Origin of the sequence: Streptomyces purpurascens (assembly GCF_045040895.1) — a bacterium.
Lineage (GTDB): Bacteria > Actinomycetota > Actinomycetes > Streptomycetales > Streptomycetaceae > Streptomyces > Streptomyces purpurascens.
Map to the genome: position 1 here is coordinate 2,953,717 of NZ_CP108341.1, position 229,483 is coordinate 3,183,199.

At 71.5% G+C, this 229,483-nt stretch carries 196 protein-coding genes, 5 tRNA genes and 2 pseudogenes (2 of these 203 running past the window's edge); 77 read left to right on the forward strand and 126 right to left on the reverse strand.

Annotation, left to right across the window (positions count from 1 at the left end):
• From OHU35_RS13480 to OHU35_RS13500, 5 genes are all read left to right on the forward strand, one after another.
• Positions 1-77: the 3' end of a CU044_2847 family protein gene (locus OHU35_RS13480; protein WP_189725062.1), read on the forward strand. Its footprint begins 277 nt before the window's first position; the window shows 77 of its 354 coding nt (coding positions 278-354); its start codon lies off the left edge, out of view; its stop codon occupies positions 75-77.
• Positions 74-1,798 (forward strand): trypsin-like peptidase domain-containing protein, encoded by a 1,725-nt coding sequence (locus OHU35_RS13485; RefSeq protein WP_405505371.1) that lies wholly within the window; start codon positions 74-76, stop codon positions 1,796-1,798. Before OHU35_RS13480 ends, OHU35_RS13485 begins: the two co-directional genes overlap by 4 nt.
• A gap of 70 nt (positions 1,799-1,868) precedes the next feature.
• Complete coding sequence (locus OHU35_RS13490; protein WP_189724992.1) at positions 1,869-2,891, forward strand: MoxR family ATPase; 1,023 nt, start codon at positions 1,869-1,871, stop codon at positions 2,889-2,891.
• Positions 2,881-7,224: an SAV_2336 N-terminal domain-related protein gene (locus OHU35_RS13495; protein ID WP_359896102.1), complete on the forward strand. Its 4,344-nt coding sequence runs from the start codon at positions 2,881-2,883 to the stop codon at positions 7,222-7,224. Before OHU35_RS13490 ends, OHU35_RS13495 begins: the two co-directional genes overlap by 11 nt.
• A 136-nt stretch (positions 7,225-7,360) precedes the next feature.
• On the forward strand, positions 7,361-8,398 hold the full coding sequence (locus OHU35_RS13500; RefSeq protein ID WP_189724994.1) for a rod shape-determining protein: 1,038 nt from the start codon (positions 7,361-7,363) through the stop codon (positions 8,396-8,398).
• 21 nt (positions 8,399-8,419) lie between these two features.
• Here the strand turns inward: OHU35_RS13500 and OHU35_RS13505 are convergent, their stop codons facing one another.
• Complete coding sequence (locus tag OHU35_RS13505) at positions 8,420-9,373, reverse strand: anti-sigma factor RsbA family regulatory protein (protein WP_405505372.1); 954 nt, start codon at positions 9,371-9,373, stop codon at positions 8,420-8,422.
• The gene (locus tag OHU35_RS13510) at positions 9,370-9,720 is read right to left on the reverse strand and encodes an STAS domain-containing protein (protein ID WP_229872991.1); all 351 of its coding nucleotides are present in this window, start codon (positions 9,718-9,720) and stop codon (positions 9,370-9,372) included. The genes OHU35_RS13505 and OHU35_RS13510 overlap by 4 nt, the downstream gene beginning before the upstream one ends.
• Positions 9,721-9,914: 194 nt before the next feature.
• Here OHU35_RS13510 and OHU35_RS13515 point away from each other — a divergent pair, with 194 nt between their 5' ends.
• Positions 9,915-10,592: an ANTAR domain-containing protein gene (locus OHU35_RS13515; protein ID WP_189724997.1), complete on the forward strand. Its 678-nt coding sequence runs from the start codon at positions 9,915-9,917 to the stop codon at positions 10,590-10,592.
• 435 nt (positions 10,593-11,027) lie between these two features.
• The gene (gene uppS, locus OHU35_RS13520; protein ID WP_405505373.1) at positions 11,028-12,773 is read left to right on the forward strand and encodes a polyprenyl diphosphate synthase; all 1,746 of its coding nucleotides are present in this window, start codon (positions 11,028-11,030) and stop codon (positions 12,771-12,773) included.
• A 203-nt stretch (positions 12,774-12,976) separates the two neighbouring features.
• Here uppS and OHU35_RS13525 read toward each other — a convergent pair whose 3' ends face one another.
• The 3 genes from OHU35_RS13525 to OHU35_RS13535 all read right to left on the reverse strand — a co-directional run bounded on the left by OHU35_RS13525 (position 12,977) and on the right by OHU35_RS13535 (position 16,472).
• Positions 12,977-14,023 (reverse strand): hypothetical protein, encoded by a 1,047-nt coding sequence (locus OHU35_RS13525; protein WP_405505374.1) that lies wholly within the window; start codon positions 14,021-14,023, stop codon positions 12,977-12,979.
• Positions 14,024-14,115: 92 nt separating this feature from the next.
• The gene (locus tag OHU35_RS13530) at positions 14,116-14,949 is read right to left on the reverse strand and encodes a ribonuclease BN (RefSeq protein ID WP_359896106.1); all 834 of its coding nucleotides are present in this window, start codon (positions 14,947-14,949) and stop codon (positions 14,116-14,118) included.
• The gene (locus OHU35_RS13535) at positions 14,940-16,472 is read right to left on the reverse strand and encodes a SpoIIE family protein phosphatase (protein WP_359896107.1); all 1,533 of its coding nucleotides are present in this window, start codon (positions 16,470-16,472) and stop codon (positions 14,940-14,942) included. The genes OHU35_RS13530 and OHU35_RS13535 overlap by 10 nt, the downstream gene beginning before the upstream one ends.
• Positions 16,473-16,616: 144 nt before the next feature.
• On the opposite strand from OHU35_RS13535, the pseudogene OHU35_RS13540 reads away from it, so the two are divergent.
• Together OHU35_RS13540 and OHU35_RS13545 are read left to right on the forward strand one after the other, a co-directional pair.
• A pseudogene (locus tag OHU35_RS13540) lies at positions 16,617-16,730 on the forward strand (TetR family transcriptional regulator); the annotation flags it as partial.
• Between the two features lie 171 nt (positions 16,731-16,901).
• Positions 16,902-17,718: pseudogene (locus tag OHU35_RS13545) on the forward strand (alpha/beta hydrolase).
• Between the two features lie 147 nt (positions 17,719-17,865).
• On the opposite strand, the gene OHU35_RS13550 reads toward OHU35_RS13545, so the two are convergent.
• The 4 genes from OHU35_RS13550 to OHU35_RS13565 form a co-directional block, all read right to left on the reverse strand.
• Complete coding sequence (locus OHU35_RS13550; RefSeq protein WP_405505375.1) at positions 17,866-18,603, reverse strand: alpha/beta hydrolase; 738 nt, start codon at positions 18,601-18,603, stop codon at positions 17,866-17,868.
• 648 nt (positions 18,604-19,251) lie between these two features.
• Positions 19,252-19,328: transfer RNA gene (locus OHU35_RS13555), tRNA-Ile, on the reverse strand.
• Positions 19,329-19,518: 190 nt separating this feature from the next.
• Positions 19,519-19,591: transfer RNA gene (locus OHU35_RS13560), tRNA-Asn, on the reverse strand.
• A 5-nt stretch (positions 19,592-19,596) separates the two neighbouring features.
• Positions 19,597-19,669: transfer RNA gene (locus OHU35_RS13565), tRNA-Asn, on the reverse strand.
• Between the two features lie 158 nt (positions 19,670-19,827).
• Between OHU35_RS13565 and OHU35_RS13570 the strand changes: the two genes are divergently transcribed.
• The 4 genes from OHU35_RS13570 to OHU35_RS13585 all read left to right on the forward strand — a co-directional run bounded on the left by OHU35_RS13570 (position 19,828) and on the right by OHU35_RS13585 (position 25,541).
• Positions 19,828-20,133 (forward strand): YtxH domain-containing protein, encoded by a 306-nt coding sequence (locus OHU35_RS13570; RefSeq protein WP_189725003.1) that lies wholly within the window; start codon positions 19,828-19,830, stop codon positions 20,131-20,133.
• A 148-nt stretch (positions 20,134-20,281) separates the two neighbouring features.
• Entirely contained in the window at positions 20,282-21,736 is a 1,455-nt protein-coding gene (locus OHU35_RS13575; protein WP_189725004.1) for an FGGY-family carbohydrate kinase, read from the forward strand.
• 143 nt (positions 21,737-21,879) lie between these two features.
• The gene (locus OHU35_RS13580) at positions 21,880-23,613 is read left to right on the forward strand and encodes an ABC transporter ATP-binding protein (protein WP_189725005.1); all 1,734 of its coding nucleotides are present in this window, start codon (positions 21,880-21,882) and stop codon (positions 23,611-23,613) included.
• Positions 23,613-25,541, forward strand: a complete 1,929-nt coding sequence (locus OHU35_RS13585) for an ABC transporter ATP-binding protein (RefSeq protein WP_189725006.1) — start codon at positions 23,613-23,615, stop codon at positions 25,539-25,541. Before OHU35_RS13580 ends, OHU35_RS13585 begins: the two co-directional genes overlap by 1 nt.
• 134 nt (positions 25,542-25,675) lie before the next feature.
• On the opposite strand, the gene OHU35_RS13590 is transcribed toward OHU35_RS13585, so the two are convergent.
• From OHU35_RS13590 to OHU35_RS13610, 5 genes are all read right to left on the reverse strand, one after another.
• Positions 25,676-26,953 carry an RNA polymerase sigma factor gene (locus OHU35_RS13590; protein WP_405505376.1) on the reverse strand — a complete coding sequence of 426 codons (1,278 nt, stop codon included), beginning with the start codon at positions 26,951-26,953 and terminating at the stop codon, positions 25,676-25,678.
• Between the two features lie 86 nt (positions 26,954-27,039).
• Positions 27,040-28,953: a DNA primase gene (dnaG, locus tag OHU35_RS13595; protein WP_405505377.1), complete on the reverse strand. Its 1,914-nt coding sequence runs from the start codon at positions 28,951-28,953 to the stop codon at positions 27,040-27,042.
• Positions 28,954-28,982: 29 nt separating this feature from the next.
• On the reverse strand, positions 28,983-30,248 hold the full coding sequence (locus tag OHU35_RS13600) for an NAD(P)/FAD-dependent oxidoreductase (protein ID WP_189725009.1): 1,266 nt from the start codon (positions 30,246-30,248) through the stop codon (positions 28,983-28,985).
• A 166-nt stretch (positions 30,249-30,414) separates the two neighbouring features.
• Complete coding sequence (locus tag OHU35_RS13605; protein WP_189725010.1) at positions 30,415-31,692, reverse strand: deoxyguanosinetriphosphate triphosphohydrolase; 1,278 nt, start codon at positions 31,690-31,692, stop codon at positions 30,415-30,417.
• A gap of 118 nt (positions 31,693-31,810) precedes the next feature.
• Entirely contained in the window at positions 31,811-32,581 is a 771-nt protein-coding gene (locus OHU35_RS13610; protein WP_405505378.1) for a sirohydrochlorin chelatase, read from the reverse strand.
• A 212-nt stretch (positions 32,582-32,793) separates the two neighbouring features.
• On the opposite strand from OHU35_RS13610, the gene OHU35_RS13615 reads away from it, so the two are divergent.
• Positions 32,794-33,480, forward strand: a complete 687-nt coding sequence (locus OHU35_RS13615) for a vancomycin high temperature exclusion protein (protein WP_405505379.1) — start codon at positions 32,794-32,796, stop codon at positions 33,478-33,480.
• Positions 33,481-33,649: 169 nt separating this feature from the next.
• A complete protein-coding gene (locus tag OHU35_RS13620; RefSeq protein WP_189725013.1) occupies positions 33,650-33,958 on the forward strand; it encodes a hypothetical protein in 309 nt (102 codons plus the stop codon).
• A 102-nt stretch (positions 33,959-34,060) separates the two neighbouring features.
• On the opposite strand, the gene OHU35_RS13625 is transcribed toward OHU35_RS13620, so the two are convergent.
• Genes OHU35_RS13625 through OHU35_RS13635 form a run of 3 tightly spaced genes read right to left on the reverse strand, consistent with a single transcriptional unit; the run spans position 34,061 to position 37,633 of the window.
• A complete protein-coding gene (locus OHU35_RS13625) occupies positions 34,061-34,828 on the reverse strand; it encodes an enoyl-CoA hydratase-related protein (RefSeq protein WP_405505380.1) in 768 nt (255 codons plus the stop codon).
• A gap of 34 nt (positions 34,829-34,862) precedes the next feature.
• The gene (locus OHU35_RS13630; RefSeq protein ID WP_405505381.1) at positions 34,863-36,119 is read right to left on the reverse strand and encodes a hypothetical protein; all 1,257 of its coding nucleotides are present in this window, start codon (positions 36,117-36,119) and stop codon (positions 34,863-34,865) included.
• Positions 36,116-37,633 (reverse strand): amino acid adenylation domain-containing protein, encoded by a 1,518-nt coding sequence (locus OHU35_RS13635; protein WP_189725016.1) that lies wholly within the window; start codon positions 37,631-37,633, stop codon positions 36,116-36,118. Before OHU35_RS13635 ends, OHU35_RS13630 begins: the two co-directional genes overlap by 4 nt.
• 417 nt (positions 37,634-38,050) lie before the next feature.
• Between OHU35_RS13635 and OHU35_RS13640 the strand changes: the two genes are divergently transcribed.
• Positions 38,051-40,168, forward strand: a complete 2,118-nt coding sequence (locus OHU35_RS13640) for a molybdopterin oxidoreductase family protein (RefSeq protein ID WP_405505383.1) — start codon at positions 38,051-38,053, stop codon at positions 40,166-40,168.
• Between the two features lie 10 nt (positions 40,169-40,178).
• Here OHU35_RS13640 and OHU35_RS13645 read toward each other — a convergent pair whose 3' ends face one another.
• From OHU35_RS13645 to manD, 5 genes are read right to left on the reverse strand one after another with little or no spacing between them, the layout of a single operon-like run.
• Positions 40,179-41,147: a sugar kinase gene (locus OHU35_RS13645; protein WP_405505384.1), complete on the reverse strand. Its 969-nt coding sequence runs from the start codon at positions 41,145-41,147 to the stop codon at positions 40,179-40,181.
• 56 nt (positions 41,148-41,203) lie between these two features.
• Positions 41,204-42,262 carry an L-idonate 5-dehydrogenase gene (locus tag OHU35_RS13650; RefSeq protein ID WP_405505385.1) on the reverse strand — a complete coding sequence of 353 codons (1,059 nt, stop codon included), beginning with the start codon at positions 42,260-42,262 and terminating at the stop codon, positions 41,204-41,206.
• Entirely contained in the window at positions 42,259-43,653 is a 1,395-nt protein-coding gene (locus OHU35_RS13655; RefSeq protein ID WP_189725018.1) for an MFS transporter, read from the reverse strand. Before OHU35_RS13655 ends, OHU35_RS13650 begins: the two co-directional genes overlap by 4 nt.
• A gap of 50 nt (positions 43,654-43,703) precedes the next feature.
• Positions 43,704-45,068, reverse strand: a complete 1,365-nt coding sequence (locus tag OHU35_RS13660) for a mannitol dehydrogenase family protein (protein WP_405505387.1) — start codon at positions 45,066-45,068, stop codon at positions 43,704-43,706.
• Between the two features lie 5 nt (positions 45,069-45,073).
• Positions 45,074-46,282, reverse strand: a complete 1,209-nt coding sequence (gene manD, locus OHU35_RS13665) for a D-mannonate dehydratase ManD (RefSeq protein WP_189725020.1) — start codon at positions 46,280-46,282, stop codon at positions 45,074-45,076.
• 139 nt (positions 46,283-46,421) lie between these two features.
• On the opposite strand from manD, the gene OHU35_RS13670 reads away from it, so the two are divergent.
• On the forward strand, positions 46,422-47,132 hold the full coding sequence (locus tag OHU35_RS13670) for a GntR family transcriptional regulator (RefSeq protein WP_189725021.1): 711 nt from the start codon (positions 46,422-46,424) through the stop codon (positions 47,130-47,132).
• Positions 47,133-47,212: 80 nt separating this feature from the next.
• Here the strand turns inward: OHU35_RS13670 and OHU35_RS13675 are convergent, their stop codons facing one another.
• On the reverse strand, positions 47,213-48,859 hold the full coding sequence (locus tag OHU35_RS13675; RefSeq protein WP_189725022.1) for a M4 family metallopeptidase: 1,647 nt from the start codon (positions 48,857-48,859) through the stop codon (positions 47,213-47,215).
• A 139-nt stretch (positions 48,860-48,998) separates the two neighbouring features.
• Here OHU35_RS13675 and OHU35_RS13680 point away from each other — a divergent pair, with 139 nt between their 5' ends.
• Positions 48,999-49,418 (forward strand): gamma-glutamylcyclotransferase family protein, encoded by a 420-nt coding sequence (locus OHU35_RS13680; RefSeq protein WP_405505389.1) that lies wholly within the window; start codon positions 48,999-49,001, stop codon positions 49,416-49,418.
• A gap of 518 nt (positions 49,419-49,936) precedes the next feature.
• Here the strand turns inward: OHU35_RS13680 and OHU35_RS13685 are convergent.
• Complete coding sequence (locus tag OHU35_RS13685; RefSeq protein ID WP_405505390.1) at positions 49,937-50,554, reverse strand: NADPH-dependent FMN reductase; 618 nt, start codon at positions 50,552-50,554, stop codon at positions 49,937-49,939.
• A 272-nt stretch (positions 50,555-50,826) separates the two neighbouring features.
• Here OHU35_RS13685 and OHU35_RS13690 point away from each other — a divergent pair, with 272 nt between their 5' ends.
• Entirely contained in the window at positions 50,827-51,345 is a 519-nt protein-coding gene (locus OHU35_RS13690) for a hypothetical protein (protein WP_189725025.1), read from the forward strand.
• Positions 51,346-51,482: 137 nt separating this feature from the next.
• Positions 51,483-52,187 (forward strand): class F sortase, encoded by a 705-nt coding sequence (locus OHU35_RS13695; protein WP_189725026.1) that lies wholly within the window; start codon positions 51,483-51,485, stop codon positions 52,185-52,187.
• Here OHU35_RS13695 and OHU35_RS13700 read toward each other — a convergent pair.
• Positions 52,125-52,517: a helix-turn-helix domain-containing protein gene (locus OHU35_RS13700; RefSeq protein WP_189725027.1), complete on the reverse strand. Its 393-nt coding sequence runs from the start codon at positions 52,515-52,517 to the stop codon at positions 52,125-52,127. The genes OHU35_RS13695 and OHU35_RS13700 overlap by 63 nt on opposite strands.
• A gap of 104 nt (positions 52,518-52,621) precedes the next feature.
• Here OHU35_RS13700 and OHU35_RS13705 point away from each other — a divergent pair, with 104 nt between their 5' ends.
• Entirely contained in the window at positions 52,622-53,524 is a 903-nt protein-coding gene (locus OHU35_RS13705; RefSeq protein WP_405505392.1) for an NAD(P)-dependent oxidoreductase, read from the forward strand.
• On the opposite strand, the gene OHU35_RS13710 is transcribed toward OHU35_RS13705, so the two are convergent.
• Positions 53,521-54,303 (reverse strand): TSUP family transporter, encoded by a 783-nt coding sequence (locus OHU35_RS13710; protein ID WP_189725029.1) that lies wholly within the window; start codon positions 54,301-54,303, stop codon positions 53,521-53,523. The two genes, OHU35_RS13705 and OHU35_RS13710, sit on opposite strands and share 4 nt — an antisense overlap.
• A 161-nt stretch (positions 54,304-54,464) precedes the next feature.
• On the opposite strand from OHU35_RS13710, the gene OHU35_RS13715 reads away from it, so the two are divergent.
• The 4 genes from OHU35_RS13715 to OHU35_RS13730 all read left to right on the forward strand — a co-directional run bounded on the left by OHU35_RS13715 (position 54,465) and on the right by OHU35_RS13730 (position 59,725).
• Positions 54,465-55,682 carry an FAD-dependent oxidoreductase gene (locus OHU35_RS13715; protein WP_359896123.1) on the forward strand — a complete coding sequence of 406 codons (1,218 nt, stop codon included), beginning with the start codon at positions 54,465-54,467 and terminating at the stop codon, positions 55,680-55,682.
• Positions 55,682-58,276 (forward strand): nitrite reductase large subunit NirB, encoded by a 2,595-nt coding sequence (nirB, locus tag OHU35_RS13720; protein ID WP_189725031.1) that lies wholly within the window; start codon positions 55,682-55,684, stop codon positions 58,274-58,276. Before OHU35_RS13715 ends, nirB begins: the two co-directional genes overlap by 1 nt.
• On the forward strand, positions 58,273-58,623 hold the full coding sequence (gene nirD / locus OHU35_RS13725) for a nitrite reductase small subunit NirD (RefSeq protein ID WP_189725032.1): 351 nt from the start codon (positions 58,273-58,275) through the stop codon (positions 58,621-58,623). The genes nirB and nirD overlap by 4 nt, the downstream gene beginning before the upstream one ends.
• 163 nt (positions 58,624-58,786) lie before the next feature.
• Positions 58,787-59,725 (forward strand): SMP-30/gluconolactonase/LRE family protein, encoded by a 939-nt coding sequence (locus OHU35_RS13730; protein WP_405505394.1) that lies wholly within the window; start codon positions 58,787-58,789, stop codon positions 59,723-59,725.
• On the opposite strand, the gene OHU35_RS13735 is transcribed toward OHU35_RS13730, so the two are convergent.
• On the reverse strand, positions 59,700-60,875 hold the full coding sequence (locus tag OHU35_RS13735) for a helix-turn-helix domain-containing protein (protein WP_359896125.1): 1,176 nt from the start codon (positions 60,873-60,875) through the stop codon (positions 59,700-59,702). The two genes, OHU35_RS13730 and OHU35_RS13735, sit on opposite strands and share 26 nt — an antisense overlap.
• Positions 60,876-61,108: 233 nt before the next feature.
• Between OHU35_RS13735 and OHU35_RS13740 the strand changes: the two genes are divergently transcribed.
• A complete protein-coding gene (locus tag OHU35_RS13740; RefSeq protein ID WP_189725035.1) occupies positions 61,109-61,537 on the forward strand; it encodes a peptidase inhibitor family I36 protein in 429 nt (142 codons plus the stop codon).
• A gap of 78 nt (positions 61,538-61,615) precedes the next feature.
• Here OHU35_RS13740 and OHU35_RS13745 read toward each other — a convergent pair whose 3' ends face one another.
• Both OHU35_RS13745 and OHU35_RS13750 read right to left on the reverse strand, forming a co-directional pair.
• On the reverse strand, positions 61,616-63,346 hold the full coding sequence (locus OHU35_RS13745) for a SulP family inorganic anion transporter (RefSeq protein WP_405505397.1): 1,731 nt from the start codon (positions 63,344-63,346) through the stop codon (positions 61,616-61,618).
• 737 nt (positions 63,347-64,083) lie between these two features.
• Complete coding sequence (locus tag OHU35_RS13750) at positions 64,084-64,689, reverse strand: carbonic anhydrase (RefSeq protein ID WP_189723326.1); 606 nt, start codon at positions 64,687-64,689, stop codon at positions 64,084-64,086.
• A 216-nt stretch (positions 64,690-64,905) separates the two neighbouring features.
• Between OHU35_RS13750 and OHU35_RS13755 the strand changes: the two genes are divergently transcribed.
• Complete coding sequence (locus OHU35_RS13755) at positions 64,906-65,763, forward strand: response regulator transcription factor (RefSeq protein ID WP_405505399.1); 858 nt, start codon at positions 64,906-64,908, stop codon at positions 65,761-65,763.
• Positions 65,760-67,247 carry a HAMP domain-containing sensor histidine kinase gene (locus OHU35_RS13760; RefSeq protein ID WP_189723329.1) on the forward strand — a complete coding sequence of 496 codons (1,488 nt, stop codon included), beginning with the start codon at positions 65,760-65,762 and terminating at the stop codon, positions 67,245-67,247. The genes OHU35_RS13755 and OHU35_RS13760 overlap by 4 nt, the downstream gene beginning before the upstream one ends.
• 154 nt (positions 67,248-67,401) lie before the next feature.
• On the opposite strand, the gene OHU35_RS13765 is transcribed toward OHU35_RS13760, so the two are convergent.
• Entirely contained in the window at positions 67,402-68,070 is a 669-nt protein-coding gene (locus OHU35_RS13765) for a GntR family transcriptional regulator (RefSeq protein ID WP_189723331.1), read from the reverse strand.
• 116 nt (positions 68,071-68,186) lie between these two features.
• Here OHU35_RS13765 and OHU35_RS13770 point away from each other — a divergent pair, with 116 nt between their 5' ends.
• From OHU35_RS13770 to OHU35_RS13805, 8 genes are all read left to right on the forward strand, one after another.
• Positions 68,187-68,618, forward strand: coding sequence for a VOC family protein (locus OHU35_RS13770; RefSeq protein ID WP_189723333.1), 432 nt, complete (start codon positions 68,187-68,189; stop codon positions 68,616-68,618).
• A 51-nt stretch (positions 68,619-68,669) separates the two neighbouring features.
• Complete coding sequence (locus tag OHU35_RS13775; protein ID WP_189723335.1) at positions 68,670-69,323, forward strand: NAD(P)H-binding protein; 654 nt, start codon at positions 68,670-68,672, stop codon at positions 69,321-69,323.
• Positions 69,324-69,369: 46 nt separating this feature from the next.
• A complete protein-coding gene (locus tag OHU35_RS13780) occupies positions 69,370-69,771 on the forward strand; it encodes a RidA family protein (protein ID WP_189723337.1) in 402 nt (133 codons plus the stop codon).
• A gap of 171 nt (positions 69,772-69,942) precedes the next feature.
• Positions 69,943-71,052: an NADH:flavin oxidoreductase/NADH oxidase gene (locus OHU35_RS13785; RefSeq protein ID WP_189723339.1), complete on the forward strand. Its 1,110-nt coding sequence runs from the start codon at positions 69,943-69,945 to the stop codon at positions 71,050-71,052.
• 78 nt (positions 71,053-71,130) lie between these two features.
• Positions 71,131-71,874: an SDR family oxidoreductase gene (locus OHU35_RS13790; RefSeq protein ID WP_405505401.1), complete on the forward strand. Its 744-nt coding sequence runs from the start codon at positions 71,131-71,133 to the stop codon at positions 71,872-71,874.
• A gap of 317 nt (positions 71,875-72,191) precedes the next feature.
• Positions 72,192-72,692: an excalibur calcium-binding domain-containing protein gene (locus tag OHU35_RS13795; protein WP_405505403.1), complete on the forward strand. Its 501-nt coding sequence runs from the start codon at positions 72,192-72,194 to the stop codon at positions 72,690-72,692.
• A gap of 91 nt (positions 72,693-72,783) precedes the next feature.
• A complete protein-coding gene (locus OHU35_RS13800) occupies positions 72,784-73,302 on the forward strand; it encodes an NUDIX hydrolase (RefSeq protein WP_405505405.1) in 519 nt (172 codons plus the stop codon).
• On the forward strand, positions 73,299-74,489 hold the full coding sequence (locus OHU35_RS13805; RefSeq protein ID WP_405505407.1) for a serine hydrolase domain-containing protein: 1,191 nt from the start codon (positions 73,299-73,301) through the stop codon (positions 74,487-74,489). The genes OHU35_RS13800 and OHU35_RS13805 overlap by 4 nt, the downstream gene beginning before the upstream one ends.
• Positions 74,490-74,496: 7 nt before the next feature.
• Here OHU35_RS13805 and OHU35_RS13810 read toward each other — a convergent pair whose 3' ends face one another.
• From OHU35_RS13810 to OHU35_RS13820, 3 genes are all read right to left on the reverse strand, one after another.
• Complete coding sequence (locus tag OHU35_RS13810) at positions 74,497-75,834, reverse strand: erythromycin esterase family protein (protein WP_405505409.1); 1,338 nt, start codon at positions 75,832-75,834, stop codon at positions 74,497-74,499.
• Positions 75,835-76,028: 194 nt separating this feature from the next.
• Entirely contained in the window at positions 76,029-78,776 is a 2,748-nt protein-coding gene (gene ppdK / locus OHU35_RS13815) for a pyruvate, phosphate dikinase (RefSeq protein ID WP_372498806.1), read from the reverse strand.
• A gap of 405 nt (positions 78,777-79,181) precedes the next feature.
• Positions 79,182-80,408 (reverse strand): ROK family protein, encoded by a 1,227-nt coding sequence (locus tag OHU35_RS13820; RefSeq protein WP_405505411.1) that lies wholly within the window; start codon positions 80,406-80,408, stop codon positions 79,182-79,184.
• Between the two features lie 121 nt (positions 80,409-80,529).
• On the opposite strand from OHU35_RS13820, the gene OHU35_RS13825 reads away from it, so the two are divergent.
• The 3 genes from OHU35_RS13825 to OHU35_RS13835 all read left to right on the forward strand — a co-directional run bounded on the left by OHU35_RS13825 (position 80,530) and on the right by OHU35_RS13835 (position 86,017).
• Positions 80,530-82,008 carry an MGH1-like glycoside hydrolase domain-containing protein gene (locus tag OHU35_RS13825; RefSeq protein ID WP_189723353.1) on the forward strand — a complete coding sequence of 493 codons (1,479 nt, stop codon included), beginning with the start codon at positions 80,530-80,532 and terminating at the stop codon, positions 82,006-82,008.
• Positions 82,005-83,942, forward strand: a complete 1,938-nt coding sequence (locus OHU35_RS13830; protein ID WP_189723355.1) for a glycogen debranching N-terminal domain-containing protein — start codon at positions 82,005-82,007, stop codon at positions 83,940-83,942. The genes OHU35_RS13825 and OHU35_RS13830 overlap by 4 nt, the downstream gene beginning before the upstream one ends.
• A gap of 338 nt (positions 83,943-84,280) precedes the next feature.
• On the forward strand, positions 84,281-86,017 hold the full coding sequence (locus OHU35_RS13835; RefSeq protein WP_189723357.1) for a sulfatase-like hydrolase/transferase: 1,737 nt from the start codon (positions 84,281-84,283) through the stop codon (positions 86,015-86,017).
• On the opposite strand, the gene dusB is transcribed toward OHU35_RS13835, so the two are convergent.
• Positions 86,018-87,151, reverse strand: coding sequence for a tRNA dihydrouridine synthase DusB (gene dusB / locus OHU35_RS13840; RefSeq protein ID WP_189723359.1), 1,134 nt, complete (start codon positions 87,149-87,151; stop codon positions 86,018-86,020). It abuts the gene before it with no gap.
• A gap of 78 nt (positions 87,152-87,229) precedes the next feature.
• On the opposite strand from dusB, the gene OHU35_RS13845 reads away from it, so the two are divergent.
• The 3 genes from OHU35_RS13845 (at position 87,230) to OHU35_RS13855 (ending at position 91,150) form a co-directional block, all read left to right on the forward strand.
• Positions 87,230-88,684, forward strand: coding sequence for an MFS transporter (locus tag OHU35_RS13845; RefSeq protein ID WP_189723361.1), 1,455 nt, complete (start codon positions 87,230-87,232; stop codon positions 88,682-88,684).
• A gap of 256 nt (positions 88,685-88,940) precedes the next feature.
• Positions 88,941-89,333 carry a hypothetical protein gene (locus OHU35_RS13850; RefSeq protein WP_189723362.1) on the forward strand — a complete coding sequence of 131 codons (393 nt, stop codon included), beginning with the start codon at positions 88,941-88,943 and terminating at the stop codon, positions 89,331-89,333.
• Entirely contained in the window at positions 89,330-91,150 is a 1,821-nt protein-coding gene (locus OHU35_RS13855; RefSeq protein ID WP_405505414.1) for a caspase domain-containing protein, read from the forward strand. Before OHU35_RS13850 ends, OHU35_RS13855 begins: the two co-directional genes overlap by 4 nt.
• Here OHU35_RS13855 and OHU35_RS13860 read toward each other — a convergent pair whose 3' ends face one another.
• Entirely contained in the window at positions 91,151-92,041 is an 891-nt protein-coding gene (locus OHU35_RS13860) for a helix-turn-helix domain-containing protein (protein WP_189723366.1), read from the reverse strand.
• Positions 92,042-92,143: 102 nt separating this feature from the next.
• Between OHU35_RS13860 and OHU35_RS13865 the strand changes: the two genes are divergently transcribed.
• The 3 genes from OHU35_RS13865 to OHU35_RS13875 all read left to right on the forward strand — a co-directional run bounded on the left by OHU35_RS13865 (position 92,144) and on the right by OHU35_RS13875 (position 94,951).
• Entirely contained in the window at positions 92,144-93,577 is a 1,434-nt protein-coding gene (locus OHU35_RS13865) for an MFS transporter (RefSeq protein ID WP_189723367.1), read from the forward strand.
• Positions 93,578-93,693: 116 nt separating this feature from the next.
• The gene (locus OHU35_RS13870; protein ID WP_189723369.1) at positions 93,694-93,900 is read left to right on the forward strand and encodes a hypothetical protein; all 207 of its coding nucleotides are present in this window, start codon (positions 93,694-93,696) and stop codon (positions 93,898-93,900) included.
• 28 nt (positions 93,901-93,928) lie between these two features.
• The gene (locus OHU35_RS13875) at positions 93,929-94,951 is read left to right on the forward strand and encodes a YncE family protein (RefSeq protein ID WP_405505417.1); all 1,023 of its coding nucleotides are present in this window, start codon (positions 93,929-93,931) and stop codon (positions 94,949-94,951) included.
• A 25-nt stretch (positions 94,952-94,976) separates the two neighbouring features.
• Here the strand turns inward: OHU35_RS13875 and OHU35_RS13880 are convergent, their stop codons facing one another.
• From OHU35_RS13880 to OHU35_RS13895, 4 genes are all read right to left on the reverse strand, one after another.
• Positions 94,977-95,564 (reverse strand): TetR family transcriptional regulator, encoded by a 588-nt coding sequence (locus tag OHU35_RS13880; protein WP_359896136.1) that lies wholly within the window; start codon positions 95,562-95,564, stop codon positions 94,977-94,979.
• A gap of 25 nt (positions 95,565-95,589) precedes the next feature.
• The gene (locus OHU35_RS13885; protein ID WP_359896137.1) at positions 95,590-96,594 is read right to left on the reverse strand and encodes an aldo/keto reductase; all 1,005 of its coding nucleotides are present in this window, start codon (positions 96,592-96,594) and stop codon (positions 95,590-95,592) included.
• Positions 96,595-96,698: 104 nt separating this feature from the next.
• Positions 96,699-97,316, reverse strand: coding sequence for a LysE family translocator (locus tag OHU35_RS13890; RefSeq protein ID WP_405505419.1), 618 nt, complete (start codon positions 97,314-97,316; stop codon positions 96,699-96,701).
• A gap of 171 nt (positions 97,317-97,487) precedes the next feature.
• The gene (locus OHU35_RS13895) at positions 97,488-98,870 is read right to left on the reverse strand and encodes a glycine--tRNA ligase (protein WP_189723378.1); all 1,383 of its coding nucleotides are present in this window, start codon (positions 98,868-98,870) and stop codon (positions 97,488-97,490) included.
• A 194-nt stretch (positions 98,871-99,064) separates the two neighbouring features.
• Between OHU35_RS13895 and OHU35_RS13900 the strand changes: the two genes are divergently transcribed.
• The 4 genes from OHU35_RS13900 to OHU35_RS13915 are packed head-to-tail and all read left to right on the forward strand — an operon-like array spanning position 99,065 to position 102,177.
• Positions 99,065-100,012 (forward strand): metal ABC transporter substrate-binding protein, encoded by a 948-nt coding sequence (locus tag OHU35_RS13900; protein WP_405505422.1) that lies wholly within the window; start codon positions 99,065-99,067, stop codon positions 100,010-100,012.
• Between the two features lie 20 nt (positions 100,013-100,032).
• Entirely contained in the window at positions 100,033-100,800 is a 768-nt protein-coding gene (locus OHU35_RS13905) for a metal ABC transporter ATP-binding protein (protein WP_189723382.1), read from the forward strand.
• Positions 100,800-101,702: a metal ABC transporter permease gene (locus OHU35_RS13910; protein ID WP_189723384.1), complete on the forward strand. Its 903-nt coding sequence runs from the start codon at positions 100,800-100,802 to the stop codon at positions 101,700-101,702. The genes OHU35_RS13905 and OHU35_RS13910 overlap by 1 nt, the downstream gene beginning before the upstream one ends.
• Before the next feature lie 58 nt (positions 101,703-101,760).
• Positions 101,761-102,177, forward strand: a complete 417-nt coding sequence (locus OHU35_RS13915; RefSeq protein WP_189723386.1) for a Fur family transcriptional regulator — start codon at positions 101,761-101,763, stop codon at positions 102,175-102,177.
• 64 nt (positions 102,178-102,241) lie between these two features.
• Here the strand turns inward: OHU35_RS13915 and OHU35_RS13920 are convergent, their stop codons facing one another.
• The 6 genes from OHU35_RS13920 to OHU35_RS13945 form a co-directional block, all read right to left on the reverse strand.
• On the reverse strand, positions 102,242-103,627 hold the full coding sequence (locus OHU35_RS13920; protein ID WP_405505425.1) for a histidine-type phosphatase: 1,386 nt from the start codon (positions 103,625-103,627) through the stop codon (positions 102,242-102,244).
• Positions 103,628-103,781: 154 nt separating this feature from the next.
• Entirely contained in the window at positions 103,782-105,182 is a 1,401-nt protein-coding gene (locus OHU35_RS13925) for an MFS transporter (RefSeq protein ID WP_405505426.1), read from the reverse strand.
• 90 nt (positions 105,183-105,272) lie between these two features.
• A complete protein-coding gene (locus tag OHU35_RS13930) occupies positions 105,273-106,103 on the reverse strand; it encodes an isoprenyl transferase (RefSeq protein ID WP_189723391.1) in 831 nt (276 codons plus the stop codon).
• Positions 106,104-106,142: 39 nt separating this feature from the next.
• Positions 106,143-106,889: a DNA repair protein RecO gene (recO, locus tag OHU35_RS13935; protein WP_189723392.1), complete on the reverse strand. Its 747-nt coding sequence runs from the start codon at positions 106,887-106,889 to the stop codon at positions 106,143-106,145.
• A gap of 44 nt (positions 106,890-106,933) precedes the next feature.
• Positions 106,934-107,149 (reverse strand): hypothetical protein, encoded by a 216-nt coding sequence (locus tag OHU35_RS13940; protein WP_189723394.1) that lies wholly within the window; start codon positions 107,147-107,149, stop codon positions 106,934-106,936.
• Positions 107,146-107,352, reverse strand: coding sequence for a hypothetical protein (locus OHU35_RS13945; RefSeq protein ID WP_229845541.1), 207 nt, complete (start codon positions 107,350-107,352; stop codon positions 107,146-107,148). The genes OHU35_RS13940 and OHU35_RS13945 overlap by 4 nt, the downstream gene beginning before the upstream one ends.
• Before the next feature lie 116 nt (positions 107,353-107,468).
• On the opposite strand from OHU35_RS13945, the gene OHU35_RS13950 reads away from it, so the two are divergent.
• The 3 genes from OHU35_RS13950 to OHU35_RS13960 are packed head-to-tail and all read left to right on the forward strand — an operon-like array spanning position 107,469 to position 108,923.
• Positions 107,469-108,299, forward strand: coding sequence for a helix-turn-helix transcriptional regulator (locus OHU35_RS13950; protein WP_189723396.1), 831 nt, complete (start codon positions 107,469-107,471; stop codon positions 108,297-108,299).
• Positions 108,281-108,475, forward strand: coding sequence for a DUF397 domain-containing protein (locus OHU35_RS13955; protein ID WP_359896144.1), 195 nt, complete (start codon positions 108,281-108,283; stop codon positions 108,473-108,475). The genes OHU35_RS13950 and OHU35_RS13955 overlap by 19 nt, the downstream gene beginning before the upstream one ends.
• A 13-nt stretch (positions 108,476-108,488) precedes the next feature.
• The gene (locus tag OHU35_RS13960; RefSeq protein ID WP_189724027.1) at positions 108,489-108,923 is read left to right on the forward strand and encodes a GNAT family N-acetyltransferase; all 435 of its coding nucleotides are present in this window, start codon (positions 108,489-108,491) and stop codon (positions 108,921-108,923) included.
• On the opposite strand, the gene OHU35_RS13965 is transcribed toward OHU35_RS13960, so the two are convergent.
• From OHU35_RS13965 to OHU35_RS13990, 6 genes are read right to left on the reverse strand one after another with little or no spacing between them, the layout of a single operon-like run.
• Positions 108,918-109,361 carry a nuclear transport factor 2 family protein gene (locus OHU35_RS13965; protein ID WP_405505430.1) on the reverse strand — a complete coding sequence of 148 codons (444 nt, stop codon included), beginning with the start codon at positions 109,359-109,361 and terminating at the stop codon, positions 108,918-108,920. The genes OHU35_RS13960 and OHU35_RS13965 overlap by 6 nt on opposite strands.
• Before the next feature lie 27 nt (positions 109,362-109,388).
• Positions 109,389-110,324, reverse strand: coding sequence for an SCO2521 family protein (locus tag OHU35_RS13970; protein WP_405505432.1), 936 nt, complete (start codon positions 110,322-110,324; stop codon positions 109,389-109,391).
• Positions 110,325-111,311, reverse strand: coding sequence for an SCO2522 family protein (locus OHU35_RS13975; RefSeq protein ID WP_405505434.1), 987 nt, complete (start codon positions 111,309-111,311; stop codon positions 110,325-110,327). It abuts the gene before it with no gap.
• The gene (locus OHU35_RS13980; protein ID WP_405505436.1) at positions 111,308-112,258 is read right to left on the reverse strand and encodes an SCO2523 family variant P-loop protein; all 951 of its coding nucleotides are present in this window, start codon (positions 112,256-112,258) and stop codon (positions 111,308-111,310) included. The genes OHU35_RS13975 and OHU35_RS13980 overlap by 4 nt, the downstream gene beginning before the upstream one ends.
• A complete protein-coding gene (locus OHU35_RS13985) occupies positions 112,252-114,057 on the reverse strand; it encodes an SCO2524 family protein (protein WP_405505438.1) in 1,806 nt (601 codons plus the stop codon). The genes OHU35_RS13980 and OHU35_RS13985 overlap by 7 nt, the downstream gene beginning before the upstream one ends.
• A gap of 33 nt (positions 114,058-114,090) precedes the next feature.
• A complete protein-coding gene (locus OHU35_RS13990) occupies positions 114,091-114,846 on the reverse strand; it encodes an SCO2525 family SAM-dependent methyltransferase (RefSeq protein ID WP_405505440.1) in 756 nt (251 codons plus the stop codon).
• Positions 114,847-114,910: 64 nt separating this feature from the next.
• On the opposite strand from OHU35_RS13990, the gene OHU35_RS13995 reads away from it, so the two are divergent.
• On the forward strand, positions 114,911-115,351 hold the full coding sequence (locus tag OHU35_RS13995) for a GNAT family N-acetyltransferase (protein WP_405509222.1): 441 nt from the start codon (positions 114,911-114,913) through the stop codon (positions 115,349-115,351).
• A 66-nt stretch (positions 115,352-115,417) separates the two neighbouring features.
• A complete protein-coding gene (locus OHU35_RS14000) occupies positions 115,418-116,893 on the forward strand; it encodes an alpha/beta hydrolase (protein WP_405505441.1) in 1,476 nt (491 codons plus the stop codon).
• Between the two features lies 1 nt (position 116,894).
• Here the strand turns inward: OHU35_RS14000 and OHU35_RS14005 are convergent, their stop codons facing one another.
• The 4 genes from OHU35_RS14005 to OHU35_RS14020 form a co-directional block, all read right to left on the reverse strand.
• A complete protein-coding gene (locus tag OHU35_RS14005) occupies positions 116,895-117,332 on the reverse strand; it encodes a VOC family protein (protein WP_405505442.1) in 438 nt (145 codons plus the stop codon).
• Between the two features lie 48 nt (positions 117,333-117,380).
• Positions 117,381-118,523 carry an abortive phage infection protein gene (locus OHU35_RS14010; protein ID WP_405505444.1) on the reverse strand — a complete coding sequence of 381 codons (1,143 nt, stop codon included), beginning with the start codon at positions 118,521-118,523 and terminating at the stop codon, positions 117,381-117,383.
• 105 nt (positions 118,524-118,628) lie between these two features.
• Entirely contained in the window at positions 118,629-119,069 is a 441-nt protein-coding gene (locus OHU35_RS14015) for a protein phosphatase (RefSeq protein WP_405509224.1), read from the reverse strand.
• 32 nt (positions 119,070-119,101) lie between these two features.
• Positions 119,102-119,824 carry a FadR/GntR family transcriptional regulator gene (locus OHU35_RS14020; protein ID WP_405505445.1) on the reverse strand — a complete coding sequence of 241 codons (723 nt, stop codon included), beginning with the start codon at positions 119,822-119,824 and terminating at the stop codon, positions 119,102-119,104.
• A 246-nt stretch (positions 119,825-120,070) separates the two neighbouring features.
• On the opposite strand from OHU35_RS14020, the gene OHU35_RS14025 reads away from it, so the two are divergent.
• Genes OHU35_RS14025 through OHU35_RS14045 form a run of 5 tightly spaced genes read left to right on the forward strand, consistent with a single transcriptional unit; the run spans position 120,071 to position 126,620 of the window.
• Complete coding sequence (locus tag OHU35_RS14025; RefSeq protein WP_359896154.1) at positions 120,071-121,699, forward strand: ABC transporter substrate-binding protein; 1,629 nt, start codon at positions 120,071-120,073, stop codon at positions 121,697-121,699.
• Between the two features lie 31 nt (positions 121,700-121,730).
• The gene (locus tag OHU35_RS14030; protein WP_359896155.1) at positions 121,731-122,693 is read left to right on the forward strand and encodes an ABC transporter permease; all 963 of its coding nucleotides are present in this window, start codon (positions 121,731-121,733) and stop codon (positions 122,691-122,693) included.
• Positions 122,690-124,675, forward strand: a complete 1,986-nt coding sequence (locus OHU35_RS14035) for a dipeptide/oligopeptide/nickel ABC transporter permease/ATP-binding protein (RefSeq protein WP_405505447.1) — start codon at positions 122,690-122,692, stop codon at positions 124,673-124,675. Before OHU35_RS14030 ends, OHU35_RS14035 begins: the two co-directional genes overlap by 4 nt.
• Positions 124,672-125,691: an oligopeptide/dipeptide ABC transporter ATP-binding protein gene (locus OHU35_RS14040; protein WP_405505449.1), complete on the forward strand. Its 1,020-nt coding sequence runs from the start codon at positions 124,672-124,674 to the stop codon at positions 125,689-125,691. Before OHU35_RS14035 ends, OHU35_RS14040 begins: the two co-directional genes overlap by 4 nt.
• On the forward strand, positions 125,688-126,620 hold the full coding sequence (locus OHU35_RS14045; protein WP_189723427.1) for a dihydrodipicolinate synthase family protein: 933 nt from the start codon (positions 125,688-125,690) through the stop codon (positions 126,618-126,620). Before OHU35_RS14040 ends, OHU35_RS14045 begins: the two co-directional genes overlap by 4 nt.
• On the opposite strand, the gene OHU35_RS14050 is transcribed toward OHU35_RS14045, so the two are convergent.
• The 6 genes from OHU35_RS14050 to leuA all read right to left on the reverse strand — a co-directional run bounded on the left by OHU35_RS14050 (position 126,617) and on the right by leuA (position 134,678).
• Positions 126,617-127,813: an exo-alpha-sialidase gene (locus OHU35_RS14050; RefSeq protein ID WP_405505451.1), complete on the reverse strand. Its 1,197-nt coding sequence runs from the start codon at positions 127,811-127,813 to the stop codon at positions 126,617-126,619. The genes OHU35_RS14045 and OHU35_RS14050 overlap by 4 nt on opposite strands.
• Positions 127,814-127,852: 39 nt before the next feature.
• Positions 127,853-128,515, reverse strand: a complete 663-nt coding sequence (locus OHU35_RS14055) for a response regulator transcription factor (RefSeq protein ID WP_189723431.1) — start codon at positions 128,513-128,515, stop codon at positions 127,853-127,855.
• Positions 128,512-129,765: a sensor histidine kinase gene (locus OHU35_RS14060; protein WP_405505453.1), complete on the reverse strand. Its 1,254-nt coding sequence runs from the start codon at positions 129,763-129,765 to the stop codon at positions 128,512-128,514. Before OHU35_RS14060 ends, OHU35_RS14055 begins: the two co-directional genes overlap by 4 nt.
• Before the next feature lie 68 nt (positions 129,766-129,833).
• Entirely contained in the window at positions 129,834-131,924 is a 2,091-nt protein-coding gene (locus tag OHU35_RS14065; protein ID WP_405505454.1) for an MMPL family transporter, read from the reverse strand.
• A 147-nt stretch (positions 131,925-132,071) separates the two neighbouring features.
• Positions 132,072-132,770, reverse strand: a complete 699-nt coding sequence (locus tag OHU35_RS14070; RefSeq protein ID WP_359896160.1) for a TerB family tellurite resistance protein — start codon at positions 132,768-132,770, stop codon at positions 132,072-132,074.
• 186 nt (positions 132,771-132,956) lie between these two features.
• A complete protein-coding gene (gene leuA, locus OHU35_RS14075; RefSeq protein ID WP_189723439.1) occupies positions 132,957-134,678 on the reverse strand; it encodes a 2-isopropylmalate synthase in 1,722 nt (573 codons plus the stop codon).
• A gap of 332 nt (positions 134,679-135,010) precedes the next feature.
• Here leuA and OHU35_RS14080 point away from each other — a divergent pair, with 332 nt between their 5' ends.
• Genes OHU35_RS14080 through OHU35_RS14090 form a run of 3 tightly spaced genes read left to right on the forward strand, consistent with a single transcriptional unit; the run spans position 135,011 to position 137,739 of the window.
• Positions 135,011-136,072, forward strand: a complete 1,062-nt coding sequence (locus OHU35_RS14080; RefSeq protein ID WP_189723441.1) for a M4 family metallopeptidase — start codon at positions 135,011-135,013, stop codon at positions 136,070-136,072.
• A 20-nt stretch (positions 136,073-136,092) separates the two neighbouring features.
• On the forward strand, positions 136,093-136,359 hold the full coding sequence (locus OHU35_RS14085; protein WP_184592473.1) for a protealysin inhibitor emfourin: 267 nt from the start codon (positions 136,093-136,095) through the stop codon (positions 136,357-136,359).
• 57 nt (positions 136,360-136,416) lie between these two features.
• Positions 136,417-137,739 carry a GH1 family beta-glucosidase gene (locus tag OHU35_RS14090; protein WP_405505457.1) on the forward strand — a complete coding sequence of 441 codons (1,323 nt, stop codon included), beginning with the start codon at positions 136,417-136,419 and terminating at the stop codon, positions 137,737-137,739.
• On the opposite strand, the gene OHU35_RS14095 is transcribed toward OHU35_RS14090, so the two are convergent.
• From OHU35_RS14095 to OHU35_RS14105, 3 genes are read right to left on the reverse strand one after another with little or no spacing between them, the layout of a single operon-like run.
• Positions 137,729-138,541, reverse strand: a complete 813-nt coding sequence (locus OHU35_RS14095; RefSeq protein WP_405505459.1) for an SAM-dependent methyltransferase — start codon at positions 138,539-138,541, stop codon at positions 137,729-137,731. The genes OHU35_RS14090 and OHU35_RS14095 overlap by 11 nt on opposite strands.
• A 47-nt stretch (positions 138,542-138,588) precedes the next feature.
• The gene (locus OHU35_RS14100; protein WP_189723446.1) at positions 138,589-138,840 is read right to left on the reverse strand and encodes a DUF397 domain-containing protein; all 252 of its coding nucleotides are present in this window, start codon (positions 138,838-138,840) and stop codon (positions 138,589-138,591) included.
• Positions 138,837-139,709 carry a helix-turn-helix domain-containing protein gene (locus OHU35_RS14105; protein ID WP_405505461.1) on the reverse strand — a complete coding sequence of 291 codons (873 nt, stop codon included), beginning with the start codon at positions 139,707-139,709 and terminating at the stop codon, positions 138,837-138,839. Before OHU35_RS14105 ends, OHU35_RS14100 begins: the two co-directional genes overlap by 4 nt.
• A 238-nt stretch (positions 139,710-139,947) precedes the next feature.
• Between OHU35_RS14105 and OHU35_RS14110 the strand changes: the two genes are divergently transcribed.
• A complete protein-coding gene (locus OHU35_RS14110) occupies positions 139,948-140,394 on the forward strand; it encodes an ATP-binding protein (RefSeq protein WP_189723450.1) in 447 nt (148 codons plus the stop codon).
• A gap of 32 nt (positions 140,395-140,426) precedes the next feature.
• Here OHU35_RS14110 and era read toward each other — a convergent pair whose 3' ends face one another.
• A complete protein-coding gene (gene era, locus OHU35_RS14115; protein ID WP_405505464.1) occupies positions 140,427-141,389 on the reverse strand; it encodes a GTPase Era in 963 nt (320 codons plus the stop codon).
• A gap of 172 nt (positions 141,390-141,561) precedes the next feature.
• Here era and OHU35_RS14120 point away from each other — a divergent pair, with 172 nt between their 5' ends.
• Complete coding sequence (locus tag OHU35_RS14120) at positions 141,562-142,872, forward strand: ammonium transporter (protein WP_359896164.1); 1,311 nt, start codon at positions 141,562-141,564, stop codon at positions 142,870-142,872.
• Positions 142,869-143,207 (forward strand): P-II family nitrogen regulator, encoded by a 339-nt coding sequence (locus OHU35_RS14125; RefSeq protein WP_114252339.1) that lies wholly within the window; start codon positions 142,869-142,871, stop codon positions 143,205-143,207. Before OHU35_RS14120 ends, OHU35_RS14125 begins: the two co-directional genes overlap by 4 nt.
• Positions 143,208-143,231: 24 nt before the next feature.
• Here the strand turns inward: OHU35_RS14125 and OHU35_RS14130 are convergent, their stop codons facing one another.
• The 9 genes from OHU35_RS14130 to OHU35_RS14170 all read right to left on the reverse strand — a co-directional run bounded on the left by OHU35_RS14130 (position 143,232) and on the right by OHU35_RS14170 (position 151,340).
• Positions 143,232-143,708: a hypothetical protein gene (locus OHU35_RS14130; RefSeq protein ID WP_189723455.1), complete on the reverse strand. Its 477-nt coding sequence runs from the start codon at positions 143,706-143,708 to the stop codon at positions 143,232-143,234.
• A 282-nt stretch (positions 143,709-143,990) separates the two neighbouring features.
• Positions 143,991-144,344, reverse strand: coding sequence for a cytidine deaminase (locus OHU35_RS14135; RefSeq protein WP_189723457.1), 354 nt, complete (start codon positions 144,342-144,344; stop codon positions 143,991-143,993).
• A gap of 20 nt (positions 144,345-144,364) precedes the next feature.
• Positions 144,365-144,724 carry an MmcQ/YjbR family DNA-binding protein gene (locus tag OHU35_RS14140; RefSeq protein ID WP_189723459.1) on the reverse strand — a complete coding sequence of 120 codons (360 nt, stop codon included), beginning with the start codon at positions 144,722-144,724 and terminating at the stop codon, positions 144,365-144,367.
• Positions 144,721-146,025 carry a hemolysin family protein gene (locus tag OHU35_RS14145; protein WP_189723461.1) on the reverse strand — a complete coding sequence of 435 codons (1,305 nt, stop codon included), beginning with the start codon at positions 146,023-146,025 and terminating at the stop codon, positions 144,721-144,723. The genes OHU35_RS14140 and OHU35_RS14145 overlap by 4 nt, the downstream gene beginning before the upstream one ends.
• 11 nt (positions 146,026-146,036) lie before the next feature.
• Positions 146,037-146,534, reverse strand: a complete 498-nt coding sequence (gene ybeY / locus OHU35_RS14150; RefSeq protein ID WP_184592507.1) for an rRNA maturation RNase YbeY — start codon at positions 146,532-146,534, stop codon at positions 146,037-146,039.
• A gap of 14 nt (positions 146,535-146,548) precedes the next feature.
• On the reverse strand, positions 146,549-147,616 hold the full coding sequence (locus tag OHU35_RS14155; protein WP_189723463.1) for a PhoH family protein: 1,068 nt from the start codon (positions 147,614-147,616) through the stop codon (positions 146,549-146,551).
• A 221-nt stretch (positions 147,617-147,837) separates the two neighbouring features.
• Positions 147,838-148,971 carry a carbohydrate kinase family protein gene (locus OHU35_RS14160; protein ID WP_189723465.1) on the reverse strand — a complete coding sequence of 378 codons (1,134 nt, stop codon included), beginning with the start codon at positions 148,969-148,971 and terminating at the stop codon, positions 147,838-147,840.
• Between the two features lie 129 nt (positions 148,972-149,100).
• The gene (locus OHU35_RS14165; RefSeq protein WP_359896167.1) at positions 149,101-150,390 is read right to left on the reverse strand and encodes a glucarate dehydratase family protein; all 1,290 of its coding nucleotides are present in this window, start codon (positions 150,388-150,390) and stop codon (positions 149,101-149,103) included.
• Entirely contained in the window at positions 150,387-151,340 is a 954-nt protein-coding gene (locus OHU35_RS14170) for a 5-dehydro-4-deoxyglucarate dehydratase (protein WP_189723469.1), read from the reverse strand. Before OHU35_RS14170 ends, OHU35_RS14165 begins: the two co-directional genes overlap by 4 nt.
• Positions 151,341-151,428: 88 nt before the next feature.
• Here OHU35_RS14170 and OHU35_RS14175 point away from each other — a divergent pair, with 88 nt between their 5' ends.
• Both OHU35_RS14175 and OHU35_RS14180 read left to right on the forward strand, forming a co-directional pair.
• On the forward strand, positions 151,429-152,211 hold the full coding sequence (locus tag OHU35_RS14175) for an IclR family transcriptional regulator (RefSeq protein WP_359896168.1): 783 nt from the start codon (positions 151,429-151,431) through the stop codon (positions 152,209-152,211).
• Positions 152,212-152,426: 215 nt separating this feature from the next.
• Positions 152,427-153,767 (forward strand): MFS transporter, encoded by a 1,341-nt coding sequence (locus OHU35_RS14180; protein ID WP_359896169.1) that lies wholly within the window; start codon positions 152,427-152,429, stop codon positions 153,765-153,767.
• Positions 153,768-153,861: 94 nt separating this feature from the next.
• Here the strand turns inward: OHU35_RS14180 and OHU35_RS14185 are convergent, their stop codons facing one another.
• From OHU35_RS14185 to hrcA, 9 genes are all read right to left on the reverse strand, one after another.
• Entirely contained in the window at positions 153,862-154,854 is a 993-nt protein-coding gene (locus OHU35_RS14185; protein WP_405505469.1) for an adenosine deaminase, read from the reverse strand.
• A gap of 20 nt (positions 154,855-154,874) precedes the next feature.
• Complete coding sequence (locus OHU35_RS14190; protein ID WP_189723473.1) at positions 154,875-155,780, reverse strand: ribonuclease Z; 906 nt, start codon at positions 155,778-155,780, stop codon at positions 154,875-154,877.
• Between the two features lie 6 nt (positions 155,781-155,786).
• A complete protein-coding gene (locus tag OHU35_RS14195; RefSeq protein ID WP_189723474.1) occupies positions 155,787-156,140 on the reverse strand; it encodes an HIT domain-containing protein in 354 nt (117 codons plus the stop codon).
• A 98-nt stretch (positions 156,141-156,238) separates the two neighbouring features.
• Positions 156,239-159,421 carry a S41 family peptidase gene (locus OHU35_RS14200; RefSeq protein WP_405509226.1) on the reverse strand — a complete coding sequence of 1,061 codons (3,183 nt, stop codon included), beginning with the start codon at positions 159,419-159,421 and terminating at the stop codon, positions 156,239-156,241.
• A gap of 99 nt (positions 159,422-159,520) precedes the next feature.
• Positions 159,521-160,075 carry a hypothetical protein gene (locus OHU35_RS14205; RefSeq protein ID WP_405505471.1) on the reverse strand — a complete coding sequence of 185 codons (555 nt, stop codon included), beginning with the start codon at positions 160,073-160,075 and terminating at the stop codon, positions 159,521-159,523.
• A gap of 359 nt (positions 160,076-160,434) precedes the next feature.
• Entirely contained in the window at positions 160,435-161,175 is a 741-nt protein-coding gene (locus OHU35_RS14210; RefSeq protein WP_405505473.1) for a 16S rRNA (uracil(1498)-N(3))-methyltransferase, read from the reverse strand.
• Positions 161,172-162,248, reverse strand: coding sequence for a nitronate monooxygenase (locus tag OHU35_RS14215; protein ID WP_189723485.1), 1,077 nt, complete (start codon positions 162,246-162,248; stop codon positions 161,172-161,174). Before OHU35_RS14215 ends, OHU35_RS14210 begins: the two co-directional genes overlap by 4 nt.
• 214 nt (positions 162,249-162,462) lie before the next feature.
• Positions 162,463-163,599: a molecular chaperone DnaJ gene (gene dnaJ / locus OHU35_RS14220; protein ID WP_189723487.1), complete on the reverse strand. Its 1,137-nt coding sequence runs from the start codon at positions 163,597-163,599 to the stop codon at positions 162,463-162,465.
• On the reverse strand, positions 163,599-164,615 hold the full coding sequence (hrcA, locus tag OHU35_RS14225) for a heat-inducible transcriptional repressor HrcA (protein ID WP_189723489.1): 1,017 nt from the start codon (positions 164,613-164,615) through the stop codon (positions 163,599-163,601). The genes dnaJ and hrcA overlap by 1 nt, the downstream gene beginning before the upstream one ends.
• A gap of 171 nt (positions 164,616-164,786) precedes the next feature.
• Between hrcA and OHU35_RS14230 the strand changes: the two genes are divergently transcribed.
• Together OHU35_RS14230 and OHU35_RS14235 are read left to right on the forward strand one after the other, a co-directional pair.
• Entirely contained in the window at positions 164,787-165,518 is a 732-nt protein-coding gene (locus OHU35_RS14230; protein WP_405505475.1) for an MBL fold metallo-hydrolase, read from the forward strand.
• Between the two features lie 31 nt (positions 165,519-165,549).
• Positions 165,550-166,347 carry a DUF3097 domain-containing protein gene (locus tag OHU35_RS14235; RefSeq protein ID WP_189723493.1) on the forward strand — a complete coding sequence of 266 codons (798 nt, stop codon included), beginning with the start codon at positions 165,550-165,552 and terminating at the stop codon, positions 166,345-166,347.
• Positions 166,348-166,480: 133 nt separating this feature from the next.
• Here the strand turns inward: OHU35_RS14235 and hemW are convergent, their stop codons facing one another.
• Together hemW and OHU35_RS14245 are read right to left on the reverse strand one after the other, a co-directional pair.
• Complete coding sequence (hemW, locus tag OHU35_RS14240) at positions 166,481-167,713, reverse strand: radical SAM family heme chaperone HemW (protein WP_189723495.1); 1,233 nt, start codon at positions 167,711-167,713, stop codon at positions 166,481-166,483.
• A gap of 40 nt (positions 167,714-167,753) precedes the next feature.
• Positions 167,754-170,072: a SpoIIE family protein phosphatase gene (locus tag OHU35_RS14245; protein WP_405505478.1), complete on the reverse strand. Its 2,319-nt coding sequence runs from the start codon at positions 170,070-170,072 to the stop codon at positions 167,754-167,756.
• A 102-nt stretch (positions 170,073-170,174) separates the two neighbouring features.
• Here OHU35_RS14245 and OHU35_RS14250 point away from each other — a divergent pair, with 102 nt between their 5' ends.
• The gene (locus OHU35_RS14250) at positions 170,175-174,293 is read left to right on the forward strand and encodes a HAMP domain-containing protein (RefSeq protein WP_189723497.1); all 4,119 of its coding nucleotides are present in this window, start codon (positions 170,175-170,177) and stop codon (positions 174,291-174,293) included.
• Positions 174,290-174,745, forward strand: a complete 456-nt coding sequence (locus OHU35_RS14255; RefSeq protein WP_189723499.1) for a two-component system response regulator — start codon at positions 174,290-174,292, stop codon at positions 174,743-174,745. Before OHU35_RS14250 ends, OHU35_RS14255 begins: the two co-directional genes overlap by 4 nt.
• 90 nt (positions 174,746-174,835) lie before the next feature.
• Here OHU35_RS14255 and OHU35_RS14260 read toward each other — a convergent pair whose 3' ends face one another.
• Entirely contained in the window at positions 174,836-176,719 is a 1,884-nt protein-coding gene (locus tag OHU35_RS14260; RefSeq protein ID WP_189723501.1) for a long-chain fatty acid--CoA ligase, read from the reverse strand.
• A 249-nt stretch (positions 176,720-176,968) separates the two neighbouring features.
• Positions 176,969-178,837 carry a translation elongation factor 4 gene (gene lepA, locus OHU35_RS14265; protein ID WP_189723503.1) on the reverse strand — a complete coding sequence of 623 codons (1,869 nt, stop codon included), beginning with the start codon at positions 178,835-178,837 and terminating at the stop codon, positions 176,969-176,971.
• Between the two features lie 230 nt (positions 178,838-179,067).
• On the opposite strand from lepA, the gene rpsT reads away from it, so the two are divergent.
• Complete coding sequence (gene rpsT, locus OHU35_RS14270; protein WP_184592546.1) at positions 179,068-179,334, forward strand: 30S ribosomal protein S20; 267 nt, start codon at positions 179,068-179,070, stop codon at positions 179,332-179,334.
• Between the two features lie 176 nt (positions 179,335-179,510).
• Here the strand turns inward: rpsT and OHU35_RS14275 are convergent, their stop codons facing one another.
• Entirely contained in the window at positions 179,511-179,906 is a 396-nt protein-coding gene (locus tag OHU35_RS14275; RefSeq protein WP_405505482.1) for a nuclear transport factor 2 family protein, read from the reverse strand.
• An 87-nt stretch (positions 179,907-179,993) separates the two neighbouring features.
• Between OHU35_RS14275 and OHU35_RS14280 the strand changes: the two genes are divergently transcribed.
• Positions 179,994-180,419, forward strand: a complete 426-nt coding sequence (locus tag OHU35_RS14280; protein WP_405505483.1) for a VOC family protein — start codon at positions 179,994-179,996, stop codon at positions 180,417-180,419.
• 9 nt (positions 180,420-180,428) lie between these two features.
• Here OHU35_RS14280 and holA read toward each other — a convergent pair whose 3' ends face one another.
• The 9 genes from holA to leuS form a co-directional block, all read right to left on the reverse strand.
• Entirely contained in the window at positions 180,429-181,418 is a 990-nt protein-coding gene (gene holA, locus OHU35_RS14285) for a DNA polymerase III subunit delta (protein WP_405505485.1), read from the reverse strand.
• A 112-nt stretch (positions 181,419-181,530) separates the two neighbouring features.
• Complete coding sequence (locus OHU35_RS14290; RefSeq protein WP_189723512.1) at positions 181,531-181,776, reverse strand: hypothetical protein; 246 nt, start codon at positions 181,774-181,776, stop codon at positions 181,531-181,533.
• A 52-nt stretch (positions 181,777-181,828) separates the two neighbouring features.
• Entirely contained in the window at positions 181,829-182,710 is an 882-nt protein-coding gene (locus OHU35_RS14295) for a YceI family protein (RefSeq protein WP_189723514.1), read from the reverse strand.
• A gap of 218 nt (positions 182,711-182,928) precedes the next feature.
• On the reverse strand, positions 182,929-183,768 hold the full coding sequence (locus tag OHU35_RS14300; protein ID WP_359894351.1) for an arylamine N-acetyltransferase: 840 nt from the start codon (positions 183,766-183,768) through the stop codon (positions 182,929-182,931).
• 4 nt (positions 183,769-183,772) lie between these two features.
• Entirely contained in the window at positions 183,773-186,421 is a 2,649-nt protein-coding gene (locus tag OHU35_RS14305) for a ComEC/Rec2 family competence protein (RefSeq protein WP_405505487.1), read from the reverse strand.
• Positions 186,418-187,614, reverse strand: coding sequence for a helix-hairpin-helix domain-containing protein (locus OHU35_RS14310; RefSeq protein ID WP_405505488.1), 1,197 nt, complete (start codon positions 187,612-187,614; stop codon positions 186,418-186,420). The genes OHU35_RS14305 and OHU35_RS14310 overlap by 4 nt, the downstream gene beginning before the upstream one ends.
• A gap of 132 nt (positions 187,615-187,746) precedes the next feature.
• On the reverse strand, positions 187,747-188,592 hold the full coding sequence (locus OHU35_RS14315) for a DegV family protein (protein ID WP_405505490.1): 846 nt from the start codon (positions 188,590-188,592) through the stop codon (positions 187,747-187,749).
• Between the two features lie 72 nt (positions 188,593-188,664).
• Complete coding sequence (locus OHU35_RS14320; RefSeq protein ID WP_189723524.1) at positions 188,665-189,399, reverse strand: hypothetical protein; 735 nt, start codon at positions 189,397-189,399, stop codon at positions 188,665-188,667.
• Positions 189,400-189,537: 138 nt separating this feature from the next.
• Positions 189,538-192,417: a leucine--tRNA ligase gene (gene leuS, locus OHU35_RS14325; RefSeq protein ID WP_189723529.1), complete on the reverse strand. Its 2,880-nt coding sequence runs from the start codon at positions 192,415-192,417 to the stop codon at positions 189,538-189,540.
• A gap of 465 nt (positions 192,418-192,882) precedes the next feature.
• Between leuS and OHU35_RS14330 the strand changes: the two genes are divergently transcribed.
• Entirely contained in the window at positions 192,883-194,148 is a 1,266-nt protein-coding gene (locus tag OHU35_RS14330; protein WP_405505493.1) for a cytochrome b/b6 domain-containing protein, read from the forward strand.
• Positions 194,145-195,761, forward strand: a complete 1,617-nt coding sequence (locus tag OHU35_RS14335; RefSeq protein WP_189723533.1) for an NADH-quinone oxidoreductase subunit NuoF family protein — start codon at positions 194,145-194,147, stop codon at positions 195,759-195,761. Before OHU35_RS14330 ends, OHU35_RS14335 begins: the two co-directional genes overlap by 4 nt.
• A gap of 98 nt (positions 195,762-195,859) precedes the next feature.
• On the opposite strand, the gene OHU35_RS14340 is transcribed toward OHU35_RS14335, so the two are convergent.
• The 10 genes from OHU35_RS14340 to OHU35_RS14385 all read right to left on the reverse strand — a co-directional run bounded on the left by OHU35_RS14340 (position 195,860) and on the right by OHU35_RS14385 (position 201,081).
• Positions 195,860-195,932, reverse strand: a tRNA-Ala gene (locus OHU35_RS14340).
• Positions 195,933-196,035: 103 nt separating this feature from the next.
• The gene (locus OHU35_RS14345) at positions 196,036-196,269 is read right to left on the reverse strand and encodes a hypothetical protein (RefSeq protein WP_006136074.1); all 234 of its coding nucleotides are present in this window, start codon (positions 196,267-196,269) and stop codon (positions 196,036-196,038) included.
• 3 nt (positions 196,270-196,272) lie between these two features.
• Positions 196,273-196,446, reverse strand: coding sequence for an IS1 family transposase (locus tag OHU35_RS14350; RefSeq protein WP_184592574.1), 174 nt, complete (start codon positions 196,444-196,446; stop codon positions 196,273-196,275).
• 200 nt (positions 196,447-196,646) lie between these two features.
• Positions 196,647-196,719 (reverse strand) — tRNA-Ala (locus OHU35_RS14355).
• A gap of 75 nt (positions 196,720-196,794) precedes the next feature.
• Positions 196,795-197,466 (reverse strand): histidine phosphatase family protein, encoded by a 672-nt coding sequence (locus OHU35_RS14360; RefSeq protein ID WP_405509228.1) that lies wholly within the window; start codon positions 197,464-197,466, stop codon positions 196,795-196,797.
• Positions 197,457-197,903: a ribosome silencing factor gene (gene rsfS / locus OHU35_RS14365; RefSeq protein WP_184592576.1), complete on the reverse strand. Its 447-nt coding sequence runs from the start codon at positions 197,901-197,903 to the stop codon at positions 197,457-197,459. Before rsfS ends, OHU35_RS14360 begins: the two co-directional genes overlap by 10 nt.
• Before the next feature lie 113 nt (positions 197,904-198,016).
• Complete coding sequence (locus tag OHU35_RS14370; protein ID WP_189723535.1) at positions 198,017-199,726, reverse strand: LCP family protein; 1,710 nt, start codon at positions 199,724-199,726, stop codon at positions 198,017-198,019.
• Positions 199,727-199,742: 16 nt separating this feature from the next.
• Complete coding sequence (nadD, locus tag OHU35_RS14375; protein ID WP_405505498.1) at positions 199,743-200,507, reverse strand: nicotinate-nucleotide adenylyltransferase; 765 nt, start codon at positions 200,505-200,507, stop codon at positions 199,743-199,745.
• A gap of 85 nt (positions 200,508-200,592) precedes the next feature.
• Positions 200,593-200,757: a hypothetical protein gene (locus tag OHU35_RS14380; RefSeq protein WP_184592582.1), complete on the reverse strand. Its 165-nt coding sequence runs from the start codon at positions 200,755-200,757 to the stop codon at positions 200,593-200,595.
• A 165-nt stretch (positions 200,758-200,922) separates the two neighbouring features.
• Positions 200,923-201,081 (reverse strand): hypothetical protein, encoded by a 159-nt coding sequence (locus tag OHU35_RS14385; protein ID WP_189723539.1) that lies wholly within the window; start codon positions 201,079-201,081, stop codon positions 200,923-200,925.
• Positions 201,082-201,204: 123 nt separating this feature from the next.
• Here OHU35_RS14385 and OHU35_RS14390 point away from each other — a divergent pair, with 123 nt between their 5' ends.
• A complete protein-coding gene (locus tag OHU35_RS14390; protein ID WP_405505500.1) occupies positions 201,205-202,329 on the forward strand; it encodes a M48 family metallopeptidase in 1,125 nt (374 codons plus the stop codon).
• A 45-nt stretch (positions 202,330-202,374) separates the two neighbouring features.
• On the opposite strand, the gene OHU35_RS14395 is transcribed toward OHU35_RS14390, so the two are convergent.
• From OHU35_RS14395 to proB, 5 genes are all read right to left on the reverse strand, one after another.
• A complete protein-coding gene (locus OHU35_RS14395; protein WP_189723543.1) occupies positions 202,375-203,445 on the reverse strand; it encodes a hypothetical protein in 1,071 nt (356 codons plus the stop codon).
• A gap of 89 nt (positions 203,446-203,534) precedes the next feature.
• The gene (locus OHU35_RS14400) at positions 203,535-204,137 is read right to left on the reverse strand and encodes a hypothetical protein (protein WP_405505502.1); all 603 of its coding nucleotides are present in this window, start codon (positions 204,135-204,137) and stop codon (positions 203,535-203,537) included.
• Between the two features lie 131 nt (positions 204,138-204,268).
• Positions 204,269-205,555 (reverse strand): glutamate-5-semialdehyde dehydrogenase, encoded by a 1,287-nt coding sequence (locus tag OHU35_RS14405; RefSeq protein ID WP_189723546.1) that lies wholly within the window; start codon positions 205,553-205,555, stop codon positions 204,269-204,271.
• A gap of 104 nt (positions 205,556-205,659) precedes the next feature.
• Positions 205,660-206,118 (reverse strand): hypothetical protein, encoded by a 459-nt coding sequence (locus OHU35_RS14410; protein WP_189724033.1) that lies wholly within the window; start codon positions 206,116-206,118, stop codon positions 205,660-205,662.
• Between the two features lie 134 nt (positions 206,119-206,252).
• A complete protein-coding gene (gene proB / locus OHU35_RS14415; RefSeq protein WP_405509230.1) occupies positions 206,253-207,359 on the reverse strand; it encodes a glutamate 5-kinase in 1,107 nt (368 codons plus the stop codon).
• A gap of 317 nt (positions 207,360-207,676) precedes the next feature.
• Between proB and OHU35_RS14420 the strand changes: the two genes are divergently transcribed.
• The gene (locus OHU35_RS14420) at positions 207,677-209,713 is read left to right on the forward strand and encodes a hypothetical protein (protein ID WP_405505503.1); all 2,037 of its coding nucleotides are present in this window, start codon (positions 207,677-207,679) and stop codon (positions 209,711-209,713) included.
• A gap of 79 nt (positions 209,714-209,792) precedes the next feature.
• Here OHU35_RS14420 and OHU35_RS14425 read toward each other — a convergent pair whose 3' ends face one another.
• From OHU35_RS14425 to OHU35_RS14490, 14 genes are all read right to left on the reverse strand, one after another.
• A complete protein-coding gene (locus OHU35_RS14425; protein WP_189723547.1) occupies positions 209,793-211,001 on the reverse strand; it encodes a glycosyltransferase family 2 protein in 1,209 nt (402 codons plus the stop codon).
• Between the two features lie 203 nt (positions 211,002-211,204).
• The gene (locus OHU35_RS14430; RefSeq protein ID WP_359894396.1) at positions 211,205-213,301 is read right to left on the reverse strand and encodes a hypothetical protein; all 2,097 of its coding nucleotides are present in this window, start codon (positions 213,299-213,301) and stop codon (positions 211,205-211,207) included.
• Positions 213,302-213,503: 202 nt separating this feature from the next.
• Positions 213,504-215,000 carry a bifunctional cytidylyltransferase/SDR family oxidoreductase gene (locus OHU35_RS14435; protein ID WP_189723548.1) on the reverse strand — a complete coding sequence of 499 codons (1,497 nt, stop codon included), beginning with the start codon at positions 214,998-215,000 and terminating at the stop codon, positions 213,504-213,506.
• A 577-nt stretch (positions 215,001-215,577) separates the two neighbouring features.
• On the reverse strand, positions 215,578-217,125 hold the full coding sequence (locus OHU35_RS14440; RefSeq protein ID WP_405505506.1) for an alkaline phosphatase D family protein: 1,548 nt from the start codon (positions 217,123-217,125) through the stop codon (positions 215,578-215,580).
• A 168-nt stretch (positions 217,126-217,293) separates the two neighbouring features.
• Complete coding sequence (locus tag OHU35_RS14445; RefSeq protein ID WP_405505507.1) at positions 217,294-218,790, reverse strand: FG-GAP-like repeat-containing protein; 1,497 nt, start codon at positions 218,788-218,790, stop codon at positions 217,294-217,296.
• A complete protein-coding gene (locus tag OHU35_RS14450; protein ID WP_405505509.1) occupies positions 218,787-220,313 on the reverse strand; it encodes a VCBS repeat-containing protein in 1,527 nt (508 codons plus the stop codon). Before OHU35_RS14450 ends, OHU35_RS14445 begins: the two co-directional genes overlap by 4 nt.
• 112 nt (positions 220,314-220,425) lie before the next feature.
• Positions 220,426-221,862: a GTPase ObgE gene (gene obgE, locus OHU35_RS14455; RefSeq protein WP_189723553.1), complete on the reverse strand. Its 1,437-nt coding sequence runs from the start codon at positions 221,860-221,862 to the stop codon at positions 220,426-220,428.
• A gap of 123 nt (positions 221,863-221,985) precedes the next feature.
• Positions 221,986-222,240 carry a 50S ribosomal protein L27 gene (gene rpmA / locus OHU35_RS14460; protein ID WP_031130899.1) on the reverse strand — a complete coding sequence of 85 codons (255 nt, stop codon included), beginning with the start codon at positions 222,238-222,240 and terminating at the stop codon, positions 221,986-221,988.
• Between the two features lie 14 nt (positions 222,241-222,254).
• Entirely contained in the window at positions 222,255-222,575 is a 321-nt protein-coding gene (gene rplU / locus OHU35_RS14465; protein WP_010041937.1) for a 50S ribosomal protein L21, read from the reverse strand.
• Positions 222,576-222,803: 228 nt separating this feature from the next.
• Positions 222,804-226,877, reverse strand: a complete 4,074-nt coding sequence (locus OHU35_RS14470) for an Rne/Rng family ribonuclease (RefSeq protein ID WP_405505512.1) — start codon at positions 226,875-226,877, stop codon at positions 222,804-222,806.
• Positions 226,878-227,137: 260 nt separating this feature from the next.
• Positions 227,138-227,920, reverse strand: a complete 783-nt coding sequence (locus OHU35_RS14475; protein ID WP_189723556.1) for a TIGR03936 family radical SAM-associated protein — start codon at positions 227,918-227,920, stop codon at positions 227,138-227,140.
• A 48-nt stretch (positions 227,921-227,968) separates the two neighbouring features.
• Positions 227,969-229,159: a hypothetical protein gene (locus OHU35_RS14480; RefSeq protein ID WP_405505514.1), complete on the reverse strand. Its 1,191-nt coding sequence runs from the start codon at positions 229,157-229,159 to the stop codon at positions 227,969-227,971.
• A gap of 98 nt (positions 229,160-229,257) precedes the next feature.
• A complete protein-coding gene (locus OHU35_RS14485; protein WP_189723560.1) occupies positions 229,258-229,476 on the reverse strand; it encodes a helix-turn-helix transcriptional regulator in 219 nt (72 codons plus the stop codon).
• A protein-coding gene (locus tag OHU35_RS14490; RefSeq protein ID WP_405505516.1) for a DUF2975 domain-containing protein crosses the window boundary here: on the reverse strand, positions 229,476-229,483 show its 3' end. 166 nt of this gene lie beyond the right edge of the window; 8 of the gene's 174 nt are visible here — the last part of the coding sequence; the start codon falls outside the window, past its right edge; it ends in the stop codon at positions 229,476-229,478. Before OHU35_RS14490 ends, OHU35_RS14485 begins: the two co-directional genes overlap by 1 nt.

Sequence of the window (229,483 nt, forward strand, 5' to 3'; positions counted from 1 at the left end):
GCCACCTGGTGGTCAAGCTGTCCTGGTCCCCGTCCGCTCCCGAGGCCGGTGCTCAGGGGGCCGGCGCCGCCTCATGAACAGCGCCGTGGACAGCGCCCTGGAGAGCACCCTGAACAGCGCCGAGTGGCACGCCCGGATCGAATTACACGGCCGGGTGGCCGGAGCGGGCTTCCTGGTCACCCCCAGCACGGTGCTGACCTGCGCCCATGTCGTGCAGGACGGCGACGGCCCGACGGTGACCTTCACGGAGCTGCCCGGCTCCCCGGCCGTACCCGCCCGGGTCGTCGCGCACGGCGGCTGGACCGGCTCCAGCACCGACCTCGGTGACCTCGCCGTGCTGGAACTGGACCGGGAGATGCCCATCGCCCCGGCCGCACTCGCGCCCGTCGACGCCGCGCACGGCACGAGCCCCCGCAAGCTCGTCGTCTACGGCTTCCCGGCCGGCTTCGACGAGGGCACCCTCGCCGAGTACCGCGTCACCGCACCGCAGTTGATCAAACGGGAGTGGCTCCAGCTGGAGGCCTGGCACCCGGGAGGCCAGCCCCTGGCCCCCGGTTTCAGCGGGGCGGCCGTCACCCTGGCCGACACCGGCGAGGTCGTCGGCATGGTCACGGCGGCGGCCGGCAGCCGGGACGTGCGCACCGGCCGGATGATGCCCACCCAGGTCATGGCCCGCTACTGGCCGGACCTGCAGAGCCTCGTCCCCACCTCGGACCACGCCGGCGCCGACCGGGCCCGGCTGCGCGCCCTGGTCGAGAAGGCGGCCCGGGCGGGCGTGGACTGCGACCCGGCCCGGCTCTACACCGCGGCCGCCGACCCGTTCGATCCGCCGCCGCCCGAGGAGGGGTTCGACTCGCTGTGGTCGGCCGCCCTGTTCGTGCTGTGCGAACTCGACGGCCCGGGCGCCGCGCGGACCGTGTCCCGGTTCGCCGACCGGCTCGAAGCCCTGCTGCACACCCCGGCCGTGGAGCCGTCGGCGCCCGACTGGTCGCCCATCCTCGTCGAACTCGGGCACAGCGGGGCGGGCGACGGCCTGGTCCGGGTCGAGGTGTCCGCGTACAGCGAGGGGCGACGGCACCCGGTGGACTCCGGCACGGTCGAACAGCACCGGCTGCACGCCTACGTGCGGGACCGGATCGAGGCGGCCTTCCGGTATCTGACGCCCGGCGCCGACGAACTCGTCGCGTTCGCGCTGCCCCGGGACTGGCTGGACTGGCCCGTCGACCTCTGGGAGAGCGCCCCCGACGACGCGACCCCGCTCGGCTGCGTCTACCCGCTGGTCGTCACCGACCACGCCCGGCGCAAGGCCAGCACCCGGCATGTCCTGACCCGGGCGTGGAAGCGCCTGGACTCCCTGCCGGGCGCGCGGATGCACCGCGTGGAGTGCGGCGGCCCGGAGGAACCCGGACGGCTGCGGATGCGGATGCGGCGGCCCGACGCCTGCCTCGCCGGGTTCGGCACCGCCCCGGCCGCCTCCCGTACCCGACCGCACTTCGACACCTCGCTCACCGCGCCGGCCCCGGTCATCGTGTGGTCGCGCGGCGGCTGCGACTCCGGGCCGGAGGAGTGCGCCGGAGCGGACGGCTGCACCGGCAAGGCCTTCCTCGACGCGCTCGACGCCTGTGTGGCGGCCGTACCGCCGGCCGAACTCCCGCGCCACATCATGGCCCTGCGCGAGGAGGCCGACGCGGAGGAGGACCACTGGGCCCACGGCATCCAGCTGCTGTGGGACGACCCGCGGGTCTTCACCGACCCGCACGCGGTCGTCGCCGCGCACGCGGGGTCGCCGGTGTCCTGACCCACCCGGACGCGGTCCGGGGCGCCTTGAGAAACACCAGCACGAAAACGGAGAGCGGAGACCACCCCCCATGCCGCACTGGTCGGTCTACACCGGCAGGAACGAGCCGCACGACGGCATCGACCACCTCCCCCTCCCACCGCCCTGGCGCGCCTTCGACGGCGGGCCCGCCCTGCCGCCGCCCGACGACACCGACGACGCGACGGCCGTCTCGCCCGACCGGGTGCACCGGGCCAAGTCGTACGTGGCCACCCCGGAGAGCGTCCGGCTCGTCAACGCCGCGCTCTGCCTGCGCCGCCCCCTGCTCGTCACCGGCCCGCCCGGCACCGGCAAGTCCTCACTGGCGTACGCGGTGGCGCGCGAGCTGCGCCTCGGCCCGGTGCTGCGCTGGAACATCACCAGCCGCAGCTCGCTGGCCGACGGCCTCTACCAGTACGACCCGCTGTCCCGGCTGTACGCGGCCCGGGAGCGGCCGGACCAGCCGGACCGGCCGGCCGCCGGCGACGTCGAGGACCATCTGCGCCTGGGCCCGCTCGGCACGGCCCTGCTCCCCTACGACCGGCCCCGGGCCCTGCTCGTCGACGAGATCGACAAGAGCGATCTCGACCTGCCCAACGACCTGCTGAACGTCCTGGAGGAGGGCCAGTACGAGATCCCCGAACTGGTCCGCGCCGCCCGCCACTCGGACGACACGGCGGCCGAGGTCCTGGCCGACGGCACGGACACCCCGGTCGCCGTCCACCGCGGCCGGGTCCGCTGCCGGGCCTTCCCCTTCGTCGTACTGACCAGCAACGGCGAACGCGAGTTCCCGCCCGCCTTCCTGCGCCGCTGCGTCCGGCTGAAGCTGCGCCGCCCCGACCGCGACCAGCTCACCGACATCGTCCGCGCCCACCTCGACACCCCGGACGCCGCGGCGGACCGTCTGATCACCCGCTTCCTGGAGCGGGCCAACGGCGGCGAACTGGCCACCGACCAGCTCCTGAACGCCCTCTATCTCACCGGAGTCTCCGGCCTGGACGCCGAGTCCCGCGACGACCTCGCCGAGCAGCTGATGCCATACCTCAGCGCGACGGCCGACGGCGATGGCTTCTGATCACGGAGCCGGGGAGGAATCCCCCGTCGCCCGCCTGGCCGCGGCGCTGTCCGCCGCGGGTGCGTCGCCGACGCCCCGGGAGCTCGCGGAACTGCTGTGGCTGGCGGGCCGGTTGGAGGCGGACGAGCCGTCCGCGGAGGAGCCCCGGCCCGTCGGTCCCGCCACGCCCGAGGAAACAGCCGAGGCCCCCGCGCCCGAGGGCGACCCCCCGGCCGCTCCCGTACCACCACGTTCCTCCGAGCCACCACCGACGGCCCAGGCGCCCACACCCGACCGCGTCCCCCTGCGTCTGCCCGCCCCGCGTTCCCCGGGCCGGACACCGGGGGACGCGGTCGGGGGCGGCTCCCCCCTTCTCGCCCCGGCACCCCCGATGCTGCCCCACCCCCTCGCACTCCAGCGCGCCCTGCGCCCGCTGCAGCGCAAGGTGCCCTCCCCGCACCTGCGGGTGCTGGACGAACGGGCGACGGCAGACCGGATCGCCCGGCTCGGCGCCCACCCCGACGTGTGGCTCCCGGTACTGCGCCCGGCCCCCGACCGCTGGCTGCGGCTGAACCTCGTGCACGACACCGGCCCCACCATGCCGGTGTGGCGCCCCCTGGTGAGCGAACTGCACACGGCCCTCGCCCAGTCGGGCATCTTCCGTACGGTCACCCTGCACCCGGCCACGCCCGACGGCCGGGCCCGCCAGGTCCCCGTCCTCGACGACGGCCGTACGGTCACCCTCGTCGTCAGCGACTGCATGGGGCCGCAGTGGCGCCCGGGCGAGGCGGGCGACCGCTGGTACCGCACCCTGCGCATCTGGGCCCGCCACATGCCGCTCGCCGTGGTCCAGCCCCTGCCGGAACACCTCTGGTCCACCACGGCGCTGCCCGCCGAACCGGGCCTGCTGACCGCCCCGGCCACGGCGGCGCCCGCGGCGGCACTCGCCTTCGCCCCGTACGAGGCCACGCCGGCCCCCGACCAGGCCCTCCCCTTGCCGGTCCTGGAACCGGGCGCCCCCTGGCTCGCCCACTGGGCGGCACTGGTCGCCGACCCGGGCGGTGCCCGCACCCCGGGTGCGGCGGCCTGGCTGCCGCCCGCCCCCGCGCCACCCGCCGAACCGGTCCCCGACCTCGCCTCGGCGTCCCCGGAGGACCTGGTGCTGCGCTTCCGCGCGACCGCGTCCCCGGAGGCCTTCCGCCTCGCCGGGCATCTCGCGCTGGCGGTCCCCTCGGTTCCGGTGATGCGCCTCGTCCAGCGGACCGTGGACCGCGACCCACGCCCCCAGCACCTCGCCGAGGTGATCCTCAGCGGCATGCTCGCCGCGTCCCCCGGCCCGCCCGGCTCCTACGAATTCCGGCCGGGCGTACGGGAGTTGCTGCTGCGCTCCCTGCCCCGTACGGCCCGGGGCCGGACCCGGGAGTTCCTCGAACGGGTCGGCGGCCTGATCGACGAGCGGGCGGGACTCGCGGCCGGGGAGTTCCGGGCCGAGACGGAGGGCGGACAGGGCGGCTCGGGACCGGCGTTCGCGACGGTGAGCGAGGAGACGGTACGGCGACTGGGCGGGCAGGGACAGGCGGAACACCTCGTCGGGGGCCGGTACCGGCTGGTCGGGCGGCGCGGGTGGAGCGGCCGCGTGTCCAAGGCCGTGGATGTCCGCACGGACCAGCAGGTCGTCGTACGCCGCTATCGCGACCAGCCCGCCCCGCACGAGCGGTTCCTGAGGGAGGCACGAGCGCTCGCCGAGCTGGAGCATCCGCATCTGGTGCGGGTGCTCGACTACGGGGTGGAGGACGACGCGCCTTACCTGGTGACGGAGTTCGTGGACGGCCTGACGCTGTCCGAAGTGCTCTCGGGTGTCTCCTTCCGGACGTTCGCCCGCCTGGTGTGCCAGGGCATGGCAGGCCTCAAGGCCCTGCACGAACACGGTCTGGTGCGTGGGGAGCGCGGGCCCGCGGGTCTGCTGCTGCGGCCCGACGGCACGGTGATGCTGAGCCGGTTCGCCCTGGGCGAGGAGTCCCGGGGCAAGGGCCTCGAGTCGGACCTGGCCGAGTTCCGCTGGCTGCTCAAGCAGTTGACCGCGGGCTTGTCGGTCCCCGTCGAGCACGAGCCCCTGCTCGACCTGATCGACAAGCACAGGCTGCCGGAGGCCGCCAACCACGCGGCCCGCCTTCCCGCCACGGCCCAGTGGCCGCCGCCGCGCTACTTCACCCTGCTGGGCCCGCTGCGCGTCAGCGACGGCACGGACGACATCGAGCCTCCCTCACCACCGGCCCAGGCGCTGCTGTGTGTGCTGCTCCTGCACCACGGACGGCGCGTGACCCACGCCGAGCTGGCCTCAGGGCTGTGGGAGGAGCCCCTGCCGGAGAGCGAGGCCGCCGACCGCCTCAAGCGTCTGGCGGCGGAGGTGCGGCCCGTGCTGCCCCCCGGCGGCCTGGTCTCCTTCTCGCGCGCGTACGCCGTGCACGTGCCGGACGTGTACGTCGACGTGCTCCATTGCGAGGAGCTCCTCAGCGACACGATGCGCGGACGCGCCGACCTCCGGCGCGTTCTCGACCTCTGGTACGGCGACCCCCTCGACGGCGTCCCGGGACCCGCCGCCGCGGAGACCCGCACCCGCCTGCGTGCCCTCAGACAGCAGGTCCTGACCGACCTGGAAGAAATGAGCCGGGGCGCTGCGCACGAGCCCCCCGCCCCCACGATCCTCTTCGAGGCCGACGACCTCACCGGCCACCCCGAGGCTCGCATCACCCTCGAGTACGCGGTGCACGAGATGCTCTCCCGCGGCGCCCTCGCCACCCACCGGTTCGACGTCGCGGTCCGCACGGGCGGTTACGTCGTCCACACCGAGCCCGGCACCTACGTCCTGCCCGTTCTGGTGGCGGTCCTGCGCGGGCTCCCCGAGGTCCTGACCGGGCTCGTGGACCCGCCGCCGCTGACCGTGACGTTCTGGGACGGGCCCACCCCGCCGCCGGTGACACCGCCGGTGCCCGCCGACCTCCAGGTGGTGGTCTCCCCGGCCGTGTACGAGCAGTTCGCCGGCAGCTCGGCGGCGAAGGGGCCCCAGCGATTCCAGCCCCTCTACCAGGGCGGCGCCACGGACACCCCGCCCGTCGCCTGGTACTGCCCGCTGTCCCCCTCCACGGCCCCCGAGCCCGAGGACCGCGACCTGGTGCGGGGGCCCTTCATCACGCACGATCTGCGCCGGCTGGGCATACCGGCCCCGGGCCGCACCGCCGTCGTCCACACCCAGCCGGACGGCCCGCTCACCCTTCTCAACCCCGCCCAGCCGCACGGCGAGGGGCCGCCGCGGCACGTCACGTACTACGAGGTGGACCTCACCACGCACCAGTCCCACCACCGGGTCTCCCTGCCGAGTTCCGGCAAGGGCGCCTTCGCCGCCGCGGTCGAGCTGTCCTGGCACGTGGACGACCCGGTCGCCTTCGTCCGCGGCGAGGTCGCCCGGGTGTCGGAGCCGCTGCTCGGGCATCTGCTGGAGGAGGCGGCCCGGATCACCCGCCGCCATCCGTTGCGCCGGGCGGGCGCGGCCCAGCGCGCGGTCAACGCCGGGCTGCGCCGGTGGCCCGTGCCGGGTCTTTCGGTGACGGCGTCGGTGCAGCTGGCCCCGGAAGGGGCGGCCCTGCCCGGACCGCAGGGCCCGGCCCCGTCGGCGCGCCCGCTGTCCGCTCTCCTCGGCGACGCCGAGACCGTGCTGCTCGGCTTCGACGGTCCGGTGGCCCGTCTGTTCTCCGCGACCACCGCGCGCGAGGCCGCCCTCGACCTGCTCGCCCTGGTCGCCGAGCACCGCGACCCGCAGGACACCGTGGCCGGGGCGGGGCGGGAGACGTTCGTCCATCCGCTGGACGTCCTGCGGGCGTTCGCCCACGACCCGCTCGGCCCGCTGCTCCGGGACCGCCTGGAGGAACTCGAACTGCTGGCGCTCCCCGCCGCGCCGACCACGCACAACTGCGTGCCGCTGGTCCGCGCCCTGCACGACTCCGGACGCCGCGTCAGCGTGGTCACGGACGTCGGCGCACCGGCCGTCCACCGCTACCTGGAGCCCTACGGCCTCCCCCTGGCCGGCGTCCAGGGCCGCGGCGAGGACCTCGCCCTGCTCACCCCGCACCCCGACTGCCTCCTGCGCGCGATGCACTCCTCCGGGGGCGCCGCCGCGACCGGCGTACTGATCGGCTCCACGGTCGCCGAACTCACCGCCGCCCAGCAGGCCGGCCTGCGCTTCATCGGCCTCGCCCGCAACACCACCGCGGGCCGGCAGCTCCGCGAGGCGGGCTGCGAGGCCACCGTCACCTCCCTGGCCCCACTCCTGGAGGCCGCACGCTCGCTCCAGGCCTAGCCGCGCCGAACCCCCCGTTCGGCGGCGCCCCACCCGGCCCCCCAGGAAAGGCGGCTCCGTCCCCTCCCGCGCACGATGCGAGGGAGGCCCGCCATCTGGCGGCCCTCCACGGTCTGTGCTCTCGGGAGGACCTGCCATGACCGCCAGTCTGGAGCAGTTGCGCCGCTGCCACTTCGCCGTCGACCTGGGGGCGGCCCGCACCCGCGTCTACGTCAAGGGCGCCGGGCTCGTCGTCGACCAGCCGTCCGCCGCCGCCGTGAACACCCGCACCGGCGCCCTGATCGCGGTCGGCGAGCTCGCCGAAAGGATGACGGGCCGTACGCCGCACTACATCCGGGTGGTACGGCCGGTCTCCGGCGGCACGGTCGTGGACATCGAGATGGCCCAGCGCATGCTGCGGCATCTGCTCGGCGACAAGATGCGCCGCAGCCTGCGCCGCAAGCCGATCCTGCGCGCCGCGGCCTGCACCCCGCACGACGCCGACCCGCTGGCCCAGCGCGCCGCGATCGAGACACTGGTCGGTCTCGGGGCCCGCCGTGTGGAACTGGTCGACACGCTGATCGCCGCCGCCGTCGGCTGCGGGCTGCCCGTGGAGCAGCCCGAGGCCACGATGATCATGGTGTGCGGGGCGGCGGCCACCCAGGTGGCCGTGCTGTCCCTGGGAGCGATCGTCACCGCCGAGCGCATCCCGGTGGGCGGCGAGGCCGTCGACCACGCGATCGTGCAGCACCTGCGGCACGAGCACGAGCTGATGCTGCCGAGTCAGTCCGTACGGCCGTTGCAGCTCGCCCTGTCCGGCAACGGCCTCACCCCGCACGGCCCGGCCTCGACGGAGATCCACGGCCGGGACGTCGCCACGGGCCTGGCCCGCTCGGTCCTGGTCGACACCGCCGCCGTACGGGACGCCATCCAGACGCCGCTCACCGCCATCCTCGACGGCATCGGCAAGGTGCTCCGGGACTGCCCGCCCGACCTGGTCGCCGACCTCGCCGACCGGGGGATCATGATGGTCGGCGGCAGCGCCCTGCTGCCGGGCCTGGACGAGATGCTGCGCGAGGCGACCGGCATGCCCGTGCGCATCGCCGAGCGCCCGGACGTGTGCGCCGTGCAGGGCCTCGGCGCCATGCTCGAGGGCAAGATCGAACCGCTGGCGCTGGATCCGCTGGGGGCCTGAGCCGCCCGGGGGGCGAGGCCCTCAGCGGGCGAACCAGCAGCGCACCGTCGTCCCGCCGTCGCTCCGGTGCACCCGCACCAGGTCGGCGATCAGGTTGACCAGCAGGATCCCGCGTCCCCCGCGCTGGTCGCGAGGGACGGGCCGGCGCCCGGCCAGGACGTCCGAGAGCCGTCCCTCGTCGCGCACCTCGCACACCACGTACCCGTCCTCGGTCCACATTCGCAGCACACCCGAACCACCGCCGTGCACCACGCTGTTCGTGGTGAGCTCGGCCGTGGCGAGAGCCAGGTCGTCCAGCTTGACGCCGGTGAGACCGAGCCGCGCCGCCTCACCGACGGCCACGTGCCGGGCCGGGGGGAGCGAGTCGGAGTCGAAGGGGAACGTCAGCGCGTCCGGCACGGGCGGCAGCGGCTCGTTGTAGCGGTCGACGACGGCCCAGGGCGCGTACGCGTCGCTGTCCTGCTCCTCCCGGGAACCGGAGGGGATGACGGTGGGGTGGGTGGCGTACGCGTCGGCGAGGACGTGCTCGGGAAGCTGCTCGACGTCGTACGGACACAGGATGGTCGCCGTACGGCCCTGGAAGGCCGCGTTGATGAGCGCCTCGTGCTGGACGCAGGCGGGGTACTCGGTGGCGGAGCGCCCGGCCCAGATGGGCTCGCCGATGATCCGCACCCGGCGGCCGGAGGGCTGGGCGTCGGCGAACGCACGCAGCACGCCCGGGATGATCCGCCCGGGGTTGCGCCCTGCCTCCCGCATGTCCATGAGCTTCACGGCGCCCGCGGCATCGCCCAGGGCGTCCCGGATCAGCGCGAGGTTCTTGCCGGGCACCGCGACCGCCACGGGCTCGCCGGCCGCCAGGCCGTCGCGCACGAAGGGCACGGTGACGTCGAGGTACTCCTGCTCGTCCCGGTAGAAGAGCGCGGGGTGGACGAAGGGGTCGAGGGGCCCGAAGGGCTCGGTCACGGCAGAGCTCATGATGTCGACACCTCGATCCCCGCCTGGTCGGGCCACAGCAGATCCAGGGTCCGTCGCAGGGCCGGCGGCGGCCTGCGCACGACGAACCGGCGGCCGTCCCTGAGCTGCCCGGCCGCGGCCGCGAGCGCACCGGCGCCCGCGACGTCGACGAACGTCACGTCGGACAGCTCCAGGTAGTACACGTCCTCATCCTCGCGAACAGCCTGCTCCAGTACGCCTTCCCAGATCGCACGGGTCGTCAGGCCGACTTCTCCCGACGCCCGGACCCCCTGCCGCCCGGCCAGCGGAAACACCGCCAGGCCCGGCACGCGGGGTCCCGCGGCCGGCACCTGATATCGAGTGTTCAAGCCCCTCTCCCCACGCTTGCGGACCACAGCGCTCGTACCCGCCCGGGAAAAGCTCATTCCCCCGAACCGGGTGTAGTACGCCGTAAGGCGGGCAGGCGCACCTCACACCGACGTCCACCCGGGGGGGGCGACGTGACCGTTGCGCAGTCCGGCTGGGACCGATGACGACCGACGAGGAACGACAAGGCGGTGACATGACGTCAGCGGCATCACCACACCTCACAGGAGGGTTGAACACCCTGGTCATCAGTGGCCGCGTCGACGCGGACCGTGCCGAGCTCACCCCGCGTGGTGAGCTCGTTCACGGCTGCGCGGACATCCTGGCCAGAACCCTGGCAGAGCTGCCGGCCACGATCACCCGGGTGGACCTGGACATGGGGGGCGTGCATTTCATGGACACGGCCGGACTGCGGTTCCTGGACGTCCTGGGCGACTACGGCCGGGAGCGTGCGACGACGGTCACGACCACGAACTGGAACGGCCAGCCGCGCCGGATCCTGGAGCTGGCGGGCCTGGACACCACGGATCCGCTGCTCCCCCCGGCCCACGCCCCCGCCCCGGCCGCCTCCTCGGTGGTCGCCCTGGAACGCGCGGAGCGCCTGCACGTCCTCCAGTCGGAGGTCGAGCAGCTCCGCCAGGCCATCGCCTCCCGCCCGGTGATCGACCAGGCCCGCGGCATCCTCATGGCCACCCACGGCTGCACCTCCGACCAGGCCTGGCACATCCTCCGGGAAACGTCCCAGCTCTCCAACACCAAGCTCCGCGACGTGGCCGCCGCGGTCACGGCCAGCGCGGAATCCGACGGCCCTCCTCCGCCGCCCGAACTCCGCACGGCCCTGAACAAGGCCCTCGCCCGCCGCCACCACGGCTGACCACCGGCCCGGGCACGCCTCTGAAGTCACCGGAACCGTCCACTTCGGGGGTGCCCGGGCACGACTCCGGGCGGCGGCCGGCCGATGCTCCGGAACCGCCCGGACGCGGTTCGGGGCAGGGTGGCGGGTGACGCACCCCCGGGCCCGGGCGGCCTCGGCGGCGGCCCCGTCGGCCTCCGTCGAAGATCGCCCCTCCCCTGCCGGGCGGCCGGCCAGGGGCACCGCGCGCAGGGGCGCACGCCCCACCGGCGATACGTCGCCGACCGCCCCGGCCCCACTCTTCCGCCGCCGACAGGAGGCACCACCCCGGCGCCCCTCTGCCCCGCGGCAACCCACTTGATCAGCGCAATACCTGGACGTACCGCTCTCGTTGTCAGCGATGTGCCTCCCGCGACCCCAGCCCCGGCAGACCGACGCACGCCCACCGCACGGACGGTGATCGGCGACGACCCGGCACTACGGGCGGCCTACCGGCTGTGCCGGGCCCGGACCAGGCGACAGGACCCCGCGGAGTACGCCCTGATCCAGCTGGTGCCCGCCCCGCTGCGCCCGGCCCTCCACGCTCTGTGGGCGGCCGCCAACGCCCTCGACGACCTGGGCGACGACCGCACCGCCCCCGCCGCCGCACGGGCCGCCCGGGTCGAGGAGTGGATCACCGCCCTGCACCGCGAACTGCCCACCGGCACCAGCCCGGACCCCATCCGCCACACCCTCGTGCACACCGCGGCCCGCTGGCGGCTGGACCTGTCCGAACTGCACGCCGCCATGACCCAGGTCCAGGACGACACCCAGGGCAGGCGCTTCACCGACTGGACCGCGTGGCGCACCTGGGGCCGGGACAATCTGCTGCCCTGGTTCGGCCAGGTCCGCACCCTCTTCGACCGGGCCGGTGTACCCGTGGCGCTCCGGCTGGACACCCGGGAGACCTACGAGGAGTTCCTGGACGGCGTCCGGCTCACGGACATCCTCACCGACCTGTCCGCCGACCTCGCCCAGGGCGACCTCCTCCTGCCCGACGAGGTCCTCGACAGCCACCCCGGATCCGCCGCCGACCTGGCGCACCGCCGCTGGAGCCCCGCCGTGTCCGCCCTGATCACGCACCTGACGGGCCTGGCCCGCCAGTGGGTGACCCAGGAGACCCTCAGCCGCGGCATGCACCCCGGCCCCGCCACCGTCCTGCACACGATGGCGGCCCTGCTGCGCGCCCAGCTCGACGCCATCGACACCGCCGGGCCGGCCCTGCTCCACACTCCGCCCCGGCCCACACCCCTCATCCGCGCCCGGATCCTCGCCCCCGCCCGGGCCCGGGCGACCCTGGCCTGGAGCCTGACCCCCCTGACGGTGCCGCCCGCACACCAGCCGACCCACGGCAGACGCCCCACGCTCACCCGCCCGGCCCGCACCACGGCCTTCCGCCCTCCGCCACCCCACCCCAGCGGCGAGCGGCCACCGGAGATCCCGTCCGCCCACCTGCCCGCCCACGTCGCCGTGATCATGGACGGCAACGGCCGCTGGGCCCAGCAGCGGGGCCTCCCCCGCCACGAGGGCCACCGCGCCGGCGCCACCGCCGTCCGCGAGGTGGTCCACGGCGCCCTGGACATCGGCCTGCGGCACCTGACCCTCTACACCTTCTCGACCGAGAACTGGCACCGCGACGCCGAAGAGGTCGACGCGATCCTCGACCTCCTGCGCCGTGAACTGGTCGACGACCCCTTCCGCGACCTCGACGTCCGGCTGGGCTGGCACGGCCGCGCCGGCCGCCTGCCGCCCGACCTGGTCGATCTCCTGCACCTCCGGGAGCGCACCACCCGCACCCGCACGGGCCTGACGCTGACGATGTGCATCGACTACGGCGGCCGGGACGAGATCACCCGAACGGCCGCCGCCCTGGCCCGCCGTACCCGGGCCGGCCACCTGGATCCGGACCTGATCACCGAGGACGACTTCGCACGGCACCTGCCCCGCCCGGACCTGCCGGACGTGGACCTGCTCTGGCGCACGGGCGGCGAACACCGCGTCTCCAACTTCCTGCCCTGGCACACGGCGTACGCCGAACTGCACTTCACCCCCGGCCTCTGGCCCGACACCGACCGCCGCGACCTCTGGCAGGCCGTCACCACCTACACCCACCGCCAACGCCGCCACGGCACGACTCCGGCCGCCGCGGGCCCGCTGGATTAGCGCATCCCCGTCGCAAGGCGGTAGGCGACGGTGACGTCTTCGTACTCCCGACCGGGGACGACCGGGTCCGGCAGGTGGGTGCGGTCGCTGTGGCTCGTCGACTCACGCTTCCCCGTGCCGGAGAAGCGAACGGCTGTCCGGGGTTCTTCCGTGAAGCGGAGCCGTTCGGCGTGGACCGTCGACCGGAACGAGATGTCCCCCGTTCAGGGCGGCTCCTCCGGCTCCCTGGCGGCACGAGGGCGACTGGACCTCGGTGGCAGCTTCCCGTCCTCTCCCCGCACCCGGCGCTTGCGGGTGCCGCCTGCGCTCCGGCCGGCTCGCCCCCGCTCCTCCTCCGCGCCCTTGCGCGCGGCACGCGGCTCGGCCGGCTCGGCCCCTTCCGCGGTGCCCTTCGCCGTCTCCGCGGCGCCCGCAACGGCTTGGCCGCCGCCCCGTACCGCGTCACCCACCGCCTCCGTCCCACCCGCGGCCGTTTCGGCCACGCTCCCGGCAGCGCCACCCACCACCTCGCCGGCGCTTCCGACGGCCTGCCCCGCCTCCTGCCCGACGCCCTCCACCGCGCGCCCGGCACCACCGCCCACGTCCTGAACGGCCCTCCCGGCTCCCTGACCGACGTCCTGCGCCACGGAGCCGACGCCCTTGCCCACGTCCTGGACGGCGGCCCCGGCGCCCTGGCCCACATCCTGTACGGCGGCCCCGGCACCCTGGCCCACGTCCCGGACGGCGGTCCCCGCACCCTGGCCGACCTCCTGGACGGCCCTTCCGGCACCCGTGCCCAGCTCCCCCACGGCCTGACGGGCTCCGCCGCCGACATCCTGCACGGCGGACCCGACGCCACGCGCCAGCTCGTGCAGGATCTCCGGGTTGCGGTCGAGCGTGGTGAGCACGCGGTCGATGATCTTCGAGACGTGATGGAGACGCACCTTGAGCTGGGCCTGCGCCTCGACGCCGGAGATGCCCAGATGCACCCGGCCGAGCGTGACGTCGGCGCCCACATTCAGTTTGAGCAGATCCAGCACCTCGGCCTGCAACGAGACATGCGCCCGCAGGTCCTCGACGTCCAGATCGATCTCGTCGACCTTCAGGATCGGAACATCGAGGAACACATCAGGGCTCCCCCCGACCGCGTCCTCCTCCTCGTAAGCCTCGGGATCGACGTACTCGTCACCGTCCTCAGCCTCGAGTTCCTCATCGCGCTCGTCGTCGTACTCCTCGACGGAGCCCTCGTCGTTCTCGGCGTTGCCACGCATCGCCACGCCTCCGCGGTGTTGACATACCTTTCGACCATTTTGATCCATTCTGGGCATCGGCGCGCGGTCGGTACGAGGTCGTGGGCCGCATCTCAGCTGCGCCGTTTCAGTGCGTGCGCGAGGCGCGGGAGTTCTTCGTACAGCAGGCGGCCGACCAGCGCCCCGCCGAAGACGACGACACCGACACCGACCAGCCAGGACTGGATGACCAGGACGGTTCCGACGGGTCCGTAGGTGACGGCGTTGGACGCGATCAACGGTGAGAAGACCAGCCTGGAGAAGATCCTCAGGCCGAGCAGCCCGATCACGGTGGCCACGGCGCCGGGCAGCAGGGCACGCCAGCGGATCCTCCCGCCGAGCAGCAGGCGCTGGGACCACCACAGGAACAGCACGGCACTCAGCGACGCCACGGCTCCACCTGCCAGAGGTTCGCTCCGCAGCGTGGTGGTGGCGGAGAGGTAGAGGTATCCCGTGAGGCCGCCGAGCCACACCACATGCCGCCACCTGGCCCACCAGCGGGCCGGCGGCAGGTCCCAGGCCTTCTCATAGCCGGTCTGCACCGCCGCCCCGAAGGTCAGGCCGAACACGGCAAGGGCGGCGATGCCGAAGGCGGTGGTGGTCCGCAGAGCCTGTCCGGGCCAGGTGAACAACTGCTCGACCTGCCGCCTGGAGGCCGTCGATACGCCGAGCCCTTCCCCCAGCCACTGCGCGAACCCCCGCCCGTGCTCGGCGTCCGCAGCGGAGACGATGATCAGCAGCGGCACCAGCGTGAGCAACCCCAGCGCCGCGAAGCCCAGCGAACGCGACCACAACTCGGTATCCCTGCTCCGCCGCCATCCCCGCCCGACTGGGGAACGGCTGATCACGCGGTGCAGTCGTCCGAACCAGGATGAACGGTCCGCGGCACCGGAGGGCTTCATCGGCATGCCTGTCGACTACCACGTTCTGGACCCCTGCCGTGCGAGGGACCGGCCCGGGCGATGAGCAGGGCTACGTCATCGAGGTCCCCCTCGGCGCGCAGGGAGTGCAGCAGCAGGTCGCAGGTGGCGTCGAGGGAGCGATGCGGGTCGTCGAGGACATCGAGGAGGGCGTCCAGACGGGCGTCGATCGGCTGGTCGCGGGTCTCGACGAGGCCGTCGGTGTAGAGGATGAGCTGGTCCCCCGGTCCGAAGCCGACGGAGGTGGAGTCGAAAGGAATGCCGCAGCCTCCCAACGGCGCGCCGGTGGGCATGTCGAGCAGCTCGCGTGCGCCGTCCGGCCGGAGGAGGACGGGGGGCAGGTGCCCGGCGAGGGAGATGTGGCAGCGCGCGGTGTGGGGATCGAAGACGGTGTAGACGCAGGTGGCGAGGGTGTCGAGGTCGTCCGTGATGTGGTCGAGGTGGTGCAGGACCTGGTCGGCGGGCAGATCGAGATCGGCCAGGGTTCTGGTGGCGGTGCGCAGCTGTCCCATGGTGGCCGCGGCCGTGACGCCGCTGCCCATGACGTCGCCGACGACGAGGGCGGTCTTGTCGCCGTTCAGGGGGATGACGTCGAACCAGTCGCCGCCGATCTCGATGGTGGCCTGGGCGGGGCGGTAGCGGCAGGCGACATCGAGACCAGGTCGCTGTGGCGGGGGGTGGGGCAGCAGGCTGCGCTGGAGCGTGAGGGCGGTGCGGCGCTGTTCCTCCACGGCGCGATGCCGGTCGGTGACGTCGACGCTGGAGGTGGCCACCCCCAGCACTTTCCCGTTGGGGGACTCGAGCCGGTAGAACGAGATCGACCAGGCGTGATCGTTGTCCGGGTCGGCCGCCGTACGGCCGACGGTGTACTGGTCCACAACCGGTGTCCCGGTGGCCAGGACCTCACGCATGGCGGCTTCGAAGGACTGGTCCACATAGGGCAGCACTTCATGGATGTGGCGGCCGATGTGCTCGGCTGCCGGCACGCCGTTCATCCGTTCCTCCGCGGGGTTCACGGAGATGTACCGGAGATCGGTGTCCAGCATGGCGAGCCCGATCGGTGACTGGGACACCAGCTGGGCGGACAGGGCCAGGTTCCGCTCCACCTGCCGCAGCGTCGCCTGGTCGGTGGCCAGACCCAGTGCCCAGAAGTCGCGCTGGTCGTCCTGCAACCGCATGTTGCGGAACTCCACCATGCGCGCGCTGCCGTCCTTGTGCCGGACGGGAACGACCCCGGCCCAGCTCTTACCGTCCCGCATGACCTGGGCGAACAGCGCCAGCACCGAATCGAGGTGCTCCTCGTCGATCAGCAGCCGGCCCGCGTGCTGGCCCAGGGCCTCCTCGGCGCTGTAGCCGAAGAGGATCTCGGCCTGCGGGCTCCAGAGATCGATCCTGCCCTCGGCATTGAGGAGGACAGCCGCCACGTTCAGAACGTCCAGCAGACCACCCGGCGTGGACGCCATCACACCCGCCGCGCCGGGTCCACCCCGGAAGGGTTCGGTGGCACCCATACCCCAGGCTCCTTCCGGCCGCCTGTCAGGCTGCCGTCCTGCCGGGTCGGACCATGCGCCGGCGCCGGCACCCCGACCATCCCATCGTCCCCCTCCGCCACCCGCGCGTGCACGCCCACGCCGACGAAGAGCCCGCACGCCGAGATCGAGGACACCGCGCTCGACCTTTTCGAGCAGCGCGGGTTCGAGGGAACGACCGTGGACGACATCGCCGCGCGGGTCGGCATGTCGCAACGCACCTACTTCCGGTACCTCGCGACGAAGGAGGACGCGGCACTGGGCCCGAACCGAGCCTTCGAAGCACTGCTCACCGCACGGCTCGAAGGGCGTGTGGCGGGGCGGCCCTGCGGCGGGAAGCCGAACAGTGCGAGCGGTTCGGACTACCAGCGTGCCGCGTACGGCATCCCGGAGTGGGAGTGGCCGGCCGTCCTGGGCCTGGACGTCGTGGGCCTCGTGGACGCCGTCGGCGAGCACGTGGCGCACGTCCGCCCGGGGCCCGGCCTCAGCTGCGACGGCTTCTTCACGGTCGAGGAGCGAAGGGTGCCGGGGCCGCACGGCGCCCCCGGCATCTCTCTGCTGATCTGCCGACCAGCCGCCGGCGCGGGCGGCCGGCCCGTTCTGTACCACGTGCATGGTGGCGGAATGATCGTGGGCAACAACCGGTCAGGGATGGACGGCTTCGTGTCCTGGGCTCGCGAACTGGACCTGGTGGTGGTGGTGTCGGTGGAGTACCGGCTCGCGCCGGACCATCCGCATCCGGCGCCTGTCGAAGACGTCTACGCCGGTCTGGTCTGGACGGCGGAACACGCCGAGGACATCGGAGGGGATCCCGAACGGATCGTCGTCGCCGGGCACAGCGCGGGCGGCGGACTGACCGCGGCCCTCTCCCTGCTGTCCCGGGACCGTGAGGGCCCGCGCCCGCTGGGGCAGATGCTGTTCGCTCCGATGCTCGACGACCGCAACGACACACCGTCAGGTGTCGCCGTACACCGCGCCCGCACGGGCACAGGACCTGTCGGGCCTGCCCCCGGCCTACCTGGACGTCGGCTCCGCGGAAACCTTCCGCGACGAGGTCGTCACTTACGCTTCCCGCCTCTGGCAGTCAGGCGCGGCGGCCGAACTCCACGTCTGGCCAGGCGCTTACCACGCCTCCGAGGGGTACGCGCCCGATGCCGCCCTCTCCCGCGCCGCGACGGCCGCCCGGGTCGGCTGGCTGCGGCGGCTCCTGGACTTCCACGAACAGTGAGCCGAGGGCTCCGCCCGCCGCCGTCGCCGGTCGGAAGAAAAAAGCCGACCGGCGACGTCACGCCGCACGGACATCGGCCGACGGGAACGGAGCCCCAGGTCAGGGCCGGCACCGCCTACCGGCAGCTGCCGGCCTGAGGGCCCGGCCTCACTTCAGGTGCCGGCCGAAGAACCGGTTCCCGTCGTCCACCTCGAACCACGGGGTGCCGGTGTGCCCGCCCATATTGGCGTGCAGCGTCTTCTCCTTGGTGCCGAAGGCGTCGAACAGGTCCAGGGCGCGCTGCCGGGGGTTCCCCTCGTCGTCCCACTGCAGCAGGAACAGCAGCGGAATGGTGACCTGCCGGGCCTCCTCGCGCTGGGCGCGGGGCACGTACCCCCCGGCGAAGAAGCCGGCGGCCGCGATGCGTGGCTCGGCCACCGCCAGCCGGATGCCGACGGCGGTCCATCCCGAGTACCCGACCGGGCCGCCGATCTCGGGCAGCGCGAGGAGGGCGTCCAGGGTGGTCCGCCATTCAGGGACCGCCTTTTCGACCAGCGGGCCGATGAAGGACTCGAAGATCTCGTCGACCGGCTCGCCGGCCTGCGTCGCCCGGCGGATGTCGGCGCGGGCCTGCTCGTCGACGGCGGAACGGGGCCGGTCACCGCACCCGGGAGCGTCGATGGAGGCCACCGCGTAGCCGTACGCCGCGCAGTGCCGGGCCCGGGCCACCAGCCGGGGTTGCGCCTTGGGCAGACCGTTGTTGTGGGCCATCAGGACCAGCGGGGCCGGTGCGGCCCCAGAAGATGCAGCAGAGCCAGGCGTCCACAAGGTGCCGGGGATCTCGCCGAGGGTGAATTCGCGTTCGAGGACGCCGTCGTCGAGGCGTTGTTCGGAAATGAAGTGCATGGCCGTGCCTTTCGGGAGCGCTCGTGAACGGCGCTCCCGGACGACCTATCGCCCGACCGTGACCCCGGAGGGGAGCACCCATGTCGATACTGTGTTCACGGGTACCACCTCCTCGTTCTCTCGCACGGCCTCCGGGAAACTAGCAGCGGTCGCCGCGATCCGCCAACAGGTTTTCGCGGAGGCTGAATTCATTGATCCCGTAGCGCACAGGTGCCACGCCTCGGAAACGCGCGTGCCTTGCCACGCCGTCCTCCTCCCCGGCGATGTGGCAACCGCGTCCGGGTGGCCGAGCCTGCCCACGTCTGCGGGGTGGCCCTGGAGATCTGGACGAGGCCGTCCGCGCCCTCGAGGAACGGATGTGGGCAGGGGCCGGCAGATGGGCGAACATCACGACGGCTGGTCTGGAACGCCTCGTGAGCCCGGAGCCCTCCGAAGCCCGGCGGTCCAACGCCGCTACGGAAAGCGGCGGTTGAGTGAGCCGGCTGGCCCCGGTCGCTCGACGAACCACTGGAGCGGGGTGGCCTTGACCGAAAGCCAGGAAAAAATCGTACCGGGCCGCGGTGTGGCGCTCGTGTGGCGGAACACCGTCACAGTACCCTCAGGGCACTGACCTTCCGCAGGTCAGATCGTTCCTGCACCGATGGTGCCTGGTGGGGCGGGTGGGACTCGAACCCACGGCCGACGGATTATGAGTCCGCTGCTCTAACCGGCTGAGCTACCGCCCCATAGCGGCGTGTCGCGTACATGTGTGCGCGCCGTCTGCCGCAGCATAGCCGCTCATACGATCTCCTGCTTCGGATGGTCGGCTTCGCACGGCCTTCGTGACCATGAGGACTGCGCCGGGCTCCGCGCGGTTCCCTGGACATCGGAACAGACATGAAAAAGGACCCCTGAGAGGGGTCCTCGTTCACCTTGCTCCCCCGACTGGACTCGAACCAGTAACCTGCCGGTTAACAGCCGGCTGCTCTGCCAATTGAGCTACGGAGGACCGAGCTCCCCGGACTGGACTCGAACCAGTAACCTGCCGGTTAACAGCCGGCTGCTCTGCCAATTGAGCTACCGAGGAATGCCTCGTTGCATCGAACGTACCTACCTGGGTATCCGCCAGGGGGCGCTCGCTCGCTGCGACACATACATTAGCGCAAGCAGGGGGGTGCTCCGCCAATCGGTACCCGGCGGGGCGCCGACACCGCACCGGAGACCTACAAGGGAAGGGTGGCCGCCATGCGTTACCGGCTCACGTTCGTCGCCGGAGTCGTCCTGGGTTACGTGCTGGGCACGAGGGCCGGACGCGAGCGCTACGAGCAGCTGAAGAAGACGGCTCAGCAGTTCGCGCAGAACCCCGCCGTCCGCAACACCGCCGAGTCGGCGGCCCACCAGGGCCGTGAGTTCGCGGGCAAGGCGTACCACGTGGTGAGCGACAAGGTCGGGGACCGCGTCCCCGAGTCGGTCGCCGACCGGGTCCGCCACCTCCGCGACCGGGCCACCCACAACGGCGGCGAGGACGACTGGGGCACGAGCAATACCTAGATTCTGAGGTGCCGAGCACACCGACGTCCTTTCAAGGGGCGCGGGGAACTGCGCGACCAGCCACAACGCGCCCGCACACAGACTCGGCGACACACCCCCACGGCGCCCACGGACCGACCCGAGCGGAGCGTGCGGCAGAATTTTGGCCATGGGGATAGTCGCCGGGTTGGACAGTTCACCCGATTTCACTCGTATCGTCGTCTGTGACACGGACTCCGGAGCCGTGCTCAGGCAGGGATATGCGCAGCATCCGGTGGAGAGCCCCGAGGGCGGCGGCCGGCCGTCCGACGTCGATCCGCAGGCCTGGCTGCTGTCCCTGGGCGAGGCGGCGGGCGGCGGGCTCCTCGAAGGCGTGCAGGCCATCGGCGTGTCGGCGCAGCAGAACGCCGTCGTGCCGCTGGACGCGCAGGGCAACACCGTGCGTCCGGCGATGGTCGGCAGCGACAAGCGGACGCAGGTCGCGGCGGCCGATCTGGTCGACGCGCTCGGGGGGCGCGAGGCGTGGGCGCAGGCGGTGGGCTGTGTGCCGCAGGCCGCGCAGCCAGTGACGAAGCTGCGCTGGCTGGCCCGGACCGAGCCCGACAACGCGCAGCGCACCGCGATCCTCCTCCAGGCGCACGACTGGCTGGTGTGGCAGCTGCTGGGCCGGCCGGTCAGAAGAACCACCGACCGGGGCGGGGCGTCCGGCACCGGGTACTGGTCGGCGGCGACCGGCGGCTACCGGCCCGATCTCGTCGAGCTGGCGCTCGGGCAGCAGGTGATGCTGCCGGAGGTGATCGGCCCGGCGGACGCGGCCGGCAGGACGCCGGAGGGGCTGCTGATCTCCGTCGGGACCGGCGAGACCATGGCGGCGGCGTTCGGCCTGGGCATCGGCCTCGGGGACGCGGTCGTGTCGCTGGGCGCGTCCGGGTCCGTGATGGCCGTACACCCCGAGGCGCTGGTCGACGGCTCCGGGATGATCACCGCGCTGGCCGACGCGACGGGCATGCACCTGCCGGTCGTCACCACGCTGAACGCCGTACGGACCCTGCGCGGGACCGCCGAGCTGCTCGGGCTGCCCGATCTGGAGAGCCTGTCCGACCTGGCGATGAAGTCGACGCCGGGGTCGCACGGGCTGGTGCTGCTGCCCTATCTGGAGGGTGAGCGGACGCCGAATCTGCCGCACACCGCCGGGACCCTGGCGGGGCTCCGGCGTGAGTCGATGAAGGCGGAGCATCTGGCGCGGGCCGCGTTCGAGGGCATGCTGTGCGGGCTCGCGGACGCGCTGGACGTGCTGCGCGGCCGGGGCGTGGAGGTGCGGCGGGTCTTCCTGCTCGGGTCGGCCGCCGAACTGCCCGCCGTGCAGGCCGCCGCGCCCATGCTGTTCGGAACGCAGGTCGTGGTGCCGCAGCCCGCGGACTATGCCGCGATCGGCGCCGCCCGCCAGGCCGCCTGGGCGCTCGGCGTGTCGCAGGGCGCGCTCGACGCGCGGACCCCGCCGATCTGGCAGGGCGCGGTCGCCCAGGTGCTGGAGCCCGGGGAGGAGCTGGCCGTGGGGCAGGCGGTGCGGCAGCAGTTCGTGGCGGTGCGGGAGCAGACGCATCCGGGGGCGCTGCGGCAGTAGCGGCCGGTGTTGAAGATCCGGTGGGCCTCGGGCGTTTTGACCGCCTGATGGGTTAATTCGGTTGAGGTAACGCGGGTGGAGTGTTCGACGATAGGGGCCAGGGGCAACCAACCGCCCCCGTCGCCCACTCCGAGAGAAGCAGCGTGCTCATACGACTTCTGCGGACCTATCTCAGGCCCTACAAGAAACCCATAGCCCTGCTGGTGCTGCTGCAGTTCCTGCAGACCTGCGCCACGCTCTACCTGCCCACGCTGAACGCGGACATCATCGACCAGGGTGTCGTCAACGGTGACACCGGCTACATCGTGGGCTACGGCGGCCTGATGATCGGCATCTCGCTGGTCCAGGTCGTCACCAACATCGGTGCCGTGTACTACGGCGCCCGTACGGCCTCGGCGCTCGGACGGGACGTGCGGGCGTCCGTGTTCGACCGGGTGCAGTCGTTCTCCGCGCGCGAGGTGGGTCACTTCGGGGCGCCGACGCTGATCACCCGTACGACGAACGACGTCCAGCAGGTGCAGATGCTGGCGCTCATGACGTTCACGCTGATGGTGTCGGCGCCGATCATGTGCGTGGGCGGCATCGTGCTGGCGCTCGGCCTGGACGTCCCGCTGTCCGGGGTCCTGGTGGCGGTCGTGCCGGTGCTGGGCATCTGCGTGACGCTGATCGTGCGGCGGCTGCGGCCGTTGTTCCGGGCGATGCAGGAGCGGCTGGACACGGTGAACCGGGTGCTGCGCGAGCAGATCACCGGCAACCGGGTGATCCGCGCCTTCGTCCGGGACGAGTACGAGCAGCAGCGCTTCCGGAAGGCCAACACCGATCTCACGGACTTCGCGCTGGGCACCGGCAATCTGCTCGCGCTGATGTTCCCGATCGTCATGACGGTGGTGAACCTGTCGTCGATCGCGGTGGTGTGGTTCGGCGCGCACCGCATCGACAGCGGCGGGATGCAGATCGGTGACCTGACGGCGTTCCTCGCCTATCTGATGCAGATCGTCATGTCCGTGATGATGGCCACCTTCATGTTCATGATGGTGCCGCGCGCGGAGGTGTGCGCCGAGCGCATCCAGGAGGTGCTGGACACCTCCTCCAGCGTCGTGCCGCCGTCCGCGCCCGTACGGGAGCTGCGCCGGCACGGGCATCTGGAGATCCGGGGGGCCGGCTTCCGCTATCCGGGGGCCGAGGAGCCGGTGCTGCGGGCCGTGGACCTGCTCGCGCGGCCGGGCGAGACGACCGCCGTCATCGGCTCGACCGGCAGCGGCAAGTCCACGCTGCTCGGGCTGGTGCCGCGGCTGTTCGACGCGACCGACGGGCAGGTGCTCGTGGACGGTGTCGAGGTGGCGGAGATCGATCCGGTGCTGCTCGCGCGGACCGTCGGGCTGGTGCCGCAGAAGCCGTATCTGTTCGCGGGCACCGTGGCGACGAACCTGCGTTACGGCAATCCGGACGCCACCGACGAGGAGCTCTGGCACGCGCTGGAGGTGGCGCAGGGCAAGGACTTCGTCGAGCGTCTGGAGGGCGGGCTCGACGCGCCGATCGCGCAGGGCGGGACGAATGTCTCCGGTGGTCAGCGGCAGCGTCTCGCCATCGCCCGGACCCTGGTGCAGCGGCCCGAGATCTATCTCTTCGACGACTCCTTCTCCGCGCTCGACTACGCCACGGACGCCGCCCTGCGGGCCGCGCTGGGGCGGGAGACCGCCGAGGCGACCGTCGTGATCGTCGCCCAGCGGGTGGCGACCATCCGGGACGCCGACCGGATCGTCGTCCTCGACGAGGGCCGGGTCGTCGGCACCGGCCGGCACCACGAGCTGATGGCGGACAACGAGACCTACCGGGAGATCGTGCTCTCCCAGCTCACGGAAGCGGAGGCTGCCTGATGGCGGGGCCGATGGGGCGGATGATGGCCGGGGGCGGCCCCGACCAGCGCTCGCTGGACTTCAAGGGGTCGGGCAAACGGCTGGTCGCGCGGTTCCGGCCGGAGCGGCTGACCATCTATGTGCTGCTGCTGTGCGTGGTGCTGAGCGTCGGCCTCAGCGTCGTCGGGCCGAAGATCCTCGGCAAGGCGACCGACCTGGTCTTCGCGGGCATCGTCGGGCGGGGCATGCCGGAGGGGGCGAGCAAGGAGCAGGTCCTCGACTCCATGCGGCAGCGCGGGGACGGTGACGTCGCCGACATGCTGCGCAGCACCGACTTCACCCCGGGCAAGGGCATCGACTTCACGGCCGTGGGGCAGGTGCTGCTGCTCGCGCTGGGCGTGTTCGCGGTGGCCGGGCTGCTGATGGCGGTGGCGACGCGGCTGGTGAACCGGGCCGTGAACCGGACCATGTTCCGGATGCGTGAGGACGTGCAGACGAAGCTGTCGCGGCTGCCGCTGTCGTACTTCGACAAGCGACAGCGCGGCGAGGTGCTGTCCCGGGCCACGAACGACATCGACAACATCGGGCAGACGCTCCAGCAGTCGATGGGGCAGCTCATCAACTCGGTGCTGACCATCATCGGTGTCCTCGCGATGATGTTCTGGGTCTCCTGGATCCTGGCGCTGGTCGCGCTGGTGACCGTGCCGCTGTCGTTCGTCATCGCCACGCGGGTGGGCAAGCGGTCGCAGCCGCACTTCGTGCAGCAGTGGCGTACGACGGGCAAGCTGAACGCCCACATCGAGGAGATGTACACCGGGCACACCCTGGTGAAGGTGTTCGGGCGGCAGGAGGAGTCGGCCCGGCAGTTCGCCGAGCAGAACGAGGCGCTGTACGAGGCCGGGTTCCGGGCGCAGTTCAACAGCGGGGTCATGCAGCCGCTGATGATGTTCGTGTCGAACCTCAACTACGTGCTGGTCGCGGTCGTCGGCGGGCTGCGGGTCGCCTCGGGTTCGCTGTCCATCGGTGACGTACAGGCCTTCATCCAGTACTCGCGGCAGTTCTCGATGCCGCTGACGCAGGTCGCGTCCATGGCGAACCTGGTGCAGTCGGGTGTCGCCTCGGCGGAGCGGGTCTTCGAGCTGCTGGACGCGGAGGAGCAGGGGGCCGATCCGGTGCCGGGCGTGCGGCCCGAGGAGTTGCGCGGGCTGGTGGCGCTGGAGCGGGTGTCGTTCCGCTACGACCCCGACACACCGCTGATCGAGGACCTGTCACTGAAGGTCGAGCCCGGGCACACGGTGGCCATCGTCGGCCCGACGGGCGCCGGGAAGACGACGCTCGTGAATCTGCTGATGCGGTTCTACGACGTCACCGGCGGGCGCATCACCCTCGACGGGGTCGACATCGCGCGGATGTCCCGGGACGAACTGCGGGCCGGGATCGGCATGGTGCTCCAGGACACCTGGCTGTTCGGCGGCACGATCGCGGAGAACATCGCGTACGGGGCGTCCCGGAAGGTGACCCGGGGGGAGATCGAGGAGGCGGCTCGGGCAGCGCACGCGGACCGGTTCATCCGTACGCTGCCGGACGGCTACGACACGGTGATCGACGACGAGGGGACGGGGGTCAGCGCGGGCGAGAAGCAGCTGATCACCATCGCCCGGGCGTTTCTGTCCGACCCGGTGATCCTGGTGCTGGACGAGGCGACGTCCTCGGTCGACACCCGGACCGAGGTGCTGATCCAGAAGGCCATGGCGAAGCTGGCGCACGGGCGTACGTCGTTCGTCATCGCGCACCGGCTGTCGACGATCCGGGACGCCGACGCGATTCTCGTGATGGAGAACGGGGCGATCGTGGAGCAGGGGACGCACGGGGAGCTGCTGGCCTCGGACGGGGCGTACGCGCGGCTGTACAAGGCGCAGTTCGCGCAGGCGGTGGCCGAGGTCGACTGAGCCGCGTCCGGCGGCTGCAGGCCCGGTGGGGGCTGGTCGCGCAGTTCCCCGCGCCCCTTAGGGACGTGCGGCTGACGCCCCTTCAGGGGCGCGGGGAACTGCGCGATCCGCCCCCACCGGGCCCGCGGACGGCATCAGTCCAGATAACCCCTCAACTGGTCCGCGAAGGCGTGGTCGCGGAGTTTGTTCAGAGTCTTCGACTCGATCTGCCGTATCCGTTCCCTGGTCACGCCGAAGATGCGGCCTATCTCCTCCAGCGTGCGGGGGCGGCCGTCGGCGAGGCCGTAGCGGAGCTGGACGACCTTGCGTTCCCGCTCCCCCAGGGTCGACAGGACCGCTTCCAGGTGCTCCCTGAGGAGGAGGAACGCGGCCGACTCCACGGGGCTGGTCGCGTCGCCGTCCTCTATGAGGTCGCCGAGGGCGACGTCGTCCTCCTCGCCCACGGGCGCGTGCAACGACACGGGCTCCTGGGCGAGCCGCAGGACCTCGCTGACCCGCTCCGGCGCCAGGTCCAGGTGGGCGGCGACCTCCTCGGGCGTCGGCTCGTACCCCCGTTCCTGGAGCATCCGCCGCTGCACCCGTACGACCCGGTTGATGAGCTCCACCACGTGGACGGGCACCCGGATGGTGCGGGCCTGGTCGGCCAGGGCGCGGGACATGGCCTGGCGGATCCACCAGGTGGCGTAGGTGGAGAACTTGTAGCCGCGGGCGTAGTCGAACTTCTCGACGGCCCGGATGAGGCCGAGGTTGCCCTCCTGGACGAGGTCGAGCATGGTCAGCCCGCGCCCGACGTACCGCTTCGCCACGGACACGACGAGCCTCAGGTTCGCCTCGATGAGCCGGCGTTTGGCCATCCTGCCCATGACGACGAGCCGGTCGAGGTCCAGCGCCAACTGGCTGTCCAGATCGGGCGTGTTGCTCAGCTTCTCCTCCGCGAACAGGCCGGCCTCGACACGGCGGGCGAGTTCGACCTCCTCGGCCGCCGTCAGCAGGGGGATGCGGCCGATCTCCCGCAGGTACTGGCGGAACAGGTCCGAGGAGGGACTGCCGCTCTCGGTACGGGCAGGCGGCCTCACGACGGCTTCGGGAACCTCGGCCGTCTCGATGGCTTCGGCGGGCGGTTCCTCCGGCTCCGGTTCCGTCTCGGGGTGGTGCACGACGGGGCTCTGCGCCGGAACCGCTGGGAGGGTGTCGGCCTCCGCGTCCGGCGCGGCACCGGCGTCGGTCTGGGTGAGGGTCTGGGTCTGCACGGGGGCGACCTCCAGGATGATCGCTGCCAAGGTGTGCGGCAGCGGTACTTCGGGGGCGGAGTCGACGGCCTCGCCGCATTCCGTCCCGTACGCGATGAGCGGAACCGCGGGGGTCTGGGACCCGTCGGTGACGGATCGGCCGCGCTCCGAGGACTCAGGCACCGCAACCCAGTGTGGGGGAAGACACATCGTCGCCACGAGGGGCGTGCGATGACTTTTTGCGTCCGGGACGTAACCGCGTGGTGACGTCAGAGCGCGGCGGCGCCGTGTTCGCGCAGGGTCTGGTCGTACTGCTGGAGGACCCAGAGCTCGTTCTGAACGGCGGCCAGCTGGGCCGGGTCGCCTTGGGTGCCGAGGCGGGTGAGCTGGCCGGTGATGTCTCGGATGCGGCGTTCCACGGCGCGGCGGCGGACGGTGACCAGTTGGGCGCCGGCGTAGGGCTCGTCGACCGCTCGGCGGAGCATGATCGCCTCGACGGCCAGTTCGGTGACCATCGCGCGGACCGAGTCGTCGGGGGCGGCCTCGCGGACCTTGACCAGGTAGTCCTGGGGGTCCGCGACGCCCAGTTCGGCGCCGCCCGCGTCCTGGATGGCCATGCGTACGGCGGCGTAGGGCGGGGCGGTGAACTCGTCGGCTCCGTAGGCGTCGAAGGCCGGGGAGACCAGTTCCGGGCGCTGGAGGGCCAGTTTGAGGAGTTCGCGTTCGGTGGCGAAGACGGGGTTGCGGAGGTTGAGGGCCGGGCCGCGGGGGGCGGCGGACGGCTGGGCGGAGGCGTACTGCTGGGACGCCTGCTGGTGCCGGTCCGGGGCCGGGCCCTTGCCGCCGCGGTCGCGGGCCCAGCGGGCCAGCTGGGCCACGCGCTTGACCACGAACTGGGTGTCGAGGATGCCGAGCATGCCGGCGAGCTGGACGGCGACCTCGTGCTGGGCGCCGCTGTTCTTGATGCGGGCGACGACGGGGGCCGCCTCGTCCAGGGCGGCGGCGCGGCCCGCGGGGGTGTCGAGGTCGTAGCGGGCGACGATCTGGCGGAGGGCGAACTCGAAGAGCGGGGTGCGGGGTTCGACCAGGTCGGCCACGGCCTCGTCGCCCTTGGCGAGGCGCAGGTCGCAGGGGTCCATGCCGTCCGGGGCGATGGCGATGTACGTCTCGGCGGCGAACTTCTGGTCGTCCTCGAAGGCGCGCAGGGCCGCCTTCTGGCCGGCGGCGTCGCCGTCGAAGGTGAAGATGACGCGGGCCGAGCCGTTGTCCATGAGGAGACGGCGGAGGATCTTGATGTGGTCGCCGCCGAACGCCGTACCGCAGGTGGCGATGGCCGTGGTGACGCCGGCCAGGTGGCAGGCCATGACATCCGTGTAGCCCTCGACCACGACCGCGCGGCTCGACTTCGCGATGTCCTTCTTCGCCAGGTCGATGCCGTAGAGGACGTGGGACTTCTTGTAGATGGCCGTGTCGGGGGTGTTGAGGTACTTGGGGCCGTTGTCCGCCTCGTAGAGCTTGCGGGCGCCGAAGCCGACGACCTCGCCGCCGATGTCGCGGATGGGCCACATCAGACGGCCGCGGAAGCGGTCGATGGGGCCGCGGCGGCCCTCCTGGGCAAGGCCGGAGAGGAGGATCTCCTTGTCGGTGAAGCCCTTGCCGCGCAGGAAGCGCGTGAGGTGGTCCCAGCCCTGGGGGCTGTAGCCGACGCCGAAGTGGACGGCGGCGGCCTGGTCGAAGCCGCGCTCGGCGAGGAAGACCCGGCCGGTGTCGGCCTCGGGGGACGTCGCGAGCTGCTCCGCGTACCACTCCGCCGCGATCTTGTGGGCCTCGACCAGGCGGATCCGTTCGCCGCGCTGGTGGGAGGGGTTGTATCCGCCCTCCTCGTAACGCAGGGTGATGCCCGCCTGGCCGGCCAGGCGCTCGACCGCCTCCGAGAAGGAGAGGTGGTCGATCTTCATCACGAACGTGATGGTGTCGCCGCCCTCCTGGCAGCCGAAGCAGTGGAAAAAGCCCTTGCTGGGGCTGACCTGGAAGGACGGCGACTTCTCGTCGTGGAACGGGCAGAGACCCTTCAGGTTCCCGCCGCCCGCGTTGCGCAGCTGGAGGTACTCGGACACCACGGCGTCGATCGGGACCGCGTCCCGTACCGCCTTCACGTCCTCGTCGTTGATCCGTCCAGCCACGCGTGAATTCTACGGGGGCCGGAGCGGGCCTACGGCGCCAGGTTTTCCAGCGGAACGTGCGGGTCCGCCAGGGACTCCGTGTTCACCTGGGCCTTGGTGCGGATCAGGTGCTGGATCTTGTCTGTGACGTCCCACACGTTGACGTTCATCCCGGCCAGGACCCGGCTCTCCTTCACCCAGAAGGCGATGAACTCACGCTTGCCCGCGTCCCCGCGGATCACCACCTGGTCGTAGGTGCCCGGAGGCGCCCAGCCGGAGTACTCCATGCCCAGGTCGTACTGGTCGCTGAAGAAGTAGGGCACGCGGTCGTACGTCACCTCGCGGTCGAGCATGCAGCGGGCGGCCGCCGGTCCGCCGTGCAGGGCGTTGGCCCAGTGCTCCACCCGCAGGCTGGTCTCGAAGAGGGCGTGGTGGAAGGAGGCCACGTCGCCGGCCGCGTAGATGTCCGGGTCGGAGGTGCGCAGCCGCTCGTCGACGACGATGCCGCCGCCGTGGGCACGGTCGGCGATCTCCAGGCCGGCCGCCTCCGCGAGGTGGGTGCGGGGGGCCGCGCCGATCGCGGCCAGGACGTCGTGCGCCGGGTGCTCCTCGCCGTCGTCGGTGCGGGCCGCGAGGACCATGCCGTCCTGGCCGACGATCTCGGTGAGCCGGGCGCCGAAGTGGAAGCGGACGCCGTGTTCACGGTGCAGTTCGGCGAAGAGCCCGCCGAGCTCCGGGCCCAGGACGCCGTGCAGCGGGGTCGGCCCGCGCTCGATGACCGTGACCTCCGCGCCGTACTCGCGGGCCGCCGCCGCGACCTCCAGGCCGATCCAGCCGGCGCCCGCGATCACGAGGTGGCCGTTGTCGCGGCCGAGGTTGGTCAGGACGTGTTTGAGCCGCTCGGCGTGGGCGAGGCGGCGCAGGTGGTGCACGCCCGCCAGGTCCGTGCCCGGGATGTCGAGGCGGCGGGGCTCGGAGCCGGTCGCCAGGAGCAGCTTGTCGTAGCGGACGACGGTGCCGTCCTCGCCGAAGCGGACCGTCTTCGCGGTGCGGTCGATCGCGTCGACGGTCTGACCCAGGTGCAGCTCGATGTCGTTGCGCGCGTACCAGGCGGGCTCGTGCACGAAGACGCTGTCGCGTTCCTCCTTGCCGAGGAGGTAGCCCTTGGACAGGGGCGGGCGCTCATAGGGGTGGTCACGCTCGTCGCAGATCAGTATCACGCGGCCGGTGAAGCCCTCCGTGCGGAGCGTCTCGGCTGCCTTGGCGCCTGCCAGTCCGCCTCCGACGATGACGAATGTCTGATCCGCGTCGACCACTTGATGCCTCCTACGGGGGTCTGGGGGGTGTCTCCCCAGTAAACACAGCCGGTGTCGCCACTTGCGAGCGTCCCGCACGGAGCGTGATGCGGGAAGAGGGAGTGACCCGATCAGGCCACGGAGGGTCACATTCGGGGGTGCTCACGTCCCGAGCGTCGCGTCAGTCTCATGCCTGCCCCGTCAGACGGGCGTGAAGCGAACGGGCCGACGTGTCGGTGAGGGAGGCGATGTGGTCGACGATCACCCGCTTGCGCGCACGGTCGTCGGGCGCCTGGTCGAAGAGGGCGCGGAACTGCGGGTCCAGGCCGTCCGGGGCGCGGGCGGTGAGCGCCTCGGCCAGTTCGGCCACGACGATGCGCTGGTCGGCGCGCAGGCGTTCCTGCTCGGCGCGCTGCATGACGTAGAGGTCGGCGACGGCCTTGAGGACGGCGCACTCCATCCGGGCCTGGCGGGGCACGACCAGTTCGGCGGCGTACCGGGTGAGCCGTCCGGTGCCGTACGCGGCGCGGGTCGCGGACTCGGCGGCCAGGCAGAAGCGGCCGATGAGCTGGCTGGTGGCGTCCTTCAGCCGGGCCTGGGCCACGGCCGTGCCGTCGTAGCCGTGCGGCCACCACTCCTGGGCGAGGAGTCCGTCCAGGGCCTCGGCGAGCTCCGCGGGATCGGTGTCGGACGGTACGTAGCGGCCGCGGGCGACCTCGAAGACGGCCTGGCGTTCGGGGTCGGCGTGCAGGCAGTTCGGGTCGATGTGGCCGGCGTGCAGGCCGTCCTCGACATCGTGCACCGAGTAGGCCACGTCGTCGGACCAGTCCATGACCTGCGCCTCGAAGCAGGTGCGGGTGCCGGGGGCGTCCTTGCGGAGCCAGTCGAAGACGGGGCGGTCGTCCTCGTAGACACCGAATTTGGGTGAGGCCGGGTCGGTGGGGTGGGCGCCTCGGGGCCAGGGGTACTTGGTGGCGGCGTCGAGGGCGGCACGGGTGAGGTTGAGGCCGACGGAGCCCTCGGGGGTGAACCGCTTGGGCTCGATGCGGGTGAGGAGCCTGAGCGACTGGGCGTTGCCCTCGAAGCCGCCGCAGTCCGCCGCGAACGCGTTGAGGGCCTGTTCGCCGTTGTGCCCGAAAGGCGGGTGGCCCAGGTCGTGGGAGAGGCAGGCGGCTTCCACGAGGTCCGGGTCGCAGCCGAGGGCCGCGCCGAGCTCTCGGCCGACCTGGGCGCATTCGAGGGAGTGGGTGAGGCGGGTACGGGGGCTGGCGTCCCAGGCCGGGCCCATGGTGCCGGGCGTCACCACTTGGGTCTTGCCGGCGAGGCGTCGCAGGGCGGCGGAGTGGAGGACTCGGGCGCGGTCGCGCTGGAAGGCGGTGCGGCCGGGGCGTTTGTCTGGCTCTTGGGCCCAGCGGTCGACTGACGTCGGGTCGTAGGCCGGGGGGTGTTGTGCGGTGCCGTCCATGGCTCGACAGTAAGCGCCTGTGCGTGTGCCGGGTTCTGTTTTCGGGCGTGTGCGGGTCGTTTTGGGCTGGTCGCGCAGTTCCCCGCGCCCCTTTAGGGCATGACCCCGCTGGGCGTTTCTATGCCGAAGCCAGTTCCCGGGCAGCGGGTGACGTCGCCAGTGCCTCGTCGTAGCGGTGGAGGAGGAGCTGGGCCATCGCCGGGTGGGTGCCGAGGGGGGACGCCGCGATCCAGGGGGCCGATCGGGTGCACTCCGTGGCGAAGCGGCCGGGGGCGGTGAAGTAGGAGGACAGGGCTATGTGGCGGCGGCCCCTGGCGAGGAGGGTGCGGACGGCCGACTGGACCGTGGGGGTCGCGGCCGAGGCGTAGGCGGGGAGGACGGGGACGCCCAGGCGGGCCGCCAGGAGGTGGGCCGTGCGGGCGGTGTCCCGCTTCGCGTCAGGGTCGCGGGAGCCCGCTGCGGCGAGGACGACCGCGCTGGTGCTGTTGGGGGTCCGGCCCCAGCCGGCCTCCGTCAGGCGTGACTGGAGGGCGTCCACCAGGAGGGGGTGCGGGCCCAGGGGTGCCGCCACGCGGGTGCGGGCCCGGGCGGCCGCGGCCATCTCGGGGATGTCCTGCTTGACGTGGTAGCCGCGGCTGAGGAGGAGCGGGACGAGGACCGCTTCCGTGTCCCCGAGGGCGGCGAGCGTGTCGGGGAGCAGGGGGGCGTTCAGTTCGATGTGCCCGAGGTGCACCGGCAGGCCGGGGCGCTGTTCGCGGACCCGGTCGAGGAGGGCGCGGACCGTGCTCAGCGCGCGCGGGTCGCGGCTGCCGTGCGCCACGACGACGAGGGCGGGCGGGACCGGGCGGCGGGCCGCGGTCGGCGGGACGAGGCTGAGCTGGCTGGGCATGTACCGATGGTCGCGGCACCACGTTGCCTCCCCGTTGCGTGGGGGTCACGGGTGTTTTCCGGCGGTTCACCATGGGGGACAGGGCCGGTGTGAGCGCCCTTGACCTGGGGGTTCGAGGTTTCGCGTGAAGCTGGTCACCCGCGCTGCGGTGAACCGGACGGGCTGATCGGACGTCCTCGAATGTCAGACCGACCTGGGGAGGGACCTGTCCGATGCGTGATCCGAAGTTCCGCAGACCGCGGCTGCCGCGTACCCGCCGGGGGCAGCGGCGGCTGGTGCAGGCCGTGATGGCCGGGTGCGTGCTCGCGCTGCTTCCGGCGACCTGGATGTACGCGGTGGCGGGTGACCGGCTGCGGACGGCGGCGGACGTGCCGCGTACCGATGTGGCCGTGGTGTTCGGGGCGGGGCTGTGGGACGGGGAGCCCTCGCCGTACCTCGCGCACCGGCTGGACGCGGCGGCGGAGCTGTACCGGAAGGGGCGGGTCGAGGTGGTGCTCGTCACCGGGGACAACAGCCGCGAGGACTACGACGAGCCGGACGCGATGCGCGTGTATCTGACGCGGCACGGGGTGCCCGACGGGCGGATCGTCAGCGACTACGCGGGATTCGACACGTGGGACTCCTGCGTGCGCGCGAAGAAGATCTTCGGCGTGGACGAGGCCGTCCTGATCAGCCAGGGCTTCCACATCCGGCGGGCTGTGGCGCTGTGCCAGGCGGCGGGGGTGGAGTCGTACGGGGTCGGGGTGGACGCGGTGCACGACGCGACCTGGTACTACGGCGGTGCCCGGGAGATCTTCGCCGCCGGGAAGGCGGCGCTGGACGCGGCGTTCCGGCCGGATCCCCGGTTCCTCGGGCCGCAAGAGCCGGGTGTGGAGCGGGCGTTGGCCACGGCCGAATAGTCTGTCGGATGAATCAGGACGTTCTGCCGGAGCGGGTTTGACGCGCACATTTCACCCCAGGGTATGAAATACGGCTGCGCGCTCTCCGTGTTCACTCAGTCACGCTTAGCGTCTTCGCCGTGCGGCGGCGGATCGGGCCGCCGTCGCGAACTGGGGGAAAGGACACCTGATGAATCGACTTCGCTCCGCGCTGGTGATGGCCGCCGCGGGCGCGCTGCTGGCTGTGCCGGCCGCCATGGGGACCGCCTCGGCGGCACCCGTGGCCGCCCCGGCGGTCAAGGCCCCGGAGCCGGGCTGCGCGAAGCTCGGCGCCTCCGGCCAGTGGTGGGCCGACATCCACAACGTGTGCGGGCACACCATCTCCGCCAGCGTGGAAGTCGACGGCTTTGACCCCTCGTGTATCCAGATCGGCCCCGGCGGGGTCGGAAGGATCGGTCTGGACGTGGGCGACGAGCCGTACTACGCGTACGAGTGCTGACCGGGGCCGTGCCCTGACCAGGCACAGCCCCTGAACGTGGCCGGGGGCGGGGGCGCGGCCGGCGCGCTCCGCGTGTCCCGTCCCCGGCCTTTTCCGCAGCGGTCAGCTTCCGTGGAAGCGCGGTGTGCGCTTCTCCAGGAACGCCGCCATCCCCTCCTTCTGGTCGTCGGTCGCGAACAGGGCGTGGAACACCCGCCGTTCGAAGCGGATGCCGTCCCTGAGGCCCGTCTCCAGGGCCCGGTCGACGCACTCGCGGGCCGCCCTGACCGCCGTACGGCCGTGAGAGGCGACGGCCGCCGCCGCCCGCAGGGCCTCGTCGAGGACCCGGGCGTCGGGGACCACGCGGGAGACCAAGCCGCAGCGCTCGGCCTCCCGGGCGTCCATCGTGCGGCCGGTGAGCACCAGGTCCATGGCCTTGGCCCGGCCTGCCAGGCGGGTCAGCCGCTGGGTTCCGCCGATGCCGGGTATCACGCCCAGCTTGATCTCCGGCTGGCCGAAGAGGGCCGACTCCCCCGCGACGACGAGGTCGCACATCATGGCCAGCTCACAACCGCCGCCGAGCGCGTAGCCGTTGACGGCGGCGATCTTCGGGGTGCGCAGGTCGGCGAAGTCCTCCCAGGCCGCGAAGTAGTCCTCGGACAGCATGTCGACGGCCGACTTTCCCGCCATCTCCTTGATGTCCGCGCCGGCGGCGAAGACCTTCTCCGAGCCGGTGACGACGACGCAGCCCACCTCCGGGTCGTGGTCCAACGGGCCGAGGACGCTCAGGAGTTCGGCGAGCAGTTCCGAGCTGAGCGCGTTGAGGGCGTGCGGGCGGTGCAGGCGGACGGTCACCACACGGCCGTCTCGCTCGACCTTCAGGTTGTTCATCTTCCGTCTCCTTCAGCAGGGTTACGCAGCGGGGTCACGAGTCCCAGATCGCGCCGTACGCCGGAATGCCGCGCCGTTCCAGGCCGTGCACCACCTGCCAGGTCAGCCGCTTGTTGGAGATGCAGATGACGGCCTCCGCCCCGAAGTCGCGGTACGCGGCATGGGCGAGGCGCACCATGTCGGGCTTGCCGTGCCGGGAGGTGTCCCAGACCAGGGCGTGCGGCTGGACGGCGAGGATCTCGTCGACGAGGGCGTCGCCGTAGGTGGCCCGGGGATCGCGGGTGGCCCAGACCAGGCGGGAGGGCACCTCGGCGGCGAGCAGATGGGGCAGGCAGGGGCCGATGCCGCTGCCGGTCGCCACGTACACCACCTTCCTGAACAGGACCTCGATGTTGGCGACTCCGGCCGTGGTGATGCCCTTGACCCACACCCGCTCGGGCAGGTCGTCGACGAACGAGCCGGTCCAGTCACCGGCGCGGGAGATGGTGAGCCGGAAGCCGGAGCGGCCGGGGGCGGGGACGTTGGCGAAGGAGTGCCACTCCTTGAGCGGACTGCGGCTGATCGCCGTCGAGGAGCCGGCGAAGGGCGTCTCGCCGTAGTCGAAGCGGGCCAGTGCCACATGCGGCGAGGGGCGTTCGGTGCGGACGTCCACCTTGCGCAGCCGCAGCCAGGGCAGCGCCACGCTGAACGTGACGACCGCGAGGACCGCGAGCGGGACCGGGCCCTGGCCGGAGAGCAGGGTGTGGGTCCAGAAGAGCGCGAGGGCGCCCCAGCCGCCGAAGCGGTGGATCTTCTCGAAGTGGTCGTGGTGGCGGGAGCGGAAGGGCGGCAGGGCAGTGGCGATGATGAGCGCGAGAAGCGCCAGGAGGACCCAGCCGACGGCCATGAGAGGGCCGTTCGGTGTGGTGACCGTCAGCGCCAGGAACCAGGCCGTGCCCGCCAGCGCCCCGCCCACGTGCAGTCCGCCGAAGTGGTACACCTTGCCGAGCGTCCAGCGGACCTTCAGCGGCCAGTGCGTCGGGGCCGAAGTCGCCAGCCGGAAGAAGAGGTTGATGACGTACTGCTGGCGTACGACGACGGCCAGGGCGAGGTTGGCGAGGGCGGCGTGCCCGAGGGTGGGGGTGGCCAGGGGCCAGGCGGCCCACAGGAACGCCGCGTTGGCCAGCAGCACCAGGGCCGCCAGGCGGTTGTAGTGCATCAGGCGGGGGTGCTTGAGCAGGCGGCGGGGTGCGGGGAGAAGCGGCGGGAACTCGCCCGAGTCCTGGTGTACGCGGGGCGGGGACGTGGTCATCGGGCCACCGCCAGGCGCTCCTCGATCATGCGCAGCAGCGCCTGTTTGTCGACCTTGCCGCGGTCGGTCTCGGGGAGGTAGGCCAGCGGCAGGACCTGCTCCGGGACGCAGTAGTACGGCAGGGCGTCCGCGACCGCGCGGCGGGCCGCGTCCGGGTCGGCGTCCGCCGGGCAGACGAAGGACACCAGGGTGCGGGCGTCGCGTCTCAGGGTGACCGCGCGGGTGCAGCCCGCGGCCTCCAGCACGGAGGAGACGGAGTCCAGCTCGACGCGGAAGCCGCGCACCTTGACCTGGTCGTCGGTGCGGCCGAGGTGTTCGAGCCGGCCGTCGAGGGTCCAGCGGCCGAGGTCCCGGGTGCGGAACATACGGCGGCCGCCGCCGAGGAACGGGTCGGGGGCGTAACGCTCGGCGTTGAGCGCCTCGTTGCCGAGGTAGCCCGCGGAGACGCAGTCGCCGCCCGCCCACATCTCGCCGGTCTCGCCGACGGGCAGGGGGCGGCGGTCGGCGTCGAGGACGTAGACCGTGTTGTTGGGGGTGGGGCGGCCGATGGTGAGCAGCGGGGCGTGCGGGTCGTGGCGGCTCATCGTGTTGACGATCGTGGTCTCGGTCGGGCCGCAGCAGTTGTGGAAGGCGGCCTGCCGGGCCCACCGGTCGGCCAGCGGGCGCGGGCAGGGCTCCCCCGCCACGGCCACCGTGCGCACGCGGGGGCAGGCGGCGGGGTCGAGGCCGGACAGCACGGTCGGCGTCGCGATGATCACGTCGGCCGTGCGGGCCGCCGCGGCGATGTCCTTGCCGCGGATGAGGAGGGTGCCGCCGTGGGTGAGGCAGCCGAGGATCTCCCAGGCGGCCATGTCGAAGGCGATGCTGAGGAGTTGGGCGACCCGGTCGCCGGGGCGGATGCCGAGGCCGCCCGGTTCGGTGAGCAGGAGGTTGGCGACGTTGCGGTGGGTGACCTTCACGCCGTTGGGGCGGCCGGTGGTGCCGGAGGTGAACAGGACGTAGCAGCCGTCGTCGGGCCCTACGGCGGTGACCGGCCGTGGCGCGTACGGCAGCGGCTCGTCGAGCGGGAGCAGCAGATGGCCGGCCGGCAGCGGCACGCGGTGAGCGTGTTCGGCGACGGTGAGGACGACCCGGGTGCGGGCGGTGCGGATGACGTGGGTGAGCTGGGCCGGGGGCGCGAGGCCGATGTCCTGGGGGACGTAGGCGGCGCCGGCCTTCAGGATGCCGAGCAGGCCGACGAGCATCGGGAGGGAGCGGCGGACGAACAGGCCGACGTGGTCGCCGGGGCGTACACCCTCGCGGATCAGGCGGGCGGCGAGGGCGTCGGCGTAGCGGTCGAGCTCACCGTAGGTGAGGCGCGCGCCCTGGTGTTCGGCGGCCACGGCGTGCGGGGTGGCGGCGGCGTGCCGGGCGACGGCGTGGTGCAGGAGCGGGTCGGGGACGGGGACGGTGGGGCCCCGTCCGTACTGCCGGAAGAGGTGCTGGTCGTGAGGGCTCAAGTGGCGCAGAGGCATGATCGGGTGGCCTCCTGGCTGTTGCGAGTGTGGGATTGCCACCGGCGGCGGAGCCGCAGGTGGATGCAGCCGTGAGTGGCGGGCATGCCCGGGTGTCGAACGCCGTGCGGAGTCGTGCGAGCGCTGCGCGTAGCGAGAGCGTAGTGCGGCTGCTTCAACTCTCAACGAGGGCGGATCGGACAAGAAGGGAACGCAATGAGCCACATGTGGCGTTTCTCGTCCCACAGGCAACGTCCGTACCGGTCGGCGACGACCTGAAGGCGGGCAGGCCTGTGCCTCGCGCGGGCGGGCCTGTGTACCTCACGCGGACCGGCCGGTGCGCCTCACGCGGACCGGGCGGCGGCGGGGAGGTCCCCGTCCCGGCCGCGTAACAGGGAGCCGTGCCGCGCGTAACACGGCCGAAGCACGCTGAACGGCATGCAGAACACCGCCACGCCCACGCACTGCCCGTACTGCGCCCTGCAGTGCGGGATGAACCTGACGCCCACGCCGGACGGGACCGTCGAGGTGAGCGAGCGCGCGGACTTCCCGGTGAACCGGGGCGCGCTGTGCGGCAAGGGCCGTACGGCACCCGCGGTGCTGGCCTCGAACGTCCGTCTGACCTCGCCGCTGGTGCGTTCCGGGGGCGAGCTGGTGCCCGCCTCCTGGGACGAGGCGCTGGACCGGATCGCCGCGGGGCTGCGCCGGACGCGCGCGGAGCACGGGCCTGACGCGGTCGGGGTGTTCGGCGGGGGCGGTCTGACGAACGAGAAGGCGTACACGCTCGGCAAGTTCGCGCGTGTCGTGCTCGGCACGTCCCAGATCGACTACAACGGCCGTTTCTGCATGTCGTCGGCGGCCGCCGCCGGCATCAAGGCGTTCGGGCTCGACCGGGGGCTGCCCTTCCCGCTGGAGGACATCCCGAAGACGGGCTGCGTGATCCTGGTCGGGTCGAATCTCGCGGAGACCATGCCGCCGTCGCTCCGCTTCTTCAACGAGCTGCGGGAGAACGGCGGCACGCTGATCGTGATCGACCCGCGCCGCACGAAGACCGCCGAGCAGGCGGACCTGCACCTGGCGCCCCGGCCGGGCACGGACCTGGCCCTGGCCCTGGGCCTGCTGCACCTGGTGATCTCCGAGGGGCGGGTGGACGCGGAGTACGTCCAGGAGCGCACGGTGGGCTGGGAGGACGCGCGGGCCGCGGCGATGGCGCACTGGCCGGAGTACGTGGAGCGGATCACGGGGGTGTCCGTTCCTCAACTGCGGGAGACCGTAAGGCTGTTCTGCGAGCCGGAGTCGGCGATGGTGCTCACCGCCCGCGGACCCGAGCAGCAGTCCAAGGGCACGGACACGGTGGGCGCGTGGATCAACCTGTGCCTGGCGACGGGCCGGGCGGGCCGTCCGCTGTCCGGGTACGGCTGTCTGACGGGGCAGGGCAACGGGCAGGGCGGACGCGAACACGGGCAGAAGGCCGACCAGTTGCCGGGCTATCGCAAGCTCGACGACCCGGCGGCTCGGCAGCATGTCGCCGAGGTGTGGGGAGTCGACCCGGAGTCGCTGCCGGGCCCGGGGCGCAGTGCGTACGAGCTGCTGGACGCGCTGGGCACGGACATCACGTCCCTGCTGCTGATGGCGTCCAACCCGGTGGTGTCGGCGCCGCGAGCCGCGCACATCGAGGAGCGCATCAGGTCGCTGGACTTCCTGGCCGTGTGTGACGTGGTGCTGTCGGAGACGGCGGCGCTCGCGGACGTGGTCCTGCCGGTCACGCAGTGGGCGGAGGAGACGGGCACGACGACGAACCTCGAGGGCAGGGTCCTGCTCCGCCGCCGGGCGATCACTCCGCCCGAGGGCATCCGCAGTGACCTGGAGGTCCTCCACGAACTGGCCGCCCGGCTGGGCGTGGAGAAGGGCTTCCCGACCGACCCCGAGGAGGTCTTCGAGGAACTCCGCCGCGCGAGCGCGGGCGGCCCGGCGGACTACTCGGGGATCACGTACCGCAGGCTGGTGGAGGAGGACGGGGTGTTCTGGCCTTGTCCGGGGGCCGCGGAGGCGGTGGAGCGGCCCGCCGCGGGTGACACGACGGCCACGGCACACCCCGGCACCCCCCGCCTCTTCCTCGACCGGTTCGCCACCCCCGACGGACGCGCCCGGTTCGTCGCCGTCTCGCATCGTGCGGTCGCCGAGGAACCGGACGACGAGTACCCCGTGCTGCTGACCACCGGCCGGGTCGTGGCGCAGTACCAGTCCGGGGCGCAGACGCGGCGCGTGGCGGAGCTGAACGCCGCCGCGCCCGGGCCGTTCGTGGAGTTGCATCCGCGGCTGGCGGCGCGGCTCGGGGCGGCCGAGGGGGATCCGGTCGCCGTCGTGTCGCGGCGGGGCCGGGCCGTGGCGCCCGCGAGGATCACCAACGCCATCCGCCCCGACACCGTGTTCATGCCCTTCCACTGGCCGGGCGAGGGCCGCGCCAACACCCTCACCAACCCCGCGCTCGACCCGACCTCCCGGATGCCGGAGTTCAAGGCGTGTGCGGTGCGGTTGGAGGCCGTGCGGGGCTGAGGGCCCGGGGCTACCGCCGGGCCGGGGCCAGGGCCTCGCTCAGGTCGGGGATGTCGTCCCGGCTGCGCAGCGCTGTCGCCGCCGTCAGGTGGCCGAGGCGCAGTCTGGATGCCTCGTCGAGGTCCGTCAGGACACCGGACAGATACCCGGCGGCGAAGGCGTCGCCCGCGCCGACCGGTTCGACCACCTCGATCTCCGGGGCCGGGACGAAGGTGACGTCCCCCGTCGCGTAGGAGGTCGCGCCGTGCTCCGCGTCCTTGACGACGACGAGCGGCGCGGGGGCGAGCAGGCTCGCGATGTCGTCGGGGTGGGCGGTGCCCCACAGGGCCTCGGCCTCGTCGCGCCCGACGAACACGAGGTCCGCGGCACGGGCCAGGTCCCGCAGCGCCGGGGCCGCGTCGGCGGTCCGCCCGGTCCAGAGGGCGGGGCGGTGGTTGACGTCGAAGGAGATCAGCGGCCGACGTACCGCGTCATCCCACGGCGTGCGGCGTACGACGATCTCCTCCAGGAGACCGGCGCAACTGCCGGACAGCGCCGCGGTGATGCCCGACACGTGCACGATCCGCGGCCCCCGCAACTCGGGCGCGCCGGCCAGCTCCGGTCCCATGTGGGCGGCGGCCGATCCGCTCCGGTAGTACAGCGGCCGGGTGGCGTCCGGGCCCGGGTCCTTGAAGTACACGCCGGTCGGATGCGCGGGGTCGACGGCGACGCCGCCCACCTCGACACCCCGGGCCGCGAGTTCGGCGCGGATGCGCCGCCCGAACGCGTCGTCGCCCACCCGGCTCAGCCAGGCCGCGCGATGCCCGAGCGCGGCCAGTGCGCAGGCCACGTTGGACTCGGCGCCGCCGACGGAGAGGCGGAGCGCGGACTGGTCGACCAGCGGCCGGTCGTCCGGCGGGCTGAGCACGGCCATGGTCTCGCCGAGACACACGACGTCCGCCGGCGGGTGCTCGGGGGATACGGCGGTCGGGTGGGGCACGGAGTTCTCCCGCGGGAACGGTGGGACACAGGAACGGTGGGACTACGGGTGTGCTGTCAGGCCGTGACCGGCGCTCCCCCGCCGAGCCGCAGCATCACCTTGCTGCTCGCGCTCGCCGGGTCCGCCGCGACCGTGAGGGCCTGCTCGGCCTGGTCCAGGGGGAAGCGGTGGGTGATGACCGGTGAGATGTCCAGGCCGTCGCGCAGGGCGGTCAGGGCGTCGTCGATCTCGTCGACGAAGCGGTAGGAGCCGATCCAGGTGATCTCCCGGGTGACCAGGTCGCCCAGGACGGCGGGCGCGGCCGTGCCCGGCAGGTTCCCGACCTGTACGACGGTGCCGCCGCGGGCCGTGGCCCCGAGGACCGCCCCCAGCGCGGCCGGTGCGCCGGACGCCTCGAAGACGACGTCGACGTCGTGCGGCAGGTCCTCGCCCCGGGAGACGTCGACCGTGGCGTCCGCGCCCATGCGACGGGCCACGGCGAGCGACGCGGAGGACAGGTCGGCGGCGCACACCGATTCCGCGCCGCGGTGCTTCGCGGCCGCGACGACCAGCGAGCCGATCGGGCCCGCCCCGTTGACCAGGACCGTACGGCCCCGCAGCGCCGGCACCCGGCCCACGGCGTGCAGGGCGACCGCGAGCGGCTCCGCGAGGGCGCCCGACTCGGTGTCCACGCCCTCGGGCAGCGGCCGGACCTGGGCCGCTCGGACCGTACGGAACTCGCTGAACCCGCCGTCGGTGTGCGGAGTGAGGGCCGCCGAGCCGAAGTAGCGGACCCGCGCGTGGAGGTTGGTGCGCCCGGCGAGCCGCTCGGGGGGCTCGCCGATGAGCTGGGCCGGGTGGACGGTGACGGGCTGTCCCTCCGACAGACCGGTCACCCCGGAGCCCAGCGCCGCGACCCGGCCGGCGAACTCATGGCCGAGGACCAGCGGGTGGGCGAGGGCGGCGGTGCCGGAGGCGCCCTTCTTCCAGTACGCGACGTCGGAGCCGCAGATGCCGCCCCACTCCAGGGCGAGCAGCACCTCGTCCCGCGCGGGCTCGGGCCGGGGCCGCTCGTCGATCCTGACGTCACCCGCCCCGTGCACGACGACAGCTTTCATGGCGGTCACAGGGCTCATACGGCGTCCTCCAGCCGGACCAGGTCGCGTCCGCGCGTCTCGGGCGAGAGCAGCGCGCTGACGAGGGTGATGAGGGAGTAGACGACGAGCATCGCCGCGATGGGCCACCAGCTTCCGGTGGCGGCGGTGAGGCTCGCCGCGAGGACCGGCCCGATCGCCGTGGCGAGGACGCCGCCGATCTCCTTGGCCAGCGCGAGCTGGGTGAACCGGGTCCGGGAGCCGAAGAGTTCGGCCATGGTCACGCTCTCCAGCGCGAACAGTCCCAGGACGCCGAGGTTCAGGCCCAGGACCATGCCGAGCATCAGGGCGGGCGTGCTGCCCGAGGTGATCAGCATCATGAGCGGGAAGGCGGTGAGGGCCGTGAGCGAGGTGAGCGCCAGATACATCCGGCGGCGTCCGAAGCGGTCGCCGAGCATGCCGATGGCCGGCACCGTGAGGAAGCCCAGCAGCGACCCGTACACGATGGCGTCGGTGGGTACGGAGCGCTCGGCCGCGAGTTCGGTGGCGATGTAGCCGACGAGGAACGTCTGGATCAGCCCGGAGTTGCCGGCCTGCCCGAAGCGCAGCCCGAGCGCCAGGAAGAACGCCTTGCCCTTGCGCTGCTTCAGGCCCGCCTCCAGCAGTCCGGCGTCGTCGTCGGCCCCCTTCGTGACGGCCGTCTCCACCTCGCGCCGGCTCATCGCGACACCGTCCACGACGTCGGGCCGCTCCTCGAAGACCGGGCTCTCCTTGAGGTTGCGCCGCAGCCACACCGCGAACAGCAGCAGCCCGAAGCTCAGCAGGAAGGGCAGCCGCCAGCCCCAGGACAGCAACTGGTCCTCGCTGAGCACGGCGAGCAGCACCGCCCACAGCCCGGAGGCGGCCAGCGTCCCCGAGTTGGTGCCCAGCGACACCAGCGAGGCGACCAGACCGCGCCGTTTCGTCGGGGCGTACTCGGCGAGCATCACGGTCGCGCCCGCGATCTCCGCGCCCGCGCCGAAGCCCTGGGCGAGTCGCAGGACGACGAGCAGGACGGGCGCCAGGATGCCGATGGTCGCGTAGGTGGGCAGCACGCCGATGAGGGTGGTCGAGGCGCCCATCAGGAGGATGGTGATCGTCAGGACCTTCTTGCGGCCGAGCCGGTCGCCCATTCTGCCGAAGTAGACCGCGCCGGCGAGGCGGGCGACGTAGCCGACGCCGTAGGTGGCCATCGCGGCGATGAGACCGATGGCGGGGCTGACGTCCGGGAAGAAGATCTTGTTGAAGACGATCGCGGCCGCCAGCGAGTACAGCTGGAAGTCCATGAACTCCATGGCCGTTCCCAGCCACCCGGACACGGCGGCCTTGGTCAGGTCACGGGTGGTGCGTCGCACGCCGCCGGCCTGCTCGGCCGTGGTCGTGGTGTCCTTCATCGTGAACTCCGTTGTTCGACAGACGAGTTGGGGAGAGGGAGGGGAGGCGCTCAGATATCCAGGTGTCCGGCACGCAGGGCCGGGAGATGCCGTACGGCGGCGGTGACGAGTTCGGAGTCGCCGGCGAGGTCGGGCGCCCCGACGGTGGTGAGGAGCGCGCGGACGACGGCCGTGTCGTCCGCTCCGGTGCGCCAGCAGGCGGTGAGCTCGTCCCGCGCGGGGTCCGGGATGTCGTGGTCCCGGGTGAGGTGCGCCCAGCCCGCCAGGGCGAGTTCGAGGACCGGTGTGGCAGCCCCGCGCTCGCGCAGGACGCGCAGGGCCGGCAGCCAGCGCTCGGTGATCTTCAGCGAGGCGTCCGAGGCGATCTGCCGCAGCAGGTGGTGCATGGCCGGGTTGCGGAAGCGGGCGACCAGGTCGTCGGCGTACCGGCCGGGGTCCGGGCCGCCGTCCGGCAGCGTGGGCGCGACCTCGGCGCACAGGGACCTGACGAGCCGCTCGCCCCAGCCATCGGCCATCGCGTCGGCGACGGTGGTGCGGCCCGCGGCGATCCCGAGGACGGCGAGGGCCGAGTGCGAGCCGTTGAGCAGCCGCAGTTTGGTGAGCTGGTAGGGGGCGACATCGGGCACGAGGAGGGCGCCGTCCAGCTCCCACGCCGGACGCGGGGCGGTGAAGCGGTCCTCCAGGACCCACTGCCGGTACGGTTCGCCGCTCACGGGCAGGGCGTCGTGGACACCCAGCGCGGTGGCCGTCGCCGTGAGGTCTCCCGGGGCGGTGGCGGGGACGATCCGGTCCACCACGGTGGCGGGGAAGGTCACCTGCCGGTCGAGTAGTTCCAGGGTCTGATCCACATCGCGGCCGCCCGCGGCGCGCACGGCGTCCTGGACCGCGGTCCGCAGCACGGCGCCGTTGTCCGCCATGTTGTCGCAGGACACGACGGTGATCGGGGCGGCACCGGAGCGCATCCGCGTGGCCAGCCCGGCGGCGAGGCGCCCGACGACCGTGTCCGGTCCGGCGGCCCGGTAGCCCTTCTCCGTGATCGTCAGCGTCACCACCGTCACCTCGGGGTCGGTGAGCAGGGCGTCGACGGCCTCCCCGTCCCGCCCGAGCGCGTACGCGCCGGTCAGCGCGCCGACGACCCGGGGGGTGCCGCCCTCGTCACGGCGCTCGGTCACCGAGTACAGGCAGTCCTGGGCGCGCAGGGCGTCGACGGTCGCCGCCGACCGGGGAGCGACGGCGGCGATGCCCCAGGGCTCGCCGGAGTGCGCGACGGCGTTCTCGGTGTAGAGGGCCTGGTGGGCCCGGTGGAAGGCGCCGATGCCGAAGTGGACGACGCGGGTGCGGAGTCCGGCGGGGTCGACGCGGGGGCGCGAGGCGGGCGGGAGGGCGCCGAGCGCGGCGCGGTTCAGCTGCTGCATGCCGCTCACCAGTCGTGCACCGAGCCGTCGAGACGGCGGGCGACCGGGAGATAGCGCCGCTGGTACGGGAAGCGTTCGGCGGCCTTCTCGTCGTACTCGACCCCGAGGCCCGGCTCGTCCGAGGGGTGCAGCATGCCGTCGGCGAAGGTGACGCCCGTGCGGAACACCTCGGCGGCCTCGTCGGGGTGGCCCATGTGCTCCTGGATGCCGAAGTTCGGCACGGTGAGGTCGAGGTGCACGGCCGCGGCCATGCTGACCGGGGAGAGGTCGGTGGCGCCGTGCGAGCCGGTGCGGACGTGGTAGAGCGCGGCGAGGTCGAAGATCCGGCGCAGGTGGGTGATGCCGCCCGCGTGGACGACGGTGGTGCGCACGTAGTCGATGAGCTGCTCGGTGATGAGGTGCTGGACGTCCCAGATGGAGTTGAACACCTCGCCGACGGCGATCGGCGTCGTGGTGTGCTGCCGTATCAGCCGGAACGCCTCCTGGTTCTCGGCGGGCGTCGGGTCCTCCATCCAGAACAGCCGGCAGGCCTCGACGCTCTTGCCGAAGCGGGCCGCCTCGATCGGCGTCAGCCGGTGGTGCACGTCGTGCAGGAGGTGGAAGCCGAAGCCGAAGCGCTCCCGTACGGCCTCCAGGTACGTCGGCGCGAAGCCGAGGTAGGCCTCGGTGTCCCAGGGCTGCTCGTCGGGCAGCTCGGTCGCGGCGGGTTCGTAGACCTTGCCCCTGCGGACGCCGTAGGTGCCGCCGACGTCCGGGACGGCCGCCTGGGCGCGCACGGCCTTGTAGCCGAGCTCCAGATAGCGCTCGACGTCGTCGAGGAGGGAGGGCACGTCCGTGCCGCTGGCGTGCGAGTAGACCAGGACGCCGTCCCGGGACCGGCCGCCGAGCAGCTCGTACACGGGGAGTCCGGCGGTCTTGCCCTTGATGTCCCACAGGGCCGTGTCGACGGCGGCGATGGCCGTCATGGTGACCGGGCCGCGCCGCCAGTAGGCGCCCTTGTAGAGGTACTGCCAGGTGTCCTCGATCCGCGCCGGGTCACGGCCGATCAGCAGCGGGGCGAGGTGGTCGCGCAGATAGCTCGCCACGGCCAGCTCGCGCCCGTTGAGCGTGGCGTCGCCGAGGCCGGTCACCCCGTCCGAGGTGGTGACGCGCAGGGTGACGAACGTGCGGCCCGGGGAGGCGACGAAGACCTCGACGCGCTCGATGGTGCTCACTGAGGGCTCTCCTTACGGCGGCTCGGACCGGGGCGGTGACGGTGGCGGGACGGCGCCGGTCCTTGTCGTGCAGTGCTTGTATACAAGCACCTGTCGCACAGGGGAGCAATACCCTCGCTTCGATACGTAGGATGTGCACATGGCCCAGACGAACCGGCGGACCAGCCGGCGCTCCATCTACCTGAAGCTCCGTCAGATGGTGCTGACCCTCGAACTCCCCCCGGGCGCCGCTCTGTCGGAGAACGAGCTGGCCGCGTCCCTGGGGGTGAGCCGCACGCCGGTACGGGAGAGCCTGATCCTGCTGGCCCAGGACGGGCTGGTGCAGATCTTCCCCAAGATCGGGTCGTTCGTGTCCCGGGTGGACCCGGCGCAGGTCGCGGACGCGCAGTTCCTGCGGGAGGCCGTCGAGCTGGCCTCACTGGACGCCCTGCCGTCCGAGCTGGACGCGTCGGTCGTGGCGGAGCTGCGGGACAACCTCGGACGTCAGCAGCGCACGCGGCTGAGCCTGGAGGAGTTCTTCGAACTGGACGAGGCCTTCCACCACGGCCTGATGCGGCTGGGCGGCCACGGGAACGTGTGGACCACGGTCGCCGCGGCCAAGGGCCACCTGGACCGGGCCCGGCGACTGGGCCTGCACGAGAACGTCTCCCCCGCGGTCTTCGCCGACCAGCACCAGGAGATCTTCGACGCGGTCGTCAGCGGCGACCTCGCCCTGGCCCGCACCGCCATGCGTACGCATCTGCGCGCCGTCTTCAGCGACATCGAGCGCATCCGGACGCACTCACCGGAGCTCTTCGCGACCGGCTCCTCGTCCGTGCCGGTGCGGCGCAACGTGGTGGTCTGGGAGTAGCGGAGCGGCACACTCCGGCACAGGCCTCGGTGGTGTCCGCACCCGAACTGCGGACACCACCGAGAATCGTGAGGGGCGGCTCAGCCCACGTCGACGGCGCTCCAGGCCGCGGCCACCGCCTTCTGCTCCGTGCTGCCGCCGCCGTAGAGGTCCTTCGCCGCGTTCAGGGTCGCCTTGCGGGCGGCCGCGTAGTCGGTCGAGGACGTCATGTAGACCGTCAGGGCGCGGTACCAGATCTTGCCCAGCTTGGCCTTGCCGATGCCCTTGACCGCAGCGCCGTCGCAGGTCGGGGAGGAGTGGCTGACGCCGTTGATCGTCTTGGTGCCGCTGCCCTCCGCGAGCAGGTACGCGAAGTGGTTGCCGACGCCCGAGGAGTAGTGCACGTCGAGGTCGGCGACCTTGTCGCTCCAGCAGTCGGCGGACTTGCCGTCCTTCGACGGCTTGTCCATGCGGCGCAGGGCCTCCCGGCCGAGCCCGGAGCGGACGACCTTCTCGCCGATGAGCCAGTCACCGCGGTCCTTGGCGTTGTTCGCGTGGAACTCGACCAGCGTGCCGAAGATGTCCGACGTGGCCTCGTTCAGACCGCCGGACTCGCCCGAGTACGTCAGCGCCGCCGTCTTCGAGGTGACACCGTGGGACATCTCGTGCCCGGCCACGTCCAGCGACACCAGCGGCCCGAGTTGCTTGCCGTCGCCGTCGCCGTACGTCATGCAGAAGCAGTTGTCGTCCCAGAAGGCGTTGTTGTAGTTCTTGCCGTAGTGGACGCGGTTGAACGAGCCCTTGCCGTCGCCGGCTATGCCCTTCCGGTTGTGGACGTTCTTGTAGTAGTCCCAGGTGACGTCCGTGCCGTACTGCGCGTCCACCGCCACCGTGGCGCGGTTCGAGGTCTGGCCCGTGGCCCAGTGGTTGTCCGCGTCGGTGAAGATCGTCGCGGGGGCGCGGGTCACGCAGACCGTCAGCAGGCACCGGTCCGTCTTGTTCTCCGCGTCGCCCGTGTACGTGCCGCCGCGCGTCGCGTCCTTCAGCCGGTACGACGACCCGGACTTCGTCGTGTTCAGCGCGACCGTGCCGCCGTAGAGGGACTTGCCGTCGCCCGACACCGTCTCCATGGTGTCCCAGGCGTCGATCCGGTCGCCGGTGGTCGCGTCGGTCAGCACCGTGCGGCCGACGGGGTTGCCGAGTCCGTCGTGCGCCACCGCGTCGGTCTGCCAGGCCAGCTTCGGGGCGCCGTGCAGGGCGTCGACGACCAGGCGCGGCTTGGCGGTCAGCTTCTTCAGGGTCTCGCCGAGGTGTGCGGCGCGCAGCAGGCTCGCGGCCAGGTCGGCGGCCTTCGGGGCGGTCACCTTCGGGGTGACGTCGGCTATGGAGAGCGCGGACCTCGTGGCGCGGTTGGCGCTGCGGTAGGTGCCGTCCGGGTTCAGGTGGAGCACGAAGTCGCCGCCGAGGACCGGGAGTCGGTGGTACGTGCGGTCGTAGCGGACGTGCTGGGTACCGTCCTTGTCGACGACCACGTCCCGGACCTTCGTCTCCTGGGCCGAGCCGAGGCCCAGTTCCGCGGCCCGGTCGGCGAGGACCGTCTCCGCACTCTCGATCGCGTCGGACCGGGTCGGCCGTTCGTCCGCCTGGGCGGTGGGTGAGAGTACGGCGGCCACCAGGGCGCCGATGCCGGTGGCGGCCGCGCCTGCGGTGGCGAGACGGGAACCTCGGACGGGACGTATCCGACTCATCGGTCTCCTCATACGGGCGCACCCGGTCGCGTGGGGTCGACCGGGGGCGGCGTTGATGTTGACCGCGAGTTAAGGCGGCTCGGACCTGGCGTGTCCATAGGCCCGTTGTGCAGGTGTGTGTGGGTGCAGAATCGTTCCTGTGACCCTCCCTTTCTTCGTCTACGGCACGCTCCGCCCCGGCGAGGTCAACCACGACCTCTTCCTGCGCGGCCGCATCCGCTCCGAGGCCCCGGGACGGCTCGACGACGCGGTGCTGTACGCCGGGCCGGGCTACCCGTACGCGGTCGAGGAACCGGGCGGCGGCGGCATGGTGAACGGGGAGTTGATCACCACCCTGCCGGAGTCGTACGGGGCGCTGCTCTCGGAGCTGGACCGGCTGGAGGACTACGTGCCGGGGGATCCGCGCAGCCTGTACGTACGCGTCGAGCGGAAGGTCGTGAGAGTGGCGGACGGGGCGGCGGTCCGGGCCTGGGTGTACCTCGCCGGGCCGACCGTGGCGTCACGGCTTCGGGCCGGGGGGAGGCGGATCGCGGGTGGGGATTGGCGGGGGCGGGAGTGAGGGGGTGGTGGTGGCCGTGACGCCCATGGCCGGCGGCGAGGCGGAGCGCCTGCGGCACGCCCGACGCAGGCAGCGCACGCGGATGCACCCCGGGGCGGGGTGAGAGCACGGGCCCTCGCCCGCAGCGGGACGAACACGTGCGGCGCGCGCGTCGGGGGCGCGGGGCGAGTCGAGACCGTGGGCGCCCGGGGGCACCAGCGGGCCGACGCAGGCCGCGCGGCCGTACGGGCGCCGAGGCCAGCCCTGATCACGGCGCCCGGGATCGGCAGCGCGCCCGAGGCAGGCCGCGCATGCGGATGGACCCCGGGGCGGGGTGAGAGCGCGGCGACCCCCGGGGCAGTGAGGCGGACGCCTGGGGCGCGCGCCGCACGGGCGGCAAGGCAGGCCGCGCATGCGAATGCACCCCGGGGCGGGGCGAGAGCCCGGCGACCCCCGGGGCAGTGAGGCGGACACGTGGGGCGCGCGCCGCACGGGCGGCAAGGCAGCTCGCGCCCCCGGGGCCGGTAACGGACAGCCCGTCAGTCCGCGTACGGGCGGGCCGCCCGCGCCTGACGCAACGCCTCGCCCCACCAGACCAGTTGGTCCAGCATGGTCTTCGCCGCGGCGTCCGGGCCCGCGGGGTCCCGTAGGGCGCCCTTGTCGTCGAAGGACGCGCCGGCGTTGTGGAAGGAGACGGTGTCGCGGACCGTCACGGCGTGGAGTTCGGCGAAGACCTGGCGGAGGTGCTCCACCGCGCGCAGGCCGCCGGACAGTCCGCCGTAGGAGACGAGGGCGACCGGCTTGGCCCGCCACTCGGCGAAGTGCCAGTCGACGAGGTTCTTCAGGCCCGCCGGGAAGGAGTGGTTGTACTCGGGGGTGAGGATGACGAAGGCGTCCGCTCGGGCCAGTTTCGGGGTGATGCCGGAGAGTGCGGCGGTCGCCTCGGGGGTCGGTTCGAAGGACATCGGCAGCTCGGTCTCGGCGACGTCCACGACCTCGGCGACCAGGTCGTCGCGGTCCCGGAGGCGCTCGAGGAGCCAGTCGGCGACGACGGGACCGAAGCGGCCGTGGCGGTTGCTGCCGACGACGAGGGTCACGTGCAGGGGCTGGGTCGCGGACGGGGCAGCGGCGGGTGCGTGCGTAGCGGTTGGGTTCATGCGGCACAGCCTCGTATCTCAACCTTTGTTGAGGTCAAGCCCGGATGCGCTCCACACCCGGGTCACCCGTTCACACGCGCTCGTGAGGCTTTTCCGGTACCCGCCCACCGAACGCCCTTGACCTGCCCAAACACCCCCGAGGGGCCGTCGGCCCGAGCGCCCCCTGACACCCATTCACCCCAATTCTGACGCTCCCTCAGAAAGCGCGGCCGCCGCGCTGCCCGTTACCTCGGAAGGGCAGGTGCACGAACGAACCGCTCGAAGGAGCACCGATGCGACGTACCGCCCGGCCGCTGACCGGCACCGCGCTCGCCGTCGCCGCCGCGGCCCTCGCCGCCGCCCCCGCGTACGGCGCCGCCGGCGGCCTGGAGGTCTCCCCCTCCTCGGTGGTCCCGGGCGGCCAGGTCACCGTGCGCACGGCGGCCTGCGGCGACGGCGGCACGGCGACGGGTGACGCCAGCGCGGTCGGGGCGGGTTCCCTCAGCCTGGCCCCGGGCCCGGACGACCAGGACGCGACCGGGCGGTTCAGGGTGCCGCCGAGCGCGCAGCCGGGGACGTACGAGATCACCGCGACGTGCACCGGGAGCGGCCGGCTGGTCACGGGTGACCTGGTGGTCACGCTGACGTCCGTGCGTCAGCGGGTCCATCCCAGGGGGAGTGTGAAGACGGGGGTCGGCGGCGCCCTGGGCCCCGATCCCGTGCAGACCGCGGCCGGTGTGGCGGCCCTCGCCGTCGCCGCCGCGGGCGGTACCTGGCTCCTGCATCGCCGGGCGAGAGGCGACGGGATCTGACGGACACCCTCCGCTGTCCGTCGCCGGTACCGCATGTCCCCTCCCCCTCCGGGTCCGACGCCCCTCGCGGCCCGGAGGGGGGTACGGGGCCCGCAGGGCTCCTGGAACGCAGAGGGGAGATCAGGAAAGGGTGGGCCATGCGCAGATTCCCCAGGTACGGCAGCACGCTCGGCAACCCGGCCAACGCCGCCATGGCGGCCGTCACGGTGTTCGCCCTGTGCTCCGGGGCGTGGCTGCTGCGCAACGGCGCCGAGACGCACACCCCGCCCCAGCCGTCCATCGCGCAGGCCCGCGCGGGTCAGGACGGGCAGGAGGGGCGCGACGGGCAGGAGGGCCGGGCAGGGCAGGCCGGCCGGGCCGGTGAACGGCATGCCGCGCCCGCGCTGCCGCCCTCGCCTCCCGACCGCATCCGCATCCCGGCGATCCGCGTGAACGCGCCCGTGACCGGGCTCGGCCTGACGAAGACCGGCAGCCTGGACGCACCGCCCGCCGCGCGCGGGAACCTCGCCGGCTGGTACGAGGCCGGCACCACCCCCGGCGAGCAGGGCACCGCGATCGTCGCCGGCCATGTCGACAACGCCGACGGCCCCGCCGTCTTCTACGGCCTGGGCGCCCTGACCAAGGGCAGCACGATCGAGGTGGACCGGCGCGACGGCAGGGTCGCCGTGTTCACCGTGGACGCCGTCGAGGCGTACGCCGCGAAGGACTTCCCCGACCAGAAGGTCTACGGCCCCGCCCGCCGCCCCGAGCTGCGGGTCATCACCTGCGGCGGCCGCTACTCACGGGCCACCGGCTATCAGGGCAACGTGGTCGTCTTCGCGCACCTGACCGGGAGCCGGTGACCCGCCCAGGATGTTGGCCCTCCCCCAGGCCCCCAGAGGTTCCAGGGCCTCGTTCAGGGACACGCCCCGCGGCGTCAGCGAGTACTCCACGCGGGGCGGCACCTCGTCGTACGCCTCGCGATGCACCAGACCGTCGGCCTCCATCTCCCGCAGCTGCGAGGCGAGCACCTTCTCGGTGACGCCCGGCAGCTCCCGGCGCAGTTCGCCGAAGCGGCAGGGCCGCTCGTTCAGCGCCCAGAGGATGAGCACCTTCCACTTGCCGCCGATCACGTCCATCGCCGCGTCGATCCCGCAGATGTACGCACCCGGCCGCCGTACCGTCGTCCCCATGCCCGAGCCCCTTCCCCTGCCACCTGCACGCTTCCCCTGAGGTAACCACCCACTTCCAAGTACGTACTTGAGCAGGCCGTTCCCTTCCGACGAGCCTAAACGCCATGACTGACAACGCCGTTGTTCCCCGTACGCCCCTCACCCTCCTCGGCGCCGGTGCCATGGGCACCGCCCTGGCCCGCGCCTGGCTCGCCGCCGGTCACCGGGTGACCGTCTGGAACCGCACCCCCGCCCGCGCCGAAGCCCTGGCCGCCGAGGGCGCGGCCGTGGCCGCGAGTGCCGCCGAGGCGGTGGCCGCCAACCGCCTCGTGATCGCCTGCCTGCTCGACGACGCCTCCGTGGGCGAAGCCCTGGAAGGGGCCGACCTGGCCGGGCGGGACCTGGTGAACCTCACCACGGGCACCCCGGCCCAGGGCCGCACCCGCGCCACCTGGGCCGAAGCCCGCGGCGCCCGTTTCCTGGACGGCGGGATCATGGCCGTACCGCCGATGGTGGGGCAGCCGGAATCAGGAGGCTACGTCTTCTACAGCGGCTCCCCCGAGCTCTTCGAGGAGCACCGGGACACCCTCGCCGTCCCGGTCGGCACCCGCTGGGCCGGGGCCGACCCGGGCTTCGCCGCGCTGCACGACGTGGCGCTGCTGAGCGCGATGAGCGGCATGTTCGCGGGCATCACGCACGCCTTCGCGCTGATCCGCCCGGAGGACATCGCACCGAAGGACTTCGCGCCGCTGCTCGCGGACTGGCTGACCGCGATGGCGCCGGCCGTGCACCAGACCGCCGACCAGCTGGAGAGCGGCGACTACACCGGCAACGTCGTCTCCAACCTCGCGATGCAGGTCGCGGGCAACACCACCCTGCTGCGCACGGCCGAGGAGCAGCGGGTCAGCCCGGAGCTGCTGACCCCGTACATGGCCCTGATGGAGCGACGACTCGCCCAGGGGCACGGCGACGAGGACGGGACGGGGATCGTCGAGCTGCTGGATCTGCGGCCGGGGGCGTCCGCCTAGGCCAGCCACTGCTCGTACGCCAGATTCGCCACCAGGGCGAACACCACCGTCAGCAGCACCACGCGGACGAAGCCGCTGCCCTTCTTCAGGGCGGTGTGGGCGCCCAGGGTGCCGCCCGCCAGGTTGAAGACGGCCATCAGGGCGGCCAGTTGCCACAGGACCGCGCCCTGCCAGGCGAAGGTGGCGAGGGCGCCCGCGTTGGTGCAGCAGTTGACGATCTTGGCCGTGGCGGAGGCGGAGACGAGGTCGAGGTGGAGGACGGCGGTGAGGGCGAGGACCAGGAAGGTGCCGGTGCCGGGGCCGATGAGACCGTCGTAGAAGCCGATGCCGAGGCCGGCGAGGCCGATCGCCGCGAGGATCTGGCGGCGGGTGGCCGGGCCGGTCGCGGGGGCCGTGCCGAAGGCGGGCCGCAGGATCACGAAGGCCGCGACGGCGAGCAGCACCACCATGATCACCGGCTTGAGGACGTCGGTGCTCATCCCGGCCGCGAAGAAGGCCCCCGCGGACGATCCGGCGAGGGCCGCGAGGCCGATGCGCACGGCCGTCCTCACATCCACCGGGGCCTTGCGGGCGTACGTCACCGCCGCTCCCGTCGTGCCGACGATGGCGACCGCCTTGTTGGTGCCGAGCGCGTGCGCGGCGGGTGTGTGCGACGGCAGCCCGAGCAGCAGGACCGGCAGCAGCAGGAGCCCACCACCGCCGACCACGGCGTCGATCCATCCGGCGGCGAGCGCCGCGAGGCAGAGCAGGACGATCATGGTCAGCGATATGTCGGGCATGATCGAGACCCTATGCGAGGCCCCCGCGCGCCCCTCACAGCCCGCCGTCACCGCACTTCAGGAACCCTCACATCCGGCCCCCGCCCCCGCTGAGGGCAGCGTTCCCCGTGGGAAACAGACGTGATGCTGCCGGGTAACACCGGCACCGCACGCTCAAGGACATGACCTCGAATGAGCGTGTGGTGGTGATCGGCACCGGCCTCGCGGGCGTACGGCTCGCCCGGCGGCTCGGTGAGCTCGGCACGCCCGCGCTGCTGATCGGCGAGGAGGAGCACCGGCCCTACAACCGGGTGCTGCTCGCCGAAGTGCTGGCCGGACGGTACAGCCCCGAGGTGATCGCCCTGCCCGCGCCCGCGGAGCTGACCCGCGGCCGGGTCACCGGCATCGACCGCGACCGGCGGACCGTCGCGTGCGCGGACGGTTCGGTGATCGCATACGACCGGCTGGTGCTGGCCACCGGTTCCAACCCCGTACTGCCGCCGCTGCGCGGGCTGTTCACCCAGAACCACCAACTGCCCGAGGGCGTGCACGCCTTCCGGACCATGGACGACTGCCTGGGACTGTCCAAGGCGGTCCGGCCGGGAGCACGTGCGGTCGTCATCGGCGGCGGGCTCCTCGGGGTCTCCGCGGCCCGGGCGCTCGCCCTGCGCGGCGCCCAGGTCGTGCTCGCCCAGCAGTCCGAGCGGCTCATGGAGCGCCAGCTCGACCCGGCCGCCTCCAAGCTCGTCAAGCGGCACCTGACCGACCTGGGCGTGGAAGTGCACACCGAGTGCCGCGTACGGGACGTGCGCTGCGTCGGCGGCGCGGTCCGCTCGGTGGAGATGGCCGACGGGTACGCGCTCGACGCCGACCTGGTGGTCGTCGCCTGCGGTGTCCGCCCCCGGGTGGGTCTCGCGCAGGCCGCCGGACTCGACGTCCGCAAGGGTGTCGTCGTCGACGACGAGCTGCGCACCTCCGACCCGTACATCCACGCGATCGGCGACTGCGCCCAGCACGACGGTGTGCTCTACGGCCTCGCCACCCCGGCGCTCGAGCAGGCCGACGCGCTCGCGGAGTCGCTGGCCGGTGACGCGACCGCCCGGTACACCGGCACGCGTTCGCTGACCCGGCTCACGCTCACGGGGCACGACAGCCCCTTCGACCTCGCCGCGTTCGGCGAGACCGAGGCGCTCCCGGGCGACGACGTCGTCCAGCTCGCCGACGCCACCCGCGGCACCTACCGCAAGGTCGTCGTCCGCGACGACCGCCTGGTCGGCGGGGTCCTCGTCGGCGAACTCGGCACCGTCGGCGCGCTCGCGCGCGCCTGGGAGGGAGCAGAGCCGCTCCCCTCCGACGGCGGCCCTCTGCTCCACCTGCTTACCAACGATGGAGGCTCCTGATGTCCACCGGCACCCCCACGATCGTGCTCGTCGGCCACGGCATGGTCGGCCAGCGCTTCCTCGAAGCGCTCGCCGAGCGCGGCCTGACCGCCACGCACCGCGTGGTCGTGCTCTGTGAGGAGCCGCGCCCTGCGTACGACCGCGTCCAGCTCACCTCGTACTTCTCGGGCAGGACGCCCGAGGACCTGTCCATGACGGACATGGAGTTCATCAAGGACCACGGCATCGAGCTGTACGTGGGCGATCCGGCGGAGACCGTCGACCGGGAGGCCCGCAGGGTCACGGCCCGCTCCGGTCTCGTCGTCGACTACGACGTGCTGGTCCTGGCCACCGGCTCCTACCCGTTCGTGCCGCCGGTCCCGGGCAAGGACGCCGAGGGCTGTTTCGTCTACCGCACGATCGAGGACCTGCTCGCGATCGAGGAGTACGCGAAGAACGCCCAGGTGGGTGCCGTGGTCGGCGGCGGTCTGCTCGGGCTCGAGGCGGCCGGTGCCCTCAAGGGCCTCGGACTGACCTCCCACATCGTGGAGTTCGCGCCGCGCCTGATGCCGGTGCAGGTCGACGAGGGCGGCGGCGCGGCCCTGCTGCGCACCATCGAGGAGATGGGCCTGAGCGTCCACACGGGCGTGGGCACGCAGGAGGTCGTGGTCGGCGAGGACGGCGCCGTCACCGGCATGAAGCTGTCCGACGGCTCCGAACTCGCCACCGACCTGGTGGTGTTCTCCGCCGGTGTCCGCCCCCGCGACCAGCTGGCCCGCGACTGCGGTCTGACGGTCGGCGAGCGCGGCGGCATCACGGTCGACGAGCAGTGCCGCACGGTCAACGACCCGCACGTGTTCGCGATCGGCGAGTGCGCCCTGGCCTCCGACGGCCGGGTGTACGGCCTGGTCGCCCCCGGTTACGAGCAGGCCGAGACGGCCGCCGCGACGATCGCCGCCGACGAGGCGTCCTTCACGGGTGCCGACCTGTCCACCAAGCTGAAGCTGCTCGGCGTGGACGTGGCGTCCTTCGGCGACGCGCACGGCACCGCCGAGGACTGCCTGGACGTCGTCTACTCCGACTCCCGCTCCGGCCTGTACAAGAAGCTGGTCATCGGCCGCGACGGCACGCTGCTCGGCGGCATCCTGGTCGGCGACGCGGACGCGTACGGCACGCTGAAGGCCTTCACCGGCTCGGTCCCGCCGGTCTCCCCCGAGTCGCTGGTGCTGCCCGCCGGCGCCGGGGAGTCCGTCCAGCTCGGCCCGTCCGCGCTGCCGGACGACGCGATCGTCTGCTCCTGCCACAACGTCTCCAAGGGCACGATCCGCGGCGCGGTCACCGACCACCAGTGCACGACCGTGCCCGAGGTGAAGAAGTGCACCAAGGCCGGTACCGGCTGCGGCTCCTGCGTCAAGGTCCTCGGCCAGCTCGTCAACGCCGAGCTGGAGGCCAGTGGCATCGAGGTCGACAAGGGCCTGTGCGGCTGCTTCGGGCAGACCCGCGAGGAGCTCTACGAGATCGTCCACGCCCTGCGCATCACCACCTACCAGGACCTGCTGGACCGGCACGGCCGCGAGGAGGCCCGGGGCGGTGACGGCTGCGAGGTCTGCAAGCCTGCCGTCGGCTCGATCATCGCCTCCCTCGCCCCGACGATCGGCGCGAGCGGCTACGTCCTGGACGGCGAGCAGGCCTCCCTCCAGGACACCAACGACCACTTCCTGGCCAACCTGCAGAAGAACGGCTCCTACTCGGTCGTGCCGCGTATCCCCGGCGGCGAGATCGCCCCGGAGAAGCTGATCGTCATCGGCGAGATCGCCCGCGACTTCGGCCTCTACACGAAGATCACCGGTGGTCAGCGGATCGACATGTTCGGCGCCCGCGTCGAGCAGCTCCCGCTGATCTGGGCCCGCCTGGTCGACGCCGGCTTCGAGTCCGGCCATGCCTACGGCAAGTCGCTGCGCACGGTGAAGTCCTGCGTCGGCCAGACCTGGTGCCGCTACGGCGTCCAGGACTCGGTGAAGATGGCGATCGACCTGGAGCTGCGCTACCGGGGTCTCAGGTCGCCGCACAAGCTCAAGTCGGCGGTCTCCGGCTGCCAGCGCGAGTGCGCGGAGGCCCAGTCGAAGGACTTCGGCGTGATCGCCACGGCCAACGGCTGGAACCTCTACGTCGGCGGCAACGGCGGCGCCACGCCCCGCCACGCGGACCTGCTCGCGCAGGACCTGTCGGACGCCGAACTGGTCCGGCTGATCGACCGGTTCCTGATGTTCTACATCCGTACGGCCGACCGCCTGGAGCGCACCTCGACCTGGCTGGAGCGGATCCCGGGCGGCCTCGACCACGTACGGGACGTCGTCGTCCACGACTCGCTCGGCATCTGCGACGAGCTGGAGAAGCTGATGCGGGCGCACGTCGCGCACTACCGCGACGAGTGGGCCGAGACCATCAACGACCCCGAGAAGCTGGCCCGGTTCGTGTCCTTCGTGAACGCGCCGGACACCCCGGACCCGGTCGTCGCCTTCGTGCCCGAGCGCGACCAGATGAAGCCCGACCTGCCGCTGCTGTCCATCGGCATGCGACCCGCCGACGTTCTGGAAGGAAGCGCCCAGCGATGACCCTGGCACTCGAGACCACCGAGCTGAAGATCGAACTCTCCCTGGACGGCGACTGGTTCACGGTCTGCGACCTGAGCACGCTGCTCCCGGGCCGCGGGGTGGCGGCACTGCTGCCGGACGGACACCAGGCCGCGATCTTCCGCGACCGCTCCGGCGAGCTGTTCGCCATCGACAACCGCGACCCCTTCACCGGCGCGGCCGTCCTCTCCCGCGGCCTGACCGGCACCCACCAGGGCCGCCCGTTCGTCGCCTCACCGCTGCTGAAGCAGCGCTTCGACCTGGCGTCCGGGCAGTGCCTGGACGACGAGGAGGTACGTGTGACGGCGTACCAGGTGCGCACCGCGTAGGAGCATCGGACTGGAGACACCCCTCTTCCGGAGGGGTGTCTCTTCTGTTTCTTCTCTTTCTTCTGTCGGGTTCCTGTCGAGTTCGCCAACCGGGTTCGGTTCACGGGGTACTTCGCGTTTCATCGAGTCACACCCCCACCTTCCCTCCCACGGAGGCGCGCTCATGACTCGGAACCACTTCCAGCCGTCCCGGCGGACCGTGCTCGGCGGGGCCCTCGCCGCCCTCGCGGTCACCGGCACGGGCACGGCACAGGCCGCGCCCGGGGCCGCCGCCTGGCCGAGCGAGTTCCCGCTGCCCGACGGGTGGCTCCCCGAGGGGATCACCATAGGCAGCAGGCCGTACGCGTACATGGGTTCACGCGCCGACGGCTCGATCTACCGCACCGACCTGCGCACCGGCGAGGGCGGGGTCCTGCACAAGGGTGGCACCGGACTCGCGTCGATCGGCCTGAAGCTGGACGGCGACGGCCTGCTGTACGTGGCGGGCGGCGCCGGAGGGACCGCGAAGGTCGTCGACGCGCGCAGCGGTGAGCTGCTGACCACGTACCAGCTCACCCGGAACGCCGCCCCCTTCGTCAACGACGTCGTCCTGCACCGGGACCGCGCCTGGTTCACCGACTCCCGGGACGCCGTCCTCTACGGCGTCCCGCGCGGCCGCGAGGGCAAGGTCCGCGCCCTCCCGCTCACCGGCGAGTGGGTGCAGGCACCGGCCGGGACCAACAGTGCCAACGGCCTGGTCGCCACCCCCGACGGACGCGGCCTGATCGTCGTCAACGCGGGCCAGTTGTACACCGTCGGCATCCGGACCGGTCACGCCACCAGGGTCGCGCTGGTGGGCGCGACCGACGTGACCAACGGCGACGGCCTGGTGCGTCTCGGGCGCACGCTGTACGTCGTCCAGAACCGGCTGAACAAGATCACCGTCTGGGACCTCGACCGGACCGCCACCACGGCGACCCTGCGCGGGACGATCACCGACCCCCGCTTCGACGTCCCCACCACCGCCGCCCGCTTCGGCAACCGCCTCTACCTCGTCAACGCCCGCTTCACCAGCCCGCAGACGCCGGAGACGACGTTCAACGCGGTGGCCGTGTCGCTGTGAGGGGTGTGGCTCCGGCGGCCCGTGCGCAGTGCGGCCAGTCGCCGAAGTCGCGGTCCTGGCTCCACAGCCGTCTGGCGGCCTGGATGTTCCACTCCGGGTCCAGCGCCTGACGCGGGGTACCGCCCAGTTCGCGCAGCCGGGCGTCGGAGATCTGGAACAGGCCCCAGTTCCGGGTGCCGTTGGTGTTGGGGAGGATGTGCAGCGGGTCCAGGAAGGACTGGCAGTCGGCGATGGCCACCGCCTTGTCCGGCACCTCGGGGAACACCTCGCGGACCCGCTGCCGCACCTTCTCCTGCGACCACACGCTCATCCGGACCCGTGAGGCGTACAGCGCCTTCTTGGTGGGTTCCCCTACGACGCCGTTGGGCTGAATCCCGGCCAGCACCTGGAAGGCGGTGACGCGGCGCAGGGTCTGCGGCCCGAAGTCGCCGTCGACGCCGATGTCCGCGCCCTTGGCGTGCAGCAGGCGCTGTACCTCCCGCACGCACTCGTCGTGCTCGCCCATGGCGATCACGGGTGGGCAGTTGGCCGAGAACAACGGCCGGTCGTCGCCGGAACCGCGCCCGCCACCGCCGCTTCCGGACGGCGTCCGGGCGCTGTACAGCGCCCACGCGGAGACGCTGAGGGCCGCGAGGATCGCGGCGGTGACGACGGAGGTGCGAAGGCGGCGCCGGCGGGACCGGCCGGCGGGCTTGGGGGCCGGTTCGGGGTCGGGCTCCCGGGCGATGCCAGGGACCGCTCGCCCCTCGCCCCCGGGTTCCGCCATGTCAGGGACCGCTTGCCCCTCGCCCCCGGGTTCCGGCTTCTCTTCCGCCCCGTTCTCCGCTTCTTCCGCTTCCTGAGGTGCTTCCTGCCGCTCTTCCGCTGTCGCCGCCTCTTCCTCGGCTCTGGCCGCCGCGGTTCTCGCCGCGTCCGCCAGGGCCCACAAGCGGTGCAGGGTGCGGAGTTCCTCCGGGGTCGCGCCGCAGACCGTGGCCAGCCGGTGGACGCTGCCGTAGTCCTGGGGCACCGACGTGCCACGGCAGTAGCGGTGCAGTGTCGAACCGGCCAGGCCGGACTTCCTGGCGAGTGCCTCGTAACTCAGCCCGGACCGGCTCTTCAGCGAACGCAACAGCGCGGCGAACCGCTCCGTTTCTGGGCATGCGGACATCGGGTCTCCCCCCTTGGATACCCCCACGGACGCTGGTCGGGCGTCTCGGAGCGCCACTGTGCCACCAAAGGCATCCCATGGCCGTCCCAACGGTTCCGGAACGCGCCAGTTGACCGGCGTCCCGTCCGTCCCGGCATCCCAGCCGCCCCCGCTGTCCTTGCCCGGCCAGGTCGTGCCTTGCCAGCGTCAGGCCGTCCGAACGACCGGCCCCGACCTCTCGAGGAGACAGGCTCATGCGCCTTTCCGTCCGCAGGAACTCCCGCACCACACCGCTGTTCGCGGTCCTCGCCGTCAGCGCCGCCGCGATCACCACCCTGGCCGTGCCGTCCTCCGCGTCGGCCGCCCCGGCCGCTCCCGCGGCGGTGGACTGCGCGACCGGGCACATCTGCTTCTGGACCGGCGCCAACTTCACCGGCAGCAAGTGTGCGTGGGACGTGGCCGACCCCGACTGGCAGGGCGGCGCCGTCAGGTGTTCCTGGGCCGCCACGACCAACGTGAAGTCGGTGTGGAACGCCGGCACCGGCGACTACAGCGGCGTCGCCTACTACCGGGGCGCCAACTACAGCAACCGGGTCGGCTGCACCCGGCAGCAGCACGGCGGCAACCTGGCCGGTACGTACAAGGTCCGCTCCCACCAGTGGATCAGCGGCAGCTGCGGCTGACGCACCCGGGGAACCACACGCGGTGGCGTGCACGCCTGCTCCGGCGTGCACGCCACCGCGGTTTGTCCCGCGTGGGGGTCATCCCAGGAGGGATGAGCGGGACTGCTCCTCCGGGAGGGGCCGCGTGTCGAGGTAGAACCACTCGGCGTCGGCGGTGGGCCAGGGCGACGGCTCCCCCGCCTCGGCCGGCCCCTCCCCCATTTCGGTGACCGGGCGCCTGGGCAGTGGTGCCGTCGCCGGGGCTTCCCCCGCGGACGCGGCGGCACGGGAACCGGCCGGCTCGGCCCGCCTGGCCTCCCCGGGCATCAGCAGTTCCACCCGGAGCCCCAGTCCGCGCTGCTGGGCGGTGAACTCCTCGACCTGGCTACGGCAGGCGTGGTCCAGGTGCGTCACGCCGGTCAGGTCGAGCCGGATCCGCGGCTTCCCGGACGCGGCGGCCGCCTCCAGCGCCTCGATCACCTTCGGCAGGCGCAGGAACGTGGCGTTGCCGGCCATCACGACCTTGGCCGTGTCCTCCTCCATGTGCTGGCGGATCACGGTCTGCGACATGCGCAGCGCGGCCAGCACGATCCCCGCGGCGACACCGAACAGCACGCCCTCCAGCAGCGCGGTCGCCACGATGACCAGCGTGGTCAGCGTCATCACCGCGAACTCGCCCCGGTCCTGCCGCCACATCTTCGGGAACTCGGCGGGCGCGAACAGCTTCCAGCCGCTGTGCACGAGGACACCGGCGAGCACCGAGATCGGGATCAGCGCGAGCACCTGCGGCAGCAGCAGCGCGAACGCGAGCAGCCACAGGCCGTGCAGCGTACGGGAGAGCCGGGTCTTGGCCCCGGCCTGGACGTTCGCCGAACTGCGCGCCACGACCGCGGTGATCGGGAGTGCGCCGAGGACGCCCGCGACGGTGTTGCCGACGCCCTGGGCGACCAGCTCGGTGTTGTAGCGGGTGCGCGGGCCGCTGTGCATCCGGTCCACGGCGGCGGCCGTGAACAGGCTCTCGGCGGACGCGATGACCGTGAAGGTGAGGATGGCGGTGATGATCGCCCCGTCGGTGAGCGCGCCGAACTGCTCCGCGCCCGGCAGGCTCACGGACGCGAGCAGGTTGCCCACCTGGAGCGTCTTCACGTCCACGCCGGGCAGCGCGGCGACCACCATGCCGATGCCTACGGCGACCAGCGCGGCCGGGATCTTCCCGGCCGGGCCGGGCACCTTCTTCCACACGAAGCTGAGCACGATCGTGACGATGCCGAGCAGCGTGGCGATCATCGCCTGCGGGTTCGTCAGGACGCCGGCCAGCAGCCCGGGGACCCCGGCCATGTTCTCGATCGCCGCGCCGGGGGCCTTGGCGTCGGCCATCGGATAGACCTGGCTGAACATCAGCGGCACGCCGATGCCGGCCAGCATGCCCTGGACGACGGCGACCGAGGTGGCCTGGAACACCCGGCCCAGTTTCACCAGTCCCAGGACGATCTGCAGGATGCCGGAGAACAGCACGATCACGCCGAGCATGGCCACGCCGACGTCGGCGACGGTGTCCGCGACGAGCGCGGCGAGCCCGGCGGCCGGCCCGCTGACCTGGAGCGTACTGCCCTTGACCGCGCCCACGACCAAGCCGCCGATCACCCCGGAGATGATCCCGAGCTCGGCCGGAACCCCGGAGGCGACGGCCACACCGATGCACAGCGGCAGCGCGACGAGGAAGACGACGAGCGAGGCGGTGATGTCGGTGACGAGGTCCCCCTTGCCCCCGGCCTTCCCACCCATCCCCTGCGCGCCACCCGTCACCTTGCGCACGAGCCCGCCCAGCATTCCTTCGCCGGCACCTCCTGCCGGGCCACCGGCAGAGCCACCCCCTGCCGGGCCTACGGCAGGGCCGCCCTTCGCCGGACCTACGGCAGGGCCACGCCCCGGACGGCCCCCGGGCTCCCCCGCCGCGCCTCCCGACACACCGGCCCGCCAATCCGCGGCACCCCCTGCGGAGCCACCCGACCGCCAGTCGCCCCCACCCTCGGAACGACCGCCCGACCCCCAGTCCGCGACGGCGTCCGAAGACCCGGCCGACCGCCAACTCCCCGTGCCCTCCCCGGGGCTACCCGGCCCCCACCCCGGAGGATCCCCGACCGAACCACCCGGCCCCCAGCCAGAATCGGCCTCCGCCGACCCGGCCGAGCGCCAACCCCCTGTGCCCTCCCCGGGGCTACCCGGCCCCCACCCCGGAGGATCCCCGACCGAACCACCCGGCCCCCAGCCAGAATCGGCCTCCGCCGACCCGGCAGACCGCCAACTCCCCGTGTCCTCCCCCGGACTACTCACCTCCCAGCCCGCAGCACCCCCCACCGGTCCGCCCGCCCCCCAGTCGGCAACGCTCTCCGCCGACCCGGCCGACCGCCAACCCCCCGTGTCCTGCCCGGAACCGCTCGCCCCCCAGTCCGAGACACCCCCTTCGGGCCCAGCCACCCCCCGGTCCGCCCTACCTCCCCCCGGGCCGGCCGCCCGGCCCCCCTGTGCGGCAGCACCCCGTGCCCGTCCCCGCGCATGCGCCCCGCTCATGCGGCATGCACCCGGAACGAGCCGTCGTCGCCGCGTTCGTACACGAACCCCGTGTCGACCTCGTAGTACCAGCCGTGCAGCCGCAGCCGACCCGAGTCGAGGCGCTGCCGTACGACCGGGTAACTCCGCAGTGCGGCGAGCTGGTTGACGACGTTGCCCTGGGAGACCTCCGGCAGTGACGGGTCGTCCGGCGCGGTCTCCAGGACGGAGGTCAGCTCCGGGCGGGCGATGCGGAGCCAGGCGTCCACGCCGGGCAGTCCGGACAGGTCGTCGCCGGACTTCAGCGCGCCCATCGCACCGCAGTGTGAGTGACCGCACACCACGATGTCCTGAACCCCGAGCACCTCCAGTGCGTACTCGATGGTGGCCGCCTCGCCGGAGGCCCCGGGCCGTCCGTAGGGCGGCACGATATTGCCCGCGTTGCGCAGCTCGAATATCTCGCCGGGCCGCGCACCGGTGATCAGCGCTGGAATGACCCGCGAATCCGAGCAGGTGATGAAGAGCACCTCCGGATATTGCCCTTCAGCCAGTTTCCGGTATTCGCCGCTGTCGAAATCGATGCGCGTCCTGAACGTGCGGGCCCGGTCGAGCAGTGCCTTCAACTCCGCCTCCTGAGCTGGGGTTTCTCCATCTGCACCCCACCGTAGACGGCCGACCTACAGAGGAAGGTTAAGCGAACTCCAGAACCCGGCCAGGAATTGAACATTCTTTGTCGGGATACCCTTACCAACGGTCATCTTGTAGCGTGTGAACTCCAGGGCAGAGAATGGGAATTCACGCTGCCCGGATTCATGCCGGCTCACGGAGAGACAGGACGTATGGGCATACGAGTGCTGCTCATCGAGGACGACGAGACGATCGCCGAGCCGCTCACCGAAGGCCTTGGCCACTTCGGGCTGACGGTCGATCATGTCGCCACGGGCACGGACGGACTGAGAGGCCCGTACAACGACGTCGTCCTGCTCGACCTGGGACTGCCCGACATGGACGGCATCGACGTCTGCCGGGGCATCCGGCAGGTCTCGGACGTCCCCATCGTCATCCTCAGCGCACGCGGCGAGGAGGCCGACCGCGTACTGGGCCTGGAACTGGGCGCCGACGACTACCTGGCGAAACCTTTCAGCGTACGGGAGCTGGTGGCCCGGGTCCGTGCGGTGACCCGGCGCACGCAACGCGCCCACCAGGCGTTTCCCGAGGCACCGGGTGCATCGGGCACACGGGGCACGCCCGAGGCGCAGCCACAGCCCCAGTCGTCGTACGACCCCACCCCCGCACCGCCACCCCCGTACGAGCCGGCCCCGCCCATGTCCTACGAAGCCCCCGCGGCAGCCTCGTACGACCCTGCCCCCGACCCCCCGCACGACCCGGGCCCGCTCGTGGTGGACCGCCGTACCCGCCAGGTCTGGGTCGGCGAGGTCCCCGTCCTGCTCACCCCCAAGGAGTTCGACCTGCTGGCGCTCCTCAGCGAGGACCCGGGCGCGGTCTACTCGCGCCAGCAGATCCTGGACCGCGTCTGGGACCCGCACTACGACGGCCCGACCAAGACCCTGGACGTCCATGTCGCCGCGCTGCGCCGCAAGTTGGGCCATCCGGCGTGGATCCGGACGCTGCGGGGCGTCGGTTTCCGGCTGTCCGTGCACACCGGGCCGCACGCCCCGCAGGTGGCCTCTCCGTGACCCGCCGGCTGCTGCTCAGCTACCTCAGCCTCGCCGCGCTGGTGCTGCTCTGCCTGGAGATCCCGCTGGGCTTCGTCTACTCGCGCGGGGAGCGGGAGCGGGTGGTCAACGCGGCGAAGGACGAGGCCGAGTCGGTCTCCGCGTACGCCGCGCTGTCCCTCGCGGCGGGGCGGGCCGAGCTGGACCTGCCCGCGCGCGTGGCGCACTGCGCGCAGCGCATCGGCGGGAAGGTGGTGATCGTCGACGCCTCGGGCGCGTCACTCGCCACCTCCCACCCGACGGACCCCGCGATGTCCGGCAATCTGGCCGCTCGGCCGGGCATCGCGGCCGCACTGCGGGGCACCTCGACGGTGGACGTCCGCACCTCCACCATCGGCGGCGTCGAGTACCTGTCGGTGGCGGCGCCGGTCGGCCAGGAGGCGCGGCCGGTGGGCGCGGTGTGGCTGACGGTGCCCACGCGCATGGTGCACGAGCGCGTCCACCACGTGTGGCTGCTGCTCGCCCTGGGCGGCTTCGCCGTACTGACCGCGGTCACCGTGGTCGGCTTCGCCTTCGCCCGCTGGACGAGCCGCCCCATCATCGAACTGGAGCACGCCACGCACGAGTTGGCCGAGGGCGGCGGCCGGTTCACCCCGGTGACGATCACGAAGGGCCCGCCGGAAGTCCGCAGCCTGGCCGCCGCGTTCAACCACACCGCGGCCCGGCTCGCCCATCTGCTCGCCTCCCAGCGGGCGTTCGCGGGCGAGGCCTCGCACCAGCTGAAGACGCCGCTGGCGGCGCTGCGGCTGCGCCTGGAGAACCTGGAGCCGGACATCGCCGCCCGGGCCCGGGGCAGCCTCACCGCCGCCGTCACGGAGACGGACCGGCTCGCCCGGATGGTCGAGCACCTGCTGGCGATGGCCCGGCTGGAGGAGCACGCGGCCATCCCCGCCACCGTCGACCTGGGCGCGCTCTGCACGGAACGGCACCGCACCTGGCAGCCCCTGTTCGCACGGGCGGACGTCTCCCTCGTGCTCTTCGCGGGGAGCGTGGGCCCGGTGCTCGCGGTGCCGGGAGCCGTCGAGCAGATCATGGACAACCTGCTCTCCAACGCGCTGCGGGCGTCCCCGGCCGGCAGCACCGTCACCATCGAGCTGCGCCTGCACGCCCCGTCCCGCCGGGCCCTGCGGGACAGCCGCCCCCGCTGGGTCGACCTGCACGTCACCGACGAGGGCCCGGGCATGACGGAGGAGCAGCGCGCCCGCGCCTTCGACCGCTTCTGGCGCGCCCCGGGCGCTCCCAAGGGCGGCACGGGGCTCGGCCTCGCCCTGGTGCAGCGGCTCGCCCACGCCAGCGGCGGCGAGGCGACCCTGCACGCGGCGGCGACGGGCGGCCTGGACGTGGTGATCCGGCTTCCGTCCGTACGCCCGCCGGTCGAGGGGCCCGGACCGGGCGGCGACCGGTCGAGGAGGCCGAGACGGGAGGCACCGGCGCTGCCCGCGTGAGAACGCGCAGGCGGCCTCGCGGGACACACAGGCGGCATCACGAGGCATAGCCCGGAGATCGGTCCCCTGGACACGTCGGTACAGCCCGGTGAAACCAGGTCACGATCACGCTCGCCGGCCAGGCCGGCTGACTGCGGGCAGCCGCCCTCGGCACTCAGTTCGGGTCGGCGTTTCCGGTCACCACGTCGACGGCGTGGCGGCGGTGTGCGGCGAAGAGGCCGAGCGCGGTTTCGGTGTCGCGGGAGCGCAGCGCGGTCACGAGCCCCTGGTGTTCGCGCGGGATGCAGCCGAGGTACCCGTCGGTACTGAGGTTGATCCGGGTCAGCAGGAACAGGTGGACCTGGCACCGAATTCCGTCCCAGGCGTCGGCGAGGCGCTGGTGGCCGGCGGCGGCGAAGACGGCGTCATGGAAGGCGATGTCCAGTCTCACCATCTCGTGGGCGTCCGATACGTGCTTCATGACCTCGGCTGCCTTGGCGAGGGACGCGATGTCCTCGTCCGAGGCGCGCGTGATCACTTGGCGGACCGCCAGGTCTTCCAGTGCGCCACGCAGGCTGTCCAGCTCCGCGACATCCTCAGGAGACACCGTCGTCACTGTGGTCCCGCGGTGCCACGCGCAGTGGACCAGCCCCTCGCGCTCCAGTACGCGCAGTGCTTCACGTACCGGGCCGCGGCTGACATCCATCATGGCGGACAGTTCCACCTCGCGAAGCTGAGCGCCGGGGGCGTAGACCCCACTGAAGATGGCCTCCCGGATCCGGTCTGCGACCTCGTCCGACAGGCCACGGCGGCGGGCCGGAGACACCTTGCGCTGATCACTCATGCCTGACTTGCACCTCCTCGAGCTACGTCCTAATGTTAACATCACGTTATTGTCTCATTGTTAACATTAGGACAATGGGAGACCCCGTTGGGACCCACTCCCGGAAAGGCAGTGCCGTGACTGTTCTCGACTCCCCGATCCCCCGGTTCCACCTGGCCGTGCCGGTCGACGACCTGGCTGCCGCGCGTCGCTTCTACGGCGACGTGCTGGGTCTGGCGCAGGGCCGCAGCGCGGACACCTGGGTGGACTGGAATCTGCACGGCCACCAGTTCGTCACCCATCTGGCACCTGAGCGCGCGCAGCGGATACACAACCCGGTCGACGGTCACGACGTCCCGGTGCCGCACTTCGGGCTGATCCTGACGATCCCCGCCTTCCAGGAGCTCGCCAAGCGGCTGCGCACGGCAGGCGTCGAGTTCGTCATCGAACCCTATGTCCGCTTCGCGGGCCAGAAGGGCGAGCAGCACACGATGTTCCTCCTCGACCCGGCCGGCAACGCCCTGGAGTTCAAGGCGTTCGCCGACGACTCCCAGGTGTTCGCCGCCTGACCGGCGGCCACCGCACCCCTTTTCCCCCCCCACGAAAGACGGGACGAACTCATGAAGGTGTTCCAGATCGGCGCTGCCGGTGGAGTCGGCCGCCGCCTCACTCAGCTCCTCATCTCACGCGGGGACTCGGTCACCGGCATGCATCGCGGGCCCGCTCAGGGCGAGACCGTGCGAGAGGCCGGCGGGACACCGTTGATCGGTGATCTCATCACCGACGCGGTCGACGACCTCGCGCAGAAGATGCAGGGCCATGACGCGGTGGTCTTCTCGGCCGGCGCGCACGGCACCGGCATGGACAAGACGACCCTCATCGACGGCAAGGGCCTTCAGAAGGCCGCCGACGCGGCCGCGCTCGCCGAGGTGACGCGGTTCGTCCTGGTCTCGGTGTTCCCCGATGCGCTGCGCGGCGGCGAGGCCGGTGAGGGCTTCGAGCACTACATCAAGGTCAAGAAGAGCGCCGACGTGTACCTGACGCGCACTGATCTCGACTGGCTGATCGTCCGTCCCGGAACCCTCCTGGATAGCCCCGGCAGCGGCCGGGTCACGGCGGGCCCCGCCGTCGAGTACGGCGACGTGCACCGCGACGACGTCGCCGCGTTCATCGACGCCGCCCTCCACGAGCCGCGCCTGAACCGCGTGATCGTCGAGCTCACCTCCGGCGACACCCCCGTCGCCGACGCCGCGGCGCAGCTCGCGGCCGCCTGACCTCCCACCCCGGTCGACCAACGCACCACCAGCAAGGAGTAGCACCATGACCGCCATAGATTCCTACAGCCACGACGTTTCCGGTGAGAAGGAGTTCGGTTTCGCCCAGGCCATCAAGGTCGGCGAGACCATCTACGTCTCCGGGCAGCTCTCGCACGACGCGGCGGGCAACTTCCTCCACCCGGGCGACTTCGACGCTCAGCTGAGGCAGTCCTACGCCAACTTCGAGAAGGTGCTCTCCCACTACGACGCCACGCGCAACCAGGTCGTCTCCGAGACTCAGTTCATCGTGGACCTGCCGAAGTACAGCATGGCGATGGCCGCGGCGAACCTGGCCTATTTCGGTGACCACCGCCCCACCAGCTCCACCATCGGCGTCGCTTCGCTGTTCTTCCCGGGTCAGCTCATCGAGGTCAATTTCGTCCTCGACACCCGCCTGCCCGCCTGACGATGGCCCCGGCACGGGCCGGGTGACGCTGGCCGAGCGGACCGCCACCGTCCCCGTCCCACGTGCGGACGCCGCGGCTTCCCGCACCGTCCGCTGAGCGCCTCCCGCCCCTCTCCCCCTCAACACCGGCCTTCCTGCGGCCTGCCCTCCCCCACCCGAAAGAGAAATACCGTGAGCACGCTGTTCACCCCCCTCACCCTGCGATCCCTTCAGATACCCAACCGGGTCTGGATGTCCCCGATGTGCATGTACTCCGCCGCCCCCGAGGGCGAGGAGACCGGCGCGCCGACCGACTTCCACCTCGCCCACCTGGCCTCCCGCGCCGCGGGCGGTGCGGGTCTGGTCATGGCCGAGGCCACCGGTGTCCGGCCCGACGGGCGCATCAGCCCTTGGGACCTGGGCCTGTGGAACGACCGCCAGCAGGAAGCGTTCACCCGCATCACCGAGGCCATCAAGGCGCACGGTGCCGTCCCGGCCATCCAGCTCGCCCACGCCGGCCGCAAGGCATCGGTGGACAAGCCCTGGCTGTCCGACCGCCACCTGACCGGGTCCGAGGGCGGCTGGCAGCCCGTCGCCCCCAGCGCGATCGCCTACGACGGACTCGCTGACCCGCACGAGCTGACCGTGGAAGAGATCCAGCAGCTCGTAGGCGACTTCGCCGACTCCGCGCGGCGCGCACTGGCCGCCGGGTTCCAGGTCGCCGAGGTGCACGGCGCCCACGGCTACCTGATCAACTCCTTCCTCTCCCCGGCCTCCAACCACCGCACCGACGCCTACGGCGGCAGCTTCGAGAACCGGATCCGCTTCGCCCTGGAGGTCGTCGACGCCGTCCGCGCCGTGTGGCCCGAGGACCTGCCAGTCTTCTTCCGCACCTCGGCCACCGACTGGCTGACCGAGAACTCCGAGGACACCCGCGAGGGCTGGACCGGGGACGACACCGTCCGCCTCGCCAAGGAACTCCAAGCCCACGGCGTCGACCTGCTCGACGTATCCACCGGCGGCATGGTCCGCGACGCCAAGATCGTCGCCGGGCCGAACTACCAGGTGCCCTTCGCTGACCAGGCCCGCCAGGCAACCGGCATCCCCACCGCAGCCGTCGGCATCATCACCGAGCCGCAGCAGGCCGAGGACATCATCACCAGCGGGCAGGCCGACGCCGTATTCCTCGGCCGCGAACTGCTCCGCAACCCCTACTGGGCCCAGCACGCCGCGCTCGCACTCGACGCCGAGCCGACCTGGCCGGACCAGTACGCCTACGTCGTCAAGCGCCGCAAGCACTGACCTCCCCACCCCGTACAGCCTCCGCCGCGCTGCCCCCACCAGGGAAGGCGTGCTGAACCACCGCATTGGGAGATCCCCATGAACCACCTGCAGGACAAGGTCGTCGTCATCACCGGCGCCTCCTCCGGCATCGGCGCCGTCAGCGCCAAGGCCCTCGCCGCCCGCGGCGCCAAGATCGTCGCCGCCGCCCGCGGCCAGGAAGACCTCGACCGACTGGTCGCCGACATCGAGAAGGCCGGCGGCACCGCCGCCGCCAGGCTCACCGACGTCGCCGACGCCGCGGACATGCAGGCTCTCGCCGACTTCACCGTCGCCGCCTACGGGCGCATCGACATCCTCGTCAACAACGCCGGCCTGATGCTCTTCTCCTACTGGAAGGACCTCGCGCTCCACGACTGGAACCGGATGCTCGACGTCAACATCCGCGGCTACCTCAACGGCGTCCACGCCGTCCTGCCCGTGATGCTCCGCCAGAAGTCCGGCCACATCCTGAACATGGACTCCGTGGCCGGACACCAGGTCGGCGACGGCGCAGGTGTCTACAGCTCGACGAAGTTCTTCGTGCAGGCCATGACCGAATCCATGCGCAAGGAACTCGGCGTCCACGAAGGCATCAGGGCGTCCACGATCAGCCCCGGCGTCATCGACACCGGCTGGGCCGACAAGGTCACCGACCCCGCCGGACGCAAGGCCGCCCAAGAGCTCAACACCATCGCCATCAGCCCCGAGGCCATCGCCGACGCCGTCGTCTACTCACTCGACCAGCCCGCCGACGTCACCGTCAACGACCTGGTCATCTCGCCCACCCGCCAGAACTGGTAACACGCCAGGCCCGGACGAGGGCCCCTGCGACGGCGGGACGACCCGCATCGGGCCCGCCCGCTGCCGCCGAACCTCAAGGAGAGTTCCACAGCCCCGGAGAACCTGTGCCGCAGGAGCAACGACACCCTGTACTTCTCCAGCCAGCGGCACCACCGGCAGCTCCTCGGGAGGCATCACGTACGAGGTGAAGGGCCCGTCCCGCTCGTAGCCGCACGGCTCGACTTCACACAACCATCACAAGATGGTCACTACACCCTCATCGAGGGCCTCCCGGTCCTACGGTCATCCCCTCACGTACCACCTCTGGGGGGATGACCATGACCAATCCGTACACCGGCCCGCACAACAACCCGTACCCCGCACCGCCCATGCCGCAGCCCGGCAGACAGGCACCCCGCTGGGCCCGGAAGCGCTACGTGCTGCCCGCCCTGGGCCTGGCCCTCTTCATCGGCATAGGAATCGGCGGGGGCGGGGACACCACCACCGACGCGAAGCCCGCGGCCGCCAGACCCCAGCCGACCGTCACGGTCACCGCGACGGCGACGGCCACCGCGACGCCGCTCGCGAAGGAGCCGGAACCCGCTCCCACGGTCACCGCCACCAAGACCGTCAGGGCCACCACCACCGTCACCGCCCGGCCGGCGACGGGCGGCGGCTCCGACGACAGCGGCAGCGGCTCCGGCTCCGGCGACACCGACGTCTACTACGCCAACTGCAGCGCCGTCCGGGCCGCCGGTGCCGCGCCCATCAGCCGTGGTGAACCCGGGTACGCCTCCCACCTGGACCGTGACAACGACGGGGTCGCCTGCGACACGTGACCCGGGTGGGGCGGTGACCATCGGTGCGTCCGGCCGTTCCTCCGGTTGGGCAGCTCGTACGGGCTGCCCGGCCGACGGAAGGAACATCACCGTGGACACGACCGTGCCCGCCCCCGACGCACAGCCCGTGCTGCCGCGCGCCGAGTGGGTCAAGACGCTGCCGCAGACCATCGTCGCGTCCTGCGTTCTGCTCCTCGACGCCGAGGACCGGATCCTGCTGCTGCGCTACGCCGGGTGCCAGCCCGGTGCCGGGCTCTGGGGGCTGCCGGGCGGCATGCTCGACCACGGAGAGGACCCCGTCGGTGCCGCGCGCCGGGAGCTGTACGAGGAGACCGGCATCCTCCTCGACCGGGATCCCCGCCTCATCGGCTTCGACCACCGGGCCGACGTGAAGGGCACGGGCCCGGTGATCGACTTCTACTTCCACGGCGGCCGCCTCCCGGCCGGGCTGTCCGTCACGCGCAGCGCGGAGCACGACGACGACGGCCTGTTCGCCCTCGGCGACCTGGAATCCACCCCGCTGACGAACCAGCTGCCGACCCTGACCGCCCTGCACACCGCCGCACTGACCGGCACCGCCGTAAGCCTGCGGGAAGGCCTGCCCCAGTGATCGCGCCGCACCGCCTGGCGGCAGTCGTCCTGGCTTCTCTCGCGCTCTTCCTGGGCCTCGGCACACCCTCGTCCCCGGCCACCGCCCCTCTCCCGCCTGAGCGGCTGCGACAGGAAGCGGCCAGAGCCCTGGAATCCACCCGGGCGGTCAGCGTCCATGTCCGCTTCCGGGACGGACGGCACACAGTCGAGGCGAGCGCCGGCGAGGCCGCCCTCGGTACCGGCCGGCCCGTACCGGGCGGCGCGCACTTCCGGGCCGCCAGCGTCACGAAGTCGTTCGTGGCCGCGACCGTGCTGCAACTGGCCGCCGAGCGGCGGCTGTCCCCGCGGGACACGGTGGAGCACTGGCTGCCCGGCCTCGTCCAGGGCCACGGCAACGACGGCAGCCGCATCACCGTCAAGCACCTGCTCCAGCACACCAGCGGCCTGCACGACTACGACTCCACCGAGCTGACCGGCCGTACGGCCCCGGAGTTCGAGCGCAGACGCTTCGACCACATCGACCCCGAGCGACTCGTCGACGCGGCCCTGCGACACGCCCCGGACTTCCCGCCCTCCGGCCCCGACGACCCGGGCCCCCGCTGGAGTTACTCCAACACCGGCTACCACCTCCTGGGCGCCATCATCGAGAAGGTCACGGGGCGCCCCTGGGCCGTGGAGGTGCACGACCGGATCATCCGCCCGCTGGGGCTGCACGGCACCAGGGTCCCCGGGGACGATCCGTATCTGCCGGAGCCGTACGCCCGCACCTACCACCGGTTCGCCGGGTCCGACGGCTCCACCGACACCACCGTCCGGAACATGGCGTGGGCCGGTACCGCCGGTGCGCTGGTCTCCACCTCACGCGACCTGGACCGGTTCTTCACGGCCCTGCTCACCGGCCGGCTGCTGCCGCCCCGCGAGCTCGCCGCGATGCACCGCACCGTCCCGGGCAACGAGGAGCACCAGCGGTTCACACCCGGCCTGCGCTACGGCCTCGGCCTGATGCGGCAGCCCCTGCCGTGCGGCGGCAGCCGCTGGGGCCACCACGGCGACCTCGAGGGCACCTTCGTCAGAACGGGCTTCACCGCCGACGGCAGGCGGTCCGTGGTCGTCACGGTCAACGGCCGCACCACCGACGACACCCAGCTCCTCACCACCGAGAAGGCCCTCCAAGGGCTCATCGACCGGATGCTGTGCCGGCCATGACCGGCGCTCAAGCCGTCGGCAGCAGGTCGGCGTCCCGCACCCGCTTCAGATGGATGAGGACGTCGAAGCAGCGGCCCAGCGCGATGTCGAACTCGTTGCGCTCCTCCGGGTAGGCGGTGCCGACACTGCGCGTGGGCCGGGCCGTGCCCAGCCAGCGCCGGGCCGCGGGCGGGGCGGTCCGCAGGTCCAGGACGTAGCGTTCGTGGCGCACCCGGTCCAGCGTGTGCTCGTTGCCGCCGGGCCGGGCGGGGCCGACCGTGTGGGTGAGCATGTGTGTCTCCTCCGGGTCGGTGGCCTTGAACGCGCCACGGCCGAAGGTGAGCCCGATGCTCAGATAGCCGCTGCCGAGCCGGTCGCGCAGGAACGCGCCCTGCGTCCTGGGCAGGACCTCCGGGTCCTCGGGTTCGTAGCCGATGTGGTTGTTGTGGCCCGCCAGCAGGATCCGGTGCCCGGTGTGCTCGTGCCACCAGACGACGTTGTCCGCCATGACCTCGTCCCGCCACCGCATGGCCTCCGCGACCTGCCGCGGATCCGCGAAGTCGAAGCCGTAGCCGGTCGCCGTCTGGTCGATGACCGTGGCGTGCCGCAGCACCCTGGCGAACTCCTCCCGCCCCGGCCCCTCGCGTGGCTCCAGTGACTCCGTCAGCCGCAGGGCGCGTCCGGTCCGGGAGGCCATCTCCTGCCGCTCGGCGAGAGGCCGGGCCAGATACGCCTTCTGGTATTCGCCGGAGGGGCGGGCCGGCCGCAGCCCGCGGTACAGCTCCTCGAAGCGCGGCAGGAGTCCGGGACGGACCCGGGCCACATACCCCGTCACCCGGTCGTAGAGCTCCGGTCCGGTGTAGCCCCAGTCGTCGCCCATGAAGCGGACCGGGTCCTCGGGGTGCTCGCGGTTGTACGCCCGCATCCACTCCACCAGCGCCAGGTTCTCGGCGGTGTTGTTCAGCACGTAGGTGTACTGGAAGTCCTCCCGCATGATGCGCCGCGGGTCGCCCTCGCCGTGCACGACGTAGTCGTCGAGGCGCGCTCCGGTGCTCCATGCCGTCTCCAGGGCGAAGGTGCGAAAGCCCCGACGTTCCACCAGGTACCGGAAGACCCGGTCCTTCACCGCGAGGAAGTCGTGCGAGCCGTGCGTCGCCTCCCCCGTCCCCACCACGACCGCACCCCCGACCGCCCTGCCGACCGGCCGGAGGTCGCCCGTGTCCCCGCCGGGTTCGGCGCTGCGCAGGGGACTCGCGGCCCGCTCCAGAGCCGGCACCACCGGATCCCCTGCCGTCCCGCGAGCGGCGGCGGCCGCGGGGACCGGGAGGAGGAGGGACAGCGACAACGTCACCACGAGAGAGGTCATACGGCGCAAGGAGGGCATATCCGCATAGGTGCCCGGCGCCCGATGCCGCCGAACCCGCCCCTACCCGAACGGAACGCGCGAGAGCGGGGCGGCACCTCCGCACAAGGTGTCGCCCCGCTCTTCTTCGTGCGCCGGAGCCGCCGCGATCGGTGAGGGTCGGGGACCGTCGACGGCTCCGGGTTCTGCGGCCCGGGCTAGCGGTGGTCGCTGCCCTGGGACTGGACCGCCGCCCGGCCGGCCTCCAGGCGGGCCACCGGGATGCGGAACGGGGAGCAGGAGACGTAGTCGAGTCCGACCTCGTGGAAGAAGTGGACCGACTCCGGGTCGCCGCCGTGCTCGCCGCAGACGCCGAGCTTGAGGTCGGGGCGGGTCTCGCGGCCGGCCTTGGCGGCGAGCTTCACCAGGGAGCCGACGCCGTCCCTGTCGATCGTCTCGAACGGGGAGACGCCGAAGATGCCCTTCTCCAGGTACGCCGTGAAGAACGAGGCCTCCACGTCGTCCCGGCTGAAGCCCCACACCGTCTGCGTCAGGTCGTTCGTGCCGAAGGAGAAGAACTGTGCGGCTTCCGCGATCTGACCGGCGGTCAGGGCGGCGCGCGGCAGCTCGATCATCGTGCCGATGGACAGCTTGAGCTGGGCGCCCGAGGCCGCCTCCACCTCGGCGATGACCTTGTCGGCCTCCTCGCGCACGATCTCCAGCTCCTGCACCGTGCCCACGAGCGGGATCATGATCTCGGCCCGCGGGTCGCCCTTGGCGGCCTTGCGCTCGGCCGCGGCCTCGGCGATCGCCCGGACCTGCATGGTGAACAGGCCGGGGATGACCAGGCCGAGACGGACTCCGCGCAGACCCAGCATCGGGTTCTGCTCGTGCAGCCGGTGCACGGCCTGGAGCAGGCGCAGTTCGTTCTCGTGCGGCTCCTGGCGGGACTCGGCGAGGGCCACCCGGACGGACAGCTCGGTGATGTCCGGGAGGAACTCGTGCAGCGGCGGGTCCAGGAGGCGGACGGTGACCGGGAGGCCGTCCATCGACTCGAAGAGCTGGACGAAGTCCTGCTTCTGGAGCGGGAGCAGCTCCTTGAGGGACTCCTCGCGCTCGGTCTGGGTGTCGGCCAGGATCAGCCGCTCCACCAGCTCGCGCCGGTCGCCGAGGAACATGTGCTCGGTGCGGCACAGGCCGATGCCCTGGGCGCCGAAGCGGCGGGCCCGCAGCGCGTCCTCGGCGTTGTCCGCGTTGGCGCGCACGCGCAGCCGGCGCTTGCGGTCGGCGAAGGCCATCATCCGGTGGACGGCCTCGACGAGCTCGTCGGCGTCGTCGGCACCCGGGTGCATCCGGCCCTCGAAGTACTCCACGACCGGCGAGGGCACGACCGGCACCTCACCGAGGTAGACCTTGCCCGAGGAGCCGTCGATGGAGACGACGTCGCCCTCCTCGACGACGTGCCCGCCCGGGACGGTCATCCGGCGGCGCTTGGTGTCGACCTCCAGCTCCTCGGCGCCGCAGACACAGGTCTTGCCCATGCCACGCGCGACGACGGCCGCGTGGGAGGTCTTGCCGCCTCGCGAGGTCAGGATGCCCTCGGCGGCGATCATGCCGTCCAGGTCGTCGGGGTTGGTCTCGCGGCGGATCAGGATGACCTTCTCGCCGGAGCGGGACCACTTCACGGCCGTGTACGAGTCGAAGACCGCCTTGCCGACCGCCGCGCCCGGCGAGGCCGCGATGCCCCGGCCGACCTGCTCGACCTTCGCGCTCTCGTCGAAGCGCGGGAACATCAGCTGCGCGAGCTGGGCGCCGTTGACGCGGGTGAGCGCCTCGGCCTCGTCGATCAGGCCCTGGTCCACCAGCTGGGTCGCGATACGGAAGGCCGCGCCCGCGGTCCGCTTGCCGACCCGGGTCTGGAGCATCCACAGCACACCGCGCTCGATGGTGAACTCGATGTCGCAGAGATCCTTGTAGTGGTTCTCCAGCGTCTCCATGATCTGCATCAGCTGGTCGTACGACTTCTTGTCGATCTGCTCCAGATCGGCGAGCGGCACGGTGTTGCGGATGCCCGCGACCACGTCCTCGCCCTGCGCGTTCTGCAGGTAGTCGCCGTAGACGCCCTGGTGGCCGGAGGCGGGGTCGCGGGTGAAGGCGACGCCGGTGCCGGAGTCGGGGCCGAGGTTGCCGAAGACCATGGAACAGACGTTGACGGCCGTGCCCAGGTCGTGCGGGATGCGCTCCTGGCGGCGGTAGAGCTTGGCCCGGTCGGTGTTCCAGGAGTCGAAGACCGCGTGGATGGCGAGGTCCATCTGCTCGCGCGGGCTCTGCGGGAAGTCCCGGCCGGCCTCGGTCTTGACGATCTTCTTGAACTTGGTGACGAGCTTCTTGAGGTCGGCCGCCTCCAGCTCGGTGTCGACCGTGACCTTCTTGGCCGCCTTCGCCGCCTCCAGCGCGTCCTCGAAGAGCTCCCCGTCGACGCCGAGGACGGTCTTGCCGAACATCTGGATCAGGCGGCGGTAGGAGTCCCAGGCGAAGCGGTCGTCGCCGGCCTGCTTGGCCAGGCCCTGCACCGACTTGTCGGAGAGGCCGATGTTGAGGACGGTGTCCATCATGCCGGGCATGGAGAACTTGGCACCCGAGCGCACCGACACCAGCAGCGGGTCGTCCGCCTGGCCGAGCTTCTTGCCCATACGGGCCTCGAGCGCGTCGAGGTGTGCACTCACCTCGTCACGCAGTGCCGCCGGCTCCTCGCCGCTGTCGAGGTAGACCTTGCAGGCCTCGGTGGTGATCGTGAAGCCGGGCGGGACCGGCAGGCCCAGGTTCGTCATCTCGGCGAGGTTCGCGCCCTTGCCACCGAGGAGGTCCTTGAGGTCCTTGTTTCCCTCGGTGAAGTCGTAAACGAACTTCACGCCCTCAACGCTCGCGGCCTGCTCGGCTACCGGGAGATCTTTGTTTTCCGACACGGGTCTCGACTCCTCGAGGACGCGGTGGCTGCCCTGACGGCGAGGAACATACCCAGATCGAAGGCGTCTGGGTACGTCCATGCGCGCGTCATGCGCCTGTAACCACTCGTCCGCCAGCGGATCGAAAGTCAAGGCTTGGCAAGCAATCACAGCCGCATGTGTTCACTTCTTGAACGCATGAACCTCCATTGAGCTCTCCGAGCGCTCACCTGAGCGGCCTTCGACACGCTTGAGTTCGATCGATGAACGATCAAAGCGTGGCACTCAGTGCCACCCTTTGGAGAAGTGCAGCCGCTCATGATCCGCTCATCTGAGCGCAACCCTTATCAGAGGTGGCGAGAATCACGCTGCCACAGCCCGCCGGATTTCACCATGCGGACGCGTAGCGGGGTCGAAATGTCCCTGTCACACGCCGAGCGCCCGCAGCCGCTCCTCGACCCGCTCGGGGGCGTACAGATGCTCCACGACCATCGCACCGGCTCCCACCAGCCCGGCTCGCTCGCCCAGCCGTGAGGTCACCACGTCCAGGTGGGCCGTGGAGCGGGGCAGCGCCCGCTGGTAGAGCAGTTCGCGCACACCTGTCAGGAAGGGAGTTCCGGCCAGATCCCCGGCGATCATCAGCACGCCGGGGTTCAGCAGGGTCACGACGGTCGCCAGGACGTCCCCGACCCGGCGCCCGGCCTCCCGGGCGAGACCGATCGCCTCGGGGTGCCCGGACGCCAGCAGGTCCCGCACATCCGAGCCGGAGGCCGCCGGCACCCCGGCCTCCGCCAGCCGCCGCGCCACGGCCCCACCGCTCGCGACGGCGGCCAGACAGCCGTACGAACCGCACCGGCACAGCACCTGGGCGCCCTCCGGCACCCGGATGTGCCCGATGTCCCCGGCGCCCCCGTCGATGCCCCGGAAGACCGAGCCGTCCACCACGACCCCGGCGCCGATGCCGGTGGAGACCTTGACCAGCACGAAGGCGGAGCAGTCGGGGTAGCCGGTGCGCTGTTCGCCGTACGCCATGAGGTTGGCGTCGTTGTCCACCAGCACGGGCACGGCGGCGGCGCCCGTGTGCTCGGTGAGCGCCCGGGCCAGCCGGGCCCGTATGCCGTAGCCGTCCCAGCCGGGCATGATCGGCGGCTGGACGACGCGGCCGGTCTCGGTGTCGACCGGGCCGGGCACCGCGAGCCCGACACCGCACACCGACTCGGCCGGGCAGCCCGCCTTCTCCAGCAGCTCGGCGAACCAGCGGCCGAGTTCGCCGAGCACGGTGTCCGGCCCGTCCTCGACGGCCAGAGTGCCGGAGTGCTCGGCGAGGATCTCGCCGCTCAGCGACAGCACGGCCGCCCGCGCGTGCCGGGTGTCGAGGTCGGCGGCCAGGACGACTGCGTGCTCGTCGTCAAACTCCAGGGTGATGGAGGGGCGTCCGCCCAAGGGGGAGTCCACCGGCCCACCGGCGCCCTCGCGCAGCCAGCCCGCGCGGAACAGCCGGTCGAGCCGCTGCCCGACGGTGGCCCGGGACAGTCCGGTCGCCTGCTGCAGGGCACCCCGGGTCACGGCACGGCGACTGCGCACCAGTTCGAGTAGTTCGCCGGCACTCGCCTGGCCGGCACCGCGTCCCGTTCTTCCGGGCTGTCCGGTCATGCACACCCCCTTGTGTTTCTCAACCTTGCCTTACATAGTGGGTTTTGCGTGTTAAATAGACGTAACCCCACGGTAGCCGCAGCCGAACCGGTCGGCTGGACGTCTTTTCGGAGAGCCCCGAGTGGACCGCACCGCCCAACGCACCCCCCGCCCCGCGGGACGCACCGTTGCATACGATCCGTCCAGTACGGCGCCCAGTCCCGCGCCGCCCCTGCACGTCAGGGCCGCCGCCGTGCTGGAGGCAGGCTGGACCGGGTCGTCCACCGTGCCCTCGCGCAGCCTGTATCCGCACCAGTGGTCGTGGGACTCGGCGTTCATCGCGATCGGCCTGCGGCACGTCTCGCCGTTACGCGCCCAGACGGAACTGGACACGCTGCTGGCGGCCCAGTGGGCGGACGGGCGGATCCCGCACATCGTCTTCAACCCCTCCGTCCCCCTCGACGCGTACTTCCCGAGCCCCGACTTCTGGCGCTCCTCGACCGCGGGACGTGCCGCGGGCGCCCCGCGCACCGTACAGACCTCCGGGATCGTGCAACCACCGGTCCACGCGCTGGCCGCGTGGCTGGTGCACCTGGCCGACCCGGGTCTGTCGCGGGCGCGCGGCTTCCTCACCCGGGTGTATCCCCGCCTCGCGGCCTGGCACCGGTATCTGCTGCACCGGCGCGACCTGGGCGGGGGCGGACTGGTCTCCGTCGTGCACCCCTGGGAACAGGGTATGGACAACAGCCCCTGCTGGGACCGTCCGCTGTCCCGGGTCACCCCGGCCCCGGCCCGCTCCTTCCGCCGGGCCGACCTCGACCACGGCTCCCCCGAGGGCCGGCCGACGGATCTGGACTACGGGCGGTACGTGCGGCTGGCGAGCGACTACCGGGACCGCGGATACGCCGACGGCGGAATCGAGGGGGCGGCCCGCAGGGCCTCGGTTGAGGGTGGCGGTGGGAGACGGGCGGGCGAGTTCGCCGTGGAGGACCCGGCGTTCAACGCGCTGCTCATCGCCTCCGAGTACGCCTTGGCCCGGATCGCCCACGAGCTGGGCGCCGCTTCGACGGCCCGGCAGGCACGCGCCGAGCGGCTCACCGCCGCCCTGGTGGAGCGGCTGTGGGAGCCGGCCGCGGGGATGTTCCTGTGCCGGGACGTGCGCGCCGGGGAGCTGATCCCCGAGCGCGGTGTCTCCGGGCTGATCCCGCTGCTGCTGCCGACCCTGCCCCGCGACCTCGCGGCCACCCTGGTCCGCACGATGTGCGGCCCGCACTTCGGCCTCGGCGGCACCACCCGTCTGGTGCCCAGCTACGACCTGCTCGGCGAGGCCTTCGACCCGCACCGCTACTGGCGCGGCCCGGCCTGGATCAACACCAACTGGCTCCTGGAGGGCGGCCTGCGGCTGCACGGCGAGCGCGGCCGGGCCGACGCCCTGCGCAAGGGCATCCTGCACACCGCCGACGCCTCCGGCTTCGCGGAGTACGTCGACCCGTACACGGCACAGGCCTGCGGCGCCACCGGCTTCGGCTGGACCGCCGCGCTCACGCTCGACCTGCTGCACGACCGGCCCGCAGGGGACGGAAACGGCGTCACGGCGATCAAGGGAGGGGACCGGGGATGACGGACCGGCATCATCTGCTCGTGCACGGCGGGACGTTCGCCGCCGTCGGCGACCGCGGCGACATCAGCGGCTACCGGGGCGGCAGCGCCCCGGACGGAATGTTCGTACGGGACGCGCGGCATCTCAGCCGGTGGCAGCTCACGGTGGACGGGGCCGTCCCCGACACGCTGACGCCGGTGGCCGACGGGGACACCGCGCGCTGCGTGCTCGTCCCGCGCGGTGGCCGCAACGAGCCGCCCGCGTACACGCTCTTCCGTGAACAGGCCGTCGGCGACGCCTCGTTCGTGGAGTCGGTGCGCATCACCAGCAACCGCCCGGCGCCGACGACGGTCCGCCTCGCGGTCACCGCCGACGCCGACTTCACCGACCAGTTCGAGCTGCGCTCCGACCACCGCACCTACACCAAGGCCGGTGCCGTCCGCTCCCGCCAGGTCCTCGGCCACGGCGTGGAGTTCACCTACCGGCGCGGCGAGTGGCGCTCGTGCACGACCGTGACGGCCGAGCCCCAGCCGGACGCCGTGGAGGAGACCGGCACCGGCGCCCGCCGCCTGGTGTGGACCCTGGAGCTCGCCCCGCACGGCACCGCCGAGCTGGTCCTGCGCGTCATGGCCCGCCCGCACGGCGAGCAGCGGGCCCTGCGCGTCCCCCGCTCCCCGGCCGCCGTGAGGGAGCAACTGCTCGCCCGAGAGGGCGAGTTCGTGGAGGGCCTGGCCTTCCCCACCGGCTGGCCGGAGCTGGCCGCGGCCTGCTCCCGGGGTCTCGCCGACCTCGCCGCGCTCCAGGTCCCGGCGAAGGGGCCGGACGGCGAGGAACTGCGCGTCCCGGCCGCCGGCGCCCCCTGGTTCCTGACGCTGCTGGGCCGGGACGCCCTGCTCACGTCGCTGTTCGCGCTGCCCTACCGGCCCCGGCTGGCCGCCGCCACCCTGCCCGCGCTCGCCGCGACCCAGGCCACGGACACCGGCGCGAGCGAGGTCGCCCAGCCCGGCAAGATCGTCCACGAGGTGCGGCACGGCGAACTGGCCCACTTCGGCCAGGTCCCGTACGGCCGCTACTACGGCTCGGTCGACGCCACGCCGCTGTTCCTCGTCCTCCTCGGCGCCTACGTGGAACAGACCGGCGACACGGTCCTGGCCCGCCGCCTTGAGCCGCACGCCCGCGCCGCGGTCGGCTGGATGCTGGACCACGGTGGCCTGACCTCGCGCGGCTACCTCGTCTACCGCGCCGACCAGGGCGGCCTCGCCAACCAGAACTGGAAGGACTCCCCCGGCGCCATCTGCTCCGCCGAGGGGACCCGCCCCCACGGGCCGGTGACGGCCGCGGGCGCCCAGGGCTACGCCTACGACGCGCTGCGCCGCACGGCGTGGCTCGCGCGCACGGTGTGGCAGGACGGGACGTACGCGGACCTGCTGGAACAGGCGGCCGGTGACCTGCGCGACCGTTTCCAGCGGGACTTCTGGATGGAAGAGCGCTCCTTCCCGGCGCTCGCGCTCGACGGCCGGGGCGACCAGGTCGACGCCCTGGCCTCCGACGCCGGGCATCTGCTGTGGTCGGGCCTGCTGGACAAGGAGTACGGGGAACAGGTCGGCCGGCGCCTCCTCGAACCGGACTTCTTCTCCGGCTGGGGCGTGCGCACCCTGGCCGCCGGCCAGCCGGCCTTCCACCCGCTCTCCTACCACCGCGGCTCGGTCTGGCCGCACGACAACGCGCTGATCGCGCTGGGCCTGGCCCGCTACGGACTGCACGACGAGGCCCGCGCGGTCGCCCGCGGCCTGGTCGACGCGGCGACCGCGACCGGCAACCGGCTCCCCGAGGTCCTCGCCGGCTACGGCCGCGACACCCACCCGGAGCCGGTGCCGTACCCGCACGCGTGCGTACGCGAATCCCGCTCGGCCTCGGCCCCGTTGGCGCTGCTCACGGCGGTCGGGGGCGTCTGAGGGGCGGTTGGCCGGGGCCTGTCGTTCGGGTCAGGACGCAGAGAATCGGCGGCATCTCGTCACGCCGGTGAGCGGGGTCTGGTGCGTGCAGCTGCAAGGCGGAGGAGGGAGTCGACGCGGAGCGTCGGCGACCGACGACAACGCCGCAGATGCGCGTGCCAGACCCCGCGTCTGCGACCTGACCCGAACGACAGGCCCTAGCGTTTGCCGTGTGTTTGCCGAGCGCTGGCCCGGTGGGCTGAACGCACCTGGTGGGCGCACCGTACGGAACTGAGGCGGACCCGACCCCCCACGCGGGTCCGCCACCTCACCGGGTTTCGTACGGGAAGGACCTTCGGGTGCCTGTCTTCACACGCTTGCGCCAGTCATCGCGGTCAGAGCCTGCGTCGGCACCGGCACCGGAGACTCCCGTGTCGGAATCCGGTCTCCGCACCCGCCACCCCCGAGCCGCCCGCGCCCTCCGCTGGACCACCACCACCCTCGCCGCCGCCCTGGTCCTCGGTGCCCTGCTGCTGCCCAACACCCTCCCCGCCGTGGGGCCGAGGAGCTTCACGCGCATACCGGCCGAGGCGGTCGTCGGGGCCGTCGTGGTGCTGTGGCTGCCGCGTCGGCCCCGGCTGGTCGCGGCGGCGCTGTACGGACTCGGCCTGACCGCGCTGACCGCCGTGAATCTGCTCGACATGGGGTTCAACGAGTATCTGGGCCGGGGCTTCAACGCCGCGCTCGACTGGGACCTGCTGCCCGACGCCCAGGCGTACGTCGGGGACACACTGGGCGGGGGCGTCGCGACCGCCGCCGCCGTCGGCGCGATCGTGCTGGTCCTGCTGCTGGCGGCCGTCATGGTCGCGGCGACGGTCCGGCTCAGCGACCTGCTCGTCCGCCACCGGCCCCGGGCGGCCCGGGGCGCGCTGATCGCCGGCGTCGTCTGGATCACCTGCTCCGCCCTGGGCCTGACGCTCTTCGGCGGGCCGATCGCCTCCGAGCGCGGCGCCGGAGCCCTCCGCGTCCACGCCCAGCGGACGGTGGAGTCCCTGCGCGACGAGGCGGCGTTCGCGAAGCACGCCCAGGCGGACACCTTCGGCAACACCCCGCCCGACCAGCTGCTGCCCGATCTGCGCGGCAAGGACGTGATCTTCACCTTCATCGAGAGCTACGGCCGCAGCGCCATCGAGGACCCGATCATGGCCCCCGGCGTCGACCGCACCCTCGACGCCGACGGCAAGGCCCTGGCGAAGGCCGGGTTCGCCGCCCGCAGCGGGTGGCTGACCTCGGCGACCTACGGCGGCAGCAGCTGGCTCGGCCACTCCACGACCATGTCCGGCCTGTGGATCGACAACCAGCGCCGCTATCGCACGGTCACCGCGGGCGACCATCTCACCCTCACCAAGGCGTTCCGCAAGAGCGGCGCCTGGGACACGGTCGGCGTGATGCCCGGCGTACAGAAGGGCTGGCCGGAGGAGAAGTGGTACGGCCTCGACAAGCTCTACGACGCCTACGACCTGGGGTACAAGGGCCCGAAGTTCAGCTGGTCGACCATGCCCGACCAGTACGCGCTGGAGGCGTTCCAGCGCCAGGTGCACGGCAAGAAGCGCGACAAGCCGCTGATGTCGTTCGTCATCCTGACCTCCAGCCACCAGCCCTGGGCGCCCATCCCGAAGATGGTCGGCTGGGACGAACTCGGCGACGGCTCACGCTTCGACGCCATCGAGAAGGCCGGCAACAAGGCGTCGGACATCATCACCGACACCACCAAGTCCCGGCAGGAGTACGGCAAGTCCATCCAGTACTCGGTCACCAGCCTCACCCAGTGGCTGGAGCGCTACGGCACCGACGACACCGTCCTGGTCTTCCTCGGCGACCACCAGCCCATGGCCCGGGTCAGCGGCACCCGCGCCAGCCGCGACGTGCCGGTCTCGATCGTCGCGAAGGACCCGAAGGTCCTCGACAAGGTCGCCGACTGGAACTGGACGGAGGGCCTCAAGCCCGACCGCGACGCACCGGTGTGGAAGATGAGCTCGTTCCGCGACCGCTTCCTCAAGGCGTACGGCTCCACGCCGCACCGCTCGGGAGGCTGATCAGCCGCCGGAGGTGTCGAGTTCGGCGTCCTCGCCGATCCCGGCGCAGTCGTACGGGTCCTTCAGCCAGCCGTCCGGCAGCACCACCCGGTTGTTGCCGGACGTACGGCCCCGGGGCCCGTCGGCACCGTCGGGCCAGGGCTGGTCGAGGTCCAGCTCGTCAAGACCGGACCGCAGTTCCTCCAGCGACGAGGTGATCGCGAGGCGCTTGCGCATCTCGGAGCCGACCGCGAAGCCCTTCAGATACCAGGCGACGTGCTTGCGGAAGTCGATGACCCCGCGCGCCTCGTCCCCGATCCACTCGCCGAGCAGCGTGGCGTGCCGGACCATGACGTCGGCGACCTCGCGCAGCGCCGGGCGGGCGATGTCCTGGGTGCGCCCCTCGAAGGCGGCCACCAGGTCGGCGAACAGCCACGGCCGCCCCAGGCAGCCACGCCCCACCACGACACCGTCGCAGCCGGTCTCGCGCACCATCCGCAGCGCGTCCTCGGCCGACCAGATGTCGCCGTTGCCGAGCACCGGGATCTCCGGCACGTGCTCCTTCAGCCGGGCGATGGCGTCCCAGTCGGCGGTGCCGCCGTAGTGCTGGGCGGCGGTGCGGCCGTGCAGCGCGATGGAGGTGACGCCCTCCTCGACGGCGATCCGGCCGGCGTCCAGGAAGGTGATGTGGTCGTCGTCGATGCCCTTGCGCATCTTCATCGTCACGGGCAGATCGCCGGCGCCGCTGACGGCCTCGCGCAGGATGGCCCGCAGCAGGTTCCGCTTGTACGGCAGGGCGGATCCGCCGCCCTTCCTCGTGACCTTCGGCACGGGGCAGCCGAAGTTGAGGTCGATGTGGTCGGCGAGGTCCTCTTCCGCGATCATGCGGACGGCCTTGCCGACGGTCGCCGGGTCCACGCCGTACAGCTGGATCGACCGGGGTCGCTCCGTCTCATCGAAGTGGATGAGCTGCATGGTCTTCTCGTTGCGTTCGACCAGCGCCCGGGTGGTGATCATCTCGCTGACGAACAGGCCCTTCCCTCCGCTGAACTCCCTGCACAGGGTGCGGAAGGGCGCGTTGGTGATCCCGGCCATGGGGGCCAGGACGACGGGGGGCCGGACGGTGTGCGGGCCGATGTGGAGGGGCGTGGACATTCCTCCATTGTGCCGTGCAATGAGACGGTAAAATTCATTAGTTAGCCACACTATCGAAATCGGCGTACGATGGCCCGCATGCCCGAGCTCAGCCCCCGCCGCCGCATGCTGGTGCTCGCGATCTGCTGTATGAGCCTGCTGATCGTGAGCCTCGACAACACGGTCCTGAACGTGGCCCTGCCCTCCATGCAGCAGGACCTGCACGCGAGCACCTCAGGTCTGCAGTGGACGATCGACGCCTACACCCTGGTCCTGGCCTCACTGCTGATGCTCGCGGGCTCCACGGCCGACCGGATCGGCCGCAAACGCGTCTTCATGGCGGGCCTGATCGTCTTCACCCTCGGCTCGGTGCTGTGCTCCCTCGCGCCGAATCTGGAGGCGCTGGTCGCCTTCCGGATGGTGCAGGCGGTGGGCGGCTCGATGCTGAACCCGGTCGCCATGTCGATCATCACCAACACGTTCACCGACCCGCGTGAGCGGGCCCGCGCGATCGGCGTGTGGGGCGCGGTCGTCGGCATATCGATGGCCGCCGGCCCGCTGGTCGGCGGCCTTCTCGTCGAATCCGTCGGCTGGCGCTCCATCTTCTGGATCAACCTGCCGGTGGGCCTGGCCGCCCTGCTGCTCACCCTGCGCTTCGTCCCCGAGTCCCGCGCCGGCAAGGCCCGCCGCCCCGACCCGGTCGGCCAGCTCCTGGTGATCGCCCTCTTCGGTTCCCTGACGTACGCGATCATCGAAGCGCCGAGCACGCCGTTCGCCTCGACGGCCCCGCTGGCCGTGGTCGCCCTGGCCGCTCTCGCCGGCCTGCTCTGGTACGAGCCGCGTCGCGCGGAACCCCTGATCGATCTGCGGTTCTTCCGCTCGGCGCCGTTCAGCGGGGCCACGGTCATCGCGGTCAGCGCCTTCGCCGCGCTGGGCGGGTTCCTCTTCCTGTCCACGCTGTACCTGCAGAACGTCCGCGGCCTGACCGCCCTGGAGGCGGGCCTGTGGATGCTGCCGATGGCGGCCCCGACGTTCCTGTGCGCCCCGCTCTCCGGCCGCCTGGTCGGCACGCGCGGCCCCCGCCTCCCGCTCCTGATCGCCGGCTTCGCGATGACCGCGAGCGGCGTGCTGTTCGCCGCGTTCGAGGCCGAGACCTCCGACGTCACGCTCTTCGCCGGATACGTCCTCTTCGGCATCGGCTTCGGTTTCGTCAACGCGCCGATCACCAACACGGCGGTGTCCGGGATGCCGCGTGCGCAGGCGGGTGTGGCCGCGGCGGTGGCCTCGACGAGCCGGCAGCTCGGGCAGACGCTGGGGGTCGCCGTGGTGGGCGCGGTGCTCGCCTCGGGGGTGGGCTCGTCGTCGTACCGGGAGATGTTCGTGTCGGCGGCGCGGCCCGGGTGGTGGATTCTCGCGGTGTGCGGTTTCGCTGTGCTGGCGTTGGGGGCGGTGACGAGTGGGCGGTGGGCTCGGGGAACTGCCGAGCGTGCGGCCGAGAGGCTGAAGTCCGCGGAGGTGCGTGATGTGGCGGTGACGGCGGATCGTGCCTCGTAGCCGTGGTTCATCGCCCTCTCGACAACACGGCATGTGCCTGCGGCGGTTGGGGAATCGCCCTTGCGGCCACGGACGTTGCCGACGGCGATCCACCCCAAGTTGAACGAGGAACCTTACGGTTGAACCGTGAAACTCATTCCCCCGTCGGCGACTTGCCACCCCGCCCTGAGCAGCGGAAACTGTAAGTGAAGACGTAGAGCCCACCGATAGTCCGACTCTGCGCCGCCCCGAGAGCACGAGCAGAGGGGCTGAGCCAGTGGACAACACACTGCACATCCTCCTCGCCGAAGAGGACGCGGAAGCCGAACGTGTCGCGGAGCTGACCGGCTACCTGCGCGAGGAACTGCTGGAGCTCGACGTGGACGACGTCACGACGCTCCCCGGCGGGGAGGTACCGCCCGGAGCGCGGGCCGTGGACGTCACTCAGATCGGTGCCCTGCTGGTGACCCTGGGCAGCTCGGCAACCGCCCTGAGCCAGGTGATGAACGTGGTCCGGTCGTGGATGGGCCGACGCCATGACACCCACCCGTCCCTGCGTCTGCAGATGGGCGAGGACGTCCTGGAGGTGTCCGAGGCGACCGACGATCAGGTCGCGACGGCGTTCGAGATCTTCGTCGAGCGCCATTCCCCGGCCGGAGCCGAGCCATGACGGATTCCAGACACGCGCTGATCATCGCCAACGACCGGTACACCGACCAGGGGCTCAAGAAGCTCGAGGCCCCCGCCCAGGACGCCGCGGCCCTCGAGAGGGTGCTGCACGACCCGCAGATCGGCGACTTCGAGGTGGAGGTCGTGCACAACGCCTCGGCCGACCTCATGCGCAGGCGCATCCAGGGCTTCTTCAACGAGCGCGGCCGCGCCGACACGCTCCTGCTGCACTTCTCCTGCCACGGCCTCAAGAGCGAGTCCGGCGAGCTGTACCTGGCCGCGAGCGACACCGAGCCCCCGCTGCTGGCCGCCACGGCTGTCCCCTCCCAGTTCGTCCGCGGTTGCATGTCCGGCACCCGGGCGGGCCGCAGCGTCCTGTTCCTCGACTGCTGCTACGGAGGCGCCTTCTCCCGGGGCTCGTCCTCCGTACGCGCTTCCGGAGATATCAACGTCCTCGAGTCGTTCGCGAAGGACGAGCCGGCCAGTGGGCGGGGCTGGGCCGTCATCACCGCGTCCGACTCCATGGAGTACGCCTTCGAGGGCAGCAAACTCGCCGAGAACTCCGCTCCGCGGCCTTCGCTGTTCACGCACGCGGTCGTCGAGGGCCTGGAGACCGGCGAGGCCGACCTCGACGCGGACGGGAACGTCTCGCTCGACGACCTGTACGAGTACGTCTACAGACACGTCCGGGAGCAGAACCCCCATCAGACGCCGAAGAAGGCGGCGGAGCTGCAGGGGGAGCTGCATCTGGCACACAGTCGGCGTGGCGGCATCAGGATCGTTGCCGTTCCCTCGCCGCCCTCCCTGCAGGCGGCCATGAAGAGCGAGGACTTCCTCACACGGCAGGGCGCCGTGACGGAGTTGCGCAAACGACTGCAGCGCAGGGAGCTGCCCATGGCGGAAGGGGCGCGTCAGCACCTGGAGGAGGTCGCGCGGAACGACATCCAGCCGATCGCCGAACTGGCGTCCGACGCCTTGAGTGAGATCCACCTGGCACCGTCCCCGGACCACCTGGACTTCGGCCTGGCACCGAGGGGCTCGCCCCCACGGAAGCAGTCCGTGACCCTGCACGGCCCACCGCTGGCCCGTCACTGCTTGGCCCAGCCCAACCAGGCGTGGCTGCGGGTCGATCCGACCCGGAGCGGTCTGGACGTCCACGTCGACACGGCCACCGAGGGGAACCTGTCCGGCGACATCGTGCTCAAGGGTGTGGCCGACGAGTCAGTGATCCACGTCAAAGCAGTAGTGGGCCCGGCACCAGAGCCCGGAGGCCCCACGGAGCCCGAACCCCAGCCCTCGAACGACTCCACAAGGCCGATGCCCGGAACGGACGGCAAGCAGACCCCGGTGGTCGTCGGGCCCTCGCACATCCCGCCCCCTCCCAAGACGCCGCCACGGGCCGCTACACACCAGCCGCGAACGGACCGGTCATCCCCGTCCCGACGCGCTCCCGCCCTTGCCGGTGCCGCCCTCGCCCTCGCCGTCACGGCGGTCATCACGCTCGTACTGGCCATCCAGGCGGCGGTGGCGGCCGTCATGGAACGGGGCGACGCAGGGGTGTACGGCAACATCGAGGACAACGTCCGCGAGCACGGAGCGCTCACACCGCTCATCGTGTGCCTGATCACCGGTGCGGTGGCGCTGGTAGTCGGCGCGTTCGCCCGGCACGATCTGGGAGCACGGCGGGAGCAGTACACGAGCAAGACGGCGACCGGTACGCACACCCTGACCGCGATCGCGAAAGGCCTGGCGATCCCGGCATTGATCCTGGCCGTCCTCGCGGGCATCACCTACCTGGTGGGCAGTAGCGAGTGGTGACTACCTCCGCCCCATCGAGGCGATCGCCTGCAGCCTCTCCAGCCGCTCCCGGGACTCCTCGTCCGCCGGTACGTACGTCACGATCCGCGGCCCCGCCCCCGGCGTCAGCCACAGGTCCGTGTGATCGACGGCGATGCGGCCGACGTGACGGTTGAGGAACTCCTTGCGTTTGGTGCGGTGGGCGACGACCTCGTGGCGGTCCCAGGCCCTGCGGAACTCGGGGGATTCCGTGCGCAGGCGCTTGAGCAGCATCTTCCAGGCGGGCTCGGTGAGATGGCCGGCCATCGCGGCGCGGAAGCGGGCCGCCATCAGGCGCTGGGTCTCCTCCAGGTGCACGATCGACGACTGCCACTCGGCGTGCGTGTAGGACAGGACCATGCAGTTGCGGTTCTCGGGCGGCACCGTGTCCAGGTCGCACAGCAGCAGCCCGTACGTGCGGTTGTAGGCGAGGATGTCGTACCGGCTGTTCTGCAGGCACGCCGGGAACGGCTCGACCTGCTCCAGCACCGCCCGCATCGCCGGCGTGACCGACGGGCACGTGGTCGCGGGCGTCGGGTCGGCGACGCCGGCCAGCTGGAAGAGGTGGGCGCGCTCGCCGGGGTCGAGCAGCAGCGCGCGGGCGAGCGCGTCGAGGACCTGGACGGAGACCTGGATGTCACGGGCCTGCTCCAGCCACGTGTACCAGGTGACCCCCACCGCGGAGAGCTGGGCGACCTCCTCGCGGCGCAGACCCGGCGTACGGCGCCGGCGGCCCCGGGGCAGGCCGACCTGCTCGGGGGCGATCCGCTCCCGGCGGCTGCGCAGGAACGCCGCCAGCTCGTGCCGCCGGACATCCCCGTCGCGGGGCGCCTCGGGCGCGCGTACCGCCGTCTCCTCAGCCATGGTCGTCATACCCTCCAGCCTGCCGCCGCCCGGACCCTGTTTCCAGGTGGTGCCGCTACCAGGATAAGGACACTCTGGTACCAGCCTGAGTGAGGCAGCAGGCTCGTGACCGTGACCACGGAATCCCTCACCTCACGCCCCGTCCGCCCGCCCGCCGCCCCGGTCCCCGTGCTCGGCGGGCTCGGACTGTTCGCGGTGCTGCTGGCCGCGGCCCTGCCCCTCGTCGACTTCTTCATCGTCAACGTCGCCCTGCCCACCATCGGCACCGACCTCGCCGCGAGCGAGTCGGTCCTCGAACTCGTCGTCGCCGGGTACGGGGTGTCGTACGCCGTCCTGCTGGTCCTCGGGGGCCGGCTCGGTGACCTCTTCGGCCGGCGGCGGCTGTTCCTCGGCGGTATGGCGGCCTTCGGGCTGACTTCCCTGGCGTGTGGACTGGCGCCGGACGCCTGGTCGCTGGTCGCGGCCCGGGTCGCGCAGGGCGCGTCGGCCGCCGCGATGCTGCCGCAGGTGCTGGCCACCATCCAGGCCACCACGACCGGCCCCCGGCGCGCGAAGGCCATGGGCCTGTACGGCGCGACCGCCGGGCTGTCCATGATCGCCGGACAGATCCTGGGCGGGGTCCTCGTCGCGGCCGACATCGCCGGTACCGGCTGGCGCTCGGTGTTCCTCGTCAACGTGCCGGTCGTCCTCGCCGGCCTGGTGCTGGCCGTGCGGGTGGTCCCCGAGACCCGCTCGCCGCGGCCGGAGCCGGTCGACGTCCCCGGCACATTCCTCCTCGCGGCCTCGCTCCTCACCCTGCTCGTCCCGCTCACCGAAGGGCGGGCGGCGGGCTGGCCGTTGTGGACGTGGCTGTCGCTGGCCGCGTTCCCGTTCGTGGCGGCGGCGTTCTACGCGGTGGAGCGCAGGGCCGACCGCGAGGGCCGTACGCCACTGGTCCCGCCGAGTCTGTTCGCGATCGTCTCGCTGCGCCGCGGACTGCTGCTGGTGCTGCCCTTCTCCATCGGCTTCAGCGGCTTCATGTTCGTGATCGCGGTGGCCTTGCAGGAGGGCGCCGGGCTCGGCCCGGTCGCCGCGGGCCTGGCGCTCGCGCCCCTGGCGGTGGTCTTCTTCGTCTTCTCCCTGCTGGGCCCCCGGCTGGTCGCCCGGTACGGGACGCGCGTGGTGACGGCCGGTGCCGTACTCCAGGGCGTGGGTCTGGCGCTGATGGCCCTGGCCGCCTGGCGCTTCTGGCCGCACCTCGGTTTCGTCGAACTGCTCCCGGGCGCGGCGGTCGCCGGCGCGGGACAGGCGCTGCAACTGCCCGTCATCTACCGGGTCATCCTCTCCGAGGTGCCGTCCGCCCGGGCCGGCGTCGGCAGCGGCGTGATGATCACCACTCAGCAGTCGGCACTGGCCCTCGGTGTGGCCACCCTGGGCACGCTGTTCCTGTCCCTGATCCCGGGGATGGGCATGCGGGACGCCCTGGTCACGACGCTGCTGGTGCAGCTCGCCGGGGTGGTGCTGACCGGTCTGCTGAGCCTCAGGCTGCCGCGCGCGGTCGTCTGAGGCATCTCACGGCCTGATAACTCGCATCCGGGGAAACCCTGTTGATGTTGGTCTTGCTGCACACTCCTTGCTGCGAGCGGACCGGATCCGCCGGATTCCTGGACGCGGGAGGCGTCATGGCGCAGATCGACACGAGCAAGGTCAGCCGCTGGGACCAGCACGGCCGCGAACACGTCGTGCGGGTACGGCGCACGGGCATGCAGCGCACGATCAGATGCGACACCTGCGGCTGGCGCAGAGGCGCGCAGTTCCTGCCCTGGCTGAAGGCGGAGGAACATCTGGCGGAGGCCCACCAGGCGACGGTGGACCCGACAGCGGCGTGATCGTCGAGAGGTCGAGGTGAGAACTGTGGTGACGCGTCGTTCGGTGATCAAGGCCGCGGGCGCCGGGACGTTAGCGAGCGGGCTGAGCCCGTCCGCCGTGGGTGCTGCCCGGGCGGCGGAGGCCGATGACGTCCTGGTGGTCGTGGAGAAGAGCGGCCACGCGGTCGGTTTCTACGACGCCGCGTCGGGCCGGCGTCTGAAGACGGTCGGGCTGCCCGACTACCCGCACGAGATGGTCGTCGACTCGCACCGGCGATTCGCCTACGTCGGGCACTACGGGGTGCGCATGTCCTCCACGGTCGGCGAGGGCGGCGCCGCGGTCTTCGTCATCGACCTCGTCGAGCGGTCCCTGGCCCGGACCATCGACACCCGTCCGTTCAACCGGATCCACGGCATGGGCATCGACCGCCACGACCGGCTGTACGCCCTGAGCGAGGAGAAGGCGATCCTGCTCGGCTTCGACACCCCGTCCACCGACCAGGCACCGACCAGAGCGGTGCCCACGCACGGGGTGAAGACCCATCTGTTCACCCTCAGCCGTGACGGCGAACGCGCCTATGTCACCGGGCTGTTGTCCCACACGGTGAGTCTCGTGCGCCCGCACGACGCCTCCGTCCCACCGCTCCTCGCGACTCCCGGCCAGCTGCCCGAGAGCAGCTGTCTGAGCCGGGACGAGAAGACGCTGTTCGTCGGGGCCCGGAAGAGCTCCTCTCTGGTCGCCTTGGACGCGCGCACGCTGAAGACACGGCGGAGCCGGAAAATCGGCGGAGACCCGCTGCGGGTCTACACCCTCGACGACGAACGGCTCCTGGCGACGGACATCGCCGCCAACACCCTCACGGTGTACAGCACCGACCTGCGGCCGCTCCGTTCCCTCCAACTCGACGGCACGCCGTCCGCCGTGTCCCTGCACCCCGGCGGGACCCTGGCGTACGTGTCCCAACTGGGCACCAACCGCATCGCCGTCGTCGACCTGGACCGGCTCACCGTCGTCGGCGGCTTCGCCACCGGGCTGGAACCGGACTCCTCGGTGCTGCTGCCCGCCTCCTGAAACGCGGCGCGGCCCGCGCACCTTCCTACGCGTGCAGCCCCCGCACCACCAGCTCCACCACCGCCTCGAACTCCCCCTCCACACCGGGCTGCTCCCACTCCCGCGCATAGCAGGGGTCGTGGAATCGCCCCGTCGCCTGGAAGACCGCGCGGGCCGAGGCCTCCGGGTCGGTGGTGGTGAAGCTGCCGGTCTCCACGCCGGCCTCGATGATGCGGGCCAGCTGAGTGGTGAGGTCGGTGATGTGCTCCCCCACAGCCGTACCGGCCTCGTCGGTCAGGACCATGTACGTGGCGAACAGCTCCGGATCGTCGCCGGCCTTGCGGCGCTTCGCGGCGAACAGCGCGGCGAGCCAGTCCCGCAGCCGGGCCTCCGGGGCACTGCCGTCGGCGACGATGCCGGACAGCTCCCCGGACGTGCGGTCCAGCCAGCGCTTGGTGACCGCCTCGCGCAGCGCCGCCTTGGTCCGGAAGTGGCGGTAGACGCTGCCGTGGCTGACACCGAGCGCCCGGGCGACGTCCACGACGGTGGCCTTGGCCGGGCCGTGGCGCCGCAGCACCTCCTCGGTGGCTTCGAGGATGCGCTCGGCGGTCAGGATCTCGCTGGTCGGTGCCATGCCCAGACCGTACCCGGAGCCCGGGTCAGCTCTCGAGGTGCGCCATCTGGGCCGCCGGGTAGCGATCACCCGCGGCGGCACCGGCCGGTACTGCCTCCTCGATGGCGGTCAGGTCGGCCGCGTCCAGCGTCACGTCCAGCGCGCCCAGCGCCTCCGTGAGCCGGTCGCGGCTGCGGGCGCCGATCAGCGGCACGATGTCCTCACCGCGGGAGAGCACCCAGGCGATGGCCGTCTGCGCGACGCTGGCGCCCTTCTGCTCGGCGATCTTCCGCAGCGCCTCGACGAGGTCCAGGTTGTGCCGGAGGTTCTCGCCCTGGAAGCGCGGCGACATCGCCCGGAAGTCGCCCGCGCCGAGCTGCCGGTCCGCGGTGAAGTGGCCCGATATCAGACCCCGGGAGAGCACCCCGTACGCCGTGATCCCGATGCCCAGCTCACGCGTGGTCGGCAGGATCTCGTCCTCGATGCCGCGCGATATGAGGGAGTACTCGATCTGGAGGTCGGAGATCGGCGCGGTGGCGGCGGCCCGGCGGATGGTCTCGGCGCCGACCTCGCTCAGGCCGATGTGCCGCACATGTCCCTTCTCGACGAGTTCCGCGATCGCGCCGACCGTCTCCTCGATCGGCACGTCCGGGTCGAGGCGGGCGATGCGGTAGACGTCGATGTGGTCGACGCCGAGCCGCTGGAGGGAGTACGCGGCGAAGTTCTTCACGGCGGCGGGCCGGCCGTCGTAGCCGGACCAGCCGCCGTCCGGGTCGCGCAGGGCGCCGAACTTCACGCTGACCAGCGCCTGTTCACGCCGGGCGGCGGGGGCCGTGCGGAGGGCCTCGCCGATCAGCAGTTCGTTGTGGCCCATGCCGTAGAAGTCGCCGGTGTCCAGCAGGGTGACGCCCGCTTCGAGCGCCGCATGGAGGGTCGCGATGGACTCGGCCCGGTCCGCCTCGCCGTACAGGGCGGACATGCCCATGCAGCCGAGACCGAGGGCGGAGACCTGGGGGCCGGTGGTTCCGAGAGGGCGGGTTCGCATCGTCATGCCAACCACCATGCCATGACAGCTGACAGATTTCAATATCTGTCAGCCCATACTTGTCATCCTCCCGGAGCTCTCCCGGCTCCCTCAGGTCCATGAACCGCCGGCTACCGCGCCGTGAACGCCAGCTTCGCCCCCAGCGCCACGAACGACCCCGCGAACCCCCGCCGCAGCCACGCCATCACCCGCGGCCGCCCGATGACATGACTGCGCACCGACGCGGCCAGCACCCCGTACACGGCGAACACCACGAAGGTCGCCAGCATGAACACCCCGCCCAGCCCCACCATCCGCACCACCGCGTGCGGCTCCCCCGGGCTCACGAACTGCGGCAGGAAAGCGAAGAAGAAGATCGTCAGCTTCGGGTTGAGGATGTTGATCAGCACACCCCGCACGATCACCCGCCGCGCCGACACCGGTTCCGGCGCCGTCCGCTCCTCCACCACGAGCGCCTCCTTGTCCCGCACGGTCGCCCACGCCATGTAGAGCAGATAGGCGACCCCGGCGTACTTCAGCACCTCGAAGGCGGTCGCGCTGGTGTGCAGCAGGGCGGCGACACCGGTGACCGTGGCCAGCAGATGCGGCACGATCCCGAGCGTGCAGCCGACGGCCGCGACGACACTCGCGCGGCGGCCACGGGAGAGCGCGGCGGCGAGGGTGTAGACGACGCCGGTGCCGGGCGTGGCGACGACGACGAGGGTGGTCAGCACAAACGCGAGGGTCATGCGCTCACCCTGGCGCGGCGCCACCCCGGGATACAGGTCCAATCGACCGCGGCACTGGAGGACCACTCCCCGGCGCCGGAGAACCGCTCCCCCTCACTCCACCCCCGTGAACGCGTCGGTGCCGGGCCCCTCCGAAGAGGAACCCGGCACCGACGTGCGGGCGAGAAGCGGTCAGCAGCCGATCAGGCGGGCCGCCAGGTACCCCTCGATCTGGTCGAGGGAGACCCGCTCCTGCTTCATCGAGTCACGCTCGCGGACGGTGACCGCGTTGTCCTCGAGCGTGTCGAAGTCGACGGTCACACAGAACGGCGTACCGATCTCGTCCTGGCGACGGTAGCGACGGCCGATGGCGCCGGCGTCGTCGAAGTCGATGTTCCAGTTCTGGCGCAGCGCCTGGGCGAGACCCTTGGCCTTCGGGGACAGCTCCGGGTTCCGGGACAGCGGGAGCACCGCGACCTTCACCGGCGCGAGGCGGTGGTCCAGGCGCAGCACGGTGCGCTTCTCCATCTTGCCCTTGGCGTTGGGCGCCTCGTCCTCGAGGTAGGCGTCGAGCAGGAAGGCCAGCATCGCCCGGCCGACACCGGCCGCCGGCTCGATGACGTACGGCGTCCAGCGCTCGCCGGCTTCCTGGTCGAAGTAGGTGAGGTCCTGGCCGGAGGCCTTGGAGTGGGCACCGAGGTCGTAGTCGGTGCGGTTGGCCACACCCTCCAGCTCGCCCCACTCACTGCCGCCGAACTGGAAGCGGTACTCGATGTCGGCGGTGCGCTTGGAGTAGTGGGAGAGCTTCTCCTTCGGGTGCTCGTACCACCGCATGTTCTCTTCGCTCATGCCGAGGCCGGTGTACCAGTTCCAGCGCTGCTCCATCCAGTACTCCTGCCACTTCTCGTCCTCGCCCGGCTTGACGAAGAACTCCATCTCCATCTGCTCGAACTCGCGGGTGCGGAAGATGAAGTTGCCGGGCGTGATCTCGTTGCGGAAGGACTTGCCCATCTGGGCGATGCCGAACGGCGGCTTGCGGCGCGAAGTGGTCTGCACCTGGGAGAAGTTGGTGAAGATGCCCTGCGCGGTCTCGGGACGCAGGTAGGCGACGGAGCCGGAGTCCTGGGTCGGGCCGAGGTGGGTCGACAGCAGGCCCGAGAACTGCTTGGGCTCGGTGAAGGTGCCCTTGTTTCCGCAGTTGGGGCAGTTGAGGTCCGCGAGCCCGTTCTCCGGGGCGCGGCCCTTCTTCTCCTCGTAGGCCTCCTCCAGGTGGTCCGCGCGGAACCGCTTGTGGCAGGAGGTGCACTCGGTGAGGGGGTCGGTGAACGTGGCGACGTGGCCGGAGGCGACCCAGACCTCGGGGGCCAGGATGACGGACGAGTCGATACCGACCACGTCCTCGCGCGACGTCACCATGTAGCGCCACCACTGGCGCTTGAGGTTCTCCTTGAGCTCGACACCCAGCGGGCCGTAGTCCCAGGCGGCGCGCTGACCGCCGTAGATCTCACTACAGGGGAATACGAAGCCACGGCGCTTGCTCAGGCTGACGATGGTGTCGATCTTGTCGGCGGCCACGGTGCTCTCTTCATTACGACGACGGGCGACGAAGCGAGTTGCTTCCAGCGAATGATTCAGGTTACCGGCGGGGACGCCCCCTCAATCAAATCGCTCCCCCCTCAGCGACCGCCAGAGGGCTGCGGACCCTGTTTCCGGGCCCAGTTCAGGACGTTTGTTGACAACGGTTTCCATATTTGTTGAAAATGAGTGTCATGAACGTACGACGACGCCTCATACCCGCCGCCGCGGCCGCCTCTCTCGGCCTCGGCGCCCTGACCGCCTGCTCCAGCGACAGCGCGGCGACGGGCAACACGGAGAAGTTCGACGTCGTCGCGTCGTTCTACCCCATGGCGTTCCTCGCCGAGCAGATAGGCCGCGACCACGCGAACGTCACCAGTCTGACCGAACCCGGCCAGGAGCCGCACGACCTGGAGATCAGCACCCAGCAGCGGGCCCAGCTCGAGGAGGCCGACGCGGCGCTCTTCCTCAAGGGCCTCCAGCCCGCCGTCGACGAGGCCGTCTCGCAGACCGGCATCGAGACGAAGATCGACGCGGCCTCGCTGACCCACCTCGAGGACCACGGCGGCGCCGGGCACAGCCACGAAGGTGAGGAGGGCCACTCCGAGGAGGAGGAGCACGGCCGCGACCCGCACGTCTGGCTGGATCCCGTGAAGTACGCCGAGATCGCCCAGGGCGTCGGCAAGGCCTTCGAGAAGGCCGACCCGGACCACGCGGCCGACTACAAGAAGAACACCGCGGCCCTGGTCAAGAAGCTGGGCGGCCTGAACAGCGACTTCGAGAACGGCCTGAAGGACAGCAAGTCCAAGGTCTTCTTCACCAACCACGCCGCCTTCGGCTACCTCGCCGAGCGCTACGGCCTCACCCAGGAGGCCATCTCCGGCGTCGACCCCGAGAGCGAGCCCAGCGCCGCCCGGGTCAAGGAGCTCCAGCAGGAGGCCAAGGCCGACGGCGTCACCACCGTCTTCTACGAGACGCTGGTCTCCGACCGGACCGCGAAGACCCTGGCCCGGGACGCGAACCTCAAGACGGACGTCCTCGACCCCCTCGAGGGCATCACCGGCAAGTCCCGCGGCGACGACTACTTCCAGGTCATGGAAGCCAACCTCAAGGCCCTGCAGTCGGCCCTGGGAACCAAGTGATCGACCCAACGGAGGACGGCATGACCGAGCCCGTCGTATCCCTGCGCGGCGTCCGCGCGGACCTGGGCTCGCGCCCCGTCCTGCGCGGCATCGACCTCACCGTGCACCGCGGTGAGGTCGTCGCGCTGCTCGGCGCGAACGGCTCCGGCAAGTCCACGGCCGTGCGCAGCATCATCGGCCAGGTGCAGACCGGCGCCGGCGAGATCGAGCTGTTCGGCACGGACCGCGCGCGGTTCCGCGACTGGCGGCGCGTGGGCTACGTCCCGCAGCGCACCACGGCCGCGGGCGGCGTGCCCGCCACGGTGACCGAGGTGGTCTCCTCCGGCCGCCTGTCCCGGGCCCGCTTCGGCGTGCTGCGCAAGGCCGACCACAAGGCCGTACGGCAGGCCCTGGACCTCGTCGGCATGGCGGACCGGGCCAAGGACTCCGTCGACGCCCTCTCGGGCGGCCAGCACCAGCGGGTCCTGATCGCCCGCGCGCTCGCCTCCGAGCCCGAGCTGCTGATCATGGACGAGCCGATGGCGGGCGTCGACCTGGCCAGCCAGGAGGTGCTCGCGCACACGCTGCGCGAGCAGGTCGCCCAGGGCACCACCGTGCTGCTCGTACTGCACGAACTGGGCCCCCTGGAGCCCCTCATCGACCGGGCGGTCGTCCTGCGCGACGGCTGCGTCGTGCACGACGGACCGCCCCCGAAGGCGGTCGGGCAGCACGCCCTCCCCGGCCACGACCACGTACACCCGCACGCGCCGGAGGGCGCCGAACCGATCCGTACGGGACTGCTGAGCTGATGGAATTCCTCGACTACGCCTTCATGCAGCGGGCCCTGCTCGCCGCCGTCCTGGTCGGCGTCACGGCCCCCGCGGTGGGGATCTACCTGGTCCAGCGCCGCCAGGCCCTGATGGGCGACGGCATCGGCCACGTGGCGATGACCGGCGTCGGCCTCGGCTTCCTGCTGACCTGGTCCCCGGTGTGGATGGCGACCCTCGTCTCCGTCCTCGGCGCGGTCCTCATGGAGCTGATCCGCTGGTACGGCAAGACCCGCGGCGACATCGCCCTCGCGATGCTGTTCTACGGCGGCATGGCCGGCGGTGTGATGTTCATCAACCTCGCGCCGACGGGCTCCAACGCCAACCTGACGTCGTACCTGTTCGGCTCCCTGTCGACGGTGTCCGAGTCGGACGTCACGGCGATCTGCGTGCTGGCCGCCTTCGTCGTCCTGGTCACGCTCGGCCTGCGCCGGCAGCTGTTCGCGGTCAGCCAGGACGAGGAGTTCGCCCGGGTGACGGGCCTGCCGGTGCGCGCCCTGAACCTGCTGACGGCCATCACCGCGGCCGTCACGGTGACGGTGGCGATGCGCGTGGTCGGCCTGCTGCTGGTCAGCGCGCTGATGGTGGTGCCCGTCGCGGCGGCCCAGCAGATCAGCCGCAGTTTCGCGGCCACGTTCGCGATCGCCGTCGCCATCGGTGTGAGCGTGACGATCGGCGGCACGGTCACCTCGTACTACCAGGACGTCCCGCCCGGTGCGACGATCGTATTGCTGACCATCGGCGCGTTCATCGTGCTGACGGCACTCGCGGCTCCGCTGGCCCGCCGCCGCGCCCGCGCCCGCGCTTCCGCGCAATCCGGCCACGACCCCGCCGAGTGCGCGATTCCGGGTACCCGGGAGGCAGCCGACGAAGTCGGCGTCTGACCGCCCCCACCCCGGGCTGGCACAATGGCCCGGGCAAGGCAGACGTGAGGAGGCAACGGTGACGACCGCTGGACCGTCCGTGAAGGGCCGCGCCACCCGGCAGCGGGCCGCCGTGTCGGCGGCCCTGGAAGAGGTCGACGAGTTCCGCAGTGCGCAGGACCTGCACGACATGCTCAAGCACAAGGGCGACTCGGTCGGGCTCACCACGGTCTACCGCACGCTGCAGTCCCTCGCCGACGCCGGTGAGGTCGACGTCCTGCGCACCGCCGACGGCGAGTCCGTCTACCGCCGTTGCTCCACGGATGACCATCACCACCACCTTGTGTGCCGCGGGTGTGGCAAGGCCGTCGAGGTCGAGGGGCCGGCCGTGGAGAAGTGGGCGGAAGCCGTCGCCGCCGAGCATGGCTACGTGAACGTGGCTCATACGGTGGAGATTTTTGGGACCTGTGCGGAGTGTGCGGCTGCTGACCGGTGAGTTGTCGGCTGCGGGTGCGTTGTGGTCGTTCGCGCAGTTCCCCGCGCCCCTGGGTCAGTGACCTTCAGCTCCGATCGAAGCAGCGCTCCAGTTCGTCAAGCTTGTAGAAGCCGCTGCCCTTGGTGATGGGGTGGCAGCCGGTCTTGAAGGCCGTTTCCTTCTCGTTGTAGAGCATGCGCACCAGATAGGTGTTGCCCTTGCGGAAGACGTCCCACTGGATGTTCGAGGCCATGGGGGCGACCGAGGCGCCTCGCCAGGTGTTGTCGGCGTAGGTGTAGGGCTTGGCGGCCGTCACGCCCGCCGTGTTGCCCGGCAGCTTCATCAGTGCGGCGAGCGGGATGATCTCCTCGGCGTGGGTGAAGCGGAGTTCGGCGCCCAGGTCGCTGGTGCCGGCGCGCTTGGCCTCGACCTGCTTGAAGAAGTCGTCGAGGAGGACGTCCGCCATCTTGTACGTGATGTCGCTGTCGGCGAAGCCGGGGCCCTTCTCGTAGAAGTCCTCGACGTCGCTGAGGTATCCGAACCAGGCGGCGTCGCCGCGCGAGATGTACCGCTCCATGCCCCAGCCCTTGCCGCCGGGGCTCTCCCCGCTCATGGCCGGGGCGATGGCGTACAGGTTGAAGACGGCCTGCGCGGCATCGACCTCGGTGCCGATCGAGGCGAACTCGCCGTCGGTGATCCGCTGGACGAACGCCGGGGTGAAGAGCCCGCGCAGGACGCTGCGGGCGGCCCGGTGGGTCCTGGGCTGGTCGGTGAGGCTCTTGAGCGTGTCCGCGAGGCGCTGGTCGTTGTCGATGTAGTCGCGGTAGGCGGCGCCCCCGGCCGCTTTGTGGAAGTACAGCAGGTTCTCGTCGGCGCGGGCCGGGCCGATCAGCGGCTTCAGCGCCGGGTCGGTGTTCCCGAGGGTCGCCGCGAACAGGTTGCCGCTGTCGACGGCCCGCCCCTGCCCGGAGCTGACGACGTCGATCTTCTCGCCGTCCTTGGCGATCTGCCGGAACAGCCCCGGCAGCCGCTGTTCCATGCGTACGGCCGTGCCCTCGATCTCCTGCTTGCCGCGGCCGCTGAGGTTGCCGTACCCGACCTTGGACATGGCGTCGAGCAGCGCCCGCACCTTGGGCCCGAACTCCCGCCCCTCACGGGTGAGCTGCCCCTCGCCCTGCGCCTTGTCCCACAGGGCGAGGATCAGGTCGCCGTCCTCGCTGTCGGTGGCGGCGCGGGAGCCGTGCCGGGAGACGTTCTCGGTGAAGACGGGCACGAAGCCGGCCGGCGGCCGCTGGTAGGTGCGGGCGTTCTGCTGGGGGACGTAGGAGGCCTTGGTGCCGAAGCTGTCGCGGACGCCGGGGCTGTCGTGGCCCGCGGCGCGGGCCGGGCGGTGGTCGGTCGCCTGCGCGGCCCAGGGGACGGCGACGAGGGTGGCGAGGCCGAGGGCCAGCGCGGGGGTGAGACGTCTCATGGATGTGCCGTTTCGTTCGGACAGGGGTGATCCGCCGCATCGTCGAGTCGGGACGTGAACTCCCCGTGGCCCGGCAACAGCCGGGAGATGGCTGAATGTCCTGTCATTGCCCAAGAATTCCGGCGATCGGGATGTACAGGGACGCCGCCGACGCCTACCCGGCCGGTACGACGCCACGGGCCGTGAGCCCGCGGCGGACGAGCAGCGACAGGGCGGCGGAGGCGAGGATGACGACGCCGCCGATGCGCAGGAGAAGGTCGTAGGCGGGCTCCGGGCCGGTCTCCGGGGTGAGGGAGGTGATCGCCGCGGCCACGGCGGCCAGGCCGATGGCACCCAGGGTGACGAGGGCCGTGAGGACGACACCCGAGGCCTCCCCGGCGCGGGCGGGCGAGACGACCTGCTGGGTGGCCACGCTGGCGAAGGTCCAGCCCAGGCCGAGACCGAGCAGGCACCAGGTGAAGACGGGCACGTAGACCCACCAGGACCAGGACCAGCTCAGCCCGATCATGCCGGTGCCGGCGATGGTCCCGGCCAGGGCCATGACGCTGGTGGGACGCATCCGGGTGGAGAGCCAGGCGCCGATGGGCCCGGCGCAGGCCACCATCACGGCCGGGGCGAGGAACACCGTGCCGGACAGGATCGCGGACAGGCCCCGCACCTGCTGCAACTGCAGGGTGGCGAGGAACACGGTGACGGCGTAGCCCGTGTTGGCCACCGACCCCATCACGGTGACGAGGTCGAAGCCGATGTTGCGGAAGAGCCGGAAGTCGACCAGCGGATGACGGCAGATCCGCTCCCGCAGGACGAAGAGCGCACCGGCCGCCACCGCGACGCCGAACAGGGCGAGTGTGCGCGCGTGGTCCCAGCCCCAGGCGCTGCCCCGCTCCACTGCGAGGGTCAGGGCGGCCAGGCTGATCACGACGGCCAGACAGCCCGGCAGATCGATCTGGCGGGGGGCGCTCTCGTCCCGGGAATCGGGGACGTACCGCAGGGCGATCAGCAGGGAGAGGGCGCTGAGCGGAGCCAGCAGCCAGAAGATCCACCGCCAGCCGGGGCCGTCGGTGAAGCCACCGCCCACGAACGGCCCGAGGGCGGTGCCGACGTTGGCGATCCCGAACATCGCGCCCAGCGCCCGGGCCCGGGTCTCCTCGGGAAAGGCGTTGCTGATGACGGAGACCGACACGGGAAAGATCAGCGCCGCGCCGGCGCCCTGGACGACACGGGCCACGACGAGGACGCCGAGGGTGGGCGCGAGAGCACAGCCGACGGAGGCGGCGGCGAACAGGCCGGTGCCGATCAGCAGGATCGGACGGCGGCCGAGCAGATCGCCCAGCCGCCCGCCGACGATGAAGAGACAGCCGATGGCGAGCATGTAGGCGGACAGCGTCCACTGGGCCGCTGAGACCGTGGTGTCCAGCTCGGCGGCGATGCCGGGGATGGCCAGATTGAGCGCGAAGAAGTCCAGCTGGATGCAGAACAGGGCGAGCGAGGCCGCGACGAAGGCCCCGGCCCGCCTACTCGTCTCCTGAGATGCGCGGACGGCCGTCGAACTCATGCCACCAGCACACCGCCGGCACGGCCCGGCTGCCACCGGAGGGGCTGCCGGGCCCAGAGGGGCCGGTGGACCCAGGGGGGCCGGTGGGGCCTACTCCTGCCTGCCCTCCATGGCCAGCAGCTCCTCGTTCGGGATGGCCCCGCCGAACCGCCGGTCGCGCGAGGCGAACTCGAGGCACGCCCGCCACAGGTCACGCCGGTCGAAGTCCGGCCACAGCACGTCCTGGAAGACCATCTCGGCGTAGGCGCTCTGCCAGATCAGGTAGTTGGAGGTGCGCTGCTCACCGCTCGGGCGCAGGAACAGGTCCACGTCCGGCATGTCCGGGTAGTACATGTACTTCGAGAAGGTCTTCTCGTTGACCTTGGAGGGGTCGAGCTTCCCGCTCTTCACGTCCTCGGCCAGCGCCTGCGCGGCGTCGGCGATCTCGGCCCGGCCGCCGTAGTTCATGCAGAAGTACAGGGTCAGCCGGTCGTTGTCCTTGGTCTGCTCCTGGGCGATCTGCAGCTCCTTGGCCACGGAACGCCACAGCTTCGGCATCCGGCCCACCCAGCGCACCCGGATGCCCAGCTCGTCGAGCTGGTCGCGGGTCTTGCGGATGAAGTCCCGGTTGAAGTTCATCAGGAAGCGGACCTCGTCCGGCGACCGCTTCCAGTTCTCGGTGGAGAAGGCGTACAGGGAGATCGCGCCGACGCCCATCTCGATGGCGCCCTGGAGCACGTCCAGCACCCGCTCGGCGCCGACCTTGTGGCCCTCGGTGCGCGGCAGCCCCCGGTCCTTGGCCCAGCGTCCGTTGCCGTCCATGACGATCGCCACATGCTTCGGTACGAGCTCTCCGAGCTTCGGCGGCCGTGCGCCGGACGGGTGCGGCTCCGGCGTCCTGTACTCCCGGCGCTGCCGTCCCAGGATCCCGCGTACGGCCATGTGTCTCTCGCTCCTCGTGCTCGCTTGCTTCTGTATTGCTTACTTCTCGACGTAGCGCAGCGAGCGCAGCCCGCGCTCCATGTGCCAGTGCAGATACGCGGACACCAGCCCGCTGCCCTCGCGGACGTACCGCGCCTCGCACGCGTCCGCGGTGTCCCAGTCTCCCGTAAGCAGCGCGGCGAGGAGTTCCAGGGCCTGGGGCGAGGGTACGACGCTGCCGGGCACCCTGCAGTCCACGCAGACGGAACCGCCCGAGGCGACCGAGAAGAACCGGTTGGGCCCGGGCATCCCGCACTTCGCGCAGTCCGTGAAGCTCGGGGCGTAGCCGTTGACGGCGAGGGAGCGCAGCAGGAAGGCGTCGAGCACGAGATGCGGGGCGTGCTCTCCCCGGGCGAGGGTCCGCAGCCCGCCGACGAGCAGCAGATACTGCTGCACGGCCGGCTCCCCCTCGTGATCGGTGAACCGCTCGGCGGTCTCCAGCATGACGGTCCCGGCGGTGTACCGCGCGTAGTCGCTGACGATCCCGCCGCCGTACGGCGCGATGGTCTCACTCTGCGTACACAGCGGCAGTCCCCGCCCGATGAGCTCGCTCCCCTTCGCGAAGAACTGCACGTCGACGTGCGAGAAGGGTTCGAGGCGCGCACCGAACTTCGACTTCGTCCGGCGCACGCCCCGGGCCACGGCCCGTACTCGCCCGTGACCGCGCGTGAGCAGCGTGATGATCCGGTCCGCCTCACCCAGCTTCTGGGTGCGCAGCACGATGCCGTCGTCGCGGAACAGACTCATGGCGTCATTCTCGCAGGGTCACCGGGTCGCCCGGGTCGCCCGGGTCAAGGGACCTCACCCCTGCTGCGGGCATTGGCGTACGCCGTCGCCGCGCTCAGCCGCTCGGCCGGGGTGGCATGCCGGACGGCGCCGGGGTCCACGTCCCATTCCTTCCCGCCCCCGTACGGCCGCAGCTGCACGTAAGGCCCCTCATGCCCCATGACGATGCCGATGCGTCCGCTGCGGGTGTCCACGACATACGCGCCGACCGGGGGCTTCATCGCAGCACCGCCGCGAGCCGCCGGGCGGTCTCCACGGAACACCGGCCCAATTCCACGAGCGGACAGGGTGCTTCCCGCGCAAGACTCACCGGGTCCAGGCCCAGTGAGGGCAGGGTAATTCCCGCCTTGGCGAGTTCTGCCCGCAATTCTTTCACCGCGTCCTCCGCTTCTTCGACGCAGTGCGCCGAGTGTCGTGCCTCCACCGTGCTCCCCTTCCTTTTGCAGTTTCACTCTTCGCATCCCTACGGTGACGCTCCGCGCCTACACTCGGGAGGGGTCTGTGCCCTACAACTGCGGGGCAGCACAAAGGGGTTCGGTAATGGCCAACGGTTCTCGGCAGGCGGCGTGGGAGTTCTTCGGCACGGAGCTCAAGCGACGGAGGGAGGACGCGGGGATCACCCAGGTGGAGCTGGGGTCGCGGGTTTTCGTCTCCGGCGGATACATCGGCCAGTTCGAACAGGCCATTCGCAAGCCGCAGTTGGATGTGGCGCAGCGGATCGACGGGGTGCTGCAAACCGACGGTATTTTCGAGCGGTTGTGCAGGAAGCTGATTGACGATAAGCGGTATGCGGATTATTTCGCGGAGGTTCTGGAGCTGGAGCGGCAGGCGACGGCGATCAGCGAGTTCGAGCCGAGCGTCGTGCCAGGTCTTCTTCAGACGCCTGCGTACGTGAGGGCACTCACTCTGGCGACGCATCCATTCGCCGCGGACGAGTTCATCGAGGACAGAGTCGCCGCCCGCGTGGAACGCGCCCAGATCCTCGACGACGCAACAAGGCCTGTGTATTGGGTGATCGTGCACGAAACCGTGCTCCGGATCCCGGTCGGCGGTTCTCACGTCGCGGCGCAGGCCCTGGACCACATGGCCGACCTCGCGGGCGCACGCAAGGTGGTGCTGCAGGTGCTCCCGTTCTCGGCAGGCGCCCCCGCCAACAACGGCTCGCTACGGCTCATGCAGTTCGAGGAAGCGCCGCCCGTCGCCTACACAGAGACGTCGTTTTCGGGAACGTTGATCGACGACCCGGCCATGGTGAAGCGTGCACAGCGCGCCTACGATCTGCTCAGGGGTGCCGCGCTGTCGCCGGAGGCGTCCCTCGCCCTGGTCCGATCGGCGGCTGAGGATTTCAGACGATGCACTCCTACGACCTGAGCAACGCCCGCTGGCGAAAGAGCAGCTACAGCAACGGCGATGGCGGCAACTGCGTCGAGGTCGCCGACGGAATCCCCGGCACCGTTCCCGTCCGGGACAGCAAGCTGGCCGACAGCCCTGTGGTCCTGGTCGGGGCCGCCGCGTGGGGCACGTTCATACGTCACCACCGCCGCTGACGTGCGCTGGACCATGCGCCCCGCCGAACCGGCGGACGTCGAGCTGATCGCGGAGCTGCGGGCGGTGGTGATGCGTCCGGATCTGGAGCGGTTGGGCCGCTACGACGAGCACCGGGTCAGGCAGCGGCTGCGCGACGGGTTCACCCCGCGGCACACCTCGGTCATCAAGGCCGACGGCACCTTCGCGGGCAGCGTCACGCTGCGTCCGGCCGAGGACGGCACCTGGCTGGAGCACTTCTACCTCGATCCCGGCCTCCAGGGCCGGGGACTGGGTTCGGCGGTACTCCGCATCCTGTTGGCCCGAACCGACGCAGCCGCCGAACCCGTACGTCTGAACGTCCTCCAGGGCAGCCCGGCCCGCCGCCTCTACGAACGCCACGGCTTCGCGGTCGAGACGCAGGACCCGATCGACGTCTTCATGCTGCGTCCGCCGCCCGAGCCCCTATAGGTGAGGCACAGCGCAGGCGTCGGCGATTTCCCGAGTGTCCCAGTAGAAAGGCCGGACCTCGGTGATCTGTCCGTCCGCCACCGTGACCGTCTGCAGGATCGGGAAGCCGAGTTCACGGCCGGTCGCACGAGCCCGGGCCCGGACCTGTGTGAGCACGACCGCGGTCTCACCCGTAGCGAGAAACTCCTGCTCCACCATCTGGAACGACTCCCACACCTCTCCCATTCTGCGGAAGAACCGCGTCATGCCGTCGTGCCCACGCCAAGTGCCCCCGTAGGGAAGAGCAGCTGCTTGATGCAGCTCGACACTCGGCGCGAAGAAGGGGGCGAGCAGGTCGAACGAAGCCTCGTCGGGCCCTCCGGCCGCCAAGTACTCCGCCTCGGCCGCATACATGCCGGTGAGGACTGCTACCGAATCTGTGGTGGATGGCATCGTCATGCCGCCAGCATGATCTGTCCGTGGTGATCAGGCTGGCGGCAAACGGACATCGTCGTTCTGCGCGGCTTGCAGGTGCTGATCCCGTATGCGCTGGGCGAGGTTCTGCCATTGGCGGGTGAAGCCCGGGGCCTGTTCCAGTGGGTTCCAGAGGTGCGTCAGCGAAGGGGTCACGCGTGCGCGCGGCATCCAGAGATGCAGCAGGTGGCAGGCCGTCGCCGCTCCGAGTCGGTTGCCTCGGTCCAGCAGGTGCAGGACGGTCGTGAGCAGCCAGTCGTGCAGCGCCAGGTCCTCGCACAGGCCTGCCGCCGCCGCGGCCGGGATGTCCTCCGGCAGTCGCAGCTCCACGGTCCGCAGCCCTTCCTCGGCCAGGGTGAAGCGTTCCAGTGACGCCCCCTCCCCCACGGGGACGTACCTCGCAACCCAACGCAGGTGTGTGGGGCGGGCCTTGAACGGCACTCTCTGATCGAGCAGGGCACCCCGGCGGAGTTGGGCGAGCAGCCCTTCGGCGATCATCCCCAGGTTCAGCTCGTCACGTCCGGGGCCGTGCAGAATGCCCTTCGCCGTCGCTTCCTCGGGCAGCTTCCCGAAGGGTTCGAGCACACCCGGACGTACGAGGTACTGGCCCCAGGGCCGGCGCGTTTCCGGGCCGGAGGCCGGTGCGCTGAAGTAGGCGGTGGCCTGCAGGACGCGCCCCTCGGTGAGTGCGGCGCGGGCGGCCACCGTCCCCACGGCACGGATCTTGGCACCGTTGGAGGTCGGCAGCCCGCAGTCCACGCCGGTGAGGACATCCGGTGAACGGACGTACAGGTTCGGCCGCTCGGAGACACGGACGTGCTCGTCGGCCCGCAGCCGCAGCATCCGGGCAGCGGCCGAGCCGTCCAGCGCCCGGAGGGTCGGCAGCAGACAGGTGCGCACCTCACCGCAGGCGAGGACCGACCGCGTCGGCTGATCGAGGGCGGCCACTCAAGTCGCCTCGGAGGTGCGGGAGTCCGTGGGCTCCCCGTAGAAGACGTACGTCGTCCGCTGCGCGATCGCCGCCGGCACCGGCACCCCTTCCCCCGCGGACCGCTCGGCGACCTGCCGCAGCGCCCCGGCATCGACGTCCGTCTGGTCGAGGATGAGCCGCACGGCGTCCTCGACGGGCAGGAAGCGGTTGGGCAGCAGCGTGCAGGTGCGGTAGGCGCTGAACGGGGCCGCGGAGTCGTTGAGGCGGACCAGCGGCGGGAGGCGGTCCCAGCCGTCCGGGAAGCCGCCGCCGGTCCAGGGGCGCGGGGTGAGGACGGGCTCGCCCAGGTGCCGTAGGAGGCCGAGGCGGGCCAGTTGCCAGACGGCTGCCAGGAACGGGCAGGACCACAGGCGCCGCCCGTTCTCCTCCGACCAGAGTTCGACGTCCATGAAGACCGAGTGGGTGCGGGCGGCGGTCTCCTGGGGCGGCTGCCAGCCGGGGGCCTCGGACAGCGCGCCGCGGGCCGTGCTCGGCGTGCGCTGCCCGTTGGCGAGCCAGCCGGTCACGCTGACGGGTGGGCGGGCGCCGTAGCTGCCGGGCGGCGGCGACTCGACGAGGCGGTGCAGAACGGACGCGGCAGGCTCGGTCCTGCCGTCGACCGCGCAGCCGGACTCACGTGCCAGATAGTCGATGACCAGGCCCGCCTTCTCCGCCTCTTCGAGGACGACGGGGAGGAGTTCCGCCGGAGTGGAGAAGCGCGTGAAGTAGTCGTCGACGAGGAAGCACGTGCTGATGCGGGGACGCCTGCCACCAATGCGGCGGGCCACAGCGGCACGGGCGGCGTCCGCCCAGACCCGCACCTCGGCGAAGTGCTCCCGCAACCGCCCGGGCCCGGCCTCGAAGTCCTCCATGTAGAGGTGGCCCACTTCCAGGGAGAGATGGGCGAGGGGTACGGCCTGGGGACAGGGTTCGGCGGTGGTCTCCCGAAAAACGGACTCGGTCATGGCCGATCCCCCTTCGCACCGTCCTCAAAAGCACCACTCGATGCCAGGCTTCGCTCGGTGAGCCGACCGGCCAGGTCGCCCAGGGCCTGCCAGGTCGTCATGTCCGCGATCTGGCTGTCGAGCACGTCTTCCTCGGTGATGAGCTGCTCACACCACTGCAGGACGTGCTCAAAAGGGACGGAGCCGAGGACCTGGCTGCGCCCCATGCCGTGTTCCGAGGCGAGCTGCTCGAGGCCGTGATCGCACGCCCGCATCCACGCCGACTGCGCGGGCCGCACCTGCGCCCACAGTGGCGACTCGGAATGGGGCACGGCGGACCGTACGAAACGGATGGCACCGCGCAGGGTGTCCTCGTCGTGGCCTCGGGCGACGCCGCCTCGGACGAGGCCATGCTTGCCGAAGACCAGGTGCGCGGCGCCGGCCACATGCTGACGGGTCCAGCGGTGGAAGACCAGCCAGCGGGCCGGGACGGCCCTCATCTCGGGCTGTGCCGTGGCTGCCAGGGCCAGGTCGAGGGCGTAGCTGCGGCCGGCCCGGAGGTCGACGATGACCAGGTCGAACTCGTGGTGCAGCTTCAGCAGCAGGTCGACGCACCGCCGCAGGTCGTTCTCGGTGGTGGCGAAGTCGCCGCGGCTGAGGTCACCTGGCATCAGCACGAGCCGTCCGGAGCAGGGCGGCCGGTGACGTAGCACCTGGTGTTCGGTCTCTGCCCAGACGTCGATACGGGCGGGTTCGGCGGCCTCGCCCTTCAGGTAGGCGTGCAGGCCGCGGTCCTCGGCGGCCCGGCGGGCCTCGGGCACGTCGAAGACGGCCGACGCGGTGGGCGAGCCGAAGTCGAAGTCCAGGTAGCAGACCTCGTCTCCGGAGAGTGCCCGGTGGTAGGCGAGGTTGGCGCTGGTGACGGAGCGGCCCGCGCCGCCCTTGTCGGAGGCCGCGAAGATCAGCACGTTCCGCCTCCCGGGGAGGCGGCTGCCCGGGCCCGGGCGAGAACGTCCAGCCGTTCCAGGGTGTTGAGGGCCAACGCGTAGGCGGTTCCCGGCTGTTCGTCCACGAGGGTACGGGCGCGGCGCAACTTGATCTCGATGTCTCTGAGCTCCCTCCCGTGGCTGCCGTCACCCGTGGGCGACGGTTCCAGCTCCTCGTTGCCGAAGAGGTGGGCGGCCTCGCTGATCAGCGCCTTCGCCAGATGGGTCAGTTCGGGGCTGTGGAGCGGCAGCTGCTGGTACATGTGGTGGGCCTGGACCATCGACTCGACGACGCGCTCGGTGAAACTCCAGGAGTCCCACAGGCCCACCCCCTCACCGTCGCTGACACGGCGCCGCCACACGTGCTCGAAGATGTCCTCGGCGAGTCCGCACAGCCGGTCGTGCGCGCCGGCGTCGCGGGAGAGCGCGCACAGCTGCACGGTCCGCTTCAGCAGCTGCGCCGAGAAGTCGGTCATCATCCACCGCAGGGGCGGCCCGATCCGTTCGGTGCCCGGCAGCGGCAGGGTGACGCCGGGGTCGTGCAGCCGCACCATCGGGTCGTCGTGTGTCACGCGGCTGGTGATGCGGGCGCGATCGGCGAGGCGCTCCAGAACGCCGACGACACGGGTCAGGTCGTCGTCGCTGGCGCGGCGCCGCATCAGGTCGTGGACGAGGAGGGAGGTGACGGAGAGCGAGAAGTACTCGGATTCCTGCTGCTGCCCGGTCGTACGCCAGGGAATGTCCTCCAAGGGCCAGCGGTCGGCGTCGAAGCGGGCGATGCCGGACCAGAACTGCTGGGTGATCTCCCAGCGCAGCCGGAGTGCCTCGGCGAGCCTCTGCTGTTCGAAGTTGAGCAGCCCGAGGGTGAGGGTGCGGTCGGAGAACAGGTCCTCGATGCCCTCGAGTGCCATGACGGTGAAGTAGAGGTACGGGACCGGGTCGGCGATACCGTACGGCTGAGGGCCGACGGGTTCGTCGGTCTCGACCTCGGGCGCGTCCTTCACGATGCCCCAGGCCCAGCCGCATTCGAAGAGCCGGCTCTCGTCCAAGAGCCCGTCCTGGACGTCGAGCCCGAGGAGGAGGCTCTCGGTGATCACGGCACGCAGGGCCTTGAAGCGGTGCTGGAACCTCTGCACCACGTGCCGCTGCGACACCCGGCCCTGCCCCAGGAGGTCGGTGAGGGCCTCGCCCTGGGAGGAGCCGGTGTCGTAGACGCTGACGGTGAAGGAGCGGAGCAGGCTCACCATCGCGGCGGTGAGGCGGGGGCTCGTGGAGGTGCGCAGTTCGGCGATCGTCGCCTGGACGTCGGGGCGCCGGGTCCTGGTCTCGTAGACCTTGAGGAAGCCGAGCGTCGCCAGACAGAGGGTGATCGACATGGAGTAGGAGTCGACCACGCCGAGTTCGCTCTGCTCGTCGGTGAGGCCCGTGGCCTTGTCCGCAGGCCAGAAGTAGTAGCCGCCTGGGAAGGTGGGAGCACTGCCGTTGGGTCGCGTGTGCGTCCGCATGAACTCGCCGACGACCTTGACGAGATTCGCCGGGAGGTCCAGCCGACCGCCGGCCCTCTCCATCGCACGCAGGAAGTCCCGCTCCGTGGTGTCCGGATCATCCAGCCGGAACGCGGGGATCTCCGTGGCCGGATACAGCAGACAGAGCAGCCGTTCCGCATCGGCGACACTGCTCCTTCCGCCCAGGTCGCCCCAGTCCCACGTTCCCTCGTCGAAGGAGTGTCGGGCTATCGCCTGCCAGATGTCCAGGAGTTGCTGCCGTGGTTTGATCTGCAATTGCTCGCCCCCGTACAGGTCACTCGGCAACGGTCACTGCCGACGCCGACCACAAGCGAGGAGCATTCCCGCATATCCGTCGCGCACGCATGCCGATGAGGCCGGCCGCACGACCTTGAAGTCATCCGCGAGCTTTTCGAGGCTCGCGTGCACCTCGGATTCCCCCACGTCACAGGCGGGGAAGAAACGCTCGCCTGCATAGAGGCCCTTGGAATGTTCCATGAAGGCGGCGGCGAAGGGGGCGCCAGGGGTCAGGGCCCGCAGGAAGCGCTCGACGCCGAGTCGGAACTCCTGCCACGAGGTGGTCATCGACTCGGCGACGAAGAACATGGTCCCGACAGACCACCGCCCCTCGTACCGCGCCAGGTCGAGGATGCTTCCCCCCTTCACCTCTACGGCCCTGCGGAACCTCTCGCGCGGGTCCATCCCCAGGGCGCGGTACGCCTCATGCTCGCGCAGGACGTCCCAGAACTGGTCCCAGTTCGCGTCGTAGGCCGCGACCTGACTCTCCAGGTACCGCACGTTCGCGGACGAGTACTCGAGGAGAGTGATCTCTTCGCACCAGGGCAGCATGGCGAGCGCGGGATAGAGGTTCGCGCCGGCACCCACGTCGATACCGGAAACGGGCGTGGCTGGGTACCTCCGGAAATGATCAGCGAAATGATCCCGGACGATGCACAGAATCTCCGCGTCCTCCGCCTGCATGTCGCGGTAGTTGTGATCAACGTAGGCGATGGGGTCGAATTCCGCCCAGGACACATCGGCATTCCACGACGATCTCGGCGTCATTCACTCACGGTACCAACAGCAGGCAGACTGGGGGCCTTTCATGACTGCCGACCGTCCGCTGACAATGAGAGGAGTGACCGAGCCCGATCTGCCCGAACTCCTGCGCGTGGACAGGGAGGTGTTCCCGGACGATCCGTACCCGTACTTCGTCCTCCGCGCGCACATGGAGGTACACGGCGACTCGATACTGGTCCTCGATGATGGTCAAAGGCTGCACGGCTATGCCCTCTTCCTCACCGTCTCAGACGGCTGCATCGGCTGGATTCTGAGCCTCGGCGTCGCACCCGAACGGCGGGGCGCAGGACTGGGGCGTCGGCTGTTGCTCGAAGTCCTGCGCCACTTGCGTGAACGCAGAGTGCACGAGGCCCGCACGACGGTGGAGCCGACGAACGCCGCCGCGATCACGCTGTATCAGTCACTTGGTTTCTCGTCCGAGGGGACTGTGAGGCGTGACTACCTCGAGCCGGGGCAGGATCGGGTCATCATGAAGCTGGTCCTGGGGTAAACCCCCTGGAACATAAGGCAGTTATCCGGATGGGACCATCTGTCGGGGTCGGCCACGCTGCTGCACATGAAGCAGATCACGAAGCCCGCCACACTGATCGCCGCCGCCGGTGTCGTTCTCGGTCTGGCCGGGACCGGCAGCGGTGCGTCCGCCGCTGATGCCGAGTCGATCACGTGGACCAAGTGCGAGGGCACCGGCCTCGACCCCCGTCAGCAATGCGCCGCCGTCGACGTGCCCATGGACTATTCCGACCCCGACGGCAGGAAGATCCAGATCGCCGTCTCCCGTCTGCCCAGTGAGAAGCCCTCCGCTCGCCGGGGCGCGCTGTTACTCATCCCCGGCGGGCCTGGTGGGGTCAGTCTCGAAGACCCCTCCGGGAAGGGGCAGAAGCTGCCGCAGGAGGTGCGGGACGCCTATGACCTGATCGGGTTCGCGCCTCGCGGGATGGCGCCGTCCAGTACCGCCGCATGTGGGCTCGAGAGCAAGGACCTCGCCCTTGCCAAGCTGCCCTGGCCCGCCCCGGACGGTTCCGTCGCCGAGACCATGACCACCGCCCGGCGTATCGCCGGCGCCTGTGCCCGTAACGGCGGTGAGCTGATACGGCACATCAGCAGCGCCAACGAGGCCCGCGACCTCGACCGCGTCCGGGCCGCCCTGGGCGAGAGCCGGATCTCCGCGTGGGGCGACTCGTACGGCTCGTACGTCGGCTCCCTCTACAGCCAGTTGTTCCCGCACCGCACCGACCGCATCGTGCTGGACAGCAACGACAACCCCGACCCCACCCGGGTGGGGCGCGCCTGGCTCGCCGCGTTCGAGGTCGGTGTGGAGGACAACTTCCCGGAGTTCGCCAAGTGGGCGTCCCGGCCCGGGAATCCGTATCGGGTGGCCCGTAAGGCTGCCGACGTACGCCCCCTCTTCCTGCGGCTGGCCGAACGGCTCGACCGCGAGCCCCTCCCCTGGCCCGGTGCCAACCCGGCGGAGCTGGACGGCAACGTCCTGCGCCAGACCATGCTGAACAGCCTGTACGACCCCGACGACTACCCCACGCTGGCGCAGATGATCCTGGCCACCCGCAAGGGCACCGTGCCACCCGTGCCCGATGCTCCGTCCGAGTCGATGATGCAGAACGCCGCCGCCGTCGGCGTCGGCACGCTCTGCAACGACGTCGCCTGGCCCAGGTCCGTCGCCCACTACCAGAAGGGGACCGACGAGAGCCGGGCCGAGTTCCCCCTGACGGCGGGCATGCCGCGCGGTGCCATGCCGTGCGCCGCCTGGCCGTTCACGCCGAAGGAGCCGCCGGTGCGGATCACCGACGACGGTCCGTCCAACATCCTGCTCGTGCAGAACGTGCGGGACGTCGCCACCCCGCTGAGCGGGGCCCGCGAGCTCCGGCGTGCCTTCGGCGACCGGGCCGTCATGGTGACGGTGAACTCCACGGGCCACGGCGCCTACCTCGCCAACGGCAACGCCTGCGGCGACCGGACCGTCTCCCGCTTCCTGGCGACGGGCGAGCGCCCGGACCGGGACACCTACTGCGCCTAGGTCAGCGCTGGGCGAGAGGCGCCGGGGCCTCCTGGACGGCCCAGCCGTTGCCGTCGGGGTCCTGGAAGAAGAGGAAGGAGTTCCAGCTCTCCTCGCCCCGGCCCTCCGCCCAGCCGGACGCGCCCACGTGCAGGACCGGCGATACCTCCACCCCGCGTCCCACCAGCTCCGCCCTGGCCTTCTCGATGTCCGTGACACAGAGCTGGAGGCCCTGCAGCGAACCGGGGGCCGCCCGGGGCTGCCCCGGCGCCTGAGGCATGCCGGACTCCAGCACGATCGAGCAGCGGGAGCCGGGGGGCGTGAGCTGGACGAAGCGGCCCACGCCCTCGAAGAACGAGGCGTCGATCTCGGCGCGGAAACCGCACCGGTCCACGTAGAAGGCCTTGGCCCGGTCCAGGTCGATGACCGGTACGGCGATCACCTCAAGGGTCCATTCCATGGGCGCACCTCCTCGGCCATGGTCCCTCCGCGACGCGGACCGCGCCCGTCAGCCGTTTCGGGCGTAACGGCGGGCCACCGCGTGGAACGCCTCCTTCGGCTCCCAGTGCCAGCCGGAGGCGGGGTCGTCCGGGCGGTCCTTGATCGCCTTGGTGATGGCGTACGTCGCGATGTCGAGGTCGAGCCGGGGCTCGTCCGGGCGGTGCGGGGCGTCCGCGCTGATGAACTCGAAGGTCATCGCCGCGTACAGGCCCATCGACGCGAAGACGTCCAGCAGCTCGCCCACGTACTCGGCCTGGACGCGCTCGCTGCGGACCAGGTCCCCCTTGATCTCCGGTGGCTCCTTGTCGTAGTCGACGATGTCCCAGCCCATGCCGCCCGTCTGGGGGGCACCGACGTACGCGCACGTGCCGAACTCGGTGATGGCGAGCGGCTTGCCCCAGCGCAGGTACTGCTTCAGTTCCCGGACGTGGTCGGACCGCTTCTCGAAGTACGAGTAGTAGTCGATGCCGACGATGTCGAAGAGGCTCCAGTCCGGGTCGTCGATGCTCTGGGCGGCCGCGTAGCTGAGGTTGCCCCTGAAGACGGAGCGGCCGACCTTCGCGGCCTTCGCGGTGAACTCGGCGAGACGGCGCAGCGTCCGCGGCCAGTCGACCGTGCCGTTCTGGAGGTGCCTGATGCGCTCCAGGGCCGTCTCGCCCGGCAGGATGCCGGGGACGAACAGCCAGAACTCACAGCCGACGCTGAAGTCGACACTCGCGCCCTGCCGCCGCAGCCGCTCCGCGAACCGGCCGGTCTCGGCGACGTGTTCCAGGATGTCCCGCTGCGGTGCGTCCCCGAGGGTCGGCTGCAGCCAGACGTGCAGCCCCCGTTCGGCGGCCTCGGCGGCGGTGGCGGTGAGCCGTTCGACGCCGTCCCCCGTGACGTCGATGGTGTCGGCGTGCAGCTCGTCACGGATGGCCCGCACATCCGCCCGCATCCGGCGCGCACTCCACGCGGTGCCCGGTGTCTCCCCCGCCCCGACCGTGTAGACGACGCCTTGCCGGCGCAGCCCCCGGCCGTGCCCGGCTTCCGTGGCCCGGGCCTGTCCGGCCGATGCCACCATCCCGGAGGCCCCCACCGCCGCGCCCCCGGCCAGGAACCGCGCCCGGCTGATCCCCTTGCCCTGCTTGCTCCCGTTGGTCTCTTCCATGCCGTTCACTGTGCCGACGCGGGTGCCGGGTCCGCTGTCGGCCGTCGGTCTACGGGGGCGCGACCAAGGTATGAGCCGCCGTGCCGAAGGAGAGACCGACAGGCCCTACCCGAACCGGCGTACGTACCGCCGCTGCCAGGGCGTCTCCACCGCATGCCGGTCGTAGTGCCGCCGCACATACGCCACCGCTTCCTTCCCCGGCACCCCGTCCAGAACGGCGAGGCAGGCCAGGGCCGTCCCCGTACGGCCACGTCCGCCGCCGCAGGCGATCTCCACGCGCTCCCCGGCGGCCCGTTCCCAGGCGTCGGCCAGCGCCACGCGGGCGGCGGCCCGGTCCGACGGGAGGCGGAAGTCGGGCCAGCGGATCCAGCCCGACTCCCAGGGGACCTCGGGCGGCTGCTTGCCGAGCAGGTAGACGCCGTGGGTGGGTACGGGCGCGCCGGGGTCCAGGGGGTGGCGGAGGCCTCGGCCCCGTACCAAGCGGCCGGAAGGCAGTCTCAGGACGCCGGCGTCACTCTCGTTCCACAGATCGGTCACGCCCCTCATCATGCTCCGCGCCCGCTCGCCCGGGAGCGGAATCAGCCCACCCCCCGCGACTCCTCGGCCGCCCGCGCCTCGATCCCCCGGAAGTGGACCGCCATCGCCCGCTGCGCGCCCTCCACATCGCGGGCGCGCAGGGCGGTGACGATGTCGCGGTGGCGGCGGACCGTGATCTCGGGGGTGGGGTCGTCGGTCCAGCCGCGGGCGCCGGAGACCCGCCGGAAGACGGTCCAGAAGGCGGCGAGGAGCTGGGGGACGAGGGCGTTGCCGAGGGAGGCGTACAGGGCCTCGTGGAACTCTCGGTCGAGGTCGGGGAAGGTGCTGCCCATGCGGCCCGTGCCGCCCGCGGACTCCATGCGGGTCACCACGCCCTCCAGGTTGTCCAGTTCCGCCTCGGTGAGTGTCGCGGCGACCCGGCGGATCAGACCCTCCTCCAGCACCTCGCGGACCTGCAGGATCTCGGCGAGGGCCCCGGTGTCGTCGTCGTGCCGGGCCAGGGTGCGGAAGGTCAGGCCGTCGACGAGCGGGGTGAGGGAGGCCTTGCCGACATAGGTGCCGTAGCCGTGTCTGATCTCGACGATGTCGAGGGCCTGGAGGGCCTTGAGGGCCTCGCGGACGGAGTTGCGGCTGACACCGAGGGCCTCCATCAGCTCGGCCTCGGTGGGCAGCGGCGCGCCGGCGGTGAGTCTGCGGTCGAGGATGAGCTGGACGACCTGGCGCTGTATCCGGCTGGTCCTGGGCTCCTCGGACATGCGCCGCATCGTACGCGCCCCGGACGTCCCACGTCCCACCTCTGGCGGTACCCAGTGCCGCGCCCGCCCTGATAGGCCGTCAACTCATGCCATTTCACAGCGCCATTGGTGCGACCTCTGGCAGATACGCCATTCGTGTGCGACCCCTTGACCGCCCTCACGCCCCCTCCTATGGTCGCGCTGACCGCCAGGACGTAGGACGTCGTATCTCCCTCCCCCTTCACACCTTTCCAGACCTCTCCCTCTGGAGGACCCGTGCGCGACGTGACCCACGACGTACCGGCGCCGCACCGCCGGACGTTCCTGAAGTACACCGGCGCGCTGGGCGCGGCCGCCGCCGTCTCCGCGTCGCTGTCGGCCTGTTCGTCCGGGCCGGAGTCCACCAACGAGACCGGCGGGGGCGACGGCGAGGACCGGACGCTCACCGCGGTGATCGGCTACGGCAACGACGGCAGCTGGGACCCCACCCAGACGGCGTCCGCGTTCTGCATGGCCGCCAACAACCACATCTACGAGGGCCTGCTGGACACCGACCCGATCTCCCGCGAGCCGTACGCGGCCCTGGCGACCGAGGTGCCGAAGGACCCGGACAGCACGTCCTGGAAGTTCGCGCTGCGGGCCGGTGCGAAGTTCCACGACGGGAAGCCCGTGACCGCCGACGACGTGGTGTTCGTCTTCGAGCGGATCCTCGACCCGGACACCCAGACCCTCGCCAAGGGGTTCTTCGCGAGCTGGCTGAAGGAGGTCCGGAAGATCGACGCGCAGAACGTGGAGCTGGTGCTCAAGTTCCCGTTCCCGGACGGGCTTGCGCGGCTGACGCTCGCCAAGATCATGCCGAAGCACGTGTTCTCCAAGCCGGGTGGCTGGGACGAGGCCATCAAGGGCCTGGCCGTCGGCTCGGGCCCGTACCGGCAGACCGCGCACCACCCGAAGTCGAACACGACCTTCGAGGCGTTCGCCGACTACAACGGGCCGCGCAAGCCCGCCTTCCGGAAGATGAACTGGCTGACGATCGTGGACGCCGCGCCCCGCGTCGCGAAGATCTCGGGGTCGAGCGCGGGGGCGCAGATCGCGGACAACATCCCGTACGCCAACATCGGGCAACTGGAGAGCGGCGGTCTCACGGTCGCCGGCGGGGCCGGGATGAACAACCTGTTCCTGATGTTCAACACCAAACACAAGCCCTTCGACGACGTACGCGTGCGCCAGGCCCTGCACTACGCCATCGACACCGAGAAGATGGTGGAGGTCGCGCTCAAGGGACGCGGGAAGCCGGCGAGCTCCTTCCTCGACGGGAGCAACCCGTCCTACCGCCGGGCCAAGACCGTCTACGACTACGACCCGGACAAGGCGAAGGCGCTGCTCAAGGCCGCCGGGGTCAAGGGGCTGAGCATCGAGATCCTCGCCGTGAACGTCAGCTGGATCGTGGACTGCCTGCCGACCGTCAAGTCCTCCTGGGACGCGATCGGTGTGAAGACGACCCTCTCCCCTCAGGAGACCACCGCCGTCTTCACCAAGATGGACCAGAAGCAGGACTACCAAGTGGTCGCCGCCGCCTCCAACCCCAACCAGTTCGGTCTCGACGCCGATCTGATCATGCATTACAACTACGGGCCCGAGAACCTGTGGATGCAGTACACGCGCTGGGCGGGCAACTCCGTGGCCAAGGCGCTCTTCAGGGACATGGACCGGGCCACCCGCGAGCCGGACGCCGGGAAGAAGACGGCGATGGTCCAGGACTACATCGACGTCGTCGCCGAACAGGCCGTGCTCTACCCGGTCGTCCACAACGAGCTGATGACGGCCTGGAACCCCGAGCGGCTCAGCGGGATAAGGCCGCAGCCGTACCCGGGCATCAACCTCCTTCAGGCCAAGTGGGCCTAGCCGTGTCGTTCGGACAGGGGGCCTTCGCCACGTGATCGCCGTCGTACGGATTCTGCTCCGCCGTATCGCCCTGCTCGTGCCGCTGATGCTCGGCATCGTGCTGTTCGTGTTCCTCGTGATGCGGTTCTCGGACGTCGACCCGGCGTCCGCGTTCTTCCAGGGCGCCAATCCGACACCCCAGCAACTGCACGACTTCCGGGAGGAACACGGCCTGCTCGACCCGCTGCCCGTGCGCTACGTGGACTTCGTCGCCGACGTGCTGCACGGCGACATGGGCACCAGCGCGCTGACCCGGGCGCCGGTGATCGACCAGGTCACCACCGCGCTGCCGCTCACCCTGCAGCTGACCTTCCTTGGCCTGGGCATCGCGGTCGTCCTGTCCCTGGTGGGCGGGGTGACCGCGGCGATCTACCGGGACCGGCTGCCCGACCAGATCATCCGGGTCGTGTCGCTGACCGGCGTCGCGGCCCCCGGCTTCTGGCTGGCGCTGCTGATGATCCAGTACCTGGCCGTCGACCTGGGCTGGTTCCCGACCGGCGGCTACATCAACCCGGCCGACTCCTTCACCGGCTGGCTCAAGACCATGGCGCTCCCCGCCCTCGCCCTCTCCCTCCCGGTGGCGGCGCAGCTGACCCGGATCGTGCGGACGGCCGTGGTGGAGGAGCTGGACAAGGACTACGTACGGACGGCGATCGGGAGCGGGCTGCCGCCGCGGGTGGTCGTGGGGCGGAACGTGCTGCGGAACGCCCTCATCAACCCCCTCACCGTGCTCGGCCTGCGCGTCGGCTACCTCCTCGGCGGTGCGGTCGTCATCGAGACGATCTTCTCGCTGCCCGGCATGGGCAAGCTGATGATCGACGCCGTGAAGAACGGTGATCCGGCCGTCGTCCAGGGCGTCGTCCTGACCACGGCCGCCGGGTTCGTCGTCGTGAACCTCGTCATCGACGTCCTCTACCTGCTGGTCAACCCGCGACTGAGGGATGCGACCACATGACGACCCGCATGATGACCCGCAAGAGCCTCACCGAGGCGCTGTCCCGGCCCGGCGTACGGCTGCGCGGCCTGCGCCGGCTGCCGCTGCTGTCGAAGGTCGCCGTCTGCTTCCTGGCGGTCGTCGTCCTGATGGCGCTGCTCGCGCCGGTCCTCGCCCCGCACGACCCGCTCGACCAGCAGCCGCCGGTCGACGGCACCGGGCATCCGTCCGCCGCGCACTGGATGGGCCAGGACAGTCTCGGCCGGGACATCCTCAGCCGGCTGATGTACGGGGCGCGCTGGTCGCTCGCGATCGGGCTCGGCGCCACCGGCCTTGCGCTGGTCGTCGGCGCGCTGCTCGGGGCCGTCGCCGCCACCTCGCGCAAGGCGGTCGACGAGACGCTGATGCGCTGTCTGGACGTCGTGATGGCGTTCCCGGGCATCGCGCTGGCCGCCGTGCTGGTGGCGGTGTTCGGCGGTGGCATCACCGTGCTGATCTGCGCGATCGCGTTCCTGTTCACGCCACCGGTGGCCCGGGTCGTCCGGGCGAACGTCCTCGACCAGTACGGCGAGGACTATGTGACGGCGGAACGGGTGATCGGCGCCCGGACCCCGCACATCGTGCTGAAGCACGTGGCGATCAACTGTGCCGCGCCCGTGCTGGTGTTCTGCACGGTCCAGGTCGCCGAGGCGGTGGTCTTCGAGGCGTCGCTGTCCTTCATCGGGGCCGGTGTCCGGCCGCCCGACCCGTCCTGGGGCAGTGTCATCGCGGACGGCAAGAACATGGTGCTGACCGGTGGCTGGTGGGCGACCGTGTTCCCCGGGCTGCTGATGCTGGTCACGGTGCTGTCGCTGAACATCCTGTCCGAGGGCGTGTCCGACGCCTGGGCGGCCCCGTCGGCGCGGGAGGTGGACGCGCCCGGCGACGACCGGCTGCAGGCGCCGGAGCCCGGCACCGGGGAGGTCGTGCGGCTGCCCGGCCTGGCGGAGGCGGCCCGGCGGCTGCGGGCCCGGGCCCGTCGGCTGCCCCGGGACGGTCAGCCGGTGCTCGCGGTGGAGCACCTCGCCATCGGCTTCGACCAGCGGCACGGCGGCGTGGACATCGTGGACGGCATCAGCTTCGAGGTGCATCCAGGTGAGGTGCTGGGCCTGGTCGGCGAGTCGGGCTGCGGCAAGTCGCTGACCGCGCTGGCGATCATGGGACTCCAGCCGAAGGGAGCGCGCGTCAGCGGACAGGTGCGCTTCCACCAGCGGGATCTGATCGCCGAGCCGATGCGCGTCCGCCGCAAGCTCCTGGGCCACGAGATGGCGATGATCTACCAGGACGCGCTGTCGTCGCTGAACCCGGCGATGACGATCCGCGCCCAGCTCAAGCAGGTCGTCCGGCGCGGCGGGCGGCGCCCTCCGGCCGAGTTGCTGACGATGGTCGGCCTCGACCCCGAGCGCACCCTGCGCAGCTACCCGCACGAACTGTCCGGCGGGCAGCGCCAGCGCGTCCTGATCGCCATGGCCCTGTCCCGCGATCCGAAGCTGATCGTCGCCGACGAGCCGACGACCGCCCTCGACGTCACCGTGCAGGCCCAGGTCATAGAGCTGCTGCTGCGGCTGCGCGAGGAGCTGGGCTTCGCGCTGATCCTCGTCTCGCACGACCTGGCGCTGATCGCGGACGTCACCGACCGGGTGGTGGTGATGTACGGCGGGCAGATCGTGGAGACGGGCGTGACCGCCGACCTGGTGGAGGCACCGGCCCACCACTACACGCGCGGCCTGCTCGGCAGCGTGCTGTCGCTGGAGTCGGCGCAGGAGCGGATGACGCAGATCAGGGGCGTCGTGCCGTCTCCGGCCGACTTCCCGGCGGGCTGCCGGTTCGCGGACCGCTGCCCGCGCGCGAGCGAGATCTGCCGTACGACGGCTCCGGCCCTGGCCGGCCCCGAGGCGCACACGGCGGCCTGCCATCACCCGGCCATAGAGCTGTCGGCCACCGAGACCGAGGCGGTGTCATGAGCGCGCTGGTGGAACTGGCACAGGCGCATGTCGTGCACAAGGCCCGCAGCGGCGGCCTGTTCACCCGGGACCGGGTGTACGCCCTGACCGGCGCCGACCTGGCCATCGCGCCCGGCGAGACCGTCGGCGTGGTCGGCGAGTCGGGCTGCGGGAAGTCGACGCTGGCGAAGGTGCTGGTGGGGGTGGAGCGGCCGACGCGGGGGACGGTGTCGTTCCGGGGCCGGGACCTGTGGGCGATGCCGGCCGCCGAACGCCGGCGGGCCGTCGGCAGCAGTACCGGCATGATCTTCCAGGACCCGTCGACGGCCCTGAACCGCCGCCTGCCCGTCCGGCAGATCCTGCGGGACCCGCTGGACGTGCACGACCGGGGCACCAGAAACCGACGCGAGGACCGGGTGAGGGAGTTGATGTCCCTCGTCGGACTCCCCCGCGCCCTCGCCGACGCCCTGCCGGGTCAGTTGTCGGGCGGGCAGCGGCAGCGCGTCGCGATCGCCCGGGCGCTGGCGCTGGACCCGGACCTGGTCGTGGCGGACGAGCCGACGAGTGCCCTGGACGTGTCGGTCCGGGCACAGATCCTCAACCTCCTGCTGGATCTGAAGGAACGCCTGGGCCTGGCCCTGGTGTTCGTCTCGCACGACATCCAGACGGTGCGGCGGATGAGCGACCGTGTGATCACCATGTACCTGGGCCGGATCGTGGAGGAGTCCCCGGCCGCCCTGGTCACCGACCGGGCCCGGCACCCGTACACCCGCGCCCTGTTCTCCGCCACGCCCGGACTGCTCGACCCGATCGACCCGATCCCGCTGGTCGGTCCGGTGCCGTCGGCGACCCGCCCGCCGAGCGGCTGCCCGTTCCGCACACGCTGCTGGAAGGCGGACGGGACCTGCGCGGCGGCGATGCCGGACTTCTCGGCCGCGTCGGCCCCCGGGCACCGCTTCCGCTGCCACCATCCTGTCCAGGAGGACGAGTCGACCCGCGACCTCGTCCGCCAGAGCGACCCGATGGAGGCTCCATGACCCTCACCCCGCTGACCGGTGTCATCCCGCCCGTGTGCACGCCCCTGACACCGGACCGCGAGGTGGACGTCCCCTCGCTGCTCAGACTGGTCGACCATCTGCTGGCCGGCGGGGTGAGCGGGCTGTTCGTGCTCGGCTCGACGTCCGAGGCGGCGTATCTGCCGGACCGGCAGCGCAGGCTGGTGGTCGAGTCGGTCGCGGCGCATGTGAGCGGACAGGTCCCGGTGCTGGCCGGGGCGATCGACATGACGACGGCCCGGGTCCTGGACCATGTCGCGTCGGTGACGGCGGCCGGAGCGGACGCGGTCGTCGTCACCGCCCCGTTCTACGCCCGCACCCACCCGGCGGAGATCGCCCGCCACTACCGCGCGGTCGCGGCCGGCAGCCCGGTCCCGGTCATCGCCTACGACCTTCCCGTCGCCGTCCACACGAAGCTGCCCGCGGACGTGGTCCTGCAACTGGCCGCCGACGGTGTCCTGGCCGGACTCAAGGACTCCAGCGGTGACCTGGCCGCCTTCCGCCAGGTCCTGACCGGCGCCCGGGACCACCAGGGCATCACCGGCTTCAGCGTGCTGACCGGCTCCGAGCTGATCGTCGACGCGGCGCTCGCGCTCGGCGCGGACGGGACGGTGCCCGGCCTCGGCAACGTCGACCCGCACGGCTACGTCCGTCTGGACCGCCTGTGCCGCTCCGGGGACTGGGACGAGGCCCGTGCCGAACAGGACCGGCTCTGCGCCCTGTTCGGCATGGTGACGGTCGGCGACCCGGCCCGTATGGGCCCGGGTTCCTCGGCGATCGGCGCCTTCAAGGCCGCGCTGCACCTGCGGGGCGTGATCGACTGCCCGGCGACGGCGGAGCCGCAGGTGCCGCTGTCGCCGGACGAGGTGGCGCGGGTGGGGAAGTACCTGGCGGCGGCCGGGCTGCTCTAGAGCCGGTCGGTCGGCAGGCGGCGGAACTCGATCGTCTCGTAGGTCCCCTGGACTCCCGTCTCGTAGAGGATCCCCACCGTCTTCCGGCCGAGCGGCACCAGGTCGGAGTAGGCCGCGGGCTGCTGGGAGAGCGTCAGCGCCTTGGCGAAGGTGGCGCCGCCGTCGGTGCTGTGCCAGAGGGCCATCGCCCGGCGGGCGGTGGGGACGGACGGGCCGGAGAACAGCAACGGCGCGCTCTTTCCGGCGAGTTGCAGGACACTGCCCTGGACGACCGGGACGTCGTTCAGGGTGGGCTGCACGGTGTACGGCCGGTCGAGGGAACGGCCGCCGTCGCGCGAATGGCTGTCGAGGCGGTTGCCGGGGCTCGTGCCGTGCTGGTCGCGTGCGTTGAAGTAGACCCTGCCGTCGGGGAGCTGGGCGGCGATCGACTCGTTGGCGTTGTTCACCCCGTCGTAGGAGTCGTCGACGAAGCCCGTCCGCCAGGTCCTGCCGCCGTCGTCGCTGAGGAGCGCGTGGGCGCCGTAGTGGCGGGGCTCCTGGCCGGTGTCCGGGGAGCCGGCGGGCGGGGCCGCCGAGTGATTGGCGGGGACGACCAGCCGGCCCGCGTACGGGCCCCGGGTGAGGGCGATCGCGTGGCCGGGGCCGGTCGCGTACCAGCGCCAGGACGGGCGCTTGACCTGGGCCGTGATCTCGCGGGGTGCGGTGAAGTGCCGTCCGTCGTCCCGGCTGTGCTGCACGAACACCCGGCGGCTCTGCTCGGGCGTGACCTCGCCCCGCATGATCTGGGCCTCCGTCACCTTGCCGCTGTTGTAGGAGGTGAGGAGCACGACCGCGCCGGTGCGCGGGTCGACGACGGGTGCCGGGTTGCCCCGGGTGTCGCCCTTCCCGGCGGCGACGACGCTGAGCGGGCCCCAGGTGCAGCCGCCGTCCGCCGAGCGCCTGAGGACGACGTCGATGGCGCCGGTGTCCCCCGCGCCGCCGCGTCTGCCCTCGGCGAAGGCGAGGACGGTGCCTTCGCCTGTGGTGACGGCGGCCGGGATGCGGTACGTGTCGTAGCCGCCCTCGCCCGAGACGTACGGGACGGAGGACGTGCAGCCGGGGGCGGCCGAGGCGCTGATCGTCGCGGTGGTCGTCGCGGTGAGGGCGGTGAGGAGGACCGTGGTGACAAGGAGGGTGCGGCTGAGGAGTCTCATCCTGCTCCTGAAACGGGGGCGTCGGACCGTGCCTGTCCGTCAGATGTTCCCCGGTGTCACGATCCCCGACTCGTACGCCACGATGACCAACTGCGCCCGGTCCCGTGCCGCCAGCTTGCCCATGATGCGGCTGACGTGGGTCTTCGCGGTCAGCGGGCTCAGGCCCAGCACCTCTGCTATCTCGGTGTTGTTGAGGCCGCGCGCGACCAGGGCGAGCACCTCCCGCTCGCGTTCGGACAGACACTCCGGGCCGCCGGTCGCCGGTGCCGAGGGGCTGCGCAGGAACCGCTCGATCAGCCGTGCCGTGGGCCCGGGCGACAGCAGGGACTCACCGGCCGCGACCGTGCGGATGGCGTCGAGGAGTTCGGCCGGCCTGGTGTCCTTGACCAGGAACCCGGAGGCGCCGGCGCGCAGGGCGTCCACGATGTACTCGTCGGTGTCGTAGGTGGTGAGGACCAGGACGCGGACGCCCGCGAGGTCGTCGTCGGCCGCGATGAGCCGGGTCGCCTCGATGCCGTCCAGGTCGGGCATGCGGATGTCCATCACCACGAGGTCGGCGCGCCCGGTGCGGGCCAGTTCCACGGCCTGACGGCCGGTGGCGGCCTGGCCGACGACCTCCATGTCACGGGCCGACTCCACGAGCATCGCGAACGCCTCCCGCACCAGGGTCTGGTCGTCCGCGAGCAGCACTCGGATGGTCATCCGGTCCTCTTCCCCGTCGTGGTCAGCGGCAGGACCGCGGCCACCTCGAAGCCGCCCCCGGGGCGCGGTCCGGCGTCGAGTGTGCCACCCACGCTGCGGGCCCGCTCCCGCATTCCGACGAGTCCGAAGCCCGGCGTGCCGCCCGGGGCCGGTCCGGTGCCGTCGTCGCTGACCGACAGATGCAGCGCGCCCTGCCGCTCGTCCAGCTCCACACGGACCGAGACGTCGGGTCCCGCGTGCCGTACCGCGTTCGTCAGGGCCTCCTGCACGATGCGGTAGGCGGCGGCGCCGACGGCGGGCGGTGCGTGCCGTATCCGTACGGTCTGCTCGACCCGGGCACCGGCCAGCCGCGCGGCCTGAGCCAGGTCGGGCAGGCCGTCGAGGCCGGGCAGCGGGCCGCGGGCCTCCGGCGGGCCGTGCTCGCGCAGCACCTCCAGCGTCGTACGGAGTTCGCCGCGGGCGCTGCGGCAGGTCTCGGCGATGTCGTCGAGGGCCTTGGCGACGGTCTCCCGGTCGAGCCGCTCGGGGTCGGCGGACAGCACATGGGCGGCGACGGAGGTCTGCACGCCGATGAGGGTGATGCTGTGGGCGAGCAGGTCGTGCAGGTCCCGGGCGATCCGCAGCCGCTCCTCGGCGACCCGCCGCCGGGCCTCCTCCTCCCTGGTCCGTTCGGCGCGTTCGGCACGCTCCACGATCGAGGCGACGTACTGGCGGTAGAACCGCACATCGACACCGCAGAACAGCACGGCGACCACCCAGCCCGAGATCTGCAGCATCCTCAGTGCCTCGTGGGCGTTGATGGTGAGCATCACGCTGGTCGAGAGGGTGAGGACACCGGCCCCGACCAGGACGGCCCGCAGCGGGCGCCCGGTGACGGCGACGGTGTAGAGCGCGATGTACGTGGCCGGGGTCGGCGCGGAGTGGGGGTTGTCGAGGGCGTGGTACGGGGCGACACAGGCCACGACCCCGAGCAGCACGAGCAACGGCCGACGCCGCCGCCACACGATCGGCACGTTGCACGCGAGAAGCAGCACCCACCCCAGCGCGTCGGGCCCGCGCCCGCCGTCGGCCAGCAGCCCGAGGGCGACGGCGATCGCGGCGGCGGCGACCGCGAGCAGCGCGTCGTTGCGGAGGGCGTGCGGGGCGGTCAGGGGGTCGCGGTTGATGGCGGCCATGACCCGCTCCCCCGGCCGCGACCAGGTCGCGGCCGGGGGGCGGTCCGATGTGGTGGGTGCCTGCACGGGCATCATCCTCGGCTCTCTCGGCTGCGGGCATGCGTGCCGCTGGGGACGGCACGGGTGGGCGCAGCGGCACCCCGCTACGCCGGGCTGCGCACCCGCCTCACCTCAGCCTCAACAGGCAGTTCCGGTGCGCGCGAGAGCCTGCCCGGCCACCACACCCGCCGCCGCAACAGCACACTCGCCGTGGTCACCAGATACGTACGCACAAGGAACGTATCCAGCAACACCCCCACAGCGATGACGAACCCGAGTTCCACCAGCCCGACCATCGGCAGCGTCGTCAGCACAGCGAACGTCGCCGCGAGCACGACCCCCGCAGAGGCGATCACCCCACCCGTCGTCCGCAACGCGGTCAACGCGGCCACCTCCGGCTCGGCCCCCCGCACGGACTCCTCCCGCATCCGATGCATCAGGAAGATGCCGTAGTCCACACCGAGCGCGACCAGGAACACGAAGGACAGCAACCCGAGCCCCGCATCCGTACCGCCGAACCCGAACACCGGCTCGAACACCAGCCCGCCGATACCCAGCGCCGCACCCCACACCGCGACCACCGCCGCCAGCAGCAGCAACGGCGCGACGAGGCTGCGCAACAGGCCGACCAGGATGACGAACACCGCGACGAGCACCAACGGCACGACCACCTTGCGGTCCCGGGACTCGCTGTCGGCCAGGTCGATCTGCTGGGCGCTGGGCCCGCCGACATACGCGCCCTGAGGATCCAGCCCGGCCCGCAACGCCTCGATGGTGCGGGTCTCCGACGGCGTCTCGGGCGCGGCGGTCGTGAAGACGGCGATCTCCGTCCACCCGGAACCACTCCGCCCGGGAACCACCTCGGCGACACCGTCGGTCGCACGGGCCCGCTCCGCCACCGCCCCGGCCCGCCCCTCGGGCGCCATGACCGTCACGGGCCGGCTGCTGCGCTCGGGATACTCCTGCGCCAGCGTCCGCATCGCGGTGATCGACTCGGGCCGCTCGGTGAACGAGTCCTCCTGCTTGATGCTGCCGGACAGATTGAGCGTGCCGAGCGCGAGGGCACCCAGCAGCACGCCCCCACCGACCAGAACCAGGGCGGGGCGGCGCGTCGCCGAGGTGCCCATCGCGGCGAACAGGGAACGCCGGGCCTTCGGCTCACTCCCGAACGCGGGGATCAGCGGCCAGAAGACGCGCCGCCCGAGCAGGACCAGCACCGCGGGCAGCAGGGTCGTCATGGCGACCAGCGCGGCGAGTACGCCGACCATGCCGACCGGCCCCATGCCGCTGCTGCTGTTGAGGTCGGCGGCGAGCAGGCACAGCAGCCCGGCCGCGACGGTCCCCGAGGAGGCGAGGACCGCCGGACCGCAGCCGCGCAGGGCGGTGCGCATGGCGTCGTACGGCCGCTCGTGGCGCCGCAGTTCCTCGCGGTAGCGGGAGACGATCAGCAGCGCGTAGTCGGTGCCTGCGCCGAGGACGAGCACGGTCATCACACCGCCGCTCTGGCCGGTGACGGTGACGTCGAACAGTTCGTGGAGTCCGTATCCGGCGGCCATCGCGGTGGCGGCGGCGACGCCCGCGACGGCGAGCGGGACCAGCCACAGGAAGGGGCTGCGGTAGATGAGGACGAGCAGCACGGTGACGACGCCGAGCGTGGCGAGCAGCAGGGTGGCGTCGAGCGTCCCGAACACCTTGTTCATGTCGGTGTTCAGCGCCCCCGGCCCGCCGACCTCGACGCTCAGCCCGCCGCCGCCCTCGGCGATGTCGCGCACCCCGTCGACGAAGGCGTCCCGGGCCTCCTCGTCCTGGCCCGGCTGGGTGCTGGAGACCGGGTACATCAGCGTGGAGCCGTCCTTGGACGGAACGCCCCGCGCCTCGCCGCCCGTCAGGTCGTAGGCGCCGCTGACCTCGGCCACCTGGTCGGCGGCGGTGCGCCGGTCGGCGTCGGTCAGGCCGCCGTCCCGGTGGTACACGAGCACCAGGTCGGTCGACTCCCCGCCGGGCAGCCGGTCCTGGACGCGGGCCACCTGGGTGGAGTCTGCGCTGTCGGGCAGGTAGTCGACCGCGCGGTTCTGCTGGACGCCGGCGAACTTCCCGGCGAGCGGCCCGAGCAGTACGAGGGCCGCAAGCCACAGTCCGACCACCACCCAGGGCAGGGCCCGCCGCCGCCTCGTACGTGTCCTTACGTCCCCCATCAGCGGGGCTCCCTCCGGTCCGGTGTCTGGAACGGTCTCCAGACTCCCGGCGCACGGGGGACGATTCGTCGGGCGCGAGGCCGAGTCGGGGGTTACTGCGAGGGGCGATGCGGGCGGCGGACTACTCCCCGGGGAGTAACGCGCGTCCTAGGAGGGCGTGCGCGCGGCTGCCGCCAGCAACCTGGTCACGTCATCGGAACAGATCGTGAGCGCCGCCCCCACCGTCGCGAGGACGTCCCGCTCGGCCGGGGTGTACGGCCCGTCCGCCAGGGCGATGCGGGCGCCCTGGAGCAGGATCGACTCGCGGCCGACGGTGGCGAGGTGCGGGGCGAGCGGGTCCAGTGCCTCGTGCAGCTCTATGGCCAGCCCGGCGCCGCAGGGCTCGCCGGTGATCCGGCCGGTGTCCGCCTCCAACGCCTCGACGAGGGCGGCCAGCTGCTCCTCCGTGCAGTCGTCGAAGCCGGCCGCGCGCACGGCCAGCACGGCGGCCTCCAGTGCCGTACGGGAACCGGCGCCGCCCGCGGCCAGTACCGCGAGCGCGACGGTGTGCACGGCGTCGCGGAGCATCGCGGAGAAGCGGGTGGTCGTCGGATGGTCGAGGACGTCCGTGCCGAAGTGGCGGCGGCACGCGGCGCACTCCACGACCGGGCCGGTCTCGCCGCGCGGCAGCACGGGCAGGCCGAGCAGGGTGAAGCGGCGCTGTCCGGTCAGCCGCTGGTAGTTGCGGTCGCCGCCGCAGCCGGGGCAGAAGAACTCCCCGTCGCCCGCGGCCGTCCATGCGATACGGGTGCCCAGGATGCTGGCAAACCTGGCGGCATGGCCGTTTCGTCCCCGTCCTGGCAGCACGTCGCACCTCCGTCACGCCGCACGGCAGCGTCGCCGCGCTTGCGTGATGTTAGCCACATCCATGAGGAGGAGTCAGCACCCTGGAGGAGACCTTTCCGTGACCCTCACAGGGATTGGCCGGTATGTGACGGGGCTCCACCCGCCGGACAACGGCGGGCAGAGCCCCATAATCCCCGTTACGACTGGTCAGCGCGTCGCGCGGTTGACGGCCGAGACGACCGCCTTCAGGGAGGCGCGCGTGGTGTTCGCGTCGATTCCGATCCCCCACAGAACCTTGTCGTCGATCGCGCATTCGATGTAGGAGGCGGCCTGCGCGGAGGCACCCTCGCTCATCGTGTGCTCCTGGTAGTCCAGCAGGCGTACGTCGATGCCGACGGACTGCAGTGCGTCGAAGAAGGCCGAGATCGGGCCGTTGCCCGAGCCGGTCAGCACGGTGTCCTGGCCGTCGACCGTGGCCTCCACCTTCAGCGTGTCCACGCCGTCGGTGTCGGTGGTCGACTGGTTGTTCTTGACCTGGATCCGGCCCCACGGGTTCTCGGGGTTGGGCAGGTACTCGTCCTGGAAGGCCGCCCAGATGTCCTTCGGCGTGACCTCGCCGCCCTCAGCGTCCGTCTTGGTCTGGATGACCTTGGAGAACTCGACCTGCATACGGCGCGGCAGGTCCAGGCTGTGGTCGTTCTTCAGGACGTACGCGATACCGCCCTTGCCGGACTGCGAGTTGACCCGGATGACCGCCTCGTAGGAGCGACCGACGTCCTTGGGGTCGATCGGCAGGTAGGGGACGGCCCACTCGATGTCGTCGACGGTGACGCCCTTGGCGGCGGCGTCGGCCTCCATGGCGTCGAAGCCCTTCTTGATGGCGTCCTGGTGGGAGCCGGAGAAGGACGTGTAGACCAGGTCGCCCACGTACGGGTGGCGCGGGTGGACCTCCATCTGGTTGCAGTACTCCCACGTACGACGGATCTCGTCGATGTCGGAGAAGTCGATCTGCGGGTCGACGCCCTGGGAGAAGAGGTTCATGCCCAGGGTGACCAGGTCGACGTTGCCGGTGCGCTCGCCCTGTCCGAACAGGCAGCCCTCGACGCGGTCGGCGCCGGCCATCAGGGCCAGCTCGGCGGCGGCGACGGCCGTACCCCGGTCGTTGTGCGGGTGGATGGACAGGCAGACGTGCTCGCGGCGGGAGAGGTTGCGGCCCATCCACTCGAAGCGGTCAGCGTGGGTGGAGGGCGTGGAGCGCTCGACGGTCGCCGGCAGGTTCAGGATGATCTCGCGGCCCGGGCCGGGCTGCCAGACGTCCATGACCGCCTCGCAGACCTCCAGCGCGAAGTCCAGCTCGGTGTCCGTGAAGATCTCGGGCGAGTACTGGTAGCCGAACTCCGTCTCCGGGCCCAGCAGCTTCTCCGCGTACTCCATGACCAGCCGCGTGCCGTCGATCGCGATCTGCTTGATGTCGTCCTTGGAGCCGCGGAAGACGACCCGGCGGAAGACGGGGGCCGTGGCGTTGTACAGGTGGACCGTCGCGCGCTTGGCGCCCTTCAGGGACTCCACGGTCCGCTCGATCAGGTCCTCGCGGGCCTGGGTCAGTACGGAGATGGTGACGTCGTCGGGGATGGCCCCGGGCTCCTCGATGATGGAGCGCACGAAGTCGAAGTCGGTCTGGCCGGAGGCCGGGAAGCCGACCTCGATCTCCTTGTAGCCCATCGTGACCAGCAGGTCGAACATGGCGCGCTTGCGGGCCGGCGACATGGGGTCGATCAGGGCCTGGTTGCCGTCGCGCAGGTCGGTGGAGAGCCAGCGGGGGGCGGTGGTGATCCGGTTGGCCGGCCAGGTGCGGTCCGGGATGTCGACCTGCTCGTAGCGGCCGTACTTGTGGATCGGCATGGTGCTGGGCTGCTGGCGGTTCGCCATGATGCGGGGGCTCCTCAGGATGTCCGGAAGGACGGCCGACGACGCAGCACCAAGCTCCGCGGGGAGGGAGTCGGCCTCGACTACAGGCCCTCGCCGCGGCAGCTAAGGAGAAGCAGCCCGAAACGCATGATGCGCAGCATGCTAGCCGAGGCCCTCCAGGTGTGCGGATCCGTATCAGTATGCGGGACCGGGCGCACATACGGGACAAAAAGTGCGCTATGCCACTTCGCCATACCACTCAACCACGGAGCGTGAAGTCGCTTGTCCGCGTATTTCACTAATCATGGTGGCGACCAGTGACAGCCTCGTCACGCAGTGCAAGGGTGCCGGTCATGACGACTCACGGGGGCTTCGAGCCCGTCTTCTGCACCATCGTTCCGCCCCATGTCCTCGACAAACTCTCCCAGGCCGAGGACCCCGCGCTGGCCGGCCCGGCCCGCCGCACCCTCCAGCGCGACGCCTTCGAGCGCACCCAGCGCCGCCTCACCACGGTCCTCGGCGCGACCGCCGTCGCCTCGCTCGCCGACGGCAAGCCGCAGCGCACGGTCCACGACGCCCGGCACGGCACGGACCTGCCCGGACACAAGGTCCGCGGCGAGGGCGACAAGCCCGGCAAGGACGCCACGGTCAACCGCGCCTACGCCGGCCTCGGCGCCACCTTCGAACTGCTCCTCACGGCCTACCAGCGCGACTCGATCGACGGGAACGGCCTGCCGCTGGACGCGACCGTGCACTACGACCGCGACTACAACAACGCCTTCTGGAACGGCGAGCAGATGGTCTTCGGGGACGGCGACGGGGAGATCTTCCTCGACTTCACCATCCCGATCGACGTCATCGGCCACGAGCTCGTCCACGGCGTCACGCAGTACACCGCGAACCTCACCTACTTCGGCCAGCCAGGCGCGCTGAACGAGTCCGTGTCGGACGTCTTCGGCGCGCTGATCAAGCAGTACACGCTCGGCCAGACCGCCGCCGAGGCCGACTGGCTGATCGGCGCGGGCCTGCTCGCCCCGCGCGTGACGGGCGTGGCGCTGCGCTCCATGAAGGAGCCGGGCACGGCGTACGACGACGACGTCCTCGGCAAGGACCCGCAGCCCGCGACCATGGACGACTTCGTCCGCACCGGCCGCGACAACGGCGGCGTCCACATCAACTCGGGCATCCCCAACCACGCCTTCTACCTCGCGGCCACGGCCCTCGGCGGCCACGCCTGGGAGCGCGCGGGACAGGTCTGGTACGACGTGCTGACCGGCGGCGAGCTGAAGGAGCAGGCGATGTTCACCGACTTCGCCACGCTCACCGTCAAGGCCGCGCGGGAGCGCTTCGGCGACGGGGAGGAACTGGACGCCGTGTCGAAGGCCTGGGAGCAGGTCGGGGTGCGGACCCTGTAGTTCCGTACTAGACAGGTGCCATGCGGATTCAGGTGAGGCGCACAGGCGGGTTCGCGGGCATCGAGCGGCATGCCGAGGTGGACACCTCGGGCCGACCCGATGCCGCCGAGTGGCACGCCCTGGCCGAGCAGGCCGTGGCCGCCGGCCGGGGCACTCCGCCGATCGGGGTGCCGGACGGTTTCAGCTACCAGATCACGGTGGACGGCAAGACGGTCTACTGCTCGGATCCCCGGCTGACGGACGAGCAGCGCAAGCTGATCTCGCGGGTCCTGAAGGAGGGGGCGTAACAGGTCCCGGGCGGCGGCCTGTTGACTTGAGTTACCACCGGTACGGATGATCCGCGCATGGCGACTGACGCAGGCAACCCGATCCCCCGTTTCCCGGCCGGTTTCCTCTGGGGCGTGTCGACCTCGGCGCACCAGATCGAGGGGGCGGCGGACGCACGCGAGCCGTCCGTGTGGGACGCCTTCACGGCCGAGCCGGGACGGATCAAGGATGGCTCGACGGCTGCGGTGGCCTGCGATCACTACCACCGCCACCGCGAGGACGTGGCGCTGCTGGCGGAGCTGGGCGTGAACGCGTACCGCTTCTCGGTCTCCTGGCCGCGGGTGCGCTCCGAGAAGGGCCTGGACTTCTACGACCGGCTGGTGGACGACCTGTGCGCGGCGGGCGTGCGCCCGGTGCCGACCCTGTTCCACTGGGACCTGCCGGCGGACCTGGACTGGCTGGAGAGGGACACGGCCGCCCGCTTCGCCGAGTACGTGTCACTGGTCGCCGACCGCCTCGGTGACCGGGTGACCAAGTGGATCACCCTGAACGAGCCCGCCGAGCACACCCTGCTGGGCCACGCCCTGGGCGTGCACGCCCCGGGCCGGAAGCTGCTGTTCGACGCGCTGCCGGTCGCGCACCACCAGTTGCTGGCCCACGGTCTGGCCGTACGGGCCCTGCGCGCATCAGGTGCCACGGACATCGGCGTCGCCAACTCGCACGGCCCGACCTGGGCGGCGTCGGCCGAGGCGGCGGACGTGGAGGCGGCCGAGTTCTACGACCTGCTGCTGAACCGCCTCTTCGCGGACCCGCTGCTGCTGGGCCGGTACCCGGACGGCATCGGCGAGCTGATGCCCGGGGACGTCGAGGCCGACCTGAAGGTGATCGCCGAGCCGCTCGACTGGTACGGCGTCAACTACTACGCGCCGACCCGGGTGGGCGCCCCGCAGGGCACGGAGATCGAGTTCGGCGGTGTCTCCATGCCCGCCGAACTGCCTTTCTCCGTACGGGAGATCGCGGGCCACCCGGTCACGGACTTCGGCTGGCCGGTCGTACCCGAGGGCCTCACCGAACTCCTCACCACGTTCCGCGACCGCTACGGCGACCGGCTCCCGCCCGTCGTCATCACCGAGAACGGCTGCTCGTACCCGGGCGTCGACGACCAGGACCGCGTCACCTACCTGGACGGCCACGTCCGGGCCCTGCACCGGGCGCTGGAGGCGGGCGTCGACGTGCGCGGCTACTTCGTCTGGTCCCTGCTCGACAACTTCGAGTGGGCGGAGGGCTACGCACGCCGCTTCGGCCTGGTCCACGTCGACTTCGAGACCCAGGAGCGGACCCCGAAGTCGTCGTACCGCTGGTACCGGGAGCTGCTGAAGGCCCAGGGCGCTACGGCTTGATGCCCACGCCGGTCCACAGGCTGACCTCGGCGTCCGTCGGGGTGTCGCCGTCGGAGGGGTCCGGGCGCCAGCGGTGGCCCACGGTGACGCCCGGCTCCAGCAGGTCCAGGCCGTCGAAGAAGCGGGCGACGTCCTCCCGGGAGCGGAAGCGCACCGGGGTCCCGGCCGAGGTGTAGATGTCGGTGACCTTCTGCCAGGTGGGGGCGTCGAAGTCGGGCGTGCAGTGGCTCAGCGCCAGGGCGCTGCCCGAGGGCAGGACGTCCAGCAGGCGGCGCACGATGCCGTAGGGGTCCTGGGCGTCGGTGACGAAGTGCATGAGGGCGTTGAGGGAGAGCGCGACCGGGCGGCTCAGGTCCAGGACCTCGGCCAGCGCGGGCGCGTTCAGCAGGGTCTGGGGGTCGTTGACGTCCGCCTCTATGTACGTCGTACGGCCCTCGGCCGAGCTGCGCATCAGGCGCTCGGCGTACTTGAGGACGAGGGGGTCGTTGTCGGCGTAGACCACCCGGGCGTCGGGGACCACGGACTGGGCCACCTGGTGCAGGTTGGGCTCGGTGGGGATGCCGGTGCCGATGTCCAGCCACTGGCGGATGCCGTGCTCGCGCGCCAGGACCCGGGTGGCCCGGTGCATGAAGGCCCGGTTCTCGCGGGCGCACACGAAGATGGCGGGGTAGGCCTCGGCGACCCGCTCGGCGGCCTGCTTGTCGACCTCGAAGTGGTCCTTGCCGCCGAGGTAGTAGTCGTACATGCGGGCGGAGTGGGGCCTGCTGGTGTCTATGTCCCGCGCGGCCTGCGAGTGGGTCATGCTGTGCCTCTCGGTGGGGGGTGGTGGTGCGCGATGCGACCAGGTCTTCAGTGCGCCGTCAGATGGTCGGCGAGGCCCTGCTTGACCCCCGCGACGAACGCGGTGATCTCCTCGGGCGTGTAGATCAGCGCGGGACCGGCCGGATCCGTGGACTGCCGGACCGCCACGCGGCCGTCGGCGAGTTGCTTGGCCTCCACGCACTGCCCCCCGTTCGGACCGCTCCAGGGCCGTTCCCAGCCCTGCTCCCCCAGGTCCGACGCGGGCATCCCGTTGTAGACGGTGCCCTCGGCGATGGTCATGAGTACTCCTTCCGCATGCGGTTCAACAGCGCCTTGCTGTCCGCGGACGAGGTCTTCAGAGACAGCCGGTTGTGCGCCTCCAGATGCGCCACGACGTCGGCACGCTGGTCGAGGTAGACGGAGGCGGACAGGATCTCGCTGTAGACGATGTCGGGCAGCTCCCGCTCCTCGAACCGGAAGTAGGTGAAGGGCGCGCACGCCCCGACGTGGGCGCCCGCGGCGAACGGGACGATGTCGACGCTGACGTGGTCCAGCTCGGACGCCTCCAGGAGCCGGTCGATCTGCTCCCGCATGACCTCGGGGCCGCCCACCACGCGGTGCAGTACGGCCTCCTCCATCACCACCCAGAGCGTGGGCGGGTCCTGCTTGGTGAGCAGGCCCTGGCGGCGCAGCCGCAGCTCCACGCGCCGCTGGAGGTCCTCCTCGTCGTCGTTCGGGAAGCCCCCGCCCAGCACGGCGCCCGCGTACCCGGGCGTCTGGAGCAGGCCGGTGACGTACTGCGGCTCATAGGTGCGCAGCGTTCTCGCGCCGGTCTCCAGGCTCACGTAGGCGGTGAACCAGGACGGCATCACATCGCGGTACGGGTGCCACCAGCCGGGCTCGTTGGCCCGCTCGGCCAGGGTGACGAACTCGTCGATCTCCTGCCGGCCGGCGCCGTAGGTCTCCAGCAGCTTCTCGACGTAGAGGATCTTCAGGCCGACCTCGGCCTTTTCCAGGCGGCGGATGGTCAGCGGGGTCACGCGCAGGGTCTTGGCCGCGTCGTCGAGGGACAGACCCGCGCCCTGCCGCGCTTCCTGGAGCCGACGGCCGAGGATCATGCGGAGAACGGTGGGTGCGCCGGCGCCGGTGCCTGATCGCGCGTCGTTCACGCCGTACCTCCTGAGGGGTCGTCATCGGCGCAAGGACGGCAGGGACTTGATCGTTCTGCCGGAGATCCGAGCGGGGCGATGCGTTCCGTTTGAAATTATCAGGGAGATGGTTGCAGCGTGAACTGCTCTGCGAGCATAGTTACTTGTGTGACCAGGGCGCCGGAAGCCCCCACTCCCCTTTTCCGGCCGGTCCGTTGTCCGCCTCGCCCCTTCCCACCCCCCACGGAAGGCGACCGCCGTGTCCCCCCACACGACATCCACCCCCCGGTTCCTGGACGCGGTGCGCCCGGGCCGCACCCACTGGCTGGAACTGCCGCCGCACCGGACCAGCGTCAGAAGCGCCCGTCACGCCATGCACGCGCGGCTGGACTCGTGGCAGGTGCCCGACGAGGTGTGCGCGAACGCCGTCCTGCTCATATCCGAGCTGGTGACCAACGCCGTGCTGCACACGCTCAGTGAGCGGATCCTGTGCGGTGTCGGGCTGATGCCCGACGAGCGCTTCCGTCTCGAGGTGCACGACGGCGACCTCTCGGGCCGCGGCATCCCCGACCGCCGCCCCGGCCTCGACGACGAGAACGGCCGCGGCCTGCTGCTCGTCCGGGAGATAGCGGAGAGCTGGGGCATCACCCGCTCGACCCTCACCGGCGGCAACGCGGTATGGGCGAGCCTGGCGACGCCGTTATAGCGCCGCCGAACCGTTGTTGCGCGCCGCGCCCCTCAGAACCCCAGCTTGCGCAGCTGCCGCGGATCCCGCTGCCAGTCCTTCGCGACCTTCACGTGGAGGTCCAGGAACACGGGCGTTCCCAGCAGGGCCTCGATCTGCTTGCGGGACTTGATGCCGACGTCCTTCAGGCGCTTGCCCTTGGGGCCGATGATGATGCCCTTCTGGCTGGGGCGCTCGATGTAGACGAAGGCGTGGATGTCGAGAAGGGGCTTGTCGGCGGGGCGGTCCTCGCGGGGCAGCATCTCCTCGACGACCACGGCGATGGAGTGCGGCAGCTCGTCACGGACGCCCTCCAGCGCGGCCTCCCGGATCAGCTCCGCGATCATGACCTGCTCGGGCTCGTCGGTCAGGTCGCCCTCGGGGTAGAGCGCCGGGCCCTCCGGCAGGAGGGGGACGATCAGGTCGGCCAGCAGGTTCACCTGCTTGTCCCCGACCGCCGACACCGGGACGATCTCGGCCCACTCGAAGCCGAGCTCCCTGCCGAGCTGGTCGATCGCGATGAGCTGCTCGGCGAGCGTCTTGCCGTCCACCAGGTCGGTCTTCGTGACGATCGCGATCTTCGGCGTCTTCTTGATGGACGCCAGTTCCTTCGCGATGAAGCGGTCGCCGGGGCCGAGCTTCTCGTTCGCCGGCAGGCAGAAGCCGATCACGTCCACCTCGGCCCACGTCGTGCGCACGACGTCGTTCAGCCGCTCGCCCAGCAGCGTGCGCGGCTTGTGCAGCCCCGGGGTGTCGACCAGGATCAACTGCGCGTCCGGGCGGTGCACGATGCCCCGCACGGTGTGCCGCGTCGTCTGCGGCTGATTCGCCGTGATCGCCACCTTCTGGCCGACCAGAGCATTCGTGAGGGTGGACTTGCCCGCGTTGGGACGGCCCACGAAGCAGGCGAAGCCAGCCCTGTGGACAGCTTCGGCCGGCTCTTCGGATGACTGGGTACGAACGCTCATGGCGCCCATTCTCCCTGATCCACAGAGCCCCGCCGCACAGGCGCCCGAACGCCGGCCGGCCGGTGAGCTCCCGGAAACCCTCACGCAACGAAACGTCACGGAAACACACCCGTACGCAACCGGAAACGGACGGCGGTGAACCTCTGACGAGCCCCCGGAGCCCCACCCCGTTGGAGACACCGTGTCCTTGGCCGCCGCAAGCGCCGACACCGGCGACACCGCCTGGCTGCTCGCCGCCACCGCCCTCGTCCTGCTGATGACTCCCGGCCTGGCCCTCTTCTACGGCGGCATGGTCCGCACGAAGAGCGTGCTCAACATGCTGATGATGAGCTTCGTGTCGATCGCCCTGGTGACGGTGGTCTGGCTGGCGGCCGGGTTCTCCCTCACCTTCGGCGAGGACGCCGCGGGGGGTCTCATCGGCGGCCTCGACCACATCGGCATGAGCGGTCTCGGCCCGGACAGCGTCCAGGGGACCGTCCCCACCCTCCTCTTCGCCACCTTCCAGCTCACCTTCGCGATCATCACCGCCGCGCTGGTCAGCGGCGCGGTCGCCGACCGGGCGAAGTTCGGGGCATGGCTGGTCTTCGTGCCGGTGTGGGCGCTGCTCGTATACGTTCCGGTCGCGCACTGGGTGTGGGGCCCGGGCGGCTGGATCCTGGAGAGGCTCGGCGCCCTCGACTTCGCCGGCGGCCTGCCCGTCGAGATCGTCTCCGGCGCCTCGGGACTCGCGTTGTGCCTGGTCCTGGGCCCGCGGCTGGGCTTCAAGAAGGACTCCATGCGCCCGCACAACCTGCCCATGGTGATGCTGGGCGCCGGTCTGCTCTGGTTCGGCTGGTTCGGCTTCAACGCCGGCTCCGCCCTCGGCGCCAACGGCCTCGCGGCCGCCGCGTTCCTCAACACCCTCGCCGCGGGCTGCACCGGCCTGCTCGGCTGGCTCTTCGTCGAGCAGAAGCGCGACGGCCACCCCACCACCCTGGGCGCGGCGTCCGGCGCGGTCGCCGGCCTGGTCGCGATCACGCCGTCCTGCGGCTCGGTCTCCCTGCTCGGCGCCCTGGTCGTCGGCCTCACCGCCGGTGCCGTCTGCTCGTACGCCGTGAGCTGGAAGTTCAAGCTGAACTACGACGACTCCCTGGACGTCGTCGGCGTCCACCTGGTCGGCGGTGTCATCGGCACGCTCCTCATCGGCGTCTTCGCCGTCGAGTCGATGACCGGCGGCGCCGAGGGCCTCCTCTACGGCGGCGGCCTCGCCCAGCTCGGCAAGCAGCTGGTGGCCGTGGTCGTGGTGGCGGTGTACGCGTTCGCCGTGACGTACGGCATCGGCAAGCTGATCGACGTCACCATGGGCTTCCGCGCGAGCGAGGAGCAGGAGCAGACCGGCCTGGACCTTACGGTGCACGCCGAGACGGCCTACGATCACGGGGTCCTGGGCCACGGCGCCCCGGTCTCCTCCTCCGTCGTCCCCCACGCCCAGAAGGTCACCCCCCAGGCATGAAGCTCATCACCGCGATCGTCAAGCCGTACCGCCTCGACGAGGTCAAGAACGCCCTGCAGGAACTCGGCGTGCACGGCCTGACCGTGAGCGAGGCCAGCGGCTACGGCCGGCAGCGCGGCCACACCGAGGTGTACCGCGGCGCCGAGTACCAGGTCGACCTGGTGCCGAAGGTCCGTATCGAGGTCGTCGTCGAGGACGCGGACGCCGAGGCCGTCATCGACGCGGTCGTGAGGGCGGCGCACACCGGCAAGATCGGCGACGGGAAGGTGTGGGCGCTGCCCGTCGACACCGTCGTGCGGGTGCGGACGGGCGAGCGCGGCCCCGACGCGCTCTGACACCGGGGCCGCGTCGCTGCGGTCTCAGTCGAACACGAACGGGCCCGGCGACTGCGGCCCGGTCGCCGTGCAGGTGATGGTGATGCCGAAGACGGTCATCTTCAGCGAGCCGCCGAAGGCCTCCAGGCTGTCGCCGGAGGCCACGGTGCCGCTGAGGGGGCCGACCTCGACGGGGGCGCCGGCGGCCATCGCCGGGTTCTTCGTGCCGGTGAAGGCGACGGTGCCGCCGCCGGACTTCACCAGCGTGAGCGAGGACGAGATCGAGTCCGCGCCCAGTGCGATCGGCGCGGTGATCGCCGAGGACTTGACGGTGACGGTGGCGGCGGTGCCGTTCTGCGTGGCCGTGAGCGTGGCCTCGCCACTGCCGAAGGTGCCGCAGTCCGCGCTGATCGTCGCCGCCTGTGGGGTGACGGCGAGAGCGGCGGGGGCGAAGGCGAGCCCGCTGACCGCGAGGACCCCGGCGGCCAGTGCCGCACCTGCTCCGATTCGCTTGCATCTCATGGGATTCCGGCTCCGTTTCCGTGGGGGGTGGACCGCTCGGCACATGGATGCGGACACACTGCCGAGAGTCGAACCTGACGGTCCGTCGGAACTGACGGTTCCATTGATGCGTGTGGGGCAGGCGGCGGCAAGGTTGAAATCTGGCCTAATTACCGCCGGTTACAGCGAAGTTCGGCCAGCACTGACCGCGGACGGGGCAGACCGGCACCAACCAGCCCGTCCGGCCTCTGAGGACGAGGCCGTTCAGGCCGATGGGGGGTCTGGGGGCGCAGCCCTCAGGGCTCAGCCCGCCGACACCGTCAGCCGGACGACCCCGTCGAACCCCGCCACCAGCACCGGAGTCTCCGCACCGCCGAGATCCCGCACCGCCGCCCGGTCCTCGGCGGACGGCGACTCCGCTGCCGTCACCACCGCCGCGGCCTCCAGGGACTGCGCACCCGAGGCCACCGCCATCGCCACCGCCGTCTGCAGGGCACTGAGCTTCAGGGAATCGAGGGCCACGGTGCCCGCGACATACGTACGTCCGGTCTCGTCCCGTACGGCCGCCCCCTCGGGCACGCCGTTGCGGGCCCGCGCGGAGCGGGCCAGGGTGACGATCTTGCGGTCCTCGGGGTCGAGCGCGCTGCTGTCGGTCATGATCCGAGCATACGTAAGCGTCACGGACGGTCGAGGCGGAGGCGGTCCGCCCGCGGCAGGCCCGCGACCACGAGGTCGTACGAGTCCTCGACGAGCTCCCGGACCAGCCGGTCCGGGAGCCCGCCGTCGGCCGTGACCGTGTTCCAGTGCCGCTTGTTCATGTGCCAGCCGGGGACGACGAGGCCCTCGTGCTCGCCGCGCAGCCGGATCGCGTCGTCCGGGTCGCACTTGAGGTTGACCTTCAGCGGGCGCTCGTCGAGATGCGACAAGGCGAACAGCTTGCCCTGGACCTTGAAGACCGAGATCTCCGGGCGGAACGGGAAGTCCTCCACCGCCGCGTTGAAGGACAGGCAGAACGCACGCAGCTCCTGCGGGGTCATTCCGGCGTCTCCTCCTGAGTCGCGTCCGCCGGCTCCACCGGCTCCGCCAGCACCGTCACGATCTTGTTGCGTCGGCCGGCCGCGGCCTCCGCCGTCAGACGCAGGCACCGGCCGTCGGGCAGCTCGACCACGGACGACGCACCCGCGATGGGGACCCGGCCCAGCGCCTTCGCCAGCAGACCGCCGACCGTCTCGACGTCCTCGTCGTCGAACTCCTCCAGGCCGTACAGCTCGCCCAGGTCGCCGATGTCGAGCCGGGCGGTGACCCGGAAGCGGTCCTTGCCGAGGTCCTCCACCGGCGGCAGCTCGCGGTCGTACTCGTCGGTGATCTCGCCGACGATCTCCTCGAGGATGTCCTCGATGGTGACGATGCCGGCCGTGCCGCCGTACTCGTCGACGGCGACGGCGACGTGGTTGCGCTCCTTCTGCATCTCGCGCAGCAGGTCGCCCGCGTTCTTGGTGTCGGGCACGAAGAACGCCGGGCGCATCGCCGTGGACACCTGCTCGGACTCGGCGTCGCGGCTGATGTGCGTCTTGCGGACCAGGTCCTTCAGATACACGATCCCGACGATGTCGTCCTCGCTCTCGCCGGTCACCGGGATCCGGGAGAAGCCGGAGCGCAGGGCGAGGGTGAGGGCCTGGCGGATGGTCTTGAACCGCTCGATGACCACCAGGTCGGTGCGCGGGACCATGACCTCCCGGACGAGGGTGTCGCCCAGTTCGAAGACCGAGTGCACCATGCGGCGCTCCTCGTCCTCGATGAGGGACTCCTTCTCGGCGAGGTCGACCAGCGCACGCAGCTCCGCCTCGGAGGCGAAGGGACCGCGGCGGAAGCCCTTGCCGGGGGTGAGCGCGTTGCCGATGAGGATGAGCAGCGACGGGATGGGGCCCATGATCCGGGCCAGCGGCACCAGGACGTACGCCGAGACCGTCGCCGTGTTCAGCGGGTGCTGGCGGCCGATGGTGCGCGGGGACACGCCGACGGCGACGTACGACACGAGGACCATGACCGCGATGGCGACCAGCAGGGCCTCGGTGGTGCCGTCGAACTCCTTCAGGCAGCCGTAGGTGATCAGCGCGGCGGCGGCCATCTCGCAGGCGACGCGCACCAGCAGCGCCACATTCAGATAGCGGGTCGGGTCGGAGGCGACCTGGGAGAGCTTGGCGCTGCCGCGCCTGCCGCCGCGTACGGCCTCCTCGGCGCGGAAGCTGGAGACGCGCGCGAGGCCCGCCTCCGCGCAGGCGGCGAGCCAGGCCACGACGACCAGGGCGACCGCGCCCAGGGCGAGTTGCGGATTCATCGGCGGCGGCTCTACGAGACCGTCGGCGCCGGGGACGGGCCGGTCAGGCCCCGCTCCGAGCGCCAGCCGTCCACGATGGCCGCCTGCAGGCCGAACATCTCGGCCTTCTCGTCCGGTTCCTCGTGGTCATAGCCCAGCAGGTGCAGCACTCCGTGGACGGTGAGCAGCTGGAGCTCCTCGTCCATGGAGTGCTGCGTGTCGGCCTCGGCGCCCTGCTTGGTGGCGACCTCGGGGCAGAGCACGATGTCGCCGAGCAGCCCCTGCGGCGGCTCGTCCTCGTCCTTGGACGGCGGGCGCAGCTCGTCCATCGGGAAGGACATGACATCCGTCGGGCCGGGGAGGTCCATCCACTGGATGTGGAGCTGCTCCATGGCGTCGGCGTCCACGACGATGACCGAGAGCTCGGAGAGCGGGTGGATGCGCATCCGGGCGAGCGCGTAGCGGGCGATGTCGAGGATCGCCTGCTCGTCGACCTCGGTGCCGGACTCGTTGTTGACGTCGATCGACATGGTGTGGTGCTTGTCTACTTCCCCTTGTGCACGGACTTGCCGCGGCTCTTGTGCCCGCCGTTCTGGGTGCCGTGCTTGGTGTCGTACTGCTCGTACGCGTCGACGATACGGCCCACCAGCTTGTGACGGACCACGTCCTGCGACGACAGCCGGGAGAAGTGGACGTCGTCCAGGCCCTCCAGGATCTCCTGCACCTGCCGCAGACCGCTCTTGGTGCCGTCCGGGAGGTCGACCTGCGTCACGTCACCCGTGATCACGATCTTCGATTCGAAGCCGAGGCGGGTGAGGAACATCTTCATCTGTTCGGGGCTCGTGTTCTGGGCCTCGTCCAGGATGATGAAGGCGTCGTTGAGGGTCCGGCCGCGCATGTACGCCAGCGGCGCGACCTCGATGGTCCCCGCCGCCATCAGCCGCGGGATCGAGTCCGGGTCGAGCATGTCGTGCAGCGCGTCGTAGAGCGGGCGCAGATACGGGTCGATCTTCTCGTAGAGAGTGCCCGGGAGGAAGCCGAGGCGCTCTCCGGCCTCGACCGCAGGGCGGGTCAGGATGATGCGGTTGACCTGCTTGGACTGCAGGGCCTGCACCGCCTTGGCCATCGCCAGGTACGTCTTGCCGGTGCCGGCGGGGCCGATGCCGAAGACGATGGTGTGCTTGTCGATCGCGTCCACGTAGCGCTTCTGGTTGAGCGTCTTGGGGCGGATCGTGCGGCCCCGCGAGGACAGGATGTTCTGCGTGAGCACCTCGGCCGGGGTCTCCTGGCCTTCGCTCTCCCCGTTCTCGCTCGCCTTGAGCATGGCGATCGAGCGTTCCACTGCGTCCTCCGTCATCGGCTGCCCGGTGCGGAGCACGAGCATCATCTCGTCGAACACGCGCGAAATGAGGGCGACGTCCGCTGGGTCGCCGACCGCGCTGATCTCATTGCCCCGGACGTGGATGTCGGCCGCCGGGAAGGCCTTCTCGATCACGCGCAGGAGGCTGTCGCCGGACCCCAGCACGGTCACCATGGGGTGCTGGGCGGGGACGGTGAACTGCGCTCTCGCCTGCTCCTGCGCGGGGGTGTGAGCTGTGGGTGTCTGAGTCATGGGCCGGCGCTTAAGGCCTGCGGTTCCTCCTCGTCACGGCCGCGTAGCTGAGGGCGGCCTCGCGATTCCAAGGGTACGACGGAGCACTGACAACGCCGTAGGGCTTTTAGGGGTGGGGTTGGAAACGAGGCCGGCAGTTTCCCTTGACCGACCGCTTCGGGTGGTGGGTGGGCACAGGCCCGGGGGGGCCAGGGGGCGGAGCCCCCTGGCAGGCCGGGACCTCACGCCGAGCGCCGGAACCCGATCGTAGGAACAGCCCTCCGCAACGGCCAGGGCCGCACAAGCTTCTCCGGCACCAGCCCCGCCAGGAACCCGTACCGTCGCAACGCCGTCGACGACTGCCCCTGGACCGACTGCACCTTCCGCCACCACCCCGCGATCTCCGACCAGCCCGGCGCCGACAACGACCCGCCGAACTCCTGCACCGACAGCGCCGCCGTCAGCCCGGCGAAGGCCAGCCGGTCCGCGAGCGGCCAGTCCGCCAGCGTCCCGGTCACGAACCCGGCGACGAAGACGTCCCCCGCCCCGGTCGGATCGAGCGCCTCGACCTCGATGGCCGGCACCTCGGCGGTCTCCCCCGTACGCCGGTCCACCGCGTACGCCCCGTCCGCGCCGAGCGTGACCACCGCGAGCGGCACGTACTCGGTCAGGGCGTGCGCCGCGGCCCGCGGGCAGTCGGCGCCCGTGTACCGCATCGCCTCCTCCGCGTTCGGCAGGAACGCCTCGCAGTGCCGCAGGTCGGGCAGTGCCGCCAGGTCCCACGCGCCGGTGTCGTCCCAGCCGACGTCACCGAAGACCCGGGTGCCCTTGCTCGCGGCCTGGGCGATCCAGGGCGCGCTCACGCCCGGTGCGAGGGAGGCGACGGCGGCACGGGCGCGGGGCGGGCACTCGACGGCCGGTTCCTCCGGGGGCGGCTCATGGCCGTGGGAGACCATCGTGCGCTCCCCCTCGTACGCCATGGAGACGGTCACCGGGGAGTGCCAGCCGGGCACCGTGCGCGACGGGGAGAGGTCGATGCCCTCGCCGTGCTCCAGCGCGTCCCAGCAGTAGTCGCCGTAGTGGTCGTCGCCGAAGGCCGCCGCCAGGGACGTGCGCAGGCCGAGGCGGGCCAGGGCGGTGGCCATGTTGGCGACGCCGCCGGGGCTCGACCCCATCCCGCGTGCCCAGGACTCGGTCCCGCGCACCGGGGCGGAGTCGAGCCCGGTGAAGATGATGTCGAGGAAGACGGTGCCGGTGAGATAGACGTCCCAGGGCGGGTCGTCCGGCACGCGCAGCGGGGCGAGGGGATCGACCGGGGTCTGGCGGTGCGATCCCTTTCTCGGGCCCTTTCCGGCCGGGGCGGTGGACGCGATCACGGTGCGCTCCCTGACGTGGTGCGGATCAGGCCAGTCTGCACCACACCACCGACAACGTGACGCCGATCACGCCGGACCCACCAGGTCCGTCAGCTCGCGCCGGGCCCCGTGCGCCCCCTGCGTGATGCCCTACCAGCGGGGCATCGAGGGCGTCACCCACTCCGGGTCGGCGATCCGCATGGCCGCCGCGTCGTCGCGGTCCCGCAGCGCCCCGTCGTCGTCCAGCCACCGCCGGTGCAGTACGGCGAGGCGCTCGCGGTCGAGCTCCACGCCGAGCCCGGGCGCGTCCGACACCGCGACCTTGCCGCCCTCGAAGGTCAGCCGCTCGGTGAGGACGTCCTCCGACTGCCAGGGGTAGTGGGAGTCGCAGGCGTGGTGGAGGTTCGGGACGGTGGCCGCCACATGGGTCATCGCGGCGAGCGAGATGCCCAGGTGGGTGTTGGAGTGCATCGACACGCCGACGCCGAAGGTGCGGCAGACGGCGGCGAGCTGCTGGGTGTTGCGCAGGCCGCCCCAGTAGTGGTGGTCGGAGAGCACGACCTGGACGGCGCCCTTGGTGAACGCCTCCTTGATCTCGGCGAAGGTCGTCACGCACATGTTGGTGGCGAGCGGCACCCCGGTCCGCTCGGCGACCTCGGCCATGGCGGGGGTGCCGAGCGCGGGGTCCTCCAGGTACTCCAGGACGTCCCGGAGTTCCCGGGCCACCTTGACGGACGCCTCGACGGACCAGGCGCCGTTGGGGTCGAGCCGCAGCGGATGCCCGGGGAACGCCTCGGCGAGCGCCCGGACGGCCGCGACCTCCTCGTCGGGCGGGAAGACGCCGCCCTTGAGCTTGAAGGAGGTGAAGCCGTAGCGCTCCTTGAACCGCCGGGCCTGTTCCACCACGCCCGCCGGGTCGACGGCGGCGCCCCAGTCGTCCTTCTCGGCGGGTACGCCCTCCGGGTGGTCGGCCCACTTGTAGAACAGGTAGGCGCTGTACTCGACGGCGTCGCGCACCTTGCCGCCCAGCAGCGCGTGCACGGGCAGTCCGAGCGCCTTGCCGAGGGCGTCGAGGCAGGCGACCTCGAAGGCGGAGACCACGGACAGCCGCAGCTTGTCGGCGGTCTGGACGCCCCGCAGCCCGCCGACGTCGACGGCGTTCTCGACCCGGGAGCGGTCGACGGCGACCTGGTCCGCCAGCGTGAACAGGCCGTTCAGATCGCTGACCTGGTGCCCCTTCAGCCGCTCGGCGAAGGGGCGGGCCAGCTCCAGGTACTTGGCGTCGCCGTAGGTCTCCCCCACGCCCGTGACGCCGTCGGCCGTGACGACCTCGACGATCAGCCGGGGCGTGTACGGCTGGTGCACGCCCTGCGTGTTCAGCAGCGGCGGGTCCGCGACCAGGATCGGCGTCAGCCGTACGTCCGTGATGGCGAGGTTCACAGGGCGGCTCCTACGAGGTCGAGGCCGGTGGTGAGAACGGTCCTGAGGGTCGCCAGGTCGGCGGGCGAGGGGTCGGTGAGCGGAGCGCGTACCGGCCCGACCCGGTGGCCGCGCAGCCGGGCCGCCGCCTTCACCAGCGACACGGCGTACCCGGGGACGCGGTCGCGCAGTTCGACGAGCGGGACGTAGAAGTCGCGCAGCAGTTTGTCGACCGTGCCGTGGTCGCCGTCGCGCAGGGCGGCGAAGAAGGCGTCGGCGATCTCGGGGGCGAAGGCGTGCACGGCGGAGGAGTAGGCGGGGACGCCGACGGTGGCGTAGGCGCGGGCCTGGATCTCGGCGGTGGCGGCGCCGTTGAAGAACAGGAAGTCCTCGGGGGCGGCGAGCGTGAGGCGCTGCAGCCGGTCGAGGTCGCTGTGGCCGTCCTTGAGGCCGATGACGTTCGGCAGGGCGGCGATGCGCTTGAGCGACTCGGCGGTGAAGGCGACCTGGCCGCGCTGGTAGGCGATCAGGGGCAGCCGGGTGCGGGCGGCGATCTGTTCCAGCTGGGCGACCAGACCGTCCTGCGGGGCGGCGACGAGGTAGTGCGGCAGCACGAGGAGCGCGTCGGCGCCGGCGTCCTCGGCGATGCGCGCGAACCGGACGGCCTGCGCCCAGCCGTATCCGATGCCGGCCACGACGGGTACGCGGCCCGCCGCCTCCTCGACGGTGATCGTGACGACCTGCCGGTACTCGTCCTCGTCCAGCGAGAAGAACTCGCCGGTGCCGCAGGCGGGGAAGACGGCGCCGGGCGAGGCGGCGAGCCGCTGCGCGACGTAGGCGCGGAAGCCGTCCGGGTCGAGGGTGCCGTCGTCGCGGAAGCCGGTCAGCGGGAACGACAGCACGCCACCGGCCATGCCGTCCCGCAGCCGCTGCGCGACCGCTTCCGGTCCAGCTCCAGCGCTCACAGTCATCTCCTTATGTAGACGTCATCTATATATGAGAATGTCGGTTGGATACGCGAACGTCAACCGCCCGAGGCCGCCCGATTACGATCGGCTCATGTCAGACACAGGGGGCGTCCGCGAAGTGAAGTCCGCGGCGCGCACGGTCGAGCTGCTGGAACTCCTCGCGGCACGCGGCGACCGCCCGGCCCGGCTGCAGGAGCTGGCCGACGCACTCGGCGTGCCGCGCAGCTCGATGTACGCGCTGCTCCAGACCCTGATCTCGCGCGGCTGGGTCCGCACCGACGTCACCGGCTCCCTGTACGGCATCGGCATCCACGCCCTGCTCACCGGCACCGGCTACCTCGACTCCGACCCCCGGGTCCGGGCCGTGCGGCCGCATCTCGACGAGGCGTCCGAGGCGCTCGGCGAGACCATCCACATGGGGCGTCTGGACGGCCAGGACGTGGCCTATCTGGCGACGCGGGAGTCGCACGAGTACCTGCGCACGATCAGCCGGGTCGGGCGGCGGCTGCCCGCACACGTCGGAGCCCTGGGCAAGGCACTGCTGGCGGAACGCCCGGACGAGGAGCTGCCCGAGGGGCCGTACGAGGCGCTGACCCCGAACTCGCACACGAGCCGGGAGTCCCTGGCGGCCGACCTCGCGCGGGTCCGGGCCCGTGGCCACTCCGTGGACCGGGAGGAGGGCGTGAGCGGGATCGTCGGCTTCGGGTTCGCGCTGCGCTACGACTCCCCCGCGCTGGACGCGATCAGCTGCTCGGTGCCGGTCGCCCGGCTCACTCCGGAGCACGAGGAGCGGATCATCACCGTGATGCGGGAGATCCGGGCGAAGGCCGAGGCGACGGTTCCGACAGGCGCCGGATCGGTGCACTGGCGTTAGCCGAAACCCGCCGGTGAGGGGCCACCGGCGTGAGCAAAAAGCGCACTTCTACCCGGCCTTCCCTGCCTCAAACACAACGTGCTCCAGATCACACGTTCTGGGTTCACGCGTTCGACTACTTGCTTGATACAAATTGCCCGCGCGTTCCTGTCCGTCGACGGTCGTCGCCCAATCCCCCTTCTTAGCCGCTCCTTTCGCATGCCCTGGGAACGCCCGTGTTCGCCCCCCGCACCACACCCTGGCCCCTCGTCGCCCTTTTCACGGCCGGGTACCTCGCTCCGTATCTGCTGCCGACCACCGTCGGCAGGCTCGACTCGGACCTACCGCTCTCCGCCACACAGGCCGGCGCCGTCGGCAGTGCCCTGCTGCTGAGTTCGGCCGCCGCCGGATTCGTCCTGGCCTCACGGGTCGAACGGATCGGGGCCCGCACCCTCGCCCGGATCGGCCTCGCCCTGGCCTTCTTCGGCTACGGCGGCGCCGCGCTCACCACCGCTGTCCCGGCCGTCGTCGCCGGGGCCGTCCTCGGCGGGTTCGGATCCGGCACGGCCACCACCGTCGCCGCCACCCTCATCGCCGGACAGCGTGATCCGCACCGGGCCTCCACCGCCGGACTGCTCACCGTCTCCGCCCTCGCGGGTGCCGTGTATCTGACGGTCCCTCGCCTCGGCCCGGGGCACGGGCTGCCGCTGGCCGCGATCGCCCTCACGGCCCTGGTCGTGTGGCCGCTGGCCGGCCGCCTCCCCGCCGGTGCGCCCGCCGTGGCCACGCGGCACCACAAGGCCCGCTTGCCGCACGCCCGTTCGGGACTGGTGCTGGCCGCCGCCATGCTGTGCTGGTCGCTCGCCCAGAACTCCCTGTGGGGCGTGAGCGGACGGATCGGTCTTGACCAGGCCCAGCTGAGCGAGGCCACCGTCGGTGCCGTGTTCGCCCTGGGTCTGGGCGCCGGACTGACCGGGGTCCTCGCTGCGGGCGCGCTCGGCGCGCGGCTGGGACGTGCCGTGCCCATCGGGGCGGGCACGGTCCTCATCGCCGGCTGCATCGCGCTCAGCGCCTCCTCGACCGACCTGACGAGCTTCGCGACCGGTGAGATCGCCTGGAACACGCTGTACCCGGTGGTGCTGTCGTATCTGATCGGGCTCGCCGCCTCGCTCGACCCGCGCGGCCGCTGGGCGGTGCTGGTCGGCTCGGCGTCCTCGCTGGGAACGGCCGCCGGACCGCTCACCGGCAGTGTGCTGTCGGCGCAGGCCGGGTTCCCGGCCATGGGCGCGGTCCTCGGCGCCGGTCTGCTGGTGATCGCCCTGCCGATGACCGCCGTCGCCCTGCACACCGGCGGACGCCCGCTGCTGCCCGGCGCGATCCGCCGCCGCGGCGGCCACCCGGCCGCCCTGGTCGCCGCCGCCACGGGCACGCCCACAGGCACGGTCCCCGAGATCGGCGCCCCGGAACAGCCGGTCGTGGAGATCTCCGTGGAGGCCGCGGCGATTCCCACCCAACGGGCCTACGACAAGGCAGGACCCCGGCAGGCGGGTGCCTCACCGGGGTCCGGAGCCCTGTAGGTCAGAGGGTCGGCGCGCCCGCGCGGGCGCGCCGGTGCACGGACCAGCCCGTCGCCGTGAGGGCCGCATCCACGGGAAGTGAAGCGGGCGGGCCCTACGGGAAGGCGTAGGCCTCCACCTCGGCGAGGTACCGCGCCCGCAGCTCCTCGTCGTCCTCCAGGAAGGACGCGAGGAAGGAGTTGCGGGCGAGCTCCCGCAGCCGCTCCTCGCTCAGCCCGAGAGTGGCGCGCACGGCGTCGAAGTTCTCGCCGGCGTAGCCGCCGAAGTAGGCCGGGTCGTCCGAGTTCACCGTGCACATGAGGCCGGCGTCCAGCATGGCGGGCAGCGGGTGGTCGGCGAGGGTGTCGACGGTCCGCAGCCGTACGTTCGACAGCGGGCACAGCGTCAGCGGCACCCGGTCCCGCACCAGCCGCTCCACCAGCGCCGGGTCCTCCACACAGCGCAGGCCGTGGTCGACCCGCTCCACGCCGAGGATGTCCAGCGCCTCGGTGATGTACTCCGGCGGCCCCTCCTCACCGGCGTGCGCGACCCGCCGCAACCCGAGCGCGGCAGCGGCCTCGTAGACCTCGCGGAACTTCACCGGCGGATGCCCGACCTCGGCCGAGTCGAGGCCGACTCCGGTGATCCGGTCCAGGTAGGGCTTGGCCGCGTCCAGGGTCGCCAGGGCCGACTCGGCGGACTCGTCGCGCAGGAAGCACAGGATCAGCCGGGTCGAGACACCGTGGTTCGCCTCGCTGCTGCCCAGCGCCCGCCACAGCCCCTCGACGACCGTGCCGATCTCCAGCCCCCGGCCGGTGTGGGCCTGCGGGTCGAAGAAGATCTCCGCGTGCCGCACCCCCTGGGCGGCGGCACGGGCGAGGTAGGCGTTCGCCAGGTCCTCGAAGTCTCGCTCGGTGCGCAGGACGGCCATGAGCTCGTAGTACAGGTTCAGAAAGGACTGCAGGTCCTCGAACCGGTACGCCTCGCGCAGCTCGTCCGTGTCGGCGTACGGCAGCATGACGCCGTTGCGCGCGGCGAGCTCGAAGGCGAGTTCCGGTTCCAGGGTGCCTTCGATGTGAAGGTGCAGTTCGGCTTTGGGGAGGGACATCAATTCATCGTACGGCTGATTCACCGACGCTTCGGAACCGGCACTCTCAGTAGATCGTGTGCCACGGTCAGCTCACCGTCGTACCCGGCGGCCCGCGCCTGCCGCTCGAACTCGTCCGGGTCGGTGTAGCGCTGACTGAAGTGGGTCAGCACGAGATGCCGCACACCACCGTCCCGCGCCACCCGCGCGGCCTGCCCCGCCGTCAGATGGCCGTGCTCCACGGCGAGTTGCTCGTCCTCGTCGAGGAACGTCGACTCGATGACGAGCATGTCGCAGCCCTCGGCCAGCGCGTACACCCCGTCGCACAGCCGGGTGTCCATGACGAACGCGAACCGCTGCCCGCGCCGCACCTCGCTCACGTCGTCGAGCGCGACCCCGCCGAGCGAGCCCTCGCGCTGGATCCGGCCGACGTCCGGGCCCTTGATGCCGTGCGCGGCGAGCCGCTCGGGCAGCATGCGGCGGCCGTCGGGCTCGACGATCCGGTAGCCGTACGACTCGACCGAGTGCGACAGCCTGCGGGCCTCCAGCGTGTACGACGGCGTCTCCGCGAGCACACCGTCCCCGGCGACCGGGCCCTCCGTGATGACGACGGTCGCGCGATACGGCGTGGCGTACTGGAGCCGTTCGAAGAAGCGCTGCCCGGACTTCGGGTAGTGGGCTGTGATCTCGTGCGGGACCTGGTCGAGGTTGATCCGCTGGATGACCCCGGGCAGGCCCAGGGCGTGGTCGCCGTGGAAGTGCGTGACGCAGATCCGGTTCAGGTCGTGCGCGGCGACCCCGGCCCGCAGCATCTGGCGCTGCGTGCCCTCGCCGGGGTCGAACAGGATGCCCTCGCCGTCCCAGCGCAGCAGGTAGCCGTTGTGGTTGCGGTGCCGGGTCGGCACCTGGCTGGCGGTGCCGAGGACCACGAGTTCACGTACGGACAAGGCGGACTACCCGGGGGGCCAGTCGAGGCCGCGGCCGCCGAGTACGTGGCCGTGCACGTGCCAGACGGTCTGGCCGGCGCCGCTGCCGGTGTTGAAGACGAAGCGGTGGCTGTCGAGCTTCTCCTCGTCGGCGACGGCCTGGGCCTCGCGGATCACGTCCGCGGTGAGGGCGGGGTCGGCGGCGGCGAGGGCGGCGGCGTTCTCGTAGTGCGCCTTGGGGATGATCAGGACGTGGGTGGGGGCCTGGGGGTTGATGTCGCGGAACGCGATGGTGGTGTCTGTCTGGCGGACGATGGTCGCCGGGATGGTGCCGGCGACGATCTTGCAGAACAGGCAGTCTTCCTGGGGCTCCCCTGCCATGGTCCCTCCGGGGGTTGGCCGAATGTGGTCCTACTCGGGCATCGTATCGTCGTCGTGTGCGGGTGCGTCGTGGCTGGTCGCGCGGTTCCCCGCGCCCCTTAAGTTGGCAGGCCTGGGGGCGTTTTCGCGGGTACTGCCTCCAGCGCTTCCAGTGCCAGTCGGATTGCTTCATCCAGTTGGGCGTCCCTGCCCGCCACGTAATCCTGGGGACGCTGCACGACTTCCACGTCCGGATCCACCCCGTGGTTCTCGACGCCCCACTCGTAGCCCTCCAGCCAGAAGGCGTACTTGGGCTGGGTGACGAGGGTGCCGTCCACGAGCCGGTACCGGCTGTCGATGCCGATGACGCCGCCCCAGGTGCGGGTGCCGACGACGGGTCCTAGCCCCAAGGCCTTGATGGCCGCGTTGACGATGTCGCCGTCGGAGCCGGAGAACTCGTTGGCGACGGCCACGACGGGGCCGCGGGGGGCGTCCTCGGGGTAGCTGTAGGGGCGCATGCCGCGCGGGACCGCCCAGCCGACGATGCGCCGGGCGAGTTTCTCGACGACCAACTGGGAGGTGTGGCCGCCGCGGTTCTCGCGGACGTCGACGACCAGGCCCTCGCGGGCGACCTCGACGCGCAGGTCGCGGTGGATCTGGGCCCAGCCGGGCGCCTGCATGTCCGGGACGTGCAGGTAGCCGAGGCGGCCGCCGGACTTCTCGTGGACGTAGGCACGCCGGTCGGCGACCCAGGCGTGATAGCGCAGCGGCTCCTCGTCCGCGACCGGGACGACCACGGCGTGCCGCGGGTCGCCGCCGCCGGACGGGGAGATGGTCAGCTCCACCGGCTTGCCCGCCGTGCCGATCAGCAGCGGGCCGGGCCCGGCGACCGGGTCGACCGGCTGTCCGGCGACCGCGAGGACGGCGTCCCCGGGGCGTACGGCGACACCGGGCGCGGCCAGCGGGCTGCGGGCGTCCGGGTCGGAGGTCTCCGAGGGAAGGATGCGATCGACACGCCAACTGCCGTCCTCGTGCCGGGAGATGTCCGCGCCGAGCAGGCCCTGGCGGGCGCCGCGGCCGTAGCCGCCGCGCGGGGTGACGTAGGCGTGCGAGGTGCCGAGTTCGCCCTGCACCTCCCACAGCAGGTCGACCAGGTCGTCGTGGGTGGCGAGGCGCTCCACGACCGGGCGGTAGCGGTCGAGGACGCCGGACCAGTCGACGCCGCTCATGTCCGGCCGCCAGAAGTGGTCCCGCATGATGCGGCCGTTCTCGTCGAACATCTGCCGCCACTCGGCGGCCGGGTCGATGAACTGGCGTACGCGGCCGAGGTCGACGGTGATGTTGGAGTCGCTGTCGTCGTCGTTCGAGGCGCGCCGGTCGCTGGGGACGACCTTCAGCCGTCCGTCGGTCCACAGCAGCACCCGCTTGCCGTCGCCGCTGACCTCGAAGTGGTCGGCGTCGATGGCGAGATGCTCGACGCGCTGCTGGGCGAGGTCGTACCGCTCCAGCTCGGACTTGGGCTCTGGGTCGTCCGGGGTGGCCCGGGACGCGCCGAGCACACCGGCGACCGGGTGGCGCAGCCACAGGACGCCGTCCTTCGCTGCCCGCAGATTGGAGTAGCGGGCGGCCTCGACCGGGAAGGGCACGATGCGGTCGGCGAGGCCTTCGAGGTCGATGCGGGTGGTGGGCGTGCCCTCGCTGTCGGGGGTCTCCTCCCGGTCGGGCGTCTCGAAGGACCGGCCGTGCCGCTGCGGCCCGAACGGGGAGGGTGTGGTCGCCGCGAGGGTGATGAGATGCGGCCTCGCACCCTCCACGAAGGCCAGATCGAAGACGTGCTCGTCGTAGACCGGGTCGAAGGAGCGGGTCGACAGGAACGCGAGGTGCTTGCCGTCCACCGTGAACGCCGGCGCGTAGTCCTGGAAGCGCAGCGGGGTCGCCTCGGTGACCGACAGGTCGGTGGTGTTGGCGAGCTTCAGCTGGGACAGGGGCCGCGGTCCGGGGTGGGACCAGGCCAGCCAGGAGGAGTCGGGCGAGAAGACGATGCCCGACACATCACCGTCCTCGCTCCGGTCCACCTCCCGCACCTCACCCGTCTCCCGCTCGACGAGCAGCAGCCGCCCGTCGTGGGAGGCCACGGCGGCGCGGCTGCCGTCGGGCGCCATGGCGAGGTCCAGCACCCGGCCGAGCTGCCCGGCGGCGAGCCGGCGCGGCGTCGCTCCCGGGGCGAGCCCGGTGGCGGGCGCGAACTCCAGGGCATCGTCGCCCTCGGCGTCCGTCACCCACACCACCCACTCCTCGCCGTCGGCGCGGAAGGCACGCGGCTGCCGGGCCCGCACGCCGGGCGTCGCGGCGAGGGCGCGGGCGGGGCCGGCGCGGTGCGTGACCCAGTGGACGGAGCCGCGTACGGAGACGGCACTGCCACGCGCGGTGTGGTCCGGGGACGCCGACCCGAACGACCGCGAGGCGTTCAGCGGAAACGCCTGAAGATCGACACGCTGCCCGCCCAGCCGCACGTCCAGCCGACGCGGCTCGGCCCCGTCCAGATCATCGAGCACCCACAGCTCACCGGCGCTGGAGTAGACGACCCGGGTGCCGTCGGTCGCGGCGTGCCGGGCGTAGAAGCCTCCCCCACTCTCGGCTTCGCTCGAGCGGGAGGTGCCCCCATGCGGCGTGTGCCGCCGCAGGTCGGACCCGTCGGCGAGGGAGGAGTAGAGCGACCCGGTGCCCTCGTGATCGGACAGGAAGGCAATGCGCTCGCCGACCCACAGCGGATACTCGACGTTCCCGTCCAGCTCCTCATGCAGCCGTACGAACTCCCCGTCCCCTTCCCGGTCGATCCACAACTTGCCCGCGGTACCACCCCGGTACCGCTTCCACCAGGCGGCCTCGCGCCCCATCGGCGCGGACAGCAGGACCACACTCGGCCCGTAGGCGATGTCACCGACGGGCCCGTACGGCAGGGTGGTGGCCGGACCGCCGTCGAGCGGGACGGCACGCGCCCAGGTGCGGCGCAGGCTCGCCTGGCCCTGGGTGCTGATCGCCAGGACCTCGCCGTCCGGGGTCCAGCCGCGCACCTGGGTCTTCGAACTGCCCCAGTACGTCAGCCGCTTGGCGGGCCCGCCGTCGGCCGGGGCGATGTGCACCTCGGGAGCGCCGTCGCGGGTGGAGGTCCAGGCGACGGTGGTGCCGTCGGGCGAGATGCGGGGCTGGGTCACCGGCACGTTGTCGGCGCTGACCCGCCAAGCCCGGCCGCCTTCGAGAGGGGCGAGCCACACGTCGTCCTCGGCGGTGAAGGCGACCAGGTCACCGTGCACGTGGGGGAACCGGAGGTAAGCAGGCGATGCGGACTGAGTCACCCGATCACCCTATGCAGGGACGACGCCGCGCGGACAGACTTCGGATCACTTGCCCTCGACAGGCCGGCAGTCCGGATACCGCTCGCACCAGATGGTCTGTGTGACGGTCACGGTGACGGTGGGCCCGGGCTGCCCGTTCGTGGGCCCGCCCCCGACCGGCGACGGAGTGGCATCGCAGTTGCCGAGCCCGTCGACCTCGAACCACACCTTGCCGTCGACCTTGGCGGTGATCTTCCCGCGCACGCATTCGCCGTCCACCGCGTGGGTGACCCTGCCGGTGACGGTGATGTCCTTCCCGTCCTCGGTCTCCCCCTCACAGTCGACGGTCGCGACGGTCCTCTCCCGCGCCGAGGGCGACGCGTTCCCGCCCTTGCCGGAGTCCCCGTACGAGGCGGTACACGTCAGCCAACGCACGCCCGCCTTCTGCCGGTTGAGTTCCTTGGTGACGGTTTCATCAGTGGTGTACGCGACAGCAGCCGAGCTGATCCCACCCCCGGGTTCACAGGCGACAGCACCGCCCACGCCGACCACCGCGAACGCCGCCGCAACCACGACCCGCCGGCATCGCGGGCCCCGCCCAATCCACCTCAATGCCCCCATGAAGGGCAGCCTGCCACCGACAAGGGCGGGACGGTAGGGGGCAACTGGCCACCGCGGCGGCGATGCTGAGGCCGGGTGGGTGCGCAGCCCGGCGCAGCGGGGTGCCGCCGCGCCCACCCGTGCCGCCCTGGGGGCACCTCCCAGGCCCTTAAGGCACTGGGGGAGGCACGCATGCCCGCAGCGGCGGGGGGGGCTACGCAAGGGGACGTGTCGGGGGGTGTCCGCCCGCAGCTGGTTGGCGCGTCAACGCCAGTCAGTCGGCGTCCAACCCCATCGCGCCGTTCCGAGGACGGACACCCCCCGACACGTCCCCGACCCACCACCCGGCGAAAGGCGCAGACGCGCACCCCCGCACGGGCTCAGGACCACCGCCCCGTGCGGGCCAGGAGCACAGCGGCCGCCGCCGTCCCGGCGGTCGAGGTGCGCAGCACACTGCGTCCGAGGCGGTACGCCTTCGCCCCCGCCTCCTCGAACTGCACCAACTCCTCGGGTGCCACGCCCCCTTCGGGCCCCACGACCAGCACGATCTCACCGGAGGACGGCAGTTCGGCGGTCGCCAGCGGCTCGTCCCCGCTCTCGTGGAGCACGGCCGCGAAGTCGGCACCGGCCAGCAGCGCAGCGACCCCCTTGGTCGTCGCCGCCTCCGCGACCTCCGGAAACCGCACGCGGCGTGACTGCTTCCCGGCCTCCCGGGCCGTCGCCCGCCACTTGCCCAGCGCCTTCAGCCCGCGCTCGCCCTTCCACTGCGTGATGCAACGCGCCGCCGCCCACGGCACGATCGCGTCGACACCGACCTCGGTCATCGTCTCGACGGCCAGCTCCCCACGGTCGCCCTTGGGCAGCGCCTGAACCACGGTGACCCGGGGCTGCTCCGCCGGCTCCTCGGTCACCGAGTCCAGCTGGACGATCAGCCGGTCCTTGCCCTCGGTGTCGAGCACGACGCAGTCCGCCCAGCGACCGGAACCGTCCGTGAGGACGATGTCCTCGCCGGGCCGCAGCCGCTTCACGGAGACGGCGTGCCGCCCTTCGGGGCCGTCAAGGACGTATCGCCCGCCGCCGCCCGCGTCGAGGTGCTCGACCACGAACACCGGCGCGGTCATCGGACGCCGCCCCCGCCCGACAACACCGCGCGCGCCGTGGCGAGTTCACCGGCCAGCACCTCCACCAGCTGCCCGGCGGGCAGCTCCCGCGCCATCCGGTGGCCCTGCCCGGCCCAGAGTGCCATGCCCTGCGCGTCCCCCGCCTTGGCGGCGGCCTTGCGCAGCGGCGAGGTCAGGTGGTGGATCTCGGGGTAGGCGGGCGGCGCGTACGGGCCGTGCTCGCGCAGGAAACGGTTGACGAGGCCGCGCGCCGGCCGCCCGGAGAAGGCCCGGGTCAACTCCGTACGCACGAACAGGGGGTTGGTCAGCGCCTGCTTGTGCAGGGCGTTCGCGCCGGACTCGTGCGTGGCGAGGAACGCGGTGCCGAGCTGGGCCGCGCTCGCGCCGGCCGCGAGCACCCCGGCGATCTGGCCGCCGCGCATGATGCCGCCGGCGGCGACGATCGGGATGTTCACGGATTCCCGGATCTGGGCGACCAGCGACAGCAGCCCGATGCCGGAACCGTCCGTCTCCGGGATGTCCCGGTGCGTGCCCTGGTGGCCGCCGGCCTCGACGCCCTGCGCGATGACCCCGTCCGCACCCGCCCGCTCGACGGCCCGGGCCTCATCGGGGGTGGTCGCGGCGGCCAGGACGAAGGTGCCGACGCGGTGCAGGGCGTCGATGACCTCACGGCTCGGCACGCCGAAGTGGAACGACACCACCTGCACGGGGTTGTCACGCAGCACCGCGAGCTTGGCCTCGTAGCCGTCGTCGCGGCCGCTGTCGGGATCGCCGAGCTCGGCCTCGTACCAGGTGGCCTCGCCGGCCAGCTGGTGGGCGTAGACGTCGACGGCGGCGGGGTCGGCGTACTCGGGCTGCGGCATGAAGACGTTCACGCCGAAGGGCCTGCTCGTGAGGCTCCGGAGCTGCTTGATCTCCTGGTACACCCCGTCGGCGGTTTTGTACCCGGCGGCGAGGAATCCGAGCCCGCCCGCCTCGCACACGGCGGCGGCGAGCTGCGGTACGGAGACGCCACCCGCCATGGGGGCCTGCACGATCGGGTGCGGGAAGAGATCGGTCAGCGCGGAGGACATGACCGCATGTTGTCACGTCCTCCGAACAACTCCGAAACCGGCCTGCCGTGTGGCATAGACCAGAGGAAAAGGCTCTGCGGAACCGACCGACAACGCGCGTCAGCGCCCGTCGAACGCGTCCTTGAGCCGCGAGAACAACCCCTGCCGCCCCGGCTGACCGTGCCTGCCCGGGGGGCGACCCCCAGACCCCCAGCAGCGGCCGGACCGCCCCGCGTCAGCGCCCGTTGAACGCATCCTTGAGCCGCGAGAACAACCCCTGCTGCCCCGGCTGGAACTGCCCCGTGGGCCGCTCCTCGCCCCGCAGCTTGGCCAGCTCGCGCAGCAGTCGCTCCTGCTCGGGGTCGAGCTTCGTCGGGGTCTGGACCTCGACGTGGACGATGAGGTCGCCGCGTCCGCCGCCCCGCAGGTGCGTGATGCCCCGGCCGTGCAGCGGGATCGACTGGCCGGACTGGGTGCCCGGGCGGATGTCGACCTCCTCCATGCCGTCCAGCGTCTCCAGCGGCACCTTCGTGCCGAGGCACGCGGCCGTCATGGGGATCGTCACCGTGCAGTGCAGGTCGTCGCCGCGCCGCTGGAACGTGGAGTGCGGGAGTTCGTGGATCTCGACGTAGAGGTCACCGGCGGGACCGCCACCGGGCCCGACCTCACCCTCGCCGGCGAGCTGGATGCGCGTGCCGTTGTCGACACCGGCGGGGATCTTCACGGTCAGGGTCCGCCGGGAGCGGACGCGGCCGTCACCGGCGCACTCCGGGCACGGCGTCGGCACCACGGTCCCGAAGCCCTGGCACTGCGGGCAGGGCCGGGACGTCATGACCTGGCCGAGGAACGACCGGGTGACCTGCGACACCTCACCGCGACCGCGGCACATGTCACACGTCTGCGCACTCGTCCCCGGCGCGGCACCCTCGCCGCTGCAGGTGTTGCAGACGACGGCCGTGTCGACCTGGATGTCCTTCGTCGTACCGAAGGCGGCCTCGTCGAGCTCGATCTCGATACGGATCATCGCGTCCTGGCCGCGGCGGGTGCGCGAGCGCGGACCGCGCTGCGACGCCGTGCCGAAGAACGCGTCCATGATGTCGGAGAAGTTCCCGAAGCCACCGGCTCCGAAGCCGCCCGCACCGCCGCCGGCGGCCTGCGAGAGCGGGTCGCCGCCGAGGTCGTAGACCTGCTTCTTCTGCGGGTCCGACAACACCTCGTAGGCGGCGTTGATCTCCTTGAACCGCTCCTGGGTCTTCGGATCGGGGTTGACGTCCGGATGCAGCTCGCGTGCGAGCCGCCGGAAGGCCTTCTTGATCTCTTCCTGCGACGCGTCGCGGCGCACGCCGAGTACGGCGTAGTAGTCCGTGGCCACTACGACTCCGCCAGGATCTGTCCGACGTACCGTGCCACTGCGCGTACCGCTCCCATCGTTCCCGGGTAGTCCATGCGGGTCGGTCCGACCACGCCGAGCTTGGCGACTGCCTCGCCGCCCGAACCGTAGCCGACCGACACGACGGACGTGGAGTTGAGTCCCTCGTGGGCGTTCTCATGACCGATACGTACGGTCACGCCCGGATCCTTAGCCTCGCCGAGCAGCTTGAGGAGCACGACCTGCTCCTCCAGCGCCTCCAGCACCGGCCGGATCACCAGGGGAAAATCATGCCCGAAGCGGGTGAGATTGGCGGTGCCGCCGATCATCAGCCGCTCCTCGTTCTCCTCGACGAGCGTCTCCAGAAGCGTGGAGAGCACCATGGAAACCGTACCCCGGTCCTCGTGCTCGAACGCCTCCGCCAGATCCTCCACCAAACTCGGCACATCCGCGAAACGGCGGTTCGCGACACGGCTGTTGAGCCGTGCGCGCAGATCCGCGAGCGAGGCCTCGCCGAAGGGCGCCGGGCAGTCGACCACCCGCTGCTCGACCCGCCCGGTGTCCGTGATCAGCACGAGCATCAGACGCGCGGGCGCGAGGGAGAGCAACTCCACATGCCGCACGGTCGACCGGGTCAGCGACGGGTACTGCACGACGGCCACCTGGCGCGTGAGCTGCGCCAGCAGCCGTACCGTACGCGCCACGACGTCGTCGAGGTCGACGGCACCCTCGAGGAAGTTCTGGATCGCGCGCCGCTCGGGCGCGGTCATCGGCTTGACGCCGGCCAGCTTGTCCACGAACAGCCGGTAGCCCTTGTCGGTGGGGATGCGCCCGGCACTGGTGTGCGGCTGGGCGATGTATCCCTCGTCCTCGAGGGCCGCCATGTCGTTGCGGACGGTGGCCGGGGAGACGCCGAGGCTGTGCCGCTCGGTGAGGGCCTTGGAGCCGACGGGCTCCTCGGTGCCGACATAGTCCTGGACGATGGCGCGCAGCACCTGAAGCCTGCGTTCACTGAGCATCGCGCGCACCTCCAGAAGTCGTCCGCCTGCTGCCTGCCTGTCGTGGCCTGGCACTCTGCGCGTGCGAGTGCCAGCATTCCCCGGCCCAGTGTACGGCGGTGGGGTGCACCCCCGGCAAGGCTGGTCGTGCGCTGTCGTGCCCGCGACGGGTGTCACCGCTAGCGTCGCCGTATGACGGTGACTTGGGAAGAGCTCGGGTGGGAGCGGGTGGCCGCCGGGGTGGGGCGGTGCCGGCTTCCGGTGTGGGACTGCACGGCGGGACTGGTCGCCGGTGAGGGCGCGGTACTCATGATCGACGCGGGGTCGAGCCCGGCCGAGGGCGCGCGGTTGCGCACGCAGGCGCAGTCGCTCACCGGTCACCGTGTGACGCATCTCGCGCTGACCCACCCCCACTTCGACCACGTCTTCGGCGCGGCGGCGTTCCCGGAGGCGGAGGTGTTCGGCGCGGTGGGCGTGGACGCGGTCCTCACGCGCGTGCGGGACCGCGAGGAGCTGCGCGTGGACGCGGTGCGGAACGGCCTGGCGGAGCCCGTCGCGCAGGAGTCGGCGGAGCGGCTGGTCCCGCCCCGCCATCTGGTCTCCGGCGAGTGGACGCTCGACCTGGGCGGCGGCCGCCAGGTGCTGCTGGCGAACGTGGGCCCGGGGCACACCGCGCACGACCTGGCGGTGCTGGTGCCGGGTGATCCGGAGGTGGTGTTCTGCGGCGACCTGGTCGAGGAGTCCGGCGAGCCCCAGGCGGGCCCCGACGCCGTCCCGTCGCACTGGCCGGCCGCCCTGGACCGGCTGCTGGATCTGGGCGGCGAGGACGCACTGTACGTGCCCGGTCACGGAGCGGTGGTGGACGCGGCGTTCGTCCGGGCCCAGCGGGACGCGCTGGCGGCGCGTTTCGGCGTGTCGCGGTGATCGCCGCACGCCTTCTCCTATCGTCATTCGAATGCGCCAGTACTCTCCGGACCTGACCCCGCCGTGGAAGAAGCCGAAGCCGGTGCCCGAGGTTCCGGCGGAGCCGGGCCTGGTGGTCGAGGAGCCCGGGAGCGGCTTCTGTGGCGCGGTGATCCGCTGCGAGGCGGGCACGGTGACGCTGGAGGACCGCTTCGGCAAGCACCGCGTGTTCCCGATGGAGCCGCGCGGTTTCCTGCTGGAGGGCAGGGTGGTGACGCTGGTCCGCCCGTCGTCCGGCCCCGCCCGCCCCACGCACACCGCCTCCGGTTCGGTGGCCGTCCCCGGCGCACGCGCGCGTGTGGCCCGTGCCGGCCGCATCTACGTCGAGGGCCGGCACGACGCCGAGCTGGTCGAGAAGGTGTGGGGCGACGACCTGCGCATCGAGGGCGTGGTCGTGGAGTACCTGGAGGGCGTCGACGACCTGCCCTCGATCGTCTCCGACTTCGCCCCCGGCCCGGACGCCCGCCTCGGCGTCCTGGTGGACCACCTGGTCCCGGGCAGCAAGGAGTGGCGCATCGCCGAGTCGGTCACGAGCGAGCACGCCCTGGTGGTGGGCCACCCGTACATCGACATCTGGGAGGCGGTGAAGCCGACGTCCCTCGGCTTCCAGAGCTGGCCCCGGGTACCGCGCGGCCAGGACTGGAAAACGGGCGTGTGCCGCTCCCTGGGCTGGCCCCCCAACACGGGCGCGGCCTGGCAACGCATCCTGTCGGGGGTCCACTCGTACAGAGACCTGGAGCCGGAGCTGCTGGGCAGGGTGGAAGAACTGATCGACTTCGTCACGTCCTAGCTGCGGGCATGCGTGCCTCCCCCAGTGCCTTAAGGGCCTGGGAGGTGCCCCCAGGGCGGCACGGGTGGGCGCAGCGGCCTCCCGCTACGCCGGGCTGCGCAACCCCCCGCCCCCAACACCAACCCCGAGCACCTCAGTCCACCAGATCCCGAACAACCCCATCCGCCAGCAACCGCCCCCGCAGCGTCAACACAGCCCGCCCCGCCTCATACGGCCCCGCATCCAGAAGCCCGTCCGACACCGCCCTGCGCGAGGCAGCAAGCCCCTCCTCCCGCAGCAACGCCAACGGCACCCCCTCCCGCAACCGCAGCTCCAGCAGAATCCGCTCGACCCGCCGGTCCTCGTCGCTCAGCACCTCACGCCCGGCCCCAGGCGACCGCCCCACCGCCAGCGCCCCCGCGTAAGCGCCCGGATGCTTGACGTTCCACCACCGAACGCCCCCCACATGGCTGTGCGCCCCCGGCCCGGCCCCCCACCAGTCGGCCCCCCGCCAGTACAGCTCGTTGTGCAGACACCGCCCCGCCTCCGAGGTCGCCCAGTTGGACACCTCGTACCACTCGAAGCCCGCCGAGGACAGCGCCTCCTCGGCGATCAGATAGCGGTCGGCGTGGACGTCGTCGTCCGTCATCGGCACCTCGCCCCGGCGGATACGACGAGCCAGCTGCGTACCCTCCTCGACGATCAGCGCGTACGCGCTGACGTGGTCGGGCCCCGCACCCAGCGCGGCGCTCAGCGTGGCCCGCCAGTCGTCGTCGCTCTCCCCCGGCGTGCCGTAGATCAGGTCGAGGTTGACGTGCTCGAAGCCCGCCGCCCTCGCCTCCGCCACACACGCCTCGGGCCGCCCGGGCGTATGCGTACGGTCCAGCACCTTCAGCACATGCTGCCGCGCGCTCTGCATGCCGAACGAGATCCGGTTGAAGCCGCCCTCGCGCAGCGCGGCCAGATACGCCGGATCCACCGACTCCGGGTTCGCCTCCGTCGTGACCTCGGCGTCCGGGGCCAGCCCGAACTCGTCACGGATCGCGCCCAGCATCCGTACGAGATCACCGGCGGCCAGCAGCGTGGGCGTCCCCCCGCCGACGAACACCGTGCGAACGGGCCGCGGATCATCACCGAGCACCTTGCGCGCCAGGCGGACCTCCTCGACCAGCGTCTCGGCGTAGTTGTCGCGGGAGGCCAGCACACCGCCCGTGCCGCGCAGCTCGGTCGCCGTGTAGGTGTTGAAGTCGCAGTAGCCGCAGCGGGTCGCGCAGTACGGGACGTGCAGATAGAACCCGAGCGGACGGTCGGCGGCCCCGGCCAGCGCGGACGCGGGCAGCGAGCCGTCGTCGGGGACGGGCTCGCCGTCGGGAAGTGCGGAAGGCATGCCTTCCATTGTCCCGCACCCGCGCGGTCGCTCCGCCTGCTCACTCCGCCTGGAGCACCAGCAGCGCGAGATCGTCGGCCGGGGGCCGCGCCCCGAACTCGTGGACCAGCCGTTTGATCCGCTCGGCTATCAGCTCGGCGTCCAGCCCGGCGCATCCCGCCAGCGCCGCCGCGAGCCCGTCCTCGTCGTCGAACTGGCGGGAGCCGGAGCGGCGCTCGGTCACGCCGTCGGTGACGCACAGCAGCGTGTCGCCGGGCCGCAGCTCGAAGGTGTCGCTGGTGTACGTGGCGTCCTCGACGACGCCCAGGAGGGTCTGGGGCCGCGCTGTCGCATGGACCTCGCCGCCCGCCCCGAGCAGCAGGGGCAGCGGGTGCCCGGCGGAGGCGACGGTGCAGCGGACACCGCCGTCGAAGGGGACCAGTTCGCCGTAGAGCAGGGACAGGAATCGGGTCTGGGGGCCGTCGCCGGGCGGGGTCGGCCGGGCGCCCGCGGCCACCAGCGCGCGGGCCGCCGCGTCGGCGGCCTCCGTGGCGTCGTCGAGCAGGAGCTGGTTGAGGCGGTCGAGGACGTCGGCGACCCGGTAGCCCTCGCGGGCCAGCAGCCGCAGCCAGGGCCGGGCCAGGCCGATCACGACGGCCGCCTCGGGTCCCTTGCCCTGGACGTCGCCGACGGCGAAGCACCAGCGGCCGTCACCGGCCGGGAACAGGTCGTAGAAGTCGCCGCTGGGCCCGCCCTTGTCGTACGGCTCGTAGACGAGCGCGCTGCGCACTCCGGGGATCTCGGCGACGGCGCCGGGCAGCAGTCCGCGCTGGAGTACGGCGCTGATGGTGGCCTGGCGGGCGTACTGGCGGGCGGCGCCGATGGCGAGGGCGACGCGGCGGCTGAGGTCTTCCACGAGGCCGGTGATCTCGTCGGGGAAGCCGGCGGCCCCGGACCGGCCGATGACCAGGGTGCCCAGCGGGCGTCCCCCGGCGACCAGCCGGTACGCGAGTGCCGACCCCGGCTCGCCCGGCGCGTCACCGAGCGCCTCGCCGGGCCAGGGGTAGTCGACGGGCCAGGACCCGGGCGGGTCGGACGGGTGCGGCGGGTCCTTCTCCAGTGCCTGGCGCAGCTCCTCGATGCGGTTCTCGCTGCCGTGCCAGACCCGGGCCAGGCGCGGCCCGCCCGCTCCGGCCCCGCCGCTCCAGCCGCCGCCGGTGGCCTCGTCCTCCAGCCACACCGCGCACCAGTCGGCCAGCCTCGGCACGATCAGCTGCCCGGCGAGGGCGGCGACGAGGTCCTCGTCGAGCTGTCCGGCGAGCAGGTCGGAGGCCTCCGCGAGGAAGGAGAGGGCGCCGCGGCCCAGCCAGGCACCGTCGCGCCCGTCGCTGCCAGCCTCGTGACGGTCCCGCCAGTCCCGTACGTCGTTCCAGTCACGCCAGTCCCGTAGGCCGCGGGAGTCCTGCGGGTCCTGCCGGTCCGCCAGGGTGCGGGAGTCCGGTGGACCCTGCCGGTCCCATGGGCCGCGAGAGTCCTGCGGGTCCCGCGAGTCCCGCCCGTCACGTCGGCTCCGTCCGGCCTCCCCGGCCTTCCTGGCTTCCCTGGCCTCCCCCGCGGCCGCCTCACCCGGCTCCCCGGCCTCCCAGCCCTGGCGCGGCTCCGGCGCCAGGATCTCCGCCACCCGCAGACCGCGCGCCAGCGCCTGCTCCTCGGCGTACGCCTCGATCTGCTCGCCCGCCGCGCACCCCCCGGCGGGCAACCGCGCCCACACGGTCTTCCGGCCCGTGCGGTACGTGATGCCCCAGGCCTCGGAGAGCGCGCCGACGAGCCGCAGGCCGCGCCCGTACTCGGGCATGTCGTGCGGTGTCTCCGGCTCGCCGCCGCGCGGGGCGCGTGAGGGGTGGTGGTCGCAGACCTCGACGACGAGCGCGACCGTCTCCTTGTCGTCGCCGTCGGCGCCTTCCAGCCGGCACTCCAGCTCGACGTCGGTGCCGGCGTGCACGACGGCGTTGGTGACGAGTTCGCTGACGACGAGCGTGGCGTCGTCGGCGAGGCGGTCGGTGAGGTGCTCGGTGCCGGGCAGGCCGAGCCGGGTCCACTCGGCGAGCGCCGAGCGCAGAAGGGCGCGTGCGGTGCCCGGCGCGAGCGAGCTGCCGGACAGGGTCGCGTGCGCCCGCGCGCACTCCTGTGCGGGCGCCTGGGATATGGGTGCGGGCGCCGCGCAGGCCGGGGCGCACGCGTCGGGCGCGAGCGTCTCGGCAGTCGGTGCGGGCTCCTCGGAAACGCGCTCGTCCTCACCGGACGCAGGCGTCTCCGAAGCGTGTGCAGGCGCCTGCGAGGCACGGGAGGCGGTCTCCCGTTGCGTCGGAATGGCCCCCATGGACGGCTCCCCGGGCAGTTCGTACGAATACGCCACAGTCGATGCCGACAGAGTGACAGACTGACCACGCCCATAAGCGCCGAGTTACCGAAGTGGGCCGCCATGAGTGAGAACAGTGCTACTCCTGTGGTCGAAGACCGGTACGAAGACGGTCAGATTCGTACATCCGATCTGCGTCCACTGCTCGCCGCGATGACCGCCGCACGCGACGGCGACTTCACCAAGGTGCCGGAAACCGGCCACGGGATGGTGGCCGAACTCACCGCGGTCTTCAACCAGATCATGGACCGCAGCGTCCACTTCACCACCGAGGTGCAGCGCGTCCGGCGGGAGCTGGTGCGGCACGGCCGGCTCGACGAGCGCCTCTCGGCCAGCCCGGGCCAGGGCCTGTGGACATCCCGCGTCAACGACGTGAACCAGTTGCTCGACGCCCTGGTCGCCCCGGCGGCGAACGCCACGCGGGTGCTGGACGCGGTGGCCGGCGGCGATCTGACGCAGCGGGTCGATCTGCACGACGGGACCCGGCAGTTACGCGGCGACCTGCGTCACCTCGGCCGGGCCGTGAACACGATGGTGGATCAGCTGTCCCTGTTCACGGGCGAGGTGACGCGGGTCGCGCGCGAGGTCGGCACCGAGGGCCGGCTCGGCGGCCGGGCCAATGTGCGGGGCCTGTCGGGCAGTTGGCGGGACGTGACGGAGGCCGTCAACACCATGGCGTCCCGGCTCACGGCCCAGGTACGGGACATCGCGGCGGTGACGACGGCGGTCGCGCGCGGCGACCTGACCCGCACGGTCACGGTGGAGGCGACCGGCGAGCTGCTGGAACTGAAGCTGACCGTGAACACGATGGTCGACCAGCTCTCCGCCTTCGCCGACGAGGTCACGCGCGTCGCCCGCGAGGTCGGCACCGAGGGCCAGCTGGGCGGCCGGGCGCAGGTGCGGGGCGTGTCGGGGGTCTGGAAGGACCTCACCGACAACGTCAACTTCATGGCGTCGAACCTGACCTCCCAGGTCCGCAACATCGCCCAGGTGACGACGGCCGTGGCCAACGGCGACCTGTCCCAGAAGATCACGGTCGCCGCGCAGGGCGAGATCCTGGAGCTCAAGTCGACCATCAACACGATGGTGGACCAGCTCTCCGCCTTCGCCGACGAGGTCACCCGCGTCGCCCGCGAGGTCGGCACGGAAGGCAACCTGGGCGGCCGGGCTCAGGTCCGGGGCGTCTCCGGGGTCTGGAAGGACCTCACCGACAACGTCAACTTCATGGCGGACAACCTCACCTCCCAGGTCCGCAACATCGCCCTCGTCTCCACCGCCGTCGCCCAGGGCGACCTCGGCAAGAAGATCACGGTGGAGGCCAAGGGCGAGATCCTGGAGCTCAAGTCCACGATCAACACGATGGTCGACCAGCTCTCCGCCTTCGCCGACGAGGTCACCCGCGTCGCCCGCGAGGTCGGCACGGAAGGCAACCTCGGCGGTCAGGCCCAGGTCCGGGGCGTCTCCGGCGTCTGGAAGGACCTCACCGACAACGTCAACTTCATGGCGCTGAACCTGACCTCCCAGGTCCGCAACATCGCCCAGGTCACCACCGCCGTCGCCAACGGCGACCTGTCGAAGAAGATCACGGTCGACGCCCGCGGCGAGATCCTGGAGCTGAAGGACACCGTCAACACGATGGTGGAGCAGCTGCGCGCCTTCGCCGACGAGGTGACGCGTGTGGCCCGCGAGGTCGGCACCGACGGCCGGCTCGGCGGCCGGGCCCAGGTGCTGGGCGTCTCCGGGGTGTGGCGGGACCTGACGGACAACGTCAACTACATGGCCGACAACCTCACCTCCCAGGTGCGCAACATCGCCCAGGTGGCGACGGCCGTGGCGCAGGGCGACCTGTCCCGGAAGATCGACGTGGACGCGCGCGGCGAGATCCTGGAGCTGAAGACCACGATCAACACGATGGTCGACACCCTGTCCTCCTTCGCCTCCGAGGTCACCCGCGTGGCCCGCGAGGTCGGCAGCGAGGGCCAACTCGGCGGCCAGGCCCGGGTCGAGGGCGTCTACGGCACCTGGAAGCGCCTGACGACCAACGTCAACGAACTCGCGCTCAACCTCACCACCCAGGTCCGCGCGATCGCCGAGGTCGCCTCCGCGGTGGCCCAGGGCGACATGTCCCGCTCGATCACGGTCGAGACGCGCGGCGAGGTCGCCGAGCTGAAGGACAACATCAACCTGATGGTGGCCAACCTCCGCGAGACGACCCGCGCGAAGGACTGGCTGGAGTCCAATCTGGCCCGCCTCGCCGCCCTGATGCAGGGCCACCGCGACCTGATGGAGGTCGCCGACCTGATACTCCGCGAGCTGACCCCGCTGGTGAACGCCCAGTACGGCGCGTTCTACCTGGCCGACCCGGACGAGGACGGCGCGGCCCTGCGCACCGCCGTGCCGACGAAGGGCCTGGCCTTCATCGCCGGCTACGGCGCCGCCCAGGACGCGACCGTCGAGACCGGGGCCCTGCCCGTGCACGGCCTGGTCGCGCAGGCGGCCCGCGAGAAGAAGCGGATCCTGGTGGAGGGCGCCCCGCCCGACTACATCAAGATCAACAGTGGCCTCGGCGAGGCGGCTCCCACCACGATCGTCATCATCCCGATCCTCTTCGAGGACAAGCTCCTCGGTGTCATCGAGCTCGCCTCCTTCTCCCGCTTCTCCGATGTGCACCTGGCGTTCTTCGACCAGTTCGTCAACACCATCGGCGTCGCCATCAACACGATCATCGCCAACTCCCGCACGGAGTCCCTGCTCGGCGAGTCCCAGCGCCTCGCCATGCAGCTCCAGGAGCGCTCGGACGAACTCCAGAAGCAGCAGGGCGAGCTGCAGCGCTCCAACGCCGCGCTGGAGGAGAAGGCCGCCCTGCTGGCCACGTCCTCCCAGTACAAGTCGGAGTTCCTGGCGAACATGTCGCACGAGCTGCGCACCCCGCTGAACTCCCTGCTGATCCTGGCCCGGCTGCTCTCCGACAATCCGGACGGCCGTCTCTCCGACCAGGAGGTGCAGTTCGCGACGACGATCCACCGCTCGGGCTCGGACCTGCTCCAGCTGATCAACGACATCCTCGACCTTTCGAAGATCGAGGCGGGCCGGATGGACGTACGGCCCAAGCGGCTCCCGCTCATCAAGCTGCTCGACTACGTCCACGCCACGTTCCGCCCCCTCACCATCGACCGGGGGCTCGCCTTCGAGGTGGCGGTCGGCGAGGACGTGCCGCGCGAGATGTACTCGGACGAACAGCGGCTCCAGCAGATCCTGCGCAATCTCCTGTCCAACGCGATCAAGTTCACCGCGTCGGGCAAGGTCGAGCTGCGGGTGGACCGGGTGCAGGACACCGAGCACCGCTCCGTACGGGACACCGACGACGTGATCGCGTTCTCGGTGTCCGACACGGGCATCGGTATCGCACCGGAGAAACTCCCGGTGATCTTCGAGGCGTTCCAGCAGGCCGACGGCACCACCAACCGCAAGTACGGCGGCACCGGCCTCGGCCTGTCGATCAGCCGGGAGATCGCGGGCCTGCTCGGCGGCCGGATCATCGCCGAGAGCGAGCCCGGCAGGGGTTCCAGGTTCACCCTGTACGTCCCGGTCGTCAGCCCCGGCCACACGGCGCCGGTTCCGGTCCCGGAGGAGCGCGCGGCTTTGCCCCTGCCCCTCCAGCCGACGGTGGGGCCGTACCCGGCCGCGCACGAGTCGGACGACGCCTGGCCGGCGCCGACGAAGCTGGAGGCCTGGACGTCCGGCAGGCCGGGCCGGATCCTGGCCGGGCGCCGGGTGCTGATCGTCGACGACGACATCCGCAACGTCTTCGCCCTCACCCATGTCCTGGGCCGGGTCGGCATGACCGTGCTGTACGCGGAGAACGGCCGCGAGGGCATCGAGACCCTGGAGCGCAGCGCCGACGTCGAACTGGTCCTGATGGACATCATGATGCCGGAGATGGACGGCTACGAGACCATCTCCGCCATCCGCCGCGCACCCCGCTGGACGGGCCTGCCGATCGTGGCGCTGACCGCCAAGGCGATGCCGGGCGACCGGGAGAAGTCCATCGCCCGCGGCGCCAACGACTACGTGCCCAAGCCGGTGGACATCGACCGGCTGCTGACGGTCGTGTGCGAACTGCTGAACCCGGAGAACACAGAGGACGCGGAGGACCCGGCGGAGGAGGCCAGACCGTCATGAGCACCGACCGCGCCGGAATCCTCCTGGTCGACGACATGGAGGACAACCTGACCGCCCTGGAGGCCGTCCTCGCCTCCCTCAACGAACCACTGGTACGCGCCCGTTCGGGCGAGGAGGCGATGAAGGCCCTGCTGCGGCAGCCGATCGCCCTGGTCCTGCTCGACATCCGCATGCCCGGCATGGACGGCTTCGAGACAGCCGCCCACATCAAACGCCTCGACCAGACCCGCGACGTCCCGATCATCTTCCTGACAGGAGCGGACGACGACTCGGGCTACGCCTTCCGCGGCTACGCGACCGGCGCCGCCGACTACCTGACCAAGCCGTTCGACCCGTGGGTCCTCAGGGCAAAGGTCAGCGTCTTCCTGGACCTCTACCGCAAGGGCAGAGAGGTGGAACGCCTCAGAACAGAGATCCAGGACCTCAAACGCCGGACGGGGGAAGGTACTTAGGGGCGCGGGGCTGTGTCAATTTGCGGCTCCGCCGCGTGGGCGCGAACAACCCCAACGGACCCGAGGTCGCCACACAACCCCCGCTACCCCCTACGCCTCGCGAGAGCCCTCGTACATCTCCTCGATCAGATGCTTGTACTCCCGCTCCACAACCGGCCGCTTCAACTTCAGACTCGGCGTGATCTCCCCGTGCTCCACATCAAGATCCCGCGGCAGCAACCGGAACTTCTTGATGGTCTGCCACCTCTGAAGCCCCTCGTTGAGCTGCTTCACATACCCGTCGACCATCTCCACCGTCGCGGGCGCGGCCACGATCTCGGCGTACGACTTCCCCCCGAGCCCGTTCTCCTTCGCCCACTCGACGATGGCCGGCTCGTCGAGAGCGATCAGCGCCGTGCAGAAGTTCCGGTCGGCCCCGTGCACCAGGATGTTCGACACATACGGGCACACCGCCTTGAACTGCCCCTCGACCTCCGCGGGCGCGATGTACTTGCCGCCCGAGGTCTTGATGAGGTCCTTCTTGCGGTCGGTGATCCGCAGGTACCCGTCGGCCGACAGCTCCCCGATGTCCCCGGTGTGGAACCACCCGTCCGACTCCAGCACCTCGGCGGTCTTCTCGGGCAGCCCGTGGTAGCCCTCCATGATGCCGGGGCCGCGCAGCAGGATCTCCCCGTCGTCCGCGATCCGCACCTCCGTACCGGGCAGCGGCTTGCCGACCGTACCGGTGCGGTAGGCCTCGCCCGGGTTCACGAACGAAGCCGCCGAGGACTCGGTCAGGCCGTAGCCCTCGAGGATGTGGATGCCGGCGCCGGAGAAGAAGTACCCGATCTCCGGCGCGAGGGCGGCCGACCCGGAGACACAGGCCCGCAGGTTGCCGCCGAAGGCCTCACGGATCTTGGCGAACACCAGCGCGTCGGCGACCTTGTGCTTGGCGCCGAGACCGAAGGGCACGGACATGGTTCCGGTACGCCGGAAGTTGTCCTGCGCGGCCTTGGCGTACTCGCGGGCGACCTCGGCCGCCCACTGGAAGATCTTGTACTTGGCCCCGCCGCCGGCACGGGCCTTGGCGGCGACGCCGTTGTAGACCTTCTCGAAGATGCGCGGCACGGCCGCCATGTACGTGGGCTGCACGATCGGCAGGTTCTCGATGATCTTGTCGACGCGGCCGTCCACGGCGGTGACGTGCCCGACCTCGATCTGGCCGGAGGTGAGCACCTTGCCGAAGACATGCGCCAGGGGCAGCCACAGGTACTGCACGTCCTCGCTGCTGACCAGGCCGGTCGCGGCGATCGCCTTCGCCATGTACGACCAGTTGTCGTGCGGCAGGCGCACGCCCTTGGGGCGTCCGGTGGTGCCGGAGGTGTAGATGAGGGTGGCCAGCTGGTCCTTCGTGATCGCGCCGACCCGCTCCTTGATCAGGTCGGGGTCCTTCTCCAGGCGGGCCGCACCGCGCTTCTCCAGCTCGTCGAGGGTGAGGATCCAGTCCGCGCTCTCCTCGTTCGCCAGACCCGCCGGGTCGACGACCACGACATGGGTCAGCTCGGGCAGCTCGGCGCGCTTCTCCTTGGCCTTGGCCAGCTGGTCGACGTTCTCCGCGATGAGCACCCGGCTCTCGGAGTCCGACAGGATGTAGGCGGACTCCTCGGCGTTGGTCTGCGGGTACACCGTGGTGGTCGCGGCGCCGGCGCACATGATGCCGAGGTCGGCGAGGATCCACTCGATCCGGGTGCTGGAAGCGAGCGCGACGCGCTGCTCGGCCCGCACGCCCAGTTCGATGAGTCCCGCCGCGATGGCGTAGACCCGCTCGGCGGCCTGCGCCCAGCTCAGCGACTTCCACTCGTCCGGCCCCTGACCGGAGGACGATGGGACCGGATACCGATAGGCCTCGGCGTCCGGCGTGGCCGCCACCCGCTCCAGGAAAAGGTTCGCCACCGACGGCGGACGGTTCTCGATCAGGGTCTGTGTGTCGCTCACGACATCCTCCGGGGCCCGCGTCAGGCGGCTGGCTCAGGTGCGGCTGGTTTTACTCGCGAGCCGTTGTTTAACTCACGAGTAACTATCGAGCAGGGATCAGAGTAAAGGCCGACCGGTCCCCGCGTAAGGGCCCGCGGCCTGTCTCTTCGTACAGACAGCTACCCCACGTGCGCACAGGGGCCCGCCGTGCTCTCGCACGGCGGGCCCCTGTTCTACCCGGTTTGGGGTGTAACCCACGGTAATCCGTGACTACTTCTTGCCCTTGCCCGACCCCGCGCTGTCATCACTGGACAGGACCGCGATGAAGGCCTCCTGCGGAACTTCCACGGAACCCACCATCTTCATCCGCTTCTTGCCCTCCTTCTGCTTCTCCAGCAGCTTCCGCTTACGGGAGATGTCACCGCCGTAGCACTTGGCGAGGACGTCCTTGCGGATGGCGCGGATGGTCTCGCGGGCGATCACCCGGGAGCCGATGGCGGCCTGGATGGGCACCTCGAAGGCCTGGCGCGGGATGAGCTCGCGCAGCTTGGCGACGAGCCGTACGCCGTACGCGTACGCCTGGTCCTTGTGGGTGATCGCCGAGAAGGCGTCCACCTTGTCGCCGTGCAGCAGGATGTCGACCTTGACCAGGCTGGAGGTCTGCTCGCCGGTGGGCTCGTAGTCGAGCGAGGCGTACCCGCGGGTCTTGGACTTCAGCTGGTCGAAGAAGTCGAAGACGATCTCGGCGAGCGGGAGGGTGTAGCGGATCTCCACCCGGTCCTCGGAGAGGTAGTCCATGCCGAGCAGGGTGCCGCGCCGGGTCTGACACAGCTCCATGATCGCGCCGATGAACTCGGTCGGCGCGAGGATCGTGGCGCGTACGACCGGCTCGTACACGTCGTTGATCTTGCCCTCGGGGAACTCGCTCGGGTTGGTGACGGTGTGCTCGACGCCGTCCTCCATGATCACGCGATATACCACGTTGGGCGCGGTGGCGATCAGGTCGAGGCCGAACTCGCGCTCCAGCCGCTCGCGGATCACGTCGAGGTGCAGCAGGCCCAGGAAACCGACGCGGAAGCCGAAACCGAGGGCCGCGGAGGTCTCCGGCTCGTAGACCAGGGCGGCGTCGTTGAGCAGAAGCTTGTCCAGCGCGTCGCGCAGCAGGGGGTAGTCCGAGCCGTCCAGCGGATACAGACCGGAGAAGACCATGGGCCTCGGGTCCTTGTAGCCGCCGAGCGCCTCCTCGGCGCCCTTGTGCATGCTGGTGACGGTGTCACCGACCTTGGACTGGCGGACGTCCTTCACGCCGGTGATCAGGTAGCCCACCTCGCCGACGCCAATACCGTCGGCCGCCTTCATCTCCGGCGAGTTGGTGCCGATCTCCAGCAGCTCGTGCGTGGCGCCGGTGGACATCATCCGGATCCGCTCGCGCTTGTTGAGCTGGCCGTCGATGACACGGACGTACGTCACGACACCGCGGTAGGAGTCGTAGACGGAGTCGAAGATCATGGCGCGCGCGGGCGCGTCCTTGACCCCGACGGGCGCCGGGACCTCCCTGACGACCCTGTCGAGCAGCGCCTCGACGCCCATGCCGGTCTTGGCGGACACCTTGAGCACGTCGTCCGGGTCACAGCCGATGAGGTTGGCCAGTTCCTCGGAGAACTTCTCGGGCTGCGCGGCCGGCAGGTCGATCTTGTTGAGGACGGGGATGATCTTGAGGTCGTTCTCCATCGCCAGGTAGAGGTTGGCGAGAGTCTGGGCCTCGATGCCCTGGGCCGCGTCGACCAGGAGGATGGTGCCCTCGCAGGCGGCGAGCGACCGCGAGACCTCGTAGGTGAAGTCGACGTGGCCCGGGGTGTCGATCATGTTGAGGATGTGCGTGTTGCCTGGCTCCTCGGTGGGAGCCCACGGCAGACGCACCGCCTGGGACTTGATCGTGATGCCGCGCTCACGCTCGATGTCCATGCGGTCGAGGTACTGAGCGCGCATCTGCCGCTGCTCGACCACTCCGGTCAGCTGAAGCATCCGGTCGGCGAGCGTGGACTTGCCGTGGTCGATGTGCGCGATGATGCAGAAGTTGCGGATCAGAGCCGGGTCGGTACGGCTCGGTTCGGGCACATGGCTAGGGATCGCGGGCACGCAGGGTCCTGATTCTTGAGGCGTCCGCAGTGTCTGCGGTCTCGGGTCGGATCGATACGTAGCCTCCATGGTCCCACGGGTGGGGACCATGGACGGGTTTGGGCCGTGGATGGGCCCGCTGGTACCGTGGGTGGCTGTGCCTCATGCCCTCTCAGCAGGAGGCACTACCTCAAGAAATCATCGGTGCGGGTCCCTCGCGGTCCCGTGCCAGAACCTGAAAAGGCTCATTCGTGGCGAACATTAAGTCCCAGATCAAGCGGATCAAGACCAACGAGAAGGCTCGGCTGCGCAACAAGGCCGTCAAGTCCTCCCTCAAGACCGCGATCCGCAAGGCCCGTGAGGCTGCTGCCGCGGGTGACGTCGAGAAGGCCAACGAGTACCAGCGCGTTGCCGCGCGTCAGCTCGACAAGGCCGTCTCCAAGGGCGTCATCCACAAGAACCAGGCTGCCAACAAGAAGTCGGCGCTGGCTCAGAAGGTCGGCGCGCTCAAGGGCTGACATCTGATGTGACGCCGGAGGGAATCGAGCGGGCCCTCTCTCATCCGCTCCCTTCCGGCACTTTTCGGATCCGCGCGCGGCCTGCGTTCGCCACGCGGGCGCGGATCCAGCAGCTTGCACCGAAGGCCGGGTGTCTCTCCTGTTCCCCATGGGAGGGCATCCGGCCTTCGGCCTGTTCAGGACCAGAACGCGTTGTTCTTGTCGATGTCCTCGACGCATTCGTCGAGGTCGGTGACCTTGTCGCCGACGATCCGGAAGATGATGCAGCCGGTGTCGTCGAGGTGCTTGCCGTTGCGCTCGGCCGTGAAGCGGGTCATCCCGACCGCATGGCCCCGGCCGTCGACACAGATGCCGAGCAGTTCGGCGTTCATCGTCCCCTTGGTCTCCATGCCGAGCCGCTCGTACATCTCGATGATCGCGTTCACTCCCTTGAAGTCACCCGACAACGGGTGATCTCCGGGTACGTGGTGTGTGGCGTCCGACGCGATCAGTCCGCGCAAGGTGTCCATGTCACCTCGCGAGAAGGCCTCGAATCCCTTGCGGACGAGCGCTGCGTGCGGGTGTTCAGCCATGACCTTCGCCACCTCTCCGTCTCTTGGCGACGTACGGCTGATACACCCGATTCTCCCTCCGGCCGTCGCTCGCGGCACAGTGGAGAGATGAACGGTGACGAAAGGGACATGCTGGCCCGGGCCCGCGTGGCGACCAGGCTTCCCGCCCAGGACCTGGACCGGGCGCGGCGCTTCTACGCCGAGAAACTCGGTCTGGAGCCCGCCGACGAACGGCCCGGCGGGCTGCTCTACCGGTGCGGCGGCGGGGAGTTCGTCCTGTTCCGCTCGACGGGCGCCTCGCCCGGCACCTTCACCCAGATGGCGCTGGAGGTCGACGACATCGACGCCGCCGTGGCGGAGCTGAAGCGGCGGGGTGTGGTGTTCGAGGAGGTCGACCTACCCGGGTTCCGCACACGGGACGGGATCGCCGAGATCGAGGGGAACTACCCGAGCAAGGGCGCCCGGGGCGAACGCGGCGCCTGGTTCCGCGACAGCGAGGGGAACATGCTGGGCATCGGCGAGCCCGTCCGCTGAAGCGGCCCCCTACCCTCGTCCCCCGGACCGGGCCGCCCGCGCGATCGCGACCACCGCCTTCTCCAGGGCGTACCCCGGGTCGTCCCCGCCGCCCTTCACCCCCGCGTCCGCCTCGGCGACCGCCCGCAGCGCCATCGACACGCCGTCCGGGGTCCAGCCGCGCATCTGCTGCCGGACCCGGTCGATCTTCCACGGCGGCATCCCCAGCTCACGCGCGAGATCGGCGGGCCGGCCTCCGCGCGCCGAGGACAGCTTCCCGATCGCCCGGACGCCCTGCGCCAGCGCGCTGGTGATCAGCACCGGCGCCACCCCGGTCGCCAGCGACCAGCGCAACGCCTCCAGCGCCTCCGCCGCCCGCCCCTCGACCGCCCGGTCGGCGACCGTGAAGCTCGACGCCTCGGCCCGGCCGGTGTAGTACCGCCCGACGACCGCCTCGTCGATCGTCCCCTCGACATCCGCGACCAGCTGCGAGACCGCCGACGCCAGCTCCCGCAGATCGCTCCCGATCGCGTCGACGAGCGCCTGGCACGCCTCCGGCGTGGCGGACCTTCCCGTCCCCCGGAACTCGCCCCGCACGAACGCCAGCCGGTCCGCCGGCTTCGTCATCTTCGGACAGGCCACCTCGCGCGCCCCGGCCTTGCGCGCCGCGTCGAGCAGCCCCTTGCCCTTGGCCCCTCCGGCGTGCAGGAGCACGAGGGTGATCTCCTCGGCGGGCGCCCCGAGATAGGCCTTGACGTCCTTGACCGTGTCGGCCGAGAGATCCTGCGCGTTGCGTACAACCACGACCTTGCGCTCCGCGAAGAGCGACGGACTCGTCAGCTCGGCGAGTGTGCCGGGCTGCAACTGGTCCGAAGTCAGGTCCCGTACGTCCGTGTCGGCGTCGGTGGCCTTCGCCGCGGCCACCACCTCCTGCACGGCGCGGTCGAGCAGCAGGTCCTCCTGGCCCACGGCGAGTGTCACCGGGGCGAGAGGGTCGTCATTCGCAGTCTTCCTGGCCATCGCGACAAGCATCCCACGCGGCACTGACAACGAGGCCGGACGGACCGTGGCGGGCTCGGACGGACAGGTGCGCGTACGGACGGAGGCGTATGCGGACAGCGGCCCCGGCGCCCTACGGCTCTTCCCGCCAGCCGTCCCACTCCCCGGCGAACCGGTCCAGCTCCCCGGCGTCCAGCCGCCCGTCCTCGTCCCTCAGGACGACCAGCCACTGCGCGTCCTCGGCATCGTCCTCACCGGCCAGCGCGTCCCGCACGAGCCGCGGCTCCTCGACGACCCCGAACCGCTCCCCGAGCGCCTCGACCACCTCTTCCGCGGCATCACGGTCGGGCAGCACCAGCACATGTCGCACATCACTCACGCCGGACATTGTCCGACACCGCGTCGCGGGCCGATCCGCCGGATCCGCCGGCTCAGCCCTTGCGGACGACCTGCACATCGAGGTCGATCTTGATGCTCGGCCCGACCACCGCGATGCCCCGCGCCAGCATCGTCTGCCAGCTCACGGTGAAGTCGTCCCGGTGCAGCTCGGTCGTGGCCCGGCAGGCCGCCCGCACCTCGCCCTCCATGCCGTTGCCCAGCCCCAGGTACTCCGTGTCCAGCGTGACCGTCCGCGTGACGCCGTGCAGCGACAGCGCCCCCGTGACGGCCCACCGGTTCGCGCCCTTGTGCACGAACCGGTCGCTGTAGAACTCGAGCGTCGGGAACTTCGCGACGTCCAGGAAGTCCGCCGACCGCAGATGGTCGTCACGCATCTTCACGTTGGTGTCGATGGACGCCGCGTCGATCACCACATGCATCGCCGACCGCTCCAGCGGGTCGGCGACCCGTATGACACCCGCGAACGACTTGAACTGCCCGTGGATCCGGGCCAGTCCGATGTGCCGCGCGGTGAAGCCGAGCGAGGAGTGCGCCGACTCGATCTCCCAGTCGCCGGGTTGGGGCAGCTCCGGCGGACGGGCCACCTGCAGCGTCACGTCCCCGAGCGACGCGAGCGTGTTCTCGGCGACCTGGGTGGTCGCCCGGTACGGCGTGTACCCCTCCGCCGACACCGCGAGCCGGTACTCCCCCGCGGGCACCGTCGTCACGAACGACCCGAACGGATCCGCGCCCCCGCTGACCACCGCACGCCCCATGGCGTCGGTGACCGCGAACTCGGCGTGTCTGACCGGCTCGTTGACCGGGTCGAGCACCCGGCAGCTCAGCACCCCCGCACTCGGCGGCGTCGGCACCGCCGCCAGGGGGCTCGTCCGGTGTACCCGGTTGGTTCGGCTTCCCAGCCAGCGGCCGATCATCTGGACACCTCGTGCGACTCGAAGTCAGCGGTTTGATCACTGTTCACCGAGGACGCATTCGACCACCGATGAGGCTTTCGAGGCAACACGCGACCACATCACGGGAATCCAGCACATGTGATGGGACTACTCCCGAGTAGAACCGACTAGAACCATGTGGAGCATGTGTGGACGGTGTGCCCCTTCTGGTCCGGATCAGCCTTCCCGGCCGGTCCGGATCAGCCTTCCTCGCCGCCGCCCCGGACCACCGGCACCGCATCGAGCTCGATCCCGAACCGCTCCCGGTACACCCCGAGCACCTCGTCGTCCGTCCCCAGCTCCTTCACCTCCCGCGTCCCGTCGGCCGCCGTCACCGTGAACTTGCGTCCGCTGAGCGTGATCCTCCCTCCGTCCTCCGTGACCCGAGAACAGACCAGCGACCGCGTGAAGTGCGACACCGACGACGTGCTGTGCCACCACGCCCCGGCCACGAAGTCACCGAGGGCCCGCGGCCGCATCTCCAGGCGGTACTGCGGTCTGCCGTCACGGATCACGTGCAGGTCCGCCGCCTCCACCGTGTCGTGCCCACCGCGCACCCCGGCCGCGTCCGGCCCCGCCTCCACGATCCGGAACGTACCCCCCGGGTCCTCCTGTTCTCCCCTCTCCCCGAACGCCAGCGGAAGGTGACTGTGCGCCCCGAACCCGACGTCGGCCAGCCAGTCGCCCCCGTCCACCGTCCGCACCCGCAGCGCGAGATGGTCGTACGGGATCCCGAGCCGCTCCTCGTCCCCGTACACTCGCCCCGCGAGCAGCGCCACCTCATAGCCCAGCGCGGCGAGCAACGTCCCGAAGGCGCCGTTGAGTTCGTAGCAGAACCCGCCCCGCCGGGCGCCCACCACCTTGTCCAGCAGCCGCTTCTCCTCCAGCACGATCTCCTCGCCGAGATGGATCGAGAGGTTCTCGAACGGCACGGTCCGCAGATGCCGCAGGTGCAGCTCGCGCAGCGCGTCGACGGTGGGCCACGCCGGGGGCTCGACCCCCAGGCGGCGGAGATAGGCATCAACCTGTGCTGAGTTCATGCCCTCAGTCTCGCGCCACCCTCAGCTCTCCGCCCCCTCCTACGACCGCCAGTGCGCCGTCCCGGTCCGTCCGCAGCACCGTCGCACCCCCGGCGCGCAGCGCCGCCACCGTGCCAGGTGCCGGATGCCCATAGGTGTTGTTCGCGCCGCAGCTGATCAGGGCCAGCCGCGGGGCCGCCCGGTGTATGAGGCCGGGGTCCTGGTAAGCCGAGCCGTGGTGGGCGACTTTCAGCACGTCCACGCCCTCCAGCGCCTCGGCCGCCGGCGATCTGGCCAGTGCCCGCTGGGCCGGGGGTTCGAGGTCCCCGAGGAGCAGCAGCCGCAACCCCGCCGACCGGACCAGCATGGCCACACTGGCGTCGTTCGGCCCCTCCGGCGCCGGGTGGGCCGGAAGCACCCCGGGATGCGAGCCCGGCGGCGAGCCTGCTGACGGCGGTGGCGGGCTCGGCGGCGGCCACACCACCTGCCAGGACAATCCTCCCGCGCGGCGCTGCTCCCCGGCGGCGGCACTCGTCACGGGCACCCGCCGGGCCGCCGCCAGTCTCCGGACGAACGCGGCCTGGTCCGCGGGCTCCTCGAAGCCCGTCGCCTCGATCGCGCCCACGGCCCGTCCGCGCAGCACACCGGGCAGCCCCGCCACGTGATCGGCGTGGAAGTGGGTGAGCACGACCAGCGGGATCCTGGTGATGCCGAGTGCGCGCAGGCAGTGGTCGACGAGCTGCGGATCGGGCCCGGCGTCCACCACCACGCCGGCGCCCTCACCCGCCGCGAGCACCATGGCGTCGCCCTGCCCGACGTCACACATCACCAGCCGCCAGCCCGGCGGCGGCCAGCCCGTGATCACCCGGGTCAGCGGCGGCGGCTGCACCACCGCCAGCGCCAGCAGCAGCCCGCAGACCCCGCACCACCACGGATGTCCGAGCAGCCGCCGCCCCACGAGCAGCACCACCAGGGTCACGACCACGAGCAGCGCCGCGCCCGCCCAGCTGCCCGGCCAGTCCACCCCCGCCCCCGGCAGCGCCGCTCCGGTCCGGGCGATCTCCGCGATCCACTCGGCGGGCCACTGCGCGCACCACGCCAGGGCCTCGGCCACCGGCATCCCCACCGGTGCCGTGGCCAGTGCCGCGAAGCCCAGCACGGTGGCGGGCGCGATCGCGAACTCCGCGAGCAGATTGCACGGCACCGCGACCAGGCTCACCCGCGCCGACAGCACGGTGACCACGGGCGCGCACAGCGCCTGCGCGGCGGCAGCGGCGGCCAGCACCTCGGCGAGCCTGGGCGGCACCCCGCGCCGCCGCAGCCCGGCGCTCCACCGCGGCGCGAGCGTGAGCAGCGCCCCGGTGGCCACGACGGACAGCAGGAACCCGTAACTCCGCGCCAGCCACGGGTCGTACAGCACCAGCAGCAGGACCGCCGTAGCCAGCGCCGGGATCAGCGACCTCCGCCGGCCGGTCGCGAGGGCGAGCAGCGCGACGGCTCCGCAGGCCGCGGCCCGCAGCACGCTCGGGTCCGGTCTGCACACCACGACGAATCCGAGGGAGAGCGCACCCCCGAGCACCGCCGTTCCCCGCAGGGAGATACCGAGACGCGGCGCGATCCCCCGCCGTTCGACGTGCTGCGCCAGGCCCGGCGGCCCGAGCAGCAGGGCGAGGAGGATCGTGAAGTTGGCCCCGGACACAGCGAGTGTGTGCGTGAGGTCGGTTTCCTTGAAGGCCTCCTCCAGTTCCGGGGTGATCCGCGAGGTGTCCCCCACCACCAGCCCCGGCAACAGGGCCCGGGCATCCGCCGACAGCCCACTGGTCGCCTCCCGTAGCCCGGCACGCAACCGCCCGGCGAGCCGCTGAGCCCCCGAGGGCTCTCCCACCACCTCCGGTACGCCCTGGTCGCGGACCCGCAGCACAGCCGCGACCCGGTCACCACCCGTCATGGCGGGAGCCAGCCGCGCGCTGACCCGCAGCCGCGTCGACGGCAGCAGCCCGAGCCACGGCGACCGCACCCGCTCACCGGCCGCCGACCGAGCACCGGCCGCGTCATACGGCTGCCCACCCGCGGCGCCCCCGCCGACCGACCTCACGTCGACGATCATCAGCACCGGCGCCCGCGTCACCACTGTCGTGCCACCCGCCTCGTGGACCCGCCGCACCTCGGCATCGACCAGCACGGCGGTCGGAGCCACGTGATCGCCCCGGACCTTGGGCCGGGTGAGCCGGGGGTCGGAGGTGAGCTCGACCTCGGCGGTCACCGTCGCGTACTCCCGCGCCAGGCCGGGCACGGGCCCCCGGCGCAGATCCGCCCCGTGCAGCCCGGCCGAGGCGGCGGCAGCGGCGACGCAGAGCAGCACGGCGGTGGCCGACGCCCGCGGCCATGACGCCGTTGCGGATCTACGAACCAGCGGCAGCAGGCCGACGGCGAGCAGACAGCCGGCCACGATGCCCGCGGCCCACCCCGGCGAAGTGCCGAGCACCAGCGCCGCCGTGCCCCAGGCCGCGAGGGCGGGCGGCACGAGCCGTAGGTCCGTGGGCCCTTCCTGCCGCGGGCGGGCGCTGCCGAGCCGCTGCCCGGACGAGGCGTGCACGGACGACCGGGCCGGCTCAGACGCGGCCCCGGGAGCGGCCTCGTCCCGCCGCACCGGCGGGACAGGGACCGTCCTCATGGCCGTACGAGATTGCGCAGGTCGGCGAAGCGGCGGTCGCCGATGCCGTTCACCTCGCGCAGTTCGTCCACGGAACGGAAACCGCCGTGCCGCGTGCGGTAGTCGATGATGTGCTGCGCCAGCACCGGGCCCACCCCCGGCAGGGTGTCGAGCTGGTCGGCGGTGGCCGTGTTGAGGGAGACCGGAGCCGCCGGCGCAGCGCCGCCCGCCGCCCCACCGGCCGGGCCTCCGGCAGCCGTACCGCCCGCCCCGGTTCCCGCGACGGGGGCCGGTCCTCCGACGACCACCTGTTCGCCGTCCACGAGGAAGCGGGCACGGTTGAGACCGTCGGTGTTCGTGCCGGGCTTCACACCGCCCGCCGCGCGCAGGGCGTCAGCGACGCGCGAACCGCTCGGCAGCCGATGGATTCCGGGTTCACGGACCTTGCCGCCGACGTCCACGACGATCTCGGGCGGCCCTGCGGCACCTGTCGCCTTCGCCGCCCCCGCGGGCACGCCCGGTCCTCGCTCCTCCTCGGTCCGCCCGCCCTGTCCCTGCTCCCCGTACGGCACCGCCGCTCGCACCACCTCGGGCGGCCGCACGGACTGGGTCCGGCCGGTCCAGAAGTGCTGCACGGCGAACGCCGCGGCCACGACGAGCACCACGCTCAGCGCGAGCACGCTCCGCCGCTCCAGCCCACACCTGGCCTGCAACCACAGCGGCATGCGCTCCCGCAGCGCGAGCCCGGCCCGCTCCCGCCAGGCCCCTTCCGCGACGCGGCCCGCCGCCCCGCTGTCCGACTCGGCGGGGACGACGTCGGGTTCCAGGCCGGGCTCCAGACCGGGCTCCACAACGGCTGGGTGCCGAGCGGGCCCTTCCCTGACGCGGTCCCCGACAACGCGATCCCCGACAGCCGTCTCCCCGAGGGCCCAGGAAGGCCGCCCACGACCCGGCGGCCCGTGTCCCGACTCCCGCCGCTCCCCGGCCCGTTCAGCGGGCCCGACCCGCACCCCAGGCCCAGCCCGTTCGCCAGGCTCTCCGAACAGCACCTCCGCCCGTCGGCGCAGTTCCTCCGCCGAAGCGTGACGGTGCCGAGCCCGGCCGCGTGCGACAGGCGGGCGGCGGCGAGGGTGCCGGACGCGGCCGTCGGACGTGGGTCCACGGCCCGGGCCGCTGGTCACAGTCGCTGTACGTGAACGTGATCGAAGTGCCATGCGACGAGGATCGGCCACCTCGGCCCACCCGCGATGATCTTGGTCAATTCCCGGGGACAATCGCCCGGCTGTGGACAACTCCGCCACTCACACGGGTGATAGGCGCCGATGCCCGAAGCCCCGCAGCAACGTTCACCGCGGCGAAACCACAACTCCCAGCAGCCCGGGTCCCGTATGCGCCCCGATCACCGCCCCGACCTCGCTGACATGCAGATCGGCCAGCCCGGTCAGCCGTGTCCGCAGCCGGTCGGCGAGGGCCGACGCCCGGTCCGGGGCGGCGAGATGGTGGACGGCGACATCGACCTGCGCGTTCCCCGCCCGGTCGGCCGCGATCTCCTCGAGGCGGGCGATCGCCTTGGACGCGGTCCGCACCTTCTCCAGCGGTTCGATGCGGCCGTCGGCCAGTTGCAGCAGCGGCTTCACCGCGAGCGCCGAACCCAGCAGGGCCTGCGCGGCACCGATACGGCCGCCGCGGCGCAGGTAGTCGAGGGTGTCGACGTAGAAGTAGGCGGACGTGCCCGCGGCCCTCTTCTCCGCGGCCGTGACGGCCTCGTCCACCGTGCCACCCGACTCCGCGGTCTCCGCCGCGGCGAGCGCGCAGAACCCGAGCGCCATCGCGATCATGCCGGTGTCCACCACCCGCACCGGCACCAGCGCCTGGCGCGCGGCCACGACGGCCGCGTCGTAGGTGCCGGAGAGTTCGGCGGAGAGGTGGAGGGAAACGATGCCGGTGGCGCCGGACTCGGCGACCTTGCGGTACGTCTCCTCGAAGACGGCGGGGCTGGGCCGCGAGGTCGTCACGGGGCGCCGCTTCTGCAAAGCCTGGGCGAGAGCGCGGGTCGAGATCTCGGTGCCCTCTTCGAGCGCCCGGTCGCCGAGGACCACCGTCAGGGGTACCGCTGTGATGCCGTGCCGCTCCATCGTCCGGGCCGGCAGGTAGGCCGTTGAATCGGTGACGATCGCGACATGGCGGGACATGAGCTGGAGGTTACCTGCCGTAGTGCCCGTGCGGCAGCCCGGCCCCTGTGCCCCGTGGCGCGAGTGGCCGGATCAAGTGGTGCTCTCGGGGCGGGCCTTCTTCTGCCAGGAGTAGGTGGGGCGCGGTCCCGGCGGGGTGATGGCCGGACGTGCCGGCTCCTGCTCAGGGCTCGACTGCGGGGTCTCCGGCCAGGTCTGCCCGGCTGTGGCGGCCTCGGCGGCGGGCGCTTCGGGCCACGGCTGGGAGGCGGTCTCGGACTCCGGAGCCGTCCAGTGCCGCAGCGCCCCGGCCTCCACGTCGATCTGGGCGCTGAGCGAGTCCAGGTCGTCTTCGGCGAAGCGGCGGGCCCGGTCACGGGCCGCCCAGCGCAGAGCGTCCGCGGACTGCGTGATGCGTTCGGTGCGCTCGCGCAGCTCGGGCAGCCGCTCGGTCAGCGCGCCGCGGTCGGGCTCGGCCTCCAGGCGCTTCAGCTCGTCGTCCAGCTCATGGCCGTGCGCACTGAGCCGTTCGAAGAGGCCGAGGGACTCCTTCAGGGACACGTCCTCGGCGACGGCCGCGTGCAGCGCGTCCTGGGTGGCACGCATCGAGGTGCGCAGTCTCAGCCGAAGCTGGGCGAGTTCCCCCGCGGCGCCGGGCTGGGCGAAGGACTTGGCCCGCAGCGTGTGGTCCTCGACGGTGCGGCGGGCCTGGGTGAGGCCACGATCCACGCCGCGCTTGGCGGCACCGACCACCTTCACGGTCGCGTAGACGCCGAGCCCGAGAAAAAGCACGAAAAGCAGGGCGAATACTGCGATCACTGCTTCCACCGGCTCCTCCTCAGGACATCGCGGCACACCTCACGTCGCTCTTCAACGGTAAACGCAACAGGCAGGTCCGGAGTTCCTGCAGAACCCCGAACCTGCCCTTAGGGGAGCACCCCGATGGAGGCCTGTCAGGCCCCGCGCCTACGCCGGAACGATGTTCACCAGCTTCGGTGCCCGCACGATCACCTTCCGGATCCCGGCCCCGCCCAGCGCGGCGACGACCTTCTCGTCCGCCAGGGCGACCTTCTCCAGCTCGTCGTCGGAGATGGCCGGCGAGACCTCCAGCCGCGCCTTGACCTTGCCCTTGATCTGCACGACGCACGTCACGGTCTCGTCGACCACGTACTGCGGGTCGGCCACCGGGAAGTCGTGGTGCACCACCGAGTCCGTGTGACCCAGCCTGCGCCACAGCTCCTCGGCGACGTGCGGGGCCAGCGGCGCGACCATCAGCACCAGGGCCTCGGCGACCGGACGCGAGACGGCGCCGCCCGCCTTGGTCAGGTGGTTGTTCAGCTCGGTGACCTTGGCGATGGCGGTGTTGAACCGCATGCCCTCCAGGTCACCGCGCACGCCGTCGATCGCCTTGTGCAGGGCGCGCAGCGTCTCCTCGTCCGGCTCGGCGTCGACGACGGTCACCTCGCCGGTCGCCTCGTCGACGATGTTGCGCCACAGCCGCTGCAGCAGCCGGAACTGGCCCACCACCGCGCGCGTGTCCCACGGCCGGGAGACGTCCAGCGGGCCCATCGCCATCTCGTACAGGCGCAGCGTGTCGGCTCCGTACTCGGCGCAGATCTCGTCCGGAGTGACCGCGTTCTTCAGGGACTTGCCCATCTTGCCCAGCAGCCGGGAGACCTTCTCGCCCTGGTAGTAGTACGCGCCGTCGCGCTCCTCCACCTCGGCGGCCGGCACCGCGATGCCACGGCTGTCGCGGTAGACGTAGGCCTGGATCATGCCCTGGTTGAACAGCTTGTGGAACGGCTCGGCCGAGGAGACGTGCCCCAGGTCGTACAGGACCTTGGACCAGAAGCGCGCGTACAGCAGGTGCAGCACGGCGTGCTCGGCGCCGCCGACGTACAGGTCGACACCGCCGTGCGGCTGGCCCTCGCGCGGGCCCATCCAGTACTGCTCGATCTCGGGGTCGACCAGCTTCTCGGAGTTGTGCGGGTCCAGGTAGCGCAGCTCGTACCAGCAGGAACCCGCCCAGTTGGGCATGGTGTTGGTCTCGCGGCGGAACGGGCGCGGGCCGCGGCCGTCGCCCAGGTCCAGCGTGACGTTGACCCAGTCCTCGTTGCGGGACAGCGGGGTCTCGGGCTGGGTGTCGGCGTCGTCCGGGTCGAACGTGCGGGGCGAGTAGTCCTCGACCTCGGGCAGTTCCAGCGGCAGCATCGACTCGGGCAGCGCGTGGGCGATGCCGTCCTCGTCGTAGGCGATCGGGAAGGGCTCGCCCCAGTAGCGCTGGCGGCTGAACAGCCAGTCGCGCAGCCGGAAGTTGACGGTGCCCTCGCCGGTGCCGGACCGCTCCAGCCACTCGGTGATGCGCGCCTTGGCCTCGGCGACGCCCAGGCCGTCCAGGCTGATCTCGTCGTTCGACGAGTTGATGATCTTCGCGTCGTACGACCCGAAGGCGTTCTCCCAGGTCGAGGTGTCCGTGCCCCGGCCGTCGGTGGGCTCGACGATGCAGTGGATCGGCAGCTCGAAGGCGCGCGCGAACTCGAAGTCGCGCTGGTCTCCGGCCGGGACGGCCATGATCGCGCCGGTGCCGTAGCCCATCAGCACGTAGTCGGCGATGAAGACCGGGACCTGCTCGCCGTTGACCGGGTTGGTGGCGTACGCGCCGATGAAGACGCCGGTCTTGTCCTTGGCCTCGGCCTGCCGCTCCACGTCGGACTTCGAGGCGGCCTGCGCGCGGTAGGCGCTGACGGCCTCACCGGGGGTCGCGTGGCCGCCGGTCCACACCTCGTGGGTGCCCTCCGGCCAGGCGGCCGGGGTGAACTTCTCGACCAGCGGGTGCTCGGGGGCCAGCACCATGTAGGTGGCGCCGAACAGGGTGTCCGGGCGGGTGGTGAAGACGGTGATGCGCTCGCCGTCGATGGGGAAGTCGACGCGGGCGCCCTCGGAGCGGCCGATCCAGTTGCGCTGCTGCAGCTTGATGGCCTCGGGCCAGTCCAGCGCGTCCAGGTCGTCCAGCAGCCGGTCGGCGTAGGCGGTGATGCGCATGTTCCACTGGCGCAGCTTGGCCTTGAAGACCGGGAAGTTGCCGCGCTCGGAGCGGCCCTCGGAGGTGACCTCCTCGTTGGCCAGCACGGTGCCCAGCCCGGGACACCAGTTGACCGGCGCGTCGGAGGCGTAGGCCAGCCGGAACTCGCCCAGGACGTCGGCCTGCTCGGCGGCGCTCAGCTCGCTCCACGCGCGCGTGTGTCCCGGAACGGGCCGCTCACCGGAGGCGAACAGCTCGATCAGCTCGGCGATGGGGCGGGCCCGCCCGGCGTCGTGGTCGTACCAGGAGTTGAAGATCTGCAGGAAGATCCACTGGGTCCACTTGTAGTAGTCCGGGTCGATCGTGGCGAACGACCGGCGCTTGTCGTGGCCCAGGCCCAGCCGGCGCAGCTGGGACTTCATGTTCTCCATGTTGGCTTCGGTGGACACGCGCGGGTGCGTGCCGGTCTGCACCGCGTACTGTTCGGCGGGCAGGCCGAAGGCGTCGAAGCCCAGGGTGTGCAGGACGTTGTGGCCGGTCATCCGCTGGAAGCGGGCGAACACGTCCGTGGCGATGTAGCCCAGGGGGTGACCGACATGCAGGCCCGCGCCCGAGGGGTACGGGAACATGTCCATGATGAACTTCTTGGGCTTGGCGACGGTCTCCCGCTCGCCCGCCAGGTCACCCTTCGGGTTGGGCGCGCCGTAGGTGTTGTCGACGTCCCAGATGTCCTGCCAGCGTGCCTCGATCTCGGCCGCCATGGCGGCCGTGTAGCGGTGCGGCGCCGCCACCTCGGCGGCGGCAGCAGGGTTCGTCTCGCTCATGATCCTCAAAGCTCCATCGATCGTCTCTGCCTGCGGCTGTGGGTTCGAGAAACGAAAAATCCCCTCGCACAGGAGGGGACGCCGCGCCGATTCCGGCCACTCGACTCGTCCGGTGGCCGGGACTGATCAGCGCGGCCCGCTAAGCAGAAGGCGTACGGCACGCATGGCGTTAGGGTACCGCAGGCCCCCAGCGCGCCGCGACGCGCTTCTGGAGGGCCGTTCGGTACCCGAAAAGCTGAACCAGGGTCAAAGGTTACTTCGCGTAATAGTCACTAAGGGACATCACAACATCCATATTGTCCTTTGATAACAACGCAATAACTCAAACCTCGTACCCATCGGTATGGCTCCGCTTAGAGTGCGGCAGCGGGACCGCTTTCCCGAACCGCTCGGAGTTGCCCCCATGAACCCTCATCGCAGTAACCCCTCGCTACACCCGGTCGCCGGGATGTGGGGAGGCAGGCCGTGAACCCTTACGACTCCACGGCGGACGACTCGTTCGCCGAGTTCCTCAACTTCGGCGCCGGCGTGCTGTCCCTCGTATGCCTCTCCTGCTCGGTCATCTGGGGGCTCGTCGCCCAGGACCGGGTCCTGCTCGACACGCGCAGGCGCATCCTGGCGCAGGCCGTGCACCGGACCACGGCGGTCGCCTCGATCGTCTTCCTGCTGGTCCACATCGGGGTGAAGCTGGCGCTGGAGCACACCTCGTGGATCGCCGCGGTGATCCCCTTCGGGCTGCTCCTGACCAAGGACGAGGCCGGCTTGGGCAGGTCGGTCCTCATCGGCCTCGGCACCGTGGCCAGCATGCTCATGATCTTCGTGGGCGTCACCGGCGTACTGCGCAACCGCTTCGCCTCCCCCGCACCCGTCGCGGCCCGCTGGCGTGCCATGCACATGCTGGCCTACCCGGCCTGGTGCGCCGCCCTGGTCCACGGGCTCTACGCGGGTCGCGCGGCCAAGCCGATCTTCGTGATCCTGTACTGCCTGTCCCTGGCCGGGGTGGCCGGCGCCCTCGCCCTGCGCGCCGCTCCGCGCCCGGTCAAGCGCAAGATCGCCGACAAGTTCGCCAGCCTCATAGGCCCCGGGGAGCCCTCGGCCCGCAGGGACCTGGAGGAGAGCCGCGCCCGGGCCGCCGGCGGTTCCACGCTGCCCGGCTACGAGAGCCGGGACGCGCCCCGGAGGGCCGCGGCGTCCCCGTCGGGGCCGCTGTACGAGAAGGCGGAACGCCCCGCGGCCAGGGAGCCCGCCAACGGATTCGCGGCCGCCTACCGGGCCGTCTCCGGCCCTCCCCCGGGCCAGCAGGCCTTCGCGCCGGGACCGAGCACCCGCACGGAGCTGCCGCTGGACATGCAGCCCACCCAGAACATGCCGCTCGTCGACGGCCCCTCCAGCACCTCGGGCAACTGGCCGATCCCGTCCCCGCCCCCGGTCGGCGAGGCCCCGCCGTCGGCCTACGACCCCCTCCAGGACACGGGCTTCAACATCCCGCCCTACGACCCCCTGCAGGACACCGGGCAAAGCATCCCGGCCTATGGCAATCCAGGCGCCGCCGGCTATGGATCGAGTGACGTGTACGACACGGGTGAGTCGAATGCCGCCTTCGACACGTACTACCCGAACGACACGTACAACAGCGGTCCCGCCACTGAAACACTGCCCGGTGCGTCCTACGACTTCGACGCACCGGGATCGGGCGAACCTTGGAACACGCCTTCCGGAGGCTTTAAGTGAACGAGGCTCTGCCCGACGTACCCGAAGTCCGCGTGGTCGGACTTCCTCAGCTCACGTCGGGCTTCGACCTTGTCGATCGGCTCGATCTGCCCATGCATCTGAAGGTGCACGGGCCGCTCGAGCCGATGGGCGGCGAGCAGCTCGCGCAACTCGCCGAACGCATCAACCTGAAGGGCCGCGGCGGCGCGGGCTTCCCCTTCCACAAGAAGCTGCGCTCGGTCGCCGAATCGGCGATCAAGCGCGGTATCCGGCCGGTCGTGGTCGTCAACGGAAGCGAGGACGAGCCGGCCTGCCGCAAGGACACGGTGCTGATCAACCGTGCCCCGCATCTGATCCTGGACGGCGCGCTGCTGTGCGCGGAAGCTCTGGGTGCCCGCACGCTCGTGGTGGGGGTCACCCGTGAGTCGACACAGCGCTCCATGGAGGCCGCGCTCGCCGAACGCGGTCTCAACAACGGCCGCCGGTCGGCACTGCGCGCGCGTGTGCAGCGCAACCCGGTCCGTATGGTCACCGGTGCGGCCGCGTCACTGATCCGCTCGATCGACGGCGGCCCGGCCGTCCCTCCGGGCCGCAAGGTCAGCGCCTCGCAGAACGGCGTCGGCGGCGCGCCCACGCTGCTGTCCAACGCCGAGACCTTCGCCCAGCTGGCCATCGCCGCCCGCATCGGCCCGGAGCGCTACGGCAACACCGGCCTGTACGACGAGCCGGGCACGGTCATGCTCACGGTCTCCGGGGCGGTGGCCCGCCCCATGGTGATCGAGGTCCCGACGGGCGTGCCGCTGCGCTACGTCCTGCAACTCGCCGGCGCACCGCCGGTGCCGCAGGGCGTACTCACCGGCGGCTACCACGGCAAGTGGATCGACGCGGCGACGGTCAACGAGGCGATCGTCTCCCGCAACTCCCTGGACGCGGTGGGCGGCGCGCTCGGCGCCGGAGCGATCCTGCCGATCACTCAGGACACCTGCCCGCTGGGCGAGTCGCTGCGGGTCGCCCAGTGGCTGGCCGAGGAGAGCGCGGGCCAGTGCGGCCCCTGCTACCTCGGCCTGCCGGCCGCCGCACGCGGCTTGGAGGACATCCTCAACGGCGGCGGACCGGCCGCCCTGGAGGCGGTCAAACAGGTCGCCAAGAACGTGAAGCGGCGCGGCGCGTGCTCGCACCCGGACGGCTCCGCGATGTTCCTCGAGTCGACCATCAAGGCGTTCACGGACGACCTGGCCGCCCATGTCCTCGGCAACGGCTGCGGCAGGCCCGTGGAGGGCGTTCTGCCGCTCTTCGAGGGCGGCAGGGCCCCCACGGGCATCCCGGGCGGCGGCGAGTCCGAGGAGAACGGCCCCAGCCGCCAGAAGATCTACGTCGACTGGACGCTGTGCCGGGGCCACGGCCTGTGCGCGGACATCCTCCCCGAGGTGTTCCAGCTCGGCGCCGACGGCTTCCCCACCGTGGCGCAGGCACAGGTGCCGCGGTACGCCGAGGCCAAGGCTCTACGCGCGGTGCGCCGCTGCCCGGCGCTGGCCCTGCGCCTGGAGGAGGACACGCGCTCCCAGGGCGCGCCGTCGTCCCGCAACCTCCCGGTCCTCTCCCAGGGCCGCGGACGCCGCGCTCTCGGCCGCTGAGCAGACGTACGGCGGGCTCCCTCCGGGGGCCCGCCGTACTCATACGCACAACAAGAAGGCGGGCCATCCGATCGGATGGCCCGCCTTCTCATCTTCTGTGGAGCTAAGGAGAATTGAACTCCTGACCTCCTGCATGCCATGCAGGCGCTCTACCAACTGAGCTATAGCCCCTCGCGCCTCCGGTTTTCCCCGGCGGCGACGCCAACATTACTGGCCCATCGGGCCCAACACCAAATCGGTTTCACCTTGCCTGAAATGACCGTTTTGTCGGTTCTCAGGCCGTGACGAACGAATAGAACCGCTTGAGCGTGCAGTGCTCCTCCAGAAGCCGGCCGTAGATCGGCTCGCCCTCCAGCTCGCGGTACGTCTCGATCGGGTCCCCTTTTATGATCAGCGCCCGCGCGCACTCCTCGCACCAGTACTGGTAGTCGGGATTGATCGGTTCCATGTCGCGGACGATCGGAGTCCCACTGCCGCACCAGTCGCACTTTCGCCTGTGTGCACCCATCGATCAGCTCCAGCTGTGGCCGCAGGCCGTGCACACGTAGGAGATCCCGCCGTTGTCGCCGAGCATCTGGGCCACATGCCCGGAACCGCAGGAAGGGCAGCTGAGGCGGGTGGACATCTGCCGTATCAACGCTGCTCCGAGGAGGTGGTCGACCTCCTCGAGGATGCTCGCAGGCATCGCTACTCCTCCCGTCGGGCCGCGCTCCCTTCCGGCCGTTTGATTCTGCCACGGCCGGACCAATACGGTCAGCGACGCCTCAGCACCAGTCCGGACACGGCACGCGTCGTGGCCGTAGAGGTATACGCCTCAGCAGGCCCGGGTGACTCAACCCCGGACACGAAAAATCCCGCCCCCAGGATGGGAACGGGATCTTGGCGTGGAGCTAAGGAGAATTGAACTCCTGACCTCCTGCATGCCATGCAGGCGCTCTACCAACTGAGCTATAGCCCCTCGTGTTCCTTCCCCGCTGGCGGGGCGAACAAGAAGAACTTTAGCCTGCGACCTGCCGGAAAGTGAAATCCGAGGTCAGTCGTCGTCACCGAGCACCGGTTCGGGCAGGGTGCCGGCGTTGTGCTCCAGCAGGCGCCAGCCGCGGGCGCCTTCGCCGAGGACGGACCAGCAGCAGTTGGAGAGCCCACCGAGGCTCTCCCAGGCGCGGGGGTCCAGGCCGAGGAGGCGGCCGATGGTGGTGCGGATCGTGCCGCCGTGGCTGACCACGACGAGCGTGCCGCCCTCCGGGAGCTTCTCGGCGTTCCGGAGCACCACGGGAGCGGCGCGGTCGGCGACCTCGGTCTCCAGTTCGCCTCCGCCGCGGCGCACCGGCTCGCCGCGCTTCCACGCGGCGTACTCGTCGCCGTGCCGGCTGATGATCTCCTCATGCGTCAGGCCCTGCCAGACGCCCGCGTAGGTCTCGCGCAGGGCCTCGTCGTGGGTCACGTCGAGGCCGGTGAGCGTGGCGAGTTCGGCGGCCGTGTTCGCGGCCCGCTTCAGGTCGGAGGCGACGATCGTGTCCGGCTTCAGGGAGGCCAGCAGCCGGGCGGCGCGGCGGGCCTGGGCGACGCCGGTCTCCGTGAGCTCGACGTCCGTGGTGCCCTGGAAGCGGCGCTCCACGTTCCACAAGGTCTGGCCGTGCCGCCAGAGGATGACGCGGCGGCCCCGGCCCGGCCTGCCGGCCTCGCTGAAGGAACTCACCGCCAGTCTCCGTCCAGCTCCGCCGCCTCCTCGGCCGCCTGCAGCTTGGCGTGCTCCTCGGCCTTGCCGCGGGTGGCCTTGGCGTCCTCGGGCAGTTCGAGCTCGGGGCAGTCCTTCCAGAGCCGCTCCAGGGCGTAGAAGACGCGCTCCTCGCTGTGCTGGACGTGGACGACGATGTCGACGTAGTCGAGCAGGACCCAGCGGGCCTCGCGGTCGCCCTCGCGGCGCACCGGCTTGACGCCGAGTTCCTTCTGGAGCCGCTCCTCGATCTCGTCGACGATCGACTTGACCTGGCGGTCGTTGGGAGCCGAGGCCAGCAGGAAGGCGTCCGTGATGGACAGCACGTCACTGACGTCGTAGGCGACGATGTCGTGCGCCAGCTTGTCGGCGGCCGCCTGGGCGGCGGTGATGATGAGCTCGTGAGAGCGGTCGGTCGCGGTCACTACAAGGCTTTCGATCGGCGGACACTTGCCACCAAGGGTCTCACGGACCGCGGTGGGCCCCCCACGTGATTACGGGGATCACGTGGGGAGCGGAGCCCTGCCTCCCGGCCGGGCTACGGCTTGTAGTCCTGGCCGAGGACCACGGCGACGTCGGCGTTCGCGGAGATCTTGCCCTTGCCGACGGAGCCCGCGGGCAGGCCCAGGGTCTTGGCGACCTCGGCGGCGTTCGCCTTGTCGCCGGCGTCGGCGTAGACGACCTTGGACGTGGCCTGGGCGGCGCCGGCCGTGCCGCCCTCCAGGAAGGTGAAGCCGCCGTTGAGAAGCACGACCCGGGCCTTCTCCGTGTTGTCCTTCACACCGGTGGCGTTCTGGACGGAGACGCTGACGGCGGCGTCCTTGTCCGGGCTCTTGGCCGTGCCGCCGAGGACGTTCCTGACCACGCCCGCGCTCGCCTGGGCGCTGAGCGTGCCGTCGGCCTGGACGGGCAGCAGGTCCGTCTTGAAGTCGCCGCCCTTGGCGAGGTCGGAGAGCCCGGCGAGGAAGGAGCCGAGGTCCTTGTCGGTCAGGGACGGGTCCAGGATCTGCGCCAGGGTCTGGATCGTGGTCGTCGCGGCCTGCGGGTCGGAGGACACCTTGCGCAGGACGCCCTGCATGACCTGCCCGAAGCGCTCCAGCTGGGCGCTCTGGGCCTCGCCGGGGGCGCGGTAGGTGGCGTAGGCGACGGCCATCTTGCCGCTGAGGGTCTGGTCCTGGCCCTTGTTGACCAGGGGGGCCGTGCCCTTCTTCTTGGCGGCGGGGTCGGGGACGTCGGTGTCGGTGTCGACGTCGACGTTGCCGACGAGGTCGACGAGGTTCTGCAGGTAGGGGGTGTCCAGGCGCCAGGTGCCCTGGATGTCGGTGCCGAGGGCCGAGTCGAGCGCGTCGCGGGTGCCGTCGGAGCCGTCGTCCTCGACCGACTTGGCGAGTGTCGTCGTGGTGCCGTCGTCGCTGGTCAGAGCCAGGGAGTTGGGCACGAGGACGGTGGTGCCCCGCTTGGTGGTGGTGTTGTCGACGAGGAGGGCCGTGGAAGTGACGCTGCTGTTGGTGTCGTGCAGGTGGACCACGATCACGTCGCGCTTCTGGGCGCCCGCCGCCGTAGCGGTGCCCGTCGTGGAGTCGTCGGAGGACAGGCCGGGCAGCTTCCCCGCGTACCCGAGGTAGCCGACTCCGCCGGCCGCGGCGAGCGCGAGGACGACGACCAGGGCGACGATCCGGCTGCGGGCACGGCGCCGGGCCTCCTCGCGGCGCTCGGTGCGGTTCTCGGTGAACTTCAGCCAGTCGATGACGTCTTCGGAGTTGGCGTCCGGCTCCTCGACGAAGGCGAACTGCTCCGTGTGGTACTCCGGTTCCGGCCGGCCCGGGGCTTCCTCGTCGGCCGGGCCCGCCTGCTGCGGGATGTGCGCGGTCTGTTCGGCGACCCGGGGCTGCTGGGCCGTGCCGGCGCCGGCCGCGTGCTGGCCGTAGGGGTCGGGGGACGCGGGGCCGCCCTGGTGGGTGCCGGTGGCGTACGGGTCGTAGGAGCCGTAGGAGGGGCCGGGCTGCTGCCGGCCCGTCCCGTAGTCGTACGACGGAGGCTGCTGCCCGGCCGTCGCGTACGGGTCGTAGCCGTAGCCCTGCTGCTGCCCCTGCTGCCCCTGCTGGCCCTGCTGTCCCTGCTGGGCGTAGGGGTCGTAGGTCTGGGTCTGCTGTGCCGGGACCTGGCGGTAGACAGGCTGGCCGTACTCGTCGTAGCCGACGAGCTCGTACTGGTCACCCGTGTACCCCGGGTCGTATCGGTCGTTCACCGGTGCCCCTCTCGGCTCACTCGCCGCGGTACAGCTCACGCTTGTCGATGTAGCGCACGACTCCGTCCGGCACCAGATACCAGATCGGGTAGCCCTTGGCGACTCTCGCACGGCAGTCTGTGGAGGAGATGGCGAGGGCGGGGACCTCGACGAGGGAGACGCCGCCCTCCGGGAGTCCGGGGTCGTTCAGGTGGTGGCCCGGCCGGGTGACCCCGATGAAGTGCGCGAGGGAGATCAGCTCCTCGCTGTCCCGCCAGGTGAGGATCTGGGCGAGCGCGTCGGCGCCGGTGATGAAGAAGAGGTCCGTGTCCGGGTTGAGCGCGCGCAGGTCGCGCAGGGTGTCCACGGTGTAGGTGGCACCGCCGCGGTCGATGTCGATGCGGCTCACGGAGAACTGCGGGTTCTCGGCGGTCGCGATGACCGTCATCAGATAGCGGTCCTCGGCCGGGGAGACGCTGCGGTGGCTCTTCTGCCAGGGCTGGCCGGTCGGGACGAAGACCACCTCGTCGAGGTGGAACGCCGCGGCGACCTCGCTGGCCGCGACCAGGTGCCCGTGGTGGATCGGGTCGAAGGTGCCGCCCATGACGCCGAGGCGGCGCTTGCCCGGCCGCGACGGGCCGGATCCGGGACCGTCGGCGCCGCGGGGCTCCGAGGCGGCCTGGCGTGGCTCCGTGGCGGCACGGCGGGGCTCCGAGTGTCGCTCGGTGCCGCTCGCCGTGTCCTGTGCCGGGTCGCGCGGCGTCTCGTTCGCCGGACCGGTAGGCATGTCCTGCTCTCCCATGCGTGCAGACCCTACCGGCCCTGCCTGAGGGCTCCGGCCGCCCCGGTGATCCCCGGGATGCCCTGCGCGGGGCACCCTGCCGGGCTCAGCGGTCGCGGTTGAAGCGGGTGGTGATCCACAGCAGGAGCAGCAGGATGAAGAGGGCGGCGCCACCGGTGATGTAGGGGCTGAGGCTCTCGTGGTTTCCGCCGTGCTCCTCGCCCTCGGCGGCGAGGGTGACCAACTGGGCAGCGGTGCTGTGGAAGCTCATCTTCGGCAGGACCTATCGCGTGTGGGCGGCATAAAAGACGTCGGCTCATCGTAAGCGGGCGCCCCGAGCGCGATCACCCCGACTCCGCATGTTCGTGACGCGAAGGCGGCGCGTGCCGTCGCCGGACCCGGTCCCGGGGGCCCGGCGGGGAACCTTCGCGGTGCCTCAGTCGTCCTTCCGTCTGTAGCCACGCAGCAGGAACCACGCGGTCAGCGCACAGCCCAGGATCATCACGACGAGGACGATCCGGAGCATCCCAGGCCCCTGCCGCTCGGCGGCGCTCGCGGCCTCGGCGAGCCAGGCGGACGCCGGGTGGTGCTCCATGACGGTGGTTCCCTTCGCTGTACTGCCCGACCACCGTAACTCCGCCTAGGCTGGGCTCTGCCTCGGGGAAGCAAAAGGCCGCACAAGGGGCCGCAAAGGTCACACAGACGCATGGGGGAAGACATGTCCGACGGCCACGAGCACAGCGGGCACGAGCACGTGCCCAGCAGGCAGCGCAGGCGCTTCCCCGGAATCTCCTCGCGTACGTACGAGCATCCGGCCGACCGCTCCGCCCTGGTGGCGCTGCGCAAGCTGAGCGGTTTCGACACGGTGTTCAAGGCGCTCAGCGGTCTGCTGCCCGAGCGCAGTCTCCGGCTGCTGTTCCTGTCCGACTCGGTGCGCGTCTCGGACCAGCAGTTCGCCCATCTGAACGTGATGCTGCGGGACGCCTGCTACATCCTGGACCTGGAGAAGGTCCCCCCGATGTACGTGAACCAGGACCCGCAGCCGAACGCGATGTGCATCGGCCTGGACGAGCCGATCATCGTCGTCACGACCGGGCTCGTCGAACTGCTCGACGAGGAGGAGATGCGGGCGGTCGTCGGGCACGAGGTGGGGCACGCGCTGTCCGGCCACTCGGTCTACCGGACGATCCTGCTGTTCCTGACCAGCCTCGCCGTCCGGGTCGCCTGGATCCCGCTGGGCAACCTCGCGATCATGGCGATCGTGACGGGGCTGCGGGAGTGGTTCCGCAAGTCGGAGCTGTCGGCGGACCGGGCGGGGCTGCTGGTCGGGCAGGACCTGACGGCCTCCATGCGGGGCCTGATGAAGATCGCGGGCGGCAACCACCTGCACGAGATGAACGTGGACGCGTTCCTCGCGCAGGCCGAGGAGTACGAGGCCGGGGGCGACCTGCGGGACTCCGTGCTGAAGATCCTGAACGTGCTGCCCCGCTCCCACCCGTTCACCACCGTGCGGGCGGCCGAGCTGAAGAAGTGGGCCGAGTCGCGGGACTATCAGCGGATCATGGACGGCCACTACCCCCGGCGCGACGAGGACAAGGACACCTCGGTCAGGGACTCCTGGCGGGACTCGGCGAACCACTACACGACCCATGTGAAGAGCTCCAAGGACCCGCTGATGAAGCTGGTCACCGACCTCGCCGACGGCGCCGGTGACCTGGGCGACCGCGTCCGCCGCGGCTTCGGCGGCTTCACGAACTCGGCCCCCAAGCCGCCCCGGGGCCCGGAGACTCCGGGCCCGTCGGACTCCCCCGGGGACGGCCCGCCGCCGCGCGACGACAAGTGAGGCACTGAGGCCCGCGCACCCCGGGCCCCGCGTCACACCGTCGCGTCACACCTTCGGCTGCGCGCTCGTCGCCAAGGACCCGCATAGGGCCGTCGCACTGCCCGTGGCATAGGGGTCCGTGCCGGCGGGGCCGCCCTCCTTGGCCGTCTGGCCGGCCAGGAGGGGGCGCAGGTGGTTCGTGGAGTCCTCGGCGCAGGAGAGCGGTCCGGCCTGGACGTAGGAGACGACGAGCTGGCCTTGGTGCAGGCGCAGGTCGTCGCGGTCGAAGCGGAAGTGCAGCTCGCGCCGGACGGTGAACAGGGACACCTCCTCCTTGCCGTCGGCCCCGGTCGGCCGCAGCGCGTACACGAACGTGTGGTCCGCGGTGACCTCGAGCGTGGACGAGTCGGCCTCGGCCGCCTGCAGCGTGCCCTGGACCCGCACCTTGCGGTCGGCCAGCTCCGCGCGCGAGGGGTCGAAGCGGACCAGCCAGCCGGTGGGCGCGTGGCGTCCGTCCGCGGTGGGGCGGGAGAAGCTCTGGTCGAACTGACCCAGTTGATCGGGGTCGAGCAGGACGCGGACCGCGCGGACCTCACCGCCCGTGAGCACGTCCGGGTCGAGGGACGACCGGACGATGTAGTCCTTGGCGGTGGACAGGGCGGACACGACCTGACTGTCCGAGAAGTGCGCGGTGCGCCGGGAGGCGGGCAGCGGCACGCCCTCCGCGCCGCTCTTGAACTGTGCGGCGGGGCTGTGCTCGTACAGATACGCCGTGTCGGCCGTGCCGGGCACCTTGCCCTCGGGGGCGAGCGGGATGACGGTCATCCGCAGGGGCTCGACGGCCTCCTGGGCGGCGGGGGTCTGGTAGGGGTGCCGTACGCCCATGTAGATCGCGGTGCCGAAGGCGATGGCGATCAGCAGGACCAGGACCAGTGCCTGCCGGGACAGGCCCCGGCGCAGGGGCGGGCGGCGGCGCACGGCGGGCGCGTGGTCGGCGATGCGTTCTTGGGCGGAGAATTCCTGGAGGCGGGCAGCACGAATGAACGATTCGTCGAAGACGACGGATCGATACTCGTCCTCTCCACCTCCGGGAGCGCCCTCGGGGGCCCCCTCAGGTGGGTCGCCAGGCCCGCCCATATCTTCAGGGTAGGTCGCCGGAAGGTCAGGTAAACGCCCCGCTCCATGACAAGTTCTGACAGGTTCTCACCAGGACAGGCGGGTTCCGGTCAGGGGGTGCGCGGGATCACCGAGACGGCGGGCCCGGTGTAGTCGGCGGACGCGGAGGGGGTCGCGCCACCGCTCTGTTCCAGCCCGGTCGAGGTGGGCGCCGGCACGGGCTCCTGGCGGTTCGAGGACGCGCCCCGGTAGACCGCCGTGAAGGCCAGCGCGACCATGCCGATGCCCATCACGAGGGCGAGCAGCCAGGCGACGGGGCGGTGCCAGCGGACCTGCTTGCCGTACGGACCCGTGCCGCCGTACTGGTCCTCGAGGATGTCGGGGTCGCCCAGCTCGTCGAGGTCGGGATCATGGCCGAAATCGCCGTGCCCCCCGGGGCCGTAGGCGTCGTCGTAGCGCTCGCCTCTGGGGTGGGCGCGGCGCGCCTCCGCTTCCGAGGCCTCGGCTCTCGCCTGTGCGGCGGCAAGGAGGCGTTCCACGGCGGTCGGCTCGTGCACCACGGCCGCGCTCACGAAGGCCTCGTCGAAGACCACGGAGGCGAACTCTTCGTCCGACACCCCGCGGTCGTGGTCGTCGTCGGGCTCCCAGCCGTCCGGAAACGGCGTGCCCCCCACGTCCTCCGGCACGAATCCAGAGTAGACCTGGGGGGTCAATTTGGGCAGACGGTATGGAAATTCATCCGCCGGTTGAGACGGCGTTCACGGGGCTCCGCACGGCGCGCGCCAGGCCGGTCCGCCCCTGCCGCACGCATATGCGCCGCCTCACATACTCACGCGGCAGGCGGTCAGCGGCGCACGTGCCCGTCCCCGGTCACGATGTACTTCGTGCTGGTCAGCTCCGGCAGGCCCATCGGGCCGCGGGCGTGCAGCTTCTGCGTGGAGATGCCGATCTCCGCGCCGAAGCCGAACTGGCCGCCGTCGGTGAAGCGGGTGGAGGTGTTCACGGCGACGGTGGTCGAGTCGACCAGCTGGGTGAAGCGGCGGGCGGCCTGCTGGGAGGTCGTGACGATGGCCTCGGTGTGACCGGAGGTCCACAGCCGGATGTGCTCGACGGCCTTGTCCAGGGAGTCCACCACGGCCGCGGCGATGTCGTACGACAGGTACTCCCTCTCCCAGTCCTCGGCCGTCGCCTCGACGACGGTCGCCTTGGAGTCCTTGGCGAGGGCCAGCACGCGCTCGTCGGCGTGCACGGTCACCCCGGCTCCGGCGAGGGCCTCCAGGGCGCGGGGCAGGAACTCGGCGGCGATGTCCTGGTGGACCAGGAGGGTCTCGGCGGCGTTGCAGACGCCGACCCGCTGGGCCTTGGAGTTGATCAGGATGTCGACGGCCATCTCGAGGTCGGCGGCGGCGTCGACGTAGACGTGGCAGTTTCCGGTGCCGGTCTCGATGACCGGGACGGTCGACTCCTGCACGACCGTGTTGATCAGCGAGGCACCGCCGCGCGGGATGAGCACGTCGACCAGGCCGCGGGCGCGCATCAGCTCGCGCACGCTGTCGCGGCTCTCGCCGGGGACGAGCTGGATGGCGTCGGCGGGCAGCCCGGCCCCGCCCACGGCGTCGCGCAGGACCCGCACGAGCGCGGTGTTCGACTGGTAGGCCGAGGAGGAGCCGCGCAGCAGGACCGCGTTGCCGGACTTCAGGCAGAGGGCGGCGGCGTCGACGGTGACGTTCGGCCGGCCCTCGTAGATGATCCCGACGACGCCGAGCGGCACGCGGACCTGGCGCAGGTCGATGCCGTTGGGGAGCGTGGAGCCGCGGACGACCTCACCGACCGGGTCGGGCAGCGCGGCGACGTCGCGCACGTCGGAGGCGATGGCGCGGACCCGCTCGGGGGTGAGCGTGAGCCGGTCGACCATGCCCTCGCTGATGCCGGCCTCGCGGGCCTTGGCGACGTCCTTGGCGTTGGCCTCGACGATCTCGCTCGTACGGACCTCCAGCGCGTCCGCGATGGCGAGCAGCGCGTCGTCCTTGTCGGCCCGCGGCAGCGGCGCGAGGCTCGCGGCGGCGGCCTTGGCGCGGTAGGCGGCCTCGGTGACCGGGGACATCGAGTCGTACGGCGAAAGCGTGGTCATGAAAGAAGCGTAGTGCGCCGGGCCGGTCCGTTCATCGTTCGTTTCACACCCCGAGACACCCCCGAGACACCCCCGGAACACCCCGGGACACTCCCTGGACCGGGTCAGAACGGGTGAACTCCGACCGGGGACGCCGGTGGCGGTCCGTACCCCTCGGCGACGCGCTGGTGGTAGGTCGCGCGGTCGATGACCTCCAGGCCGACGATCTCCCAGGGCGGCAGCCCGGCGGTCTGCCGGTGCTCGCCCCACAGGCGCAGGGCGACGGCGGCCGCGTCGTGCAGGTCGCGGGCCTCCTCCCAGTAGCGGATCTCCGCGTGGTCGACCGCGTAGCGGCTGGTCAGGAGGAAGGGGTGATCGTGGGCGAGCTGTTCCAGGGCGCGCCGGACCTCGGTGAGCGGGGCCTCACGGCCGGAGACGCTGAGGGTGACGTGCCACAGGCGCGGGATGTCCCCGGGGTCCTCGCCATGGAACCGGTCCCCGGCCGCCACACTGGTCAGGGCGCGCTCGTCACCGGCCGCGCGGGAGCCGGCACCACCACGGGACGCCGTGGCCCCAGGGCGCACTCGTCTCACGACGGCCTCCTTTGCACAGTGGTGCTCCTGCGGAATATTGCCCTGAGACAAAGTTCAGCAGGCCGCAAGGGATCGCGTGGCGGTTTTGCGGAACGTCCACCACCGAGGGCGGATGTTTCGGCCCATTACGGGTGGAGGACCACCAGGTCGTCCCTGTGTACGACCTCGCGTTCGTACGCGGCGCCGAGTTCGCGGGCCAGTTCGCGGGTCGAGCGGCCGATCAGCCGGGGGATCTCCTTGGCGTCGAAATTGACGAGCCCGCGGGCCACCGCCCGGCCTGTGCCGTCCCGCAGCTCGACCGGGTCGCCGGCGCTGAACTCGCCCTCGACGGCGGCGATCCCGGCCGGCAGCAGCGACTTGCAGCGGTCCACGACGGCCTGGACGGCACCGTCGTCCAGGGTCAGCGCGCCCTGCGGGGTGGAGGCGTGCTGGAGCCACAGCAGGCGGTCGGCGGAGCGCTTGCCGGTGGGGTGGAAGTGGGTGCCGGTGTCCTGGCCGGTCAGGGCGTCGGCCGCGTGGATGGCGCTGGTGAGCACGACGGGGACACCGGCGGCGGCCGCGATCCGGGCGGCCTCGACCTTGGTGACCATGCCGCCGGTGCCGACGCCGGCCTTGCCCGCGCTGCCGATCTCGACGTGCGCGAGGTCGGACGGCTCGCGCACCTCGGCGATGCGGGAGGTGCCGGGCCTCGCGGGGTCGCCGTCGTAGACGCCGTCCACGTCGGACAGCAGGACCAGCAGGTCGGCGTGGACGAGGTGGGCGACCAGGGCGGCGAGGCGGTCGTTGTCGCCGAAGCGGATCTCGTCCGTGGCGACGGTGTCGTTCTCGTTGACGATCGGGAAGGCGCCCATCGCGAGGAGCTTGTCGAGGGTGCGTGAGGCGTTGCGGTGGTGGGCGCGGCGGCTCATGTCGTCGGAGGTCAGCAGCACCTGACCGACGCGGACACCGTAGCGGGCGAAGGAGGCGGTGTAGCGGGCGACGAGCAGGCCCTGGCCGACGCTGGCGGCGGCCTGCTGCCGGGCGAGGTCCTTGGGGCGGCGGCGCAGGCCCAGCGGGGCGAGGCCGGCGGCGATGGCGCCGGAGGAGACGAGGACGATCTCGCGCTCGCCCCCGCTGCGGACCTTGGCGAGGACGTCGACCAGCGCGTCCACCCGGTCCGCGTCCAGGCCGCCCGAGGCGGTGGTCAGCGAGGAGGAACCGACCTTGACGACGATTCTGCGGGCCTCGCCCACGGCCTGCCTTGCCCCTGCCACGTCCCCGTCCGCCCCTCGCGTCGATTCGGTCCCTCACCAGGAAATCTACGGGACGGCGCGGCGTGACGCGGCGCCGGTCCACGCTACGGACGGTGCCGCCCGTGTCACGGACGACGGTCGTACTCAGTTCCGTCCCACCCCAAGACAGGAACCTGATCTTCCGCTACGGTCCGACGACACAGCGGGCCGACAGGCCCCCTACGCTCCGGCGACACGCGCGTGTCGTCAGGAGGTCGCCGCGCGTTAACCCGGACGGCCGACCTGCGCCGACACCCGACGCTCCTGGAGTGACCGCAGTGCCCGTACCTCTTCCCCGTCCACCGGCCCTGCTGAAGGGGCTGGTCACCGTCGTCCTGGCCGCCGCGTTCGTCGCTCAGGCGGTCGCGGCGCTGATGCCCCACGTACCGCTGCTGCTCGCCGCGACCGCCGTCTCCCTGGCCACCGAGGGTGCCCTGTACCGGTGGCAGCGCGGGGTGCTGTCGCTGTTCGCCAAGTCGCACGCGGACATCACCGTGCGGCACGTCCTGCGCGATCTGCTGCTGGTCGTGGGCCTGCTGCGGCTCGGCGAGCAGGACCGGGAGACGGTCTACGCCCCGCTGGTGGCCGGGCTGCTCGCCTTCTACGTGCTGCACTGCGCGATCCAGGCGGTCTCCGTACTGGTGCGCCGTACCCGCACCCTGCCGGTGGTGACCCGGAACATCGACGCCTCGGTGCTGCGGCTGTCCCCGGCCCCGGCCGTGCTGCTGCGCCGCCCCGGCCACCGGCTGCTGGCGTTCGGCCTGCCCGCGACGGCCGGGCTGCTGGCCGCCGCGCCGGGCGACGAGCCGGTGTACGCGGCGGCGGGCATCGCGCTCTCCCTCGCCCTCGCGCTGACCGGCCTCGGCGCGCTGCTGCTCCGGCTGCTGCCGGGCCGCCGCCCGGCCGGTGAGCAGGAGGTGCTCGAGTGGTTCGACGCGTGGCTGGCCGCGTACCGGCCGACCGTCGGTCTGTACTTCTCCGGCGGCGCCGCCTCGGCCTACCAGGCGAACATGTGGCTGGAGCCGCTCGCGCGGGTGGACGGCAGGCCGGTCATCGTGCTGCGCGAGCGGTTCATGGTGCAGAAGATCGCGGCGACGGACATCCCGATCGTCTGCCTGCCGAAGGTGTCGACGCTGATGCGGCTGGAGCACTCCACGCTGCAGGTCCTCGTCCACCCGTCGAACTCCGGCAAGACCTCCCAGGTGCTGCGCATCCCCACGATCAAGCACACCTTCGTCAACCACGGCGAGAGCGACAAGCTGTCCTCGTGCAACCCGTACGCGAAGGCCTACGACGAGGTGTGGGTGGCCGGGCCCGCCGCGCGCGAGCGGTACGCGCTGGCCGAGGTGGGCGTCGAGGACAAGGACGTGGTGGAGACCGGCCGCCCGCAGCTGGACGCCGTACGGCCGTACGCGGGCCCGCCGACCGGTGCGTGGACGACCGTCCTGTACGCGCCGACCTGGGAGGGCTGGGACGGCAACCCCGGCAACACCTCGGTGATCACGGCAGGCGAGAACCTGGTGCGGGCGCTGCTCGCCGACCCCGGCGTGCGGCTGCTGTACAAGCCGCATCCGCTGACGGGGTCGGTGGACCCGCGCGCGGGCGCGGCCGATCTGCGGATGCGGGAGCTGATCCGGACGGCGAACCGGGAGCGGACGGGGGCGCGCCCCTCGGGCGCCGCCGGACTCGACCGTCTCACGAAGGAGTTGGACCGCCTCACCACGGCCGACTTCCGCGCCGGGGCCGACACGGTGGAGCGCATGCGGGTGCAGTCGGCGCCGGAGCCGGGCCGGGCCGAGGCGGTGGCACGGGTGACGGCGGCCTGGGAGGAGGCGTACTGGGCCTCGCTGCCGGAGGGCGAGCACCAGATCATCACGGACGTCCGGCCCGCGCTGTACTCCTGCTTCGACGTGGCCGACCTGCTGGTCAGTGATGTGTCGAGCGTGATCAGCGACTTCCTGGCGAGCGAGAAGCCGCACGCGGTGGCGAACACCAGCGGGCTGAGCGAGGACGCGTTCCGTACGGCGTTCCCGACGGTGGTGGCGGCGACGGTGCTGACGCCGGACGCCGACGGGGTGCCGGCCCTGCTGGAGGCGGTCCGGCACCCGGAGAAGGACGAACTGGCCGAGGCACGCGCCGCGTTGAAGCTGCGTCTGCTGGGCCCGGCCGAGCCGCCGTCGCAGGTGCGTTTCAACACGGCCGTACGGGAGCTGTGCGAGACGGCCCGGGAACACCGGGCACGGGTGGCGGAACGGCTGACGGCGGAACTGCCCGGCCAGCGCACGGAGACGGCCCTCCCGGCCGCACCGCGCTGAGCGCCCGCACCGCGCTGAGGCAGCGGTACGGGCGGGACACACGCGGGGGCCGTGCGAAAGCCGGCCCCCGCTCCCGTGGTCACGCCGCCGGCCGCACCTCACGCGACGTCAGCACCCGCCGGGCCTTGCGCACCGCCCGGCGTACGAACGTGTGGGCGCCGCCCTCGCGGTAGCCCGGGAAGGCCCGGGCCTCGCGCGGCTCGGCGAGGTACACCGAGTCGGGGATGCCGGCGGCGCGGTCGCGGAAATGCGGGTAGGCCAGGTAGACGCGGCGGCCCTTCCGCTCCAGGAGCGCCGCCGCCTGCTTCTTGGCCTTGACGAACTTCACGACCTCGACGAGGAGTTCGGGCCGCTGCTCGGCGACCAGGTGCAGCCGCAGCCGCTCGTGGACCCTGAGGCGCTGGGCGGCACCCTCGGTCCAGTGTGCGTCCAGCAGGGGCTTGGCCAGCTCGAACTTGTGCCGGCGGATCTCCTCGCTGTCCGTGAGGTACTTGGGCCCGAACTGCGGCAGCAGTGTGACCAGTAAGGGCCGGAGCATCAGCTGGTCGCGCCGGTCGCCCGCGGGGACGTGCTCGGCGATGAGGTTCATCAGGGCCCGCGCGGAATCGAACCGCAGCGTGTAACTGCCGCTCTTGGTCACGTGCTTGCCGTCGTCGCGGCCGACCAGGTAGTAGCAGGTGTGGTCGGCGACCACGGAGACGCCGTTCGCCCGGAGGTAGGCCTCCATGGTGAACAGCGCGTCCTCGCCGGTGAACAGCGACTCGTCGAACCGCATGCCGTGCCGGTCCAGCAGCTCGCGGCGGAACAGCTTCTGCGCGCTGAGCGTGAACTTGATGTTGGAGGAGAAGACGTCGGTCCGCTCCACCGTCTTGCCCCACATGGACTTCGGCGCGGAGCGGTTGACGCCCTCGACCTTGCCGAGCACGACGTCCGTGCCCGCGCGGTCGGCCATGCCGACCATCCGCTCCAGGGCCTCGGGGCCCAGCCGGTCGTCGGCGTCGAGGAAGAAGACGTAACGCCCGGTCGCCTTGGACAGGCCGACGTTGCGCGGGCCGCTGGGGCCGCCGGAGTTCTCCTGCCGGATCACCAGGACGTGCATGGGAGCGCGCTCGGCGAACTCCTCCAGGTACTCCCCCGTCCCGTCCGTCGATCCGTCGTCCACCGCGATGACCTCGACGCGCTCTGGATCGATGGTCTGTGCCTCGACGGACGAGAGGCACTCGATCAGATACGGCATCGCTTCGTACGCCCCGATGATCACACTCACATCAGGCTGCGCAACGGCCACGTTTCCCCCTAGTCAATGGGATATTCCCCCCGTATCGCCTCATTCGCTACTTGGTAGACGGATGATCGAGGCAAGCGGTTGCCTCAGACACACGTGTTAGTGGGACACGTCACACAATGAATCGACAGGAAGCGGGCAAGCGAAAGGGCTCGGCCCCCGAGGAAGACGTTCCTCGGGGGCCGAGCCCTTGATCAGGCGCTTGGTCAGCCCGCGCCGACACCGTCCGTGTCACCGGCCGCGGTCGCCCGCTGCCCGGGCACGGCGTTCGCCAGCTCGGCCTCGGCATCGGCCTCGGCCTCCGCCAGGGCGGCCGCGACCCGTGACTCCTGGCCGACGTTGCGCGTCTCGGCCTTCAGCGCGAGGTTCGCGACGGCGGTGTTGAACTGGACGAGGGAGGTCGGCTCGTCCGGGCCCAGCAGGTACTGCTTGAGCTCCTTGCGGTCCTCGGCCAGCGGATCGGCGGCCTGGTCACGGACGGCGCCGAGCAGCTCGCCCAGCTCGGCCGCGCTGTTGGACAGGATCACCGCGGCGCGCACCGCCGTGTTGTTCCGCTTGAACTCCTCGACGCCCAGCTCGGCGGAGTCCGTGACCGCGTACGGCTTGCCGCTCGCGATGAAGTCGGAGACCACGCTGGAGATGTCGGAGACCATCGCGTCGGAGACGTTGAAGCAGTCGTACAGCCGCGGGTCGGCGCCGGTGATGACCCGGTGCTCCCAGGCGGGGAAGGAGCGCCAGTAGGCGTCGTTCCACTCGGCGCGCAGCCGGGCGACCTCCTCGTGCCGGGCGACGTCGACCAGCCCGTCACGGGTGGCCTCGGCCTCATCGCGCCGCTCGCCGCCGGAGCCGGACAGCTGTGCGAGCCGGGCCTCGATACGGGCCAGCTCGGTCTTGGCGTCGGCCTGTACGGCCGTGTCGGCGACGAAGCGCGTGTCGATGGCGCGCTCGGCGGCGGCCTTCCGGACCAGGGCGGTGATGCGCTGGTGGGCGGCGCCGGCCTCCTTGCTGACGTTGCCGGTGAACGGGTGCGGCTTGTACAGGACGCGGACCGGCGGGTCGGCCTGCACGAGCTGCCTCACGATGTTCTCGCCGGCCAGCACGACCGAGGTGTTGCCCGGGTTGCCGTCCCAGCCCTCCCAGGTGGGGGCGTACAGGACGGTCGGGATCCGGCCGTCGGGCACGCCCTGCCAGGTCCGGATCGGGGCGAGCTGCGGGCGGCCGACCTCGACGATGTCGTCGTCGCGGACACCGACGTCGGCGATGGCGTAGCGGTCGCGGCCCGCGCGGCCCGCCGTCCACACCTCGTCGTAGACCTTGCTGTACGGGTTGACGCTGGCGAGCTTGTCGCTGTCGCCGTGGCCGATGAAGACGTGCTTGATCGTGGGCACGCGCAGCATGTGGATGTTCTTGCCGACGTTGGCCGCGTAGAGCGCGACACGCACCGTGGACAGGTCCATGTTCATCAGGTGCACCCCTCCGGGCACGCAGATGACGGGGACCGTGGTGGGCGCGAGGTTGTTCAGGATGGCCCGCTCACGCAGGATGATCAGCGGCTTGGAGTCCAGGTTCTCCATGGTGTCCAGCCACATGTTGACCTGGTAGGCCGAGTCCTTCGAACCGGAGAAGTACAGGACCGTCTCCGGCTTGTACTCGCCCAGCCAGTCGTCCACGGCGGCCAGGACCGTCTCGGCCTTCGGCGGGATCTTCCGGCCGCGCACGAACGGCACGAGCGCCAGCACGTAGAGCGTGCCGAGGGCGACCGTGATGCCGATGCCGACGAAGCCGACGAGAGCGGACTTCACCTGTGCGGCGAGCAGGATGCCGGCGACCGCGAAGAGGTCGATGTGCAGCATCTTCTCGGCGGAGCGGTGCAGCAGCTTGCGCGGCGGGGCGTCCGGGATGCGGATGCGCGACTTGAGGTCGACGTTGCGGGTGGCGACCGGCATGCGGCGGCGGTTGCGGATCAGCTGGACCAGCGCGCCGTGCGGGGCCTGAAGTCCGTAGAAGGCGATGAAGCAGGCGATCGCCCCGTAGTAGATCAGGTTGTCCGCGAGGGACAGCCGGGCCAGCAGCAGGACGAGCAGCAGCTGCCTGATCAGGAAGCGGATCGACAGGCCGGCCCGCACCTTGCTGAGGCGGTTGATCAGATAGCTGCCCTTGCGGTGCAGATAGTGGTCCGCCAGGTACGTCACGGCGGCCGCTGCCGCGAAGGCGGGAACGCTCGGGACGAGCGCGGCCAGCATGAGGGCGGGGTAGCCCGCCATCATGAGGACCGCCGCGGCCAGCTGGGCCGCACTGCCCACCCGGGCGACGCGAATAGCGGTGGATATCACGGAGAAACCTGCTCTTGGGAGGGGTGTGCCGGTCTGGTTCGGAATTGCGGCTGGTCTGTGAATATTCGCGGGATGGTATGGATTCAGGCCCCTGCGAACACTCCTGTCGACGAACTTCGTGAACAGGAGAGCGCAGAGGCCTGAATTACCGGGGTCTATTTGGCGCCAATTATTACACGCCGTCCTGCCGGTCCAGAACCGTGGCGAGTGCCTGCTCGAAGCCGGACGCCCGGGCCGCGCCGGCCGTCGGGTCCTGCTGGCGGACGTCGATGACGTGGCCGGTCAGCTCGGACAGCAGCACGTCGAGCGAGGTGCGGGCCACGGCCTCGGAGGACAGCAGGGAACCCGAGGGCTCCTGGCCGAAAGCCTTGGTGCGCATGGGGGTGGCGGTGCGCTCGGGGTTGATGCAGTTGACGCGGACGCCGTCGCCGGCCCACTCGTCGGACAGGGCCTGGGTGAGGTTCACCATGGCCGCCTTGGTCGAGGAGTACAGGCTGTACTCGGCGCGACCGCGGGTGTAGCTGCTGGAGGTGTACAGCAGCAGCTGGCCCTTGGTCTCGGACAGGTACTTGTACGACGACCGGGCGATCTGCACCGGGGCCAGGTAGTTGACCTTCAGCGCCTCCTCGATGGTGGCGTTGTCGGTCTCGGCGAGCTTGCCTATGCGCAGCACGCCCGCGGTGTTGACCACGTAGTCGATGCGGCCGGTCTCGGCGTACGCCTTGGACAGGGCGTCGTCGACCTCCTCCGGGTTCTCCACGTGGGTGCCGGTGGTGGAGCGGCCCAGCGCGTAGACCTTGGCGCCGTAGGACTCGGCGAGCTCGCCGATGTCCTTGCCGATGCCGTAGGAGCCGCCGAAGACGACCATCGTCTTGCCGGTGAGGAGCTCGCGGTAGGCCTCCTCGGAGACCTGCTCGGGCGCGGCGGTCGAGGCGAGCTGGAAGAGCTTGTCGGCGATGAAGACGTCGACGGGCTGCGTGACCTTCATGTTGTACTCGTCACCCGCGACGACGTGGATCGGCACGTCCGGCAGGTACTTGAGCACGACGGAGCAGTCGTCGGTGGCCTGGAAGTTGGGGTCGTTGGAGGCGACCTCGTAGGCACGCTTGATCGTGGACAGCTTGAAGGCCTGCGGGGTCTGGCCGCGGCGCAGCCGGGAGCGGTCCGGGATCTCGGTGATGAACTCGCCGTCCTCGCCGTGCGTGCGCGTGACGATGATGGTGTCCGCGGACGGGATGGCCACGTCGACGGCCTGGAAGCGCTCCAGCGCGACGACGCAGTCGTCGATGACGCGCTGCGACAGCAGGGGGCGCACGGCGTCGTGGAAGAGGACGTTGGCGTCCTCGCCCTCGGCCAGGCCCTCGCCCAGCGCGGCGATGGCGCGCTCGGTGGTCTCGTTCCGCGTGGAGCCGCCCTCGATGACCTTCGAGACCTTCTTGAATCCGGCCTTCGCCACGATCTTCTCGATGTCGGGCACGTAGCCCTGCGCCATCAGCACGATGACGTCGTCGATCGAGTCGGCGTTCTCGAAGGTGGTCAGCGTGTGCTCGATGACTGCCTTGCCGGCGATCTTCAGCAGCTGCTTGGGGATCGACAGACCCACGCGCTGACCGGTACCACCAGCCAGGATCACTGCGGTGGTACGGGGCTTGGCTATGTGCTGGGACACAGGTGACCTACCTCGGGGCAACAGGGAACTTGGAAATGGTCCCACTTGTGGTTACCGCAGTGCAAGGTGAGCGACCTTCGCCACATATGTGCGCGCAACCTGTCATTCACCTGGGAGTGCCGGTGATTGGTGAGACGACTCCGTGAACGCCCTCGAAATGCGCTGTGAGTAACTCCACAGGAGCACAGCGACGCCGGAGCCGCGTGAGACAGCGGCGGCCGGGGGCCTTCACCAGTTCCTCGGACGATGTCGGGGACGATGTCTGGTGCACGGTACGCGCCTTGGCGGTGTCGCGTGGCACCCGATCGCCGTGTCAGTCGTCACGGACCGGTGACCGCGGGCCGGTCTTCACCTTCCCGGGCAGGGGACGGCACGCGTTCTTCATAAGCGTCGCCGCGCCGTCGCGGGCAAGTTCCGAATACCGCTCACCCAGCCGCCCATTGCCGCGGAATTCACGGTAAAGATTGCGCAGCATTTCGGTCTCGGTCGGAGCAAGAGAGAGATTCACCGGGGTGCGGAACGCACGCGATTCGGCCCGGGACTCGTCGAGTCCCGGGCCGAATCGCACGGAAAGGGGTCAGACCACCTCGACGCCCGGCCGGCCCGCCTCGACCCGCAGCGTCGCCACCGTGCTCGGTGTCGAGGTCGGCTGCCGCACGGTGTCGACCACCCTCACCTGCGCGTCGATGCCGCCGCGGCGGACGTCGAAGAGGTGGTAGCCGCGGTGCGCGTCGAGCAGCTTCCAGTGCGGGTTGTCCGGGCGCCGCGGGTCCCACTCCTTGCGGAACGCCTCCTGGTCCTGGTCGCCGTTGCTGGAGATGGACGTGCCGACGAACTCGGCGCCGACGACCGCGGAGTCCGGGTCGGCGTAGTCCTCCCTGAGGTCGCTGATCATCGTCAGGTGCCGGTCGCCGGAGAGCACCACCGGGTTGCGGACCTGCTTGAACTCCTGGAGGAACGCGTTGCGTTCGGCCTGGTAGCCGTCCCAGGCGTCGTAGAACCAGAGCTTGCCCTCGCCGACCTTGAGGTCCGTCTCGGCCATCATGATCTGGGAGGCGATCAGGTTCCAGCGGGCGGGCGAGTCCTTGAGCCCGTCCAGCAGCCACCGCTTCTGCTGGGCGCCCAGCATGGTCAGCGACGGGTCCTGGGCCCCGGCCTGGCTGGTGGCCTGGTCGCTGCGGTACTGCCGGGTGTCCAGGACGTTGAGCCGGGCCAGGCGGCCGAACTCCAGGCGGCGGTGCATCCGGATGTGCGGGCCGTCCGGGACGGCGGTGGCACGGACCGGCATGTGCTCGTAGAACGCCTGGTAGGCCGCGGTCAGGCGGGCCACGAACGCGTCGTGCGGCTGTTTGTCGGGGTCCTGCGGGATCTCGCCCGCGAAGTCGTTGTCCACCTCGTGGTCGTCGAAGGTCACCACGAAGGGCGCGTTCGCGTGCATCGCCGCGAGGTCCGGGTCGGTGCGGTACTGCGCGTACCGGTTGCGGTACTGGACGAGGCTGAACGGCTCACCGGTGCCCTCGTGCCGCCGTACGCCCGTCGCCGACGGCGTGGACTCGTAGATGTAGTCGCCGACGAACACCACCACGTCGGGGTCCTGATCCAGCATGTCTGCGTATGGCGTGAAATAGCCGTGCTGCCAGTTCTGGCAGGAGGCGAGGGCCATGCGCAGGGAGCCACCGGAGCTGTGGGGGTGGGGCGCGGTGCGGGTGCGGCCGACGGGCGAGAGCTGCCCGCTGGTGCGGAAGCGGTACCAGTACGTACGGTCCGCGCGCAGCCCGCGTACGTCCACGTGAACGCTGTGCCCGTACTCGGGACGGGCCTGGGCGGTGCCCCGGCGGACGAGCTTTCTGAACCGCTGATCCTCCGCGACCTGCCACTCGACCGGCACCACCCGGTCGGGCATGCCCCCGCCGTTCAGCGGGTCGGGGGCGAGCCTGGTCCACAGCACGACGCCGTCCGGCAGCGGGTCACCTGAGGAGATGCCGAGGCTGAACACACCGTCGGGCAGCGGCGTCTCGGCCGCGCGGGCGGCGGCCGGAAGCCAGAGCTGGGCGGAGGCGGCGGCACCGAGCACCGCGGCGCCGGCGGTCAGAAAGCGGCGTCGATCGGGCGATCCTGCTGTCATCGGCTGACTCCCTTACCTCGCTGGCCACTTGGACACTGGGAAGCTTCACGCTCGCGGGCGACCCGCCCGCTGAACGCCGGGGTTCACGTACATGACAACTAAGCAGACAAAAAGAGACCCGCCGCCAGCACCGGAACAAGCCGTTGCCGGGACGGGTCTGACGGATGATCAGTCGGCGAAAACGGTACCGAGCCGAGCGTCCGTGGGGGTGGTGCCGAGGAGCGTGTTGCCGAAGGTCGTCGTGCCGTTCGGGCTCACGACGGTCGTCGGGCCGGACCTGAAGTACCAGACGGACCCGGCGTTGCCGTTCTCCCCCGGCGCGCCGGCGACCAGATCGGCCAGGCCGTCGTGGTTCGCGTCGGCGAGGTGGACGGCCTTGCCGAAGGTGTCGCCCTTCTCGGCGGCGCCCGGCACGTTGGGCGTGTTCTGCGTGACCACCTGGGCGCCGGTGCCGGTGAGCCCCTTCGCACTGCCGCGCAGCACGACGACCGCGCCCGCGTCGGCCACACTGCCCAGGTTTTCACCGGGCAGCCCGGTCGCCACGTCCGGGTAGCCGTCGCCGTTGACGTCGGCGACCCGGACATCGGTCCCGAAGCCGTCGCCCGCCTCGGCGCTGCCGGGCACGCCGGGGCTGTCCTGGTTGAGGTGCGTGACCTTGGTGCCGTCCGGCCCGTCCGGGGTGCCCGGGATCCAGGTGACCCGGCCGCCCTTGGCGGCGGGGGTGTCGAGGTCGCTGTCGTACCCGGTGACGGCCCTGCCCACCACGATGTCGTCGACGCCGTCCTGGTCGACGTCCCCGATGTCGAGGTTCTCGCCGCCCTGGATCCGGTAGCCGTCGGCGCCCTGCACGGTGATGTACGGCTTCAGTCCCTGCCGGGAGCCCGGCCAGTACACGACCCGGCGGGCGTCCCACTCGTCGCCGTCGTTCTGGGTGGCGGCGACGTCCGTGACACCGTCGCCGTTGACGTCGCCGGTGGCCAGGTCGAGGACGCGGCTGTCGAACTCGTCCCGCAGGATCTGCTCGTCGCCGGACGTGGAGCCGTCCCGGGTGAACGGGCCGCTCACCACGCGCAGGTTGAACTGGTTCTCCACGGTCACCAGGTCCTCGGCACCGTCGCCGTCGACGTCCCCGAGGGCCAGACGCCCCTCGGCGCCGAGCCGGTCGTGCTCCTTCCCCGTGGCCAGTACGGCACCGCCGGAAAGCCCCTGCGGGCCGCCCCACAGCACCTCGGCAAGACCGGAGTCGGTGCCGCCGTCGGCCGTGTCCTCGCCGCCCACGCCGACGACCAGGTCCGCGTACCCGTCGCGGTCGATGTCGGCGGTGGCGAGCGTGCTGCCGAACGCGTCGTCCGTCTCGGCGCTGCCGGGCACGCCGGCCGTGTTCTGGCTGAACACCTGCCTCTTCGTCGTGTTCAGCCCGTTCGCCGTGCCGTAGAGCACGGCGATGTAACCGGCGCCCTTCTTGCCGCCGACGGTCGCGGTCGGGGCGGCCACGGCCAGATCGGCGTAGCCGTCGCCGTTGAAGTCGTCGCTCGGACGCTCGGTGCCGGGCGTGGCGCTCGGGGGCGCGGCGTGGGCAGCCGGGACCGCCAGCGCGCCCGTGAGGAGGACGAGGCCGGTGGCCATGGCGAGCCGACCACGGCGGGAACGGAAGCGCGCGCTCATCGGGTGAACTCCCCACCGAGGGCGGAGCTGCCGGCGACCGTGCCGAGGGTGCCCGCGCCGAAGCTGACCGAGCCGGTGGCGGTGGGCGTGTTGACGGGGTTCGGGAACGCCCAGACTCCCCCGTCCCGGTTCTCGCCGGTCGCACCGGCGAACAGCTCGGCCCGGCCGTCGCCGTTGACGTCGAGCAGCTTGGTGTCGGCGCCGAAGAAGTCGTTCTGCTCCGCCTCGCCCGGGACGTTCTTGGTGTTCTGGCTCAGGCTGTAGGCGCCGTTGCCGCTCAACCCGGACGTGCCGCCGCGCAGGACGGTGACCTGGCCGGCCGCGTACACCTCCCCGATGTCCTCGCTGGAGCTTCCGGTGGAGACGTCCGCGTAGCCATCGGCGTTGACATCGCCGACGGAGATGTTCCCGCCGAAGCCGTCGGCCCACTCCGAATCGCCTGGCACACCGGGGGTGTTCTGCGTGATGATCGTCGTGCGAGAGGTGTCGGGGCCCTCGGCCGAGCCGTGCACGACGCCGATCTGGCCGCCCTTCAGCAGCGGGTCGTCCAGGTCCACTTCGCCGGAGCCGTCGTTCGAACGGCCGATCACGAGGTCGGCGAACCCGTCCTTGTCCACGTCGCCGATGCCGAGGCTCTCGCCGCCGCGCATGCGCGTGCCGTCCGGGTTCTTCAGCTCGACCGGCTTGCTCAGACCGTCCGGTGTACCGCGCAGGTAGAGGGCGCGACGGTGCTTGTAATCGGGGTCGTGCATGTCGTCGTCGCTGTCGTCGTGGATGAGCGCGACCAGGTCGGTGATGCCGTCGTGGTCGACGTCACCGGCGGCCACGTCGTCCGCGACGTACGCGGGCTCCAGGGCGAGAGTGCGGCTGCTCGCGGCGCCGGTGGTGCGGTTGAACGGCCCGGACAACAGGCGGTTGCCGGTGGCGAGGTCCAGGTGGCCGTCGTCGTTGAAGTCGCCGAGCGTCTGGTGGAGTGAGTCGACGCGGTCCTCCTCGGTGCCGGTGGCCACGGCCGTACCGCCGGTCAGGCCCTTCGGCCCGCCCCACAGCACGGCGAGCGTGCCGGCCGAGCGGACCTCCCCGACGCTTTCGCCGTCCGCGCCCACGACCAGGTCGGCGTAGCCGTCACCGTCGAGGTCCCCGGCGGAGAGGCCGCCGCCGTAGAAGTCCTGGGTCTCCGCGACACCGGGTATGCCGGGGGTGTCCTGGCTGATGACCTGCTTGTGGGCGAGGTCGATGCCCTTGGCCGAGCCGTAGACGACGGCCACGTACCCGGCGTAGCTCTTGCCGTTGACCTTTCCGTACGAGGCGCTGACGGCCAGGTCCTGGTAGCCGTCGCCGTTGAAGTCGTCGTGGAGCTTCGTCGCGGCGGACTCGGCGGCGCCGGTGTCGGTGGCGGCGTGCGCGGCCACCGGGGCGGTGACGGCGGCGGCGACGGCGATCGCCGCCGCGACTCCGATGCCTCGGCCGATCCTGCGCTTGCTCGTGGACTGGGGCACGTACGTCAACTCCGTTGATCGCATGGGCAGTTGCTACGCGGCAAGGAACAAGATCCTCATCCGCTCTGCCCTGTACGACACCCCGGAGAACGACTTGGTTGCATCAAAGTCGGTCGCGAATTTGCGCTTTGTTAACTCAGAAGGGCTCGAAGTCGTCGAACTCCTGCTGCGCCTCGTCCCTCTCGGCCTGCCGGTCCCTACGGCGCTGCGCGGCCGGGCGCTCCCCCTCGAACCGGTGGTCCTCACCCCGTCGGCCGAGCATCTCCGCCCCGGCCGTCAGGGACGGCTCCCAGTCGAAGACGACCGCGTTGTCCTCGGGTCCGATGGCGACGCCGTCGCCGCCCCGGGCACCCGCCTTCACCAGCGCCTCTTCGACACCGAGCCGGTTGAGACGGTCCGCCAGGTACCCGACCGCCTCGTCGTTGTTGAAGTCGGTCTGCCGCACCCACCGCTCGGGCTTCTCACCGCGCACCCGGAACAGGCCGTCGGCCTCGCGGGTCACGGTGAAGCCCGTGTCGTCCACGGCCTTGGGCCGGATCACGATCCGGGTGGCCTCTTCCTTCGGCTTCGCAGCCCGGGCCGTGGCCACGAGCTCCGCGAGTGCGAACGACAGCTCCTTCAGCCCCAGGTGCGCCACGGCCGACACCTCGAACACGCGGTACCCGCGCGCCTCCAGGTCGGGCCGCACCATTTCGGCCAGGTCCTTGCCGTCCGGTACGTCGGTCTTGTTCAGGACGACGATCCGCGGGCGGTTGTCCAGCCCGCCGTACTGCCGCAGCTCCTCCTCGATGATGTCGAGGTCGGAGGCCGGGTCGCGGTCCGACTCCAGCGTGGCGGTGTCCAGGACGTGCACGAGCACACTGCACCGCTCCACGTGCCGCAGGAACTCCAGGCCCAGGCCCTTGCCCTGGCTGGCCCCGGGGATCAGCCCGGGCACGTCGGCGATCGTGTACACGGTCGAACCGGCGGTGACGACACCGAGGTTCGGCACGAGCGTGGTGAAGGGGTAGTCGGCGATCTTCGGCCGGGCGGCGCTCAGCACCGAGATCAGGGACGACTTGCCGGCGCTCGGATACCCGACGAGCGCCACGTCGGCGACCGTCTTCAGCTCCAGGACGACGTCCTGAAGGTCCCCCGGCTCGCCGAGCAGCGCGAAGCCGGGCGCCTTGCGCCGCGCGGAGGCCAGCGCCGCGTTGCCGAGCCCGCCCCGGCCGCCCTGCGCGGCGACGAAGGACGTGCCGTGCCCGACCAGGTCGGCGAGGACGTTGCCCGCCTTGTCCAGCACCACCGTGCCGTCCGGCACCGCCAGCACCAGGTCCTGCCCGTCCTTGCCGGAGCGGTTGCCGCCCTCGCCGGGCTTGCCGTTGGTGGCCTTGCGGTGCGGGGAGTGGTGGTACTCGAGAAGCGTGGTGATGGACTGGTCGACGGTGAGGATCACGTCCCCGCCACGACCGCCGTTGCCGCCGTCCGGTCCGCCCAGCGGCTTGAACTTCTCACGGTGGACGGAGGCACAGCCGTGGCCTCCGTTACCCGCGGCGACATGCAGCTCGACGCGGTCCACGAAGGTGGTCATGGTGTGTGCCTCCATTTGCGTACGTATCCGTACAGGTTGTACGGGGTTGTTCTCTGCCCAACACGCGAAAGGCGGACCCGCTTCCCGTGAGGGAAGTGAGGTCCGCCTCGCGAAAGCTTCCGGTCAGGCGACCGGAACGATGTTCACGACCTTGCGGCCACGGTGGGTGCCGAACTGCACCGAACCGGCAGCCAGAGCGAACAGCGTGTCGTCGCCGCCACGGCCGACGCCGGAACCCGGGTGGAAGTGGGTGCCACGCTGACGGACCAGGATCTCACCCGCGTTGACGACCTGACCGCCGAAGCGCTTCACGCCGAGCCGCTGGGCATTGGAGTCGCGACCGTTCCGAGTGGACGATGCGCCCTTCTTGTGTGCCATTTCTCCTCAGTCCCTTACTTCGCAGCCGCGGGGATCTCAGTGACCTTGATCGCCGTGTACTGCTGGCGGTGGCCCTGGCGACGGCGGTAACCGGTCTTGTTCTTGTAGCGCAGAATGTCGATCTTCTGGCCCTTGTGGTGGTCCACGACCTCGGCCTGGACCTTGATGCCGGCCAGCACCCACGGGTCGCTGGTCACGGAGTCGCCGTCGACAACGAGCAGGGTCGAGAGCTCGACCGTGTCGCCAACCTGGGCAGTGGAAATCTTGTCAACCTCAACGATGTCGCCGACAGCAACCTTGTGCTGGCGACCACCGCTGCGCACGATGGCGTACACGCGGAACTCTCTCTCGCTCGGGGAAACGGCACCCCCGCAGGCCAGCCGCCCGACTCAGCGAGCAGCCTCTCCTGGGCGCCGGACGCCCGGAGGATGAGGTTTACGGGGATGTGACGTGTCAGTCGACACGCCGACGGTCAAGGTTACGGGGCCCCGGCCAAGGGGGTCAAACCGAGGCCGGTCCGCCGCCTGTGCGACCGGTCACGCCGGTCGCACAGGGGCGGGATGTCAGCCCTCGTCGGTGGAGGCCGAGACGGAGGCCGCGGAGGACACGGTCTGCTCCGCCGCCACGGTCTTCTTCGACGCGGTCTTCTTCGCGGCGGTCTTGGTGGTCGCCGCCTTCTTGGCCGTCGTCTTCTTGGCCGCGGTCTTCTTCGCCGCGGTCTTCTTGGTGGCGGCCTTCTTCGCCGTGGCCTTCTTGGCCGTCTTGCGGGCCGTCTTCTTGGCCGGAGCCGGCTCCTCGGCGGCCTCGGCGGTCTCCGCGGTCGCCTCGGCGGCCGGGACTCCGGCGTCCGACGGCTCCTCCGCGCCCGACGACACGACCACGACGGCCGCCTCCTCGGACGCGGTGGACGCGGTGGGCTTGCGCACGGCACGGCGCCGCGGACGGGCCGGGGCGGCGCTCTCGGCGGGCACCTCGGCGGCCGGCTCGGGCTGTTCGGCCTGCTCGGGCGCCTCCGTGGCCTCGGACGCGGCGGGTGCGGTCTCGGAGACCGTCACCACGGTCGCCTCCGCCCCCGCCGGGGAACCGGCCGGCGCGGACACCTTGCGCGTCGCCCGCCGACGGCCACGGCCCTTGGGCGCGGCCTCCTCGGCGGCCGGGGCCTCGACGACCGGGTCCTCGACGGCCATCGGCTCGGCCTGCGCCTCGGCGGCCGGCTCCGGCTGCACCGGACGGGCGACCTCCTCGGCGGCGGTCACGTCCTGAGCCGTCGGCACCTCGGCCTCGGCCTGCTCGGCCTTGTTCCGGCCCTTCCTGGCCTTCGGCTCCGCCGCTTCACCGCGCGGCGAACCCGCCGGAGCGGACGCCCGCCGGCTCGCCCGGCGCCGCGTACGCCCACGCCCGGCCGCGGCCTCCGCCTCGGCGGCGCTGCTGTACAGCTCCTCGTCGGGCTCGAAGGACGGCTCGGGCAGGGCGATCGGCTCGGCGATCTCGGCACCGACCTCCGCCTCGGTCTCCGCCTCCTGCTCTGCGGTCTCGACGGCGGCCGCCTCGTGCACGTGCGGCTGCTCGGCGCCACCGGCACGCGCGCGCTTCTTGCGCTTGCCGCTGCCTCCTCCGCCGGTGCCGGTCGGCTGCTCCATGTGCACGATGACACCGCGGCCGTTGCAGTGGACGCAGGTCTCGGAGAAGGACTCCAGCAGCCCCTGCCCGACCCGCTTGCGGGTCATCTGCACGAGCCCCAGCGAGGTCACCTCCGCCACCTGGTGCTTGGTCCGGTCCCGGCCCAGGCACTCCAGCAGGCGCCGCAGCACCAGGTCCCGGTTGGACTCCAGCACCATGTCGATGAAGTCGATGACGATGATGCCGCCGAGGTCACGCAGCCGCAGCTGGCGCACGATCTCCTCGGCCGCCTCCAGGTTGTTCCTGGTGACGGTCTCCTCGAGGTTGCCGCCCTGACCGGTGAACTTGCCGGTGTTGACGTCGACGACGATCATCGCCTCGGTCCGGTCGATCACCAGCGAGCCGCCGCTGGGCAGCCAGACCTTGCGGTCGAGGGCCTTGGCGAGCTGCTCGTCGATCCGGTACGTGGCGAAGACGTCGACCTCGGAGGTCCACTTCGACAGCCGCTCGGCCAGGTCGGGGGCGACGTGCGAGACGTACCCGTGGATGGTCGACCAGGCGTCGTCACCGCTGACGACGACCTTGGAGAAGTCCTCGTTGAAGATGTCGCGCACGACCCGGACGGTCATGTCCGGCTCGCCGTACAGCAGCGTCGGCGCGTTGCCGCTCTTGGCCTTCTTCTGGATGTCCTCCCACTGCTGCTGCAGCCGCTCGACGTCCCGGCGCAGCTCGTCCTCGCTCGCGCCCTCGGCGGCGGTGCGCACGATGACGCCCGCGTCCTCGGGGACGATCTTCTTGAGGATGGTCTTCAGCCGGGCCCGCTCGGTGTCGGGCAGCTTGCGGCTGATGCCGGTCATGGAGCCCTCGGGGACGTACACGAGGTAGCGGCCCGGGAGGGAGACCTGGCTGGTCAGACGGGCGCCCTTGTGCCCGATGGGGTCCTTCGTCACCTGGACGAGGACCGACTGGCCGGACTTCAGGGCGGACTCGATGCGGCGCGGCCCGTTGGCCATGCCCAGCGCCTCGAAGTTGACCTCACCGGCGTACAGCACCGCGTTGCGGCCCTTGCCGATGTCGATGAAGGCGGCCTCCATCGACGGCAGCACGTTCTGGACCTTGCCCAGGTAGACGTTGCCGACGTACGAGGTCGACTGCTCCTTGTTGACGTAGTGCTCGACGAGCACGTTGTCCTCGAGGACGCCGATCTGCGTACGGTCGCCGTGCTGGCGGACGACCATCACGCGCTCGACGGCCTCGCGCCGGGCCAGGAACTCGGCCTCGGTGATGATCGGGACGCGCCGGCGGCCCTGCTCGCGGCCTTCACGGCGGCGCTGCTTCTTGGCCTCCAGGCGGGTCGAGCCCTTGATGGACTGCACCTCGTCGGACGGCTCGGCACCCTTTTCCCGCGCGGGACGGGGCTCGCGCACCTTGACGACCGTGCGCTCCGGGTCGTCGTCGGAGGTCTCGGATTCGGTGCCGCTGTCACCGGCGCGGCGACGGCGGCGACGGCGCCGGCGGCTGCTGCTGGAGCCGCCCCCGCCGGACGACTCGTCACGGTCGGCGGCCTCGTCGGACTCCTCGTCCTCCTCGGCCGTGTCCTCGGCGTCCTGCTCGGACTCGTCGTCCGTGGTCTCGTCGGAGTCGGCCGAGTCGCCACGCCGACGGCGGCGACCGCCCCGGCGACGGCGGCGGCGCGAGCCGCTCCCCTCGGACTCCTCCTGCTCGTCGCCGTCGGCGGAGTCCTCGGCGTCCTCCGACTCGTCGTCGGCACTCTGCGCGGCGGCGGCCTCGGCGGCCGGGGCCTCGGCCTCGTCGCCGGCACCCCGGCGGCGGCGCCGGCGGCGCGATCCGCCGGACTGCTCCTCGCGGGGGGCCTCGGCGGACGCGGGCTCCTCGGGCTCCTCGGCCACGGCCGCCTCGGCGGCGGCAGCGGCGGCGGCCCGCTCCGGCGTCTGGAACTGGGGCTCGGTGAACACGGGCGCCTGGAACACGGCGACGGCCGGACGCGCGGGGCGCGCGGCCGAATCGCTCTCACCGGCAGCCGTGTCCGTGGCCGCGGCGGCGGCCTTCGAGGACTTGGCGGACTTGGAGGTCTGGGCAGGCTCGGCGAAGCCGCCGGCGGCCCTGCGGGCGACCCGGCGACGACGCCGCGGGGCGGCTTCCTCGGCGGTCTCGGCCGCCTCGGCGGGTTCCGCGGCAGGGGCGGTTTCGGCGGGGGCCTCGGGCGCGGGCGCGGCCTCGGAGGCGGGAGCCTCGGCGGCACGGGCGGGCTCGGTGGCGGGGTTCTCGGTCACAGGTGCCTTCGCCTCCTCGGCGTTGCCTTCCGGCGCCCCGGCAGGCGCGGATGCCCGCCGCGAGGCACGGCGACGGGTCCGACGCGGCGCGGTGTCCTCGGAGACCTCGGCGGATGCGGCGGCCTCGGCCTCTTCGGCGGGCCCACCGGTGGCGGCCGCCGGCTCGGCGTCATCGGACGCGGCCGGTGCCGGCGCCGTCTCGGACGTCTCCGCCGGAGCCGCAGCAGGCGAGGTCACCGTGCGCGTGGCACGACGCCGGGTACGCCGGGGAGCGGCGTCCTCGGACACCGCGGCGGACGCGGCGGGGGTGGAGACCTCGACCTGCTCCGACGCCTCGGAGTCGGCCGGAGCGGCGGCGGTCACGGGGACCACGGTCTCGGCGGCCTCCGTGGCCTCCGGGGTCCCGGCGGGTGCGGATGCGCGACGGACCGCGCGGCGGCGCTTGCGAGCGGCGGGCGCGGCCTCTTCGGCGCTCTCGGCGGCCTCGGACGTCTCGTCCGCGGCTTCCTCGGCGGCGGCTACGACCTCGCTCGCGAGTTCGTCGGGATCGGCGGCCGGTATGGCCGGCGCGACGGTCTCCACCGGGGCGTCGGAGGTGCCGCCGACGGGGGGACCCGCCGGGCGGGACGCGGCACGGCGCCGCCGGCGGGGCGGCAGGGTGTCGCTGGGGGTGTTCTGTTCGGAGCCCGTTGAGGACTCTGCGGTCTCGGTCGGTTCGAGCATGCGGGCTTTTCTCCCGTCAGGCTCCCGGGCGCCGCGCCTGGTCCGGCGATGCCGGTGACGTCCGCGGCGCGCGCTCTGCGCGTTCGCCGCCGTCCGGGGCGCGGGCGCCGCACGGGAGCTCTCTGTGTCCTGTCTCGCCGGTTCCGTACGCCGAATGCGTACGGCCTGGCGAAAGTCTGCTGGTCGGTACGCTGCCCGACCCAGGTGGCTCCCGAGTCCGAGGGCGGCGCTACGACGTCCGTCCCTTCGCGGAACCTTCCTTACGCCGGCGCCGTCGCGGCGGCAGTCGGTTCGGCCGTTGAGAGGGCCTCCGCTGCCTCGCGGTCGGGCGCGAGCGGGTCGGTCACCGTGCCGGTCTCTTCATCGAACAGCCCCTGCGCCAGCCTGGTCACCGCTGCGGGGACCGGCGGCGCCAGGTCGGCCACGGCGCGGAGACCGGACAGGACGTCGTCGGGTCGTACGGCAGGCGTCACGTGCCGAACAACCAGCCGCAGTATCGCACAGGGGTGGTCGGTCGGCCTATCAGCCTGTGAAGTGTGCGTTTCCGTGAGGTCTGGGATCTCCAGGCTCACTACGGCGGCGCGGGCGTCGAAGGTGCGAATGCCGTTCTTGGCTTGGCGCTGGACCTCGACGGTCTCGGCCGCGGTGAAGGTGTCCGCCGCGCGGCGGGCCTCCTCCGGCGGCACTCCGTCCAGCCGCAGCTCCCATACGGAAGCCGTCAGCCGGTCGGCGAGTCCCGAGGTACGGGCCTCGACCGCCTCGACGATGTCGAGCCCGGTGGGCATCGACGCGTCGAGAAGGGCCCTGAGCTGCTCCGGATCACGCGGTGCGGTGAGCGCGATCTCCAGGAATTCCGCCTCACTGCCCGTGCCGGTGGGTGCGGCATTGGCGTACGACACCTTCGGGTGCGGTGTGAAGCCCGCCGAGTAGGCCATCGGCACCTCGGCACGGCGCAACGCACGCTCGAAGGCGCGCTGGAAGTCACGGTGGCTGGTGAACCGGAGGCGGCCGCGCTTGGTGTAGCGCAGTCGGATGCGCTGCACCGCGGGTGCGGGCGGCGGGCCTTCGGGCTGTCGCTTGCCCAGTGTCGTTCAGTCCTTCGTGAGAGCGGTCGTACTGCTACCAAGAGTACGTGCCTCGCGCCCCGAAGGTTCCCCGCGGTCGACCGGCTGCGGCTGCCCCGGCTCGCCGAAGAGCATCCGCCGGAAGTCGGCACGCGCCTGCCGTACGGACTCCCGGGCGGTGGCCAGGGCCTGCCGGGTGGCGCGCCCCACGCTGCGGGCGGCTTCGGCGACGGGCCGCAGGACGGTGTCCCGCACGACGTGTCCGACCGGTGTCAGCACGCTGCGGTACGCCCACCGCACCGGCTCGACGAAGATCCACCGGAAGAGGGTGCCGAGGAACCGCCCGACGGCGAGCGAGATGTGCCCGGCGACGCGCCAGGCGTGTCCGAGGGCGTCCCGGACCTCCCGTCCGATGACGGCCAGGACCCTCCCGACAGGGGCGAGAACCCAGCGCCAGAGGGCGAGCGCCGGGAGGACGAGCAGGATCCGGGTGATCCAGTACAGAGCCATTCCGATGCCGGTGACGATCGCGCTCACCAGCCACACCAGCCCCTTGGCGCACCAGGCGATCGCGCGCCCGACGGGTGCGATCACCCAGGTGTAGAGCCACCGGGCGGGTACGACGACGAGGTACCGCGCGAGCCATGCCAGGACCGTGTACACGCCGATCCCGATCGCGGCGAGCACGGCGCCGAGCCCCTTGAGCACCCACATCACGGCACGCCCGACGGGTGTGAGCAGGCAGGCGTAGACCCAGCCGAGCGCGACCCCGACACCCCTGGCGACCCCGGTGACGACCCAGGCGATCGCGTGCCCCACGGGCGTCAGCACATACCGGTACAGCCACACCAGGGGCACGACGACGAGCACGTAGCCGAGCCACGCGAGGGCCTTGCCCACCGGCACGACGACGTACCGCCACAGCCCCACGAACGGCCAGACGAACACCGCCCGCCCGAGCCACAGCAGCGCCCGCCCCACCGGCCGGAACAGCGCGTCGTTCAGGAACCGCCCGGCCACGACGAGCGCGTCCCACACCATCCGCACGGGGACGACCAGCACGAGCACGACGATCCGCACGGGAATCCGGATCGCGACGGCGAGACACCCCTCGGGCGCGGCGCCCTCACGTACAGGCGGCGTAGTCGGTTCGGGCGCCCTTTTGCGCAGATCGACCCGCGCCTCGGAACCCTCGCGGGCCGGCTTCTCCACATCCATACCGTCGAAGACGCCTCAGCGTCCCGTCCGGATGCAGCACCGCACAGTCCCGCCCCGTTCTCCCGCAGATCCTCCACCTGGCGCCATGATCATACGAGTCACCCGTCCACACCCTCGGACTCCCAGCGGAGCAGGTCCCCCGGCTGGCATTCCAGCACTTCGCAGAGCGCGGCGAGTGTCGAGAAACGGACCGCCTTGGCGCGGCCGTTCTTGAGGACCGCCAGGTTGGCGGGGGTGATGCCGACGCGTTCCGCGAGCTCGCCCACGGACATCTTCCGTTTGGCCAGCATCACGTCGATGTCGACGGCGATCGCCATCAGATGA

What these genes read in the sequence shown, in the direction of transcription:
- OHU35_RS13485 (WP_405505371.1), top strand. Translation starts at nt 74, where the DNA reads ATGAACAGCGCCGTGGACAGCGCCCTGGAGAGCACCCTGAACAGCGCC.
- OHU35_RS13490 (WP_189724992.1), top strand. Translation starts at nt 1,869, where the DNA reads ATGCCGCACTGGTCGGTCTACACCGGCAGGAACGAGCCGCACGACGGC.
- OHU35_RS13495 (WP_359896102.1), top strand. Translation starts at nt 2,881, where the DNA reads ATGGCTTCTGATCACGGAGCCGGGGAGGAATCCCCCGTCGCCCGCCTG.
- OHU35_RS13500 (WP_189724994.1), top strand. Translation starts at nt 7,361, where the DNA reads ATGACCGCCAGTCTGGAGCAGTTGCGCCGCTGCCACTTCGCCGTCGAC.
- OHU35_RS13505 (WP_405505372.1), bottom strand. Translation starts at nt 9,373, where the DNA reads ATGAGCTCTGCCGTGACCGAGCCCTTCGGGCCCCTCGACCCCTTCGTC.
- OHU35_RS13515 (WP_189724997.1), top strand. Translation starts at nt 9,915, where the DNA reads ATGACGTCAGCGGCATCACCACACCTCACAGGAGGGTTGAACACCCTG.
- OHU35_RS13525 (WP_405505374.1), bottom strand. Translation starts at nt 14,023, where the DNA reads ATGCGTGGCAACGCCGAGAACGACGAGGGCTCCGTCGAGGAGTACGAC.
- OHU35_RS13530 (WP_359896106.1), bottom strand. Translation starts at nt 14,949, where the DNA reads ATGCCGATGAAGCCCTCCGGTGCCGCGGACCGTTCATCCTGGTTCGGA.
- OHU35_RS13535 (WP_359896107.1), bottom strand. Translation starts at nt 16,472, where the DNA reads ATGGGTGCCACCGAACCCTTCCGGGGTGGACCCGGCGCGGCGGGTGTG.
- OHU35_RS13550 (WP_405505375.1), bottom strand. Translation starts at nt 18,603, where the DNA reads ATGCACTTCATTTCCGAACAACGCCTCGACGACGGCGTCCTCGAACGC.
- OHU35_RS13570 (WP_189725003.1), top strand. Translation starts at nt 19,828, where the DNA reads ATGCGTTACCGGCTCACGTTCGTCGCCGGAGTCGTCCTGGGTTACGTG.
- OHU35_RS13575 (WP_189725004.1), top strand. Translation starts at nt 20,282, where the DNA reads ATGGGGATAGTCGCCGGGTTGGACAGTTCACCCGATTTCACTCGTATC.
- OHU35_RS13585 (WP_189725006.1), top strand. Translation starts at nt 23,613, where the DNA reads ATGGCGGGGCCGATGGGGCGGATGATGGCCGGGGGCGGCCCCGACCAG.
- OHU35_RS13605 (WP_189725010.1), bottom strand. Translation starts at nt 31,692, where the DNA reads ATGGACGGCACCGCACAACACCCCCCGGCCTACGACCCGACGTCAGTC.
- OHU35_RS13610 (WP_405505378.1), bottom strand. Translation starts at nt 32,581, where the DNA reads ATGCCCAGCCAGCTCAGCCTCGTCCCGCCGACCGCGGCCCGCCGCCCG.
- OHU35_RS13615 (WP_405505379.1), top strand. Translation starts at nt 32,794, where the DNA reads ATGCGTGATCCGAAGTTCCGCAGACCGCGGCTGCCGCGTACCCGCCGG.
- OHU35_RS13620 (WP_189725013.1), top strand. Translation starts at nt 33,650, where the DNA reads ATGAATCGACTTCGCTCCGCGCTGGTGATGGCCGCCGCGGGCGCGCTG.
- OHU35_RS13625 (WP_405505380.1), bottom strand. Translation starts at nt 34,828, where the DNA reads ATGAACAACCTGAAGGTCGAGCGAGACGGCCGTGTGGTGACCGTCCGC.
- OHU35_RS13630 (WP_405505381.1), bottom strand. Translation starts at nt 36,119, where the DNA reads ATGACCACGTCCCCGCCCCGCGTACACCAGGACTCGGGCGAGTTCCCG.
- OHU35_RS13635 (WP_189725016.1), bottom strand. Translation starts at nt 37,633, where the DNA reads ATGCCTCTGCGCCACTTGAGCCCTCACGACCAGCACCTCTTCCGGCAG.
- OHU35_RS13640 (WP_405505383.1), top strand. Translation starts at nt 38,051, where the DNA reads ATGCAGAACACCGCCACGCCCACGCACTGCCCGTACTGCGCCCTGCAG.
- OHU35_RS13650 (WP_405505385.1), bottom strand. Translation starts at nt 42,262, where the DNA reads ATGAGCCCTGTGACCGCCATGAAAGCTGTCGTCGTGCACGGGGCGGGT.
- OHU35_RS13655 (WP_189725018.1), bottom strand. Translation starts at nt 43,653, where the DNA reads ATGAAGGACACCACGACCACGGCCGAGCAGGCCGGCGGCGTGCGACGC.
- OHU35_RS13660 (WP_405505387.1), bottom strand. Translation starts at nt 45,068, where the DNA reads ATGCAGCAGCTGAACCGCGCCGCGCTCGGCGCCCTCCCGCCCGCCTCG.
- OHU35_RS13670 (WP_189725021.1), top strand. Translation starts at nt 46,422, where the DNA reads ATGGCCCAGACGAACCGGCGGACCAGCCGGCGCTCCATCTACCTGAAG.
- OHU35_RS13675 (WP_189725022.1), bottom strand. Translation starts at nt 48,859, where the DNA reads ATGAGTCGGATACGTCCCGTCCGAGGTTCCCGTCTCGCCACCGCAGGC.
- OHU35_RS13685 (WP_405505390.1), bottom strand. Translation starts at nt 50,554, where the DNA reads ATGAACCCAACCGCTACGCACGCACCCGCCGCTGCCCCGTCCGCGACC.
- OHU35_RS13690 (WP_189725025.1), top strand. Translation starts at nt 50,827, where the DNA reads ATGCGACGTACCGCCCGGCCGCTGACCGGCACCGCGCTCGCCGTCGCC.
- OHU35_RS13695 (WP_189725026.1), top strand. Translation starts at nt 51,483, where the DNA reads ATGCGCAGATTCCCCAGGTACGGCAGCACGCTCGGCAACCCGGCCAAC.
- OHU35_RS13700 (WP_189725027.1), bottom strand. Translation starts at nt 52,517, where the DNA reads ATGGGGACGACGGTACGGCGGCCGGGTGCGTACATCTGCGGGATCGAC.
- OHU35_RS13705 (WP_405505392.1), top strand. Translation starts at nt 52,622, where the DNA reads ATGACTGACAACGCCGTTGTTCCCCGTACGCCCCTCACCCTCCTCGGC.
- OHU35_RS13710 (WP_189725029.1), bottom strand. Translation starts at nt 54,303, where the DNA reads ATGCCCGACATATCGCTGACCATGATCGTCCTGCTCTGCCTCGCGGCG.
- OHU35_RS13715 (WP_359896123.1), top strand. Translation starts at nt 54,465, where the DNA reads ATGACCTCGAATGAGCGTGTGGTGGTGATCGGCACCGGCCTCGCGGGC.
- nirB (WP_189725031.1), top strand. Translation starts at nt 55,682, where the DNA reads ATGTCCACCGGCACCCCCACGATCGTGCTCGTCGGCCACGGCATGGTC.
- nirD (WP_189725032.1), top strand. Translation starts at nt 58,273, where the DNA reads ATGACCCTGGCACTCGAGACCACCGAGCTGAAGATCGAACTCTCCCTG.
- OHU35_RS13730 (WP_405505394.1), top strand. Translation starts at nt 58,787, where the DNA reads ATGACTCGGAACCACTTCCAGCCGTCCCGGCGGACCGTGCTCGGCGGG.
- OHU35_RS13735 (WP_359896125.1), bottom strand. Translation starts at nt 60,875, where the DNA reads ATGTCCGCATGCCCAGAAACGGAGCGGTTCGCCGCGCTGTTGCGTTCG.
- OHU35_RS13740 (WP_189725035.1), top strand. Translation starts at nt 61,109, where the DNA reads ATGCGCCTTTCCGTCCGCAGGAACTCCCGCACCACACCGCTGTTCGCG.
- OHU35_RS13745 (WP_405505397.1), bottom strand. Translation starts at nt 63,346, where the DNA reads ATGCTGGGCGGGCTCGTGCGCAAGGTGACGGGTGGCGCGCAGGGGATG.
- OHU35_RS13755 (WP_405505399.1), top strand. Translation starts at nt 64,906, where the DNA reads ATGGGCATACGAGTGCTGCTCATCGAGGACGACGAGACGATCGCCGAG.
- OHU35_RS13765 (WP_189723331.1), bottom strand. Translation starts at nt 68,070, where the DNA reads ATGAGTGATCAGCGCAAGGTGTCTCCGGCCCGCCGCCGTGGCCTGTCG.
- OHU35_RS13775 (WP_189723335.1), top strand. Translation starts at nt 68,670, where the DNA reads ATGAAGGTGTTCCAGATCGGCGCTGCCGGTGGAGTCGGCCGCCGCCTC.
- OHU35_RS13780 (WP_189723337.1), top strand. Translation starts at nt 69,370, where the DNA reads ATGACCGCCATAGATTCCTACAGCCACGACGTTTCCGGTGAGAAGGAG.
- OHU35_RS13790 (WP_405505401.1), top strand. Translation starts at nt 71,131, where the DNA reads ATGAACCACCTGCAGGACAAGGTCGTCGTCATCACCGGCGCCTCCTCC.
- OHU35_RS13795 (WP_405505403.1), top strand. Translation starts at nt 72,192, where the DNA reads ATGACCAATCCGTACACCGGCCCGCACAACAACCCGTACCCCGCACCG.
- OHU35_RS13810 (WP_405505409.1), bottom strand. Translation starts at nt 75,834, where the DNA reads ATGACCTCTCTCGTGGTGACGTTGTCGCTGTCCCTCCTCCTCCCGGTC.
- OHU35_RS13820 (WP_405505411.1), bottom strand. Translation starts at nt 80,408, where the DNA reads ATGACCGGACAGCCCGGAAGAACGGGACGCGGTGCCGGCCAGGCGAGT.
- OHU35_RS13830 (WP_189723355.1), top strand. Translation starts at nt 82,005, where the DNA reads ATGACGGACCGGCATCATCTGCTCGTGCACGGCGGGACGTTCGCCGCC.
- dusB (WP_189723359.1), bottom strand. Translation starts at nt 87,151, where the DNA reads ATGTCCACGCCCCTCCACATCGGCCCGCACACCGTCCGGCCCCCCGTC.
- OHU35_RS13845 (WP_189723361.1), top strand. Translation starts at nt 87,230, where the DNA reads ATGCCCGAGCTCAGCCCCCGCCGCCGCATGCTGGTGCTCGCGATCTGC.
- OHU35_RS13855 (WP_405505414.1), top strand. Translation starts at nt 89,330, where the DNA reads ATGACGGATTCCAGACACGCGCTGATCATCGCCAACGACCGGTACACC.
- OHU35_RS13860 (WP_189723366.1), bottom strand. Translation starts at nt 92,041, where the DNA reads ATGACGACCATGGCTGAGGAGACGGCGGTACGCGCGCCCGAGGCGCCC.
- OHU35_RS13870 (WP_189723369.1), top strand. Translation starts at nt 93,694, where the DNA reads ATGGCGCAGATCGACACGAGCAAGGTCAGCCGCTGGGACCAGCACGGC.
- OHU35_RS13880 (WP_359896136.1), bottom strand. Translation starts at nt 95,564, where the DNA reads ATGGCACCGACCAGCGAGATCCTGACCGCCGAGCGCATCCTCGAAGCC.
- OHU35_RS13885 (WP_359896137.1), bottom strand. Translation starts at nt 96,594, where the DNA reads ATGACGATGCGAACCCGCCCTCTCGGAACCACCGGCCCCCAGGTCTCC.
- OHU35_RS13890 (WP_405505419.1), bottom strand. Translation starts at nt 97,316, where the DNA reads ATGACCCTCGCGTTTGTGCTGACCACCCTCGTCGTCGTCGCCACGCCC.
- OHU35_RS13900 (WP_405505422.1), top strand. Translation starts at nt 99,065, where the DNA reads ATGAACGTACGACGACGCCTCATACCCGCCGCCGCGGCCGCCTCTCTC.
- OHU35_RS13905 (WP_189723382.1), top strand. Translation starts at nt 100,033, where the DNA reads ATGACCGAGCCCGTCGTATCCCTGCGCGGCGTCCGCGCGGACCTGGGC.
- OHU35_RS13910 (WP_189723384.1), top strand. Translation starts at nt 100,800, where the DNA reads ATGGAATTCCTCGACTACGCCTTCATGCAGCGGGCCCTGCTCGCCGCC.
- OHU35_RS13920 (WP_405505425.1), bottom strand. Translation starts at nt 103,627, where the DNA reads ATGAGACGTCTCACCCCCGCGCTGGCCCTCGGCCTCGCCACCCTCGTC.
- OHU35_RS13925 (WP_405505426.1), bottom strand. Translation starts at nt 105,182, where the DNA reads ATGAGTTCGACGGCCGTCCGCGCATCTCAGGAGACGAGTAGGCGGGCC.
- OHU35_RS13930 (WP_189723391.1), bottom strand. Translation starts at nt 106,103, where the DNA reads ATGGCCGTACGCGGGATCCTGGGACGGCAGCGCCGGGAGTACAGGACG.
- recO (WP_189723392.1), bottom strand. Translation starts at nt 106,889, where the DNA reads ATGAGTCTGTTCCGCGACGACGGCATCGTGCTGCGCACCCAGAAGCTG.
- OHU35_RS13940 (WP_189723394.1), bottom strand. Translation starts at nt 107,149, where the DNA reads ATGAAGCCCCCGGTCGGCGCGTATGTCGTGGACACCCGCAGCGGACGC.
- OHU35_RS13950 (WP_189723396.1), top strand. Translation starts at nt 107,469, where the DNA reads ATGGCCAACGGTTCTCGGCAGGCGGCGTGGGAGTTCTTCGGCACGGAG.
- OHU35_RS13955 (WP_359896144.1), top strand. Translation starts at nt 108,281, where the DNA reads ATGCACTCCTACGACCTGAGCAACGCCCGCTGGCGAAAGAGCAGCTAC.
- OHU35_RS13960 (WP_189724027.1), top strand. Translation starts at nt 108,489, where the DNA reads ATGCGCCCCGCCGAACCGGCGGACGTCGAGCTGATCGCGGAGCTGCGG.
- OHU35_RS13965 (WP_405505430.1), bottom strand. Translation starts at nt 109,361, where the DNA reads ATGACGATGCCATCCACCACAGATTCGGTAGCAGTCCTCACCGGCATG.
- OHU35_RS13975 (WP_405505434.1), bottom strand. Translation starts at nt 111,311, where the DNA reads ATGACCGAGTCCGTTTTTCGGGAGACCACCGCCGAACCCTGTCCCCAG.
- OHU35_RS13990 (WP_405505440.1), bottom strand. Translation starts at nt 114,846, where the DNA reads ATGACGCCGAGATCGTCGTGGAATGCCGATGTGTCCTGGGCGGAATTC.
- OHU35_RS13995 (WP_405509222.1), top strand. Translation starts at nt 114,911, where the DNA reads ATGAGAGGAGTGACCGAGCCCGATCTGCCCGAACTCCTGCGCGTGGAC.
- OHU35_RS14000 (WP_405505441.1), top strand. Translation starts at nt 115,418, where the DNA reads ATGAAGCAGATCACGAAGCCCGCCACACTGATCGCCGCCGCCGGTGTC.
- OHU35_RS14005 (WP_405505442.1), bottom strand. Translation starts at nt 117,332, where the DNA reads ATGGAATGGACCCTTGAGGTGATCGCCGTACCGGTCATCGACCTGGAC.
- OHU35_RS14010 (WP_405505444.1), bottom strand. Translation starts at nt 118,523, where the DNA reads ATGGAAGAGACCAACGGGAGCAAGCAGGGCAAGGGGATCAGCCGGGCG.
- OHU35_RS14015 (WP_405509224.1), bottom strand. Translation starts at nt 119,069, where the DNA reads ATGAGGGGCGTGACCGATCTGTGGAACGAGAGTGACGCCGGCGTCCTG.
- OHU35_RS14020 (WP_405505445.1), bottom strand. Translation starts at nt 119,824, where the DNA reads ATGCGGCGCATGTCCGAGGAGCCCAGGACCAGCCGGATACAGCGCCAG.
- OHU35_RS14035 (WP_405505447.1), top strand. Translation starts at nt 122,690, where the DNA reads ATGACGACCCGCATGATGACCCGCAAGAGCCTCACCGAGGCGCTGTCC.
- OHU35_RS14040 (WP_405505449.1), top strand. Translation starts at nt 124,672, where the DNA reads ATGAGCGCGCTGGTGGAACTGGCACAGGCGCATGTCGTGCACAAGGCC.
- OHU35_RS14045 (WP_189723427.1), top strand. Translation starts at nt 125,688, where the DNA reads ATGACCCTCACCCCGCTGACCGGTGTCATCCCGCCCGTGTGCACGCCC.
- OHU35_RS14050 (WP_405505451.1), bottom strand. Translation starts at nt 127,813, where the DNA reads ATGAGACTCCTCAGCCGCACCCTCCTTGTCACCACGGTCCTCCTCACC.
- OHU35_RS14055 (WP_189723431.1), bottom strand. Translation starts at nt 128,515, where the DNA reads ATGACCATCCGAGTGCTGCTCGCGGACGACCAGACCCTGGTGCGGGAG.
- OHU35_RS14060 (WP_405505453.1), bottom strand. Translation starts at nt 129,765, where the DNA reads ATGATGCCCGTGCAGGCACCCACCACATCGGACCGCCCCCCGGCCGCG.
- OHU35_RS14065 (WP_405505454.1), bottom strand. Translation starts at nt 131,924, where the DNA reads ATGGGGGACGTAAGGACACGTACGAGGCGGCGGCGGGCCCTGCCCTGG.
- leuA (WP_189723439.1), bottom strand. Translation starts at nt 134,678, where the DNA reads ATGGCGAACCGCCAGCAGCCCAGCACCATGCCGATCCACAAGTACGGC.
- OHU35_RS14080 (WP_189723441.1), top strand. Translation starts at nt 135,011, where the DNA reads ATGACGACTCACGGGGGCTTCGAGCCCGTCTTCTGCACCATCGTTCCG.
- OHU35_RS14085 (WP_184592473.1), top strand. Translation starts at nt 136,093, where the DNA reads ATGCGGATTCAGGTGAGGCGCACAGGCGGGTTCGCGGGCATCGAGCGG.
- OHU35_RS14090 (WP_405505457.1), top strand. Translation starts at nt 136,417, where the DNA reads ATGGCGACTGACGCAGGCAACCCGATCCCCCGTTTCCCGGCCGGTTTC.
- OHU35_RS14095 (WP_405505459.1), bottom strand. Translation starts at nt 138,541, where the DNA reads ATGACCCACTCGCAGGCCGCGCGGGACATAGACACCAGCAGGCCCCAC.
- OHU35_RS14100 (WP_189723446.1), bottom strand. Translation starts at nt 138,840, where the DNA reads ATGACCATCGCCGAGGGCACCGTCTACAACGGGATGCCCGCGTCGGAC.
- era (WP_405505464.1), bottom strand. Translation starts at nt 141,389, where the DNA reads ATGGGCGCCATGAGCGTTCGTACCCAGTCATCCGAAGAGCCGGCCGAA.
- OHU35_RS14125 (WP_114252339.1), top strand. Translation starts at nt 142,869, where the DNA reads ATGAAGCTCATCACCGCGATCGTCAAGCCGTACCGCCTCGACGAGGTC.
- OHU35_RS14130 (WP_189723455.1), bottom strand. Translation starts at nt 143,708, where the DNA reads ATGAGATGCAAGCGAATCGGAGCAGGTGCGGCACTGGCCGCCGGGGTC.
- OHU35_RS14135 (WP_189723457.1), bottom strand. Translation starts at nt 144,344, where the DNA reads ATGACCGACAGCAGCGCGCTCGACCCCGAGGACCGCAAGATCGTCACC.
- OHU35_RS14140 (WP_189723459.1), bottom strand. Translation starts at nt 144,724, where the DNA reads ATGACCCCGCAGGAGCTGCGTGCGTTCTGCCTGTCCTTCAACGCGGCG.
- OHU35_RS14145 (WP_189723461.1), bottom strand. Translation starts at nt 146,025, where the DNA reads ATGAATCCGCAACTCGCCCTGGGCGCGGTCGCCCTGGTCGTCGTGGCC.
- ybeY (WP_184592507.1), bottom strand. Translation starts at nt 146,534, where the DNA reads ATGTCGATCGACGTCAACAACGAGTCCGGCACCGAGGTCGACGAGCAG.
- OHU35_RS14155 (WP_189723463.1), bottom strand. Translation starts at nt 147,616, where the DNA reads ATGACTCAGACACCCACAGCTCACACCCCCGCGCAGGAGCAGGCGAGA.
- OHU35_RS14170 (WP_189723469.1), bottom strand. Translation starts at nt 151,340, where the DNA reads ATGACTGTGAGCGCTGGAGCTGGACCGGAAGCGGTCGCGCAGCGGCTG.
- OHU35_RS14175 (WP_359896168.1), top strand. Translation starts at nt 151,429, where the DNA reads ATGTCAGACACAGGGGGCGTCCGCGAAGTGAAGTCCGCGGCGCGCACG.
- OHU35_RS14185 (WP_405505469.1), bottom strand. Translation starts at nt 154,854, where the DNA reads ATGTCCCTCCCCAAAGCCGAACTGCACCTTCACATCGAAGGCACCCTG.
- OHU35_RS14195 (WP_189723474.1), bottom strand. Translation starts at nt 156,140, where the DNA reads ATGGCAGGGGAGCCCCAGGAAGACTGCCTGTTCTGCAAGATCGTCGCC.
- OHU35_RS14205 (WP_405505471.1), bottom strand. Translation starts at nt 160,075, where the DNA reads ATGGGGGCATTGAGGTGGATTGGGCGGGGCCCGCGATGCCGGCGGGTC.
- OHU35_RS14210 (WP_405505473.1), bottom strand. Translation starts at nt 161,175, where the DNA reads ATGACCGCGCCGGTGTTCGTGGTCGAGCACCTCGACGCGGGCGGCGGC.
- OHU35_RS14215 (WP_189723485.1), bottom strand. Translation starts at nt 162,248, where the DNA reads ATGTCCTCCGCGCTGACCGATCTCTTCCCGCACCCGATCGTGCAGGCC.
- hrcA (WP_189723489.1), bottom strand. Translation starts at nt 164,615, where the DNA reads ATGCTCAGTGAACGCAGGCTTCAGGTGCTGCGCGCCATCGTCCAGGAC.
- OHU35_RS14230 (WP_405505475.1), top strand. Translation starts at nt 164,787, where the DNA reads ATGACGGTGACTTGGGAAGAGCTCGGGTGGGAGCGGGTGGCCGCCGGG.
- OHU35_RS14235 (WP_189723493.1), top strand. Translation starts at nt 165,550, where the DNA reads ATGCGCCAGTACTCTCCGGACCTGACCCCGCCGTGGAAGAAGCCGAAG.
- hemW (WP_189723495.1), bottom strand. Translation starts at nt 167,713, where the DNA reads ATGCCTTCCGCACTTCCCGACGGCGAGCCCGTCCCCGACGACGGCTCG.
- OHU35_RS14245 (WP_405505478.1), bottom strand. Translation starts at nt 170,072, where the DNA reads ATGGGGGCCATTCCGACGCAACGGGAGACCGCCTCCCGTGCCTCGCAG.
- OHU35_RS14250 (WP_189723497.1), top strand. Translation starts at nt 170,175, where the DNA reads ATGAGTGAGAACAGTGCTACTCCTGTGGTCGAAGACCGGTACGAAGAC.
- OHU35_RS14255 (WP_189723499.1), top strand. Translation starts at nt 174,290, where the DNA reads ATGAGCACCGACCGCGCCGGAATCCTCCTGGTCGACGACATGGAGGAC.
- OHU35_RS14275 (WP_405505482.1), bottom strand. Translation starts at nt 179,906, where the DNA reads ATGGCTGAACACCCGCACGCAGCGCTCGTCCGCAAGGGATTCGAGGCC.
- OHU35_RS14280 (WP_405505483.1), top strand. Translation starts at nt 179,994, where the DNA reads ATGAACGGTGACGAAAGGGACATGCTGGCCCGGGCCCGCGTGGCGACC.
- holA (WP_405505485.1), bottom strand. Translation starts at nt 181,418, where the DNA reads ATGGCCAGGAAGACTGCGAATGACGACCCTCTCGCCCCGGTGACACTC.
- OHU35_RS14295 (WP_189723514.1), bottom strand. Translation starts at nt 182,710, where the DNA reads ATGATCGGCCGCTGGCTGGGAAGCCGAACCAACCGGGTACACCGGACG.
- OHU35_RS14300 (WP_359894351.1), bottom strand. Translation starts at nt 183,768, where the DNA reads ATGAACTCAGCACAGGTTGATGCCTATCTCCGCCGCCTGGGGGTCGAG.
- OHU35_RS14305 (WP_405505487.1), bottom strand. Translation starts at nt 186,421, where the DNA reads ATGAGGACGGTCCCTGTCCCGCCGGTGCGGCGGGACGAGGCCGCTCCC.
- OHU35_RS14310 (WP_405505488.1), bottom strand. Translation starts at nt 187,614, where the DNA reads ATGGCACTTCGATCACGTTCACGTACAGCGACTGTGACCAGCGGCCCG.
- OHU35_RS14315 (WP_405505490.1), bottom strand. Translation starts at nt 188,592, where the DNA reads ATGTCCCGCCATGTCGCGATCGTCACCGATTCAACGGCCTACCTGCCG.
- leuS (WP_189723529.1), bottom strand. Translation starts at nt 192,417, where the DNA reads ATGAGCGAGACGAACCCTGCTGCCGCCGCCGAGGTGGCGGCGCCGCAC.
- OHU35_RS14345 (WP_006136074.1), bottom strand. Translation starts at nt 196,269, where the DNA reads ATGGGTGCACACAGGCGAAAGTGCGACTGGTGCGGCAGTGGGACTCCG.
- OHU35_RS14350 (WP_184592574.1), bottom strand. Translation starts at nt 196,446, where the DNA reads ATGCCTGCGAGCATCCTCGAGGAGGTCGACCACCTCCTCGGAGCAGCG.
- nadD (WP_405505498.1), bottom strand. Translation starts at nt 200,507, where the DNA reads ATGGGAGAGCAGGACATGCCTACCGGTCCGGCGAACGAGACGCCGCGC.
- OHU35_RS14380 (WP_184592582.1), bottom strand. Translation starts at nt 200,757, where the DNA reads ATGAGCTTCCACAGCACCGCTGCCCAGTTGGTCACCCTCGCCGCCGAG.
- OHU35_RS14385 (WP_189723539.1), bottom strand. Translation starts at nt 201,081, where the DNA reads ATGGAGCACCACCCGGCGTCCGCCTGGCTCGCCGAGGCCGCGAGCGCC.
- OHU35_RS14390 (WP_405505500.1), top strand. Translation starts at nt 201,205, where the DNA reads ATGTCCGACGGCCACGAGCACAGCGGGCACGAGCACGTGCCCAGCAGG.
- OHU35_RS14395 (WP_189723543.1), bottom strand. Translation starts at nt 203,445, where the DNA reads ATGGGCGGGCCTGGCGACCCACCTGAGGGGGCCCCCGAGGGCGCTCCC.
- OHU35_RS14405 (WP_189723546.1), bottom strand. Translation starts at nt 205,555, where the DNA reads ATGACCACGCTTTCGCCGTACGACTCGATGTCCCCGGTCACCGAGGCC.
- OHU35_RS14440 (WP_405505506.1), bottom strand. Translation starts at nt 217,125, where the DNA reads ATGACAGCAGGATCGCCCGATCGACGCCGCTTTCTGACCGCCGGCGCC.
- OHU35_RS14445 (WP_405505507.1), bottom strand. Translation starts at nt 218,790, where the DNA reads ATGAGCGCGCGCTTCCGTTCCCGCCGTGGTCGGCTCGCCATGGCCACC.
- OHU35_RS14450 (WP_405505509.1), bottom strand. Translation starts at nt 220,313, where the DNA reads ATGCGATCAACGGAGTTGACGTACGTGCCCCAGTCCACGAGCAAGCGC.
- obgE (WP_189723553.1), bottom strand. Translation starts at nt 221,862, where the DNA reads ATGACCACCTTCGTGGACCGCGTCGAGCTGCATGTCGCCGCGGGTAAC.
- rpmA (WP_031130899.1), bottom strand. Translation starts at nt 222,240, where the DNA reads ATGGCACACAAGAAGGGCGCATCGTCCACTCGGAACGGTCGCGACTCC.
- OHU35_RS14470 (WP_405505512.1), bottom strand. Translation starts at nt 226,877, where the DNA reads ATGCTCGAACCGACCGAGACCGCAGAGTCCTCAACGGGCTCCGAACAG.
- OHU35_RS14480 (WP_405505514.1), bottom strand. Translation starts at nt 229,159, where the DNA reads ATGGATGTGGAGAAGCCGGCCCGCGAGGGTTCCGAGGCGCGGGTCGAT.
- OHU35_RS14485 (WP_189723560.1), bottom strand. Translation starts at nt 229,476, where the DNA reads ATGGCGATCGCCGTCGACATCGACGTGATGCTGGCCAAACGGAAGATG.